The organism is Acinetobacter sp. GQ146 (assembly GCF_059758585.1).
This window is the reverse complement of record NZ_JCAXDV010000003.1, coordinates 57,672-288,357: the sequence shown is the minus strand read 5'-3', so window position 1 is coordinate 288,357 and position 230,686 is coordinate 57,672. Positions and strand designations below refer to the sequence as shown.

The following is a 230,686-nucleotide window of genomic DNA, read 5'->3' as shown; positions in this document are numbered from 1 at the left end:
CAATATCGAGAATGTAGAAACTTTACTGTATGCGGTCTCGCTGCAAAATGCGCAGGTGGTCCAACGCTTAAACCAGTGCAAAGCCTCGCTGCTGACCCGTTTAAAGGCATCCCGTGCCAATCAAAAAACCATTTACTGGCTCAATCTCTATTTTCTGGCGCAAGATATTCATGAACAAGCCACATCGAATTATCTGCATTATGAAAATATTCATCGCAACTTTAGCCGTACCGACCTGATTTTTCGGATTCAGAAAAATATTCGACTGCAAGCCAATTCTTGCCAACAATTGGCTACAGCCATCTTACAGCAACAGACTTTTCAGCTTGATTCCTCGCATGCCTTGGCTTTAGCCCATTTGGAAAGCTCGATGCACAGTTGGATTCAAGACCATCCACATAATATAGAAGTGAAAAACTTGGGCTTGGTGCTGCGAAATTTACGCAATGTACAAGATCAGTTTGCCAATCTCACGATTGAACAAGACCATTACCAGCAGCATTATTCTGCACATCAGGACAATTTAAATCTGCTGGATGATGACATTCACGGTCTACAGGATTTGTGGCTGAAGCTGCGCCAACATCTCACGCCTCAATCGGCCTTGTTTCGACATGCAGTCCGCATTGCATTTGTATTTGCCGTGGGCTATGCCATTTCTTTGTTACCCTTTGCCAAAAATGGCTACTGGATTTTATTGACCAGTTTATTTGTCTGCCAAATCAGTTATTTTGCCACCAAAAGCCGTTTAAAACTGAGAACTTTGGGCACCTTGCTCGGGGTTATTTTAGGGGTTCCGCTGCTGTATTTTGTACCCAGTATTGAAGGGCAACTGATTCTCACCATTTTATGTGGCGTGGCCTTTTTCTATTTACGCTCGCAAAAATATGCGATTGCCACGCTCATGGCGACCCTAATGGTGTTGTTGATTTTTAACCTGAAAGGTGCCGGTTATGAAATTATCTTACCGCGTATTATTGATACCCTACTTGGCTGTTTGATTGCATGGTTTGCAGTCAATGCCATTTGGCCAGACTGGAATTTCCGTAATATTTCTAAAAATATTCAAAATAGTAGTCAGGCCACTTTAGATTACTTCGCTGCCATTGTGCAGCAATACCAACAGGGCAAAAATAACAGCATCAACTATCGTAAAGCTCGGCGCCTTGCACATAATGCGCAAATTGAACTATCTAGCATGATTTCCAGTCTGAGTACTGAACCGCAGCCCAATCCAGAACTGATTCAACAGGCTTTTCGCTATTTGGTCTACAGCCATAGTCAGCTCAGCTATATTTCTGCCTTGGGCAGTCATCGCGAACAGCTACATGACCCGAAAATACTCGAACTGTTGCAATGGTGTTTACACACCCTAAACAACAGTTTGATTCAGCAACACCATCTAGATCAACAACAGATACAACATCAACTGGAAGAGATTCAGTCCATTAGCCAAGCAGCAGAACTTTCTGAACATTGGCAATTGGTACTCAAACAAATGAGCCTGTTACTGGAAACCTTGCCGGAACTGCTCAAACTCAAACAACGCTTATTGGCACTTGAAATTAAGTAAAACCGACTGCTCTACAAGCCATGACCACCTCTGCAACTCTCGAGCAGACCAGACTTGCAGCTGTATGAGATGGAAAAATTCAGCCCTTTCAGTCACTTTTTATGTATAAAGATTCGCCCGATTCAGCTAGAATCGAGATTCATTCTCAATTTTATTGTTTTGAATATGAATATTAAAACCTTACGCGTTGTTGGTTTTCTGGAAGGCTTATCTTTTCTTCTCCTCCTATTTATTGCCATGCCTTTAAAATATATCTGGGGCAATCCGATTCTGGTGAAATTCGTCGGAATGGGACACGGTGTTTTATTTATTCTATTTTTGGTGGTGCTGTTTGCGGTCTGCGAAAAACAGAAATGGTCAATTAAAATGTTTATTCTTGGTTTGATTGCCTCTATTTTGCCGTTTGGCCCTTTTGTATTTGATCATAAGCTCAAGAAATTTGAATCATAATTGCTACCATATTGTGGCACCGAAACTGGTCAAACAGGCATCAACAGCCTGTTTGAACCCGAGTCTTCAAGCCCAGTTAGAACTCGCCTTTGGCGTGTCGTTCCTGCAAAACTTGCTGCAACATGCGGCGTGGAAAACTAAACCATAGTGCAATCAAGACAAAACATGCCAAGCCATAAGCAACTAAATGGTACTGCTCATACAAAATACGCACCAGTTCGATAATAAAAAAGAAACTGAACATCAGTAGCATCGACACCGCAGCAGCTACAGTACCTTTTGACACTTCTGAAGACATTAAAGCAAAACGGTACAGCACCGAAAAACTAATCCCCTCGCCAAAGCTAATCAGGGTCATACCGACGATCAGGCTAATCAGGAAATACTCCTGCCAGAACATCCCGGCCAAAATGAATAGTGTGCCTAGCAGCATAATTGGTAAACCGATCATCACAGTTTTTCCTAAGGCCAGTCGGTCAATGATTTTAATCAGCACCAGATTGCCCGCAATCAGACCACCCAATACTGGAAATTGCGCTAAACCGTATTGCATACTGCTGAGCTTTAATTCTTCTACCAGCATCACGGGGGAAAGTGCAATCCACAACATTAACGGCATACTGACCATGGGCAAGGCCAAGGTTAAGCCGAGAAAACGCCGATTTTGATAGACGCGTTTAAAGTCAGACAGAATATAGCGTAGTGGCTGTTTCACCACAGTTTGTTGAGTAGCTGGCATGTTGGCTTTTAAGCCAAACCAGCTTAGAAAAGCCAATAATGCGATGCCAATAAAGCCCCAATGCCATGACACATGGTCAATCAGGAAGGCACCTAATACCGGGCCAAGCAAAGGTGCAAGCAAGGAAATATTGGCCATCAGCGCCATGACTTTAATGGCATCGCGCTCTGCAAAGGTTTCCTGAATAGCGGCATAACCCACGGCAGAAATCACGGTTAAGCCAATACCCTGTAAAAAGCGCAGGGCAAGGAATTGCTCAATATTTTGGGTAAGCAAAATCAGTAAACAACAGACACTAAAAAACAGTACCCCAGTGAGCAGGACTTTTTTACGCCCCAGTCGGTCGGATAATGGACCCAACAGCCATGCCACACAGGCACCACCGAGCAGATAAAAAGACATAGATGAGGGTGCCCAACTGCTACTCACCCCAAATTCTTTGGTGATGGCGAGCATGGCGGGTTGCACTAAATCATTGCCGATATAGACGGAAAACTCGAACAGCACCAACGCCAAAGGAAACATCAGCGTAGCGCGGTTCAACGTGGTGGTTTGAACTTTTTGCATTATTTTCTACATATCTTTATGGTCTAGTCGCAGGCTGACACTATTTTTTGGGAGATAAGCGTTAGCCCAATGACCAGCACTGAGAGAATCAATAAATTACGTTTTTAAAATGCGCTAAGGTTTAGCGGCTTAATACACCGTATTCACAAGGTGTCTAAGACAGATCAAGCTATTTCAATTGTGAGATTTTTATCACTCAAGCTAGTACACCCACTAGGTCAAGTGGGTGTAGTTTAGCAGTTTATAGCTTGGGAATTGTAGTTTTTACATTAAGTAAAAAATCTTATTCTCAAGCGATTTCTTGCTTTTCTTCTTCTAAAAATTTCACTTCAGGATTCTCTTTAAATTGCAGCCACTTGTTTTTCATCCACTGCTCAACTTTATTTTTTCCTAGAATTGCCAATAGGTTATTTAATAATGCAAATTTTGCTGGCTTATTAAAATAATAAACCGTTACGCGTACATTTCGATCTATGTCATCATTTAAGCTAAACAGATCAACAATATAGTCTTTATCTGAAATATCTAGTGAGTGACCCCAGATACTTATATTCAAATTGAGTTTACTTTCTGTCTCGATTAAGTGTTGTCTTTCAAATCTCTTGGCTGTTGAGTCACGGTTATCAGAATCCTTCTCAAAATATTCAACCTTTTTCTTGTGACTCTCAACTCTCTTTAAGTATTCATCTAAAAATGAATAATTTGTTTCTTTAAATAATTTCTGATGATACTTAGTGAAACCGTACGCCTTTATTTTCTTTAATGCTTCATCTTCTAATTCAGCAATGCCCAAAACAATATTTTGATCTTCGCCACATCTGCCATGTAAATAATCAACCTCAATAGCATGATAAAGTCGTTGATAGGTATTGGTATAGTTAAACGAGAAGATTTTATCAGGATAATTATATTCTCTAAAATTAATCATCAAACTATTATTAGGACTTAGTTTCGCAATTATTAAGCTTAAATATTGCTCAAAAATAACAATAAAATCGTCCAACTGCTGATATAAAAACCCTAAGAATCCTGATGAATTAAATCCATTCAATAACTGTCCGCCATGACAAAACTTTGGGTTGATATTATCTCTAGACATCACCTTGTATTTTCTTTCTGTGTGTAATGATATCGATGGTAATCTAGCCTTATATTCCTCCGCAGCTATAAATTTAAAAAAATTTAATATTTTGAAATCTCTTTCTTTAATCCGGTGACCATCATCTTTCTTATGATCAAAGTATTCAAATAGCTCACTTGGTCTTTTAATTTTTTCAATCTCTAAAATACAACTCGCAAATGAGTTTAAAACCTCTTCAATTTTTAATTCAAAATCAATCCATGTTTTTACTTCTTTTACATGATCTTTAAAGTATTGATACCAACAATTATTTTTCAACTCATATTGAAATTTTACAATTATTTCTATTGATAGCTCTACAGATGAAATGTCATAGATATCTTTCGTTTTATCAATAAATTTCTTATCTCTACAATCAAGAAACAGACTGTTAAAATTCATCTTGTATGTTTTTTCATCTGCGGCATGTTTGATTTCCAGTCCCTTTAAAATCAAATCAGATAGAGTATTAACAGGGTTACTAAGAACATTCTGAATAGGTTTTCCTAAATCTTTTTTTTCTATCGCTCCCATCACATCCATAAAGTGATCATATTTGGTCGGCAAATAATGTGATAAATCGAAACCATTCCCCACAATTAAAATATTCATTTTTATAAAGTCCAAAATTAAAAAAGCGCATCACTTGATACGCTTTTTATGCGACAAAATACGCAAACTTTCAAGCCTATTCTTCTAATCAAGGACACGGTTTGGTCTGGAAAGTCTTGGTGTTTTTACCGCGCATACATTGATACGACTTTTCAGTTTCAACCAATTTCCAGTCATTCTCTACATGTTTAAAACTGTACACGGTACGAATGGAGCGGACCGAATCATCCATTAACCCAGTTTCCGTGACTTTCACTTGAGCTGCCGTTGGTGCTTCTACACTATTAAAAAATTGACGAATTTCCACCGTCGATAATTCTTTCACTAAATCTGGACGTTGTTTTAATACTTGCGCCAAAGGTGTATCTGAACTACTGACTTTATTGACTAAATTCTGAGTGGTGGCACAGCCTGCCAATACACCTAAACATAAGGCTGAAACCGAAACTAAACGCAACATGACAAATTCCCCATAGATATCGTTACATACCCGTCATAATGCAATGCTTAAGCACAGAACTCTATGGCAACAATGTAGCGTTTATTGCCCGAGGTTGAATCTTTGAACTTTTGGGTTGCACAATAAAAAACACCGCAATGTGACCATCGCGGTGTTTTGGTTTTATTCAATCATCAAATTATAAATCGAATAATTTACCCGGATTCATAATGCCGTTTGGATCGAAGACTTTTTTCAAAGCTTTCATGTATTCAATTTCTTCCGCACTGCGTGAATATTCCAAATATGGTTTTTTGGTCATGCCCACACCATGCTCGGCAGAAATCGAACCATCATATTTTTTCACAGTATCGAATACGTATTTATTCACCACCTGACATTTCGCAAAGAATTCGTCTTTGCTTAAATCCGCAGGTTTCAAAATATTCAAGTGCAAGTTACCGTCACCAATATGACCAAACCAGCAGATTTCAAAGTCTGGATAGTTTTCTGCCACAATCGTATCAATTTCTTGAATAAACGCAGGTACATGGGTAATCAAAACTGAAATGTCATTTTTGTACGGGGTAAATGGCGCAATCGACTCAGAAATGTCTTCACGTAAACGCCATAAACTTTCTACTTGCTCAAGGCTTTGGCTCAACACGCCATCCAGCACCCAGCCCTGTTCCATACAGTGCTCAAAAATTTCCATCGCCTTGTCCATAATTGGTTCAAACGGCGCTTCAAATTCAAGTAACACGTAGAATGGGCATTCAGTTTCAAATGGACGTTGGACATGACCATGATCCAAGACTTTCTGCATTGCCAATTCACCAAAGAATTCAAATGCAGTTAAATCAATTTTCGCTTGGAAGGCATGCAGTACAGGCATCACAGCTTCAAAATCAGGAACACCCAACACCATGACTTGTAAGTCTTGTGGTTGACGCTCAAGTTTAATTTCCGCTTCAGTGATCAGACCTAAAGTGCCTTCACCACCAATGAACAAATGCTGTAAGGCATAACCTGTAGCATTTTTAATCATGCCTTTGTTTAAACGTAAGATGTCGCCTTTGCCTGTTACTACAGTTAAGCCCAACACCCAGTTACGCGTCATGCCGTATTTAATGACTTTAATACCGCCCGCATTGGTACCAATATTGCCACCAATTTGTGATGAACCCGCAGAAGCAAAATCCACTGGGTAGTACATCCCCTGTTCTTCAGCATATTTTTGTAATTGTTCAGTCACCACACCCGCTTGTACGCGCACCATACGATCGGCAGGGAAAAATTCCAGAATCTGGTTCATTTTGTCCATGCTCACCACGATTTCACCATTGGCTGCTACGGCACCCGCAGATAAACCCGTACGACCACCCGATGGGGTCACGGCAATATTGAATTGGTTGGCAAGTTGAACAATGGCTTGAACTTGTTCAGTCGTTGCAGGGAAAACGATCACAGATGGGTTTGGATCAAAGTGTTTGGTATAATCCCGACCCCAATTTTGCAGGCTATCGGTATCCGTTTTAATACGGTTTTCGCCAACAATTTCGGTCAATTGGGTCAACAACTCTGGGGTTAAAGCGACTGGAGCATTCATCGTTTTCAGACCTTGCAATGAAGTAAACAAGTGGTGTCGAATCTAATGCATTATTCAGCTGAAACTGCGGTAACAAAGGAACAATAACTAGACAGCGCGTGAAGTAACGGACAGTCCATCTGTACCGTATTTTTTCACGGAGCATTATTATAAGCCATTTTTAAGCAAAACCCGCAGAAAATCGCGTTTTAACCAGGTTACCTTGTAAATTACAGGCTTAGTTAGACCAGTCACGACAAGTTGTGACGCATATTTCGCCAAAATACCTGATTGCTGCGTCATAAAGGAAATGTATATCCCCCTATGTCCTATGCTATGATACTGCCACCAAATTTGGCCTTTGTAGCGGAGCCGTAATGAGCCAACATCTTTCCCTGCCTAAAGATAAAATTCGTTTCTTGTTGTTAGAAGGCGTTCACCAAAACGCAGTCGACACTTTAAATGCAGCTGGATACACCAACATCGATTATCGTAAAACTGCGCTTGAGGGTGAAGCGTTGAAAGAAGCGATCAAAGATGCGCATTTCATTGGTATTCGTTCCCGTACTCAATTGACTGAAGAAGTTTTTGAAGCGGCAAACAAACTCATCGCGGTGGGCTGTTTCTGTATCGGGACCAACCAAGTGAACTTAAATGCTGCGATGGTTCGCGGTATTCCAGTCTTTAACGCACCATACTCAAATACTCGTTCAGTGGCTGAACTGGTATTAGCAGAAGCAATTCTCCTTCTTCGTCGTGTACCTGAAAAATCAACAGATACACATGCAGGCGGCTGGAACAAATCTGCTGTAGGTTCGTTTGAAACACGCGGTAAAACTTTAGGTATCGTGGGTTATGGTTCAATCGGTTCTCAACTTTCAGTTTTAGCTGAAAGCATGGGGATGAAAGTCATCTATTTCGATACAGTGACCAAGTTACCTTTAGGTAATGCACGTCAAGTCGGCAGCTTGAATGAACTTCTTGCCAATGCAGATGTCGTCTCTTTACACGTACCTGATGTTCCTTCTACGCGTAACTTCATGACTAAAGATCAGTTTGCGCAAATGAAAGAAGGTTCAATCTTCATCAATGCGGCACGTGGTACATGTGTCGTGATTGAAGACTTGGCTGATGCGCTTAAATCAGGTCACCTTGCGGGTGCTGCGGTGGACGTATTCCCGAAAGAACCTAAAGCCAATGGTGAAGAATTTGTTTCTCCATTACGTAACCTACCAAACGTGATTTTAACACCGCACGTGGGTGGTTCGACTATGGAAGCGCAAGCAAACATCGGTTTAGAAGTTGCAGAGAAATTCGTGGCTTACTCAGACAAGGGTATGACTTTATCTGCAGTGAACTTCCCAGAAATCGCCTTGCCGTTGACTGAAGGTAAACACCGTTTACTGCACATTCACAAAAACATACCGGGCGTACTTTCAAAAATCAACAACCTATTTGCTGAGCACGGCATCAACATCTCTGGTCAGTCTTTAATGACCAAAGGTGATGTCGGCTACTTAGTGATGGATGTTGACGCAACTGCATCTCAAGAAGCACTGGATACTTTGCAACACGTTGAAGGCACTATCCGCGTTCGCGTATTGTTCTAAGTTATTCGATGTGAAAAACCACAGACTTGTGTCTGTGGTTTTTTATTGACCCCACCTCCGCTTAATGGAGTCAATAAAAAGCATTTCACAGCTTAAAATCGATCTATTGCCATGGGGAATAGATCGATTTTGTTTCAGTTCAGTATGGCCATGCCTTCTGGCTGCTTCATCTTGCTGTATGATGAAGCGTTGATATTGCTCATCCGCTACGAGCTATTTCAACTGCACAATGTTATGATTGAAAAAAACACACAAATTGACCATCCGATATAAAACAAAATGCCCCTAACTCATGCTGAATTTTAAAACGCCTTCTTATTTACAAGCGGTTTTCCTGCTCTTTATTGCCATGCTCTGTGTGCAAAGTAGCGGTTCCTTAGCCAAAATCCTGTTTCAGCAATTTCCTGTTTTAACGGTTTCTGCCATGCGTATGCTGTTGGGTGCGCTGATTCTGGCCATTATTTTTCAAATCTGGAAAATTAACTTTAAAAGCGTTCGCTGGTCTTCGATTCTCAGCTATGGCATTGCACTGGCAGGGATGAACGGTCTGTTCTACCTCTCCATTGAACGTCTACCACTGGGTATAGCAGTTTCATTTGAATTTATTGGTCCACTCAGTGTCGCTCTGTATTATGCGCGACAAAAATATGATCTGCTCTGGGTCGGTATGGCCATTTTGGGCTTGATCTTATTATTTCCTTTCGATCAAGCCTCGCAATCGCTAGATTGGGTTGGCATTGCCTTGGCACTTGGCGCTGGAGCATGTTGGGCAATTTATATTATTGCAGGGCAACGTCCTTCAGGTATTTCAGGCAATCATACGGTGTGTTTGGGCATGTTTGTCGGGATGTTGTGTTTAATGCCAATCGCAATGTTTTCAGGCATGACCAGTGAGGTCTTCCAACCCCCTCATTTATTTTATTTTGTCGCTCTGGCTATTCTGGCAAGTGCGCTGCCTTTTACATTGGAAATGATTGCCCTACGCAACCTCACCGCCATGAGCTTTGGAACCTTAATGAGTCTTGAACCTGCCATTGCAGCATTGTCGGGCTTTGTCTTCCTTAATGAACAATTGCTCTGGACACAATGGTTAGCCCTAAGCACCATTATTATGGCTTCGATTGGCTGTACCTATACCACGCAACAAGCCAAACGCGCGAAACCAGCCAGTTTAGCATCTTCAAGCCAAGGCGATTGAGGTTCGCGGAACAGCCGATCTCGACAACTTCATCCCCGACCCAGCGACCAAATGTAGCGAGAAAAGCCATATGCGCAACAGTCAACTCAGTGCGGTCTTATTCATGGTACTTTCCATGTTGGCCTATCAAGTCAGTGCCTCTTTTGCTAAACAGCTCATGCAGGCCTTAGACCCGTTTACAGTGGTCACTTTACGTCTGAGTTTTGCCTCCATTTTAGTGGTGTTGATGTTCCGTTCATGGAGAATCATTCAGCGTCTACCGTATCTCAAATGGCGTGATTTGTTGTTTTATAGTGCTGCGGTCTGCGTCATGAATGTGCTGTTCTATGCCTCTTTGGGCAAATTACCACAAGGGATTGCCGTCGGCTTAGAGTTCTTAGGGCCACTCACCTTAGCCCTGCTCTCCATTAAACAGAAAGGGGATTATATCTGGGTCGGACTCGCCATTGCAGGGATTGCCCTGATGGTGCCATGGCAGGATGCGCAAGCCCATAACTTCTCTTATGTCGGTGCTGCCTGTGCTTTGGGTGCGGGGATTTGCTGGGCATTTTATATTTATTTTGGACAGCGTGTGGCTCGACAAAATATCGGAATGCATGCGCTCAGTATTGCCATTGTGCTGTCCACACTGGTACTGCTCCCAATCAATGCCGTTCATAATCCACAGGCTTTAGTCCAATTCCAATATTGGCCACAAGCGCTGATGATTGCCTTATTAGCAACAGCCATTCCCTACACCCTAGATTTAATGGCACTCAAACGTCTCAGTAAACTCAGCTATGGCACGCTCTCCAGTTTATCTCCCGCCTTAGCTGCGATTGCAGGCATGCTCCTGCTCAAAGAACACATCACTATGTTGCAGACCCTAGCGCTCATTTGCATTATGACCGCTTCGGTCGGGGTGACTTATCGTGCCAGTCGCACTGCACCAGAAACTGAAAACAAAGACTCCGTGGCCTAATACATTCTGTTATCTACAAGCCCCCTCCCTATTGTGCTGGCATCGTCCAGCCCATAGGCTCAGCGTATCTCGGGGAGTGTGCGGCTTGGGAATACGCGGCACATCTTCAAGACGGAATGCTTGAATTCTAGCGGCTTAAAAATTACTATCATAAAAATAACATTAAAAAGATCAGTACAATAATGCAGCCACATATCCGTCTCAATATGATTGTCAAAAATGAAGCCGCCGTGATTTTGCGTTGCTTAAAGTCAGTCAAACCTTGGATTCACTCTTGGGCAATTGTCGATACAGGCTCTACCGATGGCACACAACAACTGATTCAAGACTTTATGCAGGATATGCCTGGACAGCTGTTTGAACGGCCTTGGCATAATTTTGGCTTTAATCGCAGCGAAGCCCTACAACTAGCACAAGCTCCCAACCTGCCTCCTGCCGACTATTTAATGTTTATTGATGCCGATCAAACCCTATTGGTCGAGCCAGAGTTTCAATGGGGGAGCTTATCTGGCACTGGTTACTATTTAGAATATATATATGGCAACATTCGTTACCAACTCAATGCCTTGGTCTCAACCAAACTGCCCTGGGTGTGGAAAGGGGTCTTACATGAATTTCTCGATTCAACAGCACCACATACCTGGCAATTCTTAGCAGGACCTCGTATTTTCGTGCAACATGATGGCGCACGCGGGCGCGATCCCTCTACCTATCTCAAAGATATAGAAATACTCAAACAAGGCATTAAAGATGAGCCAGAGAACCTGCGTTATCAGTTTTATTTAGCTCAAAGTTATCAAGATGCCCATTTACCCGAGCAGGCGCTGGAAGCCTATCAAATCCGTGCGGCAGCTGGAGGATGGGAAGAAGAGCGCTGGCTCGCACAATTCCGCGCAGCGAAATTTAAGGAGCTGTTGAAGCATCCTGCTGAAGACATCCGACATGCCTATTTACAAGCTTGGGTCAGTCGCCCGCAACGCGCTGAACCACTCTATGAGTTGGCGCGCTATTATCGTGAGCAGCGTTTATTTGCACAAGCCTGCCAATTTGCCTTGCAAGCTTGCCAAATTAGACGTCCAAGCGATATTTTATTTGTCGATGAAAGTGTGTATACCTGGCGAGCCTTAGATGAACTTAGTGTCGCTGCATCTTATTGCCCACAATATAAAGAAGACGGGAAAAAAGCCATTCTCAAATTATTCATGGAACAGAAATTTCCAGCTTCTGAAGAAGCACGACTGATTGCCAACTTGCGCTTTTATCAATAAAAAGCCCTTGCAAATGCAAGGGCACAATCTACAGTCAATCATCCACAGACATTGCAGTTTCAAACTTAAGCTGGGAACAAGATTTGATAACTTAAACGGACAATTAAAATAGAAACCAATACTAAAAAGATGATCCGGATAAATCCACTGCCATATTTTAATGCCAGTTTAACCCCAACCAATGAACCCGCAATATTCGCGGCGGCCATGGTTAAACCAATTCCAAACAACACATGACCTGCGGGCACAAAAAAACTCAGTGCTGCAAAGTTGGTCATAAAATTGGCGATTTTGGACAGGGCCGAAGCGTGAATAAAATCGACTTTTAAATAGCGAATAAAATAGAAAATAAAAAAACTGCCCGTTCCAGGGCCAAAAATTCCATCATAAAAGCCAATCAACACACTCCCGACTGCAGCGAGCACTAGAATTTTAGTGGTGACTTCCTGCTGAAAATGCACCTGACCAAACTGCTTTTTCATGAAGGTATAGATCGCAATAATGATCAACATACACAACACAAAGGGCTTTAATACTTGGGTAGGAATCATGGAAACACATGCCGCCCCCAAGTAGGAGCTGATAAAAGCCCCCACCCCAATCACCAACAGCAACTTCCACGACAGCGACACGCGACGCATAAATGAAAAGGCCGCTGAAGCCGTACCAAAAATGGAAGACAGCTTATTGGTGCCAAAAACTGTCGCGGGTGCCAATTGCGGCATTGCCCCCATAATCGCAGGAATCTGAATTAAGCCCCCTCCTCCCACTGCGGCATCAATTGCGCCTGCACAGAAAGCAAAGAAGACCAAACTCAGAATAAGATCAAGTTCCATATGATTCAGCCGCCTACAGATTCAAAACACGTTTAGGAATTAAACGCTTTCGATCACTGATTTCGGCCAAACCAAGACATTTTTCACCATCAAAAACCAGCACTTGGGCTTCTGCAGCATGCTCAATATTGCTTTCCATGCCTCGACTGAAATATTCCGCCCGACCTTCAGGCACCTGAATCTGTGTCAAATGCTGTACAGGTGCATAGACTGGCAATAATAAGGCTTCACGCTCTTGTTCAGTTAAAGCTTCCAAATATTCAATGGTATAGCTCGGAATCAGGTCAAAATGACCCGTTTTAATCCGATGTAAATAAGTCAAATGCCCGTAAGTACCCAAGGCTTTGGCAATATCTTCGCCTAAAACCCGAATATAGGTGCCTTTAGAACAGGTCACATCTAAAGTAATACTGTTTTCCGTAAAAGACAGTAGCTGAATGGCTTCAATGGTGATTGGTCGTGCTTCACGCTCAATTTCAATGCCTTTACGCGCTAATTCATACAGCGGACGGCCTTGCTTTTTCAGTGCCGAATACATCGGTGGAATTTGTTGAATCTCGCCAACAAATTGATCCAAGACCTGCTGAATATTTGCTTCGCTCAGCGTAGGTACTGTCTGCTCTAATAAAACCTCGCCCTCAACATCGCCAGTGGTGGTGCTGTGCCCCAATTGCACTGTGGTTTGATAGCGTTTGCTTGAATCTAATAAAAAATGCGAAAACTTGGTTGCTTCACCCAAACAAATCGGCAATAAACCCGAAGCAAGCGGATCTAAAGCCCCAGTATGCCCTGCTTTCTCTGCACGGAATAACCAACGGACTTTCTGTAATGCTGCATTCGAGCTAATACCCAATGGTTTATTTAATAAAAATACGCCATTTACCGCTCGACGCTGGATTTTTACCGCAGAAGATTTCATAACTCAGGACACGCATTTTCAACTGTGGCAATACTAACAACCGCTTGTCTAGTTTTACAACTTTTCTGTTGTTTATTTAGTTTGGCACTGCAAAATTAATTCAGTTCAGAATATTGAATCAATTAAAACAATAAAATGGAAATTGGGCATAGGATATGCAGAAAAAGAAATTATGGCTCATACTGGCTGTGATCCTCGTGATCTTGCTTGGTTTTCTCATCTGGCTTGCACCGAGTGCCAGCACAGGCAGCAATCCAAGAGAGAATCCCCTCAGCGCAGCTGCAACGGAGAATGCCGCCCTCGGCCATCGTACCACTGAACCCCTACAGCAGCCTTTTGTGAGCACGAGCCAACAAGATACGGAAATTAATTGCCAAATCAGCTTAGACCAAGCGAATCACTTAGTAGTTGATGAACGTACACGAAATTGTTTTGAATACTTCATTACCCAATATGGGGAAAAGCAAATTGAGCAGATCAAACAGGATTTTGCAGCATATATTGCTCAAAGCTATCAAGCACCGGCTACAACGCAAATTTTAGATTTATGGAATCGCTATCTCGATTACCGCGTGCAATTAAGCAACTTAAAAGAACCCAATTTAAATCAGCAAGAACCTGAATATTATCGAAAGGTTTTTGCGCTCACGCAAAACTTACGCCAGCAATTCTTTTCCGATTATGAAATTACAGGGCTGTTCGGTGCGGAAAACGTCTACCATGAATATACCCTAAATCGTATGAGTATTCTGGCCGACGCTACTCTCAATGAAGTCCAGAAAGCACAAAAATTAAAACAACTCTTCGCTCAACTGCCTGAAGATTGGAAAGAAAATCTAGAACAACTGTCTAAATTGGAAGATCTGCGCAAACTCACATCTGACCTTAAAGCCCGAGGCGGTTCGCCTGAAGAGCTGCGCCAAATGCGTATGAATTTAGTCGGTGTAGAGGCCACGCAACGACTCGAGCAGCTGGATCAGGAACGTGGTCAATGGAAATCACGAGTGAATGACTATTTAGCACAACGTGATCAGATTTTGCAGAGCCAGATGAGTGAATCAGCACAACAACAAGCCATTCAGCAACTGCGCCAGCAACAATTTAAAAACCCGCAAGAACAATTACGACTTGGAACCTTTGAAACCACACACGACAGAGGAGGAAAGTTACCTTTCGCAGAATAATTCTGCCTCTTAAGACCTTTTTTCAGGATGAAAATATGTATAAAACCAAAAAAATAGCACATAGCCTTTCATTGCTCGGTTTAGCAGCATGTATCGGATTCAGCAGCAGCTCACTCACGGCAGGAGTGCTCAGTGTCAATGCCTCCGCACAAAGCACCTATGCCAAAACTAAATATCCACTGTTATTTACACATGGTATGTTTGGCTTTAGTCGCTTGGGGGTTGCCGAGTTTGGCCTCGATTATTGGTACCAGATTTTGCCCGATCTGGCACGTAATGGCGCAACCAATTTTGCTGCACAAATCTCACCTTTAGAATCTACCGAAGTTCGTGGTGAGCAACTACTACAACAGGTCGAAGAAGTGATTGCGATTTCAGGTAAATCCAAAGTCAACTTGATCGGACATAGCCATGGGGGACCCACTATTCGTTATGTCGAAGCTGTCAAACCTCAATATGTAGCCTCCTTAACTGGGGTAGGTGCTACCTTTAGAGGTTCCAAAGTGGCGGATGATTTACTTTCGAACCAAGCTGGCTCACAACTGTTGAGCATTGCTACCGACTATATTATTGGCCCCTTGATTACTTTTGCCGAAGGTAATCCATCACTACAAAATGATCTACAGGCTTCGCTAAGTTCGATTAGTGAAAAGGGGTCTCAAATATTTAACCAAAAATACCCCACCACAGCACTGGCTACCGACTGTAGTAAAAGTGGTGCAACATCCAACAACGGCGTCTATTACTACTCGTGGACGGGGACCTCGCAAGTAACCAATGTGATTGATGTCGCAGACAGTACAATTTCCTTACTTGCGCCGCTGTCTTATATCAGTACCGACAATGATGGTCTAGTGGCGCGTTGCAGCACGCATTTCGGTAAAGTCATTCGAGACAACTATAACTGGAATCATTTAGATGAAGTCAATCAGGTACTGGGATTAAGAGGTCTATTTAGTCCAGATCCTGTCGATGTCTATCGTCAGCATGCCAATCGCTTGAAGCTACAGGGGCTGTAAAATTCAATCCAAAAAAAAATGCGCCAAAGGGCGCATTTTTTCACTCAAATAAAACTGATTAAACTGCAGTTTTACGAGCTGGTAACTTTTCACGAATACGTGCAGCTTTACCAGACAATTCACGTAGGTAGTAAAGTTTAGCACGACGAACGTCACCACGACGTTTCACTTCGATTTTAGCAACGATTGGAGAGTGAGTTTGGAAAACACGCTCAACACCAACACCGCTAGAAATTTTACGTACTGTGAACGCAGAGTTCAAACCACGGTTTTTCTTCGCGATTACAACACCTTCAAATGCTTGAAGACGCTCACGATCACCTTCTTTTACTTTTACCTGAACGATAACAGTGTCACCTGGTGCAAAAGCTGGGATGTCTTGTTTAAGCTGTGCATTTTCAACAGCTTGTACTAAAGGATGCTTACCGCTCATGGGGTATCTCCAATATGTGTGGGTCAGAAGAGGTCTGAGATCCACTGGGTATAGAGGCTAAAGCGCATAGACCCGATTAACTTTCCCTTTATGCTTGACCGCTTCAACGCATAAAGAGCCTAATTAAGAACACTTAAACACATGCGTCTAAGTCTTCGCATACGGACAATAACTGGAAGCTATCGACCTTATAAATCTTTGAGCCATTTTTTTTGCTGCTTGGTCAGCTCCACTTTTTCCACCAACTCAGGTCGGCGTTCAAGGGTGCGCTGATAACGCTGCAAAAACCGCCATTTTTCAATATTGGCATGATGTCCTGATTTTAAAATATCTGGAACATCTAAACCTTCAAAATGGTCTGGCTTGGTATATTGTGGGCAATCTAACAGACCATCCACAAAAGAATCTTGCACAGCCGATTGTTCATCAGAGATGGTATTCGGCAAACGTCGAATAATACTGTCCAATAGCACCATCGCAGGAAGCTCGCCACCCGATAACACGTAATCTCCAATTGACCATTCCTGATCAACATATTTTTGGATTAAACGCTCATCGACCCCTTCATAACGACCACACAATACAATCAATCCATCATAATCGACAAACTGTTGTACCGCAGTTTCATTCAGGGTTTTCCCTTGCGGTGACATATACACCACAGGAACATGAACTGCTCCCGCTTGCACTGCAAGCTGTTTAGCATGTTGAATTGCTTTTGCCAAAGGCTCAGCCATCATCACCATGCCAGGACCACCACCAAAGGGACGTTCGTCCACTCTTTTATAGTTGCCCTCAGCAAATTCGCGTGGATTGATGCAATGTACTTGCACAATGTCACGTTTTGCTGCACGTCCGCTAATACCGTAGGCTGTAATCGCTTCAAACATTTCAGGAAAAAGCGTAATGACTGCAAAAAACACCGCAGACTCCTCTATTTTCCTGCTGCTGTGTGAATCCTATACGGATTAATAATCTGCGCCCCAATTGACGTAGATACGACCAGCTTCGAGATCAACGCGTTGTACCACATCTTTATGCCATGGAATCATTCGCTCTTCACTATCGATACTTTCGGCAGTTGCGCGAACCACCATCACATCATTAGCGCCTGTTTCAAACAATTCGTGGATTTGACCAAGATTCACTTCCTGTTCTTCATCATCCAGACCTAACACGGTTAAGCCTTTTAAATCCGACCAGTAATACTCGTCCACGCCTGCTTGAGGCAGTTGCGATTTTGAAATCCAGATATTAGCGCCAACCAGATTATCTGCTGCTGTGCGATCACTCACACCCTTCAGCGAAACAACCAAGCCTTTGCCATGTGGTTTCCAACGTTTTACATCGACAATTTGCCAACCTGCTTTGGTCTCAATGTACCAAGGCAGGTAGTCAAATATGTTGCTCATAGGTTCTGTATTGGAATAGACCCAGAGCCACCCATTTAATCCATAAGCTGAACGTAACTGTCCAATCTGAATACGATCTTCGGGAACATTCTGTGTTGGTGTCATGGGCTACCTACTACTTAATTCTTAAAAATTATGCAGTAGCTGCAGCTTTCTTAGCTTGAGCAGCTAAAGAAGCAACACGATCAGAAGGTTGAGCACCTTGTGATACCCAGTGAGCAAAACGGTCAGCATCTAAACGAAGTTTTTCTGCTTTACCTTGAGCTGTAGGGTTGAAGAAACCGATACGTTCGATGAAACGACCGTCACGTGCATTACGACTATCAGTCACAATGATTTGATAGAACGGACGTTTTTTAGCACCACCGCGTGCAAGACGAATAACTACCATGATACAACCTTATAGTTTTTACGGATTTTCCCTGTACCGACCATCGATACATTTCAAACCCCTTTGATAGAGGGCGATATTCTACGCTAAATTCAGCATAAGGGAAAGATCAAAAAACGTTTTATCCACAGTTTTGAATTTAGGTTTTAGCGACCATCCCAATTAGTTGTTGCAGAAGGGACACAAGCTGTACCGCTATTGATATCAGTTCCTTTACTCCAACACCGTTCCCCACGGTAATTGACCACCAAATGCCCATCACCTTGTTGCGCTGATCCTGTAATCGGAGTTGCGGTTAAAGTCCAAGCAGAAGATGTTAATGCCGCTGGCGTACCACCTACAGGCGTTAAACTCACAGTATATAAAGCTGTACCTTGTGTCGGATATGCAGCTGCAATACCCACATCACTTGCTGTTGCTCCCGTCACCTTAAAATTCGCAATTTTGTAACGTTGAATTTGACTTGTAATTTCAGTCAAACTCGCTTTCATATCTTCACGTTTTGTACGACGTACAGACTCTTGATAAGAGGGATAGGCTATCGCGGCTAAAATAGCAATCACCGCAACAACAATCATTAACTCAATAAGAGTAAAGCCTCTTTGCTGTTTTACCATGGCTCACTCCCATTCTCGCAAGAAAAGTCAACTAACGTTGCTGTTTTACTCTTACAGCGTAGACCTGTACTCGTGATTAAATAATTGTAATTTTTAGGGTCTGATGCTACTGCCTTAATTGCCCAATTTCTACCTGAAGCAGCATCATCAGTTAAATCTAAATCTGAATCATCTCCATCTTTAATCGTTAATGTATATTTAATTGCAGTACCAGTCGCTCCTACAGGCAATGTTCCACTCGTCGTTGAAAATTTTTGATAACTAAAATTACGTGCTTTATGCCTATCAAGTAACGTAGCTAAACGCTGCATCTCTTGCTGAGCTTGACTAGCTACTGAGCGCCGAACATATTCTTGATAAGATGGAATAGCAATTGCAGCAAAAATAGCCACAATTACTACTACAACCATCAGCTCAATTAAGGTGAAACCATTTTTTTTCATAGATCACCTCTTATTTTTCATACCAGCGTTGTGCAATTAATTTAATAGTTGTTGCATATTGATCATTTAAGTTATTACCAATAATCGCTCCCCCTACTAAACGCGTAGTACCATCACCACCACTGGCAATCGCATGGTTTTGAATTCCTGGCCCATGCTCATCACTATAATTACTTGTAGTGCGGTCAGGATAATCGGCAGCGGAACATTGACCAAATGGCATACAGAATAACTGTACTTTACTCACCCCTTGCACACCACCACCGCATGTTCCGGTTAAACCTAAACGGCTTGAATCATAACTACTCACATAAAGGTCGTAATCAATTACTGAAGGTGTGTAAAATATTTTTTCATTTTGGATTTTACTACCACCTGTAAGTTGATAGTACCAACCAGAAGAACTCGCATAAGGAGCAATTGGTGCAACCATTTGCTCTGCAGTCTGTTGAAAACGGTTTGCTAAGGTAATTTCATTCAGTGCTAATGCAGCAGTGCTATTTCCTACTGATACATCATGTGTATCTAGACTAACTGAAGAAGAATAAAGATTAGACTTTGTGACATCTTTATCATAAATCGTATATAAAGCATCATAGCTACGACCTGAATCATAACCTGCTAAAGGATGACTTAAATTACCACTACCGATAGAAATTGCCGCAAATAATTGACCACTTACCGTATCCTTAAAAATTGCAAAAGATGGGGCTGCATAAAAGCGCGGACTGTAGCCCGCTGCTGTATTATGCATATTTAAGATGCGGGTTGAGCGGGTAGCAAATGCTCCTATCGTAGATGCATTATTATTTAAATCAATACGGAATACTTGACCACCTAAATCTCCAAAATAGAGGTGATCAACTAAACCATCATTATCTCGATCGGCCGTTTTGATTTCACTTACAACACTATATTTTAGATCGTTGTCTTTTAAAGCTATTACACCTGTTGTTGCAGTCGCAGGAACTCCATTTGTTGCCGTAGTATCTCCAGTCACAGCATTATTACTTGCCCACCACAATAAATCACCATTCAGGGCATCAAACATATACACTCCCGCCCCGACTCCATTGGTCTGATTATAGGTATCGCTTTCATAACCACCATTGTTTGCAGTACCTGTGGAGCCACCAGCATCATAACCACCACCAACAAACATGACCATTTTACGACTACCATTCCAGTTCACCCATGCAATTTTGGGTTTCGACCAGCTTTGTCCCATATACTGTAAAGGCGCGAAACTTTTACTGGAATTATTGTAGTAAACTTTTTGTGTCGCTGGATCAATATGAAATTTTAAAGCAGGATTACTCATATCATGTAGGTCAAGTGAATAATAACTGCGCCCTCCCATACGCAAACCGCCATAAACCAGCTGTTTACCTTGTAACTGGCTACTACTTCCTTCAACAGTAATGGTTTTACCCGTACCTACGGTTAAAGTCCCATCAGATTTTGGTACGTACTCAGTATAGGCAGCCCAAGGTGCATCTATGCCATAAAATAGACTTGCAGTTCCGCCAGTTGTTGATTCAGGTGTCAAAAAGGCCTGACTTTGATTATTAATCATTTCATTTGGAACAAAAGCAAAGACCTCTCTTCCCCCTTTATTCGTGGAAGTGTAGTCATCCGCTTTGACCACATGTAAAACTCCCTGTGTTGTACCAAACAATACATAATCTTCGCGATTAGTGGTCAAAAGAGTATTTTCAGTAGTATCGTATGTCACTTTGCCTTCGTTCGACAAAAGTAATGGTGATGAATGCATCATCGCACCAACCTGCCGTAAATCAAGCAATGTCATAATGTCAGAACGCTTTGGGTCATTGGCAGCATATGTTGCCCGTTCAATTGTTGTTAATGTGGTACCTTCTGTAGCAACGCCTGAGCTATTTATGACACGGTTGGTTAATAACTTTCGATTTTCAACTGTTACACTATCAACTATAGAGGTTCCAAGGGGTAATTGTGATTTCACCCCCCCCATACGTGCATAAAGCTCACTCCCCCAAGTGTTTTCATCACTTTGTGCAATCGTTGAGTTTGTACTGACATCAGGTGCCCAATAATCATGAGTACCATTAATTAAGCGCCCTAACTGATCCACAACGTCCAACTGTTCTTCAGCTACACCAATTACTGCACTATTTTTACCTAAGAGACGTCCTGCTGCATTCACGTGATATTTTTTTAAATTACCCACCCATAAACGACTTCCATCAGTATCTACAACTTTAGGTGTCGGTTTAAACTGTGTAAAATAAGCATTACTTTGTACTAAAGCAGGATTTAGTGGATCTTGAGGAATCGTTGGTGCCCCTGTGGTAAGGTATGGAATATTTACTTCAGAGACTTCTTCGATAAATCGTTTAATAGTAGCAGGCAAGCGGTTATTTTCATTAATGGCATAATAGCCTCCACCACCTTTCACCCCTGATATCGCAGCATCCCTTTTCGCATTATATAAACTTTTCTGATTACTGGTCGCTTCTGCTGCAATTTCATCAATGACTTGTTGAATCATAAGAGCTGTAGTCATTTCAGGATCATATTCTGAAAGGTCTGGCGAGAATGAAAAGCCTGTTCCATAACTTACAACTGCAGATTTAACAGGAACTGCAAGTCTAGCTTTACTTGCAGCTAGTAAATCTGCTGCATTACCAATACATTCCCAACTCCGATCAACAGTGGAACTACCACTATCGGAACATTGTGAAGATGTCAGTCGATATCCCGTTTGTAAGACACTATTTATTTGTGTTGCAGCACTTACTCCTTTGGTAGGCTGATCGCTAAACATAATGTCATCATCGGGAAGTCCAGATGTCAAAGAGAAAATCCCGTAACCTGAACATTGTGCAGCATGCAAATCTGTTCCATCTGGATTTGTCAATAAACTATAAGCTGAGGCACCATAACTCCGTGCAACGCGCACATTTCTCTCACCCTTATTGGTGTCTGACATACGAAGGCCAGCAACAATCTGACTTAACTCATCCCGTCCATTTGTACAACCGGAAAGATCCGTTGTACATAATGTTACTTCATAAGTCGATGGATTCATTTTATACCAGCCCAAAGGTACTGGATATTTTATCACCGCACTACCATCTGCAGGTGATGTAGTGTGTCTAGGAAAAAATGAAAGACCTATAGAAACACCAGCACCTAAACTAGCATCATTCAATACGTCTAGAACATTTCGCTTTAACATCGTTAACCGGCTATAACATGTATAAGTTGTATTAGCTGCATCTAAATCACAAAATGCTTCAATAGCACTTTTCTTTGCTGAAATATCAGCATCTGACTTAGAAATCGTACAGTATGCCGTATCGTACGTATAACTTGCCCCCGAAGGATATGTCCGAGTTTGAGTCCCTGTAAGATATTTTTTATTACCTGTTGGTGGGTCACAGCTTAAACCTGCCCCAAAATCTTCTTTAATAGTACTAGGGCTATTCGTTCCGCTAGGTTCTCCAGACATATATGTTGAATTATCTAAATTCAACATTACCCTAGCCTTTCCATCTGCAGCGGAAGGTGCTTTATAAATCTCAATATCACTAGCATAATTATTAGCCGTTACACACAGCATTAACGTAGCTAAAACTGAGAGCTTAAATGTCATTATTTTCGCTATATTTTTCATTACTTAATCCCTCAATATCAAGTTCTGTTAAAAGCTTGTGTTAAGTTATATTCAGTGACTTGAGTATTTACTGGCACGCCTAGATCTTGCAAACATTCAGAAACACTTTTATTCATTCCCTGAGCTGCTGTTACACCACTAGGAATAACCACCTGATTCATATGGTGAGAAAAACACGCATTAATATCGTCATCGGATGCAGAACTTAACGCGGGTACAATAGATGTTGCTGTCACTAATATTTTTTCAGATTTATCAATCTTTGCAGAATCCACATCTGTACCGAGCTGCATATGCTGAAATGCTTGATCTAAACCAACGGATTGGCTATCCGTACTCGTATTCACTTTAACTGCAACCTGAGTCATGACTGCTCTACGACCACTGGTAAAAAAGTTCGCTGTACTATCGATTTTACAGTAACCATCTAACCCCAATTCACTGTTTGAAGGCGCTGTTCCAGAAACCCATTGCATGAAACTTGCCTGACTATAGTCATAAAAGCTGCTAGATGCTCCTCGATAGCAAAAGACCAGCTCTTTGCCTTTATTCGCATCAGTTTTAACTTGCCCAAACAATCCATCATAGGCTGTATTTTTGAGCAATAATGCAGGATTCTCTACATTAAAAATGGCTGAATCAGAATTTTGCACCAACAATTGCTGTGCTTGACTATTGGTTGCAATATTTAAAGCGGTCAAACTACTTCTGATAGCCAATGTTCCAATCACGGTAATAATGACCAATAGAATTAGAACAACGATTAAAGTCGCACCTTCTTGTTTTGTTTTCATTATTCTCGCTCCCCAAGTGCATTGCGCAAAGCAATCGTTTGTGAAACCACCTGACGAATATATTTAGGATCAGTCATCGCTTTTAACTTGACCGTTTGATCTAAAACCTGAAAAGTTTGATCAGCTTTGATAAGGGCATCGCCACCCATTGATTGTGTAGATCGAGCAAGAGCACCCAACTGAATCGACAAAATTCTCGGACGCGGTGCAGTTAGTGCCATATACGATGCAATAGGAAGATAACGATGTGTACCATTTGCATATTGCACACCTAATAACGCCCTAAAATGATCAACCCGTTTCATAATAATTTCACCAGAGCCACCATAACCCTGAATAGAACTTGGTGTACTTAGCGAGTAATACCCTGCATCACAAGCCAAAGCTAATGGAGAACCTTCATTATTTGCTTTATTACTATCCGCTCTTAAAAAGTAGCGCTGTACCACCATTTGTAAGCCCGCAGATTTACTAAACCGGAGCTCTTGTCCTTCACAGTCAAAGCCACCCACCAGTTCATCATCACTCTCATCAGAAAGCGTATTTTTATTATCCAAAGTATATTGTGGCAAATATTGGATCACCAACTGATCACTATTTACAGCTGCCCCACTACCATCTACAACATTACTGGTTAAATCACCTTTTGACATCAGGCTAACATCAAGTGCCGCTGCAGACAGATATACATTAGTATTTGTTACTGTATTAGAAGAACTTAAGACTACACCACCATAAGGTGATTGATCATTAATCGTGGCACTCTTAACATTTAAATTGGTTAAGCGAATATCTTTGGTGATGTAATTCAATCCAAAATTGGCGTTATCCTGAAGCTCAGCCACGCCTTTTTGCATCGCAACACTTTTTTGTCCCGTTAAAAATAATAGAATTGCAGCCGCGACAACAATAAGCCCCAACGCTAAAGAAATCATGAGTTCAATTAAAGTAAAACCTATTTGTTTATTCTTCATTTTAATAGGTCTCCATAATTACGCAGGTAGAGCTAGGATTATAAGAGGTCCCATTGGTACAGTCCCCCGTACCCGTACCATCCGTCGCACTGGTATCTCCCCAAGCAACATATAAGCAATTTCGACCATCACTATTGCCGGCACAAGACAACATATTAACCGTCATCCCCAAGTCGGCCGCCTTACCTGTTACTTGAGACACATCAAAGTCAGCCAAATCTGCAGCGCTGCAAGCACTTGTCATACAATTTGTATTATATGCAACTTGATTAGTGGCAGTTTCCGTTTGAGTTTTATATGCTGCCAGTCCATCTCGATTAGCTCGAATACGCTCAGCCATATCTCGCGCAATATTCATAGCTTGGACACGATTAATGGCTTCCGATGTTGCCTCTACTGCTCGATATTGCAATGCGACAAAACCTAAAATACCAATAGCCAACACCAGCAAAGCAACCAAAATCTCGATTAAGCCCACACCATTCTGACTAGACATCTTTGAGTTCATGAGCATGTTCCTTCAGCAATTTGCTGGATGGTTCCCATTTTTGAAATACTGACTGTTTTAGACAAAGATCCCGAAGACTGTTCGCAAACCACAAAGGAAGTGTCGGAAGTCGCATCTTTTACTAAGCCTGTCGAGAGAAATGTAATGGTCGTTGGAGAGCCGCTCTTTAACACAGCTTTGCCATTTGGCATCCAATTCAATTGAGTTTCAGTGTCTGCAACTTCTGCCGTATTTAATTGCACTGTAATTTGTCTACGCTCAAAAGCTGCTTTTGCTCTTGCTTTAGTCAATACTTCAGCTAATTCTTGAGAACTTTTTTTCAAGTTTTGTTTCAACATTAAATCCTTAAAAGAAGGCGCAGCAAGCATTGCTATAATCACCAACACCGCAATCGTCACTAACAACTCAATTAAGGTGAAGCCTCTACTTCTTCGCATACTTTTCCCCTAGGCAACAAACCTTTACCCTATTCAAAATCATATTTCTTTTTTTTACAAAACGAACACAAACTAGATAAAAGGCATAAAAAAACAGATGATTGTCAAAAAGACAATCATCTGTCAAATATTTAATAAAAATAAAATGTTAAGCGATTATCACTTTAAGCCTGGGTTACAGGAATACGTAACTCTTTTGGCAAACTAAAGGTAATATTTTCTTCACGACCCGCCAATTCTTCAGGAACTTTCGCCCCCCAGTCTTGCAAGCGTTGAATCACTTGTTTAATCAGAATTTCAGGGGCTGATGCACCAGCTGTCACCCCAATTTTAGTATTTTCATTAAACCAGTCTTGCTGTAGTTGTTCTGCATTATCGACCAGATATGCAGCTTTGCCCATGCGTTCAGCCAATTCACGCAACCGATTCGAGTTCGATGAGTTTGGAGAACCGACCACCAAGACCACATCACATTGTGCCGCCAAATCACGCACCGCATCTTGACGGTTCTGAGTCGCATAGCAAATATCATCTTTGCGCGGCCCCTGAATATTCGGATATTTTTTACGAAGCGCATCGATCACTTTTGCAGTATCATCAATCGATAACGTGGTCTGCGTGACAAAAGCAACTTTGTCTGGATGACGGACGTTTAATTGTGCGACATCCTCCTCATCTTCCACTAAATAGATTTCACCACCATTGTTTTTATCATACTGCCCCATCGTGCCTTCTACTTCGGGATGACCCTCATGTCCAATCAGAATCGCTTCGACGCCTTCACGGGCATACTTGGTCACTTCAATATGCACCTTGGTCACCAATGGACAGGTCGCATCAAAGACTTTTAGGCCGCGACGTTCAGCTTCCTGCTGTACAGCTTTAGACACTCCATGTGCACTAAAAATCACAATGTTATCGTCTGGTACTTCATCCAGCTCATCAACAAAAATCGCCCCACGTTGACGTAAATCATCCACCACAAATTTGTTATGTACCACTTCGTGACGCACATAAATTGGCGGCTGAAAGCATTCAAGTGCACGATTTACAATCGCAATGGCTCGGTCTACCCCTGCACAAAAACCACGCGGATTAGCCAATACAATTTCCATAAAACCCTCATTGTTCACTTAAATGTTCGTCAGATGCTGCTAAATTTATGCAAACTAAAATACGACTAGCTATTTTGTTTGCGGCTCGTCTACTCTAAAATAGAGAAGATATTTTATCATATCAGGAAAAATATCATGTCGGGTCTCTTGTTTGTCGTTTCTGCTGCGTCAGGAACTGGCAAAACATCTCTCGTAAAAGCCCTACTTGAACGTGTAAATAATTTACATGTTTCTGTGTCCCATACCACGCGCGGACAACGTCCCGGCGAACTCGATGGTGTACACTACCATTTCACTCAAAAAGATGACTTTCTTGCCTTGGTTGAACAAGGTGGATTCATTGAATACGCTGAAGTGTTTGGCAATTATTACGGCACAGCTCAAGCAACCGTAAAAGAACAATTGGCCAAAGGACATGATGTTTTACTGGAAATTGACTGGCAAGGTGCGCAGCAAGTCCGTAAATTATTTCCAGAGTCGAAACAAATTTTCATTTTACCACCTAGCCAGTTCGATTTACGTCAACGGTTATCAAACCGCGGCACAGACAGTGTGGAAGTGATTGAACATCGCTTAAGCTGTGCTGTAGAAGACATGCAGCAGTTCGTTAATTTTGACTATGTCATTATTAACGATGACTTTAATAAAGCGCTGCACGATTTAGAATCGGTAATTACCGCCAATCGTTTGGTTCTGACACAGCAAGCCAACCGCCACCAAGATTTGATTCAGAAGTTGATCACTCCGGTTGAGTCGTGATTAAAACTTGAGTCTCAACTGAAAGCATTTTATACTGCACAGTCTGTTTCAGCATTAACATTTAAACGAGAACTCTTATGGCACGCGTAACCGTTGAAGATTGTTTAGACCATGTAGACAACCGCTTTGAGCTTGTACTAGTGGCAAGCAAACGTGCGCGTCAACTGGCACGTCAAGGTATTGAACCAACTGTAGAATGGGACAACGACAAGCCAACTGTTGTGGCTTTACGTGAAATCGCAGTTGGTCACGTTTCAAAAGATATTTTGAAGCAACGTGAACAAGATTACCAAACTTCAAGCCTTGATCTTGCACTTTCAGCAAACAATCTTAATTTAGATGGTTTTTCTTTCCAATAAGATCGAAAAACTACGTAAAGGCCTAGTTTTTAACTAGGCTTTTTTTCGCTTGGAACTTTAATATTTCTTCAAGAACAGTTATAACATTAACTCAAACCATTCTATTTTTTTAAATTGACGATTTGCGAATTTTGCACAAAAAATTTGACAAGTTTCGCACTTTGCTTTTTATTAAAAACTGAAATGATGAATAGCTTTTTCATGGTATAGGTAAAGGTGTTATATGCCAGGCGCAGAAGTCAGCCAAGCCAAACAACAACTCAATGTGATTATCGACGCTTATCTTAACGAAAGTGAAGTCGAACGAGTGCTTGCGGCCTGCGATTATGCCGATATTGCGCATGATGGTATCACCCGTAAAAGTGGTGAACCGTACATCCTACATCCGATAGCCGTCAGCTGTATTTTGGCACATATGCGTTTGGATGCTGAGACCCTGATGGCTGCCTTATTGCACGACGTCATTGAAGATACCGATTTTAGCAAAGATGATATCAGTGAAAAATTTGGTCGTACCGTTGCAGAACTGGTCGATGGAGTAACCAAACTTAGCCATTCCAGCGATAAAGAATATAACAAAGCGGCATCGTTCCGAAAAATTTTACAAGCTACCCTACAAGATCCACGTGTCATTATTATTAAATTAGCAGATCGCTATCATAATATGACCACGCTGGAATCCTTACGTCCAGACAAACGTGCGCGTATTGCCCAAGAAACCTTTGATGTGTTTGTGCCTATGGCGCGATTGGTCGGCATGAATGAAATGGCGGACAATCTTGAACATTTGTGTTATCAGAATCTTGATCTGGACATGTTCAACAATGTGCAAGAAGCTTTAGCCAAAACCAAGCCAAAACGCTGCGAATATCAAGCCATCTGGGAAAGAAATCTCACCTCACTGTTGCAGCAAAACCAAATTACTGGTCGGATTAAAAAGAAAAACAATAATATTGAGTTACTTCGTCACTTTGTGAAAAATGATATTGATTTGCAAGAACTGACTCATAGTCATGCTTTTGAAATCATTCTACAAAGTATTGCTGATTGCGATAACCTCGCTGAAATTCTCAAAGAGCATTTCCAAGTCCTGTCGTATCAAGATCATATTCGTCGACCTTTACCAGGCGGCAATCAATCCTTGATGATGCGCCTCAAAGGCGAAAAAACCACGCTCTCACTCACTTTACAAACTGAACTGATGCGCAAAGCCGCACGCTTTGGTGTGGTCTTAGGTGAAAGTGCGCCTCAAGCCTGTCGCTCAGCAATTCAAGCGTCCATGCAGAATTTGAATGTCCTGATTGACAGTAGCTGCGCCAAGACCACGTTCAATGATTTGCTCGACTATCTGCATCAAGAAAAAATTTGGGTGTATACCCCCCACGGCCAACTACACGAATTGCCACAAGGGGCAACTGCTGTCGATTTTGCCTACTCAGCCAGCTTATTTTTAGGCAACCATGCTGTCGGGGCGAAGATTAATGGGGAAACCAAACCCCTCTCGACCCCACTCCTCAGTGGGCAAGTGATCGAAATCATTACAGATGTTTTAGCAACCCCGAATCCTGACTGGCTCAGCTTTATCAACACCCAAAAAGCCCGACGTGCGATTCAGAATATCTTGCGTGATCAAGATGTCGAAGAACAACAATTGGTCGGTGAACAAGCCTTAAATCGCGCACTCAAACTGTTTAACCGCTCTACAGATGATTTAACCGAAGATGATTGGCTCGACTTATTAGAATGGCGTCATCTTGAAACTAAACAGCGTCTATTTGAACAAATTGCGGTTGGGGATTTATTACCTCAGTTGGTTGCAAATCATTTGTTCGCACAAGGGCAATCTGTCGAAGAACATAGCTCCGATCGCTTAATTCAAGGTACGGAAGGCGTGGATGTCAAATATGCGCATTGCTGCAACCCTGTCCTCGGTGATCCAATTCAAGGACATTTATCCCGTCGTGGACTGATTGTGCATCGCGCACGCTGCCATAATTTATTGCATGAGCAGCATTTACATCCTGAAAATATCATGCCACTACAATGGGCTTCAGAAGATCTGGATGACGTCAGTTTTACGGCCTATTTGTGTATTGATATGCAAATGAATGATGAACAAATTTCTGATTTGATTTATCAATGCCGTAAAGCCAAAACTGGGGTAGAAATGGTCCGCAACTACGACCATAAAACCTATGTCAATATCGTAGTTAATAACCGTAAGCAAATTGCCCAGATTATTCGCGACTTACGTATGCATTATGGCTTCCCACGAATTACTCGTCTTGCCATGCCCTTAAGTGCGACAGAAGCCTCTATTGCAAGTTGATCATTAAAAACGATAGGGCTTCTGTATCCGCATACAATCCTTTAAGATGTAGTGAGATATAAAAGGAGAAATCGATGTCCCGCCAAGTCATTCATACAGAAAATGCCCCTGCCGCTATTGGTACTTATTCTCAAGCAATTTTAGTCGGTGAAACACTTTATCTTTCAGGGCAAATCGGTTTAGATCCGTACAGTATGGAGTTGGTTGAAGGCATTGAAGCGCAAATCCGTCGTGTATTTGATAACTTAAAAGCGGTCTGTGAAGCTGCGGGTGGCTCGCTTGCCGATATCGCCAAACTGAATATTTTCCTGACTGATCTATCTAATTTCCAGTTGGTGAATCAGATTATGGGCGAATACTTTGCACAGCCTTATCCAGCACGTGCTGCTTTAGGCGTTGCTAGCCTTCCAAAAGGCGCCTTGGTAGAAATGGATGGGATTGTGATTATTCCACAGTAATTTATAGAATTAATTCAATATCCTGCCTTAAATATTTAGTTCAAAATTTTATAACTCTCTTGCGCGAAAATCCGAGCAACACTCGGATTTCCGCTCAAATAGTATTCTTTTATTTAAATTCCCAATGATAATAATTCTCTTTTCAGATGAATTTAATTGACAAACGATAACAATTATCAATAATATTACTTATCGTATTTAATTTACTCTGGTTAGCCCCAAATGTACGTATGTTTATGTCGTGGTATTACAGATCAAGATATTAAAGATGCCGTTGCCAACGGTGCTGAAAGCTATCGTGAAATCCGCGATTTACTTGATTTGGGTACTTGCTGTGGTCGTTGCGCACCTGAAGCACGTGCCATCATTAGCGATGAAATTGCTGAAATTGCGGCTCGTATTGCTGTGGCTGCTTAAGCCTTAATAACCATAACGATAAATATAATGATCTAATTGATCATTCCTCCTCCCCCGCTTCCGACTCTAAGCGGGCTTTATTTTTCTAAATATCCAATTGTTTTTGATTGCGATTTTCATTTGCTGTTCTATAAAGCACTCGCCTTTCCCAGTATTCTTGTTTAAGATTTATAGTACAACTGGGCTATAAGACCCGAATACAATTTTAAATCAGCATTGATTGATGGAGTCTAGGCTATGAAAGGCAATCGCGATGTGATTAACCAGTTAAATCAGGTGCTCTATCATCATTTAACTGCCATTAACCAATATTTTTTACATTCACGTATGTTTAATGATTGGGGTATCGAACAACTCGGTTCTGCGGAATATAAAGAATCGATTCGCCAGATGAAACATGCCGATAAAATTATTGAACGCATTTTATTCTTAGAAGGTCTGCCAAATTTACAACATCTAGGCAAACTGTATATTGGTCAACATACGGTTGAAGTTTTGAACTGCGATATTCGTAAAGTCAAAGAAAATATTGAAAGTATTCAAACTGCGGTAACCTTGGCCGAGCAAACCATGGATTATGTTACACGTGACTTGGTACAAGAAATTCTAGAAAAAGAAGAAGAATATTGGGACTGGCTCACCACACAACTCGATTTAGTCGAAAATGTTGGGATTGAAAATTATATTCAAAGCCAGCTTTAAGTTTGATTATTAAAAAAGCCAGCAAAAGCTGGCTTTTTTAAGGTCTTTTATTGCGTGGGTGCCAATAAAGACTCATAACTTACATCAACATGTTTCAACTGTTTTAACAACCATAATTGATGACGCGCACCCCGCTCATCTCCATTGAAGGCAAGCACACGTGCATATTTCAACAAATCATACTTGGTTGGATAACACTGTACCATTTCATAGATTTGCTGTAATTCAACTTTGCTGAGCAGCGTATTCGGATTGAGTCGAATCCATGCAATTCTACGACTGAGCTCATCCAGAACATAAATTCGATCATGATTGGTGATTTTTTCTGGTGTCTTCTCATAACGCATCGACTGATTGAGTTTGGGCACAGCCACCATATAATCACGATGAATCAAAACTAAAAGTAAGCCACCGACAATGAACATGATTTGCATATATTTGGGTGCAAGCGTCCATACTTTTAACTGGTTGTCTTGAGACAGCACCAAGCCAACAATAAAACCCAATGGTAATAAGAAATAGGCGTAGTTCTGTGGATATTCCAATAAGGCATGCACCAATACTGCAATAATCATGAGAATTCCAATCACCGATTCAGTGGAGTTCACGCGACTAATGAGGCGATATGCCAAATACATTAAATAAGCTAGAAATGGCAATCCAATCAGCAAACCATTCCAGACCAAAAAGTCTAAGACAAAATTATGCGAACTACGCACCCATTCAGGGATACGATAATACTCACTTACTGACACCTGTGCCACACTGGTCTGATTCCAGCCATAACCAAACCACGGTCGATCCGAAATGGCATACAGCATTTGCTGCCATATACCTAAGCGTAAGTGACCGCTACTTGCGCGCTCAATCGCAGTTGGAGAATCTGCAATCGCTAAGTGAGATGCTTGCGCAATCCAATGATCAGCTATTGGCAGCGCTAGAATCAGCCCAATAAACAGGCCGACCCAAGTCAACATTGCATACCATTTCAGACGCAAATATCCTAGGTACTGCTGATAGAAGAAATAAGCCAAAAATAGGATACAAACAACCCATGAGGTTCTAGACTGGCTTAAGACCAATGCCACCAAAATAACCAATGAACACAAACTTAACACCCAAACTTTAACTTTACTTTTCTCAAATAAATACAAACTGGACATTAACGAGAGAATAAGAAACGTGGCCATATTATTCGGCTGAGCAAAATTTGCATATGGTCTATTGCTACGCAAATTTGCAATCCCTGGAATATGGTTTTCAATGGTGAGCCACTGTGCGATTGCCATCAGCCCAGATAGAGTTCCAACTATTAGTAGAACATAACTAAAAACAGTGAAGGCTTGTTCCCGATCTCTTGGAGTTAAAGATAAGTTGTAGCCCAATACAACACTTAACCAGAAACCAATGACAAACAAGCAGGAAATTAGGGCAACACTAAAAAAGAATTCCAGCCCAAACATCCATTGCACTACAGGTATAAATGCCATAACGACAAGCGGTAGTGTCACCATAGGCAATTTAATTTTTTGCTGTAGAAAAATTGCTGCTAATGCAAACAGGGATAAAAATGCAAAAAGCTCACCTGTATAGGTAACCCACGGGCGATAGTGAACAGGCAAAAGCCATGCCAGTGCAATCAACACACTAGCAAATAAAGAGAGTATAAATTTCATGGGGTGCTACAGTTGCAGAACTGCGCATAGTGTAATTCAAAATGTTGTTTTTTTCTGCTGATTCAATTTATTTCCAAGGGCGCAAATCGACAATTTTAATGATCTCAGCAGTATCTTTATTTACTAAAACTGTCATATCTAGAGTGTTAGCTTTCAAAGGTAAATAAGCATTCGCTTCAGGATATTTAGTCAATATTTTTTTAACCCTAGACTGATCATTATATAGTCCTAGTTTTATTAATTGCTCTGCATTTTGTTTGATTTGTTGGGCTGAAAAAGACAAAGATTTATAGCGCTCAGGTTGCTGTGCCATAGAAATTCCACCAAGCACCTCTAAAAACATGTCCTCTTGACGCTGTTTTAAATTAGACGATTGAGTAATCGACACATATTGAGGACCAAACCAAGGAGCATGCTGAAATTTAGAGTCAGCATCATTTATATGCTGATCTATAATCTCATTTTGCCGAACCAATTCAAAACGATCCACATTAAAAACCAACCAAGCAGGACGCCCTTGAGCAATACTATACACACCAAAGAGAAGAGCTGAGATCTGAAGTAAGATAATTACACCAAGATCAAATTTAAGCGACTTTTTACCTTCTTTATAGACTAGAAAACCAAGTATAGGTCCAACAACAACATCTATAACCATCATCATGAGGAAAATATGTGTAACATTAACAGCTCTTGCTAGAGGAGAAGGATACCATACAAAAAAAACAACCCCAGTAATGATTAAAGCGATTAAAGATGAAATACTTAAATGCCGAATAAAAAATTGTGTTCTTTTTAGACCCATAAAACTTTTCATTTTGAAATACTCGAACTTTTCCATTTAAAAACTAAAGACTCATCTACTTTATATAAAGAGTTCCAGTCATATTCCCGCCCATTCAACCCACTATTAATTATTAAATATTTCTTTGCAGAATCTTCTTGATTATTCAATGCTAAGGCTTGAGAATAACGATATAATGCAATCGGTGTTGCATAACGGTAGGTGGTCTTTCTCATTAATTCCAGCTGTTCATTTGTCATATTTCCCACTGGACGAGTTCTAATTAATCGAATTTGCTCTCTCAAATGGGTAAGTAAAATAACATTTGGTGCATCATGATTTGCATGTACATTACCAATATTTAAACTCTCGAATCTTATCAACTGCACGTCCTTTTCAATTTTATTATACTCAAATAGCACCCAGATATAGATTGTTATAGCAAATAGCAAAAAGATAAATAATATATACTTAGAAATTTCTAACACTTTCAAATCACTATCTTCCATTTGTACTACCCCTAACAAAAAACCTACTGGAAGCAAAAAAAAGGCATAATCTAATGGAAATTCCAACATGGCATGAACCATTACAGCACCAACCATTGATAAAGCAACAAAAGTACTAATATTTTTTACCAATTTATGAAAACCATATAACCAAATAGACAAATAACCAATTATAAAGACACCAATAGGAATTCCATTCCAAATGATTATATCTAAGAGAATATTATGGCTATGATCTATTCTTTCTATTGTAGGATACTGGAGATAAACCATTATTTGGGCTACGCTAACTTGATTCCAACCATACCCAAACCATGGTTCCTGCTGAATTGCAATTAACATCTGCCTCCACATAGGCAATCTAAAATAGCCACTAGAAACTCTTTCAATAAAATCCGAGGCAAAACCAACTCCTAGATAATTTGAAAAAATAGGGAGGCTAATAACGAAAATAACATAAATCAATAAAAAATATATGTAAGAATTTTTATTCAACCGTGTTTGAAAGCACTTAGTTTTCCAGTACCACCAAATTAAAAATACACTGAAAAAAATCCATGGCGTCCTTGATTGGGTTAATGCAATTCCAAATAATATAAAAATAGCAATAAATAGACCCACCACTCTATTAATATAATTTCCCTCATATAGATAGAGTACCGACATAGCCGACATACAAAGGAAGGTTGCGCAGTTATTAGGTTGTGCAAAATTTGCAAATGGTCTCCCCCCTGGTGGTAAGTCAGCAATCCAAATACCTCCTTGATGTAATAACAACCATTGCTTCAGCATCATATAAATTGAAATAATGGAGCAAAAAAGAAAAACAATTGAAACAATAAAAATTATTTTTTTTGATCCAAATCTAGATGTTAGATTAAAACCCACTGCAAATGAAAAAATAAAACCAATTAGATATAATAAAACAATAAACATATCCCCAAAAAAATATATTCTACCAAATAAGTATTGAATAAATATAACAAACATTATCAATATAAAAAAAAACGTTATTCCTTTTATAATTTTAAAACTATGATTAAAGGCACAAGAACAACCAAAAAAAATTAATGACATAAATGCCAAAGCATCTTGATAAGCTGTTAACCACGGCTGATAATGATTTGGAATTAAAATCGCACCGCAAAATAGAATCACTGCAAAAAAAATAAATATCTTCATTTAATTATAACTATATTAAAAAATAAGGGAGCAATAGCTCCCTTACATATTTAAATTTTATTAACCACGGCAAGAACCTGGTAAATATTTAGCATCAATTGTACCTGGTGAACATTTCCAAGCACCAACAGAAGTACCAATATCCGCAGTACCCATAGTAGTCGTACCGTCAGCTTTCATCGGCGTCATAATAATCGTTTTGCTAGCAGCAGCTTTCAGACTTGTATCAGCAGAAGTTGTAACTGTAATTACACCAGCGTTGCTTGTTGTTACTGAGAGCACATATTTTGAAGCTTTTGAAGCTGCTGTGCCAGCAGTATTCACTTCACAACCCCAAGCATTTGTTGCTGGTAATGCGGTAGACGTTGTTGATTGATAAACTTCAGTGATTGTTGTACGACAAGCCGAACCTGCCAATACGGCTTCTGAAACTTTAGCACGTACCGTGTAATCTTGATATGCAGGTAAAGCAACTGCCGCCAAAATACCAATAATGGCAACAACGATCATTAATTCAATAAGAGTGAAACCCTTTTGAGCGTTCATAACATTCTCCACAAATGTTTTTGTTTCGTTTTTTTTAAGCTTTGTAAAGCAAGAAGCGCTTTTGTATGCTTTGTTTATAATTAGCACGGAATGTGCCAAGATTTATTATAGTTAAATCCAACAAAAAAACAGCACCTTAGCCATCTTTTTTTTAATTAATTTTATCGGATAAACGCAAACTTAAAGACACAATTAGTACATAGGTGACAATATTTGTCATTTTCAAACCCATATGTTTTTTTGCTTGTGTACCAATTCTCACTCTTAATTGATAATGATAGGTTCATTCGGTAGCTCATTTTGTACTTCAATTTTTAATTGCGCATCATACGCCTGTAGTATAGTTCCAATTTTATTTACAGCCTCTATTAGCGCTACACAATATTGTTGCTGGCCCATTAACCGAACCATATCTTGGCAAATAGTATCCCACACTGCTTGCTCACTGGCTTGTTGAATGCCTCGATCAAACACCAATTCCACTTGTCGCTCACACAAGTTTAAATATAACAACACCCCACTATTGTATTCAGTATCCCAAACACCCAATTCTGCAAATAACTGTTCGGCACGTTTCCGTGTATTCTGCCGATAGGCTTGCAAACATGGTAAATGACCTTCAATCACCACCTGTATTTCACCGACATGACCGCATTCTGCTTGTTGTACAGCGCTCGCAATTTGCTTTAAATCCTCGGCATTGAAATAGCGGTTTGTCCCTGAAAAATAAAAGCAATGCTTTAACCAGCGTTTAAAGCTAGGCTCGGCTTGCGCTTGCCACTTTGGTGCCGTGACAATTTGGGTTGAATCCGTTGTTGTTACCATGAGCCTGATGCCCCTCCCCCTCCAAAGCCTCCGCCACCACCACGATAGCCGCCCCCTCCACCAAAGCCACCGCCCCCTGAACCCCGTCCAGAACCAGAAGCCAGCATTTGTAAGATGAGTTGTGCGATTGACGTGATGAGTAATACGAATATCCCAACACCGACCAATATACTGGTGAGCAAACCTACACCACTGACTAAACCTGCCACCACACCCGCCACGCCCGCAGTTGCAGCACTTAAACGATTGCCGATCATCATGGAGGCAAAGGTTCCAACCACAATAATCACCAAAGCATAAGTCCAAAGCTGTGAACGCGCTTGCTGTTCATGCAGTGCCTGTGCTTGTTGTTCTTTTAATTCTTGCGCAGCTTGCTGGGCAATTTCAGGGTCTAAATTCAAGATCCGTGCTATTTCATTCAATCCAGATTGAATCCCTTGCGCATATTCCTCTTGTTTAAAATAAGGTGTGATCTCATTCCGGATAATCCGTCCAGCAACAATATCTGGTAGTACACCTTCCAAACCATAGCCTGTCAGAATTTGGATTTTACGATCATTAATCGCAATCACCATCAGCAATCCATTATCACGTTTTGCCGTTCCCAACTGCCATTGTTCCGCTACACGCATGGCATAATCAAATATGGCTTCCTGCCCTGTGGTTGGTACAATCACCACACCTATTTGAGCCTTGCCTTGCTGGTGCAACTTTAGAATCTGATCACTAAGCGCCTGTTTATCTTGACTACTGAGAATATTCGCTTGATCAATCACAGGAGAATTTAAACTTGGCAGGCTACGTATTTCCCCATCCGCCAAATCATTTGCAACTTGTGTAGAAGAGGATGCTTGTTGCTGAATCTCAGAAGAGGTAGATCCATTTTTAGCTTGCCGAAGAATCTGACCAATCACCACCGCATCTTCAGAATCATTAACTGTTTGAGCCGCTTCAGCCCAACTGAATGAACAGACTATCAAAGACAATAACGCACTAAACAACAACAAAGCTGCTGACTTAGTCTTGTCTTTGAGATGATTCATGTCATCATTCCGTATCATACAGACAATTAATCAAAAGAGACTTTTGGCGCAGTCTGCGCACTTTGTTCAGCACTAAAGTTGGGCTTGGTGTCCATACCAATCACTTTTGCAGTCATGACTTGCGGGAACTGTCGCACATAGGAATTGTAATCTTGTACCGTGGTGATATAACGATTTCGTGCCACCGCAATCCGATTTTCTGTACCTTCCAGTTGCACCTGTAAATCACGGAATTGCTCATTGGCTTTTAGATCGGGATAATTTTCCGAAACTGCAATCAAGCGCGATAAAGCTCCAGTTAACTGGCCCTGTGCTTCCTGATATTTTTGGAATAATGCAGGATCTTCCAAGACCTGTTTATCGACTTTTAATCCGGCCACATTGGCTCTAGCTTGCGTAACTTCCGTTAATACCTGTTCTTCATGTTTGGCATAGCCTTTTACCACATTGACCAAATTCGGCACCAAATCAGCACGACGTTGATATTGGTTTTGCACCTCCGACCAAGCTGCGGTTACCGCCTCATCTTTAACTTGTAAGGTGTTATAGCCACAGCCTGTCAACATTAAACTACCACTGAGTAAAACAATTAATGCGCTGTTTTTTATCCATTGCATGAGCTATGCCCTCAATTTTTATTGGTATGTTTCAATTCGAATAAAGAGAATTGTAGCCCGATTTTATTTGTCTTGTGTTTGATTTGTTTAATTTCGATTGGCTCAAAAAAGTCGGGAATATTCCCGACTAAACATAATCAATTAACTGGCTAAGCCCTCAGGCATAAATGCTTGCATATGATAATCTTCAGCCAAACGCTGCTTCCAGTACTCCACAATCTCACTATAATCATGTGCAGCAGGATGAAAGTGCGCTTGATAATAGCTTAAATATTCTGGTACCAGTTGAATCAACATTTTCAATAGCCAATATAGGCCAAACAAATTCCCTTGAATTTTCGCTAAACTTTTCCCGCGATCCTGCCAGAATAATCGGCTGGCAGCATAAAAAGTTAAGCTGGCAAAACCCGTGGTGACACTCCGCATGATCATACGGCGTATCGCATCATCCCCATAAACATGCTGATAGACATCAAAGGCCACGGCACGATGTTCAATTTCTTCTATGGCATGCCAGACCCATAATTTCTGTGCATCTTCTTCTAAAGCACTCAATACCTCGGGATGTCGCAAAATATAACCACCCAGTAAGGCCGTAAAATGTTCAAAGGCACAAGTAATGGCCAACTGAATTTTAGGATCTAGACTTTTAACATGATGATCTTTACGTGCCAGCCAGTCTTGGAAACGATCCAGATTATAGTCCTCGCGTCGCCAGGCCTGATTAAATTCAGTATGTGCTTTGGAATGCATGGCTTCCTGTCCAATAAATGCCGCAATTTGTGCCTGTAACTGTTCATCCTGAACACGCTCACGTACATTTCGTACACTATGTACAAAGAACTGTTCTCCAATTGGAAAAGTCGAAGACAATGCCGTCAGCAAATGCGACAGCACGGGAGAATTGGCAAAATAGTGGCGACGAATCGCCTTGGGATTGAATTGTAATTTGCGCACAGTAATGCCATGCGCTTTGGGACGATTTAGGTATGATTTTTCTGTCGTCGTGTTTAACATTGCTGCTTCTCAACTGAGTCAAAGTACAGAGATTCAGTATCTAAAGCGACAATCCAATACGACATGGCAAAAATGCTTAGCCCATTTGCCAAATAACTCAAACCGATTATTGGTCGAATTACCATAAAAAAAATCCCACCGAAGTGGGATTTTTCATGGGTCCAGAACATTTAACGTAGCATATCCCTATTACACGTCAAGGTAGTCTAAAATACCTTCTGCTGCTTGGCGACCTTCCCAGATTGCAGTCACAACCAAGTCAGAACCACGCACCATATCGCCACCCGCAAAAATTTTCGGATTCGACGTCTGGAATTTGTATTGTTGCTTTTCAGCTGCAACTACACGGCCAGAACCATCTAAACCAATATTGGCACCCGTAAACCAGTCTGCTGGACTTGGACGGAAACCGAATGCAAGCAATACCGCATCGGCTGGTAAAATTTCTTCAGAACCTGGAATTGGCTCAGGACTCCGGCGACCACGACTATCAGGCTCACCCATTTGTGTGGTTACGAATTTCACACCCGTCACTTTGCCATTTTCACCGACAATTTCAATTGGCTGACGGTTGAACAGGAACTTCACACCCTCTTCATAGGCATTTTTTACTTCACGTGCAGAACCCGGCATGTTGCTTTCGTCACGACGGTAAGCACAAGTCACATCATGTGCCCCTTGACGTAATGAAGTACGGTTACAGTCCATCGCGGTATCACCACCACCAAGCACAATCACCTTCTTGCCATCAACACTGATATATTCGCTTGGATCTTTTTCCCAACCTTGGCAACGATTCACATTGGCAATCAAGAAATCTAAGGCATCATAAACACCCTCTAGATCTTCACCCGCAAAACCGCCTTTCATATAGGTATAGGTTCCCATACCCATAAATACCGCATCGTAATCTGCAAGTAATTGCTCAATCGTCACATCTGTACCAATTTCAGTATTTAAACGGAATTCAATACCCATTCCCGTGAAAATTTCACGGCGACGCTTCATGACGTCTTTTTCCATTTTAAATTCAGGAATACCGAAGGTTAATAAGCCACCAATTTCTGGACGCTTATCAAATACTACAGGTTTCACCCCGTTACGTACCAGAATATCCGCGCAGCCTAAACCTGCAGGACCTGCACCGATAATCGCCACTTTTTTGTTGGTCCATTTCACATGCGACATGTCTGGGCGCCAGCCTAGGGCGAATGCGGTGTCGTTAATGTACTTTTCAGCATTACCAATGGTGACTGCACCAAAACCATCATTCAGGGTACACGCCCCTTCACATAGACGGTCTTGTGGGCAAACGCGACCACACACTTCAGGTAAAGTATTGGTTTGATGGCAAAGTTCAGCCGCTTGAAAAATACGACCTTCCGCAATCAGTTTTAACCAGTTTGGAATGTAGTTGTGCACTGGACATTTCCATTCGCAATACGGGTTACCACAACCTAAACAACGGTGGGTCTGATTGGCAGCCACTTCCGCTGTAAACGGTTTATAAATTTCCACAAACTCTGCTTTGCGGACAGTAATATCTTTTTTCTCTGGATCTTGGCGTGCGACATCCAGGAATTGAAAGTCATTATTTAGGCGCTCTGCCATGTCTCTCTCCGTGGGTAGGTGCAGTCATTTTGCTCTGCTGCACCTGCCTATATATCTGCAGTAGTGGAATTATTGTGGGTCAGCTTTGGTCGTTTTCAAAAGCGTAAGCAAATTAGCAGCTTTTGGTTTTACAAGCCAGAATTTACGGCTGTAAAAATCGAACTCGTTGCGGATCTTGTACGCCCAAGCACTACCAGTTTCAGCAATATGCTCATCAAGAATACGTAATAAGAATTCTTGATGCTCTTCCATTGATTCAGTCGAAATACGGTTCAACTCGATTAGCTCGTGGTTGTAGTAGTCGACAAAGTCATTATCCAAGTCAAGCACGTAGGCAAAACCACCGGTCATACCTGCACCGAAGTTATGACCGACTTTACCCAGTACCGTCACTACACCACCCGTCATGTATTCACAACAGTGGTCGCCAGCGCCTTCGATTACCGCGAAAGCACCTGAGTTACGTACTGCAAAACGTTCACCTGCAGTACCCGCAGCAAACAACTTACCGCCTGTCGCACCATACAAACAGGTGTTACCAATAATCGCAGTTTCTTGGGTTTGGAAAGGTGAACCTTGTGGTGGGAAGATCGACACGCGACCACCCGCCATGCCTTTACCAACGTAGTCGTTCGCATCACCTTCAAGTTTAATGTGCAAACCACCTGCGTTCCATACACCTAAAGATTGACCTGCTGTACCTTTCAGATTCATCACCACTGGGTGTGATTCCATATCTAAATTGCCATAGCGACGGGCAATTTCACCTGAGATACGCGCGCCAATTGAACGGTCACAGTTACCCACCATGAAGCTATATTCACCGCCTGTGCCTGCTTCAATTGCTGGTAACATTTCTGCCACCATTTGTTCAGCCAACAAACCTTTATCAAATGGCGCATTGCCTTGAACTTGGCAATATTGCGCTTTACCTTCAGCCGCAGGATGTGATTCAAGCAACGCGCTTAAGTCTAAGTGTGCATGCTTGTCAGTTTCACCCGGTAAAACTTCAAGTAAGTCAGTACGACCAATCAAATCTTTTAAGCTTGCCACACCCAATGCAGCCAACCATTCTCGTGTTTCTTCCGCAATGAAGTGGAAGAAGTTAATCAACATTTCAGGCTCACCAATGTAGTGTTCCTGACGTAAATGATCTTGCTGAGTCGCAACACCCGTCGCACAGTTGTTTAAGTGGCAGATACGAAGGAATTTACAACCTAATGCAATCATTGGGGTTGAACCAAAACCAAAGCTTTCCGCACCTAAAATTGCAGCTTTTACAACATCTAGACCTGTTTTCAAACCACCATCGGTTTGTACACGCACTTTGCCACGTAAGTCGTTCACGCGAAGCGCTTGATGCGCTTCAGAAAGACCTAATTCCCATGGCGAACCTGCATGGTGAATCGATGAAAGTGGAGAAGCCGCTGTACCACCGTCATAACCAGAAATGGTAATGAAGTCAGCATAGGCTTTTGCAACACCTGCAGCGATGGTTCCTACACCTGGTTCAGAAACCAGTTTCACAGATACCATTGCTTTCGGATTGACTTGTTTCAAGTCAAAGATCAATTGCGATAAATCTTCAATTGAATAAATATCGTGGTGCGGTGGTGGAGAAATCAGGGTCACACCTGGCACTGAGTAACGTAAACGTGCAATTAAGCCATTCACTTTACCACCTGGTAACTGACCGCCTTCACCTGGTTTTGCACCTTGTGCAACTTTAATCTGCAACACTTCAGCAGAGGTTAAGTACGCTGGTGTAACACCGAAACGACCTGATGCAATCTGTTTAATTTTCGAGTTACGAATCGTCCCGTAACGCGCAGGATCTTCACCACCCTCACCCGAGTTCGAACGACCACCAATGGTGTTCATGGCAATTGCAATCGCTTCATGTGCTTCTGGAGACAATGCACCTAAAGACATCCCCGCAGAGTCAAAACGCGGCAAGATTGCTTCAACGGATTCCACTTGATCCAATGCAATTGAGTTGTCGGTTTTTAACTTAAATAAGTCACGGATGGTTGCAATTGGACGCTTATTGACGATTTCAGCATATTCTTTAAAGTCTGCATAATCACCTGAACGCACCGCTTTATGTAAAGCATTGATCACATCAGGGTTGAATGCATGGTATTCCTTATCGAATACAAATTTCAGTAAACCACCTTGATCGATTGGCTTACGTGATTTCCACGCAGTATCTGCCAATTTTTTCTGATCATTTTCAAGGTCAACAAAGGTTGCCCCTTTAATACGGCTTGGTACCCCAGTAAAGCACTTGCCCACCACTTCTTCAGACAGACCAACTGCTTCAAACAGTTGACCACCACGGTAAGAAGCAACGGTTGAAATACCCATCTTCGATAGAACTTTCAACAAGCCTTTCTCAATGCCTTTACGGAAATTCGCTTGTGCATGAATTGGATCACCCAACAACTCACCTTTAGCAACCAAATCATTGATCACGTCATACGCCAAGTATGGATAAATCGCTGTTGCACCAAAACCTAAAATCACTGCAAATTGATGCGGATCACGGGCAAAACCTGTTTCCACAATAATGTTGGCATCGGTACGCAAGCCAGTATTAATTAAGTGGTGATGCACTGCACCTGTTGCCATCACAGCATTGGCTGGTAAATAACCTTCACGGATTTTCTTGTCTGAAAGTACCAATAAAGTTTTACCATCACGAACCGCTTGTGCAGATTCTTCACAGATACGTGCAATTGCTGCTTCTAAGCCTTCGCTTTCAGTGTAGTTTAAATCGATATCTGCAATTTCATATCCTGTACGACCTAAAGTACGGATTTGATGCATTTTCGAATTTGAAAGTACAGGGCTTGAAATAATCAAACGGTCTGCATGTTCTGGGCTTTGCTCAAATACATTTTGCTCACGACCCAAGCAAGTTTCCAATGACATGACAATTGATTCACGTAATGGATCGATTGGTGGGTTGGTTACCTGTGCAAACTGTTGACGGAAGTAATCCGATACATGGCGCACTTGACGTGATAAAACCGCCATAGGGGTGTCATCACCCATAGAGCCTACTGCCTCTTGACCGCTTTCCGCGATTGGGCGTAGTAATTGATCACGTTCTTCAAAGGTCACCATGAACATTTTTTGTGCTGCTTTGAGGGCATCGCCTTTTAAGCCTTGATCACATAAATATTCTTCGAGTTCTGGGCTACCTTGGACACGAATTGAGTTTTCACGTAACCATTCGCGGTATGGACGCATTTTTTTCAAATGGTTACTGACATCTTTGGTGTCGAGCAATTTACCTGTATAGGTATCCACCACCAAAATCTGACCAGGACCAACACGACCTTTAGAAATCACATCTTCAGGTTTGTAATCCCAAACACCAATTTCAGAAGCTAAAGTGATGTAACCATTTTTGGTGATCACCCAACGTGCAGGACGCAAGCCATTACGGTCTAACATACAGATGGCGTGACGACCATCTTGAATTACTAAGCCTGCAGGACCATCCCAAGCTTCCATGTGCTTCGAGTTAAACTCATAGAATGCGCGTAAGTCGGCATCTAAAGTTTCAACGTTTTGCCAAGCTGGTGGAACCAACATACGCAGCGCACGGAATAAATCCATACCGCCACCCACCAGAATTTCCAGCATGTTATCCAAGCTCGAAGAGTCTGAACCGGTACGGTTTACGATTGGTTTCAGCTCAGTTAAGCCTGGTAATAATGGGTTTTCAAACTTCGGGGTACGCGCCATTGCCCAGTTACGGTTTGCAGTAATGGTATTGATTTCACCATTGTGTGCAAGATAACGGAAAGGCTGCGCCAACGGCCAACGCGGTAATGTATTGGTCGAGAAACGCTGATGGAACACCACAATGTGTGAAGCCAAACGCTCATCAGCTAAGTCAGTATAGAAGTCTGCAATTGCAGCAGGCATCATCAGACCTTTATAGCTGATGACTGTTGAACACAGCGTTGTTACATAGAAAGATGGATCATTTGTGAGTTGTTGTTCCGCACGACGACGCGCCAAGAATAACTTACGGTTAAATTCAACCTCCGTTACCCCCATTGGACAATTCACAATAATTTGTTCAAAGGCAGGCAAAGATTGCATCGCAATTTCACCCAATGCCGCATTATTGGTTGGCACGACACGCCAAGCCAGAACACGTAAGCCTTCTTCTTCGATTTCTTTACTTAGAATTTGTTTTGAATGTGCTGCAATGGCTGGGTCTAAGTTAAGAAAAACCGTCCCAACTGCAAAAATTTCACTTAGAGTAATATCGCTCAGTTTCTTGGCTTCTTCGCGGAAGAATTGTTTTGGCATTGCCAACAATAAACCACATCCATCCCCTGTCTTACCATCGGCGGCAATACCACCACGGTGGGTCATACAGCTCAAGCTATGAATAGCGGTCTTGACCAGATCATGACTTTCGTCCCCTTGCATATGTGCAATAAGGCCGAAACCACAGTTATCTTTAAACTCATCCGGTTGGTATAAACCTTGAGCGGGAGCTACAGTATTAGGCGATGGCATGTGCATAGCGTACCCTTCTTTCTACTTGGCCCTGAATCGGGCGCTGACTATCGAACTTCTTTGCGACTTAGTCTAACTTTCTCACACTAAGATCAATTTAATGCAATGATCTTGCACTCTCATGTCAAAGATAGACTGAATTTATCTTTTGTACATGACCGAAATGCAAGAAACTATTGCCACTTTTGCGCACTGTTTTAAAGCAAGCAATCTTGATGTTTTCGCACACTCTTTGAATCTTTTCGCGCCAAAATAGTGACATCAACTCAAATCATGCACCATTTAAGCAAAAAATATGCCAACTTAATGACCAATCAACAAATTCCTTTAAATACAGAAATATCAAGAGATAGAACGAATTTCTTGCATTTTAAGTTTTAATTATATTGCACCATTTTTGAGCATTTATTTATTTATATAACACAGCATGCGCCATTTTAGAACGATTAATTAAATGGATCTGCAATTTCTTGGCGCACGGATGAGGAATCCCCAGTATTTGAAGCGGTTGATTTTGTTCCACTATCAACATGGGACTGCGATTTTTGTACATCAATCACATTACCGGCTGCATCCCTACGAGTAACCGTGGTGCTGGTCGTAGCATTTCCAGCTTGCACCGTTGTACTAGTGGAATTATTGGCTTTTTGTTGAAGACGATTGATTGTGGCTTCATCGACTTTGGGTAAGGCCGCAGCTCTCAAACGCACTTCATACAACTGAGTAGCACCCAGCATTTCTTCCATGCCCATATCACTCACTTGTGCCTGATAGTCACCCAATGTAACGACTCCAGGCTGCACCGAGGCAGGCAGTTTTAAATCTAATTGTTCGAATGCCTGTTTAGCTTCATTTTCACTGCCATATATGCCATAGAACAGCACATAGCGTTCTGGCTGCTGCTCAGCACTGAGACGAATGTAAAAGTAATTTTTCCGATTAGCTTGTTTGTTCAAAAAGCTCTTTACAATATCTTCATCTGTTGTGCTAAAGAGCTGAATAGATGACTTATTTTTCTGCTCTAAAATAAATTTTGTACCACGGAATTCATTGCTATGATTGCCTGTGGCCACTACCCTCGTGGTTAAAGCCAGTGGTCGCACTTCATTTTGTAGGGTTCCTAAATTAGTTGTAGCCGTCACGCGTGCGGGTTGTATCTGCAGTTCAGCATCAGACTCAACTGCCTTATCAACCTCAACCAATTCTTGACGGGTATCCGAGCCTGCCCAAAATACCAAGGCAATCAACAAACACAACACCCCACTCACCAGCCAGATATAACGCTGTGAATTTTGCCAATATTTGCGGAGTGTTGTCATTGCTTAACCTTCTATTTTAGCTTGATTGGCAATAATAGCCTGCTGCATGAGCTCCACATCAAATTCTTTAGTAATGATGGCTTGACCCAGCTGCTTTAACAGCACCAATCTTAATTGACCATTCAAGACTTTTTTATCGTGAGCCATATAACCCAAAAAGTCTTGTAATGGAATTTCTGGACAGACGATCGGAAGCCCCGCACGCTGAATGATTGCTCGGATTCGGTTCAAATCGGCTTCAGAAATCCAGCCCATACGCTGCGATAAATCTGCTGCCATCACCATACCCGTTGCGACCGCCTCACCATGCAACCATACACCATACCCCAAATAGGATTCTATTGCATGTCCAAAGGTATGCCCTAAATTCAGCAGGGCTCGTTCCCCTTGCTCTTTTTCATCATTCGCGACTATGCGGGCTTTATGTGCGCAAGAACGATAGACTGCCTCTGCGAGTAAATCTGGATCACGCGCGACCAAGCCCTCCATCTTGGCTTCTAACCAAACCAGAAATTGCTCATCCCCCAATAAAGCATATTTAATCACCTCAGCCAAACCAGCTGATAATTCTCGATCCGGCAAGGTTTTCAATTGCGACATATCAGCCATCACCACCTGCGGCTGCTGAAATGCCCCGATCATATTTTTACCCAAAGGGTGATTAATTCCAGTTTTCCCCCCGACACTTGAATCCACTTGAGAAAGCAGCGTGGTCGGTACTTGAATAAAATACACGCCTCGCTGGAAACAAGCCGATGCAAATCCAGCCATATCTCCAATCACACCGCCCCCCAAAGCCAATACCGTACAGTCGCGATTAAAACCCGCCTCCAGCAAGGCATCAAAGATTAAATTCAAATGTTGAATATCTTTGTATTTTTCACCATCCGGCAACACACAGGTCGCCACTTTTTTACCCAAAGCCTGAATCGCCTGAACATAATGTTCTAAATATAACGGCTGGATGGTTGTATTGGTGACCACCATCACTTGCTGACCCAAAATATAGGGTGCCAACAAAGTTTGAGGATCTAAATCACTACCAATAAAAATAGGATAACGGCGTTCACCGAGTTCTACATGTAAAGTTTGCATGGCTTCAACTACTTAATTTCAACGGGTCGGTTGGGTCGTAATTATATTTAAGATTCTGTGCGCTAAGTCTCGTGCAGCACCTTGATTGGTCTCGATAATATAATGTGCAACTTCACGATATAAAGGATCTCGGATTGCCAATAAATCGCGTAACTTTTGCTCGGGATTTTCTACTTGAAGAAGAGGACGATTTTTATCGCGGTAGGTGCGCTGAAGCTGAATTTCAACAGGAGTATAAAGATAAACAACGATGCCTCGTTGTTTTAAAAATTCGCGATTGGGTGCTTGAGTCACTGCTCCGCCACCAGTAGCCAATACCAAATGAGGACGAGCTGTTAACTCGTCGATCACAACAGTTTCACGCGTACGAAAGCCCGTTTCACCTTCTTTCTCAAAAATCCACGGAATGGTCGCCCCTGTTTTTCGCTCAATTTCATGATCACTATCAATAAATTCACGACCTAACAATTCAGCCAAATGCCGTCCAACTGTTGTTTTTCCTGCCCCCATTGGCCCTACCAAATAGATATTTGGTAGGGAATTAAACTCTTTGCTTGGCAAGGAGTCACCTATTAATTTTGTTTAAATTGAAAATATATTAATGATTTCTTGAAACACTGTCATTAACAATTCGCGGTGTCACAAAAATCAATAGCTCTTGCTTATCATCCGACTTGGTATCTTTTCTAAACAACCATCCAATATATGGAATATCGCCTAGGAATGGGACCTTGGTTTGAGAGTTTGTTGTCGTTTGCTCAAATACCCCACCCAAAATCACGGTTTCACCATTATTCACCAAAACATTGGTGGTAATCGTGTTTTTGTTCAGGATCAATTCACCATTTGGCGCCTCACCTGCAATCGAGTCTTTGGCGATGTCCAATTGCATTTGCACCTTACCATCTGGAGTAATGCTTGGGGTCACCTCAAGACTTAATAACGCTTCTTTAAATGAAGTACTTGCCGTTGAACCCGAGGCCGAGTTGGTCGTGGTTTGATAAGGAACTTCCTGACCTGTCGCCACTTTCGCCTTCTGTTTATCTCCTGTCAGGACTTTTGGTGTAGAAATCACTTCCCCATAACCATCAGCCTGTAATGCTGAGAGTTCAAGATCCAACATAAAATCAGACAAACTAATTAAGCTAAAGGCAATTTGTCCCGCAGGGTTAGTGACACCTAAGTCGACGTTGAGATTGTCTGGACGCTGAATGGTATATTTGCCCTCATCATCAGGCTGTTTTAAATCCCAAAGGGTTTGGTCACTACCACCGACTAAGAGATCATTATTGCTATTAATCCCCTGAGATAAAATGCCCCATTTCACTCCCATCTCTTTAGTGAAAGATGTGGATGCCCGCACAATTCGCGCTTCAACCATCACTTGTTGCACTTGCACATCCAATAAATCAATCATCTTGCGAATTTGATCAATTTTCTGTGAAGTATCATTAATGATTAACATATTTGTACGCGGATCAATCGAAACCGTACCACGTGGGCTTAACAGACTCCCTACGCTATCCCCCAAAGGATCTGCCGTATTACCCGAACCACCTGAACTTTTTGCATTCTGGCCTTGCGTGATCATTTGTTGAATATCACTGGCTTTAGCATAGTTCAATTGAATATATTCTGTTTGCAATGGTGCTAGTTTCACACTCTGTGCAATGGCTTTGGCTTCTTCCTCTTCCGCTTTAATCAACTCAGCCACAGGTGCAATCCAGATCACATTCCCATTACGGCGTTTATCCAGATTCTTGGTTTTCAGAATAATATCCAGAGCCTGATCCCATGGTACATCTTTTAAGCGCAAGGTAATGTTGCCTTGTACGGTGTCCGCTGCAACCATGTTGATGCCTGTAAAGTCAGCCAACAATTGCAGGACACGACGCACTTCAATATCTTGGAAATCTAAAGAGATTTTCTTGCCCGTATAGCTATTTGCTGCATGCGGCTTCATTGGATTCTTATCAACAGGGCGTTTTAAGCTAATCGTGAGCTTATTTTCCGCCTGATAAGCCATATATTCATAGCTACCCGAGGATTGAATGTTGATTACCCCGTTATTGCCATCATTGTAAGCATCAACAGTAGAAACAGGGGTAGCAAAGTCATTTACATTTAAACGACGGGTTAAATGTGCTGGAATTTTTGTCCCCAGCATACGCACTACAATCTTACTACCTTGCTGCTGCACATCCGCTGGGGTGTTACTGCCCAATAAATCAATCACGACTTGACCTTCACCTTCAGCACCACGCTGAAAGCCAATATTAGATACACCTTGTACAGGTGCTTTCATACTGGTGGCAACTGGTGTGGCATAACTATTATCTGTTGAATTAATTTTCAGAATAAATGTATTGCCTTCTACACGTGTCGTAAATGCACCAGCATCTGCTAGATTAACGGTTAAGCGAGAACGCTGTGCATCGGAAGCCACATCAATGGAGCTGGCTTCTTTCGTTGCAACAGCAATATTACTTTGCTTTAAAGTCTGCTGTGCTTTATCGAAATCTAAAATGAGGCGTGATGGTTGTTCTAATTGATAAGCTTGTGGTTGTGGTGGAATACCATTAAACATCACACGAATTTCAGTGCCTTGCCCTGGAATTTGCATGGGTACAACATTGGTAATACTCACCTGTGCACTGGCAGCTTGCATCACTGCCATGGCGACTGCACCCATAGAAAACTGACGGAAAATATGATTCATTGTATTACCATCCCCAAATATAAAATCTTGAATACTGTTTTTCATTTTTATTCCTTTACGTTAAGGTGCGGGCCCAATTAAGACCATACTCCGCGGACGCTCAACATATCCTTCTCTACCATCTGGAATAATTTCAATCAGATCAATCTGTGTCGGCGTAATTTTGACAATACGCCCTTGATTCATCCCCATAAAGCTACCGACCTGAACACGCTCGATTTCACCATCTGGTGTTTGAATCAACGCTAAAATTTGTCCGGATTGGCTACGCATGCTGCCCTTCATATTTAAGGATTCTAGCGCATAACTTTCCAGTGGCTGAGGCTGGCGGGCAAAGTTTGGATACACTCGTTTACCCGCCATAATTTTTAATTCTGCCGCCAATGAGCTTGGCATAAATGGGCTTTTTAATTGATGCGCCGAATAATTAAAGGTTGGTACTGGTGGAAAAACTGGTGCAGGCTCAATCGGTAATGGCTGTTGACTACGAATGTTGACCATTTCCATATTCACAGCATCAATACGCGAGTCACACCCAACCAAGACCAGTCCCAACATCAAAGCTAATGTGATTTTTTCAAATTTCATTACTTCGCTCCTCCTTGTGGAGTGGCTTGAGCAGGTGAATTGTTCGCATTGCCATTCGCTGCTGCATTTTGACGTTCTTCATTCCCGATGTAACGATAAGTACGTGCCTTCGCCACATAAGTAACTTGCGGGATTTCAGACTTCTTGTCTTTACTGATTGAAGAAGTGATGTCAAAGTCATGCAATGTCACAATGCGAGGTAAAGCCGCAATGCCACTGACAAAAGAACCAAATGCGTGATAATCGCCAGTGGCCTCAATACTAATCGGCTGTTCGATAAAGAACTCTTGTCTCACTTCAGGTTCTAGACGGATATTTTTAAATTTCAATCCAGAGTTCACACCCGTCACGTTAATATCTTCAACCAGACCAGGAATTTCTGTTTCTTTCGGCAATTGTTCTAATTGTTGATTAAAGTTGGCTTCCATCTCTTGTAATTGCGCTTGATACTGCTGCAAATTACGCAGTTTTGAATCTTTCTCACGGAATTCATTCAATAAATTCTGTTCTTGTGCATGTGCACTCGAAATCGCATCCAACTTCGGCTTAATCACCAGAAAGTAGCCAACTGCACAAATCAAAAATACAATGAAAATCCAACACGTGATTTTGACTGACAGCGGCCAACTGCCATAATTATTTGGATCTAAAGTATTAAATTGTTGGAAGAACTTATCCACTGTCATTTTTTTCTTTGGTTTAACAACAGCTTCTTGATTTAATTCATCAAATTCATCACGACTCATTGTGCTGCCCCCGCTGTTGAACTGGCTACTGCATTAGCATCAGTTGCGACTGGCTCTGAAGTTGGCATCGCAATTTCATCTAGATCAGCTGTAACCACAAAAGTTCCATAGCTGTCTTCAACTCGAGGAATGACTGAGCTCGGAGCTTTATTTTTATTTTCTTCTGCTGCCAAGAATGAATTCATAAAGGCATTACGATACCAAGCCGAAGCCTCTAAATTACGCAAGAATTCCGCCACAGCATTTGGACTTTCTGCCTTACCTTCAATGGTAAATTTATCCCCAACCCGTGAAAATTTAGTGATGTAGACATTGGCAGGCACAACCCGTGCCATCTCATCAATCAAACGTACAGCAATTGGACGCTGGCTTTGCAAGCCCTGAATCAACTTCATCCGTTCCACAATTGCATTGCGCTGCTCTTGTAAACCTTCTAACGATTTAAGTTGTACATCCAAATTTTGATTGGTACTGGTAATCAGTTGATTGGCTTGCTCTTGATCTTCAAGTTTATAGTTGTAATAGAACCACGCCATGACAACCAACAACACCCCAATTAAAGCCGCCCCAATACAAATAACAATGAATTCTTTTTTCCGTTTCTCTCTTAGCTCATCGCGCCAAGGGAGCAGGTTAATTTTTGCCATTAATCAAAACTCCTCAATGCCAGACCACACGCCACCAAGAGAGAGGAAGCATCATTTTCAATTTTTTTAATATCAATTTTTGGAGAAAAGCCCATTTGTAAGAATGGATTTGCAATCGTGACACGATAGCCAAGTTTTTGTTGTAACAACTTGGCCAAACCCGGAATGTTGGCATTCCCTCCTGCTAACAAAATATGATCGATTTCATTAAATTGTGAAGAGGAAAAAAAGAACTGTAATGAACGAGCAGCTTGCTGCACCACAGCATCTAGGAAAGGCTCTAAAACTTCTACATCGTAGTCATCTGGCAAGGTACGACTTTTTTTCGCTCGTCCTGCTTCCTCAAAAGATAGACCATATCGGTTCTGAATTTCTTGAGTCAGCTGTTTACCCCCAAAAACTTGTTCACGGGTGTAGATAATTTTGTCATTTTGCATCACAGACAAGGTGGTCATGGTATGCCCGATGTCCAACACGCCAACGGTATTCACCCCCATTGGCATCGTATCCGAAAAGACCTTATAGACATTTTCCAATGCAAAGCTTTCAACATCGGCAATTTTTGGCGTTAGGCCTGCCAGCTCCAGAACTTCTGAACGCGCTTCGACATTTTCTAGACGTGTTGCCACCAGGAGTACATTGACACGATTCGGGTTAGCCAAACGATCTGGCAAAACCTCAAAATCAAGACTCACTTCATCCAAAGGGAACGGAATATATTGCTCAGCATCCATACGGATTTGAACTTCACGTTCATCATCCGTCATATCCGCATCCATTTCGATAATCTTACTAATTACCATAGACGTCGGAATGGCGATTGCTGCTGCATGTGATTGAACATTTGCTAAATTTAAAGCGCGTCCCAAAGCATCCCCAATAGCTTCCGGATTCAAAATGTTTTTTTCAACAACACTGCCTTCTGGTAGCGGAACCAAAGCATAGCTTTCGACCCAATAACGACCGTTCTTTACTGACAGCTCTAACAACTTAACAGAAGTGGAACTAATATCTACCCCTATTAACCCCTTATTTGGCTTACGATATAACCTGAGCACAATACTATTCCTATTATTTTTTTATCCCCAATAGAAGTAACCAACCAATTGACTGCGGTCTATAATTTTAATACGGATACAATAACTCATTAACAATCCGTATCTGTAAAAGGCTATACTGACCACCAATTAGTTTGCCATTAGCTCCTATTAAAACTTACTTGTTATGAAAAAGCTATCTTGTTCAGGCCGTGTTCATCCATTTTTTTTGATCATAATTATAGTTTTGGTCGCAATTCCTATGGGGTTTTATGGCATGTATCTCTATATTGCCCCATCTTTGCCTGAAATGAGCATTTTAAAAAAAGCACCTTTACTAAAACCATTACAAGTTTATAGTGCCGATCAACAACTGATTGCGGAATACGGTGGCAAACTTTCCGTGCCAGTTGAATATGATCAAATCCCCCGAACCTTTATTCATGCCTTTTTGGCCGCAGAAGATTCTGCCTTTTTTGAACACAGCGGTATTAGCTTTAAAGGCCTGGGGCGTGCCGTAAGCGAGAGCATTACCGGATCGAATGTGCAGACCGGTGGTTCGACCATTACCATGCAAGTGGCGAAAAACTATTATCTCAGTCCTGAACGTACCTTAAAGCGTAAACTCACCGAAGTCTTCTTGGCTCGAAAGATTGAACAAAATCTATCTAAAGAAGAAATCCTCACTTTGTATGTCAATAAGATCTTTTTGGGTAAAAATGCCTACGGCATCGCGGCGGCGGCTAAGATTTATTACAACAAAAATCTAGAAGATTTAAGCATTGCCCAAATGGCAATGATTGCCGGACTTCCCAAAGCACCATCCAAATATAATCCCGTTGCCAATCCTGAACGTGCTTTGGAACGCCGCAACTGGATTTTAGGTCGCATGCTACAACTGGGCTATATCAATCAAGAACAATATCAGAATGCGATTGCCGAACCGATTAATCTTGACATGCCCGACCGCGGAGTGAGCAACCAGTTTCCCTATGTCGGGGAAATGGTTCGCGCTGAATTGGTCAGTAAGTTTGGAGATCAAGCCGTTGATTCTGGCTACAAGGTCTATACCACCATTAACAGCCAACGACAGTATTTTGCCGAGCAGTCTGTGCAAGAGGGCTTAGAAGCCTATGATCGCCGCCATGGGTGGCGGGGTGCCGAAGCGCATGATAAAGATTTAAAACAATTTATGGCTTATGCCAACACCTATCCCGCCAAAGTCAGCAAAGTCAACGCCACTTCATTTGAAGCATTCATGCAAGATGGTTCCAGTGTAACGGTTCCGTGGTCAGGCATGTCTTGGGCACGCCCCTATCGGAATGCCAATAGTGTTGGCCCCTCTCCCAGCAGAGCCTCACAGATTGTCAAGGTTAAAGATATTGTTCGCCTAAGACCCAATGCGGACAAAACCTCATGGTCTTTAGTCCAAGTTCCGAAAGTTCAGGGGCAACTGATTGCCATTAATCCCAACAATGGCGCCATTGAAGCGATTGTGGGGGGATACAATTTTTACCAATCCAAATTTAACCGAGCACTGCAGGGCTGGCGTCAACCAGGTTCAACCATTAAACCCTTTGTCTATGCACTGGCTTTAGAACGCGGCATGACGCCCTTTACCATGGTCAATGACAGCCCGATTACCATTGGCAAATGGACTCCCCGCAACTCAGATGGTCGCTATCTAGGCATGATTCCGTTACGTCGGGCCTTGTATTTATCGCGTAACACAGTCTCGGTGCGTTTATTACAGGCTGTTGGTATTGAACGTACCCGCCAATTATTTATGGATTTTGGTCTACAAGAGGATCAAATTCCACATAACTACACCATCGCACTGGGTACGCCACAAGTCTTGCCTATCCAAATGGCAACGGGTTATGCCACATTTGCCAATGGTGGTTACCGAATTCAACCACACTTTATTGATCGGATTGAAGATGCCTATGGCAAAGTCATTTACCAATCTAATCCAGAATATGCATGTATTGAATGTATTCATGAAAAAGAGCAACAGGTCTCTGCCGCACCCGTAACGCCTGACGATGAAGTGATTGAAATCACCAATCAAACCACTACCCCTAGCAAAGCTGAACCCAATGCAGAATATCGTCAAGCGCAACGCATTTTAAAATCGAGTTCAGCTTTTGACATGGCCAATATTCTTAAAGATGTGATCCAGCATGGTACTGGGCGTGCTGCTTTAAAAATTGGTCGTGATGATTTGGGCGGCAAAACAGGAACCACCAATGATGCCAAAGATGCCTGGTTTGCTGGCTTTAATGGCAAATTAGTAACAGTTGCTTGGGTTGGCTTTGACCAACCAACCACTTTAGGACGACGCGAATATGGTGGCGTAGCGGCATTACCCATTTGGACCAATTTTATGGGCAATGCCCTTAAAGGCACGCCTTCCTCTTGGGTACATTTGGATAAAGATGCCAAAGCACCGACCCTGCATGATGAAACACAATTTATTCAGGGTGAAACCAAGAAAGATTATCGTGCTTCACCACCACTGGCTCAGCCTTTATATCGTCCGAAACCCGCAGCTCCTGTGCGCGCACCTGAACGCGACTTTGAGGATTTACCTGACGATGACCAAACACTGCAACCAAGTCATCAAACCCCTCCAAGTATGCAACCAAATCCTGCAGCTAAAAAACCCGATGCACTGGAACATTTAATTGATCAGGTGCAATAAGCGAAAACTGTCGCCAATAAAAAACCCTCCACATGGAGGGTTTTTTTATTGGCTTTTGAGTTAGTGCTTTTGCAAGAGATAAATTTGAAATTGCGCTGTAACTTTAAACTGCTCACTGGCTTCTAATGCACTGCGACGATCTACTTTGGCTTTATAAGCATATGGGGTCATGGCAATCAGGTTTTTCAACTGCTGCTGATTTAAATCCAATTCTGCTTGAACCACCTGTGACTCAAGCAAAGTAAAATCAGAAGCCAATTGCTGCACAAACTTATCGGGTTCATGTGCCTTTACTTCTTCAAATAACGCTTCACGCAAAGCAAATAAATGCGCTGGGGCTGGCGTCACCACCAACAAATAACCTTTGTCCTTCAGCACACGCAGAATTTCTTGTTGAGGAATCGGACTAAATAAACTGCTGCACAAATCAATCGATTGATCTAAGACAGGCAATGTTGCTCCTGTTCCGACGACCCAAGTCACTTCACGGTTTAACTTGGCGGCCACCTGTACTGCATTTTTGGCAATATCCACCCCAACACATTGCAGCACTTCGGCTTGCATGGCACTGGTGTAATAGCCTTCACCACAACCAATATCTAAGAGATTTTCAATGCGTAATTGTCGCAGTTTCTCGACTACCGCCTGCTGGAGCGGGGCATAAAAACCAGCGCTTAAAAATGCGCGACGCGCCTGCACCGATTCTGGGGTATCGCCTGGGGTTTTACTGTGCTTGTGCTGCACGACATGCAGATTCACATAGCCCTGCTTGGCAACATCATAGCTATGATGATTTACACACTGCCAGGTCTTTGCTACTAAACTCAATTTCTCACGACATACTGGGCACATGAGTAGATTCATCATTTTCTCCAACTTTCTGCGTTTACATATAAAAAAAGGCCAGCAAATGCCGACCTTTTGATATGTCTTTGGCTTAGCGCAATTTTAAGGTCATTAAGCCCAAAACCACCAGCATAATCGTAATAATCCAGAAACGAATCACCACCTGCGTTTCACGCCAGCCTTTTTTCTCATAATGATGATGTAATGGCGCCATTAAGAACACCCGCTTATTGCGCATGCGCAAGGAACCGATTTGTAGGAAGACGGAAACCGCTTCCACTACAAACACCCCCCCCATGATCGCAAACACGATTTCTTGACGCACCATCACGGCAATTGTACCGAGCATCGCACCCAATGATAAAGCACCCACATCCCCCATAAATACTTGAGCTGGATGTGCGTTATACCAAAGGAAAGCCAAACCCGCACCAATCATGGCGGCACAAATCACCACCAACTCAGATGAATATTTAACATAAGGAATATGCAAGTAATTGGCAAAACGTACGTCACCCGCAAGGTAAGCAAACACGCCTAAACCCGCGGCTACCAATACAATCGGCATAATCGCCAGACCATCCAAACCATCGGTCAGATTCACGGCATTGGATGCCCCATTAATCACCAGATAGGTAAAGATAATAAAACCAATACCTAAAGGAATTGCTGAGAATGGAAGGCTAAGATTCTTAAAGAATGGAATCAGTAAATCCAGCATATTGGCTGTATGAATCGGATTATCTTGTTGTTTAGCAATTACATACAAGGCGATCCCCGCACCGAGCGATGCCACCGATGTCCAGAAAAACTTCTTCCGTGCCGGTAAACCCGCATTGTCTTTATAACGGATTTTAATCCAATCATCTGCCCAGCCCACGGCACCAAAAATCACCATGACACCCAGCACAATCCACACATAGGGATTAGATAAGTCCGCCCAGAGTAAGGTTGAAATGCCGATGGAAAGCAGGATTAAAACCCCACCCATGGTCGGAGTACCCATTTTCTTGGCATGATTTTCAGGTGCAAAGGTACTAACCGCCTGACCGTACTTCAAGGCCTGTAATTTACGGATCATGACAGGACCTAACACCAGACCAATCGATAAAGCCGTCAGGACACTCAATAATGAGCGCAGGGTTAAATAACGTACCACTTGGAATGAGCTGTGATAGCCCGCAAGCTGCTCAAATAGCCATAACAGCATTTTAAAGTTTCTCCATCAAGTCAGTCATCAACGTTTCCATATGGGTATAACGAGAACCTTTAAACAGGAAACTCATCGACTGGGGTTGATGTGTTTCGACTAAACTAATTAAAAAAGGTAAAGCTTGTTCTTGATTCAAGAATGCCTGTAATTTTTTACCATATTGGGTACTGCGGGCACCTTCTTGTGTGGCAGGTGCAAATTCACCCACCGCTACCACAAAGTTAATGCCTTTGATCGAAACCAAATCACGTCCTAACAGATAATGTTGCTGTGCTGCGCTTTGACCCAACTCACCAATATCGCCAATCACCATCACGCGAATGCCTTCTTGCTGAGCCAAGACCTCACCTGCCGCCCGCATCGAAGTTGGGTTGGCATTATAGGTATCATCAATAAACAAATAGGGCGCTTTGTGAATAAAATTCAGTCGCCCTTTTGCGCCTTGCGCCTGTTCGAGACCCAAGACAATGTCATCCAGCTCAATACCGATTGCCAAGGCAAAAGCGGCAGCAGCGGTGGCATTTTGCACATTATGCTCGCCTGCAAAAGGCAATTGGACCATACGTTCACCTTGCGGAGTATGCAAGGTAAATGTCGCGGATTGCGGTTGCAACTGGATCTCAGAGGAAAAGATCTCGCCTCCTGACCCAAAGCTTAATACTTGCTGGCTGTGTACCGCATTTCGAATACTATCGGTAAAATCATCGGCAGCCGGCACAATAGCTGTTCCCGAAGGTGCAATATGCGCATAAATCTCAGATTTCGCGCGGCAAATTCCCTCACGCCCACCAAACTCACCCAAATGAGCCGTACCAATATTCAGAATCCCAGCAACCTGTGGTTGAACCAGTGCCGAGGTATAATCGATTTCACCTTGATGGCTGGCGCCAAGTTCCATTACTGCATAACGATGCTCGGCACGCAGCTCAAGCAACATCATCGGGACACCCAGATCATTATTTAAGTTACCCCGAGTAATCAAAGTTGGCGCTAGACGCGATAAAATACTGCCCAACATTTCTTTGGTGGTGGTTTTTCCACTACTGCCCGTTAAAGCGATGACCTTCAACTGCGGATGTTGCGCACGTCGATACGCCCCCAAATGCCCCAAGGCCAAACGCGTATCCGATACAACCAACTGACAAATATCCGCATCGACAGGATGGCTCACAATCGCGACCTGACAGTCCTTCTCAGCCACTTGCGCAACAAAATCATGTGCATCGAAACGTTCGCCCTGCAATGCTAAAAAGGCATCACCCTGCTCGGCATGACGAGAGTCGGTCAGAACGCGTTTAATGGCAGTGTCTGGCACCCGATCATTCAGCCAATAACCCTGTGTGGCATCTTGCAATTCGGCCGCAGTCCACGGCTCTAATGGAACAGTACTGGTAGTTGAGGTATGCATCTATATTTCCTATTACGCAGGATATGCTGAATCAGGGAGATGGTGCTGGGCATCTATTGCGGCTTGAACTTCAATCACATCATCAAACCAATGGCGTACACCTTCAATTTCTTGATAGTTTTCGTGCCCCTTGCCAGCAATGACCACGATATCGCCTGCCTGAGCAGTTTGTACTGCAAATTTGATTGCTTCACGACGGTCACGAATTTCATGCACCACATGTCCGGAAAAATCAATCTCCGCTTTCATATCTGCAAAAATCTGTTCAGGATTTTCAGTGCGTGGATTGTCAGACGTCAATAATACGACATCAGCCCCTTCGAGAGCTGCTTGAGTCATCAGTGGACGTTTACCACGATCACGATCTCCCCCACAGCCAAAGACCGCCCATAAACGCTGCTCAACATGGCGTTTTAAAGTACGCAGTACCTGCACCAAAGCATCTGGAGTGTGGGCATAGTCCACGACAAATAATCGTGCATCATCACGGATAACTTGCATGCGCCCTGGGGCACCTTGCAGCTTCGGGACACTGGCAATCAGTTGTGACAAGTCAAATCCAGCCTGTTCTGCAACGATCAGACTCGCAACCAAATTTTCAATATTAAAGTGTCCCAGCAAAGGACTTTGCACCATAAACTGTCCATGCGTAGTTTGCAGACTAAACTGTGCGCCTGACAGGCTATACTGGATATCACGCACTTGATAATCTGCAGCCTGCGTCATGGAATAGGTCAAAATTTGTGGTTGTGCAGGATTGGATTTTGCAGCAGCCAACATCAATGGCGCATATTCATCATCCATATTAATCACAGCCACTTTTAAAGACTCAAATTTAAACAGAAGCGACTTAGCTTCTGCATAAGCTTCAAGCGTACCGTGATAGTCCAAATGATCGCGACTTAAATTACTATAGGCCGCAATCTCAATCGCACAGCCTGTTAAACGCCCCTGCTCCAAACCATGTGAACTGGCTTCAATCGAAGCAAATTTTGCTCCTTGTTGTGCATAACTGTGCAAGGCATTTTGCAATTGCAGTGCATCAAGCGTGGTATGCGAAGAACTTTCCAGATTCGGCAGAATTCCATTACCTGTGGTACCCATTACGGCACAAGGCTGACCTTGCAGCATAAGCAACTCTGCAACCAAGCGTGAAATCGTGGTCTTACCATTGGTTCCTGTCACCGCGAGAATCTGTAAGGCCTGCGTCGGAGAGACCGCATTCAAATAGTGCTTTTGCCAACCCCCCATCAGATGACGTACGTTAGGCACCACCAAACTTGGTGCTACAGCCAACTCGGTTTCACTAATCACCGCCAATGCGCCTTTAGCAATTGCTGTCTGGGCAAATTGCACGGTTTTTTCAGGTTGGCTCAGGCTATTTAAGGCAATAAATATTTGTCCAGTCTCAACATAGCGGCTGTCTAGGCAAAAACCTTGGAAAGGTTGTTTCATCCATCCAGCGATCTGATCAGAAGGATACAGTTCTTGAAATGTAATTGACATTCAGCACCTATTACTGGATTTTTGGCGTGTCTAAAGGTTTATCTAAAGGCACATTCATTAAACGAAGAGATTCTTGCATCACACGAGCAAATACAGGAGCAGCGACTAGACCACCATAATATTGACCTTGCGGGTTTTCCACGACCACAAAAATAGCCAAGCGAGGATCACTCACAGGGGCTACCCCAGAGAACAGGGCACGGTATTCTTTTTCCGAATAGCCTTTACGGTCAGCACGTAATTTATGCGCAGTTCCTGTTTTACCCGCTACACGGTAACCTGGAATATTGGCCTGACGTGCTGTCCCCCCCGGCAAGGTAACCGCTTCCATCATCAGCAGGACTTGATCGGCAATTTTCGGATCAATCATTTGCTGACCTTTTGGCGGCTCTTCCAACTTATACAAACTTAATGGAACCTTCACCCCATGATTGGCCAACATGGCGTAGGCATCCACCATTTGCAGCACTGTGGCATTAATACCATAGCCATAAGCCATAGTCGCAACTTCAGAGACATTCCACTTGCTTGGTGGCAGCACTAGACCAGAACTTTCACCGGGGAACTTCACCGCTGAACGCTCACCAAAACCCACCCGTTTCAAGAAGGTCGGTAAAGTGGAATACGGCAAAGACAAGGCAATTTTTGCCACACCGACGTTAGAGGATTTTTGGATAATTCCCGCCAGCGTCAATTGACCGTAGTTGTGGGTATCACGGATGGTATGATTCCCCACACGCATCGAACCTGGAGAGGTATTCACCACAGTTGTAGGCTGATATTTACCTGTTTCCAGCGCCATAGCGACCGTCAAAGGTTTCATGGTTGAACCAGGTTCAAACATATCTGTTGCACCACGGTTCCGCATGGCATCTTTGTTGGCTAAACCATTTTTATCATTCGGGTTATAGGATGGCCAGCTGGTCATCGCCAAGATTTCACCCGTTTTCACATCTACGGCAATGGCAGAAGCCGAACGTGCATTATTGGCCACCCCTGCAGCCGTAAGTTCACGATACAGAATATATTGCAGACGAGAGTCGATACTCAGGGTTATATTTTCGCCAGACTCGACTTCTTTAATCACTTCAGGGTCTTTAACACGATTGCCTTTTTTATCGCGCACCACTTGCTGCTCACCATCAATACCTGCCAAACGCTTATTGAGCTGCATTTCCAGACCTTCAATCCCGACCCCTTCACTATTGGTCAAGCCAATAATCTGCGCATTCGGTTGTGGCTGCGGATAATAACGTTTGTAGTTTTTCTCAGTATACACCCCTTGGAAGTTACGTTTTTCAATCAGTTCCGCCTGCTGCGGAGGAACTTCTTTTTGCAACACCAAGTAGCGCGAACGTGGACGTTCATTCAGTTTTTTCTTGAGTTCGGCACGATCCATGCCGACAGCGTCTGCCAGCTCGTCTAAGTTTAAGTTCTTATCGGGTAACTGACGCTTTAACTTACGATTATGTGGATCATTGGCCAATTCAGCGGTAATTTCATCAAATAGTTTTTTATTATCAAAATAATCACGTGGGTCAATCACCACCTTCATCACAGGGGTACTGATTGCCAAAGGCACGCCATGACGATCGTAAATCACACCCCGCATGGCTTTGAGTTTTTCTGTGCGCAAAATATTGGCATTGGCTTTATTTTGCAAGAAGTCACGGTTGATGACCTGCACATAGAAGGCACGCCCCACCAGTGCCACAAAACACATGAGGACCACGGCCCACATTAAATAAAAACGCCACATCTCGACACTGATGGCATTTTTTCCCGTAATCGACTGCTGCTTTTTACGTGGTTGCTTGATCTGCTTGTCTACCATATACAGCTAGCCTTATTTATTGTCATCTGAAGTCATAGGTAAAGAAATCACTACGGTTTGCGCTGTCGGGGGTGAGTACATCCGTAACTGGGTCACAGCCCGGGTGCCGATTTGTGCCGTAGCGCCAAACGTCTGCTGTTCAATCAACAGACGTCCCCACTCAGCATTCAGATCATCACGCTCGCGCATAAACGAACTCAGCTCACGATAATCATGACGGTATTCAAACACTTGAAACACCACCATGATTGCGCTGATAAACACCAAAATGAGCATGCAGGCATAAGTAATATATTTTTTCGTCCGCAATTTTTCTGCTTTCTTTTCGACTGCTTCAGTTTTCATTGTTCGCCTTTATTAAACTAAGCGTTCCGCAACACGAAGCCAAGCACTACGGGAACGTGAATTGGCTTTTACTTCTTCATCGCTGGCACGTACGCGCGATATTTTCTTTAAACGACGGGTATCTTGCTGTTGTTGTGGTAAACCCCATCCTGTGTCTTCAGGCAATGTCGATTCTTTTTGAATAAACTGTTTAATCAAGCGATCTTCCAAAGAATGGAAGCTAATCACTGCCAAACGACCTTCAGGCTTAAGCACCTCAACTGCTTGAGGGAGGAAAGCTTCAATATCTTCTAATTCTTTATTAATCGCAATACGTATCGCCTGAAATGTCCGTGTTGCCGCGTGTTTATTTTTTTCCCATTTAGGATGCGCAACTTTCACGATTTCAGCCAATTGACGCGTGGTGTCAATCTGACCCGCAGCCTTAATCGCTTTGGCAATACGACGGCTATAACGCTCTTCGCCATACTGAAAAATGACATTGGCCAAGGCTTCTTCTTCAATCTTCAGCAACCATTCTGCTGCGGTTGGACCTTGCGAGTTATCCATGCGCATGTCCAACGGACCATCCTGCATAAAGCTAAAACCGCGCTCTGCCTGATCTAACTGAGGAGATGACACGCCCAAATCGGCCATGACGCCATCAACCTGCATCAAGCCCAAGGCTTCGAGTTCTTGTTTTAAATCGGCAAAGCTGGCATGAATAATATGAAAGCGCGGATCTGCTGCAGCCAGTTCTGCTGCAACCGCCAAGGCTTGTGGGTCCTTATCAAAGGCGTAGACCTGTGAATTTTCATCTAATTTTGAAAGCAATAAGCGAGTATGCCCACCTCGACCAAAAGTGCCATCGACATAAATCCCTGTATTCCGACCTGCCAATAAGGCATCCACAGTTTCATGAAGTAATACAGAAATATGAGACATAATAGTGCAATCAAACTACGAAAAATTTAACTGCACATTATTACCTTGTTTTAGTAAAGCTCCAAACGTCTTTTTGTAGGGAAATATTACTTTTCATAGAGAAAACCGTTTCTATTGTATTGTCCACGCCCCAAAAGCCACTTGACGAGTCTTTTTTGTCTGATTTTAGCGATAATTAATTGGCTTGATTATAAATTTGATCAAAGATCGCGCCATTCACAAAATGCGTTTGTTGCGCTTTTGCCCAACCGCCAAACACATCACCAATGGTGAACAGTTTAAGCTTCGGGAATTGGGCTGCATACTTGGTAGCGGCTTGGGCATTGCGTGGGCGGAAATAATATTGAGCTGCTAAATCTTGCCCTTTCGGAGAGTACAAGTAATTTAAATAGCCTTTGGCTAACTGACGATTGCCATTTTTATCGACGGTTTGATCCACTATCGCGACCGAAGGCTCTGCCAAAATTGAAATGGACGGATAAACAATTTCAAATTGCCCTTTTGCCAAACCTTTGGTCGCCAGCAAAGCTTCATTTTCCCAAGACAGCAATACATCCCCGATACCTCGTTCGGCAAACGTAGTTAAAGAGCCTCGCGCCCCCGAATCTAATACTTTGACATTGCGATAAAGCTTTTTCACCAACTCACGCGCCTTCGCATCATTGCCCCCAGGTTGTTTCAGGGCATAGCCCCATGCGGCCAGATAAATCCAACGCGGTGCACCACCGGTTTTCGGATTAGGCGTAATAATTTCCACTCCGGGTTTAACCAAATCATTCCAGTCTTTAATTTTTTTAGGATTGCCCTTACGTACCAAAAACACCACGGTTGAAGTATAGGGGGCTGAATGATTCGGGAATTCTTTTTGCCAGTTTTTATCGATATACCCCGCTTTCACAATCTCATCAATATCATTGGCGAGCGCCAAAGTCACAACATCGGCTTCCAGACCTGTTGCAACCGCTCGTGCCTGCTTGCCCGCCCCGCCGTGTGATTGCTTGAATGCAATCGCCTGACCCGTACGCTGCTTCCAGTATTGAGCAAATGCTTTGTTATATTCTTGGTAGAATTCACGCGTGGGATCATAAGAGACATTTAAAAAACTTTTTGCCGCAAAGACTGGCCCAGAAACCCCTGCTAAAAGCGCGATCCCAATCGCAACGATATTTTTATGCATTGTGTGACTCTAAATTACTATTTAAAACACTATATTTTTAATAAAATTAATTAATAATCATATGCTTATACTTAATTTGTCGTAATATTTCTAATTTTTAGATATATAAAATGTTGCAAAACAAATAGCCAAAGAGGCTGAACAAATGTCATGAAATGATCTAAAATCTGTCACAATATTACAATCTTCATGATGTCTTCATATTTATTTGTTACAACAACTCCATGAATTTTTCACTCTCGTTCAACAGAGTAAAATCATTTAGATTTTCTTGTCTTTTTGTAAAAAGTGTGACGCAAGTCTACTTTTTGGTTTCTAAAGATGTTTAAATTGTAGCTATAGTATGCAGAACAGTATTTTATAAGAATAGTTCTCAACTAGTTGGGTCAAAGGGGAAATTGAAATGAATTTACATTATTTTCAAGCCATCTGCTTAAGTTTAAGCTTGGGTTGTGTGGCGCAAGCAGGTCATACTGCTGCAATTAAAGCGACTATGGGTAAAACGGTCGCACCTGAAAAAGTGTCTTTAATTGAAAAAGCGCTGAATCAGCAAAAGCAAGGTGACAATTATTTACAAGCAGACAATAACTTGAAAGTTCTGACTGCCATTAAAGTTGCCCCAACACAAAGTTTCTTTGCAACACAAAACCAACGCTTTTCGCGTTTTTTGCAAGCGATCTTCCCACAAAATAATTCTTGATCCAAACCGCCAATTTTTACCCCTTTAAAATTGGTGTCTGGCCCAATCACAAATGTTGAATTAAGCATTAAGTGATTGGGCTTTTTCGTTATAATAGCCTCAGCTTACCTTTTGAAAAATATTGTTATGACTATCCGTACCCGTATTGCTCCCTCACCAACAGGCTTTCCTCATGTAGGAACTGCCTACATCGCGTTATTTAATATGTGTTTTGCCAAAAAACACGGCGGTGAATTTATCTTACGTATTGAAGATACGGATCAAGTTCGCTCGACCCCCGAATCTGAAAAAATGATTTTAGATTCTTTACGCTGGTTAGGTCTGAATTGGTCTGAGGGACCAGATGTGGGCGGACCTCACGCACCTTATCGCCAATCTGAACGTATGCATATTTATAAGCAATACGCCTTGGAGTTGGTGGAAAAAGGACATGCGTTCTATTGTTTTGCGACGGCAGAAGAATTAGACCAAATGCGTGAAGAACAACAAGCACGCGGTGAAACAGCAAAATACGATGGTCGTGGTTTAAAACTCACTCAAGAAGAAGTGCAGCGTCGCCTTGCAGCGGGTGAGCCACACGTGATTCGCATGAAAGTACCTGAAGAAGGTACATGTAAAATCAATGACTTGTTACGTGGCGAAGTGGAAATTCCTTGGGCTCAAGTCGACATGCAAGTGCTGTTAAAAACAGACGGATTGCCAACCTACCACCTTGCTAACGTGGTCGACGATCATCTAATGCAAATTACCCACGTCCTTCGTGGTGAGGAATGGCTGCCTTCTGCACCTAAACACCAGTTACTTTACCAATATTTCGGCTGGGAAATGCCAACCTTGTGTCATATGCCGTTATTGCGTAACCCAGACAAATCAAAACTGTCTAAACGTAAAAACCCAACGTCAATCAATTACTACCGTGACATCGGGGTATTGCCAGAAGCCTTATTGAACTACTTAGGGCGTATGGGCTGGTCTATGCCAGACGAGCGTGAAGTCTTTACTTTAAATGACATGGTGGAACACTTTGATGTAAAACGTGTTTCTTTGGGTGGTCCAATCTTTGATGTGGAAAAACTCAACTGGCTGAATGGTCAATGGATCAAATCATTGACACCGGGTCAGTTGCTGGATCGTCTATTAAGCTGGAAGAGTGACCGTAACACTTTAGAAGATATCGCAGCTGCAATTCAGCCACGTATTCACTTACTGTCAGAAGCAGTGAATTGGGCTGGTTTCTATTTCAACCATATGCCGCAAATTAGCAAAGAACAGTTTGAAAGCAAGAAATTGACTGAAGAACAAGTGCGTCAAAGTCTACAGTTCGCGATCTGGCGCTTAGAAAGCCAGTTTACGTGGAACAATGACACGGTCAGCCAAATCTTGATGGATTTAGCCAACCAAATGAACATCAAACTGCGTGATTTCATGCCTGCGTTCTTCATTGCCATTGCAGGTTCAACCTCATCGACTCCTGTCATGCAGGCGATGGTGACTTTAGGCCCTGATTTGACCTTCGCTCGTTTACGTCATGCCCTTGAAGTGGTTGGCGCTCCGAGCAAAAAAGAAGCAAAAGTCTGGGAAAAACTGAATGAAAGCCTAAAATTGCCGAAAAATGATGCAATTGAACAAGCTTAATTAAATTAGCAGTTGACGTGTGATCGGAATATGCCTAATATTGCGCTCACACAGACTGGGGTCATAGCTCAGTTGGTAGAGCGCTACAATGGCATTGTAGAGGTCAGCGGTTCGATCCCGCTTGACTCCACCAAATAATCGTTTTACCTGTGTTGCCTCATAAGTCCCTATCGTCTAGAGGCCTAGGACATCGCCCTTTCACGGCGGTAACCGGGGTTCGAATCCCCGTAGGGACGCCAAATTCAAAAAAGCCACTGTTCAACAGTGGCTTTTTTATTGCCGTAACAACCTGACTTCAATAAAAGAATCTGAAATATTTTGGCTCAGTCCAACATTCCGCTAAACTAAAGTCAGATAAAAATGATGGAGCTGAAATGCAATACCGTTGCCCAAAATGCCAAAGTCCCAAAATTATGCCTGTAGCACAAGCCAATGCCCCAGCTGCACGTCCTGTCGTGCCTAAAAGTCTGGTGTTCTTAGTTCCCTCAATTTTTGTATTGCTACTGCTGGTTTTAATTAGCATTGCCATGTGGCTGTTTGGTGATGGTGCTGGTTCGACCTTGCAAATTGCAACAGTCATTGCCTTTGTGTTTTGTGTTATTTCAGGCTTCTTGTTTTACCGCGATTTACCTGACTTCAAAATTTCCATGCAATCTTTTATGCAATCACAGAAAAAATGGAAATGCCGCGAATGCGAGCATGAGTGGGAAATCTAAATCTCCCCCAGTTCACATCAGCTTAATGCTGGTGTGAATGATCATGCCCTTCTGCTTCTAACTGTACAGTGTGATCGGCATGCTCAAGATGTGGCTGACTATGCCGATGTGCCAAACATTCATCATCTTCAATCTGTAGCGTCATTTCGGCAATGCCATGTTGCCGCTGTAACATCGCTGCGGCTGCCTGATATAACATTTTCTGATCGGCCTGGGGTGCATAGAGATGCACAGTCAGATGAATATTTTTTGAACTGATGGCCCAGACTTTTAGTTGATGAATACTTTCAACTTCTGGCAACTGCAACAGATCATTCCGCAATTGTTCAATGTCAATTTCTTCAGGCACCCCTTCCAAGAGAATATTAATACTCTGCTTGAGCAGCACCCAGGTGCGGGGCAAGACCCAAAACCCAATCAAGACCGCAATCAGCGTATCCACCCAAAACCATTGGGTAAAATAAATCAAAATGGCGCCAATGATTACCCCAACCGAACCTAGTGCATCACTCAGCACTTCGAGGTAAGCCCCTTTCAAATTTAGGCTTTCCTGCGCACTGGAAAATAAAATGCGCATGGAAATTAAGTTAATGATTAACCCCACTACCGCCACAGCCAGCATACCCAAGCTTTGAATCTCAGGGGGATGGCTAAAACGCTGATAGGCTTCATACAAAATATACACCGCCACCACAAATAGCATCAGGGCATTGAACAGCGCCGCTAAAATTTCAAGGCGTTGATAACCAAAGGTCCGTTTATTATCGGCAGGGAGTTTGCCGAGTCGAATTGCCACCAATGCAATTGCCAAAGCGGCAGCATCGGTAAACATATGCGCAGCATCAGACAGCAGGGCCAAACTTTGCGTGATAAAACCCGCAACCACTTCAATCACTAAAAACAGGCTGGTCAATGCCAAGGCAAAGCTTAATTTTTTGGCATTTTGTTCAGTGACTTGTGCATGTGAATGATCATGCCCATGTGATCCACTCATTTTTCGCCCTCTTTTGATTTTTCTGATTATCACTTTAGTCTTATTTCAACTGGAGTTTAAGACTTTTTCACTTTTCAAAGTTTATGAAAATAATTATCATTTACAATATTAAAACTACACGTGAAATCTTGATGAAAACATTGCTCTGCCTCCCCATTCTATGCGTTTGCAGCACAAGCTTCGCCCATGAGCCCTTTATTGCCCCTTTGGCATATACAACCGAAAATACTCAAATTCCTGTAATTGCTGGCTATGCCGAACAAGCCTTACAACCTGAATACGCCCTCAAGGACATCCAATTAACGGTGATCCAACCTCAGCAAACCCAAGTCACGCTGGATGCTCAGGCACTCAAATCCATGAGTAGCTTTCATCTGCCATTACCTGAACAGGGTACTTATACCCTCTACACCAAAACCGCCTACCCGATTCAATATGTCAAACATCAGCAGCAATGGAAAATCTTCGCAGATGTTCCCGCAGACCAAGTGCCTGCTATCACGGAGCGTGATTATGTGATTGCCAGTGACTTTAACGGTAAGTTACCAAAGAAAGTCGATACCGTGCGTGAATGGACGCTGCAGACCTATCTCAGTAAAAGTTCGCCTTCAGCTGTAGCCAGCACCACTGCACCCATTCAGGTCAGCTTTAACACACATCCAAACCAATTGGTTGCCCAGCAAAGTATTCTACTCCAGCTCAAAAAAGACCATCTGGCTTTCACAGCAGCGCAAGTAACTATACGTGCCCAAGGGACAACTGAAGCACAAGCCCAAGATATTGCAGTACAACCCGATGGTACAGCCCGCTTCAGCTTCCCACATGCAGGTCAATATTTGGTGGAAGTTACTGAAAAAATCGATCCTCAAGCAATGCCTAAAAATCAGAACTACACCATCATTAGCCTGCAAGTTGCTCCATCCAAATCTTAAGAAAAATATAACTGCGATACATGCATCATCGCAGTTATGCTCCCTTTAATCTAAGTTTCGTGGTTTGCCTTCATTCATCCAGCGATAAAGCACGGGCAACAGCACCAACGTCAGCAAGGTCGAGGAAATAATGCCTCCTATGACCACGGTGGCTAAAGGTCGTTGCACTTCTGCACCCGTGCCTGTTGCCACGGCCATTGGAATAAAGCCCAAAGAGGCCACACACGCAGTCATCAGCACTGGGCGTAAGCGTAGAATGGCCCCTTGCCAAGTGGCATGATACACATCGAACTGCTGACGCAATTCTTTAATAAAAGTCAGCATCACCAGACCATTCAGCACCGCCACCCCTGATAAGGCAATAAAGCCCACCCCTGCCGACATCGACAGTGGAATATCGCGTAACCACAAGGCAATTAATCCACCACACAGTGCAAACGGCACGCCAGTAAAGACCAGCAGGCTTTCTTTGACATTGTGGAAGACTGCCATCAATAAAATAAAGATGGTGATTAAAGCCAAAGGAATCACCAACTGCATGCGTGCTGCCGCAGAAGCCAGATTCTCAAATTGACCGCCATAATCCAGCCAGTAACCTTCAGGTAAATTCTGTTCAGCCAATTTACTTTGTAGCTCTTGCACAAAGGAACCCAAATCTCGCCCTTCGACATTGGCTGTGACCACCACACGACGCTTACCGTCTTCACGGCTGACTTGATTAATACCCAAAATGGTGTCTACTTTGGCCACATCTTGCAGTTGAATCAGCCCGCCATTCGCAGTTTGCAGCGGCAGCACCGCCAAATGTTGAGGGGTACGCTGCTGATCATCCAAACGTATGACAAAATCAAAACGTCGATCCCCTTGGAGAATCTGCCCAACATTTTGCCCTCCGACACTGCTGGCGACCAGATCTTGAATGGCTTTAACGGACAGTCCATATTGCGCTGCAAGTGCAGGATTCACTTCCACATTCAGCAAAGGCAAACCACTGGTTTGCTCGATATTGACGGCGGTTGCCCCGGAAATACTTTGAATCTTTTGCGCGATTTTTGTGGCTTGCTGATTCAGCACCTGCATGTCATCGCCAAAAATTTTAACACCGACATCACTGCGTACCCCTGAAATCAGTTCGTTAAAACGTAGTTCAATTGGCTGGGAGAACTCACTGTTATTGCCCGGCAATGTTGCCAGAAAAGCAATCATGCGTTGACGCAGCGTATCCAAGCTCTGCTTCGGCTCGGGCCATTGTTCGCGTGGCTTTAATAGCACAATCGCATCGGAAATATTGGGCGGCATCACATCGGTTGCCACTTCCGCGGTGCCGGTACGGGCAAAAATGGCTTTAATTTCAGGAAACTCTTTTAACAGCAACTTTTCGGTATTTTCCTGCATACGCAGCGACTGCTCTAAACCGGTACTCGGAGAACGCATCTGCTGTACTGCAAAATCACCTTCACTTAATTGTGGCGCAAATTCACTGCCGACCTGCGTCGCCAATACTCCTGTGAACAGCAGAATACATAATGCAAGCGTGAGCACCAAAGCCTTAAAATCATACGCCCAATTCAACAAACGGGTGTATTGCTGCTTCAGCCACAGCATCCAGCGGCTTTCAGTCTCCTTAACCTCACCCGTCACCCACAACGCCACTGCCGCAGGCACAAAACTGATCGAAAGAATCATGGCGCCCAGCAATGCCAACACCACCGTCATCGCCATAGGGTGAAACAGTTTGGCTTCTACGCCTGATAACGCAAAAATTGGGAAATACACCACCAAAATAATCAATTGCCCGAAAATTAAAGGACGTCGTGCCTGTTTTGCGGCCAAAAAGACTTCTCGAAAGCGCTCTGCACGAGTCAGTAAACGACCATGTCGATGTTGGGCTTCTGCCAATCGGCGAATACAGTTTTCAACAATCACCACGGCACCATCGACGATGATGCCAAAATCGAGCGCCCCCAGACTCATTAAATTGGCACTGATGTTTTGTTTTGCCATGCCCGACAAAGTAAACAGCATTGAAAGCGGAATCACACAGGCGGTAATCAGGGCAGCGCGAAAGTTACCCAGAAACAGAAACAGAATCACAATGACCAGTATCGCGCCTTCGACCAGATTTTTCTGGACCGTTTTAATCGCCCGATCGACCAAACTGGTACGGTCATATACGGTTTCGATCACCACCCCTTTGGGCAAAGACTGTTGCACCTGTTGCAGTTTGGCATCTACCGCCTGTGCGACGCTGCGGCTGTTCTCCCCCATCATCATCATGGCAATGCCTAATACGGTTTCTTCACCGTTATAGGTTGCTGCACCCGTACGTAAATCATGCCCGATCGACACGCTCGCGACATCGGCTACGCGAATGGGAAATCCGTTTTTAGTGGCAATGCTGACATTTTGAATGGCTTCAAGATTATTCAAGGTCCCAGGCACACGCACCGTCAGTTGTTGCCCATTCTGCTCAATAAAACCCGCTCCTCGGTTTTCATTGTTTTCAGTCAACGCGGCTTGCAAATCCGCCAGCGGGATTTGCAATTGTTGTAAGCGTTGCAAATCAGGCGTGACCACATAGGTTTTGTTATAGCCGCCAATAGAGTTAATCTCGGCTACCCCTGCAACGCGTTGCAACTGCGGCCGTACAATCCAATCTTGAATTTCACGCAAATCCATGGCGCTATAAGGTGTTCCATCGGCCTTACGCGCATTCGGTTCCGCCTGAATGACCCATTGATAAATTTCTCCAAGCCCAGTAGAAATGGGGGACATGGTCGGTGTCATATCCTCAGGAAGTTCCGCCTGCGCTTCTTGCAGTCGCTGGTTAATCAACTGTCTGGCCCAATAAATATCGGTACCATCCTGAAAAATAATAGTGACCTGCGACAACCCATAACGGGAAATGGAACGGGTTTGCTGCAATTCAGGCAAGCCTGCCATCGCATTTTCAATCGGATAGGTAATCCGTTGTTCAACCTCCAGTGCAGTAAAACCAGTGGCTTGGGTATTAATTTGTACCTGCGTGTTGGTAATGTCAGGTACGGCATCAATCGGCAGTTGTTGATAGCTATAAATGCCAACGCCAATCCAAGTCACGACAAACAGCATGACCCAAATTGCATTGCGAATGGAAAACTGAATGATCCGATCAAACCAGTCCTCAGGCTGAGGTAGACCATCCGTACTTTGCTGTGTTGGATCGGCATCGGGTGGAAGAGGCTGATTAGTGTGCATGATTCGCCTCTCCTTTTTCTAACTCGGATTTCAGTAAAAAGCTGCCTTGTGCGGCATATTTTTGCCCTTGCTCTAGCCCAGATAACACTTCAATCCATTGACCATCGCTAGCGCTTGCCCCCAGCTTGACTGGCTGAGGAATAAATTCAAGCTTTTGTCCATGCTGCTTGGCCACAAAGACATGATCTTGGTCTTTCACTTTCTGTACCGCACGCGCCAAAATACGTAAACCTTGTTGGGCTTGCTGCTGCTCTAACAGGACATTGACCATTAAATTGGGACGTAATTCGGATGCTGTAGATAAAACTTTGGCGCGGACCTGTAAGCGCCCCGTTTGTTCATCGGCTTGGCTATTTAGACTTTGAATTCGCGCTTTAAATTGATTGCCCGTTTGTAGAGATTTAAAGGTAATGCTTTGATTCGGCATAATTTCAGCAAATTCACTACTCGGTGCAATAAATTCCAGCCATAACTGATCCAGCTGATCAATCACAAATAATTGATCTGCCAGTTGCACATTTTCGCCCAAGACCAAATCTTTTTGACTGATGACCCCTGCAATTGGTGCCGTCAGTACATAACGCCCTTGGCTACTGGTTTGCGCGCCTAAGGCTGATAAACGAGCACGCGTGGCACGCACCTGAATCTGCGCCTGCTGAAAAGCATGATAAGCACGCTGATAATCCTGTTTAGCCGAAATCCCCTCGTTCCACAGTTTTTTCTCGCGCTCGTAGTCCTGACGTGCCAGGTCCAAATTGGCTTGCTCGGCTTGTAAATTGGCTTGTTGATCGACTAAATCGGGTACCAACAGACTGGCCAGCGCCTGACCTTTACGCACCTGCTGACCCAATTCCACATAGACCGCCTCTACATGTCCAGCAAAAGCTGGTGCAACATGCGCTTGACGATCAGTATTCAGCACCAGCTTGGCTGGATAGGACGTCGATTTTAGTACAGGACCTAATTCTGCCACCGCCAGTTGAATGCCTTGTTCCGTTAGTTGTTGGGCGCTTAATTCAATCGCAGCCTCATGCTCCTCCTCTTCCTGATGTTCACCTTGCTCAGCATGCTCACCGCCTTCGGTATGCCCATGTTCATCTTCAGTTGTAGACGGCTTTTCTTTCATGAATAAAACCCCGATAGACCCCAATACCGTGATGCCAATGGCCAGCACAATCAAAAGCTTTTGGGAGATTTGCCCCTGTTGATTTTTCAGCTTATTTTGTAAATTCAACATATTAATTTCCCCCACCAATCACGGATAATGCTTGTGTGTCTTGCCACAAGGCTTGATTCATTTGTGCAATCGCATCTTTATTCATGACCTGCTCGGGCTGAATGCCCAAACTCAAACTTTCCGCTTCAAGTGCACGCTGCCAGGCATCTTTTAGTAATTGCACTTTACGCATGCGCACCTCTTGTAACTGCAAGGTCGCTTGCTGGACCTCTAAGATTGAAAATTTGCCGACATGAAAGCCTTGCAGTGTTTTTTGTTGCACCGTTTGTGCTAAGGGAAGTTGAGTGTGTTGCAGCGCTTGAAACTGCACCGCCAACCCTTGTAACTCGGTCAGTAAACTCCCAACGTGTAAGGCATTTTGTTTGAGGTAAAACCCTTGCTGTTGTTCAAGCTGAGTTTGCTGCGCCTGCGCAATTTGCCTGCCATATTGTTGTCGATCAAACAGATTTAACGGTACAGAAACCCCAACCACCAGAGCATTGTCTGCATTGCTTTCTAGCGTTTGACTACGATTCACTCCCACATTCAGGGTGGGATTGGGACGGGATTGTGCTTTGAGTTGCTCAATTTTGGCTTGTGATTCCAACACAGAGAGTTGACGATGTCGTTCTAGCAAATTCGCTGCAAGATGCTGCTGCACTTGCTCATCAGTTGTGGCAGGCCATAACTGTTGTGGGGACAATGCCACGGTCAAGTTCTTCTCTCGCTCTCCCCAAGCACTAGACAAGTATTGTTGAGCCACTTGAACCTGCAAATCGGCCTGTCGAAACAGGCGAAGATTTTCTGCATGGCTCAGTCGGGCACGATCTACATCCACCTGTGCCACACTGCCTGCCTGATAACGCTTTTGAATGGCTTGAAGATTTTCTTCACTGACCTGCAGTTGCTCTTGCAGCACCTGACGTTCCAACTCAAATGTCGCCAGTTGTGACCACAAATATTTCACTGCCAACCCGAGCTGTGCCTGATAAATCTGCTGTTTTAGGGTGGTTTGCTGTTGTGCCAGCTGGGCACGTTTTTGCTTGGCTTTACGCTCACCAAACAGATCCAAACGCTGTGAAATCCCCAGTGCAAGTTCCCGATCTTGATCTGAATGAAAGCCCGTTTGCTCTATGGACAACTCTGGATTTATCCACAGCTTTGCCTGTTTTATGTTCGCACCAGCAATCTGCTGTTGGGTTTGCCATACCCCTTGCGACTGTTGATAGTCGCTGGAACGTTGAATGGCTTGCGCCAAGGTTAAGGACTGAACTTGAGTATTTGCCCAAAGAGACGGGCTGCAAAGTGCAAGACTTAAGCCTAGCGCAAATACACGATGGATTGAACGTGCAGTATCGAAACTGAAAGTTCCGTAAATTTTAAAAGACATGCTGATGCCCCACTAAAGTTAAAATTAGCGGTGGGCAATGTTTTCGGCTACCCCACCTATAGCGGGGTTAAAACAGGAGGCGGGTTTGCGGGAAATAAATGAGGGGACTGATACAAGTTTTGCCAGTTGAACTGCACTTGCATCAATATCGGAATAAAGATCGGAGATACAGCTGATTGCTGCGCTTCAGTTAGCATGATATGTGCAAACGAGGGTAAATGATCACTATGATCATCTTGCGCAAAGGCAGCAAAATCAAAAGCAGTTTGAACTTGAACGGTCGTGTTCTGCTCCACTCCATGTGCCTGAGACTCACAACTGACCGTGGTATGATGCCCAAAATGAGCCATCCGTGTGAGGCTTTTCGGCTCGGCTTCATGCACACAAAATGCTGCCGCCACATTCCAAAAACTTTGAAACATGAACAAACTCAACAATAAGGTGATTAAAAAACCAGAGCGTTTCACGGGATAAAATACGGTCGTTACAACTTGCGGACACTATAGCAGCTTCATTCATGTAATAAAATTACAATGCCCATATTCGGCATCATCTTCACACAACATACAGATAAAAACCATTTTGTTACAATAATTTAATACATCCCGCTGCCAGACAGTTTAAATTAAATAATGACCACTGAGGTTGTCAGCAACAAGGAGGCGACGATGAATATGAAATACCTTAAAACAGTATGGACGCTGTTATTTCACACTCCCTATCACGACTTGGTCACTCCTGTATTAGACCTCGCCGGTGAACATGAATATCAACGTGGGCTGCATTATGAGCAATTGGCATTGTGCGAACATTACCATGTGTTCATGCAAAACAAGGTGCTGCAAACGCCAGCGCCAATAGCGATCAAGCATGCGCCGATCTCTTCTAGCAACACTCGTAATGCGATGTGGTACTTTCTTCGTTCCGCCTTACGTGGTCATCCTGAAGCTGAATTTAAAATGGGCATTGGCTATTTAAATGGTCAACTGGGTCTAGATCGTAATTATGAGAAAGCCGAGAAGTGGTTAAAAAGAGCCGCTCGAGATGGTCATCCCGACGCGAAACGTTGTCTATATCATGCCTATAGTGAATTGGCTTTTTCATAAATGAAAGGCATAAAAAAACCAGCCCGAAGGCTGGTTTTTATTGGGTGAAATTAACCACCAATCTTTTTGTATTTAGTCCGCTTCTGTACCGCATCTTCGCCTAAACGTGCCAAACGATAAGTTTCATATTCAGCATAGTTACCTGTGAAGAATTCAGGCTGTTCATTTTCAAATGACAAGATATGCGTTGCAATACGGTCTAGGAACCAACGGTCATGCGATACCACCATCACTGTGCCAGGGAAGACCAAAATAGCATCTTCAAGCGCACGTAAAGTTTCAATATCCAAGTCGTTCGATGGTTCATCCAGCAAGATGACGTTAGCGCCCATTTGCAAGATTTTCGCCAATTGTAAACGGTTACGCTCACCACCTGACAATTCACCAACGCGCTTCTGCTGGTCTTGACCTTTGAAGTTAAAGCGACCGATATAGGCACGTGATGCAATTTCATAATCGCCGATTTTTAAGATATCTAAACCGCCAGAAACTTCTTCCCATACGGTTTTGTTGTTATCCAAAGTATCGCGAATCTGACCAACATACGCCACTTTAACCGATTCACCTAAAGTCACAGTACCAGTATCTGGCTGCTGTTCACCCGTCATCATACGGAATAAGGTGGTTTTACCTGCACCGTTTGGACCCACAATACCGACAATTGCCGCTGGTGGAACCGTGAAGGTTAAGTCTTTATACAACAAGCGACCATCAAATGATTTGCTGATGCCCTCAACTTCAACCACCTTGTTGCCCAAACGCGGTCCAGGTGGAATGTAGATTTCAGAGGTTTCATTACGTTGTTGGAACTCACGCGAGTTAAGCTCTTCAAAACGTTCCATACGTGCTTTGTTTTTCTTTTGCTGACCTTTCGCATTTGAACGAACCCATTCAAGTTCTTTTTTCAATGCTTTCGCAAAAGATTCTTCTTGCTTCTGTTCTTGCTCTAAACGGGCATTCTTTTGTTCTAACCAAGCAGAATAGTTGCCTTGATATGGAATACCCATACCACGGTCAAGTTCAAGAATCCATTCAGCGACGTTATCTAAGAAGTAACGGTCATGCGTAATCGCCACAATCGTACCAGCAAAGTCTTTCAAGAAGCGCTCTAACCAAGACACAGATTCTGCATCCAAATGGTTCGTCGGTTCGTCTAGAAGCAACATGTCTGGTTTAGACAACAATAAACGGCACAGTGCCACACGACGACGCTCACCACCTGAAAGTAAAGTAACGTCTGCATCCCAAGCTGGAAGGTTCAATGCAGCAGCGGCTTGATCCATCTGGTTGCTGAGGTTATGCGCATCCCATGAATGGATAATCGCTTCTAATTTTTCTTGCTCTTTGGCTAATTTATCGAAATCTGCATCTTCTGAAGCATATTCAGCAAACACTTCATCCAAACGTGCTAAAGCATCAAGCGGCTCACGTAAACCATCTTCAACGTTACCACGAACATCTTTATTTGGGTCTAAAGGTGGTTCTTGCTCTAGGTAGCCAATTTTGATACCCGGTTGCGCACGAGCTTCACCAGAGAAATCTTTGTCTACGCCAGCCATAATACGAAGCAAGGTCGATTTACCTGCACCGTTTAAACCAAGTACACCAATTTTTGCACCTGGGAAAAATGACAAAGAGATGTCTTTTAAGATTTCGCGCTTCGGCGGAACCATCTTAGACACTCGGTTCATCGTATAAATATATTGGGCCACGCAGGACTCCTCAATAGAAAAACCAAAAAATCGCAAACAGCGAAAAAATATTTTGGGGCATTATACGATGAATACGCTGAAAAAATAAGGCATGAATCTGATCTTCAATGCAATGTTACAACTTTCATTTCGCTTAGATTTTATCCATGCCATGCTGTATAGAATTTTGTTCAACTCGAACTGAGCCGCATTCATCTTTATGAATTTTTTAGATAATTATTCTTAAAATTTACACTTTCACTCATATTCAACAGTGATAGAATGTGCAAAATTTAACTCACGTAGATGAAGTCCATGACCTATAAAGATGAAACTTTAGCCATTCACGCGGGCTATAGCCCAGAAGCCACCACCAAAGCTGTGGCTGTACCCATTTATCAAACCACCTCTTATGCCTTTGATAACACTCAACATGGTGCCGATTTATTTGACCTAAAAGTTCAGGGCAATATCTATACCCGCATTATGAATCCGACCACGGCAGTGCTAGAACAGCGACTTGCGGCATTGGAAGGTGGCATTGGCGCATTGGCGCTCGCGTCAGGCATGGCAGCCATTACTTATGCGATTCAGACCATTACCGAAGCCGGCGATAATATTGCCTCGGTGTCGACCTTGTATGGCGGCACCTATAACCTGTTTGCGCACACCCTGCCCAAACAAGGCATTGAGGTTCGCTTCTTCGATTATCAAAACCCAGAAGCTTTGCGCGGTTTAATTGATGAAAAAACCAAATTGGTATTTGTTGAATCGATTGGCAATCCACTCGGCAATATTATTGACCTAGAAGCCATTGCCAAAATTGCCCATGAATATGGTGTGCCAGTAGTGGTAGACAACACTGTTGCGACCCCTGCATTGCTCAAACCATTTGAATATGGTGCCGACATCATCATTCATTCCCTGACCAAATATATTGGTGGACATGGCAACTCGATTGGGGGAGCGATTGTGGACAGCGGTAAGTTCCCTTGGGGCCAATACCCTGAGCGTTTTAAAGTCCTGAATACACCCGACCCAAGTTATCACGGGGTGAATTATGTCGAAGCCTTGGGTGAGGCGGCATATATCGCGCGTGCCCGTGTGGTGCCGTTACGTAATACTGGGGCAGCGATTAGCCCACTGAGTGTTTTCCTGATCCTACAAGGTTTAGAAACACTGAACCTACGCATGGAACGCCATACCTACAATGCCCAGAAAGTGGCGGAATATTTGCAAGCTCATCCTAAAGTGAAATGGGTCAACTATGCGGGATTGAAAGATCACCCTCAGCATGCTTTGGCACAAAAATATGTGAAAGGTCAGCCTTCTGCAATTCTCTCTTTTGGGGTACAAGATGGGCGTGAAGGCGGTACACGCTTTATTGATGCCCTGCAACTCTTCACGCGTTTGGTCAATATTGGCGATGCCAAAAGCTTGGCCTGCCACCCTGCAACCACCACACATCGTCAACTCAATGAAGATGAACTAAAAGCAGCGGGGGTCAGTCTGGATATGGTTCGTCTTTCAGTGGGTATTGAGCATATTGATGATTTAATTGCCGATTTAGAACAAGCCTTAGCCGCTGTTTAACAACCAAATCAAGACCTCTTCAGAGGTCTTGATTTTTGTAAGATTTCTCTTGGATTTATAAAAAATTCGTGCTAAAAATAAGAAAATTAAAACCAAAATATAGAGCAAATACTCTATATTTATTTATAAATTCAAAGACTTATTTATAGCTTTTTTCAGTATATCCGCTATCATTATGCGTGTGAGTTTTAGTCAACTTGCAGAATAATGTGAACTAAGTTCTCCAATAAAATAAAGACAATTTAGGATTTAAGTGAACTAAATTCTAATCAGGGAAACATAGCGTGAAAGCAAAATTAGAGAAACAATTTCGGGACCGTATACACGGCAAAATCGTACTGATTACTGGTGCATCCAGTGGTATTGGTTTAACTACAGCGCATCGTCTTGCTGAGGCAGGTGCACATGTGCTGCTGGTGTCCAGAACCAAAGAAACCTTGGATGAAGTCAAAGCAGAAATTGAAGCCAAAGGTGGTAAAGCCTCAGTTTTTCCATGCGATTTAAATGACATGGAAGCGATTGATGCAGTCTCTAAAGAAATTTTGGCGTCTGTCGATCATATTGATATTTTGATTAATAACGCAGGTCGTTCTATTCGTCGCGCAGTGCACGAGTCACTTGACCGTTTCCATGATTTTGAACGAACCATGCAGCTGAATTATTTCGGCGCAGTCCGCTTAGTGCTGAATTTATTACCACATATGATGGAGCGCAAAGGCGGTCAGATCATCAACATTAGCTCGATTGGTGTCTTGGCGAATGCCACTCGCTTCTCGGCTTATGTGGCATCGAAAGCAGCGCTTGATGCTTTTAGCCGCTGCCTATCAGCCGAAGCCCATTCACATAAAATTGCGATTACGTCTATTTATATGCCGCTGGTGCGCACGCCAATGATTGCACCAACCAAGATTTATAAATATGTACCCACGCTGTCGCCTGAACAGGCAGCGGATTTAGTGGCCTATGCGATTGTGAAACGTCCGAAGAAAATTGCCACCAATCTCGGTCGTTTGGCATCGCTCACTTATGCGGTTGCGCCAGACATCAACAACATGTTTATGTCGATTGGTTATAACCTGTTCCCAAGCTCTTCGGCTTCTGTCGGTAAGCAAGAAAAACTGAATTGGGTGCAGAAAACATATGCGCGTATTTTCCCAGGTGAACACTGGTAAGCGATTGAAATTCAAAAAGCCTGTCCCATGACAGGCTTTTTTGTATTGTTATTTAAAATTGCAGGCTTGAGGTAGCTCTACATCACATCTTGTATTTCAGCAGTATTCAAGCGAATATAACTCTTTAGGTTTCCAGAAAATTGACTCGTCCTGTTTGCACATCATAAATCGCGCCGACAATGGCTATCTGCCCTTTCTGCACCATATCCGCCAGTACTTCGCTGTGTTGTTGGATATATTGAATGTTATACAGCACATTCAGTGCCGTGACTTGATCCAAAAAGGCTTTACTTAATTCACGCGGCTGCATAATGCTATACACGCTGTTCACTGATTGCATTAGTGGTCCCAACACATATTGAATATGTGGCATCTCTTTGACTTCTGCGATGGGTTTCTGTTGCAAGCGTAATTGGCAAGCACTGCTGACTGCACCACAATCAGTATGCCCAAGCACGACTATTACTTTAGAACCTTTGGCCTGACAGGCAAATTCAAGTGAACCCAATACCTTTTGTCCAGCAATATTGCCTGCTATACGCAAACTAAATAAATCTCCAATCCCGACGTCAAACAACATTTCTGTCGGGGCACGCGAATCCATACAGCCCAAGACTGCCGCAATCGGATGTTGACCTTGATCGGCAGTAACACGAATCTGACGGTAGATGTCTCGTTGCAAACGATCATTTTGAACAAAACGCTGATTGCCCGCTTTCAGCAAATCAATCACCTCGGATGGGCTTAATTGACGTTGTAATTCAGCAGTGCTGATATCAATATCCATAACAGCATCGTCCAATTCTTGATAATGTTGCTTAAAGCCCATCAATTTCACATCGACCTGACGCTTTAAGGCCGTTTCGGCTTGATAATCCTGAATCACCTGATAAATATCCGCATCAATCGATTCTGATTGCGTGGCATCAATAATTAACTGTTCTCCCGCATGAATATGCTCCAGTGCTGAAATTAAAGCAGAGCGATTCAGAAAGGTGACTTGTGAAGGTAATTCAATACGCGTCACCACACCATGCAGATGATGCTCTTTATAAATTCGGACACCTTTGTGAAAGTGACCGTATAAAATAAAAGCGGCACTGCAAAATAGCCCGACCAAAATACCCATCAACAAATCGGTCAGTAAAATCGCAATCAGGGTAATCATAAACGGAACAAACTGTTTCCAGCCTTTTAGATAGAGCTGCTGAAATAACTTCGGGTGCGTCAGTTTAAATCCCGTCACCAATAAAATGGCAGCCAAGGCAGATAAAGGAATCAGATTCATTAAAGGCACGAAACACAGGACCGCCAGCAACAGCAAGCATCCATGAATTACACTCGAATATTTACTGCGTGCCCCAGAGTTGGCATTGACAGAACTACGCACAATCACCGAGGTCAAAGGCATGCCCCCTACAGCACCCGAAACCACATTCCCAATGCCTTGTGCCCACAACTCACGGTTCGGGGGCGATGAACGTTTATAAGGATCTAACTTATCCGCTGCTTCCAGATTCAGCAAAGTTTCCAAAGAGGCGACCACCGCCAAGGTCAGTGCTCCAGTATAAATTAACGGTTCGGTTAAATAGCGCCAGTCGGGGGCCATCAGGAGTTGCTCTGGGGCCTGCCAAATGTTTGGCAATTGAATTAGATGTGATGAACTCACGGCCCAAGCAGATTGAGTCGCAATGAAAAAATAATTCGCAGCTGCTGCCAAAACCACAGCGACCAATGCTGAGGGAATCTTATATTTTTTCAGTGGGCTGCAGTCCCACATTAAAATCAGCAATAAACTGAATAAACCAATCAGCGCAGCCCCTGTATCGGCTGTGGCAAGCACGCTATAAATTTGACCTGTCCAGAGCTGTTCCCATGAGAAATTGCTAAAACCGAACAAGTAAGGTAATTGGCTAAGAATGAGAATAATCCCAATCGCTGCTAACAAGCCTAAAATCACATTGTTGGGAATAAAGTTGGCAAAGAAGCCGAGCTTGAGCAAACCAAAGCCAATTTGCAGTAGCCCTGCAAAAATAATACACAATAAAAAAGCGGCATAATTGCCGCCTAATTGATCCAATTGCACCAAAATCACTGCCGTCAGCCCTGCTGCTGGACCCGCAACACTCACGTGAGAGCCACTCAATAGCCCCACCAAAATACCACCAATAATTCCCGAGATAATGCCAGAAATAATGGGCGCACCAGATGCAAGGGCAATGCCGAGACACAGTGGCAAGGCCACCAAAAACACCACTAAACCTGACAGACCATCCCGCAGATGGAATCGGTTTTTTCTTTCTAAAGTCAACATAGGTAAACCGTTTATAATGATGAAATAGCAAAAAATTTACGTCTGTATATTAATATGCAGACGCCCTCAATCTTGTCGGACAATCTGCTGCCATAAAAGTGAAGTTATGCTGTGCTGTTGTGACGGTTCAGCAGCTTTTCATATTCTTTTTGTTGATCTTAAGATTCGGCTCATCTTGAGATTACGAACACGACAACACTTAGTTTTAGAAATAAAAAAACCTCCCAATGGGAGGCTTTTTTTATTGCGATACTAAAGATTACTTCGAACCTTTAATCCCTGCTTGTAATAACAATGCACCTAAACCACCAATTTTGTTGTCTTGTGGTTTATTGGCTTGCGGTTTATGCCCGCCTTGACGCTGTGGACGATCCCCTTGAGGACGTGCTTGCTGTGGGCGTTTAGCTTGCGGCTTACGCTCACCACGTTGTTCCTGAGCATGTTCACGACGTGGCTGACGCGGTGCTTTTGGCGCTTCCGCCCCTTCTGGACGCATCGACAAGTTCACGCGGTTACGCTCTGCATCCACTTGTAAAACACGTACCTGAACAATTTGACCTGGTTTCACCACTTTATGCGGATCAGAAACGAATTCATTGGCTAATTCAGAAATATGTACCAAGCCATCCTGATGTACACCCACATCCACGAAAGCACCGAAGTTGGTCACGTTGGTCACGACACCTTCCAATTGCATGCCTTCAGTGAGTTGTGCCACTTCGGTAATGTCTTCACGGAATTTGGCGGTACGGAATTCTGGACGTGGGTCACGACCTGGTTTTTCCAATTCGCTTAATACGTCTTGAATGGTTGGCAAACCGAACTGCTCATCGGCAAAATCTTCAGCTTTAATCTGACGGATAATTTCGCTGTTACCGATAATATCTTTGACTGTGGTCGCTTTAGCTGCCACCATTTTTTCAACAAGGCCATAACTCTCAGGATGCACCGCAGAAGCATCCAATGGTTCGCTACCGTTTTGAATGCGTAAGAAGCCTGCCGCTTGTTCAAAAGTACGCTCGCCTAAACGTGGCACATTTTTCAAAGCTTGACGGCTATCAAAACGACCATTTTCCTTACGGAATTCAACGATTTGCTGAGCAATCGCTTTATTTAAGCCTGCGATATAACCCAAAATCGCCGCAGATGCTGTATTTACATCTACACCCACCGCGTTCACACAGTCTTCGACCACTGCATCCAAAGTTTTAGCCAGACCAGTTTGGTTGACATCGTGTTGATATTGACCCACACCAATCGATTTTGGATCAATTTTAACCAATTCTGCCAGTGGATCTTGTAAACGACGTGCAATCGACACCGCACCACGAATCGATACATCCAATTCTGGCAATTCAGCTGCAGCCAACTCAGATGCTGAATAAACCGATGCCCCTGCTTCACTGACTGTCACACGCGTCACTTTCAGCTCTGGGTGTTGTGCCATCATTTCGGCCACCACGGCTTCGGTTTCACGGCTTGCAGTACCGTTACCAATCGCAATTAAATCGACATTGAATTCACGGCATAGACGTTCCAATTCAGCAATTGAACCGGCTTTGTCTTCTTTTGGCGCAAATGGGTAAATGGTGCTGTGTGCTACCACATCACCCGATTCATTCACGACTGCCAATTTTACCCCAGTACGGATGCCTGGATCCACGCCAAGCGTACAACGGCTGCCTGCTGGCGCTGAAAGCAATAGGTGACGCAGGTTTTCTGCAAACACTTGCATCGCTTCCGCTTCGGCATTGAGGCGCTTTTCTGTCAATAATGAATGTTCAATGCTTGGACGAACCTTACCTAACCAGAACAGTTTTGCTGTTTGCTTTAAAAAGTCCTGACGCGCTTGTGGCTGAACTTGGTCTAAATTGTATTCCGTTTCAATACGCGCCAATGGTGCAGTATCTTCACCATCTACTTTTAAACCCAATACGTTTTCTTGACGGCCACGCAACATCGCCAATAAACGATGTGAAGGCACTTTGTTCAAGTTTTCAGAAAAATCGAAGTAATCACGGAATTTTTTGCCGACTTCTTTTTTCTCTTCACTTGCCACTAGGCTTTTAAGGATAGCTGTTTTGGCAAATGTCGCTTTTAATTCTGTCGTTAATGCAATATTTTGCGCCCAGTCATCAATCAGAATGTGCTGGATCGCATCCAATTGGCTTTCCACATCTGGATATTCTTCATGACTAAAACCAGCCAAAGCTTCACTTGGCTCCACTGCATCTTGAAAGATTTTTTCTGCAATTGGACCTAAGCCAGCTTCTTTTGCCTTGAACGATTTACTGGTTCGTTTTGGACGATACGGTGCGTAAATCTCTTCTAAAGCATTTTTGGTTTCAGCAGCATTTACACGTGCCAATAAATCATCCGACAATTTATTTTGTTCTTTCAATGATTCAATGACTTTCTCGCGACGCTCGTAGAGGTCACGTAAATAAGCCAAACGTGTATCGAGCTGACGTAACTGAGTATCGTCTAAGCCTTGGGTTACTTCTTTACGGTAACGTGCGATAAATGGAACGCTTGCGCCTTCATCGATTAGTTTAATCGCAGCTTCGACTTGATTTGAACGTACGGCAAGCTCTGTTGCCAACTGCTGAACTAAGTCAGTCATCGTGTTTGATCCCACAAGGATAAGTTCTAAAAGCCATGATTATAAAGACCAAGACCATAAAATCCACAATTGTTTTATTAAATTTCATTCTGATTGAATTTGCCAATTTGGTATTTTTTCATCATTCGAACATTTTTTTCACATATTCTGGCAAAGAACTACAGTAAATCAAGCGTTAATCCGCTATTTTAGATGTATATATTTGGTATCTATGTCTTGATTTTATCTGCAATATTTGTTGCTTTAGAACATAGCAAATCGATATAAATGAATCGTATACTCCTAGTGATTTCTCGACGCCGTATACGATGACAATAAAGAATAAGGAGCACATCATGAGTTTAGTGGTACCTGCAGAACATGGCGATGCCGTACATGCCGAAACTGATCGCGTTGAACGCATTCTCGTCGTGGATGATGATGTGCGTTTACGTACGCTGTTACAACGCTTCTTAGAAGACAAAGGCTTTGTGGTCAAAACAGCACACGATGCCACCCAAATGGATCGCCTACTTCAACGTGAATTGTTTTCGTTGATCGTGCTTGATTTTATGCTTCCTGTGGAAGATGGTTTAAGTATTTGTCGTCGTCTACGCCACTCAAATATTGATACCCCAATTATTATGCTGACTGCACGTGGTAGCGATTCAGACCGTATTGCGGGCTTAGAAGCGGGTGCAGATGACTATTTACCAAAACCATTTAACCCGAATGAATTGCTCGCACGTATTCGTGCGGTTTTACGTCGCCAAGTCCGTGAAGTGCCAGGCGCACCAAGCCAGCAAATGGAAGTGGTTAGCTTTGGGCCTTGGGCGCTAGATTTATCAACCCGTACCCTGACTCGTGAAGGTCAAGTTGTCACTTTAACTACGGGTGAATTCGCGGTACTTAAAGCCTTGGTACAACATCCACGCGAACCACTGACTCGTGACAAGCTGATGAATTTAGCCCGTGGTCGTGAATGGGGTGCGATGGAACGCTCAATTGACGTACAAGTGTCTCGCTTACGTCGCCTGATTGAAGAAAATCCAGCACGTGCCCGCTACATTCAAACCGTTTGGGGCGTGGGTTATGTCTTTGTTCCAGATGGCGCGGAATAAGATAAACATGAAGATGCTGCTAACACCAACAAGGATATAGCAGCGTCTTCGGCTTGTGCTCCAATAGAAAGATTAACCTGCGGTTCGCCTTACTTTTGTTTCGGCAAAAGTAAGCAAAACCATTGTCATCTGCAAAACTCGGCTTCTTTCTGCAACTGTGCCACTCAATCGCAGAAACTTTAGCCTTTGAAGACCTCCTGCCTCAAACAGTTGCAGATGACTTCTTCGCGTATCGCATCCCTGTCGCAATAGAACTATGCCATCCACATAGATACAGGAAATAACGTGAAACTAGATCCCATCGACCCGCAAGAATTTACCGATTTTGTCACTTATTCAGAAAAGAAGCGCACTCCTTCAGAACGCTTCCTCGACAAAATCAAGCCACGTTCTGCCGCCATGCGTACCACGGTACTGGTGCTGTTTATAGTATTTTTTAGCTTGTTTATGTCGTTATGGTTCTTCTGGAAAACTTTGTATTTACCTGAAATTCAACAGCATGCGAGATTTCTAGCCGTTGAGTTAGAAATGATCAACAACCCGCGCTTAAAGATTTATCATGATGATGTGCAACTGGATATTGATGAATGGCTGAAACAGCGCGTTGGTGTGGAATATGTCACCGATCCCAAAGAATATCCAAACGTTAAAGACAAATTGATTGCAGACTTCTTTACCAACCGCATTGAGCACCAGTTGGCTAAAGAGTTAAACATGAAAGATGTCACGGTGTATTTCCAGTTTAAACCCAGCCCAAGAATTTGGGTACAAACCCCTGAAATGAATGGGCACTGGGTACGTGAACCTCTCAAAACCTACGCCAACTATAGCCCTGAACTGATTTTAGGCTGGCTCTTGGGTGTTCCACTGATTTCTGCGGTCATTATTCTGACCTTGGTTCGCCAATTAAACCGGCCATTACGTCGCTTACAAAATGCGGCCAACAGTTATAGTAAAACGGGCACTGCGCCTTATTTAGAAACCAATCATGGACCGCAAGAAATTCGCGAGGTAAATCAAGCCTTTAACCACATGATTTATACACTAGATCAGACTGAACGTGATCGTCGCATTATGCTGGCCGGTATTTCACACGATTTGCGCACACCATTGACGCGTATTCGACTCAGTGCAGAAATGATGCCCGATGATGACTTTTTAAAAGAAGGGCTGATTTATGACGTGGAAGATATGGATGCCATTCTGAATCAATTTATTTCCTTCATGCGAGATGGTTCGGATGAAGTACTGCAAGCGACTGATATCAATAACTTGCTGCAAGAATTAGTGATTCAGTTTAAACCGCTCGACATTCGTTTTAGTCCGCAAACGCTCCCTTTAATTCAAGCACGCAGTTTGTCACTGAAACGCTTAATCGGCAATTTAATCAATAACTCCAAGCGTTATGGCGCAGAACCGATTGAATTATCAGCCCATGTTGAAGATGAACATATTGTGATTAGCGTAGCTGACCATGGCGAAGGTATTCCGGAAGACCAGATTGAAGAATTAATGCAGCCCTTTGTCCGTGGCAATGCCGCGCGCACCGTACAAGGCAGTGGCTTAGGGTTGGCGATTGTGAAACGGATTGTCGATATTCATCAAGGTAAACTGATCATTCAGAATCGTGAACAAGGCGGGCTAGAAGCAATTATTTTATTGCCTTTACCCAAAGAAGAGCCTGAAGATCAGACAATCAGCAACCCGATTGAAAAACTCAAACAAAGCATCAGTGAACATTTTTAATCTGTTTCAAAGCTGAGCAGGCATCAGGGACATTGCTCAGCACATTCTTTTGTCTTAAGCATCAAAATATCTGCGGCGCACTCTGCAATAGTGTGCCGTATTGCCTAGGCATTTCTGTGCATATTGAAAGCTACAGCAGCTAACTTGTTTATTTAGACTCAACAAACCGCAAGAGCTGAAGCCAAATTAAAAGCCGCATCTCGCTCATTTTTACTCAACTTTTCCTTTTTAAAAAAGATTGACCGCCTGAGAGCCACATTGAATATATGATATTTGTAACAAATTTTGCAGCTTTTTTGTTCAATAACCGTACAGTCAGTATTAAAAATAAGCGAATTATCCCGAAATATCCCCTATCAAATCAATTGATTAAAAATTATCAAAATTTGTTATACCCGCATTTTCCTAAAAAATTAGACCTTAGCATAACAGGTATGCAAAATGCCTTTTCTGATCGGTACAATCCCTATCAGTTTCAAAATTCCAATGAGAGTCAACCATGTCATTAGATCGCATTCGTTTAGCTTCACTTCACGACAAAGTCATCAGCGCAGAACAAGCTGCGGAATTCATCCAAGACGGTATGACCGTTGGGATGAGTGGCTTTACCCGTGCTGGCGAAGCCAAAGCTGTTCCATTGGCTTTAGTAAAACGTGCTCACACCAACCCATTAAAAATCACATTAATTACGGGTGCGAGTCTAGGAAATGACCTTGACAAACAATTGACTGAAGCGGGTGTTCTTGCGCGTCGTCTTCCGTTCCAAGTCGACAACACCTTACGTAAAGCCATCAACAATGGCGAAGTAATGTTCATTGACCAACACTTGTCTGAAACTGTTGAGCAAATGCGTAACCTTCAGTTGAAAAAGCCAGATGTTGCAGTCATTGAAGCGGTTGCAATCACTGAAGATGGCGGTATTGTTCCAACAACATCGGTGGGTAACTCTGCCAGCTTTGCAATTTTTGCCGAGAAAGTGATTGTTGAAATCAACACCAACTTAAGCCCAGCATTTGAAGGCTTACACGACATCTATATTCCAACGTATCGTCCAACACGCCAACCAATTCCATTAACTCAAGTGGATGAGCGTATTGGTACCACGGCGATTAACATCGATCCTTCTAAAATCGTGGGTATCGTATTTAACAGTGATTTACACGACTCTCCATCAACTGTGACTGCTCCAGATGATGAGACTCAATCGATTGCCAACCACTTAATCGCATTCTTCGAAAAAGAAGTGGCTGAAGAGCGTTTGCCGAAAAACTTAGGTCCGCTTCAAGCAGGTATCGGTTCAATTGCAAACGCGGTATTGACAGGCTTGAAAGATTCTAACTTTGAAGACCTCATCATGTACTCAGAAGTACTGCAAGACTGTACCTTTGAATTGATTGATGCCGGTAAAATGAAATTTGCTTCAGGTTCTTCAATTACCCTTTCAGCAAAATACGGCGAGAAAGTGTTTAACAACCTTGAAGCCTACAAAGACAAATTGGTACTTCGTCCACAAGAAATTTCGAACCATCCAGAACTGGTGCGTCGTTTAGGCATTATCGGTATCAACACGGCGCTTGAGTTTGACATTTACGGTAACGTGAACTCAACTCACGTATGCGGTACCAAAATGATGAACGGTATCGGTGGTTCAGGTGACTTCGCCCGTAATGCTCACTTGGCAATCTTCGTGACCAAATCAATTGCGAAAGGTGGCGACATTTCTTCTGTTGTTCCATTTGCATCACACGTTGACCATGCAGAACACGATGTCGACATTCTTGTAACTGAACAAGGTCTTGCCGATCTTCGTGGTTTAGCACCTCGTGAACGTGCTCGTGCCATCATCGACAACTGTGCACACCCGATGTACCGTGATGCATTAAACGACTACTTTGATCGTTCATGCGCTAAAGGGGGTCATACTCCACACTTATTGCGTGAAGCGCTTTCTTGGCACTCTAACTTCGAAGAAACTGGTCACATGCTGGCAACTCAAGCGGAAGCAAAATCTGCTTAATCTGATCCGTTAAAAAACGCCCCACATGGGGCGTTTTTTTATTCTTAGTTAATGTGGGTTCAATAAAAACAGCTTCATCAATCCCTCAACATTCATTTGCTGTTCCACAGTCCCGATTGAAACCACGCCCAGATTCAACTGAATTTGAGCCGGCGGCTGCATGTGCTGCAACGGGCTGTTACGGTTCACCACAGGATCGATCAAGCGATATAAGCCCAGTCGAGGATCATCCGACCGCAAACCCTCAGCAATGGAATAGACCTGTAACAGCATGGGGAGCGGCAAATCAAAGTTTGGAATCTGTTGTGGCGGCAAAATCTCTTGCGAAGCACGTGCCGTATCCATCCATCCAGCTTGCTGCGGAGCGAGTTCAAGTTTCATCAAATAATGTTCAAAAATTTGCTGCCTGCTGTGATCAGGCTGGGATTGGATATCGCCCGTTTGCGTGCGTAAATCCTGTTCAGATAATACCGAGAGATTAACAGCGTCATTGGCATAGCTATGACCGATTAACAATGCACCCAAAGCCAGTGCACTGAAAACTTGGGGAGAGAAATGCATGGCAAAATGTCCATTAAAATTTCTACCCTTTTTATTTTAAAACTCAGATATCGATTTAACAGTTGCTTCCGCGTAAAGCGCTAGATTGGCAGATGGACGGTACAGTCCAAAACGCACTCCTCACTTCATTTTCAAACCGGATGCTAGTCTTTCCGCCCGACGCGCAGCAGTACCGGAAAGCTTAATGCCAGCATCGGATTCCCTTGGCTCAGCAAAAGCTGCCGTAGCGCTTGTAATGGGTCACGATGCGGCTGAGCGCGCTGATAATGCTGCAACCCCGACCAAGTGGCTAAATACTGCAAGAATTGCGCACTACTCCAGGTGTAGTTCAATGCTAAAGCTGGCACAGCCAATTCCTGAAACGGAAAGGGAATGGTTTGATATTGTTCATCGATATAATGCCGCTCAGGGTCCCAATAGCCGTGCAAGGTTTTGAAATAAAGCTGCTGCAGTGCATGCTGCAACTCCGCGTCCTGCAATTGAATTAAGCCGTAACCAATCACCGCAATCACGCCATCAGGCTTCAGCACGCGCTTCACTTCAGCATAGAATGCTTCAAAGTGGAACCAGTGAACCGCCTGTGCCACACTGACCAAATCTACGCTACTAGAGTCACAGGAGCTTTGCTCGGCAGCGGCTTGCACATAACGGACATTCGCAATTGCAGGGGCATACTGCAGTTGCTGCGCGCTCAGGTCCGTCGCAAGCACCTGCCCGAAATGTGGTGCAAGTAGCTGGGTAAATTGCCCTGAACCTGCCCCGCAGTCCCACGCCAGTCGACGCGCTGGAACATGAGCCAAAATTGCGGCTAAAATTTCGTTCGAATATTGCGGCCGTGCCTGTTGATAGCGTTGACTGTTTTCAGAAAATAAGTCTTTGCGCATGATTTTATCCTGTTGTATTTTTATTTTAGCGTTCGGCAATTCATCATCTATAGCATGACTTTTCTTCAGACATAAAAAAACCCCAAACAATGTTTGAGGTTTTTTGAATATGGTGGCGAGACCCAGGATCGAACTGGGGACACACGGATTTTCAATCCGTTGCTCTACCTACTGAGCTATCACGCCGATGCCGTGTATTAAGCCGTATCTGAGCGGATTAGTCAATCCTAAATCTGATTAATTTTAATCGTTCGAATATTTTTTGCCCAAAAAAAATCCCTGATGGGATCAGGGATTGAAAACACAAATACGGTTTTAAAATATATGGTGGCGAGACCCAGGATCGAACTGGGGACACACGGATTTTCAATCCGTTGCTCTACCTACTGAGCTATCACGCCGATGGGGCGTATTAAAGCGTTTTAAGATACAGGCGTCAAGCGACTTTTTATCTTTTTTGTATCAAATGATGGCTTTTTCATCAAATTTCTAGCAACAACAAACAGTTGCCTGCGAATCTTGTCTCATCAATTGCTGAATATATAAAAAAAGCAGCCTTTCAGCTGCTTTTTCCTATTTCACGTTAACCCAGTAAAAGGCATAAGCGCATACATAGATGTGGGCTAGCCAGGCAATTTATTTAAATGCGCCAGACAACGGTGAATCGCACCACAGCCCGGTTCAAACACTTTAACCCCTTTGGCTTCTTCTATACGGCACACTTCAGCAACCAAGCGTTCAGCCACGCCACGACCACGATTGGCAGGATGCACCACAATATATTCTAAGGTCTTACTTTCGCCCTGCCCGGTACACCAAATTGCACCGATCACTTTAGTATTAAATTCTGCGGTGTAAACTAGGGTATACTGAGCCAAGTTTTGTTCAAGTTGTTCAATGGCATCTTGCCCGTCACCAAATTCTGGGCTGGTGTCATACAATCGCTCAAGCTGGCTGCGAATTTCTTCATTTTCTAGTGAAGTATAAGCATGTACGGTGATAGGCATTGATTAACCCTCCTGAGCAATCTAATATGCGGTGATTTCGTCACGGCGAAAAATAGTTTACATCAATCATTTTTGACGTTTTTGAGGAACGTGTCTATGACAGAACGTATCAGTGAAGTGGTAAGAAATACCAACGAAACCAAAATTCGAGTTCGTTTAAATCTCGATGGTACAGGTCAAGGCACTTTAAACACTGGAGTTCCTTTTTTAGACCATATGATTGATCAAATCAAGCGCCATGGACTATTTGATATTGATATTCATTGTGATGGCGACTTGGAAATCGATGATCACCATACCGTTGAAGACTGCGGGATTACCTTAGGTCAGGCATTTGCGAAGGCTTTGGGCGATAAAAAAGGCTTGCGTCGTTACGGACATTTTTATGCCCCGCTAGATGAATCTTTAAGCCGTGCTGTAGTCGACCTCTCAGGCCGTCCTGGTTTGTTTATGGATATTCCGTTCACGCGTGCCATGATTGGTCGTTTTGATGTGGATTTATTTTCTGAATTTTTCCAAGGTTTCGTCAATCATGCGCTAGTGACGGTGCACATTGACAACCTGAAAGGTAAAAATAGCCATCACCAAATTGAAAGTGTCTTTAAAGCTTTTGCTCGTGCACTACGTATGGCGTGTGAAGTTGATCCTCGCGCGGCCAACACCATTGCCTCTACCAAAGGAAGCTTGTAATGACGCGTATTGCACTTCTTGACTATGGTATGGGCAATTTGCACTCGGCTGCGAAAGCATTGGAGCATGTCGGTGCCACTGTCGATGTCACCAATGATCCTAAGCTCATTGCCCAAGCGGATAAAATTGTATTCCCTGGTGTTGGGGCGATGCGTGACTGTATGCAAGGCATGCATGAAGCTGGCATTGATGCCGTGGTGCGCCAAGCTGTATTTAACAAGCCGGTTTTGGCGATCTGCGTCGGGATGCAAGCCCTCATGCAACATTCTGAAGAAAATGGCGGTGCCGATGCACTGGGTATTTTTGAAGGTGAAGTGAAACACTTCCCTCAGATGGATGGCTTAAAAGTGCCACACATGGGCTGGAATCAGGTGCATCAAGCCGACCCAAGCCATCCGATGTGGAACAACATTGAACAAGATGCGCGTTTCTACTTTGTACATAGTTTCTATGTGGAGCCGAAGGACAGCAGCATTGTGGCAGCGACTTGTGATTATGGCATCCAGTTCTGTACCGCATTACACCAAGAGAACTTGTTTGCGACGCAATTCCACCCAGAAAAGAGCCATACCGCTGGGCTACAATTGCTGAAAAACTTTGTGGAATGGGATATTTAATTCTTTCATATTTTTAATTTATTAAACAAGCTCAACTGCTGTTGGGCTTTTAACTTTTCTTTTAAGAGAAATATTAAAACAGTTCAGAAATATCTAAAATATGATCCAATTCCAATTTTTTCCTCGCTCTCAGCCAACAACATCAAAACTCTTAGAAGTTACTGAGGTTTTCAAACATTACATTAGCGATATCAACTCACAAGTACATCAGCTATCAAGCAATGATGTGCTTCTTATTATTTCAAATGATCTTGAAAAAATAGGATTCAAAGTTGAGAAAAGTAAATCGGCTGAAGATAAAATACCTGTTGCTGTACTTTATGGACACAACAACCAAGCTTCTAAAAGTTTTCTAGCAGATGCTATTCACCTCGAACAAAAAGTCGTAATTGAAGTTGAAGCTGGTAGAGCTGTAGTAAATAATCAATTTCTCAAAGATATCTTCCAAGCCAGTATGATGGTTGATATCGAATATCTTGTTTTAGCCGTTAGAAATACATATAGAAATTCGAATGATTTTCAAAAAGTCTATCAATTTTTAGACACACTATATACCTCTCAGAGAATTCAACTACCTCTGAAAGGAATATTAGTCATCGGTTATTAATCTCAAAGACTATAATCAAAATTATCATATTAGGCTCTTATTTTATGGATAAGCTAGATTTGCCCTTAATCCCAAGCAAAGAACAGATTCAGCGACTTCCTCTATTTCAAAATTTAGCCCCTGAACAAATCCAACTGATTTCCAACTTGGCACAATGTCATGCCTTACAAGATGAGCTGTTTGCCGCGCCAGTATTTGGTTTTGATTCCGAATCGAAACCGACCTTTCGTAAAGGTGAAGTCGCCACAGGCCCGCATGTGATTCAACTGGCGACCGCAGAGCAAGCCTATATTTTTCAGATCAGTCCTGCGATTTTAGATTTTTTAGCGCCAATCTTAGAAAGTTCAACGCAACTTAAAGTCGGTTTTGGCTTGAAAAACGATGCGCATCTGTTTCGTAAAAAAGGGATTCACTTTAATCAGGTGCTGGATTTATCCAAGGCCTTTACTGCTTTTGGCCTAACCACGCCAATTGGAGTAAAGAATGCCATGGCGCTGCTGTTTCAGGTCAATTTTCCCAAAAGTAAAAGTGTTAGTACCTCCAATTGGAGCAAATTTCCCTTAAGTGCTGCGCAAATCCAATATGCTGCTGCCGATGCCTATGCCCCGGTGCTGATTTATCAGGAATTACTGCGTTTAGGTATTCATCTGCCTGCTGCACAGCATAGAACGAAATAAAAGCAACATCTTAGCTTAGATATTTGCCAATACTTTGCTAAGATTGCTGCAAATTAATTCAATGAGATCGGGTAAGGAGCGAAAGCATGCTGATCATCCCTGCAATTGACCTGAAAGATGGCAAATGTGTGCGTTTAAAACAAGGCCGTATGGAAGACGATACCGTATTTTCTGATGACCCTGTAGCCACTGCACAGCATTGGGTGAATGAGGGCGCACGCCGCTTACATTTGGTCGACTTAAACGGTGCTTTCGCAGGTACCCCGATTCATAAGCCTGTGGTTGAAGCGATTGCCAAAGCGCAACCTGAATTGCCAATTCAAATTGGTGGCGGTATCCGTTCACTCGAAACCATTGAGCACTACCTTGATGCAGGCGTATCGTTTGTAATTATTGGCACCAAAGCGGTGAAAGAGCCTGAGTTTGTCGAAGAAGCTTGTAAGAAATTCGCAGGCCGTATCATTGTCGGTATTGATGCCATGAACGGTATGGTGGCAACCGATGGCTGGGCCAATGTCACGGATGTGAAAGCGACTGATTTGGCCAAACGTTTTGCCGATGCAGGCGTGTCCAGCATTGTCTATACCGATATTGCGCGTGATGGCATGATGCAAGGTGTCAACGTAGAACAAACTGTACACTTGGCGCAATACTCAGGCTTGCCTGTGATTGCTTCGGGTGGCGTGACCAACTTGGATGACGTGCGTAACCTCAAAGGTCAACCCGGCATTCTAGGGGCGATTACAGGTCGTGCGATTTATGAAGGTTCATTGAACTTACGTGAAGCCCAGCTGTTATTGGATGAACAAGCGCTCTAAGCCGAGACACTGAAAAAAGAGGTCACATGACCTCTTTTTTATCAATGAAAATTGGATTCAGCCGATTAGTGCGGTTTAGTAAATCGCATTACGAATAAATTTCAGTGGAATCGCTGCCTGATTGATGTAGCGATATTCAATGGTACTAGCATACACAATCGATTCCCCTGCGCGCAGAATTTTAATTTCACCTGCCAAATCTAAGGTCAGTTCCCCTTCAATCACATACAGCATCTCGCGCCAGCCTTCGGGGTCAGGTTCAGCACAGTATTGTTCATTCGGTGCCAAAGTCCACGTCCATAATTCGACTTTTTTGCTGGCTGGGGCAGAGACCACCAATTTGGCTTCACTCTGTTCCTGCGTACCCTGCCAAGCCAAGGCATTCACCACCGCTTGCCCTTGTTGTTCAGGCGCGGCAATCATTTGCGCAAAATCAACCTCGAGCACATCCGCAATTAAACTGAGTTTTGCCAGACTGATATTGTCCTGTCCAGTTTCGACCCCTGCCACCATACGACGACTTAAACCTGCCAAATCCGCTAATTGCTGCTGGCTTAGGCCTCTCAGATTGCGATAGTGGCGCACGTTTTGACTGACATATTGTAAAACTGAGGGAGACTTCATACAGGTGTTTCAAGAAAACATTGAGCAGTATATTGCACAAAAAATAAAAGCATGGCAAGCTATGTGCAATATATTGCACAATACCAAGCTCATCTATGTTCACTCAATCGCTCGGCAGCAAAGCGCCTGTGATCGCCCTAATCTTAATTACCTTTATTTGGGGTGGTACCTTTTTGACGGTGAAATATGCCTTAAATTTTAGTTCTCCGATGTTCTTTGTCGGGCTGCGTTTTGCTTGTGCCGCAACCTTAATCGGCTTACTGTCCTTTAAACAGCTAAAGCACACTACCCGACAGGATCTGTGGGCAGGCTTTATTATCGGCTGTATGTTAACCATTGGTTATGGCACGCAAACCGTGGGCTTAAAGACCATCAGCAGCAGTGAATCGGCATTTTTAACCGCGCTATACGTGCCTTTGGTACCCGTTTTGTTATGGCTGCTGTTCCGTAAAGTTCCGCATTTTATGATTTGGATTGGGGCAAGTTGCGCATTTTTCGGTTTAGTCTTGCTCACAGGCAATGGTTTCCAAGCCATTTCCTTAAACTTTGGTCAGATTGTCACGTTGTTAGGCGCGATCGGCATTGCCTTGGAAATTATCCTGATTGGCTATTTTGCCCCGAAAGTGAATTTGGCTCGCGTTACCGTAATTCAACTGGCTGTGGGTTCAGTGATGTCTTTTGCCGCGATGCCACTGGTGGGAGAACATCAAATTCCAGCGTTCTCATGGCCACTGGTCAGCATCGCCTTTGCTTTGGGATTGGCCAGTGCCATGATTCAATTCGTAATGAACTGGGCACAACGTTCGGTGAATCCCTCTCAGGCGGCCATTATTTATGCAGGTGAACCAGTTTGGGCAGCTTTGTTTGGTCGTCTAGCAGGAGAACGTTTGGCACCGCTGGCTTTACTGGGTGGCGTACTGGTGGTATTTGGTATTTTAATCAGTGAATGGAAGCCCAAGTTGTTGAAATCAAAAAAGCAGGCTGAGCAGCTATAACTAAAAAGATGAAGTCGCCTTGCTATCCAGCGACTTCATCATCATGATGAAGCATTAGAAAGACACCATTTTGCCTGGGTTGAGCATCGCCCCCAAACTATAAGCACTTTTCGCCATCGGAATCACCACGGGGGCTAATGCACGACCAAACAGAATATTCTGATGCTGGATCTGGGTCAGCATCTTAAAATCATTGGTTTGACCACAAAAATCATCAGCGATGGCTTTGCCGATACGTACCGTCTGCGCCACGCCATGTCCACTCCAGCCGTGTACTGCATAGATCGGGTATTTCTCACCAAACTTACGACTATCCGCTGCACCATTCATGGTCAAGTCGGTTGTTCCACTCCAGACAAAATCTAGCTCCACTTGCTTCAGTTGCGGGAATACATGCTGAATGCGCCCCAACAAATATTGCTGAGTCTTTTCGGGCGTCCAGCAGGAGCCTGTGCCTTCACCACCAAACAACAAACGGTTCTGGGACACACCGCGGTAATAATCAATCTGAAACTGGGTATCGTATACCGGGGTATCCGCAGGGAGCAGTTCTTTTAACTCAAGCTCCAACGGGGCTGTGGTACAGACATAGGTATAAAATGGAATCGTGGTCTGGTTGTGCTGTTCTAAAAGCTTGAACGAGGCATGATGCACAGCCATCACCACACTCTGGCGTGCTTTTACCACGCCAGTGGGCGTCGTGACATAGATTCCGTCTTCGCACTCTTGGAGCGAAAGCACTTCGGTTTGCTCATAGATTTGGCCACCATTGAGACAAAATCCATAGGCCAAGCCACGATTTAAGGCCAAGGGATGAATCTGCCCGCCTAAGCTGTCGAGCAAACCGCCATAATAATTATCGGAATTGACGTGCTGCAGCAGCTCATGCTTGCCCACCACACGAGTATGGCCTTCTCCTAAGTATTTACGGGCATCTGCAGCTTGTGTCAGTGCCACCAAATGCCCTTCATGCACCGCTGCGGTAATATGACCGTGCTTGCGCTGTACATCCAGTTCATAGCGCGCGGCAATATCATCAATTAACGCCATCGCTTCAGTCGAGGTAAACTGCCACAAACGTTTCGCCTCGGCATAGCCAAAATGGCTGATCATTTCTTCGGCTTCCCAGCGTGCCAAACCTGGGGTGAGTTGCCCACCATTGCGTCCTGATGCCGCACCGCCAATTCGGTTTTTTTCAAGCAAAACCGTATCAACGCCTTGCTCCGCCAAATGCAGTGCCGTCGATGTACCCAATAGTCCACCACCAATCACCACCACATCACAAACGATATCGGCATTCAGCGCATCAAACTGCTGCCAATCCTGTAGGGAACTCTCGTAATAATTCGCCGGATGCTGAAACTGTCCACGCGTCTCAGGAATCCAGTTCCACTCTTTACCGCTTTGTTGCTGCTGGCTGGCTTTAAATTCGACATCGTCTAAAATTTTTGGCTTATTGATTTGCATTTTTTCACTCACTTCTCTGGGTACTACACCGCGCTATTAGTAGGCATTACCAATCACAATATTTTGCTTTTTCAATTTCTTATAAATAAAGATCACAATCCCGACTGCCAACCACGCCAGACCAAACAACAAGGCTGATTTTTCTAGGTTGACCCAGAGACACAGAATGACCATCACCGAAATTAGCGGTAAAAACAGGTTTTTGAATTTATTTTTCCAGCCTTGACGTTGCTGCTCATGCACATAAAACTTCATGAAGACTGAGAAATTCACTGCGGTAAAGGCAATCAGGGCACCAAAGCTGATCATGCTGACTACGGTCGCCAAGTCCAGCACCATCGCCAACAGACAAATGATGCCGATGCTCAAGACTGCATATAACGGAGTCCCCAATGTGCTGTGTACCTGCCCCAAAGTGCCTTTATGGAAAATGCCATCGCGCCCCATAATATGCAGCAAGCGCGATGCACTGGCATGTGTTGCCAAGCCTGAAGCAAAGGTATTCATGATTTGTGCACAAAGGAACACTGCTTGGAACAAGGCTCCACCGACATACATCACAATTTCGGGCAAAGCCGCATCGGGGTCTTTAAAGCGTACATTGCTTGGGAAATACAACTGAATAAACCAAGAGGCGGTAAAGAAAATCACCCCGCCAATTAAGGTGGTATAGATCACGGCACGGGGAATGGTTTTCTTTGGATCTTGGGTTTCATGCGACAAGGTGGTGACCGCATCAAAACCCAGAAAAGAGAAACATAAGATGGACGCCCCAGCGATCAGCGGCAAAATTTCCGTATTGCCATTCAATAATGGCGCCAGAGTCAAGACATGGTTATAGCCTTGCGCATGCCCGACACCCTGAATGACCAAATACACAAACAGCAGCATTAACACCACAGGTGCAAACACGAAGATCAAACTTAAATTGGCCAGAATATGAATTCGGAAGCAGTTAATCAACGTCACCAAAGCACTAAACAATAGCACCCATGCCCAGTAGGGCACCGCAGGAATCACCGCTTCCAAATAAATCCCCGCCAGCAAGGCGTTGATTAAGGGCAACAAAATATAATCCAATAAAGCGCACCAGCCGACAAAAAAGCCGGCCTGCGGGCCACACGTTTCTGCTGTATAACTATAGGCAGAACCGGGTTTATCGCTCACTCGGCTAAAACGCGCATAACTGATTGCGGTAAGCAGCATGGCAAATAGCGCCAACAGATAGGCCAGAGGTACCCGACCTTCGGTTATGCCAGAAACAATTCCGAAAGTATCGAATACGGTCATGGGGGTCATATAGGCCACACCAATAATAATGACCTGCCATAAAGACAATCTTCTGAAAGAAACCTCGGTTTTTTTCATTTTGCCACCACTTACACATTTTATTTAACTTAATTATTTTTTTGCAACAACTATGCCATATAATATAAAAAATCTTATTTTAAAAATGAGAACAGTAAATGCCTAGATACTCCGTTGAAGTGCGAAAAGCCGCAATTCAAGCCTACAAAATAACCGACTACAAAGTTGCGGTCTGCAAACAATTCAACATTTCCCGTGTCACTTTAGATGCGTGGATTAAGCTGGAAGAAGAGACGGGCGACCTCGCACCAAAGCCCAGTGAAAAACGCGGTGCACCCAGTCATATCAAGGACTGGAGCGCTTTTCAAAGCTTTGTTAAAAAAACAAAATTTCAGAATATCAGTGACCTAGTTCCTCTGTTTGAACAGGAATTTGGCTATGCTGTTTCTTATGCCGTTTTGGTTCGAGCCATCCATGTTTTAGGTTTAAGACGTCGTCGTGGTCGCTATTATGCTTAATGTGTTTTCATTCTAATTTTAAATAAAAGTAATATATAAATTTAAATAAATAACTGTACATATATGTAAAGTTATTTTATTAAAAATGTAATTTTAAATTATTAAAAACGTAATTTTATTAATATAAAAAGGCACATTATAAATATTAAAATATTAATTTTAAATTATTAAAAACGTGAGCTATTTATCAAAAATAGGTTTAGTTGATAAATGAAAAATGTAAAGTCAATTTGTATAAACAGCCCAGCTTAAAGCACTGGACTGACAAAAAATGGGGCAAATCGGCTCAGAGTTGGGCAAAAAAAGAGTGGCATAAGCCACTCGTTTTTTATCTCAAGCTGCTAAAAACGTCATTTTCAGCGCTGCTTAGGCGAAAGCACCGAGTTTAGATCGGTTGATTGTCATTCAAGGTAATAATGCCCCGGATGGCACGGTAAACAATCCAAATCCAGGCTATCGTGATTACACTGATACAGAAGATGGTACTGCCCAAAGCCACACTGGCAAACAAGTCTGGATTATCGCCTGTGAAAAACAGGAAAAAGAACGGTACAAAGGCAATCACATTCCAGAACAAATACCACCAAAAACTGCGGATTTGCCATAGGAAATGGCTCTCGAATATAGAACCTCTGACATCATTCAATTTGACATAGTTAATAATCAGGGCGATGAATGCCAACAAGCCACCCGTAAAGATGGCAATGATATAAAGGACATATAAGACCAGCGTTAAGCTACGATTCGGATCTTGATCAATGGGATTATTCATTGTTTTCCCCCTTCTTGTTAATATTCTCGCCTTTAGATGGACAAGCTATTGAACGGCGAGATGAGCCATAAAATCAGTAAGATATTGCATGCTATAGTACAGAAATATACCTGCTTAAAAGGTTGTTTTTGTGTTTTGTGTCTAAGTTTTTGCTGTGCCAACCATGCGGCAGGCCAGCCTCCCAAAAAGGCCAGAATATGCAGCGTCTGTTCCGGTACACGACGCCCGCCCAATTGTGCCGCTTCTTTATCTTGTGCATAAAACCAGTAACTGGCTGCATTCATTAAACAGACCAAGAGCAGCACCAAGCCACTGAGTAAACCGAGCATCACCAAAATCGCCAGCACGATAAAATAAGCGATACAGGCCAGCTGCATCAAAGCATGTTTTTGCGGTGCAGCGGGTTTGGATTTTGGCTTAGCGCGTTTGGCTGTTTGTGAGGCTTTTAAGTAAGTTACTTGCTGCGCGCGACAGCGCCCCTGCCCATCTAACAACACGTTATATTCCAAGGCACAACCGACAATTGGGCGCGGACCAGGGCGAGCAAAATCCTTAATATGCAGGAAAACGCGCTCTTTATTGGCATCATCAGGTTGAATAAAGCCATAGCCTTTCTCATCAAACCATTCTACCAAGCGTCCCTGATCTCGCATGTAAGCTTCCTTGTTTAGCCGTTTACAAATTTTAAGCGTTCAATCAGCATATTACGCATTTCTAAAGGATTTTTCTGCAAAATATCATCCCCTGTCCGTCCTTCAGCCGCATTTTTCTGTGCTACTTGCAAACGCATCATCCAGAAACGCCCTGCAGCCATGGCTAAATACAATTGCAAGCAGGCTTTCTCATCTTCGGTTAATGGCCGAACCGTTTGATAGGCATTCAAAAATGCGAGGGCTTTGTCTTCATTTAAATGCACTTCTGGGTATTCGGTACAGAAATCATTCAGGGTAATCGCGATATCAAACAGCAGTTCATCTTTGTTCAATTCATAAAAATCGAGGATCCCTTGGAGCTGGTCACCTTCAAACAAAGTATTGTCACGGAACAAATCGGAATGGATAAAGCCTTTCGGACGGTCGGGATATACCGCAGTCATGGCATCGTACAGACCCAGCAATTCATTCAGTAAGGCCGTATCGGCAGCATTCAGTGTCGGTTTAATTTCCCGCGACACCTGACGCCAGTATTGATGGTTACGGTATTGCGCGCGTTCCAAAGGAAAATCCAGTAACGCCACATGCATTTTGGCTTGAGCCAGCGCAATCGCTTCAACCTGAGCCGTAGATGCAGGCATCGGGTGTTTACCCATTAAACGCGGTGCAATCTGTGCCGGCTTTTGTTTAATAAAATGAATGGCTTGCCCTGAATGTCTTAAGGGAACAGGGACAGGTAAACCCTGTTGTCCCAAATGTTCTAATACAGGTACAATTTCACCCGCGCCATATTCATCCATTTCTTCAAAAACGGTTAATACGTATTGGCTTTGGTTTTCACAGACCAAAAAATAATTTGTATTTTGAATACCTCCTTGAATGGGAATCAGGTCAATCACCTCTAATCCATAAGGGGCTGCGAAGTCCTGAACTTCCTTTAAAGTCAAAGTGGTATAAACCGACATAGAAAACCTGCGAAAAATCTTACATAAGTTTGATAGAATACCGTTTCAATCTACCAAGGTGTAGCGCTTGTGTAGGTGAGTTTCATAATCGGCTGTAATTATTGGAAAAAATTATGCTAGCTAAACGTATTATTCCTTGCTTGGACGTTGATAACGGCCGAGTGGTAAAAGGTGTACAGTTCCTTGATATTCGTGATGCAGGCGACCCCGTTGAAGTTGCCCGTCGTTATAATGAACAAGGTGCCGATGAAATTACCTTCCTTGATATTACCGCTACACATCATGGACGCGACACCACTTACCGTACCGTAGAACGTATGGCCGAAAGCGTATTTGTGCCGCTGACTGTCGGTGGCGGTGTCCGTAAGGTCGAAGATATTCGCTTACTGTTAAATGCGGGTGCCGATAAAGTCAGCATTAACTCCGCGGCTGTGACCAATCCTGAATTTGTGCAAGAAGCTTCGCAACGCTTTGGTGCCCAATGTATTGTGGTTGCCATTGATGCAAAAAAAACCGGTGAAAATAAATGGGAAATTTTCACTCACGGCGGTCGCAAACCAACAGGTATTGATGCCATTGAATGGGCGGTAAAAATGGCCAACTACGGCGCAGGTGAACTGCTGATTACCTCGATGGATGCCGATGGGACCAAAGCCGGTTATGACCTCGGTTTAATGCGCGCGATTAATGACCGTGTCACCATTCCAACCATCGCTTCTGGCGGTGTAGGCACCTTACAACACTTGGCCGATGGCATTTTAAAAGGCGGTGCCGATGCCGTCCTTGCAGCGTCTATTTTCCACTTCGGTCAACACACCATTCCCGAAGCCAAACAATTCTTGGCCGCGCAAGGCATTGAGATGCGTCTTTAACAGTCTCATGCTATGTAAAAATAAAAAGAGTGCCTACGCGCACTCTTTTTTATGCATCCCTCTTTCAGGCCAATCTGCACATAAAAAAAAGGAGCCTTGAAGACTCCCTATAAACCACGAAATTTACAGCCTTGGGTTCAGCATAATGCTTAAACAAGTAAAATTGAGATACAGACATTCGTGACTAAGGAAATCAGACAACGAATCGTTACACTGTAAACATCATCCATTCATCCGTATTGACCATTAACGCCAAAATTATTGACCAATTACGACAAGCATCTGATTTTATTGCAATGCATCCGTCACTGCGGCGGAGTGTTCACGGGCTGCAAGCCGAGGTCGCTCCACCCATTTGGCCGGGAAATAGCGCTGCGAGAGTTGATTCAATCGGGTTGCCATGAATGAGGGCAATGCCACACCCAAAGGATTCTGTTCTTGTAAGTCCACAGCAGAAATCACCCGTGTTCCCAGTAAATAGTCAAACCACGGTTTGGTCACACACCAGTTGGCATCCTGATTGGCATTCATATGATGATCATAATGCCATGGGATTTTTTTCATCGCCCATTCTGGCTGCAAATGTGCACGGCGATGAATATAAAAATAATTGCAGGCACTATAGACGGCAGCCGCAGCCATACCCTTGGAAATCGGATAAAACAGGGCACTACTGACCCCGGCTGCCACCAGCAATGACAGCACTTCATTTTTGGTGCGCCAGTGCGACAAGCCTTCCACATAACTGTCATCAAAAAACTGCTGTTTTCGCACTTCGCGGTGATGTTCCCAATGCGATTTCATACTTAAAGGCACAGGGCTATATCGTGGCTTGCCAGCCCGATGCGTACCATGTAATAGATATTTATGCGCGACCCATTCAAAGCCATTGGCAACCACCAAGCCGACTACAAATCCTTTCCACATCATCTTTTCTCCATTCATGACTTGAATATAGAAAACTGAATATGATAAATATTGACCATCCACGCGCTTAATATTGACAAATTACGACAATAAAAACAAATGATGCAACCTCTCAATGACTATATGGGCTCAGTCTACGGTGGACTCGGACACCTACTTTATAGCTACTGCCAAGCGCAGGGACTGAATATTTCCGCTCAATTGGCAAAGGTTCAAAATCTGGAACGTTTTGACTATCGTATCTGGCATCAACTCTTAACCGAATTACAGCAGCAACTGCCTCATCCTGCGTTGGGGCTGGAAATCTCAACCTATGTAGAAAGCAAACATCTGGGCATATTGGCCTATATTGCCCTCGCCTGTGAAACCTTAGGAGAAGCTTTAAATCGCTATTATGATTTTCATCGACTCATATATGATGGCATGCCGCTGCAAGTCGAACAGACTACTGACTACCTTGCGATTCGTTGGGGGGAAATTCCGCCTCAGCTGAGTAGCCAGTTAACCGATGAAATTGCCATCGCACTGATGGTCCAGTTCTTGAACCGAAACATGGCGAAACATCCGATTCAGCTACATGAAGTCCATTTTCGCCATACCGCCCCTAAAAATAGTCGGCAATATGAACAGTTTTTTCACTGTAAGGTACGTTTTTCGCAGGCGACTGCGCAAGTGCTGTTGCCGCTTGAGGAACTACAAAAACCATTACTACAAGCCGACCAGACCCTGCAACAATTACTGATGCAGCAGGCTGAGGCATTACTGAATCAGTTGCCACACTCGACTCAGCTGGATCAGCGTTTACAACAAGCCATTTTGGCGGGCTTACAAAAAAATCTGTATCAAATTGAGGTGATTGCCCAGCAATTAAATATTTCTGTGCGGCAATTACAGCGTTATTTACAAGCGCAGGGCACCAGTTATCAGCAGCGGACGCAACAAGTCCGGCAAATGCTGGCAGAACAATATTTACGGGATCCGCACCTCAGCCTACAGCAAATTGCCTTGCTGCTGAGCTACTCTGAACAAAGTGCCTTTCAGCGCGCTTTCAAATTATGGACAGGACAAACGCCACAGCAGTTTCGTAAAATATATCTGCAATAAAGAGCACCGCTTAAAAAGTCCGCTTAAATTTCTATCCTCTTTGCCTTGAGTCACCTTTTATTTCACGCGAAAGATAAACCGTGATCCATCAAAACAAAGAAATCAGCCTTAATAAAAATATGGGGCTGAGCTGGAGTGCTTTTTTCTCATGGTCATTCTGGGTGTGACCGACAAGCGCGCGCCTTGTAAGCGTTGCACCGATTGCGATGGGTCTGACTCTCAGCCTGATTCGCTGGATGCGTATACCCATTCCCAATACCTCGGTCAATCCTGCGCGTAAGTACAGGAGTCGCGCTGTGTGCAAAAACTGCAGCGATGTGTGTGCTAGGGTTATTCTGGATAGCCAATGCGCGGTGCCGTCATCGGGAGTCTGCTGTATACATTTATTGGGCAACAGAAAACCGTAACTCGGGACTTAAATCAGCTTCACCTTTGCTCGGTCGATACAGCTTGCAGCGATATGCTTATAAAAAGGGATTTTCCACTTCCTGAGCGGCATGCGGCTCAATGAGCGCAGGCAAGTCAGGCGTAGCTTCTAAGGTTACGACAATTGCATTCAGATATGCCTGTAACACTTTGGCTGCAGCTAAACCGGCCTGATCTTTGCCAATTTGCAGATTTCCGTAAATATTGATGCGATCCAGCTGATTTTCCAAAGTTAAATCATGAATAGCATGCGAGGCCGTGTCATTTTCAAATGGTTTAAACATGTGCCACCTCCGTACCCGATATCATGCTTTGACGCATAAAAATTTATTTCACTAACTGCAACATATACTGCAATAAAGACTCAATCAACTGTTTCACAATTGCATCTTGGGTTTCTGCATCAAGGCTTGGACTTGGACTGTGCGAGGCTTTACTCTGACCTGAACTAAAGCTTTGCTGCGCCGCTTTAATTTGCTCTGGGGAAAGGTCTTCAGCACACTGACTTTCAGCATCCCAATGCGAATAGGCAATCGCTTGCTTGGCTTTCACGGCATTGGCCGTCAAAGGCAATTGATAGGTATTGCGTTTTTGCTCTTCGGTCAGTTGCGGAAATAAGTTCACACCTATTTGCTCTTCCAAATAGCACACACTCACAATCTTCACCTGTTGCGAATTGTTATTCGGGGCATAGTAAACCCCGATCGCACCTGTTTTCGGAATATAGACCGCTTTATAAACCGCCGTCGGAACCATGACCCCCTGCCCGATCACTTTTAAGGTTTTGCTGGTAAAAGTCGGACCCGTGACCACATACACATCGGTCTGATGTTTGGTCACAATTGCGCGAGTGGCTTCTTCCAGTTTACGCCAGACTTCCTGATTATTTTTGGGCGCTTGTGGCACCATATTGGCGAGCGAAAAACTGTCAAACTGTGAGGCTTTATTCGGCATATCGGCATTGGGTGCCATATGCCCGCGGTCATAACCTGAGCCACGATAATCAGACAAGGTCGCACGATATTGCTCAGGGATACGCGATTCTTCATGAAAGCTATCTTCACGCGGAATTTTTTGACTTAAACGTTGTGGCGTTAAAGCTTCCGCCACCCAAAGTGGCGTTTTAGACACGCCGGAATACATGACATTAAACCCATTAAAACATAAGGCATAACTCTGCTTTTGCAGACTTTGCTTGCTTAAATACGGCGGGATATCACGGTAAAACTGATCCAGACAGGCTGAATTTGAGGCGCTCGGTAAAGACAGGAACTGACTAATCCGCTCCTGCCCAAAGGCAATGGCAAAACTGCCTGCTGCAACCACCCCCAACACAACTTTTGAACTATGCTGATTAAAAAACCAAGGAAAGGATTGCTTGGAACTACGTTTCTTACTTGCCATTGCTTTATAAAACTACTAATTTTGCGCGAGCTTAACAAAGCCCCTCCGTAGAAGTATATCTCCTTGCGCTTGATCGTTTAACAATTCAACAAAATTGCAACAACCTCAGACCAGTTGTAACAGATTGTCTTGTTTTTGCTGAATTTTAGCGGACTTCTCGATGCAATTCGGTAGTTTCATCTGTCATCTCTATTTTGTTTATGCCAAGGTAAGCCCACTGAAATGGCAAAAATAAAAGACGGAGTTAAAATGTCTGTAAAAATGATCGCCTGCGGGCTGATGTTGGGTACAATCAGTGCCACTGCTTTGGCTGAGCCTGCGGTACAAGCCGGTGAAACCCTAGAGAGTTTATCTAAAGCCAAAATGAGTACCACTATTAATGGCCAACCAGGCTCTATTCAAGCATTGGTCGACTCTGGCAAAGTCCGTGTGATTGACGCTGCTGTAGCCTCCATGCCTGCTGCTACAACTGGGTTAGACGCTTCAGCAAGCCAAGCTAACCCGACAGACAGCTCTATGGCAGATACTGGGCACAATCCTGAAATACAGGCCATGCCTGAGCAACAGCTCACACCAGCAAATACGCCACCTGTCCCGATGCAACAATAACAGCTTAGTGAGCTTTGGGCTGACTGAAAGCAAAAAACCAAGGTCGATGCCTTGGTTTTTTTATTGATTGCTCTAGATCGGGCTAGATTTCAATTTGGCTGCCCAGCTCCACCACACGGTTAGGCGGAATTTTATAGAAATCGCTAACTGGACTGGTATTCCGTTGCATAGAAATGAACAGTTTTTCTCGCCACGGCGTCATGCCTTCGCCCACGGTACTGATAATCCGTTCACGCGAAACGAAGAAACTGATTTGCATTAGATTGTATTCTAAGGCTAAGGCTTGATATACCCCTTGCAGCGCTTGAGGAATATTCATCTCATCTTTAAAGCCGTAATACAACTCTACCCGATAAAAATGCGAGTTCAATGTTTCCACGTGGAACCGTTCTTGAGCACCGACATAAGGCACATCTTGGATTTTCACCGTCAAAATAATATTTTTCTGATGCAAAACTTTATTGTGCTTCATGTTATGCAACATGGCATGCGGAACCACCGTAGGTGTACCCGTCAGGAATACCGCTTCGCCTTCAACCCAGTTGGCTTCTTCACCAATACTTTGCACAAATAAATCCAGTGGCAACGTATCTTGCTGGAGTTTGGCAAAGGTGAGTTCGCGGCCTTGTTTCCAAGTCATTAACAACAGGAAGGCAATACTACCAATCAGTAACGGCACCCATCCGCCCGAGAAGACTTTCAGAGAGGTGGCGCCTACCAAGACCAAGTCTAATGTCAGGAATGGAATAATCAGTAACATCAGCTTTGGCCAGCTCCACTTCCAAGTCGAACGAATGAAAATGGCGATCAGCAAGGTATCGCAGAACATCGTCATAGTGACGGCCAAACCATAGGCATGTGACAATTGCGAGCTGGTCTGGAAAATCAAAATCAGGATAATAATCGAGGCCAACAACACCCAGTTCAGCAACGGCACATAAATCTGTCCCTGTTCCGAATCTGAGGTGTGTTTAATGTTTAAACGCGGCAAATAACCCAATTGAATGGCCTGACGAGTCAGAGAGAAAACCCCTGAAATCACGGCTTGTGATGCAATAACTGCCGCCATGGTCGCCAAGAAAATCATTGGATAGAGGCCCCATTCGGGCACCAATAAATAAAATGGATTTTCAATCGCATTCGGGTCACGCAGCAATAATGCCCCTTGCCCAGCATAGTTCAGCAATAAACATGGTAATACCACGAAAAACCACGCCAGACGGATTGGCACAGGACCAAAATGTCCCATGTCCGCATACAAGGCTTCTCCCCCCGTAACCGTCAGTACCACAGCACCCATAATGAAGAAAGTCATCAATGGATGATTCATAATAAACTGAATGGCCCAATGTGGGCTAAACATTCCCAACACTAAAGGCGTTTGAATGATGCTGGAAATTCCCAATATGCCGAGGGAAAAGAACCACAACAAGGTGATCGGGCCAAAAAATTTACCAACAAAGGCTGTACCATGCTTTTGCATGATAAACAGTGTCGTCACAATGCCAATTGCAATGGGCACGATATAAGGGTCTAAAGCATCTGTGGCAATTGAAAGCCCTTCTACGGCAGACAATACTGAGATTGCTGGCGTAATAATGCCATCGCCGAAAAACAGCGAAGCCCCGATAAAACCAACAGCGATCATGAGCAATTTTTTACGATCACTCAATTTGGTATTGCGTAAGTTCAATGCGAGTAGCGCCATGATTCCGCCCTCGCCATTGTTATCTGCACGCATCACAATTGCGACATATTTAATGGTAATGACCATGGTCATGGTCCAAAAAATAATCGACAAAATGCCCAATACGTTAGCAGGGTTAATCCCCAAGCCATGCGCTGCATGGAAAGATTCTTTCAATGCATAGAGTGGACTGGTTCCGATATCTCCAAACACAACCCCTAATGCTGCTAAAGTAATTGCAGGCAATGCGGCTTTTTTTGCAGAACTTTGCATATGTTGCCTTTAAAAATGGAACAGTATTTTTGTGCAATAGTATCATTAAGAAAAATCTTTTTCTTCAAATCAATTGTTTCTGACTTGGCAGACTGTCTTTTTTTGGCTATTATCGCGCTCCAATGGTGAGGTGTCCGAGTGGCTGAAGGAGCACGCCTGGAAAGTGTGTAAACGTTTATAGCGTTTCGAGGGTTCGAATCCCTCTCTCACCGCCAAGATTCATAATCATGTAGCCACATGATGAACAAAAAGGTTTAAATCCAAAGGGTTTAAGCCTTTTTTGTTGTCTAAAATAGGACATGCCCTAATAAAAAATCCCCCAGAGACTGGGGGATTCAATCACAAGCTTGCTAAATAATGCACTGATTAAACCGACACGCTGATCTGCTTTTGCTGCCGAGAAGCCGGTAATAACTTTTCAAACATGTGCATCAGTTCAGGATTTTCAGTTTGCCATTTGGGCTGTTTGTCCTTATCAATCAGTAAGGCACGTACGCCTTCTATCATGTCACCTTGTTCAAACCAAATATTCTGTAAATCCCGTTCAAGCTGCATACATTGCTCTAAAGACAAACCGCGCCCCACATGCTGTAGCTTCAGACTGATCTGCTTTGCCAGCAAGGAACGCTGCTGTAAAATAGCTAAGATCTTCTCGGCCCAAGCCATATTTTCACTATCAGTTGTATTCGCCAGACTGTCTTCAATCTGCGCTAATTCGCTATGAGAAAAGTGCTGTCGAATGGCGTCTTCATACGGCCTCAGTTCACTCGGTGCAGGATCTACTAAATAGCGCGCAATACACTGCTCAATGAGCTGCTGATTTAACACAGGGGCCTGAGCCAATTCGGTTTGCAATTGTGCCAACTGCTCACTTGCCACCAAGTAATCAATTAAGTCTAAATGCAAGGCATCACTACTGCTGATCTGCTCACCGGTCACCGCCATGTACACCCCAAGATCATCTAAGCGGGACAAGAAATGGGTTGCCCCGACATCGGGGAAAAAGCCAATGGCTGTTTCAGGCATGGCAAACCGTGATTTTTCACTGCTGACAATAATATGGCAGGCTTGTGCCAAACCGAATCCCCCACCCAAGACATAGCCATCCAAAAACACCAATACAGGTTTAGGATACTGGCGCAGACTGTTGAGCATGTGATATTCATCGGCAAAATAGTCTTGATAGTTGTGATTGCCATTGTGATAGCTATCGTATAAATAACGAATATCACCGCCTGCACAGAAGGCTTTAGGGCTATTCGAGTTAATCAGAACCGCTTGAACCTGAGGATCCTCGCGCCACAGTTCCAGTTGCTGAGTCATGCCGTGAATCATGGCCAAGGACAATGCATTGAGATGTGAAGCTCGGTCGAGGGTAATCACCCCTAAATGTCCTTGGATGCTAATCTGTAAATTATTTTCCATACTCAGAATCCATGCTTATTGTTGGTTAAATTGTGCAGGGCGTTTTTCAATAAAGGCATGCATGCCTTCTTTCTGGTCAGCTGTTGCAAAGATGGAATGGAAAGTACGACGTTCAAAGCGTAATCCCTCACTCAAACTCACTTCAAAAGCACGATTAATGGTTTCTTTAATCATCATGGTGGCGGTGAGTGAGCGTTCAGCAATTTTTTCTGCCGCCTGCAAGGTATAGTCCAGCAGTTGTTCTTTTGGTAACACGCGTGCCACCAAACCACTTTGCTCTGCCTCCACGGCATCCATTTGACGTGCGGTTAAACACATTTCCATGGCTTTGGCTTTACCGATGGCCAGAGTTAAACGCTGGGTTCCACCAATGCCGGGGATCACGCCTAACGTCACCTCAGGCAAACCAAATTTGGCATTGTCCGCGCAGTAGATAAAATCGCACATCAAGGCCAACTCACAGCCTCCCCCGAGGGCATAACCACTGACTGCGGCAATCAAAGGTTTACGGCGCTGGGCAATCCGATCTGCCAAATGGAAAAAATCATCGAAATAGATGTTGGGGAAATTCAAATCTGCCATTTCTTTAATATCGGCACCCGCGGCAAAGGCTTTTTCTGAACCGGCCAACACCATACAGCCCACTTCACGATCACGCTCAAACTGATCCAGAGCATGGTTAATTTCAGCAATCAATTGGCTATTTAAGGCATTTAAAGCTTTCGGGCGATTTAAAGTAATCAGCCCCACCCCATTACGCTTCTCTACCAAAATGGTTTCCCATTGTTGTTCTTCAATAAAGGTTTTTCCCCACTGCATGATTTTATCCTTTTATTCTGTCGATGCTCGGCACAGGCCAGCTGCTGATTTCATATCCATCTGTTGAGCGTTGCCTGTGCAGCAGTCGAATTATCTCGATCTATCTTTATAAACTACGTGCGATGACTAAACGCTGAATGTCACTGGTACCTTCATAAATCTGGCAAATTCGGGCATCGCGATAAATGCGCTCGATGGGGAAATCTTTGAGATAGCCATAACCGCCAAAAATCTGTAAGGCGTTGGAGCAGACGCGCTCGGTCATTTCCGAGGCAAATAGCTTTGCCATCGAAGCTTCAGTTAAACAGGGCTGTCCTGCTTCTTTTAATCGTGCAGCGTGATGCACCAACTGGCGCGCCGCGGCAATTTCAGTGGCCATACTGGCTAAGCGGAATGACACCGCTTGTTGCTCAAAAATCGGCTTACCAAATGCCACGCGCTCCTTGGCGTAACGCGTTGCTTCTTCTAAAGCCGCTCTGGCTAAACCGACCGCCTGAGCAGCAATCCCAATGCGTCCACCCTCTAAATTGGATAAGGCAATTTTTAAACCCTCTCCTTCTTTACCCAACAGCATACTTTTGTGTAAACGCACATCAGTTAGGGCAATTTGACAGGTGTCGGAGGCATGTAAACCCAGTTTTTCCTCGACTCGAATCACCTCATAACCTGGGGTATTGCGCGGCACCAAAAACGCACTCATGCCTTTTTTACCCGCAGCTGGGTCGGTCACAGCAAACACGATAATCACGCCCGCATTATGTCCCGAGGTAATAAACTGTTTGGCGCCATTAAGAATGTAATCATCCCCATCTTTCACCGCGCGGGTTTTAATCGCTGCGGCATCGGAACCGGTATGTGGTTCGGTTAAGGCAAATGCACCGATCATTTCACCCTTGGCTAAAGGCACCAGAAATTGTTGCTTTTGCTCCTCGGTGCCAAATTTCAGAATCGGCACACAGCCCACAGAATTGTGTACACTCATAATGGCCGAAGTGGCACCGTCCGCGGCAGCAATTTCTTCCAGTGCCAGTACATAAGCCAAATTACCAGTGGCTGAACCACCCCACTCTTCTGGCACCAACATGCCCATAAAGCCCAACTGTCCCATTTGCTGTAAGGCATCTGCGGGAAAGATGCCATGTCGATCCCACTCAGCAGCATTCGGTTTAATCTGTTCTTGCGCAAAGCTTTTGGCCATATCCTGAATCAGGACTTGTTCTTCAAAAAACATCCCTTGTCGATCCCACTCACTGGCCTTCGCGTTCATCTGTTCTTGATCAAAATTTTTCGCCATGTCCTGCATGCGGACTTGTTCTTCAGTAAATTGCATAATCCTTTCCTTACAATGTCTTAACTTGCGACTGCTGCGGTTTGCTGTTTGGCAATTTCCTGATTACGCAGTAAAAAACGTTGAATTTTTCCACTTGGGGTTTTTGGCAGTTCGCTCACGAACTCGATTAATCGTGGATAGGCATGCGCCGATAAACGCTTTTTCACAAACTGGCTCAGTTCATTTTCCAGTTCAGCACTAGCAGTACTTTCACCCGATAAAATCACAAAGGCTTTAATCACTTCAGTCCGCTCTGGATCAGGCACACCAATCACCGCAGCTTCAATCACTGCATCATGTTCTAGCAAGGCACTTTCCACATCGAATGGGCCGACGCGATAGCCTGAGGTGGTAATCACATCATCACTGCGCCCAACAAAGCTCATACTGCCATCCGCATGAATTTCCGCGGTATCGCCTGTTAAATAGTAATGCCCCAAAAACGGTGACTTACGACTTTCTTCATAGCCAGCAAACCACATCATCGGCGACTGGCTGATGTCAACGGCTAAAATTCCCGGGGTGTCAGCAGCGAGTTCATTGCCTTGTTCATCTACCGCCACCACACGGTAGCCCGGGCTGGCAAAGCCTGCCGAACCTGCGCGCACAGGGTGCTCTAGTGCATGATGGTTACACACCACCATCCCCACTTCGGTCTGACCATAATGGTCATAAATTGGAGCATCTAATACTTGCTTGAACCAGCGGAACACTTCTGGGTTCAATGGTTCACCTGCGCTGCTAACCACACGCAGCTTGCCCCGTAATTTCGCCATTTGCTTTTGATCGGCAGCCATCATCATGCGATAAGCGGTTGGTGCGCCTGCCAGATTATTCACCCCATAGTCCTGTACAATTTGGCATAGGCTGTCTGGGGTAAAGGCACCTTCGTAAAAAATGGTCGGATGACCCAGCAATAAAGGCCCCGTAATGCCGTAATACAAGCCATACGCCCAACCCGGATCCGCAATATTCCAGAAAGAATCTTCCGCACGCAGACCAATCGCATCCTGCATATAGCCCCCGAAAGCAATCAAGGCTTTTAAGGCAACTTGTAGCGGTTTGGCAGGGCCTGTCGTGCCTGAAGTAAACATCAGCAAGAACGGATCTTGGATGTTCATCATCACCAGTTCACATTGATCCGACTGACGGTTGACTTCCGCCCAGAAACTATAATCGCCCTGATATAACCCTGTACCTTTTGCACCAGTGACGGTCACAATCGCGGGACAGTCTTCAACCTCATGCAATTTGTCGCGGTTGCCCACATCCGTCACCACCAATTTGCTTTGCGCCAGTTTTAAGCGGTGCTCAATGGCTTTGGGACCAAATGCAGTAAATAGCGGTTGATAGACCGCACCAATGCGCCATGTGGCTAAAATGGTGATGATGAGTTCAGGAGTGCGTGGCAACAAGCCCGAAACACGATCCCCTTTGCCCACCCCTTGAGCTTTCAAGAAATTGGCGAATTGACTGGCACGTTGTTGTAACTCGCGAAAGGTGTATTGCTCCTTACGACCATCTTTACCCTGCCAAAATAGGGCAATCCGTCCAGGCAAGGCATGACGATCACAACACTCATAGCACGCATTTAGCGCTTCAGTTGAACCAGATAAAAACCGTTGCGCAGCCTGTTGTAAATCAAAGCCTTGCTGCGCTTGTTGATAATTTGAAGTCATCCTTTCACCTCAGTCTCAATTCTTCTTATTCACGACGAGTTTTTTATCGGTCGCAATCATTGCGACCCGTACTTACGTTTAATTTGCTTCGCGGGGTAAGTACTGCTGGATAATGCTGGAAAAGTCCAAATGTGCATTACCTTGCAAGCACAACTGTTGATACAGCTGTTGTGCCAATCCCCCGAGCAATACAGGTTGCTTGACTTGGCTCGCAGCTTCAATGGCCAAACCTAAATCTTTTAGCATCAGTTGCGAGGCAAAACCGTCGGTATACCCCCGGCTGGCGGGTGCATTCGGACTAATATCTGGCCACGGATTACAAATTTCTGAACTCCAGCAACGGCCACTGGAGCTATTGATCACCCCGGCCAAGGCATGCGTGTCAATACCTAAGCGGCTACCGAGTGCCATACCTTCGGCCACGGCGGCCATAGAAATACCGAGAATCATGTTGTTGCAGATTTTGGCAATTTGCCCAGCCCCGACAGCACCACAATGTACGGTGTTTTTACCCATAAAACTAAGAATAGGCTTGACCTGTTCATAGGTGGCCTCATCCGCACCCACCATAAAGGTCAGCGTGCCCGCTTTGGCGCCAATGGTTCCACCAGAAACCGGAGCATCACAGACCTGAACCTGATGCTTCAATCCCTCTGCCGCCACATCTTTAATGGTTTGCGGGTCAATGGTACTGGAGTCTATACACAAACTGCCTGCGCGCATGACCGCCAAAATACCGGTTTCCCCCAAATACACCTCACGCACATGTTTGGCGGCGGGCAGCATGCTGATCACTACATCGGCCTGCGCAGCGGCGGCTTGCGGGCTGTCGCACACCACGCCGCCACTTTCTGCAAACTGGTGTAAGGCTTTTTCACTCAGGTCATAACCCAGAACCGTTTGTCCCGCTTTGAGCAGGTTCTGTGCCATCGAACCGCCCATATTGCCTAAACCAATAAACGCTATCTTCATCTCGCTACTCCTTTAGCGCAAACTGATGGTGGTATTCACTTCGCCAGCCTCTTGGCTGTCTTCAAACCAGCGACTGGTAATGGTTTTGGTTTGCGTATAGAACTGCACCGCCTGTTTGCCATACGGACCCAAGTCTCCTAACTTCGAGCCACGTGAACCGGTAAAACTAAAGAACGGTACAGGTACAGGAATTGGAATATTGATGCCCACCTGCCCGATATCGATACGGTTCTGGAAGGTACGCGCCACGGCACCACTTTGGGTAAATAAGCCCACGCCATTGCCAAATGGATTGGCATTGACCAGTTCAATGGCTTCATCCAAAGTATCCACGCAAAGAATAACCAGTACAGGACCAAAGATTTCTTCTTTATAAATGCGCATATCGGTGCGGACTTGGCTAAAAATGGTTGCCCCGACAAAATTACCCTGCTCATAGCCTTTGACTTGAATATCACGACCATCCAGCAGCAATTCAGCGCCTTGTTCTACTCCGCTGTTGATTAGCTCGATTACGCGCGCTTTGGCTCGCGGTGAAATCACAGGACCAATATCGGTATTCGGTTCATGCCCGGCATTCACGCTCAAAGTTTTGGCTTTGGCCACCAAGTCCTTGATCCAGTGTTGGCTGTCCCCCACCATCACCGCGACTGAAAGTGCCATACAACGCTGCCCTGCTGCACCGAAGGCTGCACCGACCATGGCATTTAAAGTCTGTTCTTTATTGGCATCTGGCATCACCACCACATGGTTTTTCGCACCCATCATCGATTGCACGCGTTTGCCATGCTGACCCGCCAAGTTGTAGACATGCGTGCCCACCGCAGTCGAACCAACAAAGGAAATGGCTTTGATGTCTTGATGGGTACACAGTGCATCCACCACCTCTTTACCCCCATGCACCACGTTCAGTACGCCTGCTGGAATGCCAGCTTCAATCGCCAACTCCACCAGCATCATAGTGGAGAGCGGGTCTTGTTCTGACGGTTTCAATACAAAGGTGTTGCCGCAGACAATTGCCATCGGGAACATCCACAAAGGAATCATGGCCGGGAAGTTAAATGGGGTAATTCCAGCACAAACGCCCAAAGGCTGCTGTAAGGTATAGGTATCGACGCCACGTGCCACCCCTTCGGTATACTCACCCATTTGCAAAGTGCCGATTGAGCACGCATGCTCCACTACTTCCAAACCACGCTGAATATCACCTTCGGCATCGGCGAGGGTTTTGCCTTGTTCAGCCGTCAACACCTGTGCAATTTTCTTGGCATTGTCGCGAATCAGTTGCTGTAATTTCAGCATAATACGCATACGTGCCTGAATCGGGGTCTCTCTCCAGCTGGCAAATGCCGCTTTAGCGGAAGCAATGGCAGCCTGTACTTCTTCAGGGGTGGCCAAAGGCACTAAGCCAATGACTTCTTGGGTTGCAGGATTGACAATATCCAGCCACTGCTGAGTTTTAGACTCAACAAATTCACCGTTAATCAATAATTTAGCTGTAGACAATTGGATTTTTGGAACCGTATTCATAACCTCTCCATAGGCATTCATTTTTATTGTGTTGCAACTGAACCCTACGACTTAAACCGTATGTTCAAATTCTGATTTTCAAATCAGACTAGCAAAGAAAACTTTGACCACCAATCGAGATTGGTGCACGATGGTTGTGCAATTTTGCACAGGATGTGGAAAATAAAAAATGAAAGTGGATTGGGATCATCTACAGTTTTTTTTGGTTTTGGCCCGCGCCAAAACGCTGACCAATGCTGCGCGGATTATTGGAGTCGAACACAGTACTGTGGCGCGGCGAATTCAGGCGCTGGAACTGGCTTTGGGCACACCACTATTTAAGCGTGAAGCCACAGGCTATGAATTGACGCTCGAGGGTTTGGCTTTGGTACCTCGGGTCGAGCAAATGGAACAGGCCTTTTTGCAAATTGAAAAACCGCAGCAACCGCTCGAAGGGCGGGTACGGATTGGCGCACCCGAAGGCTTTGGTACGGCCTTTTTGACCCAGCTTTTGGCTGAACTGTCGCAACAGTTTCCCTTGCTGACCATCGACCTGATTCCTGTGCCGAAGATGATTAAATTGTCACATCGTGAAGCCGATATTGTAATTTCGATTGATCGTCCCAAATCGGGTCCCTACATCATTACCCGACTCACGGATTACTGTCTGAAAATTTACGGCAGTCAAAAATATCTGGCGCAGCATGCCCCGATACAACACATGCAAGACCTCGCCCAGCATCGTTTTGTCAATTATATTGACGATCTGATTTATAGTGCGGAGCTGTATTGCTTGGAACGCTTGCCGATTCCACTCACCGCCAATTTCCGTAGCAGCAGTATTTTGGCGCAACAGATTGCGGTCAATGCAGGCGCAGGCTTGGCGATTCTGCCGCAGTTTTTGGCTTATGATCAGCCCGAATTAGCGCAAGTGTTGGCTGAAGAGGTCCGCTTTACCCATACTTTTTGGATGCTGACCTTTGTGGATTTACAGCACGAACCTCGAATTAAACTGGTCTGGGATTATTTACGTAAACAGGCCGATTTAAAACAAAGTATCTTAATGGATTAGCAGAAACTTGCAGGCCACTTTGAGCCTAGTAATGCCCCATGGCAATGCGACGGGTCAATTGCTCCAATCGATCCGCTTTTTGACTTTGCGGTAACACCCGACACACCATTTCCGCAGTAAAATCGACCGCTGTATTCGGGATAATCGGGCGTAACTGGGTGTTGGCATAATTCTGGCTGCTCATCAACGAGCCTGTTTTCTTAAAATTTGCCGATGAACGGATACTGTATAAGTCACTGTCACAGCCGACCCGATACAAAGCCAGAGAATAATCCCCCTGCTCTAAACCATCTTTTTCTTTATCATTTTTAATCAGATATTTGACCCAATATTCCACTTCATTGGTGGTGACATCAGTAACTTTGACCCGATTAAAATCGACATAAATATATTGTGAACGGTCATAATTGGCATTCACAAAACTCCACTCTGCACAGGCAGAAGCGGCCACCAACAGACTGCATAAACCGAAAACAAGACGATACACCACCACGACTATCCCCCCAGATAGAGAAGGCAATTATAGCAATTTTCGCTTGTAAAACACAGAAAAAATATAACTAAGATACTGAAATAATTAAATTAATTTTAATATTTATTTATCACCTAGCACACAATTTCGAACAGAATAATTGACTGGTCGGCACTCTTGCGCTGACTCTGCGGCTTAGGTAGCAGCTTGGTGACAGACCATTTGTAGCGTGCTGGCAAAATTAATCGCCAACTGGGTCGCCAGACGCTGCTTATAAATCACCGCCAATCCAACCGTCGGCACCGGCTCAGCAAAAGTGCGATATTTCACCCCCTGAATTTGCAGTTGTTGCGAGGATTCGGGCACTAAAGACACCCCCAGATTGGCTGCTACCAAAGACAAGATCGACACAATTTGTGGCGCACTCTGACCCATCTTGGGTTCAAAACCCGCTTTCTGGCAGGCATCGCTAATCGCATCATATAAACCGGCACTAACATTGCGCGGAGACATAATAATTTCATGCTCGCGCAGGCAGGCCACATTAAATGGCTGCGTCTCAAGGGCGAAATCTCGACGTAACGGTAGTGCCGCAATCAAAGCCTCATCCAGCAAATGCTGCATGGCCAAACTGCTGTGAATCTGGCGTGGGGGGCGAATAATGGCGATATCTAGGCGATCCTCCAGCACATAGTCAATCAACTTAAGCGAGTTGGCTTCTTCCAGTTTTAGGCCCACTTTGGGGTACTGCTGCTGATAGCGACGAATACTTTCAGGGATTAAAGGATTGAGCATAGACGTGCCAGTAAATCCCAAACGTAACTGCCCCACTTCACCATTGGCGACATGACGCGCCAATTGAATCGCATCATCCAACTGATGCTGTAAAGGGCTGACAGCCGTCAGAAAGGCCTGCCCGACTTCGGTCAATGTGACCCCTTGAGCAGTGCGTAGAAATAATTCTGCGCCAATACTGTCTTCCAAATCGCGGATTTGCATACTGAGTGGCGGCTGGCTCATGCACAAGCGTTGTGCCGCTCGGGTAAAGTTCTTTTCTTCGGCCACAGTCAGAAAATAACGGATATGACGCAGTTCAATACTCATATATAAAACATATATTGCTATAGAGTGAAATATATTAGAAAGATAACAATACCCTTGCTAGGCTTATTCTGTAATTTAATCATCAGGCCAACAGGTTTGGCTGTCGAGAATCCACATGCAGAGCTCTTCTTCATCTAGCGATCCATTCCATTCGGTTGCAACGCCTGATCAAACATGGATTCAATCCGGTACTGCAACTTATTATCGAGCAGGTTTGGCACTTTTTTTAGTCGGCTTTGCCAGTTTCTCCTTAATCTATTGTGTGCAACCTTTACTGCCTGCGTTTACCCAAAGTTTTGCCATTAGTCCAGCCAATAGTGCCTTGGCCTTGTCTTTAACCACGGTGTTTTTAGCCATTTCCATTGTCTTATCCAGTGCCTTTTCACAAGCCCTAGGGCGGCGAAATGTGATTTTCACCTCCATGGCGTGTGCTGCGATCCTCAATATTTTGGCCATGTTTATCCCGCACTGGCAGACTTTCTTAATCACCCGTGCGCTTGAAGGTTTGGTTCTCGGTGGCGTACCCGCGGTCACTATGGCGTGGATTGCCGAAGAGATGGACCCGAAAGCCTTGGCGCAAACCATGGGGCTGTATATTGCGGGTACGGCTTTTGGCGGCATGATGGGACGGGTCGGCATGGGTATGCTGATTGAATGGGTCAACTGGCAAACGGCCATGGGCATCTTAGGTGTGCTGTGTTTGCTCTGTGCATTCGGCTTTTTATCCTTGCTGCCTCCATCTCGGCATTTTGTGCAAAAAAAAGGCATCAATCTCGGGTTTCATTTACAGGCTTGGCGCGTACATCTTGAAAATCGGCAATTATTAAGGCTGTATGCGATGGGTTTTTTGCTCACCAGTATTTTTGTGACCCTGTTTAATTACATTACCTTCCGCCTAGATGCTGCCCCGTATTTACTGAGTCAAACCCAAATCAGTCTGATTTTTCTCTCCTATAGTTTGGGCATGCTGTCCTCATCGCTGGCAGGTGGTTTAGCTCAGCGTTTTGGTCGGCAAAGCATGCTCATCCTCGGCTTAATCTGTATGGGTATTGGCATCGTCTGCACCTTGGCACCCGGTTTATGGAGCATTATTTTCGGGATCACCCTGATCACCACAGGGTTCTTTATTGCACATGCCTTATGTAGTGGTCTGGTCGGTGCCGCAGCCCAAGAGCATAAAGGACATGCCACCTCTTTATATTTACTGTTTTACTACCTCGGTTCGAGCATTATCGGTTCGGCTGGAGGATGGTTCTGGTTACACGCTGGATGGGGCGGCATCGTACTACTGGCACTGACTTTGCTACTGGCTGCGATTGGACTCTGCCTGATTCCAGTTCGCCCACAACCTTCCACTTCAGTTGGTTTCACTCATCGCGAAAGGTAGAACTAATTATTATGTTAAGTTTATTTGTGTATGGCACGCTCGGGCCGAATCGTCCCAATGCCCATATTTTAGAAAACATGGGCGGTACATGGGCAGAAGCTTATGTGCATGGCGAATTACTAGCCCAAGGCTGGGGTGCAGAACTCGGCTATCCAGGCATTGTCCTGAAAGAAGATGCCCCTGCCGTACAAGGCTTTGTGTTTTTCTCGGACAATTTAGCCCCGCACTGGTCTGTGCTGGATGAATTTGAAGGAGAAGGCTATGTCCGTAGCCCTGTACAAGCCACTTTAACGGTGACGGGTGAACAGATTCAGACTTGGGTGTACTGCCTAAAATAGCGTGATTTCGATTCGAATAAGCATGATGCATCATGGCTTGAATTCAATTCATGATCTGGCACATTCGATCGTTCATTTTTTGGCTTGCATTCAAAATCACTTAATGTAAAATGCACAGCACAAGATGCCGGCATAGCTCAGTTGGTAGAGCAACTGACTTGTAATCAGTAGGTCCACAGTTCGAATCCGTGTGCCGGCACCATCTACTTAAGCTCACTATTTATAGTGGGCTTTTGTCGTTTTTCAGCCTGCATTTTTATTTCTTCTGTGCGCTCACTTGCACATACTGCACCACCCCCTGCGCCGCTAATTTTTGGCACAATTTTGCAGTCAATCGAATTTTCATGACATCAAAAGCCGTAGCCTGCTCGACTGGCTGTTGGGCTGTAGTCTGCTGCTGGATATAGTGGGCAAAACCACCCAATACCGCTTCAGAGATATCCTGAATCTGAATGTGTTCAAATCCTGCTTGTGCTAATTGTTGTTGTAGTTCAGCTTGATTGGGCAACATTTTTAAATTCACATCAGCCGCTTTGAGCAACAGCGCCAGTTGTATTTTTTCCACGGCATTTAAATTCAAAAATTTCGGACTTAAAATTAAGTAATGAAAAGCCAAACGCCCTTTTGAATTCAAAACTGGAGACACGGCGCTTAGAAATGAATTCAAAACACTGTGATAGGCCGCATCAATGCAAAACACCACATCAAAGCTGTCACCAAACGGAATGTGTTTTAAATTTAAAAAAGATTGGCAATGAATCTGCTGAGGTTCGGGGAATCTGGCTTGAATGCGCTGTACACATTCGGCTTGCAGTTCGACGGCTTGTATATGTTTGACCTGATAGTGCTGCTGCCAATGCAGCACGCTTGCCCCCTGCCCACAGCCCAAATCCAGCACACGATCTGATGTGCTTAATTGCACGCTATGTGCCAGATGATCGGCCAAGGCACGGCAAGCTTCGGGATAGGTCTGCGCTGTAGCAGACCAATACCCCAAATTGCTCCAAGCCAGTTCACTGCTGTCCCCTAATAATTTTGCATTGATGGCATATTTATGCTGGGAAACTTCTGCGCGAAGCTGTTGGAGCCATTTCATAAGTGCTTAGTAGCCGAGTTGCGGAGCAACCTCTACTTTAGGCTTTAAGCCCACAAACGGCAATGGCGCGCCAAAAATCTCAGCAATATTCATGGCTGAAGTCACTGCTGATTCTAAAATTGGTAAACCATCACACGACCAAGAACCGCAATAGAAGACTTTACGGTCCGCTTGCTTATGACGTTCTTGTAACTGTTTATTCAAGGCCACAGTTTCAGAGTTCACCACCGCACGGGTTAAGGTCACGCTAGAAATGATCTTTTTCGGATCAATTTCAGTCACAGGACGCCAAGTCTGGAACACCGGATTTTTACCGACCAAGCTAGGCTCTACTGCGTTTAGCCACACAGTAAATTGCTGACGGGTAAATTTACGGTCCATCATATAGCTCAACACCGCCCAGTCTTTGCGCTTAGGTGGCATCACGCTGGTGTCGGTATGAATGACCAATTGACCTTGTTCAAATTTGAATTGCTTCAACAAATCAATATCATCTTTAAATTGATTTTGATCGAGGAACTCATCAATTTTGTTGGTTGGGGTCGCAATCACCGCACGGTCAAACTGGTAGGTTTCACCCGCCGCATTTTCGACCTGAACTTTATCGCCTTGCTGTTTCACATGGGTGATGGCAGAACCACTACGAATCTCGATGCCTTGAATCAACTTGTCCACCAAGGCTGGCGTACCGCCCTGCATCCGTAACAGTGCATCGCCATCGGTTAATTGACGCAAGAAGGTCAATAACGGTTTGGCCGGCCAGTCACCAATGGTTTTTGGGTTACAGGTACAGATGGTATACAGCACTGGCATCACTGCACCGTGCCAGAACACTTCTTCAATATCATTCTGGTTAATGAATTCAGACAAGGTAATGTCTTGATTGTCTGATTTAAAGAATTGTGAAATGGCCGTTTTCAATTGCAACATGCCTTTGACCAAACGCCAACCGTATTGCTTAATGCCTTTACGGTTATTGATGATTGGGAAATTGCCAATACGGGTACGGGTTGTGGTCAGCCAAGTTTCCGTTTTATCTTCAAACAACCAGCTACATGCCATATAGGTACGTACAGGGAAAGTCTGAATGCCTAAATAGGTCGCCAAACTTAAGGTATTTTTCCACAAATGCGGATTCATGACGCGTAAAGGCGCATCAATGAGTCCACCCTCAAACTCGGTACTGTGACTATCCATTCCACGGCCTGATAAGGCTTCAAAAATTGTAATGTTATGTCCAGCATCTTTAAGTATTCTCGCGGTAGCCAGCCCAGCCATGCCACTACCAATAACTGCAATATCCAAAGTTATTATCCGTCAGTTACACATTAAGGAAATTATGTACCAAGGGGCAACAAAACAGACTATTAAAAAGTGCCAGATTCCGTGCTTTTAAAATTCGCTAACAAAATAATTTTACCGACTTATTTTTATTTTATTTTTATGAATATTTTTTAAACAAATTCACTTTTTAAATTATTAATATTTTATTTTTTGTTTAAAATTAGTTAATTAAATTAACCAATATTTTACCAGTTATTTTACAAGCAAAGAAAAAACAGGTATCATACGCCCCATAAAAACGATAACCTCATCACACTATATAAAGTTGGGCACTGTGCAAATCTAATTCACAACATGGGTGTCACCCAGAACAAAACTTAGAGCGCAAAAAGCCCCGATCTTGATCGGGGCTTCTTCTTTTTCGCGAGGGCAATCCCTGTTTAGCTTGACTGAATTGCTTATGAACGCTGTTCGGCAACCGCAATCTCGCCAAACTTGCCTTGATTGAAATCTTCAAAAGCTTGAATAATTTCCTGTTTGGTGTTCATCACAAACGGCCCATAGCCCTGAATCGGCTCATTTAAAGGCTTACCGGTTAAAATCAGGAATTTGGCATCGCTAATGGCTTCTAACTGAATTTGCGCTTCGGCATCCTGTGCAAACAGCACAATCGAATGATCCAGTACCTTTTGCTGACCGTTCAATCGCATTTCACCTTGCAAAACCACCACCAAAGTATTGTGATCTACTGGGACAAACACATTTTGCTGATGCCCCGCTTTTAACTCGCCGTCCCAGACATTGACTGGACTAAAGGTCGATGCTGCACCCACCTGTCCTGCGTATTCACCCGCAATCACCCGTAAATGCCCGACATCTTGCTCAAATTGAATCACTGGGATTTGCTCGGCTTGAATCGCCTGATATTTAGGTGCAGTCATTTTATCGGCTGCAGGTAAATTCACCCACAACTGCACCATTTCAAACAGCCCCCCTTGGGCAGCAAATTCAGTCGAATGAAACTCCTCATGCACCAAGCCCGACCCTGCCGTCATCCACTGCACATCACCCGTTTGGATGGTACCACCACCGCCACTGGAGTCTTTATGCGTCACTGCCCCATGGTAGGCCAGCGTCACGGTTTCAAAGCCACGGTGTGGATGCGAACCCACGCCAAGCTGTGCTGTGGTGGCTTTGAATGCATACGGCGCGGCATAATCCAGCAATAAGAACGGGCTAATCGCCTGACCAAGCCGATCATATGAAAACAAGTTTCGCACAGGGAAACCATCTCCGACCCAATGCATATTTTGGTTACGGTACACACCTGTAATTTTTTTCATTTCAAAACTCCTATTACTAGGATTTAACATGCAGTCATATTAAGGGTTTTAAAGTGATACACCTAGCCAGCCCATGCGATACACCATCCTATTTTTAATACAATCTAATAGGGCTGCCGTGGTTGTCTTAAAATTGCTGAATATAACAAAACTTGTTCAAGAACAAGACAATCCTTAACATCTTTACAGCTTAAGCTCAAAGGGCTGTTCTCACCAAAACAACAACGATGTAGCCAAATTCGATTTTGAAAATAATGCTGGCTTAGACCATACATAATACCGACAAGGAATCAAGGACATGGGCACTCCCTATATTCGTTTAGAAAAAGACAATGCAGCCGTACTCCTCGTAGATCATCAGACTGGGTTACTCTCACTGGTTCGAGACATAGCCCCCGACAAATTTAATAACAATGTTATGGCGCTGGCTGATGCTGCCAAATATTTTAATTTACCCACAATTCTCACAACCAGTTTTGAAAATGGTCCTAACGGTCCGCTGCTTCCAGAATTAAAAGCCATGTTCCCTGATGCGCCTTATATTGCCCGACCAGGACAAATCAATGCTTGGGACAATGCAGATTTTGTTCAAGCAGTTAAAGCGACGGGTAAAAAGCAACTGATTATTGCTGGTGTGGTGACCGAGGTCTGTGTTGCTTTTCCAGCCCTGTCAGCACTTGAAGAGGATTTTGAAGTTTTTGTCATTACCGATGCGTCTGGTACTTTTAATGCCCTTACACGTGATGCTGCTTGGGATCGTATGTCTCAAGCCGGCGCACAACTCATGACCTGGTTCGGTATGGCTTGCGAACTGCATCGTGACTGGCGTAATGATATTGAAGGTTTAGGTACCTTATTCTCGAATCATATTCCTGATTATCGTAATTTAATGATCAGTTATGATCAAAATAACGCACAAAAATAATGCTCAGGATCAGCAAATTCGCCCTCTGAAAGTTTCACTCAAAAAAATCCAGAACTGCGGTTCTGGATTTTTTAAATTCAAACGGTTTCGACTTAGATTTTACCAATCAGGTCAATCGAGGGTGCTAAGGTCGCATCGCCTTCTTTCCATTTTGCTGGGCACACTTCACCTGGGTGGGCATGCACATACTGAGCCGCTTTGACCTTACGCAATAACTCTTGCGCATCACGTCCTACACCGCCAGCATTAATTTCAATAATCTGAATTTTACCTTCGGGATCAATCACAAACGTACCACGATCTGCCAAACCTTCAGCTTCAATCAGCACCTCAAAGCTTTTCGCCAACACCCAAGTCGGGTCGCCAATCATGCTGTACTGAATTTTCTTGATTTCTTCAGAGCTGTCATGCCAAGCCTTATGGGTGAAATGGGTATCGGTCGAAACTGAGTAAATCTCTACACCCATGTTTTGGAATTCAGCATAATGATCGGCTAAATCGCCTAATTCGGTTGGACACACAAAGGTAAAATCGGCAGGATAGAAAAATACAACCGACCATTGACCATAAAAATTCTGTTCAGACACTTGAACAAATTCACCATTTTTATAAGCCGTTGCGTTGAAGGGTTTGACTTCAGTATTGATTAAACTCATGTAATCTTCCTCGGATTCAGTGACTGTGTTTGCTTAACTTGAAACCAAGGATAAGAAATTTTCTTAAATAGGTAAAACCGTAGTTTTTTATCATTTTAATCGGATTTGTAGATTTACATTTCAGATTAACTTTAATTATTAAATTGCATTATTCGATGCCAATAAAAATGCTGGTGATAAACTAAGCCATCACCAGCATTTTGAACCATCAGCAAAAATTATGCTGTAGTGTCGGTTACATCGATACACATGTACTTCATTTCTAAGTACTCTTCGATGCCCCATTGTGAACCTTCACGGCCAAGGCCTGACTGTTTCACTCCACCAAATGGTGCAACTTCATTGGAAATGGCACCCGTGTTGACACCCACCATGCCATATTCTAATGCTTCACCCACACGCCATTGACGTGCTGCATTTTGGGTAAAGATATAGCTGGCCAAGCCAAACTCCGTGTCATTCGCCATCGCAATAGCTTCAGCTTCTGTTTCAAAGCGGAACAAAGCGGCCAATGGACCAAAAGTTTCTTCTTTCGCCACACGCATTTGTTGCGTTACATCACGCAATACCGTTGGTTCAAAGAAAGTTTTGCCTAAAGCGTGTAACTGGCCACCAATCAATACCGTTGCACCGTTGGCTTGTGCATCATCAATATGCGATTGCACTTTCGCGACAGCATCGGCATCAATTAATGGACCTTGGGTCGAACCTTCGGCACGACCATCACCCACTTGCAATTTTGCCACTTCAGCCACTAAACGCTCGCACAGTGCATCATAGATACCAGCTTGCACATAGATACGGTTGGCACAGACGCAAGTTTGACCGCTGTTACGGAATTTGCTCATCATGATGCCTTGTACGGCTTGCTCAAGATTTGCATCATCAAATACCAATACTGGTGCATTGCCACCCAACTCTAAAGAGAGCTTTTTAATGGTTGGCGCGCATTGCTGCATCAGAATACGACCGACTTGGGTGGAACCCGTGAAGCTGAGTTTACGCACCACATCGCTGTTGCACAGGGTTTGTCCCACTTCAATCGCATCACCGCTAATGTTCAACAACACATCTTTTGGCAAGCCCGCTTGCAACGCTAAAACTTCTAACGCATAAGCCGTTAACGGGGTTTGTTCCGCTGGTTTCACCAACATTGAACAACCCGCTGCAATCGCAGGTGCTGCTTTACGGGTAATCATCGCAGCAGGGAAGTTCCACGGCGTAATCGCTGCAGTGACTCCTATTGCTTGCTTGATCACCACCAAACGCTGATGCGCTTGGGTTGGGGACAGCACTGTACCATCAATACGACGAGCCTGCTCTGCAAACCAACGGATAAATGAGGCGGCATAGGCAATTTCACCACGCGCTTCAAGCAAGGGTTTGCCCTGTTCAGCGGTGAGTAACTGTGCCAAGTTTTCCTTATGTTCAAGCATCAACTCATACCACGCCCACAACACATCGGCACGCTGTAAAGCTGTTTGCTTTTTCCATTGTGCTTGTGCTTGTTCAGAACGAGTGATGGCAGCTTCGACACCAGCACGGTCATAGGTTTTCACCCATGCCAGGCTTTCGCCCGTCGCTGCATCTTGAACTTCAATAAAGTCACTTGAAGCAGGCGCTTCAAGTGCAATATCAGGATGTGCTAATAAATATTGCAATCCTTGTTGAATCATGCTGATTGCTCCGCAGTTTGCGCCCCAACAGTTTCTGGTAGTGCTAGTGAATCAAAGCCTTGTTTTAAGATGTCTAAAGCTTGACGGAATTGTTCTGTTGGAATCGTTAATGGATATAAGAAACGAATCACGTTACCATTTTTACCACAAGTCAATAACAACAAACCTTTCTGCATTGCAAATGTTTGTACAGCTTTTGCGATGTCTGCATTTTCCACTTCAACAGCCACCATTGAACCTAAAGCACGAATATCATTCACGATCGTGGTTCCAGCTTGAATTTGCTTTAATGCAGCAACCAATTCTTCACCTAAAACATTGGCACGGTCGCATAAGTTTTCTTCTTCAATCGCATCAATCACAGCGTGAGCAGCGGCAACAGCAATTGGGTTACCTGCATAAGTACCACCTAAACCGCCTGGGTTTGGTGCATCCATGACGTCTACACGGCCTACAACACCTGAAATCGGGAAACCACCGCCAAGGCTTTTCGCCATGGTGATTAAGTCCGCTTTAGTTTCGTAGTGATCCATGGCGTACAATTTACCAGTACGCGCAAAACCAGTTTGCACTTCATCAGCAATCAATAAAATGCCATGTTGGTCGCAAAGCGCACGTAAACGTTTTAAGAATTCCGCAGGAACTACGTTAAAACCGCCTTCACCTTGAACTGGCTCAAGCACAATTGCTGCGACGTCATGTGCTGCAACATCTTCACTGAAAATGTTTTCTACGCTTTCAATTGCTGCATCTACGGTAATGCCTTTCGATGCGACAGGGTAACGTGCGTGGAAGACGCCTGCTGGCATCACACCAAAATCACGTTTGTACGGTGCAGTTTTACCTGTCATTGCCATAGTCATGAATGAACGACCATGGAAACCGTTACCAAACGTAATAATGCCATGACGACCAGTGTATGAACGTGCAATTTTGACTGCATTCTCAACCGCTTCAGCACCTGTGGTGAAGAATGTGGTTTTTGCTGGACCAGCAATTGGTGCGCGTTCATTGATACGCTCTGCCAAAGCCACATAGCTTTCATATGGCGTAACTTGGTAAGCTGTGTGCGTAAATTTAGTTAATTGTTCAGTCACGGCTGCAATCACTTTAGGGTGGCGATGACCAGTGTTTAATACCGCAATACCACCTGCGAAATCGATGTATTGGTTACCTTCCTTGTCCCAAATCGTGGCATTTTCAGCTTTTTCTGCATACCACTGACACATCACGCCTACACCGCGTGGAGTTGCTTGCTGTTTACGTGCGTTGAGTGCAGAATGTTGAGTATCCATTATTTTTCCTCATTTTTTCATCGTCAATTGCAGCTTTGCTTTATGCATTCCATCGCCTTATTTCAGGATGCATTACAATGACTGCCTATGACTGTAATTTCGCGCTTCTTGTGTCAACTGACGAGAGCCACTTTTTAACTGTAGGAGAGAGCCAATTGCGTAGTTTGTTAGGCGATCATTTATTACAACGTCTCCAGCAGGATACTGAGGGTAAACTCCATCAGCGTTTATTTCGCTGCTTAAGAGGTGCGATTACCGAAGGCGTGATTCAGCCCAAAACACGCTTACCGGCCTCTCGTGATTTGGCCAGTGAAATTAAAGTCTCACGCAATACCGTGCTGTCTGCCTACGAACAGCTGCAAGCCGAAGGCTATCTAGAAGCACGAACTGGACATGGCACCTGGGTGGCGGAACATTTGCCCGAAGTGTTTTTAAATAGTATTCATGGCAAAAAAACCGAAGGCATTGCCAAAGCCAGACAAAATGCATCCTTATCACAACGTGGCGCGCTGGTGTTTGGTCATGCCGCCGCTTCTCCGCATCAATGGGGCGCATTTGTGCCGGGTGCGCCAGATGTCACCGAATTCCCGCATCAGGTGTTTAGCCGAATTCAGGCACGCCTGAATCGCGAACCGGACATTGCCCAGTTAATTTACAGCAATGCAGGCGGCTGTATGGAACTGCGCAGTGCCTTGGCCGATTACCTCAGGGTTGCACGTTCGGTGCAATGCGATACCGACCAAATTATTATTACCGAAGGCATCCACCAAGCGATTGATCTGGTCTCGCGCGCGCTGTGTGACATTGGCGATCAGGTTTGGATTGAAGATCCAGCTTACTGGGGCATGCGCAATACCTTACGTATCAACGGTCTGGATATCCACCCGATGCCGGTAGATGGCGATGGCATTATTCCCGAACAAAATCCAGAAAAACCGCCGAAACTGATCTTTGTTACTCCTTCGCATCAGTACCCATTAGGTTCCCATCTAAGTTTAGAACGCCGAAAACAACTATTAAGCATTGCTAAACAAAATGGCAGCTGGATTGTGGAAGATGACTATGACAGTGAATTTCGCTTCTCGGGTCAGCCCTATCCATCGCTGCAAGGACTGGAGCCGGACTCGCCTGTGATTTATATGGGGACCTTCAGTAAAACCATTTACCCTGCGCTGCGGATTGGTTACTTGGTGGTGCCACGTGCACTGTTTTCTCCTTTACGCGTCTTAGCCGCAGAGCTGTATCGTGGCGGGCATTTGCTAGAACAACGCGCCTTAGCGGAATTTATTCGTGAAGGGCATTATGAAGCACATATTCGACGTATGCGCCTGCTGTATGGCAAACGTCGTGCTTATTTGGTGGATTTAATTAACCGCTATTTAGGTCCCGAGTTTATCCATGAATACAATGATGCTTCGGGACTCCATTTGGTGATGAAACTGCCTGAACACTGTGATGATGTCGCCATTGCTTCTTCAGCCTTGGAGCGTGGCATTAAAGTCCGTCCATTGTCACAATACTATATGCATTCACATGCCCGTGCGCAGCGCGGACTGCTGATGGGCTTTGCTTGTGTGAATGAACGCGATATGGTGATGTCCTTTGGCGTGTTGCTGCAGTGCTTACGTGAAGCTGGCGTGCCAACACTGAATTGATGCTGTGTTTTTGCAGATAAAAAAAGAGTCTCCACATGGAGACTCTTTTTTTAATTTGAGAGTGCGGAAGCTTTTAAACCAGCTCTTCTTTATGCGTATGTGCGAGATGAGTCGCTCTACGCTCCTTCCCCCAGCCGAATTTTTCCGACAACAAGCCAAAGAAAACAATGGTGCCAAACAAGGCTGTGGTATAGATCACTTCTTTAAAATAAGTGCCTTCAATCAACATAGTCAGAATCGCACCAATAATCGCAATGATGACTGCATAGGTCACATAAGGGAACAACCACATTTTAAAGTCGATTTGTACGCCTTGCGCTTCCAGCTTTTTACGCATACGCAGTTGCGAATAGGCAATGGTCAAGTACACATACAAGGTTGCTGCACCTGTGGTCAGCATGAAGAAGTCATAGACATCCATACTCTTGGTGGCTGTTAAAACCACGGCAATCACCGAGAAAATGCATGACACGATCACACCTACAGATGGACTACCATGACGGTTGATTTTGCCAAAGCTCTTCGGTGCATCACCACGTTTCGACAAGGAGAAAATCATTCGTGAGCAGGTATACAATGCCGAGTTAAAGCAGCTACATACCGAGGTCAGTACCACAAAGTTTACGATATGACGTGCGCCAGGAATGCCGAGTGCAGACAAGGTAACGCTATAGGTACCCCAAGTTGAATCTTTTAACAGTTCATTATCGTGAGGAATCAAACAGACCGCCACAAACATAGAACCCACATAGAACAACACAATTCGCCACACCACAGAGTTCGAAGCCTTACGAATTTCTTTCGATGGATTTTCTGATTCAGCCGCAGCGACTGTCACAATTTCAGCACCGATATAGGCAAACATTACACCCAGCAAGGCGGTAATGACCGAGGATGCACCATTGGGCATAAAACCATGTGAGGTCAAATTGCTGATCCCCGATGCAGTAGGGTCACCCCAAGGCCACAAATGCATGATGGCCAAACTACCAATCACCAAGAAAATCACAATCGCAATCACTTTGACCAGGGCAAACCAGAACTCGAATTCACCGTAATTTTTTACGTTCTGAAGATTGACCGCCACCAATGCCACGATCACCACCACCATATAGGTCCAGATCGGGATAAAGGGAAACCAATTATTTAAAATTTTACCTGCAACATAGGCTTCCCAACCCATGAGCATCGCCAAAGTACACCAGTATAACCAGCCAATTGAAAAACCAGCCCAACGACCAATCGCACGGTCAGCATAGGTTGAAAAAGAGCCACTGTCCGGGTTTAAAACGGCCATCTCACCAAGCATCCGCATGATGAACCAAACCAATAAACCACCGAGTGCATAAGTAAGAAACACAACCGGCCCAGTGTTGTAAATAATACTTCCTGAACCAACAAAGAGAGAACCGCCAATCACACCGGCAATTGAGATCATGGTCAAGTGACGTGACTTAAGTCCATTATTTAAGCCTTGGGAGCCTTTGGACTCAGACGTATTTTGATGTCCAGCCATAGAATTTTCCTTAACATGATAGGAATATCGGTGTCACAGAGTGAGGTCACCCTAGGTCATCACGATTCCTAAATATTTGGTGAATTTGCCCAACCACTGAGGGAGAGGATTATTTGGGCAAATCCGACGTTTCCGTATGCATACTTCTAATAGGCTTAATTTGTCGTTTTGGCACTCAAGAAACGAGAGCCATTTTTCTATAGAAAGAAAGAGCCAATTGCTTTTTTAATGCACTGTTTTTGTGCATATCCATCACTCCGTGGCATGCTCTATGGCTGTGGCATGCTCAGCACCTCAGATTAAATTCATTTAAAATAAATAACTTAATCGAAATAATTCATTCAGCTTAAGCTCCATTTACAGGAGCCAATTCTCAGAGTGCGCATCCTGCGCATACTCTAGAACTTTAGTATAGCGCGCAATTATTAAGCTGAACTAAATAAAAAAACCTTCCTAGCTGGGCTAAGAAGGTTTTGGTTGTTTTGATCAATGGGATGGAAGTACTTGTATCCGATTAGAACGGTAAGTCGTCATCTAAGTCTGCTGGAGCAGGCGCAGATGGCGCTGCTTTCGGTGCAAAACCGCTTGGGTTATTGTTGCCATAACCTGCTGCTGGATTAGCAGCAGCTTGGTTATTATTAAAACCACCCGCGTTGCCATAACCTTGGTTGTTATTGTTGTTATAACCCGTGTTATTGCCATAACCACTGTTCTGGTTATTGTTAAAGCGAGGTTGGTTAAAACCGGCATTATCGCCCGGTACAGCTTCACCTTGCTGACGGTTCGAATCGAGCATTTGCATTTGCTCACCACGAATTTCAGTGGTGTAACGCTCTTGCCCATTCTGGTCTGTCCACTGACGGGTACGCAATGAACCTTCGATATAGACCTTTGAACCTTTACGTAAATATTGCTGTGCAATTTCACCTAAACGATTGTGCAATACAATACGGTGCCATTCAGTTTGCTCTTTACGTTCACCTGTGCTTTTGTCAGTCCAAGAATCGCTGGTTGCGATTGAAAACTGAGTAAGCGAGCCCCCATTTGGAAAAGTTTTCGTTTCAGGATCACGACCTAAAGTTCCAACTAAAATAACCTTATTTACACCACGCATTTGCTGACTTCATCCTATTTGTTTCTATATTTTACTTTATAAGAGTTATGCTTAAATGGCTACCTCTTTCCCTAACAAGTGCGTTAAATGTTGTCGCGCAGCTTCATCAATACGCTGCTTATCTACTTTTACATACGCCACTTGCTGGTCCGACATCACCACGACTTCTTCAATACCACGAATTGCTAAAAGCTGAGAAGTCCATTCATCTGTTTGTTTGCTTTCAGGTAAACGCAAAACAATCGATGAAAGATAACGCGGTTGAGCTAGCCCAAAACTAATGAGCAGCCAAATTATAGCAATTGCACTCAGGATACTCCAACCCATTGCCGTGTTATTCAGCATCAATAACTGACCGCCTAGCGTTCCGCCAAAAAATGCCCCTAAAAACTGGCTACTGGCATTCACCCCCATCGCAGTCGCTTTAGACTGAATTGGTGCTGCTTTTGACAGCCAAGAGGGCAATAACGCTTCCATGACATTAAAGGCAATGAAGAATAAGCCTAGCCCAGTCAACAAGATATATTTAGATTCATAACCAAAAATCAGGATGATTAAACCGAGAATAATCCCTGCAATCGCGGTGAGGAAAATACTGCGCATTTTGCGATATTTTTCCGCCACAATAATGCTCGGAAAAGCAAAAAATAAGCTAATCAGCAACAGCGGTAAATAAATTAAACCATGTTTCGCCAGAGGAATTTGCGCAAATTCAATCAACTGCGAAGGCACATAAATAAACATCGCCGTCAGCAACAAATGCAGGGTAAACACTGAAACATGCAAACGATTCAGATCTGGCATTTTTAGGACTTGTTTAAGCTGCCCCAGATAACCTTGCTGAAAGTTTTTATGATGTCGGGTGACTTTCGGCACCAACAGCAACATGGAAATTGCGGCTAAACCCATAATGGTGGTGACCCAAAACAGCCCTGAAATACCGACCAGACTGGTCAACCACGGCCCTAAGCTAAATGCCACCACAAAGGACAAACCAATACTCATACCCATCGCTGCCATGGCTTTGGTACGTTGCTCTTCCCGAGTCACATCGGCCAGCAAGGCCATAACCACCGCAGACACGGCACCTGCACCCGCAATAGCTCGTCCTATAATCACCCCATAAATGGTGTCGGACATTGCGGCAATGGCACCCCCTAAAGCAAACAATAACAGCCCCAACACCACCAAGGGTTTACGGCTAAAACGGTCGGCAATCAGGCTGAACGGAATTTGCAAAATGGCTTGAGTTAAGCCATACACCCCAACGGCTAATCCAATTAACGCAGGCGTCGCATATTGATAGGACTGACCAGCCACGGAAAAGACCGGAATAATCATGAACAGACCCAACATACGCAAGGCAAAAATACTGCTTAAGGCAAAGGTCGAGCGGCGTTCGAGGGAATTCATCATATCAATAGACTTAATTGCGTTGAATTTGGAAGCTATGCTACAGCATTCGGGCAGGAATGCGTTGCCATTCTAGAATTATCTCAAGAAAAAAGGGCGCAATACAATGCACCCTTGATTCTACTCTGTGGACATTTCGTGCAGATTCACGGTTTAACCATGTTGTCCTTGGCGTTTGCGATATTGAATCGAGGCAATGATTGCCCAAACAATAAATGCCACCCCAATCAGACCTGTCACCACTTCTGGAATATGCACACCTGTTCCGCTTGCCAACATAATGAAGGCTAAGGCACCAATCGCATAATGCGCACCATGCTCAAGGAAGATATAGGCGTCTAAAGTCCCTTTTTCAACCAAGTAAATGGTCATGGAACGTACGAACATCGCACCAATCGCCAAGCCCAGCATAATGATGACCACATCCGAAGTAATCGCAAAGGCACCAATCACGCCATCAAAACTGAAAGAGGCATCCAGTACTTCAAGATAGATAAAGCCACCTAAACCGGCTTTAATCACGCCAGTCGAAGCGCCGCTGGCATCATGTGCCACGGCATTACCGTCTTCATCAATTTCTGGCTCACCGCCCAATAAATGACTCAATACTTGTACACCGATATAAATCACAATGCCCCAAATACCCGCCATGGTCACCACCAGACGTTCTGAATCGGCAACATTGGCTGCCATGATCAACAACGCAATCAGTGAAATAAAAACTGACATGGCTGGCACATTGGCTAAATTGGATAAACGATGCTCTAACCATTTAAACCAATGCGTGTCTTTCCCTTCGTCAAAGAAGAAATTCAAAAACACCAACAATAAGAAAGCACCACCAAACGCTGCAATTTCAGCATGATGGGCCATCAATTTTTCTGAATATTGTTGTGGCTCATTTAATGCCATTTGCACCACTTCGAGCATACCCATATCCGCTGTGACGGCAACAATCACGATTGGGAAAACCAAACGCATGCCGAAAACCGCAATAATGATCCCGATAGTTAAGAAGATCATTTTCCAAAAATGATCCCAACCTCTCAGTACCGAAGCATTCACAACGGCATTATCAAACGATAATGACACCTCCATCACTGCCAAAATGGCGGTAATGGTCAAGGCGGTAAACATGGTCTTTAAGCCCGCTTCTGGACCGTGGGTGAAACCCCAGTAAGCAGAAATGGCAAGACACACAATCGTAAAAAAGATAGAGAAACCAAAATGTTTCATCATAACGAGGTGACCTTTGGATAATAAGACGGCTGTAAGTTCTACAGCTTAAAAATTTATGCGGATTATTATGCCGCTTTTATGGCTTAAACCAAAACTGTTCTACTATTTTTTGTGCAGTAGCCGATGTCTGTATGAAATCAGGGTCGTGTATTGCTGCTGCTTGGGTTAGTCTAGTCCGCATGAGTTTGAATTTGGATCAAGGAAACTGTAATGCTTTTTTCTGAGCAATTGTGGCAGCGTAATCTCGACTTATATCAAAAAACTTTAGCCTTGCCGTTTAATCAGGAGCTGGCGCAGGGGACGCTCAGCCCAGAAGCGTTTGGACATTATGTGATTCAGGACGCGCATTATTTATTGGCTTATGGACGTGCCTTAGCGGTCTGTGCCGCAAAAGCCTATGAAGCCGATGATGTGATGCAGTTTTCTGAAGCAGCGAAAATTGCGATTGTGGTGGAACGTAGCTTGCACGACAGTTTTATGCAGCAGTTTGATATTTCCAAACAGGAATTTGAAAACACACCCCTGACCCTTGCCTGTCACCATTACACCTCATTTTTAACCGCAACGGCATGGTCTGAAAGTTATCCTGTGGTGCTTGCGGCTTTACTGCCATGCTTCTGGATTTATGCCGAAGTCGGTAAAGATATTGTCGATAATTCCATTGCCAACAATCCGTATCAAGCTTGGATTGATACCTATTCGGGTGAGGAATTTCATACTGCCGTACGTAACGTCATTGCCACGGTAAATAAAGTCGCGGCACGTTGTGATGCCGACACCTTAGAAAAAATGCATGCGGCTTATCGCATGGGTGCCAAACTGGAATGGCTGTTCTGGGACAGCGCCTATCAACAATGTCAGTGGCATGGACTCGATCACGCTTAATTTTTTAGCACGCTTTAGCCAGCAACTGGCTGGCTAAAGCAGCCAGTACTTTAAAACAGGTTCACTGCCAGTAAAGCCAACAGTGCAGGAACGGCTTGAATATAAATAATCTTTTTACTGGCAGTCATGCCCCCATAAATACCCGCCACCAACACGCAGCCCAAAAAGAAATTCGCTAAGGCACTGGCATAAATTTCTGGTGCAAACAAAGACCAGAATAGTCCCGCTGCCAAAAAGCCATTATAAAGCCCCTGATTCTGTGCCATGACTTTGGTCAATTGTGCTTTTTCAGGCGTATTACCAAAGGCTTTTAAACCATAAGGTTTGTCCCACAAAAACATTTCCAGCACTAAAATATAGACGTGTAAAACTGCAATCAGCCCCACTAAAATTGCGCCCAACATTTTTATTTTCCTTTTTTGTTGTATCGAATACGGCAAAAGTGAGCCTTTCGGCTCACTTCAGTGGATTTAATCTTAAGCTTTGAACAAGACTTTACCTTGGCGTGCACTTTGTGTGGCTTTTTCTGCCGCTGCCTTGAACTCAGAGAATTCAAAAACGCCTTCCACAGGCAACGTAAGTTTTTGCTGCGCCGCGAGCGTTAATAGCTCAACCACAAGCGCTTTTTTACGCTCCGCAGGCATTTGCTGATTGACCACGCTGGCCCAGAAGCCCTTGATGGACGCTTGTTTAAAGATTAAATCACCTGACTCAATCTGCATGGTTTCGCCCGTCATGCTGCCGAATGACACCAACAGCGAGTTTTCACCTAATACGCTTAATAGCTCACCACTGGCTTTGCCACCAATCGAATCGACCCCAACCATGAGCGGCTGATCTCCCTGAATGGCTTTGACTTGAGCTTTCCAGTCGGCTTGGTCGGTGGCCACCACATTCTGAATCCCCAAGGCCGTCATTTCTGCGACGGCTTCTTGGCGACGTACCAAGTTAATCACATGAATGCCACGCGCTTGCGCAATCATCGCAACGGTTTTACCGACTGCACCATTGGCCGTATTTTGAATCATCCACTGACCAGGCTGTAACTGGGCAAAGTCCAGCAGCATTAACGCACTGAGTGGCATGGCAATCAGCTGTGCCGCCAATTCATCTGGAATGACTTCAGGTAAAGGAACCACTGCTGCGGCTGGTGCCAGACAATATTCTGCCCAACTGCCATGAATGCCTGCGGCAGAGACACGTTGTCCCACTTGCAAACCTGTGACCCCTTCACCCAATGCATCAATAATACCCACGGCTTCACTACCACCAATCGCCGGCAATTCAGGTTTATAGCCATAGCTGCCAACGACCGTCAATACATCGTGGTTATGAATTGGTGACAAAATGACTTTTAAACGAACTTGACCCGCTTTCGGTTCAGGTTGCGGCATCTCGGCTTGTTCGAGTACATCGGCAAATTCGCCAAAACTACGATGAATAATACTACGCATGGCTTAATCCTTCATGGGTTGTAAGAGGTTGTGTGTGGTTTCCAGTGCTAACTGCAAAGGGGCTTTGTCTTGCGCCAATTTGGCCAGCAAGGCTGCGCCTAACCACAGTTGATACATCACTTGTGCCATTTTGAGCGGTTGAATATGGCTGGGAATAGAACCCTCTTGCTGCCCTTCTTCAAGTAATCGGGCGACCCGCTCAATCAATTTACTCACACCAAAATTCAAAATCTGGCGCATATCTTCAGACAAGTCAGACACTTCTGCTGCCAATTTCACAATCAGACAGTTTTCTGCCCAACCGCCCTGAATGGGATCTTCAATCCATGCTTGCCATAACGCGATTAAACGCGCATAGGCACTGCCATCGGTGAGCGTCCAAAGCTGTTCCACCTGTGTACTGTAATCCGCAATGTATTGCTCTAACAGCGCACAACCAAAAGCTTCTTTAGAGGCAAAATAATGGTAGAACGAGCCTTTCGGCACGTCACAGGCTTTTAAGATTTCTTGTAGCCCTACTCCGACAAAGCCTTTCTGTAAGACCAGTGGAAAACTGGTGTCCAGAATATGCTGACGGGTGGCTTCCGTTTTGATTGATCGTTTCATGTGCTCACTATATTTTACTATTAGACCAGTCGTCTAGTAATTTTATGTAACTGAGATTAGATTACGTTCTAGAGTAGCCACTACAGCAAATGAATGTTAATAATAGCGGCCTATACTATGCCCGATTGTTCAGGCTTAATCTCTCCGTCATGATTTGTCGTTTAAAAATCAACACAACAGACTTGAACAATTTTAAAGCGCTATCATATAAGTTTCTATTTGCACAATAATTGAGATGTTTTCATGAGCCAAAGTCATATCCGTATTCGAGGTGCACGTACCCACAATTTAAAAAATGTGAGCCTCGATATTCCCCGCGACAAGTTTGTGGTGATTACGGGACTCTCAGGTTCAGGTAAATCCTCTCTCGCTTTCGATACATTGTATGCCGAAGGTCAGCGCCGCTATGTCGAATCGCTGTCGGCCTATGCGCGGCAGTTTTTATCGCAAATGGAAAAACCTGAAGTTGATTCGATTGAAGGTTTAAGCCCTGCGATTGCCATTGAGCAGAAGTCGACTAGCCATAACCCGCGCTCGACTGTCGGGACCATTACCGAAATTTACGATTATTTGCGTTTGCTCTATGCCCGTGTCGGGACGCCTTTTTGCCCTGAACATGACCTGCCGATGGTGGCACAAACCATTTCGGAAATGGTCGATGCTGTGAAAGCGCTCGAAGAAGGCACAGCGCTGATGCTGCTGGCCCCTGTGGTTCGTGAGCGTAAAGGTGAATACAGCAATCTGTTTGAACAATTACAAAGCCAAGGTTTTGTCCGCGCCCGTGTGGATGGCGAGATTATTGATATTGACTCACCACCTGAACTGGACAAAAAGAAAAAACACACCATTGAAGTGGTGGTGGACCGCTTTAAAGTTCGGGATGACTTGGGCAACCGGATTGCGGAAAGCTTTGAAACTGCACTGCGTTTAGGCGGTGATATTGCCGTGCTGTCATGGATGAAAGGCGAACATCCTGACCGTGTGTTTTCGGCCAAACACTCCTGCCCTGAATGTGACCGTGCCGTGGCTGAACTGGAACCGCGCCTGTTTTCCTTTAACAACCCTTTTGGTGCCTGTCCTGTTTGTGATGGTTTAGGTACACGCAGCCATTTCAGTGCTGACAAACTCATTCCAAATTCCGAGCTATCGATTAGTCAGGGTGCCATTCGTGGTTGGGACCGACAACGTCCGTACTACTACAGCATGATTCAAAAGGTTGCGGATCATTTTGAATTTTCCTTAGAGACCCCATGGAACGAACTGGATAAAGACACCCAGAAAAAGTTTTTATACGGTACGGGCAAAGAAAAAGTTGATCTGAGTTATATTGACGAACGTGGGCGTAAACACAATCGCGTGCAACCCTTTGAAGGGATTTTACCGCATCTTGAACGTCGCTACCGCGAAACCGAAAGCAACTATGTGCGCGATGATTTGGCGCAGTATTTGTCTAATGCGGCCTGTGATGCCTGTGGCGGCTCACGTTTAAACGAAATTTCGCGCAATGTCCGTGTCAAAGACAAAACCATTGCCGAGATCACCAAAATGTCAATTGGCGATGCCGAAGCCTATTACCAAACCCTGAATTTGACCGGTGCCAAAGGTGAAATTGCCGACAAGATTTTTAAAGAAATCCGTGAGCGTTTGCACTTTTTGGTTTCGGTGGGTTTGAACTATCTCAGTCTGTCACGTTCCGCAGAAACCTTGTCGGGCGGTGAAGCACAGCGTATTCGTCTGGCTTCGCAAATTGGCGCAGGCTTAATGGGCGTGATGTACGTGTTGGATGAACCCTCAATTGGTCTGCATCAGCGTGACAATGACCGTCTACTGGAAACTTTGGTGCGTTTGCGTGACCTCGGCAATACCGTGTTGGTGGTCGAGCATGATGAAGATGCCATTCGCGCAGCGGATCATATTATTGATATTGGTCCGGGTGCAGGCGTACATGGCGGTGCCATTATTGCCGAAGGCACAGCGGATGAATTAGCGCGACATGAAGATTCCCTCACCGGGCAATATCTGTCAGGCAAGCTCAAAATTGCCGTCCCTGCGCAGCGTACCCAGCCACCACGCCCCGATGAGCAAATTAAACTGATGGGTGCTGCGGGGCACAACCTGAAAAATGTCGATTTGACCATTCCACTCGGGGTCATGACCTGTGTCACAGGCGTGTCGGGTTCAGGTAAATCGACGCTGATTAACCGTACCTTATTGCCATTAGCCGCGACTCAACTCAATGGGGCAACCACCCTCACCGCGGAAAAGTTCGACTCGATTGATGGCTTGCAATTCCTCGATAAAGTTGTGGATATTGACCAAAGCCCGATTGGACGTACCCCACGTTCCAACCCTGCCACCTATACGGGTTTATTTACCCCAATTCGTGAATTGTTTGCGCAAACCCCAGAAGCCAAAGCCCGCGGTTATGCCGCTGGTCGTTTCTCCTTTAACGTGAAAGGTGGACGCTGCGAAGCCTGTGAAGGCGACGGCATGATTAAAGTGGCCATGCACTTCTTACCCGATATGTATGTGCCCTGCGATAACTGTCACGGTAAACGCTATAACCGTGAAACCTTGGAAGTCGGCTATAAAGGCAAAAACATTTCTGATGTGTTGGATATGACGGTTGAAGATGCGATGCATTTCTTCGATGCCATTCCAGTCATTCACCGTCGTTTAGAAACCTTAAACCAAGTTGGCTTGGGGTATATCCGTCTCGGTCAGTCTGCAACAACCCTTTCTGGTGGTGAAGCACAGCGTGTGAAACTGGCACGTGAATTGGCAAAACGCGATACAGGTAAAACTTTGTATGTACTGGATGAACCGACCACAGGTCTGCACTTCCATGACATTGCCAAGTTACTCGACATCCTGCATGAGCTGCGTAACAAAGGAAACACCATTGTGGTGATTGAGCATAATTTGGATGTGGTTAAAACTGCAGACTGGATTATTGACTTAGGTCCTGAAGGGGGTGCTGGTGGTGGTCAGATTATTGCCGAAGGTACACCTGAAGAAGTGGTGAAAAATAAAGTTTCGCATACAGCAAGGTTCTTAAAACCGTTGTTGAAGTAATTTTAGAATCTCCCCTAACCCCTCTTTTTAAAGAGGGGGAAATTCCCTCCTTTTCCAAAGGAGGGTTAGGGAGGATTTAAATAAGCATAAAAAATAAATAATTTTTTGGGGTAAATAATGCAGTTCTCAAAAAGATATGGTTATAAATCCGTAAGAGAAATAATTCAGAAAGAATCTATAAATGATGATTTACATAATAGATTGTGGAATCTAATTAACTTTTATATTTTTAATAAATATAAGAAAAATATTGAATTACAAAGAAACAATCCGATTGCTGAAAGTAATTTAAATATTTTTTTCGCTAATTTATATCACAACTATTTAAAAACGCGGATTGATGAAATTCCTCATGAATTACAGATTGGCTTAGAAGAGATTAGCTCTCTATTTTTTGACCACTATAATTGGTATGAAATTTACGACTTTATTGAATTTTGCATACATTACTACCCTTTCCCAGAGTTAAAAGAATCATTTACAAAAGACATTAATAATGTACTCGAAGAGGAAAATTCAGCCTATAGAGTTATTAACCAGCAAATTACTGAAATTACCTCTGAACAAGAAATCCAATCTATCGAAGATGCTTTAGAAAATACAAATCAATATTCAGGTATTCGACAACATCTTAATCAAGCTTTAAAACTAATGTCAGATCGTCAAAAACCTGATTATAGAAATTCAATTAAAGAATCGATTAGCGCGGTTGAATCCATTTGCAAAATCGTGACTAACGATGAAAGAACAACATTAGGAAAAGCATTAAAAGTTATTGAAGATAGATTCGGTTTACACCCTGCTCTTAAAGGAAGTTTGAGCCAACTCTATGGTTATACTTCAGATAGTGATGGTATTCGCCATGCGATGCTTGAAGAGTCAAACTTAAGTTATATCGATGCAAAATTTATGCTGGTTGCCTGCACCAACTTTATTAATTATCTAATTGAAAAAACCAAAGCCCAAAACTGAAATCCAATCACATGACAGGCGACATTGATGTCGCCCGTTTGACTGTACTCAAGGGACTGAGTATCAGTCAAACAAATGAGTTTTGTCACTTTTTCCCAGTCAAAAGTGAGGCAACGCCTACACAACAAAAATAAAACCTCAATTTGAATATGAGGACGTGATAAAGAACCAACCAAATATTCAAATCATCAAACAGCAAAATCTAAATTCTATTTATCAAAATAAATTCAAATCACGTAAAATCCGACTCGGCTTTTATCAAAACAGAAGCCTTATTACTTTTCAATAACACAACGACATAATCAAAACCATGAAAGCATTCCTTCTCAGCTTGTCTTTGGGACTTGTTTCCTTACACACCTACGCCAATGGCTATATTAATGAAAACATGATTGTTTTCACCTCAGCATCCGATGGCAGCGATAACCCGTGGCACGAGCATCCCAAATGCACACCCAGCATTCAGGCAGGCAGTACTGCAAAATCATGGCTGGTGCAATATTTCTATGCCAACCAAAGTCCGCTCACTTCTGGATTTATCACCACACAAAAGCCTTCGAGCAAAGCCAGCGAATGCGAACATCTGGTGCATTTTCCAGATCAAGTACAAGGCTCAGGAACCTTTGAAAGCTATTATCCGAATGGCAAAATGCGTAGCCAGATTGAATATGAAGATGGCAGTTATCACGGCAAACTCATTCTCTGGCATGCCAACGGCTTAAAACAACAAGAATCGACCATGAATGATGGCGGTCCTGATGGGGAATATCGCATTTGGCACCCAAATGGACAATTGGCACTGTCCATGAAATACAAAGATCAGATGCAAGATGGCATGAAACAGCGCTGGTATGCCGACGGTAAACCGTGGACCTATGTCCGTTTTGAACATGGCATCATGCGTGGTGAACTGAAACAATGGTTTAGTAATGGCAAACTGGAACGTCGTGGAGAATACCGCAACGGCCTCAGACAAAACCGCTATGAAATTTGGTATGAAGATGGCACCCCCGAAGCGGTGTTAAACTACGATGCCGGCAGTATTATCCAAGCACAATGCTGGAATGCCATGGGCAAACCGCGTAATACCAAGCATTGTCTCTCTGACTATCAAAATGAAGAATAAGCTGAATAAGAGGATATTGATGCGGTGACAAGCCTAGCCTTGTACCGCATTTTTGCCATTCGCTTTGGCCTTAAATAAAGACTGATCGGCTTTATGAAAAAGCTCTAACCAACTGGCCGCCCCCACCGCATAACCTGCACTGATCGAAACGCGCAATTCTTGGGCTAGACCGACCTGCAAGGTTGCAAGATTGACCTCACGTCGGATTTGATCGGCAATCATTAAGGCTTCCACTTCCGTGATTTGCTCCAACAGCAGCAAAAATTCATCGCCTCCATAACGCACAATTAAATCTGTAGCGCGGACATTGGATTTTAAAATCTCGGCAACCATCTGAATAACCTTGTCCCCAAGCATATGCCCATATTGATCATTAACCTGTTTAAAATCATCAATATCAATTACCAGCAGTCCCAACTTTTCTAACTTTTTCGGTTGCTGTTCTAGGTGCTGAATATAACTTTCTAATGCCAAACGATTGGCCACGCCTGTTAAGGCGTCTGAGTTGGCAATATTTTTCAGTTGAAATTCCAAGGCGTCGCGTTGTTGTAACATGCCTTCCAGCTTGCGTATCGCGGTAAATAAAGAATCTACCCGACGATCCTGTAAGCTGTTGTCTTCCAGCGCTGAACTAACCTTACCCTGTGATAAATTTAAAATGGTTTCACGCGCTTGAATTAAAGGTCCAAACACATTGCGACGCGCATAAATCATGGTAAACAACGCTGCCAATAAGGACACGGAAGTCATGAACAGCATCAGCAAAAACTGGCGTTTGGCCTGCGACTTGTCTTGCTCCGCAACCATCAGGCTGTAGTCCAAAATATAACTCTGCAAGTTCACCACTGAACTAAATTTATCAACGATTTGCTTGGTCAGTTCAGTGCCTGATAAAGCATAGGGTTGCCCCGCAAGGCTGTCTTGAATCAGCATCTGCACGGTATCAATCCCTTGATCAAGAAAGTCTGTTTTCACTTTTTGATGCAATTGAATAAATTCAGGGGTTTTATCTTGTTCGGGCATAATGGTGTAAACCAAATCCCATAAATAATGCGCTTGATGCTGAGTTTGCAGAGAACGCGCCAGATTGGTATCGGGCATTTTTTCATGAAAGGTCACAGGAGCAATAATATTGGATGCCACACGACCTGCCTGATCACGCAAATCGGCCAAAATCAGAATTAAGGTGTAATAATTCGAGGTGTATTCATCTTGGCTTTGTGAATGAATCACCATATGTTTTAACACGGTATGGCTTTCATCCCATGCAGCAAACATCTGTAAAATCGCAGCATCCAGTTGCCCCATAGTACGCTGGGCACGAGGCAAAGCAGCATAGGCATCTACCGCAGCCCGCCCTTGCTGTAATTGTTGTTGCAGTTGGGTGGTTAATTCCGTAGCTTCGGTATGAAAGCCTGTGCTATTCAGCAGCACTATCGTATTTTCAAGCTGTTGATCAACCCCATGTCGATAGTCCCGCAACTCTTGCTGATTCTGAGCCAGCTCTTCAGAGGTACTCGACATGACTTTATTGGCCGGGGCTCGTTCCCGTGAAATTTTATTGGAGAGTTCAGCGACAGCTCTAAGGCTCTGAATCTCTGACAAGGAAATACGCGCTTGTTGGTAATGCTGATAGCTTTTAAAAATCAGCGGTACAGAAATAAACAGCAATGACAGAACAATGATCAACATCGCTCCCAGCAATCGTTTACTAATGTTTTCTGCACGTAATTTGGACATAGATGCTGAGAGGTTTCCTTCGCGGATTTCGCTATGATTTAAATCATAACACTACGGAAATGTACAACACTGAAGCGTCATTGTCTGTACCGTAACAGAATCAGTGTGGTGTACAAATAACGTTCTCTGTTTATTTTAGCTGAATTTGCAGCATTATAAATAAGGGAAAATACCCAGTTTATCTAAGGCATCGAGAGTTAACTCTTTTCTTAACGCCAGTTGCTGCTCATGGTCGGTTTGCATATTGAACGCAAAAGCCACAATCTGACCATTGGCTTGCTCAACCCAGCCCACATACCATCCGACCCGAGATTGTACATCCATACCCCAGCCACTTTTGGCATACAGCTTGGCTGCCCCACGGCGCTCTACATACAACATTTCTTTCACTGCCTGTTGCACCTCGGTATCGAAGGCCAAGGTTTTAGTCGCCAGTCGATAGGCAAATTCAGCTTGTTGTTGCGGGGTAATGGTTAAGGGGCCATCGAGCCAAAAACGGTCCACCTGAGATCCTATCTGCATATTGCCATAGCCCACACGCTTCAACTCATGTTGCATTAGGCTTAAACCAATGCGTCGAGCCAGCGTTTGGTAAACTGGTACGGCTGAAGCTTGCATCGCCTCTGCTAGAGTCATGTCCTTTTCCCAACTTTTAAAGCTGCGGGGTTGTCCATCCCATGGAAAAACTTCGCTGGTGGTGGCCTTATGCTGTTGTAAACCAATCAGTGCATTCAACATTTTAAAAGTCGAAGCCGGAATATAGGCTGTATCTGCCCGCTGTAAGTCATTACCCAAACGTCGCATGTGCTGCCCATCATATGTCACCAATACCGCGGGCTGCTGAATAGACTGAAACATCTGATTCACCTTGTTGTCAGCCATCTGTTGTGACATGACAGGATTGTTCGCAGTCTGAGCATTCGGTTTGATCTGTGAATTACACCCCGCCAAAACTCCCGCACCCAACAGCAAACAACCCAATGTGCGCATTACCACTGGCATGGCTACTCCCTTAAGATTTGAATCATATTGCTGCTCATGATAGCCAGTTTTTGAGCAAGTAGAAGAATTTCAAGGTGTTTTATTTTACTTATGATCTATTATGGTGCATAATGCACAACATTAGGGCGTTTTTAATTTCATCCTCAGCAGATATTTTTAAATTTCCCTGTTTTTTGGCAAAAAAATCCCAGTTTATTTATTTAATCTGGGATTTTTTCTGCCTTTAAGATTTATTATCAATATTAAATTCAATTTAAAAATAAATAATTGCACCTTATTAGTGCAATAAGTTGATCCAATAGTGCAGACTCTACAGCCAATCAGCACCCGCGTTGTATTTGGGTGCAGACCCAGCCCTTCTTCCTTTCTACAGCTCTGTAGCACAACATCTGCTGCCACAAAAACAGCGCTCATTGATCGAATACTGCCACTGATTCAAAAAAAACGCATAAAAAAAAGCCCAACCTTGGGGAAAGCTGGGCGATAAAACAAAAACCTTTTGTGGAGAATCAGTCAGATATCACACTATTGCCATGAAACATGATCTGATTACCCTATTATTATGTTCTGCTTTTGCTTAGAAGTAAAGCCGATTAAATTGCTTTGTTTTATAGAAAAACACATAAAATCCCAAATAAGACAAATTCATCACATTTACCCCCTAAAAAAAGCGCAATTAATGTGCACTTTTTACAATTTTTGTAGGTTTTAATTATTTTTTAATCAACTTTCTAGCAGTGCATCACTAAAGAATGTGTCATTTGTGTGAAACTTATAATTGTTTTTAGGAATTAAAATATAATTCTCAATCTTTTTTTACAATTTAATTCACATCAGATTATTCCTAAATTTTTCATTCAGTTATTTGAAATTTGAGCCTTAGCTTATTGTTATCTCTCTATTTTTTATCAGGTTGACAAGATTTTAGCTATTTGCATATTTTTTAAACAAGAAAATTAGTGCAATTGCTCAGCTACAAGCCGTAACATGCGCTTGATTGACTTAATAAATTGTTACAATACAATGCCACTTGCTTAATCCATTTTAACAAACTGGTAATACTTATGAAAAAACTCGGTTTAGCCACTGCTTTATTATTAGCCATGACCGGTGCTCAAGCATACCAATTCGAAGTACAAGGTCAATCTGAATACATCGATGCATCTGCAGCAAACGACAAAGATTTTACTGGCGGTGTACAAGGTACTTTCTACTTTAAAGATGTAGACACTTCTAAAGGTCCTTTAGCTGAAGCAGCGTTCTTAAACCAAGCTTCAAACGTATCTTTGGCATATAACTATGCTGAACTAGGTTCTAATGGTATTGACTTCACAGCACATAACTACGGTGCAAAAGCTGAAGCTTACGTACCAACTAAATACGTACCTGTATACGCAAGCGCTTCTTACAGCCATACAATTTTAGATGCTAAAAACAACTTCACAGCTGATGACCAAGGCGACCGTTATGCACTTGAATTGGGTGCTTTAGCTGCGCCTAACTTCTTGGTTGCAGTGGGTTATACTAGCGTTGCTGACCAATTAGCTTTAGATGCATTCAATGTCATGAACAATGGCGTAGTAAATGCGGTCGGTGAAACTGCGACTATTGGTGATGACCAAGACGCAATCACTGCACGTACTAAATACGTTGGCAACATCGATGGCACCAACATGGCTGTAGGCTTTGAGTCTGGTCTTGTTTATGGTGACGACACTGCTTACCAATTGAAAACTGATTTGTACTTAACGCCTAAATTCAGCGTAGGTGCTTCTTATGTGAAATCAAGCTTTGCAGAGACTCCTGACTCAGCTTGGGGTGCAAACGTTAACTACTTCATCACTCCAGCAGTTGCTGTAGGTGCAAGCTACGTAAATGCAAACTCTAAAGAAATTGTTGATCTTGATACACAAACTGTTGGCTTAAATGCTAAATTCCGCTTCTAATTTTATTTAGAATCTGAATACAAAAAAGGACGCTTTAAGCGTCCTTTTTTCATATTAAGCATTTAATTTGGGCTGCGCACCAAACTTAAGAAATGTAAATGACGCTCATATTGGTCAATAATGTCTTGCAACAGGTCTTCCACCGTCCAGTCCATGACGTCATAGTTTTGCCCACCTTCACGTAAAAACACTTCGGCCTGATAAAACGGCTGATCTTGCGCCACGGTATCGGCCATAAAACTCGGCGGCTGAGTTTCTCGAGAAACCACCTGATAAATGAAGTTAATTTCATTATGATGATCAACCCGTAACTGCAACCCATGTTCGATCGACTGAATCGTGACATCCAATTCCCGGCGTTGAAACTCTTTTTGTACTTGACTAAATGCCTGCTGTACCTGCTGTTGAATATAAGTATCCACTTCTTGCTGGTTATGCGGATAGTGCATGATCAAGCCTAAACGCTGCTGCCAACTGCGCGGATTTTGAATGGCTCGTGGAGTGATCCGAGCCGCTTGTAACGCCTGCATTTTAGTGACATCAATGGTGAGGGCTTTCATTAGCCCCCAACAGACCAGCAGCATAATCAAGGTAAAGGGCAATGCACTCATAATGGTGGCCGATTGCAAAGCAGCCAAACCACCAGCCATCAGTAGAATGATTGACAACACCGCAATTAATACCGTCCAGAATAAGCGTTGCCACAACGGTGAATTTTCAGTTTCAGCGGTGAGATAATCAATGACTAGAGATCCCGAATCGGCAGAGGTCACAAAGAACAGCACCACTAAAATGGTCGCTATTAAACTGGAAATCTGAGCAAATGGTAAATGGGTCAAAAACTCGAATAAGGCCACGGAAGAATCTTGCTGCACAGCACTAATCAAGGAACTGTGGCCATCGTGAATAATGCTGAACAAGGCGGCATTGCCCATAAAGCCCATCCAAATAAGGGTAAACCCAGTCGGAATGAACAAGACCCCGACAATGAACTCACGTATGGTGCGTCCGCGTGACACACGTGCAATAAACATTCCGACAAAAGGTGACCATGAAATCCACCAGGCCCAATACATAATGGTCCACCCGCCAATCCAGCCATTCGGTTGGTAGGCATACAGATTAAAAGTCATGGTAAACAGGTTAGAAACATACTGCCCTGCATTCTGGATCGTGGTTTGTAAAATATAGATGGATGAACTACAGAGAAAAACAAATAGCAGCAGGGCTAAGACCAATATTAAGTTGAGTTCGGACAGTCGTTTAATGCCTTTATCCAGACCAAAACCTACCGATAAGGAGGCTAAAAAGGTCACAAATACAATCAGCCCAACTTGAATGCCAATGCTTTGCTGAATACCAAATAAATAATTCAAACCAGAATTAATTTGGGTCACACCAAAACCCAATGTGGTGGCAACCCCAAAAATAGTCCCTAAGGTGGCAAAGGTATCTACCGCATCTCCAACAGGTCCATAAATTTTTTTGCCAACTAGCGGATATAACGCGGAACGCACTTTAAGCGGTAAATTATGCCGAAAGGAAAAATACGCTAGCGACAAACCCACCAAGGCATAAATCGCCCAAGCATGCAGTCCCCAGTGGAAAAAAGTAATCCGCATGGCTTGCTGCGCGGCCAGTACGGTTTCGCCTTCTCCAGTTGGCGGACTCACATAATGCATAACCGGTTCGGCAATGCCGAAGAACATCAAACCAATCCCCATACCTGCCGTAAACAGCATCGCAAACCAGGAGCTTTTACTATATTCAGGGAGACTATGGTCCAGACCGAGTTTGATTTTCCCCATATCGGAGAGGGCAATAAAGATCAGTAAAATAAGGAAGAAGGCTACCGCTAATACATAAAACCAGCTAAAAGAGTCGATAATCCATTGATTTAAATGCTTGGTCAGTGCTTCAAAGCCACTTGGATCAAACAAAATTAACGCCAGAAACAGTGCAATAATGATGACTGTACTTAAAAATACATTCCGTTTGACATTGGCAAACGGAGACGACTTTATGGAAGGCATAAGTTCCCCCAGAAGATTTTTTATTAATGTAAAGATGCAACCAATCAGGTTTATTGCGCGAGTCTTATAAAAAGTAAGAAATGAATGTTTAAAATTTAACAATTCTTGATCATGATAATTTATGTCGCACAGTAAGGCAGTGCAATTCCTGTAACAATTTCGCTTAAGATCCAAGAGCAACACAGAATAACCCGCCCTATAGGCTCAAAAGCATGCCACATAAAAAAAGCCCCTTACGGGGCTTTTTTAAAATCTTGGAGATCTGAATTAGTGATCAGATGCACCTGAGATACCAACACCAGTCATAGAACGTACATACTGTGCATCGAATGCTTTACGTTCCGCTTGCGCACGAGCTGAGTTATCCGTTACAGAGAACAACCAGCAGCAGAAGAATGCAAGTGGCATAGAGAACAAGGTTGGGCTGTTGAAACCAAATACAGGCGTATCAGAAATGTGTAGCGTGTCTACCCATACTGCTTTTGATAATACAATCAAAGTTACCGCACTGATCAAACCTGCTAAACCACCGATCACTGCACCACGTGTTGTTAAACCTTTCCAGAACATTGAAAGAACAAGTATCGGGAAGTTTGCACAACATGCAACTGCGAACGCCAAGCCCACCATGAATGCTACGTTTTGTTTTTCGAACAAAATACCAAGCACCATAGCGAAGATCGCTAAAACTAAAGTGGCAATCTTAGACATACGAAGTTCAGATTCAGGCGTTGTTTGACCTTTCTTGAATACGTTTGCATACAAGTCATGAGAGATTGCTGAAGCACCTGACAATGTCAAACCAGCGACCACCGCAAGGATTGTTGCGAATGCTACAGCTGAAATGAAGCCCATGAACAAGTCACCGCCCAATGCATCAGACAAGTGAACCGCAGCCATGTTGTTACCACCAACAAGCTCCAGCTTGCCAGTTACCGCCATTTTCGCAACATCAATGAATTGTGGGTTGTTTGAAACAAACAGGATCGCACCAAAACCAATGATGAAAGTTAATAGGTAGAAGTAACCAATGAAACCCGTTGCTACCACTACAGATTTACGTGCTTCTTTCGCATCTTTTACTGTGAAGAAACGCATTAAGATGTGTGGAAGACCCGCTGTACCGAACATTAAGCCTAAACCAAGCGAAACTGCATCAATCGGGTTGGCTGCAAGTTTACCAGGTCCCATAATATGAGCCGCATCTTCAAGGCTCATGTCATGCACTTTACTGAAGACTGCAATGGATTGCTCGAACATGCTGGCAAAGCTGAAGCCGACATTTTTCATTACCATGAAGGCCATGAAAGACGCACCGCTCAGTAACAACACCGCTTTAATGATCTGTACCCAAGTCGTTGCCAACATACCACCGAAGATTACGTAAGCCATCATCAAGAGACCTACCACAACCACCGCGATGTTATAGTTCAAACCGAACAGAAGTTTAATGAGCTGACCCGCACCTACCATTTGTGCAATCAGATAGAACGCTACAACCACCAATGAACTGAATGCCGCTAAGGTACGTACTGGTTTTTCATCTAAACGGAATGACACCACGTCAGATAAGTTGTATTTACCCAAGTTACGTAAGCGTTCTGCAATCAAGAACAACACGATTGGCCAGCCCACCATGAAACCCAACGAGTAGAGTAAGCCGTCAAAACCTGAGCTGAATACCAATGCGGAAATACCCAGGAACGATGCTGCTGACATGTAGTCACCTGCAATCGCCAAACCATTTTGGAAACCTGAAATACCGCCACCCGCTGTATAGAAGTCTTGTGCGCTGGTGGTTTGCTTCGCAGCCCATTTAGTAATGAACAGGGTAAAACCAACAAAAATCACGAACATGACAATTGCGTGCCAGTTGGTGGCTTGTTGCTGTGCTTCGCCCAAATCTGGACCCGCAAACGCCATGCTTGACAGCATGAGTGACGATGCAGCAACTGCTTTCGCCTTCATTGAATTCCATTTCATCTTAGTGTTGTCCTTTCTCATGAGCGATCGCTTCTACTTCACGTAGTGCTTCTTCAGTCAAACCATCCAATTTGTTATTGGCAACGTAGGAATACACACCACAAAGTATGAATGACAAGACAATAATGCCGAGACCCAATGGAATACCAATTGTGGTCACGCCACCGCCGAACGAACTTAATAAAAACTCTTTGTTGTAGCCCACCAAAAGCATGAAGCCTACATACACAAATAACATCACTGCAGTCAGCGACCAGCTCAATGAACTTTTTCTACTGACCATTTCCTTGAATTTGGGATTTTCTAGAATTTGGTTTACCTGAACCTCATCCATAATCTTGCTCCTGTGAAGCGCCCAGCCATAGACGCATTTTTTAATTGGAATTATTTCGTATACAAACTTAACAATGTTGTAGGGTTCTTGTAATTTAGACTTTGGTCGTTAAATTTTAATCAAATCAATCTTACAGAAGTATGAATAGGCTATGATAAGCCCGTAACTCGGGACAATTCGGCATTATGAACAGTTGGCTTATTATTGGCGTACTCGCCCTATACATCGTAATCCTTTTTATTTGTGCTTTCTATGGGGAGAAGCATGCCAGTCGTCTGAGTACACGCGGACGCATGTTACTGTTTAGTTTAACTTTAGGCGTATATTGTTCATCGTGGACCTTTTATGGGGCTACCGGTGCTGCAGTCCGTGAAGGGATTATCTTTCTTCCGATCTACCTCGGTCCCTTACTGTTCGTTGCCTTAGGTTATGACATTTGGCGTCGCCTAGGACGGGTGCGTCAGCACCATGCCATTTCCTCGATTGCCGACTTTGTGGCAGCTCGTTATGGTAAAAGTGGTCCACTGGCCTCGCTGGTGACAATTTTAGCGGTCATCGCGATTATTCCGTATTTGGCACTGCAATTACGGGCAATTGCTCTCAGTGCCACGGTCATCTTGCAGCAAAATTCAGGACTGGAAAGCACCACCAATAGTGTGCTGTTCCTGACAGGCATTCTGGCGATATTGGCAATGATGTTTGGTACCCGCCAAATTGCCAATACCGAGCAGCACGGCGGTTTAATGCTTGCCGTCGCTTTTGAATCTTTTGTCAAACTGTTCGCACTCCTGTGCGTGGCAATTTTCTTTGTTTTTGAAGCCCCTGAAAATTTGGGGCAAATCACACATGATGTCGCCAAAACTTTCCACGATGTGCAGTTGTTTGGTGTTCCAGAAACCTTTTGGGTGCAAACCCTGCTTGCGGCCTTAGCCATTATCTGCCTGCCACGCCAATTTCACGTTGCGGTGGTCGAACTGCGCGATGAAAAACATATTCGTGGTGCGCGTCGCTGGTTTGCCATTTATCTGATTCTCACCACTTTGGCGATTATTCCGATTGCCAGCTGGGCACTGCATGCCGCACCAGAATATTTAGCCATCCCCGATGTTGCAGTCTTGTCCTTGCCGATCAGCTATCAACAAGACTGGCTCACCATCTTGGCATTCTTAGGCGGCTTCTCGGCATCGACTGGCATGCTGTTGGTCTCTTCTGTGGCCTTGTCAATTATGCTAAGTAATGACCTGATTATGCCTGCCTTATGGCGTTTTAATTTTCTGTCCCGACATGACAAACGCATGCCCTTGGTGCTGAAGTTTACCCGTCGGATCTGTATTTTAGCCGTAATGCTGCTGGGCTTTTTATTCTTCCATTTCTTTAACGATATTGACCAGCTTTCGGTCTTTGGTCTGTTGGCCTTTAGTGCGGTGGCGCAATTTGCCCCAGCATTGATTGGCGGTTTGTATTGGCGCGGTGGCAGTAAACAAGGGGTATATGCCGGTCTGATTGTCGGTTTTCTCATGTGGGCCTACACCCTGCTGTTACCGACCATCTTACGCAGCTTGCCCGATGAATTTGCCCTACTCAGTATGCAATTTTTATTGCATGGTCCTTTGGGCATGAGTTGGTTACGACCTGAAGCCTTGCTGGGCTTTGAATCTTTTGCTCCCTTAACCCATGGGGTGATCTGGGCACTGGGCTTAAATACCCTGTTGTATATTTGGATTTCTCGAATTTTCCGCCCAAGTATTGCAGAACAAATTCAGGCCGAAAGTTTTTTCTATTACGAAACCAAACCGTTACCTGCGCAAAATACGTCGTCCGAGATTCATTATTTACACCATGATGTGGCACGACTCAAAGTTGCCGATCTGATTACCCTTGCCAAGCGAATCACAGGCGAAGGTCCCACTCAACGGGCCTTTGAACAATTCTGCCAGCAAAACAATGTGGTGTTAAACGCCAACAGCAGTGCCAACGGCATGTGGTGGCGCTTTACCGAGCAATATTTGGCAGGCACCATCGGTGCCGCATCAGCACGAACCCTACTCACCACGGCCATGGTCAATAACGGTCTGGCTTTAGGACAAGTGGCGAATATTCTCGACCAAGCTTCACAATGGCAACGCTTTAATCAAAACTTAATCATGACCATGATTGACCATATGACTCAAGGGGTCAGCGTAGTCGATGAGAACATGTGTCTGGTGGCTTGGAATAATCAATATTTGGTGCTGTTTGATTATCCTAAAGATTTGGTTTATGTCGGCTGCCCGATTGCCGATCTGATTCGTTACAATGCCGAGCGTGGAGAATGTGGTCCTGGCTCTGTTGAAGAGCATGTCCGCAAACGCATTCATTGGATGAAAGTCGGCAGTGCCCATGAATTTGAACGGATTCGTAAAGATGGTCGGGTCATTCAAATGCGTGGTAACCCAATTGAAGGCGGTGGTTTTGTCACTACTTTTGCCGACATTACCGCATTCCGTGAAAATGAAGCGGTACTAGAAGCCCGGGTTCAAGACCGCACGCAACAGTTGGCCGATGCTTTAACTGAACAACAGTTGGCACGTGAACAAGCCGACAAAGCCAACATGTCGAAAAGCCGCTTTATTGCCGCTGCCAGCCATGATTTGCTGCAACCGATGCACGCTGCACGTCTGTTCAGTACGGCCTTGGAACAAAGTGTCCAGTCGGAGGAAGATCGTAAAACCCTACAGCAGCTTGATCGAGCTTTGCATGGGGCAGAAAGTATGCTGTCTGCCCTGCTGGATATTGCCCGTTTAGAAGGTGGTACCATTCAACCCAAACGTCAAGCCTATCCACTGCATGACTTGCTCAGCGATTTGGAACTGCAATTTAAATCGATTGCCGCACAGCGTGGCATCCAGTTCCATGTGCATGATGCACAATTCTGGATTGATACCGATCCGCAATGGATTCGCCGTATTATTCAGAATTTTGTCAGTAATGCCCTGCGCTATACGGCCAAAGGCCGTGTGGTGGTTGGGGTGCTCCGCGCCTCAGAGCGTCCACAACATATTCGAATTGGGGTATGGGACACTGGACCGGGCATTGCGGAAGCGCAACGCATCAAACTGTTTCAGGAATTTGAGCGTTGTGGACACACCTCTCCTTGGGGGGAACAAGGGCTCGGCCTCGGGCTCGCGATTGTGCAACGTATGACTGGACTGTTAGATTATCCTGTGCATGTCTATTCGGAGCTGGGCAAAGGTTCGTGCTTTATGATTGAAGTGCCTGTGGTCGAAGCACCCAAAGTCATTGCTACTCCAGTACAAGCCGTGCCCCTGAAAACCAAAGCCTATAAGATTTTGTGTCTCGATAATGATGAAACCATTTTAGAAGGCATGAGTACCTTACTCACCAAATGGGGCTATCAGGTGTTTAAAGCCACCGAGCCTGAACAGGCACTTGAACTGATTCAGCAGGAAAGCATTCAGGTCTGGCTGGTCGATCAGCATTTGAACGAGCATAAAATGGGCTTAGAGTTCATTCAACAAAACCGTCAGGATAAAGTGCCTGTGGCATTAATTACCGCAGACTCCGACCCTGAATTACCGCAGACCTTGAAAGAACTCAATATTGTGTTGTTAAGAAAACCGTTAAAACCTGCCTCATTAAGATCGTGGTTATCTGGTCTGAAGATTTCAACCGACTAATCCATACTGCCCACAATGCTGTGCGCTCAGGCGTAAAAGAGCGCACAGTTTTTACACAAAATGCGGGCTTGATCTCCCGCATATTGCCGCATCTTCAAGCTCTTGCCAGTTTGACGGAAAGCAAGTAATCATAAACCGTTGATCATTCTTGATTTATACAAAATTAGGGATTCGTTCTCCCGTTTTCGCCTTTTGACTATGGCAAATTCAGTCAGGTTACATTAATGCACACTTGTACAGTTAGTTACAAAATTTCAAGTTAATCATTTCATTGATCTTTATTCGTCAATTAGCAGCATCTACGACTTTAGTCGTATACATTTTCCCAAGCAGAGCTTCCATAAATGAGGTCATCCCTCGAGCAAAAATGATTTACAAGACCAACTGCTCTTATTGTCAATGATTTGCCCCATTGCACAAGTTTTCAGGAGACCCTCATGAATATTACAGAAATGGTTCCTCACGACTTACATCAAGCCCAACAATTTCACCGACTTTACGGTGTCAATGCTTTACTGCCTGATATTGACTGGAATCATCTATTTGAACAAAGCAAAATTTCAGCGACTCATGTGCAAGCCCTCGAAACACTCTATCAAAGTGCGGTACCCCTCGCCTTGCAAGTGTTTGATGAACTGAATTTTGACGTCTTTACCCCAGCCGAATATAAACCGCAAGGACTCGGCTTATTTGAAAAACTCACCCAGCAAGAAGAAAAGTTGCTGCAACTCTTGCAAGCCGAAACGCGGAGTTTAGCCCCTGCTATTCGGCATCAAATTTGGAGCATGTTGTTGCGGGGAGGTGCCGTCTTGGTATTTAAGGCCTGGTTGGGTAAAGTCAAAACCAACCAAGACCAGTTAGACACCACTCAATTCGATGAACTTTCCGATCTACTCTTTATTAAGACGTCACCAATCGAACTGGCGAATTGGCTCATGGTCGATGTGAAAGACGAATACGATCATATCTTCCTGATGTATGACAATCAGATTTATCTCGATCGTTTCAACAGTTTGGAAACCGCGGCCCTGTTTGTAGATTTGGGTGTATATGATGCAGCATTCTTGAGCCTGCGCGATGACCGCGTGGCAGAATATTTAAAATCCAAAGGTTACATTAGCCAAGAACAGATTGATGAATTGGAATGTGCGTTAAACCCACTGTATTGTGATAACACCATGCACAAACAGGATTGTTTGGCTTAAACCGCTTGCACAAGATAAAAATAAAGACCTCAACGAGGTCTTTATTTTTATTAGCTCAGCATTACATTTTCTTTTCGTCGATATTGAGCGCTTTAATGGCCAATACCGCTTGAGTACGGTTTTGTACCCCGAGCTTACGGAAAATGGCTGTAACATGCGCTTTAATGGTCGCTTCAGACACATCCAGCTCATAAGCAATCTGTTTATTCAATAAGCCTTCTGCCACCATCATCAATACTCGGAATTGCTGTGGTGTCAAAGATTGGATACGTTCTGCCAGTTCGGTTTCATCGGCTGCACGCGGATCAAAGCCGACATTGGTCGGTAAGTTTGGCGGTAACCAGATTTCACCTTCCAGCACCTGACGAATCGCTTCGCCAATGTGGCTTGGATGCGCTGACTTAGGAATATACCCCATGGCACCATGTGCAATGGCACGTTGAATAATTGAAACTTCTTCGTGTGCTGAAACCACAATGATTGGCAGCGATGGATATTGTGCACGTACATGAACCAATGCGGAAAAGCCTGAAGCGCCTGGCAAGTTGAGATCCAACAACACCAAGTCTGGTTCGGGCCCCTTTTCCAAACGTTCATAAAATTCATTTACTGCGGCGGTCTCATGGATTTGAGCTTGCGGTAAGCTATAGCGAACGGCCTGAATCAAAGCATGACGAAACAACGGATGATCATCAACGATTAAAATATTCATAAGCAGCGTAAGAGATCTAGTGCACAGTAATTCGTATTCTAACCATACATGTGCCATTAAGGATATGCAAATATTAACTATTTTTTTAATGACCAAAAAAAATAGTTTCAAGCATAAGCGTTAATTTTTGCAAAAAGATGAAACTCAAATCATATTTTTTATAAGTGCGGTGTGCAATCCTTATTTTTTAATTTAATAAGTTGATATTTCAATCAATTGCTGAGGCTTTTTAGCACTCCGCTCTGGAAGTTTGACCATATCTCAAAATCAGATAACCAATCTGTTTTTCCTTATTTTACAGTTTGATGCTGCGTGTTGATAAATAGCCGTTATTCCCAAACTGCATTTAGGTTAATTCTTATGTCTCTTGCCCATCAACAGAAACCCTTGAATATTGTCGCGGTATCTGGCGGTTTAAACACCCCTTCTAAAACCGAAGCCTTGATTCAGGCGATTTTACAGGAATTGGCGGAAGCTACGCCCATTCAAGTCCATTTCATTCAATTCAGTGAAATCGGACAGCTTTTGGGTGGTGCAATTTACCGACACCAGTTACCGCAACGGATTCAGGATGACTTGGCCGCAGTTGAAGCCGCAGATGCCTTAATTGTCGGCACTCCTGTGTATCGCGCTTCATTTACAGGACTTTTCAAGCATTTTTTTGACTTTGTTGAACAAACGGCCTTGGTCGATGTGCCGGTGTTATTGGCTGCCTCTGGCGGTAGTGACCGCCATGCTTTAGTCCTGGAACATCAACTGCGTCCACTTTTCAGCTTTTTCCAAGCCCAGACTTTACCAATTGGCGTATATGCTACAGACCGTGATTTCACGCCTGAATACACCATTCACAGTGCGTTATTGCGGGAACGCATTACCCTTGCGGTTGCCCGTGCCCTACCGATTCTGGAATGGGCGCCGGCCAAAGGACAGCGTGCCGATGTGGTGAAAGCAAAATCTCAGCAGGCCAATCAAAGTCTGGGGATTAACAAACAAATTGAGCAGGCAGAAGTCTTACCATCGGCTGCCGTCCCAAGTTTAGATGCAGCTGAAACGCGCTTGCATGCTAAAAAGCAGCCTAAATCACAGGTTGCTTAAACACCGAAAACTAGCCCTAGACAACAAAAATAAAGTGCGATAATAACTATAAAGGCAACTCCACATTCCCCTAAGACTCGGCTTAGGGGATTTTTTTTTGCTGTCTAAACCTGCAACAGATGAAGCCATGGTGAATGCTGTAGCGCCATGAACCTACTGAAAATACACGCGAACTTTGTAAATCGTCCGCGCTGAGCGGATTAAAACCATCGAGCATATTGGCTTTAAGCTGGGTTTGAAGTGCTGCATCTCACTATGCCAGAGATGTGAATAGCTGCTGTTTAGCAGCCTGCAAAAACTCAGAAGTGAGCGCTTGATCTGCATAGCGTAAAAGATATTTTTGGCAAAGCCATCCATGGGCAATAAGCTCATTTATTCTGAAAAGTCGCGGATACGGGAATGTGGTGCGCTCAGGCTATTTCCATTGTTTAAAGCCATCGATGCCCTAGAAAGGGCTTAGCATTGCATCAAAGTCGATTGAAAAATCATTTAAAAAGATCCTGACAAAAAAAATCTACAGAATTCATTTGCATCAGCCAATAAGGGCGATTGAATTTTGACTCCGCCATCTTCACGCCTAATCAAGCAATGCCTAAGATTCGTTATTGCCTATATTTCAAACAAATTAAAGCTCAAAACTCAGCGTAAAGTGGTTTTTTATGCGACTAAAGTCTAAGACACTTTAGCCAGATCCGCTATTTTGCGAAATTTACATGTTGCATGCAACATGCTAGCATTTGTTTCAGATCCAGTTGAGATAGTCATTGGTACTGTAATCTGACCAGTTTTCGCGCTTTTTCGATTCTTGGTTAATCAACAACGTTGCGGTATTTATTATGTGAGCCTTCATTAAGTTAGCTGCTTTTTGTGCGTCTCCACACACAAATGCGTGATGTAAATTTAAGTGGTCTTCAAAGGTCTGCATACAATCTCGGGAGTGAGGGATTGTTGCAGAACCTGCGATCAGCACTTGGTTTCGCGTATTGCTAATAATATCAATCGCTTTTTGATTCCCCACAATCTGTAACAGCGCCAAATGATAATCACGGTCAGCTTTTAAAGTTCCAGTAATGTCATTTGAGGCCGCTCTAAGTTTGAACTCCTCAAAAATAGCATTCAAATGTTCAATATCTTGTGCTGTTCTGACCTCGGTCGCACGGTGAACCAGAGGGACTTCCAGCATCAATCGGATTTGAAAGGATTCAATCATCGTCGTGAATGTGGTCGGAATAATACGGATCCCTTTATTTTTCTCAATCTTCACAATTCCAATCTTTTCAAGCATTTGGGCTGCTTCACGCACTGGTGTACGTGAAATACCGCCAAGCATCTGACCCAGTTCGGTTGCGGAGTACAAGACATTGAACTGTAAGTGATTATTGATGATTGCATCCTGCAAAATTTCAAAAGCTTCTTCAGTTAATGTTTTTGGTTTTTGGATCAGTTTCATGAGGTTTAACTAAGGGAATCAATATGCTGAATAAACATTATGCCATCATCGGGGGGGGAATCAATGGATTGGCTGTTGCCCGTCAACTCCTGCTCGATTACCCCGATGCCAGAGTAACCGTGTTTGAAAAAGAAACTGATGTTGCCATGCATCAGTCGAGCCATAACTCTGGCGTTGTGCATGCCGGGCTATATTATGAGCCAGGGGGCTTAAAGGCGCGTTTATGTCGTCGCGGAGCAACACTGGTGCAACAATACTGCGCTGAAAATCATATCCCTTATGATGAGTGTGGCAAAGTTGTAGTCGCCCTGTCTAAAGAAGAGGAAGGCCGTCTCGATGCGATCTATACCAAATCTTTGGCCAATCAAGTGCCTGATGTCCGCATTCTACAAGCCGATGAAATCCAAGAGGTTGAACCGAACTGTATTGGCACCAAAGCGTTGTACTCTCCGCGTACGGCTATTGTCAGTTATGGTGCGATTGCCAAACAAATCGCTGAAGAAATTAAACAGAAAAACGGCACCTTGGTCTTGGGCCGCAAAGTCGTCAATTTGACGGAAAAAAATAATAAAGTCAGCGTCCACTTTGCCGATCATGATGTTTATCCTAGCCAATTTGACTATGTCGTGACTTGTGCAGGCTTACAGTCAGACCGTCTTGCCAGCAATTCTGGCGATGTCGAGACCCCTAAAATTGTGCCGTTCTTTGGGCAATATTATGTAATTGATGAACGCTTTAAGAGCCATGTTAAAGGCTTAATCTATCCTGTTCCTGACCCGAAGTATCCGTTTCTAGGCGTACATTTTACCAAGCGAATTGATGGTCAAATGACCATTGGCCCGAATGCCTTTATTTCTTTTGGGCGTGAAAACTACTCTGGCAATAAATTCAATCTGTCCGATATTTATGACTTCCTGACTTATAAGGGCTTCTGGAAGTTTTCTGCCAAAAATATGCCTGCCGCAATGCGCGAACTCAGAACCGTTTTGAGCCAGACCAACTTTGTCGCAGAAGCAGCAAAGTATGTCCCGTCACTCGCAGATGTTTCGGTTCAGCCTGCAACCCGCGGGATTCGAGCACAAGCCATGGAAGCTGACGGCTCATTGGTTGATGACTTTGTCATTCGCAAGCAAGGCAAGATCACGCATATTCGTAATGCCCCTTCCCCTGGCGCGACCTCCTCTCTAGCCATTGCCGAATATATTGTGCGCGAAGTTATGTCTCACCACTAACCCCACCCGACGCTTATAAAGGAATATCAAATGAGCACCTCAGTTGAAACAGAATTGGAAAAAAAGAAGCGCCTCAAAAAAGTGGCCACAGCGACCATTGTCGGTTCAATGTTGGAATGGTATGACTTCTATTTATATGCCACCATGGCCTCGATTGTTTTCGCCAAAGTATTTTTTGATACTTCAGATCCGAGCAGTGCCAGCCTAAAAGCCTTTGCCACCTTTGCCATTGGCTTTATTGCCCGCCCGCTCGGTGGACTGTTCTTCGGCTATTTTGGTGATAAATATGGCCGTAAAAAAATGCTTTTTGTCACCTTCTTATTGATGGGTCTGTGTACCACCGCTATTGGTCTGATTCCAACCTATGAATCCATTGGAATTTGGGCCGCAGTGCTGTTAGTCACTTTCCGTATTATTCAAGGTCTAGGGGCAGGGGCAGAATTTGCCGGTGCGGCCATTACCTCGTATGAACATGCTTCAGAAGACAAACGCGGTAGTCAAGGTGCTTGGCCTGCACTGGGTCTAAACTTAGGTTTATTGCTATCTTCATTAACCATCTTCTTACTAACCTTAAATGGTGATGAGTTCTTGATTAATGGCGGCTGGCGTATCCCATTCATTTTAAGTTTTGTTTTAGTGATTGTGGGTTTATGGGTCCGTAAAAGTTTACCTGAAACTCCAGATTATGCCGAAGCCCATGTTGAAAAAACCCCTGCGGCGAATCCATTCAAGCAAATCTTGAAAACCAATATGAAAGGGTTAAGCGTCGTGTTCTTGATTGCGATTGGTTACAACGCCTTGAGTTATATCTTTAAGACTTTCTCTTTGGCATATTTAACCCAGTTCCAAGGCGTCACTGCGCATGTCACTTCATTATCCGTAACTATTGCCAGTTTGGTAGCAATCTTCACCGTCCCGTTCTTTGGTTGGTTATGTGACAAATGGAATAGTAAAAACGTGCTGATTTTGGGCGGATTCCTTTCCATCCTGTTTGCCTATCCATTTATGAAATTGCTAGAAACAGGCAACAGCACCTCAATCTATATTGCACTTGCGATCGGGACAGGGATTCTTGCACCGATGATGTTTGCACCACAAGGCTCGTTCCTTAGCCGTCAGTTTGCTGTGGAAAACCGTTCTACAGGGGTAAGTACAGGACGTGAAATTGGGACGGCGATTGCAGGCGGTTTAGCCCCTTTAGGCGCACTGTCATTGGTTGCCGCATCCCCTACGCACTCAACCACAGGTGTAATTATGATCTTAATGGCGGCAGGTGTCTTTGTGGTCTTAACAGCATTCTGCGATCAAGGCTACAAGTTCTCCAAACATAAAAACTAACAGCCTCAATCCGTGTTAATCCCTACAGCAGTCATGTCTCCCTTCGAGGCATGACTGCTTCTTTTGCTGCACTAAGTTTTCGGATAAACATTGCCAATTAATACCTCCACCACCTGCGGGTCGGCTAAGGTCGAGGTATCCCCCAAACTATCCAGCTCATTGGCAGCAATTTTTCTTAAAATACGCCGCATGATTTTACCCGAACGGGTTTTCGGCAATGCAGGCGCCCAATGCAGTGCATCAGGAGTAGCAACAGGTCCAAGCACTTTACGCACCCAAGCCACCAATTCAGCTCGGAGCTCTTCAGATTCAGGCACATTGGCTTGCAAGGTCACAAAAGTACAAATGCCCTGTCCCTTAATGTCATGCGGCATGCCCACCACCGCGGCTTCGGCAACTGCTTCATGTGCGACCAAAGCACTTTCAATTTCCGCCGTGCCCAAACGATGTCCAGCCACATTCAAGACATCATCAACGCGTCCAGTTATCCAGTAATAGCCATCTTTATCTCGTCGTGCCCCATCGCCCGTAAAATAACTGCCTGGATAAGTGGAAAAATAGGCTTCAATAAAGCGTGCAGGATCGCCCCAAATGGTGCGCATTTGCCCAGGCCATGAATCTTTAATAATCAGATTACCTTCGGCTTCGCCTTCCAGCTCCTTACCCTCGGCATCCACCAAAGCGGGTTGAATCCCAAATAATGGACGTGTCGCTGAACCTGGTTTTAAGTCGGTTGCCCCCGGTAATGGAGAAATGAGAATCCCGCCAGTTTCGGTTTGCCACCATGTATCGACAATCGGGCAACGACCTTCTCCGACCACGGTGTAATACCAGTTCCAAGCCTCAGGGTTAATTGGCTCACCCACCGAACCCAGTAAGCGTAAGCTACTGCGGTCGCTTTCACGAACAAAGGCATCACCCTCGCGCATCATGGAACGGATGGCCGTAGGTGCGGTATATAAAATAGTGACATTGTGCTTATCCACAATATGTCCTGTTCTTGCCCAGCTTGGATATTGCGGTACACCTTCAAACATCACTGTAGTCGCACCATTGGACATAGGGCCATAAATGACATAGGAATGTCCGGTAATCCAGCCCACATCGGCAGTACACCAAAAAATATCATCTTGTTTTAGGTCAAACACTTCTCGAAAGGTACTATTCACATAGGTCAGATAACCCCCAGTAGTATGTAACACGCCTTTCGGTTTTCCTGTCGAGCCCGAGGTATATAAAATAAAGAGCGGATCTTCGGCATTCATTGGCTCAGGGGGGCAAATGTCATTTACCGACATAATTTCCATGTGATACCACAAATCGCGTTGCGGCTGCATTTGTATCGGATTGCCAGTTCGATGCACCACAATCACATGTTGTACAGAGTCTGTGCCGGGGAGGCTCAAGGCGGCATCAACATTTTCTTTCAGCAAAATTGGTTTCCCACCGCGCATACCTGAGTCTGCAGTAATCACCACTTTGGCCTGACTGTCTTCAATCCGACTGGCTAAAGAATCCGGTGAAAAACCGCCAAACACCACACAATGTACCGCCCCAATCCGCGCACAAGCCAACATGGAAATCGCGGCCTCTGAGACCATTGGCATATACAGTACCACCCGATCGCCTTTTTTCACCCCATTTTTCTTCAAGACATTGGCAAAACGGCAGACTTCGTCATGCAACTCCACATAGGAAATAATTTTATGCCGTGAAGGATGGTCGCCCTCCCAAATAATCGCAGGTTTGTAAGGATGTTCTTTTAAATGCCGATCTAGACAGTTGGCACAGACGTTCAGTTGCCCATCTGCAAACCATTCAATTTTAAAGTTGTCTTTGTCAAAACTGGTATTTTTGACTTGGGTAAATGGCGTGATCCAATCCAATTTCTGCGCTTGCTCAGCCCAATACTCTTCAGGATGCTCAATGGACTGTCGATAACGTTCGAAATACTCGGCTTCATTGGTACGTGCAGTTTTTTTAAATTCTTCTGGAACAGGATAGACTTCTTTCATATTCATACTTCCTTGATCTTATTCATCTCATCACGAGATGTTATGCCACGTTATTGATTTATTATTGCTGCATTTGGGCAGTATTACGGCTATTTTCCAGCCACTACAATCATGCTTTGGTCGTATGATATTTATACAATGTAAAATCGTGAGATGAAATCCACTTACGACAAAAACTTTCGATGAATCAGTATCTGCTTTGCAGGTTTCATCTTATAATTTTCCTGAAATTTTGCTGGTTTACTTTGCAAATCGCAACATTTCATTACTGAATCCACACTGGGCTAAGCTATGAGCACACCACAGACCTCCCCCTTTTTCTCTCGCAATGCAGCACCGCAAAATGACAATCCCTTATCCACACAAGGGCGTTTTGGCAGGCTCAGCCTGATTGCATGGAGTGGTTTCCTCAATCTGATTACGGTGTTTGCCACATTAGCGCTCAGTATGTTTTTGGGAATCTTTAACTTCAGTACCGCATCTCTGGACAGCAATCTGTTACAGACCTTCTTGAGTGTGGCTGGACTCGGTTTTTGGATTATTTTTCTGCTGTATTTGTATTTCAGCTTCGTGATTGTGATCCGCCGCCTACACGATGTGAATAAATCCGCTTGGTTATTGCTGTTGCTGTTGATCCCATTCATCAATTTCGTGATGGCGCTATATATTGTATTGGCTTCAGGTACGGCTGGCGTCAACCAATATGGCGCACCGCGTGCCACACCAGTATGGGAAAAAATTCTGGCCTGGCTGATGATTATTCTTTTTGTGCTCAGTTTTATCGCATCGGGCAGTGTGATTTCCTACATGATGGGCGCAGGTGAATTAGAAACACCACAAGAGGTCATTCAGAAAGGCACTGAATATTTTTAACACGGCATCACCAACAGTAAGCTGTATAACTTCGGTTGCATTTGGTTATCTTTTACAGGCTTTTCAGGCAAAATAGCGACAAATTTAAATTGTTTCGGATCTCCTGTGGCAGAGCAACAACATAACCTGAGCGAAGTTGCTCAGGGCACCTCGCAAATCATACAAGAGGCTGGGGCGAAAACGGCAGAAACCGTGATCGCACATACGGCTAAATATAATGATGCCTATACTACCATCGATAAGATCATGGACAGTTTTTGGGAACGTGTGCCCTATTTCTGTATCGCCCTGATTGTTCTGGTGATTTTTTGGTTATTGTCGAAAGTTTTTAAATTATTTGTTCGCAAGACTTTAGAAAATCGCTCCTATACTCGTCAAAATCTGGTCTTGGTGCTGAACCGTGTGGGCACCACCATCATCATTTTCTTTGGCTTCCTGATTGCGATGGTGATTGCCATTCCGGGCTTCACCCCTGGTCAGCTCATGAGTGCGCTGGGTATTGGTTCGGTGGCGATCGGTTTTGCCTTCAAAGATATTTTCCAAAATATGCTGTCCGGCATCCTGATTTTACTGGGCGAACCATTCCGTATTGGCGATGACATTATTGTCAATAATATGGAAGGCACCGTGGAAGATATTCAAATCCGCGCAACCTTCCTGCGCTCTTATGATGGACGTCGGATCGTGATTCCAAACGCGACGGTGTATACCAGTCCCGTTACGGTCAATACTGCCTATCAACGTCGTCGCTGCGAATTTATTGTCGGCATTGGCTATGACGATGATGAGCAAAAAGCCAAAAATATCATTACCGCGATTTTAGATAAGAACCGCAATGTTCTCAGTCAGCCTGGTTTTTCGGTGAATGTCAGCGCTTTAGCCGATTTTTCGGTAAACCTGACCGTGCGTTGGTGGATTGACACCACGGAAACCAATATTGCGGCATCGGTCAGTGAAATTCAGGCCGAAGTCAAACAAGCCTTTAGCCAACAAGACATTAACATTCCATACCCCGTGCAAGAAGTGAAAGTGCATCGTGAGCAGAATGTGCCGTATTTAATGCCTGAAAATTCAGGTAAACAAACGCCCTAAGACATAGGAAATTGCGGTTTCCGTTCTTAGAATACGGTTGCCTAAGCTCACGGCTTGGCAGCCGTTTTTTTCAAGTAAATCGATCTCATACGGAATAAAACCGCCTTCAGGGCCAATCACAATGCTACATGGATGCTGGATTGCGTATGGCATTTTTATTTCACTATAGGGATGCGCCACATAGGCCGGGCGTTCAGCTGCAATCAGCTGAGGCAGAATATCTTCTACAAAGGGTTTAAAACGCTTGTAGATTTCAATCTGGGGAGCAATGGTATCGCCAGCCTGTTCTAAACCCAAGGTGATATATTGATCCAGTTGCTGCAAAAACGGGGTTTGCCAATAGCTTTTATCCACCCGATAACTATGCAGTAAGATAATTTTTTCCACCCCCATGGTCACACTGTCCATGATTAAACGCCGTAATACTTTGGGACGCGGCATTGCTACAATTAACGTCACGGGTAATTTGGCCGGAACCACTTCTTCCTGAATCGGACGTAGCTGGATGGCACGTTCGCTAACTGTCAAGACTTCGGTTAAATAGCGTTTGCCCTCTCTGATACCGACTTTTAAACGATCTCCCACCTGTACATTGACATGAGTTTGCAAATGTTCAAGCTGGCGACTAGCGGTGATCGACCAAACTTCGGATTCAGTTTGGCGTGGGTCTAAGAGCACAATATTCATAAGATAATGCAGCTAAATTAAATGGAAATAACTCGTGATATTCAACAACTGCATTCATAGCCGCAAATCACTCTATCAATTTAAAGCCATTGAGTAGGCTTACCCTACTTTTGAAAGAGCAAAAGTAGGCAAAACTCTTTGTTAGGCTAATGGTATGTCCCTATACCACAGCCTAACGGTGGCATGCATGCCACCTCCACTTTTCAGACTTTAGGGACTTATAAATAACCATCAATGGCTTGAATATGCTTTTGCAAAGAGCCTTTATTCAGCTGCATAATTTGCTGCGCGGCCTGATTCAATTGTTGTGCGTGTTCAGCATTTTGCAGTAACTGTAACAACACGGCTGCTGCCTGTTCGGCAGTATCAACCACTTTCACGGCATCGGCTTGGACAAATTCATCGACAATGGTTTGAAAGTTAAAATAATTTTTTCCCAATACCGTCGGTACATTTAAAGCAATCGGCTCTAAAATATTATGTCCACCGCCAGGTTCATTGAGTGAGCCTCCCACAAAACACGCTTGACTCAGGGCATACCACAACCACAATTCCCCCATACTATCAGCCAAATAGACTTGGGTATCGGACTGAATGGCTTCTGCCTGACTGCGCCTGTGGGTCTTTAAATTCAAAGCCTGTGCCAGTTGATAGACTTCATGAAACCGCTCAGGATGACGCGGCACCACAATACACAGCAGGTCTGGATTTTGTTGCAGAGAGGACTGTAAGGCACTGAGTAGCTTCTGCTCTTCAGGTGCATGGGTGCTGGCAATGGTGATAATTTTCCGACCGGCCAACTGCCAGTCCAGTCTCAGTTGTGCCGCCTGCTCGACAAAATGTATCGGGGCATGAATATCAAACTTAATACTGCCGACCACCTGTGTCACCGCTGGAGCCGCACCCAACTGGATAAAACGCTCCGCAGTTGCCGTATCCTGAGCCAATAACTGATTAAGCCGCTGTAACATCGCTTGAGTTAAACCTGACACTTTGGCATAACCTTGAGCGGATTTCGCTGAAAGTCGTGCATTCACCAGAATGCACGGCACTTGAAATGACTGGGCCTGATCAATTAAGTTGGGCCATAATTCAGTTTCCACCAAGATCAGCAGTTTAGGTTGATATTTCTGATAGAATGCCTGCACCAAACTGCATTGATCTGCAGGTAAATACACCGCTTGAAACAAGTCTTGAAAAGCAGCTTGCGCAAATAATGACTTGGCTCGTGCCTGCCCCGTTTTGGTGGTATTGGTCACCAATACCGGATGCCCTTGTTTTAAATAATGCTCGATCAAGGGTTGTGCCGCATTGGTCTCACCGACAGACACAGCATGAAACCAAATCGCCTTGCGATTCTTCGGCATCTGAAATGGACCAAAGCGTTCCAGACACTCTTGTTGGTAAGCTTGCACATCTTGCGCGCGTTTTTTGATTCGCCATTGATACAGCGGTTTAATGATCGCGAGTGCTGCGTTATACCAAAAAGGAGTAGCCAAATACGTGCTCCAAAAAACGATTTAAAATAAAACAGCGCAATTTATCATAGAAGATAAATCGCGCCGTTATCTTGTCGTGAATTTAACGGAAAAGCAATTTAAACTGCCGCTGTTTCCGTTTCAGTTAAGCTTGGGTAATCAATATACCCTGCTGCAACATCGGTCCCAATCATGGTTTCCAATTGCAGCTCATTCAAAGGGGCATCTTGTAGTAAACGTTCATACAAATCTGGATTGGCAATATAGGCTTTACCAAACGAGACTGCATCTGCCTGACCTGTGGCCAATAAATCGATGGCATCTTCGCGACTTAAACGCATATTGGCAATATATGGCACACCGCCCGAGCGCTGTTTCATATACGCGCTGATGCTGTCATCCGCCAAATACTCACGGGTAAAGAAAAAGGCAATTTCACGTTTACCCAGTTCTTCTAATACATAGCCAAATGTTTCACGTGGATTCGCATCCCCCATGTCATGTTCATCACCACGTGGTGCTAAATGCACACCCACACGACCAGCACCCCACACTTCAATTAAGGCATCCACCACTTCCAGTAACAAACGAGCACGGTTTTCCACGCTGCCACCATATTGGTCATCCCGTAAATTGGTGGAACTTTGCAAGAACTGGTCAATTAAATAACCATTGGCCGCATGCAATTCAACCCCATCAAAACCGGCCTGTTTGGCACGAATCGCAGCTTGCTTGTATTGTTCAATAATGGTTTGAATTTCTGCAATGGCTAATGGACGTGGCACCACATATTCACGCTTTGGACGCAATAAGCTGACATAGCCTTTTTGTTGCACATTACTGGCCGAAACAGGCGTTTCACCATTCAGCAAGTCTGGATGCGAAACCCGACCCACATGCCACAATTGCGCCACAATTAAACCGTCTTTGGCATGTACTGCTGCAGTCACCTGCTTCCAGCCTTCAACCTGCGCATCATTAAACAACCCTGGGGTATTCAGATAACCATTGGCTTCTTCAGCAATTACCGTGGCTTCAGAAATAATTAAACCACTGCTGGCACGCTGTGCATAATACTCTGCCATCATCGCAGTCGGGACACGGTCATCGGTCGCTCGACTACGGGTTAACGGTGCCATAATGACACGATTTTTTAATTGCAAATCGCCCAAACGCAAAGGGGTGCTTAACTCAGCCATAGTCGCCTCAATATTCACGATAAACTTAGAGTGAATGTTTTAAATGATCGATATATTGCTGAATCAAGGCTTCGTTACGAGAAAAATACGACCACTGTCCATATTTTTCCACTTGAATTAAACCGGCTTGCTGGAGCACTGATAGGTGATTCGACATAGTCGATTGCGAGACTTTGCCCAAGCGTTCAATGTGCCCCGCACATACGCCACGCTTGAAGCCACCGCATTCTTCAGCCGATAAAAACTGTTCAGGATGTTTTAACCATTCCAGAATTTGACGGCGGGTCGGATTCGCCAATGCTTTAAAAATTAAATCAATATCCATAGTCCAGACATGTTCAATCACGCACAAGCTTGATTCAGCTCCCTATTAATATATCGTATTTTTTCGATTTTTATATCGAATATTTTAGATATATTGTAAAGAACTGCATCAAACTTCGCTAAGTTACTGATGATGCTTCACTTATAAGCCTTGCTTTAAGCTCGCCTCAATAAATTTATCCAGATCACCATCCAACACCGCACCCGTATTCGAGTTTTCCACACCCGTACGTAAGTCTTTAATGCGTGAGTCATCCAATACGTAAGAACGAATCTGACTGCCCCAGCCAATATCAGACTTGGAGTCTTCAAGGGCTTGCGCCGCTTCGTTACGCTTACTCATTTCCAGCTCATACAACTTGGCACGTAACTGTTTCCAAGCATGGTCACGGTTGGCATGTTGTGAACGCTGGTTCTGACACGCCACCACAATGCCTGTTGGCGCGTGGGTTAAACGGACCGCAGAATCGGTTTTGTTAATGTGCTGACCACCCGCACCCGAAGCACGGTAAGTATCGGTACGCACATCAGCAGGATTGATGTCAATTTCAATGTTATCATCCACTTCTGGCGAAACAAACACCGCAGAGAATGATGTGTGACGACGGTTACCCGAGTCAAATGGCGATTTACGCACTAAACGATGTACGCCCGATTCAGTTCGTAACCAACCGTAGGCATATTCACCTTCTACACGAATCGTGGCGGACTTAATCCCAGCCACATCACCGTCTGATTCTTCCATCAGTTCGGCTTTAAAGCCATGACGTTCAATCCAGCGCATATACATACGCAACAGCATTGAAGCCCAATCTTGTGCTTCAGTCCCGCCTGAACCTGCCTGAATTTCTACATAACAAGGATTCGGGTCCATGGGATTACTAAACATACGACGGAATTCAAGTTTTGCCAGTTCTTCTTCCGCTGAACTTAATTCAGATTGCACATCGGCCAATAAACTTTCATCATCGGCTTCTACCGCCAAATCCAGCATGGCTTGCGCATCTTCTAGTTGGGTGGCTAAACCATCTAACACGTTTAAAACGTTTTCCAGTTCGCCTTTTTCTTTGGCCATTGCCTGTGCACGGCTTTGGTCATTCCAAATCGCAGGATCTTCTAATTCACGTAGAACTTCTTCTAAACGCTCTTTCTTTAGATCGTAGTCAAAGATACCCCCGTAGTGTTTGACCACGGTCGTTTAAATCTTTTAATTGGTTTAAATAAGGATTAATTTCCACGGGAGCTACTCTCAAATCAATTATTAGCTTAAATAGCCCTCAATTATAGCACAGAGCTTTTCGAGAGTTTTAGCCTGTTGTTATCACCGCTTGGCACATCTCCTGAATTTCATGCTGATCTTAAAAAGTCCTGTTTCACCCAACGATTGATGTCGTTTCCCCTTACAATTTCGTCGTTTTTTTCACCAAATTCTATGTTATTCATAGAAAATCCACAGTTTTAATAAATAACTACATAAATTTAAATTATTATTTATCAATATTTTATAATTAAAAATTTACACAACATTACGCTTTAAACAATTCCGTAACCGTTGCACGGTTGAAGAAAACCCAATTTCACTTAGACTGAACTTGTAACAAAAAATTTAATTTATTCTTTTAGCCAAATTTCAGAGGGGTCATTTCCATGAAAAAATTAGCAATTGCTTCAGCGTTGTTTTCTGTCGTTGCAATGACTGGAACAGCACATGCATATCAAGCCGAAGTCGGTGCTTCAGCTGGACTAATCGATCCGGATAACGGCAGCTCAAGTGGCTCTTTTGGTGTTGATGGCACATATTATTTCAACCCTGTTCAAAGCCGTAATGCTCCTTTAGCAGAAGCTGCATTCTTAGACCGTGCAAGCAATATCAATGCTCACTATGGCTACAATGAAGTCGGTGATGACGAAGTGAATAACTACGGTGCTGGGGTTGAATACTTTGTTCCAAATTCAGATTTCTACGTCAGTGGTAACATTGGTCGCCAGGATGTAGAGCATAAATATGGTCCTGATTTTGACACAACACTGTATGGTGCTGAAGTCGGTTACTTACCTGCACCAGGTTTCTTGGTTGCGTTAGGTCTGAAAGGCTATGACAATGACTACGATGATGGCGTAGATCCAACGGTACGTGCCAAATATGTGACTCAGCTCAGCAATGGTAAAGACATTAACCTTGAAGCAGGCGCTTCGTTCGGTGACCTCGATGAATACAACCTTGCTGCCGACTACTTCATTGATAAAAGCTTCAGTGTCGGTGCTGATTACTACAGCAACGACTTGAGCGACGTCAACGAATTTGGCGTGAATGCACGTAAATTCTTTACCCCACAAGTCAGCCTTGAAGGTCGTGTCGGTTTTGGTGAAGTCGGCAATAACGACTACAACAAATTTGGGGTAGCAGCGAAATACCGCTTCTAATTTTCCCAAGCAATCTCCATAAAAAAACCGCTGTTTTCAGCGGTTTTTTTTATTGGGATAATTTTACTGCAAATGTAAAATTCTCAGTTGTAGACTGACCTGTCCGTTAAAACTATTTTGCTCTAACTCATAGACCAAATGCACCGAGGATTGCATCGGATCAAACTGAAATTTGTCCGCAGCGTTAAAAGCGATTGCATCGACGATCTGACCATTGTCTAAAGCTAGGCGTAGTTTCAGATGTAATTCCTTTAACCAACGATAATCCAAGACCTTAAACTGCCCTTCAAAAATCGGAGCTGGAAATTTTTGCCCCCAAGGGGTCAAATGCTGTAACAGATGTACCGTTTCTAAATTCAAAGCCTCAGCCGGCAATTCACCATCCGTCCACAAAGTCGCTTGAAACAAGGCTTCATCCATGCTTTGGATCAACTGTACAAATTTCTGTTTGAATTCATCAAAATGCTGTTTCTGAATGGTCAAGCCTGCTGCTGCAGCATGTCCACCAAAATGACTGACCAAGTGCGGCGATTGTTCGGCAATGGTTTCTATAGCATCACGAATATGAATACCCTCGATGGAACGGGCCGAGCCTTTAATATGTTCGCCATCTTCATCTGCGGCAAACACAATCGCAGGGCGATGGAACTGTTCTTTTAAGCGACCCGCGACAATGCCAATCACCCCTTGATGCCAATGTGGTTCAAATAAAATCAATGCCGCAGGGGGTTCTGTCGCATCCAATTTAAATTGTGCCAAAGCAGTGAGTGCATCCTGCTTCATTTGCGTTTCTACTTGGCGACGTTCGACATTGAGCTGATTCAATTGCTGAGCCAAAGCATAGGCTGTGCTGTAATCCTCGGCCAATAAGCATTCAATGCCAATATCCATGGTTTCCATGCGTCCCGCAGCATTAATCCGTGGACCCAAGACAAAACCTAAATCTTGCGCTTTGAGTTGTGCAGCATCACGTCCGGCTATTTCTAATAAAGCTGAAATTCCAACCCGACACTGATGTTGCTGAATGCGCTTGATTCCGGCATCTACCAAAATACGGTTGTTATAGTCGAGTGCTGCGACATCGGCATAAGTGCCTAAAGCCACCAAATCCAGATATTGTGCAATCTTGGCACTGGATTTACCTTGCTGGGCACGGGCACTACTTAAGTTGGCCAACAGATAGAAGGCAACACCCACCCCGGCCAGCGCCTTACTCGGGAACTCACATCCCAATTGATTGGGATTCACGACGGCTTCGGCAGCTGGCGTTTCTTTGCTGGTCAGGTGGTGGTCGGTAATCACCACTTGCATGCCGTGTGCTTGCGCTTGCGCTACACCAGCGTGACTAGAAATACCATTGTCGACAGTCACCAAGACTTCAGGCTGAAACTTGCTAAATGCCAAATCTGCAATTGCGGGCGTCAGACCATAGCCATATTTAAAACGATCCGGCACCAGATAGTTCACCTGCGCGCCCATCTCTTTTAAAGCCAAGATCATTAAGGCTGTGCTGGTCGCACCATCGGCATCATAGTCCCCGACAATCACCATTTTTTTTTGCTGATCAATCGCCTGATCGAGCAGTTCAACTGCCTGAGCCAATCCTTTTAAGCTTGGAGCCAACAGATGTTTTAGCTTGAGCTCAAGCTCTTGTTCCGATTCTACGCCCCGGCGCGCCAAAATTTGTGCAATAAAAGCTGGCACGCCCTGAAAATTTTCAGGGCGTGTTAAATAGGGTCGTTGCTTAATCTGTATTTGTGTCATTTACGGCATGAGTCGTTGTAATTTCCATATACCGTCGATTTTTTCATAACTAAGACGGTCATGTAAACGATTTGGTCGTCCTTGCCAGAATTCATAATAGTCTGGTTGCAAACGATAGCCTCCCCAGAAAGCTGGTTTGTTCAGTTCAGCATGCTCTGCTACCTGATCTTGTAAATTCTGGAAACGTTGCTGCAGTTCATCGCGACTGGCAATTACACCACTTTGCGGAGTACTGATATGTGCCGCAATTTGACTGTCACGCGGACGCTTACGGTAATAGGCTGTCGCTTCATCTTCCGAGATTTTTTCAACCCGGCCACTGACACGCACTTGGCGTTCCAGTTCAGGCCAGTAAAACAACAGCTCTGCATACGGATTATCAATCAAGTCCAAGCCTTTTTGACTGTCATAATTGGTATAGAAGTCATAACCGGCTTCAGTCGCCCCACGCAACAGCACGGTCCGCACATGCGGACGGCCTTGGCGATTTGCTGTGGCCAAATACATCGCATAGGGTTCGTATAAACGTGCCTCAAGCGCAAGATTGAACCAATTCAGAAATTGCTCATGTGGATGCTGCTCCACTTCTGACTCAAGCAATTCCCCTTTTTGGTAACTTAAACGCAATTCACTGAGATCTTTAATTAAATCGCTCATGGCATTATTCCTTAAGCAGCTTGGGTACGGACCACATCCGCGAGATGATTCGCCAATGCAGTCACTTCTTCCAGTTGATCACCTTCAACCATGACACGAATCACAGGCTCAGTTCCCGATTTACGAATCAACAGTCGTCCACGACCTGCCAGCTGGGCTTCGGCTTTGTCAAATTCGGCCACCATCGCAGGGTTTGCATACGGGTCAATCATCTGTTCTAGACGCACGTTGACCAACACTTGCGGGAACAGTTTAAAATCTGCAACCAGTTCATGCAGGGCCTTTTTCTGCTCCACCATTACCGTCAGCACCTGTAATGCTGCAATAATGGCATCTCCTGTCGTGCTCTTATCAAGCGTTAAGATATGACCTGATGGTTCGCCACCGATCACCCACTGATGTTCTTCAAGCGCTTGAAGGACATAGCGGTCACCCACTTTGGCACGCACAAAGGGTACTTCAGCCTGCTTGAGTGCCAGTTCCAGCGCCATATTGCTCATGACTGTCCCGACAATGCCTGCAGGTTTTTTGCTGGCTTGGGTCGCCAAAATATACAGAATATGGTCGCCAGTAATTTGTTCACCATGACGGTCCACCATAATCACTCGGTCGGCATCACCATCAAAGGCAATCCCCACATCCGCAGCATGCTCAACCACTGCTTTTTGCAAACGTTCAGGATGCGTCGAACCACAGTCCTGATTAATATTGAGACCATTAGGTTCATTATAGAGTGCCACCACTTTGGCACCCAATTCTATAAACACGGCTGGTCCCACGTTATAGGCTGCACCATTGGCACAGTCCACCACAATTTTTAAATCCGACAAGTCAAAATGGTAAGGGAAGGTCGATTTACAGAATTCGATATAACGACCATTGGCATCTTTGACGCGAACACTTTTACCCAAATTGGCCGTGTCTTCTATCAATAGCTCTTTTTCCAGTTCTTGATTAATGGCTTCTTGCAGCTCATCTGGCAATTTTTTCCCTTCACCTGAAAAGAATTTAATGCCGTTATCAAAATATGGGTTATGCGAAGCAGAAATCACAATACCCAAGCTGGCGTGTAAAGCACGAGTTAAGTGAGCAATCGCCGGCGTTGGCAATGGACCCAATAAATGCACATAAACACCCGCTGCATTTAAACCAGCCTGTAAGGCCGCCTCTAAAATATAGCCCGACAAACGTGTATCTTTACCCAAGACAACAATCGGTTTATTTTTTTGCGTAATTTTTTTAAGAACTTTACCTGCAGCAAATCCTAACTTTAGTGCAAATTCAGGCGTAATAGGTAGTTCGCCAAATTTCCCTCGAATACCATCTGTGCCGAAATAACTCATGTTTTACTCACTTCTTATATCTAGGTGTTGTGATCCACCTTTTTGTCGTAGGGAAATACTTTACACCAAAATAAAAAAGACCGTCATAGTGTTGACGGTCTCTTTGCATCTAAATTACTAAAAATCAACCAACGCGGTAGTTTGGTGCTTCTTTAGTAATGGTGACATCATGCACGTGCGATTCAGACATACCTGCTGAAGTAATCTTCACAAACTTAGCATTTTGACGTAGGTCTTCAATCGCAGAAGAGCCGGTATAGCCCATCGAAGAACGCAAGCCACCCATCATTTGATGTACGATGTTACCCATTGGTCCTTTGTACGGCACACGACCTTCAATGCCTTCTGGAACCAGCTTCTCAGCACCCGCTTTCGAGTCTTGGAAGTAACGGTCTGCAGAACCTGTCGCACCCGCCATCGCACCCAATGAACCCATGCCACGGTATGCTTTGTAGTAACGACCTTGGAAGAATTCAACTTCACCTGGGGCTTCTTCAGTCCCTGCAAGGAGTGAACCGACCATAATCGTGCTCGCACCAGCACCAATGGCTTTTGCCATGTCGCCCGAGAAGCGAATACCACCGTCAGCAATTAAAGGAATTTGGTCTTTTAATGCATTGGCAACGCTATCAATCGCAGAGATTTGCGGCATACCAATACCCGCTACAATACGCGTAGTACAGATTGAACCAGGACCAATACCCACTTTCACAGCATCCGCACCCGCATCAAGAAGGGCTAATGCAGCATCACCTGTTGCAATATTACCGCCAATCACTTGAACTTGTGGGTAGTTCTGTTTTACCCAACGTACACGCTCAATTACGCCCGCAGAATGACCATGTGCAGTATCGACCACAATCACGTCGACCCCAGCGTCTACCAATGCTTCAACACGGCTTGGTGTTTCTACACCTGTACCGACTGCCGCACCTACGCGCAAACGACCAAGGTCATCTTTACAGCTGTTTGGATAGAGTTCCGCTTTACGGAAATCAGTAACCGTAATTAAACCTTTCAGTTCGTTGTTTTCGCCAACCACCAATACTTTTTCAATACGGTGTTTCTGTAAGAGTGCTTGAATCTGTTCTTTAGACTCACCTTCACGCACAGTCACTAAACGGTCTTGACCCGTCATAATGCTGCTTACAGGCTGTTCTAGATTGGTTTCAAAACGTGTATCACGTCCTGTCACAATACCAACCACTTTCCCATCTTTCACTACAGGCACACCACTGATGTTATTGGCTTGCGTAATCGCAATCAACTCACGTACTGTGGTTTCTGGTGTTACTGTAATTGGGTCTTTGACCATACCTGCTTCAAATTTTTTCACACGGCGTACTTCTGCAGCCTGTGCAGCAATATCCATGTTTTTATGCAAAATACCAATACCACCGTTTTGTGACATCGCAATTGCCATACGTGATTCAGTCACGGTATCCATTGCTGCTGAAACGAGAGGGATATTTAAGTTAATGCCACGAGTCAGGCGTGTCTTTAGAGAGACATCTTTTGGGAGGACAGTAGAATAGGCAGGGAGTAATAAGACATCATCGAAGGTTAACGCTTCTTGAACGATGGTCAACATAACAGTCTCACTGGTAATTTCCGTGCGCTATTATAAACAAATTTAGCTTTAAATTTCATTTTTTATTAAAAAAATATCATTTAAAAATGCAAGTACCCTGAGAAATGCCTTGCGGCCCCAGTTTCAAGGGTCGAGACTGACTCGAATCAACCAGTCAATCTCTGCTGATCAGCTTAATGCAAACTGGCTTTAGGTTGGGCAGGTAAAAATACTTTCATCCATTAAGTCAATGCCACATTCTAAAGTTTCAATCCAATCCAAGAATTGGTTAATCATCTCTTTGCCGATAAACGGCGTACCATGTTGTGGCACAATCATTTCAACATCCATGCTGCGCACCATGTTTACCCAAAGGCGAATCACTTTGTTGGAACACATATAACGTTGATGGAAACCTTTCATTTTTGGGATATGCGCAGCAAAATTTTCCAAGGGCTTATTGGCATCATCCACCATAGATGCGCCCATATCACCTGAAAACAAAATTTTTGCGATTGGGTCGTAAAATTGAAAATTCCCAACTGAATGTAGAAAATGCGCAGGGACAACAATAATACTGGATTCACCCAAAGGAATGATCCCTCCGTGGTCCGGCAATTCGATCAAGCGTTCTAACCAACCACCTTTCATACGATCACTCATAAAAGCCGAGTTTAAATGCGGCAAGAAACGCGCCCATAATTTAGATGCGACCACTTTGGCATCGGTATAGACCAACCAACGTGGCATAGAAGTAATAATGTCAGGATCTTGATGCGATGCCATCACATAATCGAGATTGGTTAAACGGGTGTATTTATTTAGCTCCATGGTTAAAGGCACATAGGTTAAATCGCCCCCTGGATCTAAAACTGCAGCGCGCTCATGATCTAAAATCAGAAACTGGTTTGCCTGTACGCCTTCACCTTTGACTAAACTGGTAAAACTGATGCACTTATGTGTGCCATTATCAAACAACACTTGCGATGTGGTGCGATCAAAAGCCATAGCAAAACCCCAATATTTGTATTGTATAAGTTCAATTTTTAATTCCGTATAACATAAAGGGAAATAGCGTAACTTACAATAAATATACAGATTTAGTTTTGAGTTTTTTATGCTTATTTATCTGATTTACATCATAAAAAACCCAACTGATTCGCTGGGTTTTCCATAATCATACTTCGGCTTAGAAGAAATAATGCTGTACCAAGGTGGAGACCCCGATAATCAGGAAGATGGCTGCGCCAATTTTATGGATTAACGCAATTGGCAGTTTGTCTGCGAGCTTATTCCCGACAAAGACTGCTGGTGCATTTGCCAACATCATACCCACAGTGGTACCCGCCATGACCCAAAAAATACTGTCATAACGTGCAGCTAAGGCAACGGTTGCGATTTGGGTCTTATCACCAATTTCAGCTAAAAAGAACAACACAAATGTTGCACCAAAGACGCCAAATTTTTGCCATTTGTTAATGCTATCGGTTTCATCATCCAGCTCATCTGGAATCAGCATCCACGCAGCCATGCCAATAAAGCCAAGTGATAACACCCAGATTAACACTTCAGGACTTAAAACCGTGGTAATCCATTGGCCCAATACCGCAGACAAGCCATGGTTAATCAAGGTTGCAGCTAAAATGGCAATCAAAATAGGAACAGGTTTACGGAAACGTGCAGCCAGTAATAAGGCAAGAAGCTGGGTTTTATCACCCATTTCAGCGAGAGCGACAATTGCTGTCGAAATGAGGAACTCATGCATAAGGTCTTTTCTCTGGCTAGCAAAATTTGCCTATGACTTACCCCTCCTGCTAGCCAAAATCAAATAGATTGATGCAGAGTGGTAAATCAAAGGTCTTGCCAACAAAAAAAGCTGCTTGATGAGCTTATTTGGTTCTTTGCTATGATGACCATGTTCTGTGGAACAATTATGTTGATCATCACCTTTTTACATGACGTAAAAAGCGGCTACTCCCCAATGAATCATGGCTATTATATAAAATTCACTCAATTTTTCAAATCTTTCATGCAGTTTTTAATAGCTCATAATGAAATTTAGGGCCTTAAAAGTGAAAGCCGACGCGTTGTACCAACCAGAGCGCTGCACGCAACAGCCCCAAGAGCAAGGCCAAACCGAGGTTAAACCCGAGCCAACCAAAACTTCCCCAACCACTGGCACCCCCGATGTTTTGTGCTTGAAACTCCATAGAGAACACAATGGTTGCAGTAAAAATTTCCAATCCCATGACCAAATAGGTGACCCAGCCCCATGGAAAATGCAACACACTCAACCAAAAGCCCATTAAGACCAAAACCAACAAGACAATTGGTAGCATGAATTTAAAAAATGGCCACATCTGCATGCTTCTCCCTGCATTCAATTTTTTTGCTGTTCTATCTCGCTTCATTTTAACTAAATCCTTGAATCGCACGAGGCTTCTCAACAGAGTCTTACAATTTACTGTTTATGATTCATAAAAAAACCCCGCCGAAGCGAGGTTTGAAGTAATAATTACAATGCGATTAGAGCAATAAGCTGCGAATGTCTGCCAATAACTTGGTTAATTTATTGGTGAAACGTGCTGCATCCGCACCATTAATCACACGATGGTCATAAGATAACGACAATGGCAACATCAATTTAGGATCAAAACCTTGACCATTCCAGACAGGCTGCATCGTTGCAGGTGAAATACCTAAAATTGCCACTTGTGGCCAGTTCACCAACGGTGTGAAGGCTGTACCACCAATCGCACCTAAGCTTGAAATGGTGAAGTTGGCCCCTTGCAAGTCTTTCGGTGAAAGTTTCTTGTCACGGGCTTTCTGACCGATTACACCCAATTCAACTGCAATTTGTTTAATGGTTTTCTGATCTGGATTGCGTAATACCGGAACCGTTAAACCATCTGGTGTTGCCACAGCAATACCCATATGGATTTCGTTACGCAATAAGACTGATTTACCATCATCTGCCAAGTGTCCGGCAAACTCACGCTCTTCTTTCAACAAGTGCGCAACCGCTTTGATGATGAACGCCATAATCGTCAGGCTAATGCCTTCTTTCTTAAAGTTGCCTTTCAGATCATTACGCCATGCTTCCAGCTCAGTAATATCCGCCAAATCAAACTGTGTCACTTGTGGAATAAAGTTATTCAATGACAATTGCGGAATCGACACTTGCTGCAAACGTGTCAGCACTTTTTCTTCCACACCACCAAAAGCGCTAAAGTCAGGAAGTTTTGGCAAGCCTGAAACTGCTGGCGCAGCCGCAGCAACTGGGGCTGCTTGTGGTGCAGTTAAACGTGCTTTCACATAAGCGAACACATCTTCTTTCATCAAGCGGCCATGCGGACCCGAGCTTTGTACTTGGCCAAGGATCACACCGAGTTCACGCGCTAATTTACGTACCGCAGGGCCTGCATATACTTTTGCATTTTCTGCACTTTGCTCTTTGGTCAGCTTATCTACACCTGTTGCTTGTACAGGTGCCGTTTCAACTTTAGCAGCGGCAGCAACAGGAGCTGCGGCTTGTGCTTGAGCTTTTGCAGGAGCTACAGGTGCTTGTGCCGCAGGCGCTGCCGATTCAGACTCAATCGTCACCAAAGGCATGCCTTGTGCAACACTTTGCCCAGCAGCAACATGAATCGCTTTAATCACACCCGTTGTGGTGCTTGGCACTTCAACAGTCGCTTTGTCCGATTCAACCACAATAATGCTTTGATCGTTCTCGACACGATCACCCACACTTACCAGAATTTCAGCCACTGTGGCTTTGTCGACCCCTAAATCAGGCACGGTGATTTCAACTGCACCCGTTGCAACAGGTGCTGCAGGAGCGACTGCTGCCTGTACAGGTTCAGCAGCTGGTGCAGACGTGCTTACAGCAGCCGTTGTTGTCGCTACTGGCGCAGCACCTGCCACTTTCACTTTGAGCAGCACAACGCCTTCTTTGACGGTATCACCCGCTTGAATCTCAACACTTTCAACCGTACCGGCAACCGTGCTTGGCACTTCAACCGTGGCTTTGTCAGATTCAACCACCACGATACTTTGATCCACTTCAATGCTGTCACCAGCTTTGACCAGCAACTCACCGACGACTGCTTTTTCCACACCAATGTCTGGAACTTGTACATCGACCACAGCACTTGTCGTTGCTTGGCTCGCTACAACAGGAGCAGCAACTTCTGGAGCCGCAGCCACTGGTGCTGGCTCAGCCGCTTTTGCTTCAGCATGCGCTGCAACAGGGGTTGCAGCCGCTTCAGATTCGAGTTCAATCAGTACAGCGCCTTCAGCGACTTCATCGCCCACTGCAACACTGATACTTTTCACCACACCTGCCGAAGTGCTAGGCACTTCAACAGAGGCCTTATCCGACTCAAGCAAGACCAGACTCTCATCAACGGCAATCTGATCGCCCACTTTCACTAAAATTTCTGCAACCGTGGCTTTGTCTACGCCAATATCAGGTGTTTTGATTTGCATACTTAGTTCTCCTCACCTGATTGTTCTTTGTAGTCTGCTACGGCTTGAACTTCAGGATGTGCCTGAGGAGCCCATGCCACTGGACGGTCTGTATCGAGCTCAAATGAAGAAATGGCATCTTTCACTAAACGTGCATCGACTTCGCCTTCATCCGCTAATTTTTTCAACGTTGCTACCACAATATGCGCAGCATCTACACCGAAGTAGCTACGTAAGTTAGCACGTGTATCTGAACGGCCATAACCATCTGTACCTAAAGCCACAAATGGACGGTTGTCTGGTAGATAAGCACGGATTTGTTCGCTATAAGCACGCATATGGTCGGTTGCAGATACGACGATACCGTCGGTAGGACGCAACAACTCAGATACCCACGCTTCTTTCGCTTGTTCAGCCAAAGGATGTAAGCGATTGTATTCTTCACATGCCATACCATCACGCGCCAACTCGTTAAAGCTGGTCACACTCCAGACATTCGAATGGATTTGGTATTCATCACGCAAAATTTTCGCTGCTTTGATCACTTCACGCAGAATCACACCCGAACCTAACAATTGAACAGTGGCCTTGTCATCTTGTTGGAACAAGTACATACCACGTTTGATGCCTTCCTCAGCGCCAACTGGCATTTCAGGATGTTCGTAGTTTTCGTTCATCACGGTTAAGTAATAGAAAATACGTTCTTGGTTCACATACATACGCTGTAAACCATCATGTACGATTACTGCTAATTCATAACCGAAACATGGGTCATAAGACACACAATTTGGAATCGTGTTCGCAAGGATATGTGAGTGACCATCTTGGTGTTGTAAGCCTTCACCATTCAGTGTGGTACGACCAGCCGTCGCACCCAACAAGAAGCCTTGAGCCTGTGCATCACCTGCTGCCCACGCAATGTCGCCAATACGCTGGAAACCGAACATTGAGTAGTACATGTACATCGGAATCATTGGCAAGTTATTGGTTGAATAACTGGTCGCCAACGCCGCCCATGCACTCATCGCACCCGCTTCGTTAATTCCTTCTTGAAGCATATGACCATCACTTGCTTCACGGTAATGCATCAATTGTTCTTGGTCTTCAGGGGTATATTTCTGACCATGTGCAGCATAGATCCCCAATTGACGGAACATGCCTTCTAAACCGAAAGTACGTGCTTCGTCAGGGACAATTGGCACCACGCGGTCTTTAATCGCTTTTTCTTTCAATAAAGAAGAAATTAAACGCACCATCACCATCGTGGTGGATTGTTCTTTACCTGCAGAACCTTTTAATACCGCATCAAAGACGGATAATTCAGGAATGGCTAATTGCTCACTCTCTTTACGACGTGCAGGTAAGTAACCACCTAATGCTTCACGACGCGCCTTCATGTATTTCAATTCAGGTGAATTTTCGCTTGGACGGTAGAATGGAACTTCTTCAAGTTGCGCATCGGTAAATGGCAAGTTGAAACGGTTACGCACATACTTTAATGAGTCAATCTGCATCTTCTTGATTTGATGCGTTTTGTTGACCGCTTCAATTTCTTCAGATAAACCATAACCTTTGACAGTTTTCGCAAGAATTACCGTCGGTTGACCTTTGGCTTTCATTGCTTCCGCATAAGCTGCAAATACTTTGTACGGGTCATGACCACCACGGTTCAGATTATCGATGTCTTCATCGCTTAAATCTTTTACAAGTTCCGCAGCTTCTGGGTACTTGCCAAAGAATTTCTCACGCGTATAGGCACCACCTTTCACTTGATAGCGTTGATACTCACCATCAACTGTCTCTTCCATAACCGCTTTTAAAGCGCCTGTGCTGTCTTTTGCAAGTAGTGGATCCCAATGACGACCCCATACCACTTTAATCACGCGCCAGCCCGCACCACGGAATAAAGATTCTAATTCTTGAATGATTTTACCGTTACCACGGACCGGACCATCTAGACGCTGTAAGTTACAGTTCACCACCCAAATGAGGTTGTCGAGCTTTTCACGACCCGCAAGTGAAATTGCACCAGTACTTTCTGGTTCATCCATCTCACCATCGCCAAGGTAAGCCCAGACTTTACGATCTTCTTCTTTGATCAAGCCACGGTTCATCAAATATTTTTGAATGTGTGCTTGATAAATCGACATGATTGGACCGAGACCCATCGATACCGTTGGGAATTGCCAATAGTCCGGCATCAAATATGGATGCGGATAGCTTGGTAAACCATTGCCACCCACTTCACGGCGGAAGTTATTCAATTGATCTTCAGTCAAACGACCTTCGAGGAATGAACGTGCATAAATACCTGGGGCACAGTGACCTTGGTAATAGATCATGTCACCACCGAAGTGGTCGTTGCCTGCACGGAAGAAGTGGTTAAAACCAACATCATATAATGTTGCAGAAGATGCAAAACTTGCCAAGTGACCACCTAAGTCATCACCAGTTTTATTCGCGCGAAGTACCATTGCCAAGGCATTCCAACGAATCAATGCACGAATACGGCGTTCCATATCTTGGTCGCCTGGCATTGCAGGTTGTTCTTCAACAGAAACCGTATTTAAATAAGGAGTGTTTAAGCGCTGAATAGGAACATGTTTCGCGATTGCACGTTGATATAATTTTTCTAATAAAAATGCAGCACGCTCTGTTCCCATGTGTTTTAGAACCGAATCGAAAGCATCTTGCCATTCTTGGGTTTCTTGCGCATCTGTATCGCCATAAAACGCCATAATCCACCTATTCCTTAAGCTTAATCTATTCCATATATGTACCATACTTTGGTATTAGAAGTTATCGCTGCAGCTGAATACGGATATGCACCACTATTTATAAAATAAATAATTGATGACGATTTAACACTCAAATTAACAAAAAATCGCCAATAATGTAGATTTTTTATACAAACAAAATTCTTTTGCCTGATAGTATGAAAAAAAGATGAAGGAAACTTCCCTATTATGGTGCAAATAACACAAAAGCAAAAAGGCAGTGCATTGGATAGAGGTTAAACCCAATGCACTGCCTTTGAAATCACTTAACAATCAATCAGCGCTAAGATTATGGCAACATCGCTAAGTAGGTAGATGGATTTTTACGCTGACCATCTTTAACAACTTCGTAATGTAAATGTGGACCTGTACAACGCCCTGTACAACCGACATTAGCAATATGTTCACCCGCGTCTACGCGGTCACCTACACGTGCAATCAGACGAGAGGCATGGGCATAACGAGTGATATAACCATTCCCGTGATTAATTTCAACATATTGGCCATAGCCTGTGCCCCAACCCGATTTGGTTACAACCCCTGGACCAGTTGCATAGATTGGAGTGCCACTTGGGGCAGACAAATCTAAACCAGAATGATGTTCCGCACGGCCACCCATGGTACGACCACCATAGTTTGAACTCACGCGCTTCATATCAGGTAAAGGGTGTGCAACCAACCAAGAATAAGGATTTGTTGAAGATGCTGAATACGTAGATGTATTGCCATATTTTTTAGCAATCGACGCATTATTTAGTTCGACGGTTTTTTCACGTAACTTCACAGATATCTGTGTCGTTGCTGGAATATCAATATCTTCCGGTTCAGCATAAGAACCCTGAGCCAAGGTTTGAGTCAGCTGTTCAATACGATCTGGCGAAGCGGTAGTATTTGAATTCAATTGAACTAAATCAGCGAAAGCAACCGAAGCGGTCGACGCGGCTAAAGAAAATGCCAATAAAATACGTCTCGTGTGCATAAATAACCTCTTTAAACTGTTCTTACAAAAGTTCCTTGCGTGATCTCTTCCTTGATATCTACTGAAAGGAACGCATAAGATTAAGACACAAATATGAAGGTAATATGTATGTCTGAACCAGAGAATCTCTTTCAACAAACAAGAAAACGCATAAAAACAGGAAACTTGTCGTTTCTCTCAACCCAAGTTGCTGCGTGGCAGAAACTTAGCAAACGCATTCAACCTTTATTGCCTCAACCAGAGCAATGGCAGGTTGCTTGTTATCAATATGGCGTTTTGACCATAACAGGTGAAAATCAAGCGATGGTGAGTCAACTTGGTTACTTACAAAAACACTATATTGTTCAATTATCACAACTTGAAGAGCTGAAAGATTTACAAAAACTACAGGTTCGTTTAAGAGTTTCTCCCAAAAACCACAGTTCGAGTGAACAACCTTCAAGATCTCTTAGTCCAGAAACCCAAGACTTATTGCAAGGGGCTGCCGACTTTGTGAGCGACCCTAAGCTTAGCCAAGCCATGCGACGTTTGGCAAGCAATAAAAAGTAACTGAGCAGACTTCAGGTGCAAACCCTATTCGCAACAATGTGATTTGTTTCTCATTTTTAATTTGTTATATTATAACGTAATCCCTATAAGACAATGACTTATGTCACACTTACATAGGGAATTGGACATTGTTCCATGTCATCAAATGTTACAATTTCGTAGCTACTCGGATCACTTTGGACATTGCGTAATAATTGATTATTTAAAGCATGTCCTGACTTATATCCATCAAATTTCGCAATAATTTGATGACCCAATAAGTATAAATCCCCTACAGCATCTAATATTTTGTGACGAACAAATTCATCGGAGAAGCGTAAGCCCTCTTCATTCACCACGCCGGTATCATCAACCCCAATCGCATTATCCAGACTGGCACCTAAAGCTAAATTATTAGCTTTCAGATAATCAAGGTCCTTCATAAAGCCAAAAGTTCGCGCTTCACTGACTTCATAGACAAAAGTTTCCGTCGAAAAATCAATGGTGGCAGACTGATATTCTTTTTTAAATGCGGGATGATCAAAATCAATGGTGAAATTCAGCTGAAAACCTGAATGTGGGGTAAAGATGGCACGTTTGTCATCAATCAGGGCTTCGACAGGTTTTAGAATTTTGATGAACTTTTTCGGTGCATTCTGTTCAACCAAACCGCCCTGCATTAACAAATAGATAAAAGGACCTGCACTGCCATCCATAATCGGCACTTCAGACGCTGACACTTCAATAATTAAGTTATCAATGCCCAAGCCCGCTATCGCACTCATCACATGTTCAATGGTACCAACTTTGGCATTTTCTTGAACCAAATTAGAGCACATGAAAGCTTCTTGGATCAGCGTAGCATCGGCAGGAATATCGACAGGTGGCTCTAAATCGATACGACGAAACACGATTCCCCCATCCACATGGTGCGGCACAAAGTTCATTAATACCTTTTGCCCACTATGAAGACCAATACCGCTCGCTTTCACGACACGTTGCAGGGTACGCTGTTTCAACATGCTTTTTCTATCATCTGCCCATAAATCCGCTATACGTTAGCATATTTAGCCATTGATAAAAAACAAAAAGGTAGCGTTTCCGCTACCTTTTTGTCATATCTTGAGAAAAAGACATTGATAAATAATTACTTACGTTGCTGATTTTTCAAATAATCTTGAATACTCATTGGCGTTGGGCGTGAAGCACCCGCAGATGAAGCTGCATTAATTGCAGGCGCATCGCTTTGCTGACGCTGAATCGCAGGGACATCATCTTCTTCAACCACTTGAGTTGTCGTGCTTGAACGTGAAACTTGTGTGTTTGGACGTTTAGTCGGCTCAATAGCATCCGCAGAATTGCGGGTTAAGCCAGTTGCAATCACAGTCACACTGATTTCATCACGCGCATCTGGATCAAATACCGTACCGTAGAAGACTTGACCTTCATCCAAGTCGACGATTTGATTGACTACATCGGTAATTTCTTCAATTTCACCGAAGGTTACGTCATCACCACCCGTGACATTAATTAGAATCCCTTTGGCATTCATAATGGTCACATTGTCGAGTAATGGACTGCGAATTGCCTGTTCTGCCGCTTGACGCGCACGATGTTCACCACGGCCAGAGCCTGCACCCATCATGGCATAGCCACGTGTACTCATGGCAGTTTTCAAGTCCGCAAAGTCAAGGTTAATATGACCAGGACGCACCACCAAATCAAAGATACTACGGACGGCATTCAGCAATACATCATCCGCTTTTTTGTAGGCATCTTTCATTGAGATGTCACGGAACACTTTTAATAAGCGTTGGTTTGGAATAATAATCAGGGAATCTACATGCGCTTCTAAGGCTTCAATACCTTTTTCTGCAGATTGTTGACGGCGCTTACCTTCAAAGTTAAACGGTGTAGTCACCACGCCAACCGTCAAAATGCCCATTTCTTTGGCAATTTCCGCAACTACGGGTGCCGCACCTGTACCCGTGCCACCACCCATACCTGCGGTCACGAACACCATATCGGTGCCTTCAAGATGTTGACGAATCAACTCGCGACTTTCTTCCGCAGCGGTTTGACCCACTTGTGGATTGGCACCAGCGCCTAAGCCACGAGTACTTTGTTCACCCAACTGGATTTTAAATTGCGCATTCATGCGATCTAAAGCTTGTTTGTCCGTGTTGGCACAAACAAATTTCACACCCTGAATGTCAGATTCCAACATGTGTTGGACCGCATTACCGCCTGCACCACCTACACCAAATACAGTGAAACGGGCTTGACCGTTGCTATCGTTTTGATCATCTTCTAAAAATTCAAATGAGGCCATGACCTTTAAATTTCCTAATTCGTAATTGGCAGTCACTTAAGCCCGTATACTGCCTTGATCTGCATAAATAAAAATTGGTTTTAGGATGCTGCCCTATCTCTAGCTTGTCAAGTCTTGACTGCTTAGCGTACAACTTCCAAACAATATTCCCAAAAAATACAACTAAAAAATAGATTTCAACTTATCATTTAATCCTGACCATGCCCGCCCAGCGCGTTTCCAGAAAGACAATTTTTCAGGATCAACGGTTTCCACTAACGTTTCTTGTGGATCACCCTGACTATACATCAGCAAGCCTGCGGCAGTCGCATATTGTGAACGACGCAAAGCGGCTAAATACGGTTCATCCGCATACACTTGTACTGGAGGATTACCTAAATGTGCAGAAATACCCAACATGCGACGTACTAAACTGACCATGCCTTCAATCTGGCAGGCATCGCCCGTTAGGACCACCCCATGATATAAGCCGTGAATGGCACCACTCCGCTCCAAAACTTCACGCACTTGGGTTAGTATTTCTTCGTAGCGAGCAATCATAATTTCAGACAATTCAATTCGGCTAATGGTTTGCGGACCATCAATCCCTTGAATTTGAATCATGTGATCAGGTTTCACCACTTTTAAATCGACACAACCATAAAGCAGTTTAATTCTTTCTGCTTCTTCCGTCGTGGTTTGCAAGACTGCGGCAATATCCCGAGTCACATGCTCACCGCCACGCTGCAAAGTCTCTGCCATGGCGAGTCGGCCATCTAAATAGACAGCAAGATTGGTGGTTCCCGCTCCAATATCGAGTAAGCAGACTCCATATTCTTTTTCATCTTTCAGCAAACTGGCTTCAGCGGTAGCCAAACATGAGACCACCATTTTTTCTACAGTGATGTTGGCACCCTTCATGGCCCGATCCAAATTCTGCATGGTACTGATCGGCAACATCATCAATTGATAATGGCCTTTCATACTGTGTGCAGACATTCGGATTGGATTTTGCACCCACTCTGGTGAATCATCCAATTCAAAGCCCAAAGGCACTGCACTGACCAAGTAGTGATCCGAAGTAATATGACTGGCTTTAGCCAACTCTAATGCTCTTACCACTTCATTGGTGGTAATACTGTGTTCTGCATTTTCAATGGGGGTACGACCCGAAGCATAAAAACTTTTTAATTCTGCACTTGGAATAGACACCCAAGCGGAATGCACACGACACTCTGCCATATCTTCCGCTTCTTGAACGGCATTTTTTATCGCCGTGATGACTTTATCCAAGCTCACGATTTTGCCTTTGTTCATTCCACGGTTTCGCGCAGTCGCCATCCCGATAACTTGAATCTTATCTGGGGCGTGCACCTTACCAATCAAAACTGAAACTTTATGTGTCCCAATGTCAATCGCAACAACTGAGGGAACAGCTTCACTCATTATTTACTACCATTACATGTTTGTTTAATTTATGGCTTTACGCCTCTATTTATAAAGCCAGTCATTATGGCTTTGCATTTATCCCATCCGCAATGCTTGTGTCATTAATCGTTACAACAAAATGACCATTTACAATCTTGGGTGGGGCAGCACTCTTCCACTGGATGGCTAAACCGTTCCTATATCGTAAATCGATGGCCGAAATTTGAGGCCATACAGGCTTCAAATCGCTTTGTGCAAGATGACTCAAGCGTTGTAGCTTACTCATCATTTGATCTTGATCCACAATAACACGTAATCCAGAATCAAACTGCATAAACCAAGTCATACGCTCCGTTAAATATAGTTCTTTGAGGCGAAGGTTGACTGGAAGGAATAACTGATTAATTTCATTATAGCGACGCATCATGGTTTTAGATTGGCTGATCGGCCCATGAAGCAATGGCAATTGTTGATAGTTGCGTGGCGTGACTTCAGCAAAGACATCACCACTATCACTGAGTAAACGACCCGTTCCCCAACGTGCAATCGCATGACGTGGCATCACTCGAACGCGAATGGCATTCGGCCAAGCACGCGACACCACCACACGATCAACCCAAGAAAGTTCTAAGGCACGATCACGGATTTGCTCTAAATCTGAAGTAAAATAATTATTTTGTACTGAAGGTGCGACATGTAGCATGACCTGACGCTGTTCGGCATCGGAACGCGTTCCAACCACATCCAGATCTGCCACACGCGCATCGGTCATGACTTTGTATAAACCAAAAATTCCAGCCGCCAAAACCACAAATGCAATAATCAAGAGCAACCAACCACCCACGTTGGTCAGCTGTTCTTTACGCGTGGGTGGTTTGTCATGAATCGAGGTAATTGCCGCACGTTTGCGACGCATCGAAGCTGGAAGTTGAGCCATAACTTAGTGTGCTGCACCTGTAAGTGTTTGTTCTAAAATAGCGACACATAACGCATCAAAGCTATAACCTACGGCATTGGCAGCTTTAGGCACCAAAGAGTGGCTAGTCATCCCCGGTACAGTGTTCACTTCCAGCAACCAGAAATTGCCTTGTTCATCCTGCATGGCATCAATTCGTCCCCAACCACTTGCACCAACAGCTTGGAAAGCACGTAAACACAAAGCTTGCAAACGCTGCTCTTCAGCTTCGCTTAGGCCACAAGGAATGCCATATTGCACATCATTACGCTGGTATTTGGCTTCATAGTCGTAAAAGGCCACATCCGCAGGCGGTTGTAAACGAATTACAGGCAAAGGCTGTCCATTTAGGAACGAAATGGTAAATTCACGTCCTGTAATCCATTTTTCGGCCATCACTACGGCATCATGCTGGGTGGCTTTACTAATTGCCGCAGCAAGGTCTTCGGCCTTTTCCACCTTACTCATGCCCACACTCGAGCCTTCATGCACAGGCTTGATAATTAGCGGCAAGCCTAAGCTTTCAACCACTTCATTCAAGTCACTGTCTTTATCAATAATGCGGTACGGTGCTGTCGGCAAGTCTGAACCCTGCCAGATTTGCTTGGTTTTCACCTTATCCATACCAATCGCAGAACCTTGCACGCCAGTGCCGGTATAGGGAATATTGAGCCACTCCAAGACACCTTGGATCTGACCATCTTCCCCACCACGGCCATGCAAAACAATGAAGGCACGGTCATAGTTCACCAGTTCGGTGACACTACGGCTTTGAGGATCAAAAGCCTCTGCATTTACCCCAGAACGAATCAATGCTTCAAGTACAGCCTGACCACTATCGAGAGAAACCTCACGCTCAGCTGATTTACCACCAAGCAACACGGCAACTTTGCCGAACTTTGAAGCATTTGACACGTTTTTATCCTTAAACTGTTATAACTTTTTACTTACATGAAAATTTGGGACAAGTATTAGTCCACATATAATTGATGTTGAACCAACTCAATCGAGATAGCCCCCACATTACCTGCGCCCTGTGTTAATAACAAGTCATTCGCTTGTAACACTTTACGCATGACATTCGGCAAATTCCCCTCAACAGGATCGATTAAAATCGGCTCAACCTCACCGCGTAAACGAATGCTACGCGCTAAAGCACGACTATCTGCACCGACAATCGGTTTTTCTCCAGCAGGATACACTTCAAGCAACAGCAATTGATCCACTTGCGACAATACATCGACAAAATCATCAAAACAGTCACGGGTACGGCTAAAGCGATGTGGCTGGAACATCATCACCAAACGACGGTCTGGATGGCTAGCACGAGCAGCTTTAATGGTCGCTTCAACTTCTTTCGGGTGATGACCATAATCATCCACCAATTTCACATTACCTTCACCCAGTTCAAACTCACCTTGAACTTGGAAACGACGACCCACACCGCTAAAGCCTTCCAAGGCGCGTGCAATTGCCGCATCTGAAACACCCTCATCCGTCGCAATACCAATGGCAGCAAGCGCATTTAAAATATTATGCAAGCCTGGCAAGTTAATGGTGAGACGTAGCGGTTCACGGTCTTTGCGTAGTACGGTAAAGTGCGACTGCATGCCTTCTTGTACAATATCGACAGCACGAATGTCGTTGTCTTCGTTAAATCCGTAGGTAATTAGCGGACGACCAATACGTGGCATAATTTCACGGATATTAGCATCATCACCACAGACCACGGCTAAACCATAGAATGGAAGTTTTTGCAGGAATTGTACAAAGGTATCTTTCAGGACATCAAAACTACCGCCATAGGTATCCATATGATCGGCATCGATATTGGTCACAATGGTGGCCATGGGTTGCAAATGCAAGAATGATGCATCTGACTCGTCTGCTTCCGCCACGATAAAACGGCTAGCACCCAATGCAGCATTAACACCCGTACGATTCAGCAAACCACCAATCACATAAGTTGGATCAAGGTTTTCTTCTGCCAGCATACAGGTCACGAGACTGGTGGTGGTGGTTTTACCGTGGGTCCCCGCAACAGCAATACCATGACGATAACGCATCAATTCACCCAGCATTTCTGCACGACGCACTACTGGAATACGGTGCTCAATCGCAGATTTAATTTCTGGGTTTTCTGGGTCAATCGCAGTGGATACCACCAACACATTGGCACCTTGAATATTTTGTTCGGCATGTCCGATATAAACCTTGATGCCATTTTCTTCGAGCTGAGCGGTGGTTTTAGAGGCTTTAATATCTGAGCCTGACACCTTGTAGCCTTGGTTTTTCAGAACTTCAGCAATGCCGCACATCCCAGCACCACCAATACCCACGAAATGGATATGCTTAATACGGCGCATTTCAGGGATTTTAATTAATTTCTTTGCTTGTTCAGCAGGTGTAGATGGAGACATAGCTTACTCTGATCACAATTCTTGAATTAACTCAACGACATGTTGGGTTGCATCGGGTTGAGCCTGTTGACGCGCTTTGACTGCCATTTCAGACAACAATTGACGATTCATTAACGGCACTAACAATTCTTTTAAACTTTCAGGCGTCATATTGGCTTGCGGACAAATTTTCGCTGCCCCAATGTTCGCTAAAAACTTGGCATTTGCGGTCTGATGATCATCCACAGCGCTTGGCAGCGGCACAAAAACCGCCGCCACACCCGCTGTGGCAATTTCCGTTACGGTTAAGGCACCGGCACGGCAAATAATCAAATCTGCTTCGGAATAGGCTTGAGCCATATCTTCAATAAACGGATGAACTTCAACTTCAAGCGTTGCTGGTAGATTGGCATAACGTACCTGTGTTGCATCAGCATGGTTTTGACCACATTGGTGATACACACGCATGGGAACATTCAATAACTTTAAGGCTTCAGGGACACATTCATTCAGTGCCTTCGCCCCCAAAGACCCCCCGACAATTAAAATGCGCAGCGGTTGATTGGCTTTTTCACGCTCTTGGTAGCGCCACGATGGATTTAAAATTTCGGTAATTTCTTGGCGTACAGGATTGCCTGTGGTCACAATTTTTTCTTGCGGGGCAAAGGTGTTCGGAAAAGCCTGACAAACCGTGCTTGCCACACGTGACAATTGCGTATTGGTAAATCCAGCAATCGCATTTTGCTCATGAATTAATACCGGAATGCCTAACACCCGCGCAGCCAAACCGCCGGGGCCTGCCACATAGCCACCAAAGCCGGCAACCGCCTCAATATTCAACTGCTTCATATAACGCATGGCGCTGAGTGTGGCTTTTAAAATTTTAAAAGGCGCCAGTAATTTACGCACCACACCATTGCCGCGCACGCCTTGAATATCAATCTGGTAAATTGGAATATTTTGATTTTTTAATAAGCGATTTTCCATGCCTGTTGGCGTTGCCAGCCAAGACACTTGTGCCCCTTGTTGTTGCAATTGTTTCGCAACGGCAAGTGCTGGAAAAACGTGTCCACCGGTACCTGCGGCCATCATCATCACGCGTTTGGGCTTTATTTGCTGAGCATCAGTCACGGTCTAATTCTTCAATTCAAAAATAGAGGCAAAAATTCATTTTAAGCTAACAATTGTAATCACAAACGGAGGGGTGCGAAAGATGATTTACTTTTTTTCCCTCAGCGTTTCATTGTTTTTTTCTTCAGTTTTGTAAGTTTAAACAAGTTTTATTATTAATCTAGTAAAAAACACACCAATCTTTGTTAAAAACCTGAAATGTGATTCATTTACCCTCTTTTTACTCCGTGATAAAAATCCCAGCATAACATTGCTTTCCCTTAGTCCTTTGCACTGAATTAAGGGAAAGCATCACAACTTGATTAGATATTTGAACGTCCCGCTTCTAAGACATCAAACAAATCATCGGCAATTTTAGTCCCAAACTTATTGTCAATTTCACGGATACAGGTTGGACTGGTCACATTGATTTCAGTGACATAATTGCCAATGACATCCAGCCCCACAAAAATCAAGCCTTTTTCACGCAGGAAAGGACCTACCTTGGCGGCAATTTTGCGATCATTTTCTGTCAGTGGACGGGCTTCACCTAAGCCACCCGCAGCCAAATTACCGCGCACTTCACCATTTTGTGGAATACGGGCCAAGCAATACGGAACAGGTTCACCATTGACCATCAAAATACGTTTATCCCCTTCCACAATTTCAGGAATATAGCGCTGTGCCATAATGGGTAGCGTGCCATGATTGGTCAGCATTTCAATGGTTGAGCCAATGTTCACGCCATCTTGATACAGGCGAAAAATCCCCATGCCACCCATACCATCAAGCGGTTTTACAATCACATCGCCCTGTTCTTTAATAAAGTCACGAATCAAGTGTTGCTGTGAAGTCACCAATGTCGGGACTTGTAGCTCAGGGAACTGTGTAGCAAACAGTTTTTCGTTGCAGTCGCGCAAGCTCTGTGGCTTGTTAATAATCCATGCCCCTTCACGCTCAGCTTGCTCGAGAATATAGGTGGTATAAACAAAGTTCATATCAAACGGTGGGTCTTTACGCATCAACACCACATCATAAGCTGCGATGGATTCTTTCTTCTTTTCGCCCAATTCATAATAATGATTGTAATCTTCAAACACCTTTAAAGGCGCAATTAGACCAAAAGCCTTGCCTTGCTCAATATATAAGTCTTGTTGTAGTGCATAACCTAGTTCGTGTCCACGACGGCTTGCCGCCCAAAGCATGGCTATGGTTGAGTCTTTTTTCAAATTGACACTTTCGATGGGATCCATCACAACAAGTACGCGCATAATCAAAGCTCTTTTTTCAAAAGTATAATCTACAAGGAGTATAACGGAGATTATGGGGTTCTATTTCCGAATTTCGATGATCTCTTATGGATAAATTTGTATAACGTATTAAGGATTGTGCATTGAAACAGGCAATTATTGGCTTTCATCAAGATGAAGAACAACATTGGGTTGCTGATTTGGCTTGTGGGCATACGCAACACGTGCGTCATACGCCACCTTGGCAAAATCGCCCTTGGGTGATGACAGAACAAGGGCGTCAGGAGAAGTTGGGCATGATGTTGGAGTGTAAGCAATGTGATACAGAAATTTGCCAATAGGTCATTATAGGCTCAGCCCTACGTCGAAAGGCCCATGCATCGGGCCTTTCGGATCAACTGTAATTGGTAAATTTTAGCAATGATTAACCCAGGCAACGGGTTACGAATTGGATAGTGCATCCAGCCTGATTAAGCGGATTCATTACTAAATTCATGAAAGGCATCCAAAACATGGGAAGAGTACATCAAGGATGGCCCTCCACCCATCATAACAGCAACGCCTAACACTTCTTCGACTTCCTTGAGACTCGCCCCGAGTTTAACTAAAGCCTTGGTATGAAAGGCAATACAAGCATCACAGCGTTTTTCAACTGCGATGGCTAAGGCAATAAACTCTTTGGTTTTTGTATCTAGGATTGCATTTTCTAGAGCCGCTTGACTTAACTGCCCAAAACCTTGCATCAATTTAGGCGTATCTTGCTGCAAAGTTTTTAAATTTTTAGCAATTGTTTGCGTGATAGCTTGATAACTCATGTGAATCTCGAATCAATTTAATATATTTAATTATATATTATATAAAAACATATTGTTTTAAATAAGGTCTATTTTCATCTTGTTATTCTTGAAGTCGTTAAACTTTTAGCCCCCCAAAACCGTCTTTGGGATGCCCTACACGTCTAAACCAATATTATTACTTCTTAGCCTTTATATAAGAGCCGTGAGGTTAAGAGCCCTCGATTTTTCTATGCCTATCCTGTTCTCCATACCCATTACAAATCTGGGATCATCTTTCTTCTGCTATTATCAAGCCATTGCACTAAACAGAAGCCTCAATACAATTTGCCACACTTTTTTACTGAGCTTATCAATAAAAAAAAGGAAGCCTTAGCCTCCTTTTTATTCTAGAAAATATCGATTTAAATGCCGTATTTCACACGATACGCTTCCATTTTCGCCAAAGCATCTTTCTCACCTTGGGCATCTAAATAGTTCATTAAATCTTTCATGGTAATTAACGCGTGCACAGGAATTTCCAACTCTTTTTGTACTTCCTGAATCGCAGATAATTCGCCTTGACCTTTTTCCTGACGATCTAATGCCACCAATACACCCGCAATGGTTGCACCCGAATTTTTCAGAATGGTCACTACTTCGCGAATGGCTGTACCGGCAGTAATTACGTCATCAATAATCCAGACTTTTTTACCTGCAACTGATGCACCGACTAAGACGCCACCTTCACCGTGATCTTTGGCTTCTTTACGGTTAAAGCCCCAAGGCACGCTCACCCCGTGATTTTGTGATAATGCCACAGCAGTTGCTGCCACAAAAGGAATACCTTTATATGCAGGACCAAACACCACTTCAACATTATCACATTGGGTCAATTTATCTGCATAGCCAGAAGCCAATAACGATAAGGCTTCACCATCATTCAATAAACCGGCATTAAAAAAATAAGGACTCACACGACCTGATTTTAAAGTAAACTCACCAAATTTAAGCACACCACGTGATAAAGCGAGTTCGATAAATGCTTGTGGGTTAAATTGAGCTGGCGTTGACATGAGGTGCTCCAAAATTCATACATTGAGGTTATGACTGCGCATGATACCAAAGAGTAGCTACCCAAGTGATCAAAAAATTCTACGAGTAGTTTCAATTAACGTAAATGGCTTACGTTCATCGGTAACCAAAGGCTTACTTGAATGGTTAGAAAAGTCAGATGCAGATGTGGTCTGCATGCAAGAAAGCCGCATTACCCATGCACAATGGACCGATAAATTTAAACCAGAAGGCTGGTACACGCATCTGTTCCCTGCAGAACGTGCAGGCTATGCCGGAACAGCGATTTATAGCCGCTTACCGTTTGTGTCGGTAACCGATGGTCTAGGTTTTGAACTGGCCGATTCTCAAGGGCGCTTTATTAGTGCCGAGTTTGATTTAGGACTTGAGCAGCCTGTTTACATCTGTTCCCTGTATTTGCCCTCAGGTTCTTCAGGAGATGAAGCGCAAGCCCGCAAAGATCATTTCTTGGAAAACTATCAGCAAATTCTCAAGCAATGGCGTGCAGAAAATAAATCCGTCATTGTCTGTGGTGACTACAACATTGTGCATAAGCGCATTGATATTAAAAACTGGTCGGGCAATCAAAAGTCTTCAGGCTGTTTACCGCATGAACGCGCTTGGCTCGATCATATTTATGATGAACTAGGTTATGTTGATACTTTCCGTGAAGTCCGTAAAGAAGCAGAGCTTTATTCATGGTGGTCGAATCGTGGACAAGCCCGTGCCAAGAATGTGGGTTGGCGTATTGACTATCAAGCCTGTTCACCAGACTGGAAGGCCCGTACTGTCAACGCTTGGGTGTATAAAGAGGAATGGTTTAGTGACCATGCCCCTGTCATTATTGATTATCAAATTTAAACAATAAAACACATTGAGTGAACAAATGTTCACTCAATACTATCTTTTAGCGCACAACAGATGACGTATTTTCTGTCTATTTATCCTCGACCAGAAACGGCATTATAGCGGCACGGCACAGGGACATGTCAGGATGACAGCAAAGGGATAGGACGCCGTAGGATGAAGTAAAACATCACTTTTTAAGTGTGTTTTCAAGGATGTGACAATGGACGTTGTAATGAGACCCGCATAATCAGGATGATTGAATGCGGGTTTTCTCTTTTTTATATTTGTTATTTTTATTTAAGCGCTGATATTCTCATTCTTGATTCTTTGTTTTCGTTATAGGCATATCTTGCCCTGCTTAGATTGCAATACGATGACAATTTGACTCTAAATTGTGCGATTTGAGCCATTTCAACAAAACTGCTAGAGCACACCGATTTTTTTGTTTACCCTATCCACAGCAATCACAATTGAGAACCTCTGATCATGCTAAAAATTTATGGCATCAAAAACTGCAGCTCAATGAAAAAAGCCTTCGATATGCTGAGCGACTTGGGATTGGCGTATGAGTTTCATGACTATAAAAAGCAAGGCATAGATGCCGAAACCCTGAAAGTTTGGTTAGACCAAGTTGGACAAGATCTCATTTTAAATAAGAAAGGCACCACTTGGCGTAAATTGAGTGAAGCGGAGCAACAACAGGCTTTGGCTTCACAAGCACAACTCATTGAAACCCTGATGGCTCAGCCAAGTTTAATCAAACGTCCTGTATTACATACCTCACAGGGCTATATTGTCGGTTTTGATGAAGCAGCTTATCGTGGACTTGCTGGATAAACCTAAATTTAAAAAATAAAAAAGCCTGACTCAATATCAGGCTTTTTCTATATCTGCATAACGTATTAGTTGACGCGAACCCAAGTTTGGTTACGTCCTAATGCTGCTACACCCAAATAACCACGAAGCTCAAGTTTTTTACCGCCCGAAGTCAATTCACCTTTCAGGCTATAGGTTTTACCATTTTTTGGATCAAGAATTGTACCTTCATCATATTTTGTGCCACCTGCATTTTTCAACCCACGCACAATGGTCAGTCCTTTCAATGATTTATTATGATATGGGCCTTCACACTTACTGCAGGCATTTTCCTCACCTGGAGTCAAAATACTTTGAATGCTCGCGGTTAAATCACCATTTTTTTGTTGCGTAAATTTCACAACCGCACGCGGTTGTTTGGTTTTGTCATCAATGGTTTTCCAAACTGTACCATTGAGCGGATCAGCCGCATTGGCGAGTGCTGCAAATCCAAGCAATCCTAATGCAAATGCAATTTTTTTCATTTTTCTTGATTTCCCTAGTCTGTCTGTAGACGTCTTTCAGTATTGTAAAGCCACAACAATTTTGCAATTCTTGAATGTGACTGTTTAGTGTACCCTTGTAATTATTGTGGGTAAATATGCCTTTTATAGGCAAAATTGATAACAAAATGGAATAACCATGAAGATTTCAGCGCCGTGGAAACAATTCATTACTGAAAATATTTTAAAAAGTACCATCCGTACCCCTAGCCAATACAATCTTCCGCCGAAAACCTTAAGAATAGCCTTAGAACAGTTGTGCCGAGTTTTTCCCACTCAACCCGATGTACAGATTCGCTCCTTACGTTTAGGGCAGTTAAATGCCGAAGAGTTGAAACCGCAACAGCAATCGACGCAATTGATTTTCCATATTCATGGTGGGGTATTCTTTTTAGGCTCACTCAACACACATCGGGCATTTTTAAGCCAAATTGCAGCCCGCACACAAATGCAGGTGTTGCACGTCGATTATCCTCTGTCACCCGAACATCCTTTTCCTGAAGCCATTGAGGCTTTATTCGAGGTTTATGTCAATCTACTCAATCAGGGCATTCAGGCCAAAGACATTATTCTGTCAGGCGATTCCTGTGGGGCAAACTTGGCCTTGGCCCTCGCCATTAAAATTCGTCAGGCACAGCTCGACCAAGTTAGCGGCTTGATTCTTCTTTCTCCTTTTCTAGATTTAACCCTGACCAGTGAGTCGCTCCGCTTTAACCAAAAGCATGATGCCTTACTGTCGATTGAAGCCTTAGAGACAGGAATTGATTACTACTTGCCAAAAGGTATCGATCGTGGCGATCCGCGCGTTTCGCCTTTATTTGATGACTTGAGTGGTTTACCACCAACATTGGTTCAGGTCGGCTCGAAGGAAATTTTGATGGATGATGGGCAACGCTTTCAGCAACAAGCTGAAGCCGCAGGCGTAGAGGTTGAATTTAAAATTTATACGGGTATGTGGCATAACTTCCACATGTTCAGTGCTTGGTTTGAAGAAGCGCAACTGGCTTTGGCCGATTTAGCCGAATTTGCTCATCGTTTAGACCAAGATTAACACCCATAAAAAAGGTCAGCACCTGCTGACCTTTTTGATTTTCAATGGTCGAAGTTAGATTAATTTGACCTGAGCTAAAGCAGCTGCAATGGCTTGAGTTTTCATGTCTTCACCCATATTAACGCCTTCGGCACGCACAATCTCGACTTGTTGCACACCCGTGAAGTTAAACACCGTTTTCAAAAAGCCTTCTTGGAAATCGGCTGGACTATTATCCCCGTAAACACCGCCACGGCTGCTGGCAATATAGACCTGTTTATCACCCGCTAGGCCAACCGGACCTTGCTCTGTGTATTTAAAGGTTTTCCCCGCAACACTAATACGGTCGATCCATGCTTTTAAGGTCGATGCCAAACCAAAGTTATACATGGCTGCACCGACAACCACCACATCGGCATCTAAGTACTGCTGAATGATCTGTTCACCTAATGCGCTTTGTTCAGCATTCTGCCCCATCAAAATTTCCGCTGTTAAGTGCGGAATCGGCTGTGCAGCCAAATCCAGATATTGCACCTCAACATCGGCATGTTTTGTTTGTAACTGCTCAACGATGGCTTGACTCAACTGGCGTGAAACAGAGGCAGTACCTAAAATGCTGGAATCGATATGTAAAACTTTCATGTTGTAACCTGAATACTTGATCTTTTGGAATAGGCTCAGTTTAGGTCATCAATGAAAATAGAATAATTATCTATGCTAATACACTATGTTTCATTTTTAGAACAAATGGATTCAGAATAAAAAGGTAAATGTCCAGCAATCGAAAGATTGTATAAATTTTATGCTATTGTGGGCAAAAAAATATATCGGTCTTAAAAACAAGGGAATGGCTATGTCGAGGGGAATAAACAGCAATGACCATCCAATCATCTCGCCCCGCAGTTGCGTCATTTCAGCAGAAAATTAAAAAAATCTTACTCGAAGATGGCGTGATCATGAATTGGAATACGCTGAATAAATGTATTCTGATCTTAATTTTAGGCTGTATCACCCATCTCATCTGGATGGCATGGAAATTTTTTGTTTTATTGAATCCCAGCTTATGGGCCATGGTCAATTTAGAACTGATTAAACAGCAAATTCTGTGGAACCTGCTGTTTATGGCGGGTCTTGGTGGCCTAATTTACCCCTGTGTTTACTGGCAACAGTACACTTGGGTTAAACGCTTTATTCCTTATATGACTGTGTGGGGCTTTATTATTTCATTATGTCGGGATGCTTTTCTGATTGGTGTACTGAGCCCTGCGACCTTAAGCGCCTACGTCAGTTTATGCAGTGTCGGCTTAGTGTTATTACCACGCGCTATTGTCTACAGCGCCTTGATTCCTGCGACTGCCTATTTACTGCTTTGTGGCTATTTCAGCCTGCACGGCCTCATTCCTTATGCCCCCGTGTTTAATTTACCCGGTAATACTTATGCCAATCCGTTCTGGGTTAATAGCATGCTGTACTTTATTGCACCCCTTGTCATTATCTGTCTCATTTTATTTGAAATTTTACTAAGTCAGTGGCGCCATCGCGAACAATTAATTCAACAGCTGAGCAAAATTGACCCACTGACCAACACCTATAATCGGCGTAGTCTCAATCAGTTTTTAGAGCGAATTGACCGTAAGCACAATACGGATTATGCCTTGGTGCTGCTCGATTTAGATCACTTTAAAGTGATTAATGACCAATATGGACACCACAAAGGCGATGAAGCCCTCATTCAGGTTGGACAACTGCTGAATCAATTGTTACGGGGGAGTAACATTGTGGGGCGTTTTGGCGGTGAAGAGTTTCTGTTGGTGTTATCGCACAGCACACTTGAACAAGCCCAAGCAACGGCGGAGCGCTGTCGTGTGGCGATTGAACATCTTGAATTACACGATGATGACGGTGCCCGCATAGCCTTAACCGCAAGCTTTGGCATTTCCACCGCTCAATCGCCACTCAGCCCTTTCCAATTATTAACTCAGGCGGATAAAGCCCTATATGCCGCTAAAGCATCTGGACGTAATCAGGTACAGATCTTCCCAACGGTGAACGTTCTGATCACCCCTCAGCTGAAGTAGATGCAGGTTCTGTTTGGTAATCTTCCAGATAATTGACCCAACGCCCCTCCGCCATTGCCGCTTGCACCCACGCCTGTAAGGCAGGATGTTGCAACATCAATTGCATATAACGCTCACTCGAAGCACTGATAGGTAGAGCATAACTTTTAAAACGCATCACAACTGGGGCATAAAAGGCATCGGCAATACTAAAATCACCACATAAAAAACCATCTAGCTCTGGACGTTCTGCCCAAATCTGTTCAATTCGAGCGACATCCTGACGCAAGGCTGCGTGCTCAGCCCAAAGTTGCTGCCCCACCTCTGCCAATTCTGCCCGAATATTCATCCCACAAAGGGTTCTTAAGGCAGTAAAACTACTATGCATTTCCGCACTAATACTTCTGGCTCGGGCGCGTTGGGCTTGATCCTTTGGCCATAATCCATGGGCAGGATATTGTTCGGCCAAGTATTCACAAATGGCCAAAGAGTCCCAAACTTTAAGCCCTTGATCCAATAAAAGCGGGACTTTGGCATTGGCTGACAGTGCTAAAAGCTGCTGTTTGAACTGACCGATTGAACGTTCACGGTCAAAATAAATCATATGTTCCTGAAAAGGCAGATCAAAGGCCTTGAGCACCAGCCATGGACGCATAGACCAACTGGAATAGTTTTTATTGGCAATATAAAGTTCTAGCATGTTTAGTGCCCTAAATTTTGTTGGAATTGTTGTAGTTGCTGCAATAGCTCCGCTTCACTAAATGCACCAGTCAAACGTAAGCCACGCATTTCTTGCTGTTGAGGGGTCAAAAATAAATAGGTCGGCGGACCTAAAATGTCCCATTGATTGAGCAACTGCTGATGGCTAGCATCGTAATGGCTTAAATCCAGTTTAATCAGCGTATACGGACTTAATGCTTGTTGTACCGCAGCTGACTTTAAAATGCGATGCTCAATCGGTTGGCAGGCCACGCACCAGTCGGCATAGACATCGATGACAATGCCGCGATCTTGCGGGGCTTGCGCCAATAATTGCTGGAATTCTGCGGCAGTTTGCGCCACTTGCCATGTGGCTTGCTGCTGACTTTGCTGAATAAAGAAACGTTGACTCTGCTGATACTGGCTATAGATCAAGTAAGGCACAGTCACCAGTAAAATCAGCAAATAGACTGGACGTAATGCGGACTTCTGCCACAGCGCACGATACAGCACATAACTGATAAAACTTAACCCGAGCACGAGACTCAAGCCCTGCATCCAGCCTTCCGACAACAGCGGACGAATAAAATACAGCGCCAATGCCAACATAATGAAGGCAAACAGGACTTTAATTTGATTCATCCACAAACCGGCTTTTGGCAAGGCTTTTGCGCCCAGAATACTGGCTAACAATAGCGGCAAGCCCATACCAAAACCGAGCGTAAATAAGAGCAATGCCCCCTGCCACTGATTTTGAGTCTGTGAAATAAATAGCAAGGCTCCTGCCAAGGGTGCCGTCATACAGGGTCCAACCAACAAGGCTGAAATCATCCCCATAATGGAGGCACCAATCAAACTGCCGCCTTTTTGCATCGACTGCCAATGATCTAAACGATGCACCAGCGCATGGGGGAGCCGTAATTCAAACAGCCCAAATAAATTTAAGGCAAACAGCACAAACAACAGGCTAAATGCAATCAGGGTTGAAGGTTGTTGCAGCCAGCGCTGAAAATTCAGACCTGCAGAGGACGCGACCAAGCCCAGTAGCGCATAGACCATTGCCATGCTGCACACGAAGACCAAGGCAATCATCCATGCCTTAACTCCACGGCGATCACGCACAATCAGTGAACTGAGAATCGGGATCATCGGCAGCGAGCAAGGGGTAAATGCCAATAGAATCCCCAAGCCTAAAAACAATAACAGACCATAAATAGGCGAACGTTGTGCCAATTGTGCAGACCAGTGCTGATCTTGTGCGGTTTGCTGCACTGGTACGGAAGCAGCCTGATCCAGCTGTGGAGTGCTCGTGACTAAATTGGCAGGATTTGCGGTTAAATCCAACAGTCGTTTTGAGCTTGCATTGCTGTTCTGCAGTGCCACTAAACCATCAGCATCGGTTTGAAATTCAATGGTTTGTGGTGGATAACAAATACGGTCTTTGGCACAACCTTGCCAGGTCACTTGATAGGTTTTTGAAGCTTGGGTTGGTACCTTAAACTGCACTTGCTGATAATAAACTTGGGTTTGCCCATAGTTGTCATCATACAATTCCTGTGCTTTAGGTAAGGTCAAAGGCAGCAACTGCTGCCCTTCGTGCACGGCAAACTTGTGTTGATAGAGATAATAATGTTCTGGAATGCGCCATTGTAACTGGACTTCTTGCGCAGAAACGGACTCAATCTGAACTGGAAAAGCCTCATCGGCAGATAACAAAGTGTCCTGAGCATGCGCCAAGCTTGCACAGAAGGCCAATAACGTTGCACACAGCCAGATGAAACCCGCACTCAAAGATACTGAAATCCGTACAGACTTTTCCATAAGCAAAAGAGAGCCCGCCTTAGAATAAATAAGAGAAACCTAAACCAGATTGATAGCTTTTATCTGCACCGCTTAAGACCACGCCAACACTGGCATCCAGTTGAGTACGATCATTCAGGGCATAAATTACCCCCGAACCTAGACTATATTCATAATCCTGACTTTCCGCTTTACGATAAACCAGTTCGGAAAAACCTGACCACTTATCTGATAGCTTATAGCCAATGGTTGGAATTGCGGTGGCTGCCCAATCCCCATTCTGAATTTCATACCGCATGGTCAAAGAGGTGTTGACCAGATCACTTTGCTGATAAGAAACTACAGAAGAAAGGGCATAAATATCGTCATGTGCGGTAAAGCCATCATTCCCCGTGGCTAACACAGCTTCTAACAGGATAGCCATGCTCAGATCTTCATCATTCAGATCAATCGCACTTTTTAAACCAATACTGACATCGCCTAAACCATCTTCATCGACGCTTTGACCTGCACGCTTGAGCTGTGTCCAAGCAGGACCTTGCCAGCCCAATTGCAACTCTAAATTATGGGCAATCCCTGTGCGCAGCAACATATCCGCATTCAGGCTGGTGGTTTTTTGCTGTACCCCATCGACTGTACTTTCAACATAGCTAGCACTCGGTAGGCCTTGTTCCCAAGCCAGTTGCCCGATGGGAGTAATGCCTGTCCCAATTCCCGAACCCGGACGATCAAAAGAAAAATCAGCTGCAAAAACTGGACATGCAACGCCAAGGGTCAGCGCCAATAAACTGAACTGTTTTAATTTTTTCATCATTTGCCTCAGTGTTTATTTCTCTGGTTATGCCATTTCTTTTGACATTTTAGCGCCCTGACTGCGCAATAATTCTAAAGTTTGACGTTCTTCAGGTAAGGCTTCAGCCCAGTTAATTTCATCAAAATCACAATCAAAAAATAAATCACTGATTGAAGATAAAATCGTCAACCCCTGTTCATCACGCGTATTGGGATCCACTTGGAGCTCAAGTAAACGCTGTACCGCAGGGGCGCAGGCTGAACTCGCCGCATCCCACAGTGGGCCATATAATTCTTCTGCATCCCATAAATGGAAATTGGCTTTGGCTTGAATCAGTGCTTCCAGAATTTCCAAATGAACGGCTAAATCTTGTTGCTTTTGTTCTTCACTCAGCCCCTGCCCAGCTTCATAAGCTTCGCAGACTTTTTCCCACCATTGGAACAAACCATCAGACCAGACCGAAACAGCAGGACCTTTTTCAGCAGCAATAAAGTTTGGATCTAAACCTTCCGCTAAAAGACGCTGAACTTGTGGCAGGTCTAATTCTTCAATCGCCTGCACAAAGACTTGTTGTTGTGCTGTTAACATGGGGCATACTCTTTCATCAGTTTGGGAATATTATGCCGAATTCTCGGTCTTTTGTTTTATGTAAATGTATATCTAAGGTTTTTTAATTCATAGAAAAAAAGCCCCGAAGGGCTTTTTGGCATTTTAAACTCAATTTAGTCGAGCTCAATCTTCATCATCAAGATCATCTTTACCTGCATCAGCATCGGCAAATTCTAATTGTCCGCCTCGGGGATTTTCTCGTTTTTCAAACACATGCTCAAGACTACGTTTCAAACGATCCATCGCACCGTGAAAGGCTGTATCGACATTATGAGCTTTATGACTCACCACTACAGGTTTTAATCCTGCAGGACGCGCTTCAATCATACATTTAATGTCATCGTCGCCGCCTTTGTCCCCATTTTCATCACTTAAATGTACGGAGAAATGGGTAATACGTTCACTATGACGTTGGAATTCTTGGTTCAGTTCTGCACGCACATAACTAATTAAACGATCATTATTTTGAATGTTTTTATCTGTACGGATTTCAATGTTCATAATCTCATCCTCTTTATCAATCTGAATCTTTTTTGTGCAAAACTTTTCTTATCTTGGCACGCTTGTAACTTGCTGTTTACACAGCATTTGAACATCTTTTATCAATTTTGGAACTAACCTCCTCATTGAAATGATGAACACTTTTGAGTCTGCAGAATCGTGTCCTTGTCCTTTGAATATCGGGCTTAACTCAAAAATATGCAAGGGGTATTTTAAAAAAAATATCAAAAGGATAACCAAATGTGACAACTCCTGACTTGTATGGTTAAGAACTCACCAATACACCTTACAGCAGGCACGATTGCGGTCATTTCATGGGGAATCAAAGTTACTTTTTCTCTTTTATTTGACCTATGCAGCATGCCATTGAAATGAAAGCCGTCTTCATTTTGACTGCGGAAAAACTGAGCCAACATCTGTTGGCTCTTTCGGAACAATGGTTCTGACTGGGATGCAACACCTCGTTATTCTAAGCTACTCTTTTAGCGCAACCTTTTGGCTAGGTGATTCAGCATGACTGCATACCCATTCATCAGCACACATATAAAGCTAGACCAGACCCAACTCTTTTATTGGTTGTTGAAATGCATCACCTCAACGCAGCATCCCGCCTCATTCATCCAGTCTTTGATGATCACCAAAGACTGCATAAAAATCTGCCATTCATAAGTTATATTGCGCAATCCCGATTAAGCACTCTCCACTGTCCCAGTGTATTTCCTTTCTGTTGGCAGCAATATCCATCGGCTTTTTATTCAGACCATCAATGATGTTCACCCACTCCCTACTATTGACCATTTGGTCAACAAAAAAACTCCAATTTGGTGCAAGCAACTGTCTCATATCGTTTTTATCTTGGACAATTTAACACCAAGACATTTCATAATATTTTTTATTGAATTAAATCTCACGAAAATTTATACCTAATGGTAAAATATTCAATGATTTCAAATAGATTAATTAAACCAAAAATCTCAATTTTGCATTGGTCGCATTTTTAAATTATTGGTCAAAATTGGCTTTATTTTTGCTAAAGAATCTGTATCCTTTATACGCTTTCTCGGGGGAGATATTTTTTAATGAAACTGACTCAAATTGCGGCGACATGTGCATTGGCTACTGCAGCGACTTTTACACAAGCAGCGCCTATCTGGCAAGATTTTAGTATCACGGGTTTATACGGTGAAGACTACCAACTAATTGCACGTGAAGACGAGCAAACTACGGTAACTTTTGAATATACCGCAAAGTTAAAATATGGTGATTTTTTCGCTTTTGCTGACCGTACCAATAATGATGTAAGTGGCAACGAAACTTATTTTGAAGCTTCACCGCGTTTGAGCCTTGGTGCAATCTCTGGTCACAAACTAGAGTTGGGCCCAGTTAAAGATGTATTGGTTGCAACCACTTGGGAAGGTGGTGAAGGTTTTAACAACTACCTGTATGGTATTGGTGTTGATCTCGCGATCCCATATTTCCAATATGCACAAGTGAATTTGTACAAAGCTGACAATGAAGCTCAAGATGATGACTACCAAATGACGTTAGTCTACGGCGTACCATTTAAAGTGGGTACTGAAGACTTCCTGGTAGATGGCTTCTTGGACTGGTCTACAGCTGAAGATGATCACAAGAGCGAAATGAACTGGACCTCACAATGGAAATGGAATGCAGGTAAACACATTTCTCCAGACACGCGTTTATACCTCGGTGTGGAATGGTCGGTATGGAACAACAAATACGGTACAAATAGTGACGAAAATAACGTCAGTGCTTTAATTAAATACCATTTCTAAGGGTTTAATTGGACTAAGAAAAAGCAAGACGTCCGTCTTGCTTTTTTTATGTGGATGGATTTCATCCATCCCACTCAAATGAAGTGCTTCGGTCGAATATTTTCAGCAATTAAACTCACCACCGCATGATTGTTCTTCATCGCATTATGATAAAAACTTTTTAATTGGCTCAATAGCAAAGTCAGTTCTGCCTCATCCAATTGAGCACGCTGATCCCCCAATAGGGCTTCCAGTTCCGAGGTCGCTAGATTTTTTTGACAATAATGATGCAAATCTTCCGAACTAATCTGTTCCAGTACTTGGCTCAGTTCAATCACATGTATAGCAGGGTTGTAGCGTGCCACCGATTTCAATTTGGGATGTTCTGAGATGGGGTATTCAGCATATACCACATCATGCAAATTGAGCTGGGCAGGGCTATGTTGAGTCAGTGCCTGATCAAGCAAGCGCCAAAGCTCACCTAAATCGATATGTGGATGTTGCTGTGTGGCCTGTTCGATATCCCTCAGACTATAAGCATCCAACATTAAATTTTCTAATTCATTTGGCGCAATACTGAAAAGAAAAGCATCCATGATCTATTCCTTTTTATACTTATTGCCACTAGCTTAGCGCGATTCACAGCACGAAACACAATAACAAATGTGTCGATTCCATTGCAGTTTGTAACCTGCACATTTTAATGCTCACATCCTCCCCTCTGCGCAGTCGAGGCCGTGATAATGATTGATACTTTTTTATTGCAGATAAATTGCCTAGACTAGCTACATCATTTTTTTTAATACTTAATAACAATGCATAATTTTAAAATTTTTCCTATTTTGGCATTCACCAGCATTGCCTGTGTTTTACCGCATAGTGCTTCAGCGGAATGGAACTATCAGCAAGAATTGCAACAAGGCTGCGGCAAACTGAAACAATATGCCAAACTCGGCAAGCAGTATTACGACCAAAAGCAATATACTCAAGCCTTAACCCAGTTTAAGGATCAAGCCGCTTGGTCGCATTTTTGTCAAATCAATGCGGATGAGAGTGGCGTGAAGGTGTCCGATCGCGAGATTGAAATTGCCAACAATAATGTCGGACTGACTTATGCCAAACTGGGCAAGCCGCTTTGGGCACGTGCATGGTTCCTACGGAATCCCGATTCAAAAATGAGTCAGTTTAATTTAAGCCAACTCCCACCAATCAAAACCAGTTCGGCACTCACAGGCACTTATGTCAGCCCAAATGGGTTTGGACAATGGGACAGCATCACGGTAAAAAAACAGAAAAATACTTATCAAATTGAATTTGAAGGTTATTATTTTGGGTTGCGTGGACTAATTTATGGACCAAATTTAGGCAGCTTTGAGACGCAAATGCCGCTCCAACAGAAAAGAGCGGTTTATCGTTATGAAGACTGCCAAATTGATTTAGCCTTTAAAACAGATTCGAAACAGGGGCAGCAAATTGTGGTGGATGAACAACAGAATACTTCAGGCTGTGGTTTTGGACACAATGTTTCTGCCAGTGGCAGCTATATGCAAGTTGAAACTGAATAACTTATATAGCTTGATAATTTTATGAGGGTAATAAAATGGCGAAATTCTTAAATACCAGTGCAACAAATTTTTTCTTGGAAGAATTAATCAAAAATGCCAAAGAACGTCTAATTCTGATCAGTCCCTATTTGAGACTCAATGATCGCATTAAAGAACTACTCGAAGATAAGAATCGCTTAAAAATTGATATTCGTATTATTTATGGCAAAAGTGATTTGCATCCTGATGAAATTAAATGGATGCAACAATTGGATTATGTCCGGATTAGTTTCTGCAAAAATTTACATGCTAAATGCTATCTGAATGAAGAAAGCTGTATTGTTTCAAGTTTAAATCTATACGAATTTAGCCAAGTCAATAATAATGAGATGGGGATCTTAATTTCAAAAGATGAAGACTCTCAAGTCTTTAAAGATGCGTATGAAGAAGCTCAAAGAATCATTCGGATTAGTGATGAGGTCAGGATTTCTTTAGATGAAGTCAAAGCTGAAGAAACCAAAGCAGAGACAACTCAAGAAGATTCAGAGCAATCCACCAAACTAACTTCTTCGAAATTAGCAGCAAAACATAAAATCAAAACAGGTGAGCTTTTAGAAATTTTTGTTGAGAAAGGATTACTACAATTAAATGAAAACGGTAAACATTACCTAACCGAACAAGGTAAAGCAGCAGGTGGTGAATTCAGATCCAGCCAATATGGTGGTTATTTCTTATGGTCTGAAAATACACGTCTGTAATCAAATCACAACCTCTTAAGTCATGCTACAAAGAACTTAAGAGGTTATATCATTTCTAAATCGCAACTAAATCCTTAATCCCCTTTCCAGGCATTTCTTCGCCTCGTCCCTGTGCAACCACCTGCCCACGCGCCATCACGGTATAGCCATCTGCCAGCTCTTCGGCAAAGTCATAAAACTGCTCTACCAAAATGATGGCCATGTCACCGCCATCTGCCAATTGACGAATGACGCGCCCAATATCTTTAATAATCGAGGGTTGAATGCCTTCTGTTGGCTCATCCAAAATCAGTACTTTCGGTTCAGAAGCCAGCGCCCGCGCAATCGCCAATTGCTGCTGCTGTCCTCCCGATAGATCCCCTCCACGGCGATGTTTCATTTCATCTAGTACCGGGAAAATTTCATAGAGATGTTCAGGGACTTTTTTAGTTTTGACCCCTGAAAATTTCGCCATACCAATCAAAATATTTTCTTCTACCGTTAAGGTCGAAAAAATATCACGCCCTTGCGGGACATAGGCCAAACCAGCGCGTACCCGCTGCTCAGGACTCAGTTTAGAAATGTCTTTGCCATCCAACAAAATCTGTCCCGACTTGATCGGCAGAATACCCATCAGACATTTGAGCAGCGTAGTTTTACCCACACCATTACGCCCCAAAACCACCGAGCATTCGCCAATTGGAGCCTGAAACGACACATCACGTAAAATGTGGCTGCCCCCATAATATTGGTTTACCGCCTTAACTTCTAACATGTGCTGCTCCTTAACGCCCCAAGTATTTTTCAATTACGTCTTCATTGGCTTGGACTTCTGCCAGCGTGCCTTCTGCCAGAATCGCACCTTGCGCCAAGACCGTGACTTTTTCACTAATGGTGTCGATAAAGCTCATGTCATGTTCAACCACCAGCAAGGTGTGTTCTTTTTTTAATTCCAGACACAGTTCCGCAGTCCGCTCGGTTTCCGCATCGGTCATGCCTGCCACAGGCTCATCCAGTAAAATCAGTTTAGGGCGCTGCATCAGCAACATGCCGATTTCTAACCATTGTTTCTGACCATGCGATAGCAAGCCTGCCGGCTTCTGCACCAGTTCTTTTAAACGAATTTGCTCTAAAGTCTGATCCAAGGCGACCTGAACCTCAGGATCTAACTTACTAAAAAAGCTTTTTTTCACCCGTTTATCTTTAGGAGCCGCCAACAGCAAGTTTTCCAGCACCGTAAAATTCTCAAATACGGTCGGTTTTTGGAATTTACGCCCAATCCCTGCTTCGGCAATTTGTTCAGTGCTCATTTTGGCTAAATCATAGGTTTGCCCAAAAAAGGCTGAACCTTCAGTTGGACGGGTTTTACCCGTAATCACATCCATCAGTGTGGTTTTACCCGCACCATTCGGTCCAATAATGCAGCGTAATTCCCCTTCTTCGATATAGAGGGATAAATCATTGAGGGCACGGAATGAATCAAACCAAACACTGACTTTTTCCAAATACAGGGCAATGCCGTGGCTAAAATCAGCACCGTGTTCTTTGGGGCGTCCATAGCCTTCGGAAGCATGCCCACCATGTGGCTGGATAATTTCGCTCATGCATCATGCTCCTTTTTAAAACGATCAAATAAACCAATCACCCCTTTCGGTAGGAACAAGGTCACTACAATAAACAAGCCCCCCAAGATCAACAGCCACGCTTCGGGATATGCCACGGTAAAATAGGTTTTCACGGCATTAATTAAACCAGCACCTAAAATAGGACCGATTAAAGTGCCACGCCCCCCTGCTGCCACCCACACCGCCATTTCAATCGAGTTGACTGGGTTCATTTCACTCGGGTTAATAATCCCTGCCTGCGGCACATAGAGCGCCCCTGCAATACCTGCAATGACCGCAGACAAAACCCATGCCGACAGCTTGTACCATAGGGTGCGATAGCCCAAATATTGCAGACGGTTTTCACTGTCACGAATCGCCCCAAGCACACGACCATAAGGTTGATTCATCAGGTGACGTAAGCCCAAATAACACAACAACAACAACAGTGCGGTTAAAAAGCACAGCGTTGCGCGCATAGAAGCCGAAGTAATGTCCATCCCCAAAATGGTTTTAAACCCAGTAAAACCGTTATTGCCACCAAAGCCTGTTTCATTGCGGAAAAACAGTAATGCGGCTGCAAAGGTCATGGCTTGGGTAATGATGGAAAAATACACGCCTTTAATTTTGGAGCGGAAGGCAAAGAAGCCAAAAATGAAGGCAATCAGACCAGGGACGAACACCACCAACACCAAAGCCCACAAGAAATGTTCCGTGCCCACCCAGTACCACGGCAATTCAGTCCAGCTTAAAAAGCGCATGAAATCCGGCAATTCGGACCCCGCTGATTCACGCATCAAATACATGCCAAAGGCATAACCGCCCAAGGCAAAATATAAGCCATGTCCTAGACTTAAAATGCCGGCATAGCCCCAGACCAAATCCAAGGCCAGTGCCACAAGCGCCAAGCACATGATTTTGCCAATCAAGGTGACCCAATAAGCGGAAAGATGTAAAGCCGATTCGGCAGGTAACAAATGTAACCACGGTAGCAACAGCATCACCGTAAAACAGGCGGCAATGACCAGTGCGCTATAGGGCTTATCGGCAAATAAAGTTGTTATTTTCATCATGTTTACTCCACAAAACGCCCTTTAATCGCGAACAAACCTTGTGGACGTTTCTGAATAAACAGAATCACAAGCACCAACAGGATAATTTTGGCCAGTACAGCACCTAAACCAATTTCCAGCACTGTACCGCTGATGCCGAGACCTAAGGCGGCCAGTACTGCCCCCCAGACTTGTCCAACACCACCCACTACAACCACCAAGAAGGCATCAATAATGTAGTTTTGACCTAAATCTGGACCGACATTACCCACTTGCGCCAAAGCACAGCCTGCCAGCCCAGCCAGCCCTGAACCCAAGCCAAACGCCAACATATCGATACGTGCCGAGCGAATGCCGACCGCACGTGCCATCTGACGGTTTTGCGTTACGGCACGCACAAACAGACCAAAGCGGGTTTTATTCAGGAGATAGACCAGCAGCAGTAACACAACAACGGTAAAGACAATAATTGCGATACGGTTATACGGCAGCATTAAACTCGGGGTTAAAGAAATACCGCCCGAAAGCCATGAAATATTCGACACTTCAACATTCTGTGCGCCAAAAATCATCCGCACCAGTTGCATCAGAATCAGGCTGACCCCGAAGGTTGCCAACAAGGTTTCCAGTTGTCGGCCATATAGGGGACGAATTACGGTGCGTTCAATCAGCATGCCTATCAAGGCACTGACCAGAAATGCCGCGGGTATCGCTACCAACAAATACCAGTCAACATACGCCCCTAAATGACTTTTAAACAGGCTTTGCACCACATAGGTGGTATAGGCACCAATCATGATCAGCTCACCATGCGCCATATTAATGACACCAAGCAAGCCATAGGTAATGGCGAGACCCAAAGCAGCCAACAACAAAATACTGGCGGTACTGAAGCCTGAAAATACATGCCCCGCCCATTCACTGGCTTGCAGGCGTGTCTTAATACTGCTTTTGGCACTTTGCAAAGCCGCTGCCAGCTCAGGATTCAGATTGGCTTGGCTCAGTTCTTGTTCAATCACCGCCAAGACATCTGGACGATCCGATGCAGACAAGGTATTCACCGCCTGTAACTTGACCAGCGCATCGGCACTGCTTAAATCCAGACGCGCTTTTAACTGTTCTAAACGTGCTTTGACTTTGTTGTTTTGTTCTTGCAGATATAACTGGCGAATCCAAACTGGATCAAGTTCATCTAAATTATTTTCTAAAATATCAATTGCAGCTAAACGCTGAGATGCCTCATCCGATTTTAATTTGACTTTGGCTTGCCCAAAACTTAAGGCTTTACGCAAGGTATTCACCAGCGTGACCTGAGATAAATCGGCTGGCCACGTGCTCAGTTCTTGCAAAGACGGATAGCGATACAACTGCTCATCATTTTTTAAAATATAGGTTTGACCCGCACCATCTCGATACAGTTCATTTTGATCAATATAGGCCACCAGTTGATCTAAACTTTCAATACTGGCAGGCCATTGGTTCAACATGGCGCGACGTTCAGCAAAATCTGCTTGGACAAAGCGCTGAATCGGATCGGCCTGTGCTGAGACTTGCTGCTGTGCCTCGGATACAGATGTTTCGGCCCATGCAGGATTGAGAAATAATTGCAGGCACAGGCAGAGCAAGGCCACACAATAGCTTTTTATCGACATGAAAGACTCCCCCATAACAAGTCAAATGGTCTGTCTTCGGGATGAATGAAAGGAAATGACCTACTGCCGCAGCAGTAGGTGAGGGGGAATTATTTTGGAATGTACGGGCTCCAAGGCTCCGCTTTAATGGTATTGGCCGTTTTATACACCACATCAAATTGACCATCAGCACGAATCTCGCCAATCATGACTGGCTTATGTAAGTGGTGATTGCTCTCATCCATTTTTAGGGTATAGCCCGACGGCGCCGCGAAAGTCTGACCCGCCATGGCCTCACGGACTTTATCTACGTCTGTGCTCCCTGCTTTTTCAACTGCTTGCTTCCACATGTTGATGCCGACATAAGTCGCTTCCATTGGGTCATTGGTCACCAATTTATCCGCATTTGGCAGTTTGTATTGCACTGCGTACTGCTTCATCTTGTTCACAAATTCAGTGTTTTTCGGGTTTTTCACCGACATGAAGTAGTTCCATGCCGCCAAATGCCCCAGCAACGGTTTGGTGTCAATGCCGCGTAATTCTTCTTCACCTACCGAGAACGCCATGACTGGAATATCGGATGCTTTAATGCCCTGATTGCCCAATTCACGGTAGAACGGTACATTCGAGTCACCATTAATGGTTGAAATTACCGCGGTTTTTTTGCCTGCGGCAAATTTTTTGATATTGCCCACAATGGTTTGATAGTTGCTATGACCAAATGGGGTGTACTCTTCCATAATGTCGGCATCGGCAATGCCTTTCGACTTTAAGAAGGCACGGAGAATTTTATTGGTGGTCCGTGGGTAAACATAATCCGTCCCCAGCAGCACAAAGCGCTCGGCTTTGCCGCCTTCTTCACTCATTAAATATTCAACCGCTGGAATGGCTTGCTGATTTGGTGCAGCGCCGGTATAGAAAATATTCTTGGACTGTTCCTGTCCTTCATATTGCACAGGATAGAACAACAGCCCATTTAACTCTTCCACTACAGGCAGTACCGATTTACGCGACACCGATGTCCAGCAACCAAAAATCACTGCCACTTTGTCCTGAGTTATCAGTTGACGGGCTTTTTCGGCAAATAATGGCCAGTCCGATGCAGGATCAACCACCACAGGTTCCAATTTTTTGCCCAACACGCCGCCATTGGCATTAATTTCATTAATGGTCATTAATGCCGTGTCTTTTAATGACGTTTCTGAAATCGCCATGGTTCCGGATAATGAATGTAAAATGCCAACTTTGATGGTGTCCCCACTGGCTGCTGGCGCTGCGGTTTCTGATGCCGCTGTTTCTGTTTTTTCTACAGGTTTTGAACAGCCTGTTAATGCCATACTCCCCGCCATGGCTGCCACAAGTAAAGTTTTGCTGAATAATTTTTGTTGGAACATTCTGAAGTTCTCCAAGCATTTTCTGTTTTTGGTTATCTCTGCTCAGAGTATTCAATTTTCATGCCAATAATTTAAGTTATTGTTTTTTTAGATATTTTCATTATTTCATCATAAAATCTTGTATACATCATTGCATACGCAACCAGAATTCTGGGGTTCAGAATGGTGCATTATTCAGCAGTGTAGAGCCCTCAACACATACCTGTTTGCACAATAAAGTGCAGCGCATGAAAAAGTTCTGCACTAAAAAAGTCACCTGCTGCACATGCAATAGGTGACTTCAAAATAGTGTTGGACTCGGATTAAACCGGAATATCCGCCAGATTGCCTTTTTGCTCTAACCAGTGCTTACGGTCACCCGAGCGCTTCTTGGCCAATAACTTATCTAGCAATGCCGCGGTCAAATGACTGTCATCCAGATCTAACTGCACCAAACGACGGGTATTCGGATCCATCGTGGTTTCACGCAACTGGCTGGCGTTCATTTCACCCAAACCTTTAAAGCGGGTAATTTGCGGATTCTTGGTTTTAGCTTTCTTTAAAATCGACTCAAGTTCATCTTCATCCAGCGCATAATGCACGTCTTTGCCATCATCAATCCGGAACAGTGGTGGCATTGCCACATAAAGATGCCCCTCTTCCACCAAGGTCGGGAAATGTTTGACAAACAGCGCGCACAATAAAGTCGCAATATGTAAACCATCCGAGTCGGCATCCGCCAAAATACAAATTTTACCGTAGCGCAGTTCTGACAAATCATCACTGCCCGGGTCGACGCCAATGGCAATCGCAATATCGTGGACTTCCTGCGAAGCCAGTACTTCATCCGAAGAGACTTCCCACGTATTTAAAATCTTGCCACGAATCGGCATGATGGCTTGGAAATTTTTATCACGCGCTTGCTTGGCTGAACCGCCCGCAGAATCCCCTTCGACAATAAACAATTCCGAGTCTTCACGGGTTTGACCAACACAGTCCGCCAGTTTGCCTGGTAAGGCAGGTCCAGAAACAATCTTTTTACGTTCAACTTTTTTTGAAGCTTTTAAACGACGACCTGCTTTAGAAATCGCCATTTCTGCCAGTTGCATAGCAATTTCAGAATGATGATTTAGCCACAGTGCAAACGCATCTTTGGCAATATTCTGCACAATACCCGCGGCTTCACGACTGGAAAGACGCTCTTTGGTTTGCCCAGAAAATTGCGGCTCTTGGAATTTCAGCGACAGAATATAGTTCACTCCATCCCAGACATCTTCCGCAGAGAGTTTCAAATTACGTGGTAATAAATTACGCAGTTCACAGAACTCGCGTAAGGCATCCGTTACCCCGGAACGTAAACCATTGACATGGGTTCCGCCCTGCGCTGTTGGAATCAGGTTGACATAGCTTTCCTGAATTTGCTCCCCGCCTTCGGCATTCCAGCAAATGGCAAATTCTGCACTGGCGCGTTCAGCATCGCCTGTCGCAACAAAAGCTGTTGCGGGCACAATTTCACGGTCTTCTAGCTCATCCATCAAATAGTCGACTAGACCATTTTCAAATTGCCACTCGATTTTTTCATCATTGATTTCATCAATGTAGATAATTTGCAGACCCGCTGCCAAAACCGCTTTGGCTTTTAAATTATGTTTTAACGCTTTTAAGGCAAATTTCGGTGAATCAAAATATTTGGCTTCAGGCCAGAAGCGAACTACAGTACCGGTCGCACGTTTGGCAACTTTTCCTTCCAACACGGCTAGAGGGGCTACAGGTTCTCCCTGCTCAAAGGCCATTTGATACAGATTGCCCTGACGCTGCACTTCAACTTCAACTCGCGTTGACAAGGCATTCACAACGGAAATCCCGACGCCATGCAAGCCCCCAGAAAACTGGTAATTATCGGTACTGAATTTTCCGCCCGCATGCAGTTTGGTCAGAATAATTTCAATCCCGCTTTGCCCATATTCAGGATGAATATCGACTGGCATGCCTCGCCCATTATCCGCCACAGCCAATGAGCCATCTTTATACACCGTCACCGTGATTTTGTTGGCATGACCTGCCAATGCTTCATCGACCGCATTATCAATAACTTCCTGCGCCAAATGGTTTGGACGCGAGGTATCGGTATACATGCCAGGACGTCGACGGACTGGATCTAAACCAGATAAAACTTCAAGTGATTGAGCCGTATATTGAGACACGTTGTACGATTTCCTTATAATCTGGCATACGAAAAAAATTCTAGAATCATGGGGATTTTGGCAGCAAAATCATCCATGGCGTGGTTCCCCTTGGCTTCGCTCATGACCAGCGCGCGGGGTTGCTGCAACGCATAAAACTGTTCTGCTTCACGATAATCTAAAACATCATCGCCTTGTTGCAATAACACCAACACTTTGTCTGCTTGCTGAACATTTGACACGGCAATTTGCTCTAAATAATTCAATTGCGACTCATCCAAGGTCCAGGTCGCACTCACCTGATAAGGAAGCTGTTGCTGTCCAAACAAGTCGCGGAACAATTGCCATGGTCGCATAGCAGGATTTATCAAAACAGCCGGCATGCCATGTGTTGCGACTAATTGTGTCGCATAAAAGCCCCCCAGACTACTGCCAATCAACACCACATCTGGATACTGTGCCAACAAATCATGCAGTCGAGCTAAAGCCTGCTCAGGAGGCAGATTTAAATCTGGCACATGAAGGCAAAGAGATGCCTCATTCGCACAATACTGTTGTAACTGCTGTGCCTTAATAGAGAGTGGGCTACTCTGAAAGCCGTGGATATAAATAATATTCATACAATTTGCTGAATGCACAACTTCAATTTATTCATTTTTCATCATTCTGACTCAGGATTATTTTAAATTCGTCGAAACGCTCTAATTGTTAGACAAAATAAGGCATTTTTCGTGATATTCATCGGTATTTTTAAATGATTCGAGCCATACTCGATATGATGAAAACTGAAAAAAGTTATACCTCTATCTTAATCAAAATGAAAGCGTTGAGATGAGCCAAACAAAGCATCAAGGATAACAATAAATGCCGAGTTTAACACCGCTGCATGAAACTTACTGTAAATGGGATCGAACCCCACCAAGTCAAGCAGACTTACTGGAAGGTTTGGCTCAATTACTCAGCACACCACTGAATAATGTGGTGCAGGATTTTATGCGTACCATTCAGCGGGAAATCTTTTCCAGTATTTTTGGGGTGGACGAACAAGAATTCAAATATCTACAAAATCTACCGCAAATCGTCAAATTTAACCGCATCACCATGAACATGCTGGAAAATTATGGCCATTATCTTTTGGCGCCTGGTTTGCGGCAAATTATTGAAAAATATCCGAAACTACATGAAAAACCGCTCACTCCTAGCCTGCATTTTTTAGTCGGTGCCATAAATGGGGTGATTGGTGATTACTTACTGAAATATCATAATCCGATAGCCCTGCCGATGGTGCTATATGATCACTATGGTGAAATTCAACGTGGTGATTTATCGGGACGCGTGGTGATTTTTGTGCATGGCCTGTGTATGAATCATTTGGATTGGACCAATCGCAACAACGGCGGCTTTGGGGAAAAGTTACTGGCACAACGCGACCACAACACCATGTTGTACTTGAACTACAATACTGGACGTCGGATATCCGCCAATGGACGCAGCCTTGCCAATACCCTGGAAGACCTGATTCAGCGTAATCCGCGCATTACCAGTCTGGATATTATTGGGCACAGCATGGGCGGACTGGTGGCACGCAGTGCCTTGTTTTATGGCAAACAAAATATGCATCAGTGGCTGCATATGGTGGAAAATCTGGTCTGTTTAGGCTCCCCGCATCATGGTGCAGTACTGGAACGTTTTGGTTTTGCCGTACAAGAAAAACTGGGGCGTTTTCCCATTGTGAAATTGGTCGGCCATCTGGTCAATATTCGCAGCAATGGCATTCTGGATTTACGCTACGGCAGTGTCCGTGATGATGATTGGGAGCATAATGAAGCCCGCATCGGCTTCTTTGATGACAATCGCAAACCTGCACCGCTGCCTTCACACATCAATACGTATTTGGTGGCGGGCACGCTCGAATTTGAACACCGGAAAAACAAAACCTTGAAGGTGATCGGGGATTATTTGGTCAGCGTGAAAAGTGCCTTGGGCGAACATCCTAATCCACGATTTCAGTTAAAGCTGCCTGAATCGCATAAGGCCATTTTCTATGGTTTGAACCATTTAGAAATTCAATATCATGCCAGTGTCGCCGAACAAATCGTGCATTGGTTTTACCCTGAAAAAGCACAGCATCATCAATTGCATGCCCATGAGCATATTATTGATTTACATGACTTTGAAGGCATTGCCATGACCTAAGCAAAAAAAGCCAACATCTGTTGGCTTTTTTTAAGATTGCTTTTGAGCTGTCAGTACATTACTTGGCTTGACCCTGAGTTGGATAACGGCGTACTAACTGCCAAAGACTGACCACCGCAAGCACCACAAAAAACAGCAGCGACCACACTGGTAAAGACTGTCCCAAGAAAGTCCAGTCAATCACTGCACATTCCCCTGAACCGGTCAGCACTTGCTGCAAGACACTTTTCAGCGGTAAGGCATCAATCAAATAATTCAGACCAGGGCCACAGCTGGGCACTTGATCAGGTGGCAAGTTTTGCAACCAGACATGACGGGCGGCAACTCCAGCCGACCATAAAATCGAGAGGCTACCCAACAAGGCATACAGTCGTTTGCCCCAGGTCGCCTTCGGATTGTGAATCCATGCCACCAGAGAAATAAAGCCGAGCCCCATTAATCCAATGCGCTGGAACACACATAACGGACATGGCGATAAACCTTGGACGTGTTCCAGATATAACGCAAACGCCATACCCACGATACTGGCGATGACTAAAAACCCGCTCACGAAGCGAAAACTCCATTGCATGGTCAAACCTCTTAATTTTTATCGATAATGTGCAAGATACTCGTCAAAACTGATGGCGTTATCTTGTTCAAGTTGTTGTTGCTGTTGTAGCGATGTCTGTACCAAGTCATCAAAATATGCCTGTGTTGCAGGGTCTAATTGATGCTGTTCATACACTGCCGCATGTTGTTGAGCCATCACGCTACCAAAATTCCATGTCCCGCCATAGGTCAGGGTATCCGCAATCACCTGTGCTGACAGGGTATGATCGACCTCATCAATACGTTGCTGCATCACCTGTAAAGCTTGCGTATACAACTGGGTTGCGTTGGCCTGATCCAGCAGTTCCGCTAATGGATGCATGGCATCCAAATGTTTCTGGCACCAAGCCTCAATCTCGTAGTGCTGTCCCGCCTCAACAATCTGTGCATTCGGTGCACGCCCGCGATTCACCACTTCGGCTTGATTTTTTTCAATCTGCTCTTGCTCGGCATCTAACAGCGCAGGGCTGTCGAGTAATAAACAATACAGTGCCAGCACTTCAAGAAAACCTGCGCTGTTTTCATCAATCCCGATCGGACTATACGGGTTGACATCCACGGCACGCAGTTCGACATAACCCACACCGCGATTGGCTAAAGCTTCTGAAGGTGTTTCGCCTGCTTGCGGCACTTGCTTTGGTCGCACCAGACTGTAGTACTCATTTTCAATTTGCAGCACATGGTCATTAATTTGGATCGGCTCACCTTGCGCATCATTTAACCCTAAACGGCTAAAATCTGCATACGGAGTTTTGACCGCTTTTTGTAACTCAGCTAAATAACCCTGCATATCGTTATAGTGAATGCCCAAATGCTTCTGCGCGGAGTTTTGATAACCAAACCGCCCCATGCGTAAAGCGGTCGCATACGGTAAATATAAGGTGCCTTTTAACAACGGCAGCAAATGATGTTCACGCCCGGTCATAAAACACTTACATACCGAAGGACTGGCCCCAAGTAAAAACATCACCAGTGGTGTTAAACGAATAAAATTACGAATCAGCGCAAAATAACGATGGCTGCGATAATCTTGCGCCGAGAGTTGACGTAAATCTGCATCACTTTCTTGTTGTTGTAGTGCTGCAAATAAGTGGTCTGGGAAGGATAAATTATAATGTACCCCAGAAATGGTCTGCATACGGCGACCATAGCGTACGCCTAAACCATGACGATACAAGGTCTTGAAGCGGCCAATATTGGAACTGCCATATTGAGCCAAACGAATATTGTCTTCTTCATTGTCCAACATACACGGCATGGACAAGGGCCAAAGTTTTTCTTCATGCTCTAAATGCTGATGAACCACGGCATGAATATCTTTTAAATAAGACAAAGCTTTGGCAATCGTGTCTTGTGGTGGAGTAATAAACTCCATCAAAGCTTCAGAATAATCGGTGGTAATATGCGGATGGGTCAATGCCGATCCCAAGGCTTTGGGATGATCTGCTTGCGATAGAAAACCATTGCTTTGCATACGCAAACTTTCACGTTCTATACCACGTAACATCCCTTGTAATAGCGAAGAATCCACCCAAGTCGGAAACACAGCTTGAGAGGTCGATTCGGGTTGACTCATTATCATCTCGCTTATTGGAAGAACTACTAAAATAAAATCATCAGTTTATATCAGTATACTGTGATTTGATGCCACCACATGACATGCTGTCTATTTTTCCAGCAGATTGACCACATTTATGGTGTCTATTGAAAAGATTCAGTAAATCAGATAACTAGCATTAATAAGGGTTAGATTGCTCTGCTTCAACAGGTGAATGTAAAAAAATCTGAAAAAGACACCCTATAGCGGCAATTTTTTATCACAAAGTTACTCTATAAGACACCGAAAAAATATGATTTTATGAAAGAATAAGTGCTAAGGATCTGTAATAAAAATGAATTATCAGGATATTTTGGACTTTTGGTATGCGCCCGAAACCCAACCCCACTGGTTTGCCCAAAGCAGCGAATTTGATCAAACTCTAACAGAAAAGTTTGCTCAGATACATCAACAAGCAGCCTTGGGGGAACTTTGGACATGGCGACAACAGCCTGAAGGCCGTCTTGCAGAAGTCATTATTCTGGATCAATTCTCCCGTAATATATTCCGTGATCAAGCCACTGCTTTTGCTCAAGATGCACTGGCTCTTGGACTGGCTCAAGAAGCAATCTTGGGGCAACATCATTTGCAACTGAATCCAGAACAGCGCTATTTTTTATACATGCCGTTTATGCATAGTGAGTCTAAACGGGTGCATGAATTTGGGTTAAGATTATTTGAACAATTCGCTCATCCGATTGCCTTAGAATTTGAACGAAAACACAAAGCCATTATTGACCAATTTGGTCGTTATCCACATCGCAATCAAGTTTTAGGGCGGACTTCCACGGTTGAAGAATTAGCATTCTTGGCTCAACCGAATAGCCATTTTTAATGAAGGATTGCTCTTTACTCTCCCGTCCATGAGCAATCAGCGGAGAATAACCATGAAAACCAAGTTTCTGGCCGCCACCCTGTTAAGCCTTGCGCTGGTGGGTTGCGCTTCTACCCCTTCTAAACCGCGCACGTTTGATCAGCTGGGACGGTTTAACACCTACCCGATGAATGCTCAAACCTACCGTATTAGTTTTGAAGCAGATCCGAATA

General features: G+C 44.0%; 201 protein-coding genes, 6 tRNA genes and 1 riboswitch (2 of these 208 only partly in view). Of the genes, 69 read left to right on the top strand and 138 right to left on the bottom strand.

What is annotated here, in order from left to right:
* Positions 1-1,573, top strand: the 3' portion of a protein-coding gene (yccS, locus tag AC6CHI_RS07370; RefSeq protein ID WP_498120401.1) for a YccS family putative transporter. The gene continues 581 nt to the left of window position 1, outside the view; the window shows 1,573 of its 2,154 coding nt (coding positions 582-2,154); its start codon lies beyond the left edge, outside the window; it ends in the stop codon at positions 1,571-1,573.
* A 165-nt stretch (positions 1,574-1,738) separates the two neighbouring features.
* The gene (locus AC6CHI_RS07365) at positions 1,739-2,023 is read left to right on the top strand and encodes a DUF3817 domain-containing protein (RefSeq protein WP_458891710.1); all 285 of its coding nucleotides are present in this window, start codon (positions 1,739-1,741) and stop codon (positions 2,021-2,023) included.
* 76 nt (positions 2,024-2,099) lie between these two features.
* Here AC6CHI_RS07365 and craA read toward each other — a convergent pair whose 3' ends face one another.
* The 4 genes from craA to AC6CHI_RS07345 form a co-directional block, all read right to left on the bottom strand.
* Complete coding sequence (gene craA / locus AC6CHI_RS07360) at positions 2,100-3,329, bottom strand: chloramphenicol efflux MFS transporter CraA (protein WP_498120399.1); 1,230 nt, start codon at positions 3,327-3,329, stop codon at positions 2,100-2,102.
* 289 nt (positions 3,330-3,618) lie between these two features.
* Positions 3,619-5,061, bottom strand: coding sequence for an AbiH family protein (locus AC6CHI_RS07355; protein WP_498120397.1), 1,443 nt, complete (start codon positions 5,059-5,061; stop codon positions 3,619-3,621).
* A gap of 88 nt (positions 5,062-5,149) precedes the next feature.
* Entirely contained in the window at positions 5,150-5,521 is a 372-nt protein-coding gene (locus AC6CHI_RS07350) for a hypothetical protein (RefSeq protein WP_498120395.1), read from the bottom strand.
* Positions 5,522-5,699: 178 nt separating this feature from the next.
* The gene (locus AC6CHI_RS07345) at positions 5,700-7,109 is read right to left on the bottom strand and encodes a D-2-hydroxyglutarate dehydrogenase (RefSeq protein WP_498120393.1); all 1,410 of its coding nucleotides are present in this window, start codon (positions 7,107-7,109) and stop codon (positions 5,700-5,702) included.
* A gap of 356 nt (positions 7,110-7,465) precedes the next feature.
* Between AC6CHI_RS07345 and serA the strand changes: the two genes are divergently transcribed.
* From serA to AC6CHI_RS07325, 4 genes are all read left to right on the top strand, one after another.
* The gene (gene serA, locus AC6CHI_RS07340) at positions 7,466-8,698 is read left to right on the top strand and encodes a phosphoglycerate dehydrogenase (RefSeq protein ID WP_458891716.1); all 1,233 of its coding nucleotides are present in this window, start codon (positions 7,466-7,468) and stop codon (positions 8,696-8,698) included.
* Between the two features lie 292 nt (positions 8,699-8,990).
* Positions 8,991-9,896, top strand: coding sequence for an EamA family transporter (locus AC6CHI_RS07335; protein WP_498120391.1), 906 nt, complete (start codon positions 8,991-8,993; stop codon positions 9,894-9,896).
* 70 nt (positions 9,897-9,966) lie between these two features.
* Complete coding sequence (locus tag AC6CHI_RS07330) at positions 9,967-10,857, top strand: EamA family transporter (protein WP_498120389.1); 891 nt, start codon at positions 9,967-9,969, stop codon at positions 10,855-10,857.
* 182 nt (positions 10,858-11,039) lie between these two features.
* Positions 11,040-12,125, top strand: coding sequence for a glycosyltransferase (locus tag AC6CHI_RS07325; protein WP_498120387.1), 1,086 nt, complete (start codon positions 11,040-11,042; stop codon positions 12,123-12,125).
* A 65-nt stretch (positions 12,126-12,190) separates the two neighbouring features.
* Here AC6CHI_RS07325 and AC6CHI_RS07320 read toward each other — a convergent pair whose 3' ends face one another.
* Together AC6CHI_RS07320 and truB are read right to left on the bottom strand one after the other, a co-directional pair.
* Complete coding sequence (locus AC6CHI_RS07320; RefSeq protein ID WP_498120385.1) at positions 12,191-12,961, bottom strand: sulfite exporter TauE/SafE family protein; 771 nt, start codon at positions 12,959-12,961, stop codon at positions 12,191-12,193.
* Positions 12,962-12,974: 13 nt separating this feature from the next.
* Positions 12,975-13,880 carry a tRNA pseudouridine(55) synthase TruB gene (gene truB, locus AC6CHI_RS07315; RefSeq protein WP_498120383.1) on the bottom strand — a complete coding sequence of 302 codons (906 nt, stop codon included), beginning with the start codon at positions 13,878-13,880 and terminating at the stop codon, positions 12,975-12,977.
* A gap of 155 nt (positions 13,881-14,035) precedes the next feature.
* Here truB and AC6CHI_RS07310 point away from each other — a divergent pair, with 155 nt between their 5' ends.
* Together AC6CHI_RS07310 and AC6CHI_RS07305 are read left to right on the top strand one after the other, a co-directional pair.
* Positions 14,036-15,064: a lipase secretion chaperone gene (locus tag AC6CHI_RS07310; RefSeq protein WP_498120381.1), complete on the top strand. Its 1,029-nt coding sequence runs from the start codon at positions 14,036-14,038 to the stop codon at positions 15,062-15,064.
* Between the two features lie 35 nt (positions 15,065-15,099).
* Positions 15,100-16,083 (top strand): lipase family alpha/beta hydrolase, encoded by a 984-nt coding sequence (locus AC6CHI_RS07305; RefSeq protein WP_498120379.1) that lies wholly within the window; start codon positions 15,100-15,102, stop codon positions 16,081-16,083.
* Positions 16,084-16,141: 58 nt separating this feature from the next.
* Here the strand turns inward: AC6CHI_RS07305 and rplS are convergent, their stop codons facing one another.
* The 12 genes from rplS to ispH all read right to left on the bottom strand — a co-directional run bounded on the left by rplS (position 16,142) and on the right by ispH (position 26,865).
* Positions 16,142-16,516, bottom strand: coding sequence for a 50S ribosomal protein L19 (gene rplS / locus AC6CHI_RS07300; protein WP_458891723.1), 375 nt, complete (start codon positions 16,514-16,516; stop codon positions 16,142-16,144).
* A 188-nt stretch (positions 16,517-16,704) separates the two neighbouring features.
* Entirely contained in the window at positions 16,705-17,439 is a 735-nt protein-coding gene (gene trmD / locus AC6CHI_RS07295) for a tRNA (guanosine(37)-N1)-methyltransferase TrmD (RefSeq protein ID WP_498120377.1), read from the bottom strand.
* Positions 17,440-17,484: 45 nt separating this feature from the next.
* Positions 17,485-18,033, bottom strand: a complete 549-nt coding sequence (gene rimM, locus AC6CHI_RS07290) for a ribosome maturation factor RimM (RefSeq protein ID WP_458891725.1) — start codon at positions 18,031-18,033, stop codon at positions 17,485-17,487.
* Positions 18,034-18,061: 28 nt separating this feature from the next.
* A complete protein-coding gene (gene rpsP, locus AC6CHI_RS07285; RefSeq protein WP_100241902.1) occupies positions 18,062-18,319 on the bottom strand; it encodes a 30S ribosomal protein S16 in 258 nt (85 codons plus the stop codon).
* Positions 18,320-18,465: 146 nt separating this feature from the next.
* Entirely contained in the window at positions 18,466-18,936 is a 471-nt protein-coding gene (locus AC6CHI_RS07280) for a type IV pilin protein (protein ID WP_498120375.1), read from the bottom strand.
* Positions 18,930-19,379 carry a type IV pilin protein gene (locus AC6CHI_RS07275; protein ID WP_498120373.1) on the bottom strand — a complete coding sequence of 150 codons (450 nt, stop codon included), beginning with the start codon at positions 19,377-19,379 and terminating at the stop codon, positions 18,930-18,932. The genes AC6CHI_RS07280 and AC6CHI_RS07275 overlap by 7 nt, the downstream gene beginning before the upstream one ends.
* Before the next feature lie 10 nt (positions 19,380-19,389).
* Positions 19,390-23,037 (bottom strand): pilus assembly protein, encoded by a 3,648-nt coding sequence (locus AC6CHI_RS07270; protein ID WP_498120371.1) that lies wholly within the window; start codon positions 23,035-23,037, stop codon positions 19,390-19,392.
* A gap of 17 nt (positions 23,038-23,054) precedes the next feature.
* Positions 23,055-23,831, bottom strand: a complete 777-nt coding sequence (locus AC6CHI_RS07265; RefSeq protein WP_498120369.1) for a PilX N-terminal domain-containing pilus assembly protein — start codon at positions 23,829-23,831, stop codon at positions 23,055-23,057.
* A complete protein-coding gene (locus AC6CHI_RS07260; protein WP_498120367.1) occupies positions 23,831-24,805 on the bottom strand; it encodes a PilW family protein in 975 nt (324 codons plus the stop codon). The genes AC6CHI_RS07265 and AC6CHI_RS07260 overlap by 1 nt, the downstream gene beginning before the upstream one ends.
* A 1-nt stretch (position 24,806) precedes the next feature.
* Positions 24,807-25,313, bottom strand: a complete 507-nt coding sequence (gene pilV, locus AC6CHI_RS07255; protein WP_498120365.1) for a type IV pilus modification protein PilV — start codon at positions 25,311-25,313, stop codon at positions 24,807-24,809.
* Complete coding sequence (locus tag AC6CHI_RS07250; RefSeq protein ID WP_498120363.1) at positions 25,310-25,750, bottom strand: pilus assembly FimT family protein; 441 nt, start codon at positions 25,748-25,750, stop codon at positions 25,310-25,312. Before AC6CHI_RS07250 ends, pilV begins: the two co-directional genes overlap by 4 nt.
* Positions 25,751-25,914: 164 nt before the next feature.
* Positions 25,915-26,865 (bottom strand): 4-hydroxy-3-methylbut-2-enyl diphosphate reductase, encoded by a 951-nt coding sequence (ispH, locus tag AC6CHI_RS07245; protein WP_498120361.1) that lies wholly within the window; start codon positions 26,863-26,865, stop codon positions 25,915-25,917.
* A 135-nt stretch (positions 26,866-27,000) separates the two neighbouring features.
* Between ispH and gmk the strand changes: the two genes are divergently transcribed.
* The 6 genes from gmk to bfr all read left to right on the top strand — a co-directional run bounded on the left by gmk (position 27,001) and on the right by bfr (position 31,889).
* Positions 27,001-27,624 carry a guanylate kinase gene (gmk, locus tag AC6CHI_RS07240; RefSeq protein WP_458891734.1) on the top strand — a complete coding sequence of 208 codons (624 nt, stop codon included), beginning with the start codon at positions 27,001-27,003 and terminating at the stop codon, positions 27,622-27,624.
* Positions 27,625-27,701: 77 nt separating this feature from the next.
* The gene (gene rpoZ / locus AC6CHI_RS07235) at positions 27,702-27,983 is read left to right on the top strand and encodes a DNA-directed RNA polymerase subunit omega (RefSeq protein WP_086209029.1); all 282 of its coding nucleotides are present in this window, start codon (positions 27,702-27,704) and stop codon (positions 27,981-27,983) included.
* A gap of 223 nt (positions 27,984-28,206) precedes the next feature.
* On the top strand, positions 28,207-30,312 hold the full coding sequence (locus AC6CHI_RS07230; protein WP_498120359.1) for a RelA/SpoT family protein: 2,106 nt from the start codon (positions 28,207-28,209) through the stop codon (positions 30,310-30,312).
* Positions 30,313-30,386: 74 nt separating this feature from the next.
* Positions 30,387-30,770, top strand: a complete 384-nt coding sequence (locus AC6CHI_RS07225) for a RidA family protein (protein WP_044739681.1) — start codon at positions 30,387-30,389, stop codon at positions 30,768-30,770.
* A 222-nt stretch (positions 30,771-30,992) separates the two neighbouring features.
* Entirely contained in the window at positions 30,993-31,187 is a 195-nt protein-coding gene (locus AC6CHI_RS07220) for a bacterioferritin-associated ferredoxin (RefSeq protein ID WP_458891736.1), read from the top strand.
* Between the two features lie 237 nt (positions 31,188-31,424).
* Positions 31,425-31,889 (top strand): heteropolymeric bacterioferritin subunit Bfr, encoded by a 465-nt coding sequence (bfr, locus tag AC6CHI_RS07215; RefSeq protein WP_498120357.1) that lies wholly within the window; start codon positions 31,425-31,427, stop codon positions 31,887-31,889.
* Between the two features lie 47 nt (positions 31,890-31,936).
* On the opposite strand, the gene AC6CHI_RS07210 is transcribed toward bfr, so the two are convergent.
* The 18 genes from AC6CHI_RS07210 to AC6CHI_RS07125 form a co-directional block, all read right to left on the bottom strand.
* The gene (locus AC6CHI_RS07210; protein ID WP_498120355.1) at positions 31,937-33,565 is read right to left on the bottom strand and encodes a PglL family O-oligosaccharyltransferase; all 1,629 of its coding nucleotides are present in this window, start codon (positions 33,563-33,565) and stop codon (positions 31,937-31,939) included.
* A 67-nt stretch (positions 33,566-33,632) separates the two neighbouring features.
* The gene (gene tfpZ, locus AC6CHI_RS07205) at positions 33,633-34,382 is read right to left on the bottom strand and encodes a TfpX/TfpZ family type IV pilin accessory protein (RefSeq protein WP_498120353.1); all 750 of its coding nucleotides are present in this window, start codon (positions 34,380-34,382) and stop codon (positions 33,633-33,635) included.
* A complete protein-coding gene (locus tag AC6CHI_RS07200) occupies positions 34,379-36,040 on the bottom strand; it encodes a PglL family O-oligosaccharyltransferase (protein WP_498120351.1) in 1,662 nt (553 codons plus the stop codon). The genes tfpZ and AC6CHI_RS07200 overlap by 4 nt, the downstream gene beginning before the upstream one ends.
* A 60-nt stretch (positions 36,041-36,100) precedes the next feature.
* The gene (locus AC6CHI_RS07195; RefSeq protein WP_498120349.1) at positions 36,101-36,586 is read right to left on the bottom strand and encodes a pilin; all 486 of its coding nucleotides are present in this window, start codon (positions 36,584-36,586) and stop codon (positions 36,101-36,103) included.
* Between the two features lie 264 nt (positions 36,587-36,850).
* Entirely contained in the window at positions 36,851-37,411 is a 561-nt protein-coding gene (locus AC6CHI_RS07190) for a TPM domain-containing protein (RefSeq protein WP_498120347.1), read from the bottom strand.
* Complete coding sequence (locus tag AC6CHI_RS07185; RefSeq protein ID WP_498120345.1) at positions 37,405-38,454, bottom strand: TPM domain-containing protein; 1,050 nt, start codon at positions 38,452-38,454, stop codon at positions 37,405-37,407. Before AC6CHI_RS07185 ends, AC6CHI_RS07190 begins: the two co-directional genes overlap by 7 nt.
* A gap of 26 nt (positions 38,455-38,480) precedes the next feature.
* Positions 38,481-39,071, bottom strand: coding sequence for a LemA family protein (locus AC6CHI_RS07180; protein ID WP_498120343.1), 591 nt, complete (start codon positions 39,069-39,071; stop codon positions 38,481-38,483).
* A gap of 141 nt (positions 39,072-39,212) precedes the next feature.
* On the bottom strand, positions 39,213-40,088 hold the full coding sequence (locus AC6CHI_RS07175; RefSeq protein WP_498120341.1) for a metal-dependent hydrolase: 876 nt from the start codon (positions 40,086-40,088) through the stop codon (positions 39,213-39,215).
* Positions 40,089-40,277: 189 nt separating this feature from the next.
* Complete coding sequence (locus tag AC6CHI_RS07170) at positions 40,278-41,699, bottom strand: FAD-dependent oxidoreductase (RefSeq protein WP_498120339.1); 1,422 nt, start codon at positions 41,697-41,699, stop codon at positions 40,278-40,280.
* 69 nt (positions 41,700-41,768) lie between these two features.
* Positions 41,769-46,244, bottom strand: coding sequence for a glutamate synthase large subunit (gene gltB, locus AC6CHI_RS07165; RefSeq protein WP_498120337.1), 4,476 nt, complete (start codon positions 46,242-46,244; stop codon positions 41,769-41,771).
* A 446-nt stretch (positions 46,245-46,690) separates the two neighbouring features.
* Entirely contained in the window at positions 46,691-47,563 is an 873-nt protein-coding gene (locus tag AC6CHI_RS07160) for a hypothetical protein (protein WP_498120335.1), read from the bottom strand.
* 3 nt (positions 47,564-47,566) lie between these two features.
* Entirely contained in the window at positions 47,567-48,658 is a 1,092-nt protein-coding gene (gene aroB, locus AC6CHI_RS07155) for a 3-dehydroquinate synthase (protein WP_498120333.1), read from the bottom strand.
* Between the two features lie 18 nt (positions 48,659-48,676).
* Positions 48,677-49,219: a shikimate kinase AroK gene (gene aroK, locus AC6CHI_RS07150; protein ID WP_458891749.1), complete on the bottom strand. Its 543-nt coding sequence runs from the start codon at positions 49,217-49,219 to the stop codon at positions 48,677-48,679.
* Between the two features lie 37 nt (positions 49,220-49,256).
* Positions 49,257-51,377: a type IV pilus secretin PilQ gene (locus tag AC6CHI_RS07145; RefSeq protein ID WP_498120553.1), complete on the bottom strand. Its 2,121-nt coding sequence runs from the start codon at positions 51,375-51,377 to the stop codon at positions 49,257-49,259.
* Between the two features lie 60 nt (positions 51,378-51,437).
* On the bottom strand, positions 51,438-51,965 hold the full coding sequence (locus tag AC6CHI_RS07140) for a pilus assembly protein PilP (protein ID WP_458891750.1): 528 nt from the start codon (positions 51,963-51,965) through the stop codon (positions 51,438-51,440).
* Entirely contained in the window at positions 51,965-52,711 is a 747-nt protein-coding gene (locus AC6CHI_RS07135) for a type IV pilus inner membrane component PilO (protein WP_498120331.1), read from the bottom strand. The genes AC6CHI_RS07140 and AC6CHI_RS07135 overlap by 1 nt, the downstream gene beginning before the upstream one ends.
* Entirely contained in the window at positions 52,708-53,358 is a 651-nt protein-coding gene (locus tag AC6CHI_RS07130; protein ID WP_458891752.1) for a PilN domain-containing protein, read from the bottom strand. The genes AC6CHI_RS07135 and AC6CHI_RS07130 overlap by 4 nt, the downstream gene beginning before the upstream one ends.
* The gene (locus tag AC6CHI_RS07125) at positions 53,358-54,416 is read right to left on the bottom strand and encodes a pilus assembly protein PilM (RefSeq protein ID WP_458891753.1); all 1,059 of its coding nucleotides are present in this window, start codon (positions 54,414-54,416) and stop codon (positions 53,358-53,360) included. The genes AC6CHI_RS07130 and AC6CHI_RS07125 overlap by 1 nt, the downstream gene beginning before the upstream one ends.
* Before the next feature lie 166 nt (positions 54,417-54,582).
* On the opposite strand from AC6CHI_RS07125, the gene ponA reads away from it, so the two are divergent.
* Positions 54,583-57,099 (top strand): penicillin-binding protein PBP1a, encoded by a 2,517-nt coding sequence (ponA, locus tag AC6CHI_RS07120; RefSeq protein ID WP_498120329.1) that lies wholly within the window; start codon positions 54,583-54,585, stop codon positions 57,097-57,099.
* A gap of 60 nt (positions 57,100-57,159) precedes the next feature.
* On the opposite strand, the gene AC6CHI_RS07115 is transcribed toward ponA, so the two are convergent.
* The 8 genes from AC6CHI_RS07115 to AC6CHI_RS07080 all read right to left on the bottom strand — a co-directional run bounded on the left by AC6CHI_RS07115 (position 57,160) and on the right by AC6CHI_RS07080 (position 66,352).
* A complete protein-coding gene (locus AC6CHI_RS07115) occupies positions 57,160-57,963 on the bottom strand; it encodes a putative RNA methyltransferase (protein WP_498120327.1) in 804 nt (267 codons plus the stop codon).
* 73 nt (positions 57,964-58,036) lie between these two features.
* On the bottom strand, positions 58,037-59,155 hold the full coding sequence (gene mraY / locus AC6CHI_RS07110; protein ID WP_498120325.1) for a phospho-N-acetylmuramoyl-pentapeptide-transferase: 1,119 nt from the start codon (positions 59,153-59,155) through the stop codon (positions 58,037-58,039).
* A 1-nt stretch (position 59,156) separates the two neighbouring features.
* Positions 59,157-60,566 carry a UDP-N-acetylmuramoyl-tripeptide--D-alanyl-D-alanine ligase gene (locus tag AC6CHI_RS07105; protein WP_498120323.1) on the bottom strand — a complete coding sequence of 470 codons (1,410 nt, stop codon included), beginning with the start codon at positions 60,564-60,566 and terminating at the stop codon, positions 59,157-59,159.
* Positions 60,567-60,578: 12 nt separating this feature from the next.
* The gene (locus AC6CHI_RS07100; RefSeq protein WP_498120321.1) at positions 60,579-62,072 is read right to left on the bottom strand and encodes a UDP-N-acetylmuramoyl-L-alanyl-D-glutamate--2,6-diaminopimelate ligase; all 1,494 of its coding nucleotides are present in this window, start codon (positions 62,070-62,072) and stop codon (positions 60,579-60,581) included.
* A 10-nt stretch (positions 62,073-62,082) separates the two neighbouring features.
* Positions 62,083-63,906: a penicillin-binding protein PBP3 gene (gene ftsI / locus AC6CHI_RS07095; protein ID WP_458891759.1), complete on the bottom strand. Its 1,824-nt coding sequence runs from the start codon at positions 63,904-63,906 to the stop codon at positions 62,083-62,085.
* Positions 63,907-63,918: 12 nt separating this feature from the next.
* Entirely contained in the window at positions 63,919-64,182 is a 264-nt protein-coding gene (gene ftsL, locus AC6CHI_RS07090; RefSeq protein WP_458891966.1) for a cell division protein FtsL, read from the bottom strand.
* An 81-nt stretch (positions 64,183-64,263) separates the two neighbouring features.
* Positions 64,264-65,175 (bottom strand): 16S rRNA (cytosine(1402)-N(4))-methyltransferase RsmH, encoded by a 912-nt coding sequence (rsmH, locus tag AC6CHI_RS07085; protein WP_458891760.1) that lies wholly within the window; start codon positions 65,173-65,175, stop codon positions 64,264-64,266.
* Between the two features lie 175 nt (positions 65,176-65,350).
* On the bottom strand, positions 65,351-66,352 hold the full coding sequence (locus tag AC6CHI_RS07080) for a sulfate ABC transporter substrate-binding protein (protein WP_498120319.1): 1,002 nt from the start codon (positions 66,350-66,352) through the stop codon (positions 65,351-65,353).
* Positions 66,353-66,755: 403 nt separating this feature from the next.
* On the opposite strand from AC6CHI_RS07080, the gene AC6CHI_RS07075 reads away from it, so the two are divergent.
* The 5 genes from AC6CHI_RS07075 (at position 66,756) to AC6CHI_RS07055 (ending at position 69,403) form a co-directional block, all read left to right on the top strand.
* Positions 66,756-67,052: a hypothetical protein gene (locus AC6CHI_RS07075; RefSeq protein WP_458891762.1), complete on the top strand. Its 297-nt coding sequence runs from the start codon at positions 66,756-66,758 to the stop codon at positions 67,050-67,052.
* A 126-nt stretch (positions 67,053-67,178) separates the two neighbouring features.
* Positions 67,179-68,687 carry a glutamate--tRNA ligase gene (gene gltX / locus AC6CHI_RS07070; RefSeq protein ID WP_458891763.1) on the top strand — a complete coding sequence of 503 codons (1,509 nt, stop codon included), beginning with the start codon at positions 67,179-67,181 and terminating at the stop codon, positions 68,685-68,687.
* 57 nt (positions 68,688-68,744) lie between these two features.
* Positions 68,745-68,820 (top strand) — tRNA-Ala (locus AC6CHI_RS07065).
* A gap of 30 nt (positions 68,821-68,850) precedes the next feature.
* Positions 68,851-68,926 (top strand) — tRNA-Glu (locus tag AC6CHI_RS07060).
* A gap of 135 nt (positions 68,927-69,061) precedes the next feature.
* Positions 69,062-69,403 carry a hypothetical protein gene (locus tag AC6CHI_RS07055; RefSeq protein WP_498120317.1) on the top strand — a complete coding sequence of 114 codons (342 nt, stop codon included), beginning with the start codon at positions 69,062-69,064 and terminating at the stop codon, positions 69,401-69,403.
* 22 nt (positions 69,404-69,425) lie between these two features.
* Here the strand turns inward: AC6CHI_RS07055 and AC6CHI_RS07050 are convergent, their stop codons facing one another.
* Complete coding sequence (locus tag AC6CHI_RS07050) at positions 69,426-70,397, bottom strand: cation diffusion facilitator family transporter (RefSeq protein ID WP_498120315.1); 972 nt, start codon at positions 70,395-70,397, stop codon at positions 69,426-69,428.
* A gap of 83 nt (positions 70,398-70,480) precedes the next feature.
* Here AC6CHI_RS07050 and AC6CHI_RS07045 point away from each other — a divergent pair, with 83 nt between their 5' ends.
* The gene (locus AC6CHI_RS07045; RefSeq protein ID WP_498120313.1) at positions 70,481-71,329 is read left to right on the top strand and encodes a DUF4198 domain-containing protein; all 849 of its coding nucleotides are present in this window, start codon (positions 70,481-70,483) and stop codon (positions 71,327-71,329) included.
* A gap of 45 nt (positions 71,330-71,374) precedes the next feature.
* On the opposite strand, the gene AC6CHI_RS07040 is transcribed toward AC6CHI_RS07045, so the two are convergent.
* From AC6CHI_RS07040 to AC6CHI_RS07025, 4 genes are read right to left on the bottom strand one after another with little or no spacing between them, the layout of a single operon-like run.
* On the bottom strand, positions 71,375-74,566 hold the full coding sequence (locus AC6CHI_RS07040; RefSeq protein ID WP_498120311.1) for an efflux RND transporter permease subunit: 3,192 nt from the start codon (positions 74,564-74,566) through the stop codon (positions 71,375-71,377).
* The gene (locus AC6CHI_RS07035; protein ID WP_498120309.1) at positions 74,556-75,803 is read right to left on the bottom strand and encodes an efflux RND transporter periplasmic adaptor subunit; all 1,248 of its coding nucleotides are present in this window, start codon (positions 75,801-75,803) and stop codon (positions 74,556-74,558) included. The genes AC6CHI_RS07040 and AC6CHI_RS07035 overlap by 11 nt, the downstream gene beginning before the upstream one ends.
* A 1-nt stretch (position 75,804) precedes the next feature.
* Positions 75,805-77,172, bottom strand: a complete 1,368-nt coding sequence (locus AC6CHI_RS07030) for a TolC family protein (RefSeq protein WP_498120307.1) — start codon at positions 77,170-77,172, stop codon at positions 75,805-75,807.
* Between the two features lie 56 nt (positions 77,173-77,228).
* Positions 77,229-77,639, bottom strand: a complete 411-nt coding sequence (locus AC6CHI_RS07025; RefSeq protein ID WP_498120305.1) for a cation efflux protein, CzcI-like — start codon at positions 77,637-77,639, stop codon at positions 77,229-77,231.
* 201 nt (positions 77,640-77,840) lie between these two features.
* On the opposite strand from AC6CHI_RS07025, the gene AC6CHI_RS07020 reads away from it, so the two are divergent.
* The gene (locus AC6CHI_RS07020) at positions 77,841-78,278 is read left to right on the top strand and encodes a tetratricopeptide repeat protein (protein WP_498120303.1); all 438 of its coding nucleotides are present in this window, start codon (positions 77,841-77,843) and stop codon (positions 78,276-78,278) included.
* A 50-nt stretch (positions 78,279-78,328) separates the two neighbouring features.
* Here the strand turns inward: AC6CHI_RS07020 and ettA are convergent, their stop codons facing one another.
* Entirely contained in the window at positions 78,329-79,990 is a 1,662-nt protein-coding gene (gene ettA, locus AC6CHI_RS07015) for an energy-dependent translational throttle protein EttA (RefSeq protein ID WP_498120301.1), read from the bottom strand.
* A 294-nt stretch (positions 79,991-80,284) separates the two neighbouring features.
* On the opposite strand from ettA, the gene AC6CHI_RS07010 reads away from it, so the two are divergent.
* Positions 80,285-81,562 carry an O-acetylhomoserine aminocarboxypropyltransferase/cysteine synthase family protein gene (locus AC6CHI_RS07010; protein WP_498120299.1) on the top strand — a complete coding sequence of 426 codons (1,278 nt, stop codon included), beginning with the start codon at positions 80,285-80,287 and terminating at the stop codon, positions 81,560-81,562.
* A gap of 284 nt (positions 81,563-81,846) precedes the next feature.
* Positions 81,847-82,734: an SDR family NAD(P)-dependent oxidoreductase gene (locus tag AC6CHI_RS07005; RefSeq protein ID WP_458891774.1), complete on the top strand. Its 888-nt coding sequence runs from the start codon at positions 81,847-81,849 to the stop codon at positions 82,732-82,734.
* Positions 82,735-82,858: 124 nt separating this feature from the next.
* On the opposite strand, the gene AC6CHI_RS07000 is transcribed toward AC6CHI_RS07005, so the two are convergent.
* A complete protein-coding gene (locus tag AC6CHI_RS07000) occupies positions 82,859-85,048 on the bottom strand; it encodes a SulP family inorganic anion transporter (RefSeq protein ID WP_498120297.1) in 2,190 nt (729 codons plus the stop codon).
* Between the two features lie 259 nt (positions 85,049-85,307).
* Positions 85,308-87,671 (bottom strand): Tex family protein, encoded by a 2,364-nt coding sequence (locus AC6CHI_RS06995; RefSeq protein ID WP_498120295.1) that lies wholly within the window; start codon positions 87,669-87,671, stop codon positions 85,308-85,310.
* Positions 87,672-88,006: 335 nt separating this feature from the next.
* On the opposite strand from AC6CHI_RS06995, the gene ompR reads away from it, so the two are divergent.
* From ompR to scpC, 3 genes are all read left to right on the top strand, one after another.
* Positions 88,007-88,771, top strand: a complete 765-nt coding sequence (ompR, locus tag AC6CHI_RS06990; protein WP_458891777.1) for an osmolarity response regulator transcription factor OmpR — start codon at positions 88,007-88,009, stop codon at positions 88,769-88,771.
* 285 nt (positions 88,772-89,056) lie between these two features.
* On the top strand, positions 89,057-90,517 hold the full coding sequence (locus tag AC6CHI_RS06985) for an ATP-binding protein (protein WP_498120293.1): 1,461 nt from the start codon (positions 89,057-89,059) through the stop codon (positions 90,515-90,517).
* A gap of 499 nt (positions 90,518-91,016) precedes the next feature.
* A complete protein-coding gene (gene scpC / locus AC6CHI_RS06980) occupies positions 91,017-92,534 on the top strand; it encodes a succinyl-CoA:acetate CoA-transferase ScpC (RefSeq protein WP_458891779.1) in 1,518 nt (505 codons plus the stop codon).
* A 48-nt stretch (positions 92,535-92,582) separates the two neighbouring features.
* Here scpC and AC6CHI_RS06975 read toward each other — a convergent pair whose 3' ends face one another.
* The 5 genes from AC6CHI_RS06975 to AC6CHI_RS06955 all read right to left on the bottom strand — a co-directional run bounded on the left by AC6CHI_RS06975 (position 92,583) and on the right by AC6CHI_RS06955 (position 94,986).
* A complete protein-coding gene (locus tag AC6CHI_RS06975) occupies positions 92,583-93,095 on the bottom strand; it encodes a hypothetical protein (RefSeq protein WP_498120291.1) in 513 nt (170 codons plus the stop codon).
* A gap of 143 nt (positions 93,096-93,238) precedes the next feature.
* Complete coding sequence (locus AC6CHI_RS06970; RefSeq protein ID WP_498120289.1) at positions 93,239-93,979, bottom strand: class I SAM-dependent methyltransferase; 741 nt, start codon at positions 93,977-93,979, stop codon at positions 93,239-93,241.
* A 110-nt stretch (positions 93,980-94,089) separates the two neighbouring features.
* Positions 94,090-94,165 (bottom strand) — tRNA-Phe (locus AC6CHI_RS06965).
* A gap of 139 nt (positions 94,166-94,304) precedes the next feature.
* Positions 94,305-94,380: transfer RNA gene (locus AC6CHI_RS06960), tRNA-Phe, on the bottom strand.
* Between the two features lie 222 nt (positions 94,381-94,602).
* Positions 94,603-94,986, bottom strand: a complete 384-nt coding sequence (locus tag AC6CHI_RS06955; protein WP_458891782.1) for a GNAT family N-acetyltransferase — start codon at positions 94,984-94,986, stop codon at positions 94,603-94,605.
* Between the two features lie 96 nt (positions 94,987-95,082).
* On the opposite strand from AC6CHI_RS06955, the gene hisB reads away from it, so the two are divergent.
* The 5 genes from hisB (at position 95,083) to hisA (ending at position 98,395) form a co-directional block, all read left to right on the top strand.
* Positions 95,083-95,676 carry an imidazoleglycerol-phosphate dehydratase HisB gene (gene hisB, locus AC6CHI_RS06950; protein WP_252221172.1) on the top strand — a complete coding sequence of 198 codons (594 nt, stop codon included), beginning with the start codon at positions 95,083-95,085 and terminating at the stop codon, positions 95,674-95,676.
* Positions 95,676-96,293: an imidazole glycerol phosphate synthase subunit HisH gene (gene hisH, locus AC6CHI_RS06945; protein ID WP_458891784.1), complete on the top strand. Its 618-nt coding sequence runs from the start codon at positions 95,676-95,678 to the stop codon at positions 96,291-96,293. The genes hisB and hisH overlap by 1 nt, the downstream gene beginning before the upstream one ends.
* A 100-nt stretch (positions 96,294-96,393) precedes the next feature.
* Positions 96,394-96,900, top strand: coding sequence for a hypothetical protein (locus tag AC6CHI_RS06940; RefSeq protein ID WP_498120287.1), 507 nt, complete (start codon positions 96,394-96,396; stop codon positions 96,898-96,900).
* Between the two features lie 44 nt (positions 96,901-96,944).
* Positions 96,945-97,577 carry a 3'-5' exonuclease gene (locus AC6CHI_RS06935; protein WP_498120285.1) on the top strand — a complete coding sequence of 211 codons (633 nt, stop codon included), beginning with the start codon at positions 96,945-96,947 and terminating at the stop codon, positions 97,575-97,577.
* Positions 97,578-97,663: 86 nt separating this feature from the next.
* Positions 97,664-98,395: a 1-(5-phosphoribosyl)-5-[(5-phosphoribosylamino)methylideneamino]imidazole-4-carboxamide isomerase gene (gene hisA, locus AC6CHI_RS06930; RefSeq protein WP_142767627.1), complete on the top strand. Its 732-nt coding sequence runs from the start codon at positions 97,664-97,666 to the stop codon at positions 98,393-98,395.
* 75 nt (positions 98,396-98,470) lie between these two features.
* Here hisA and AC6CHI_RS06925 read toward each other — a convergent pair whose 3' ends face one another.
* Positions 98,471-99,019 carry a helix-turn-helix domain-containing protein gene (locus AC6CHI_RS06925; RefSeq protein WP_498120283.1) on the bottom strand — a complete coding sequence of 183 codons (549 nt, stop codon included), beginning with the start codon at positions 99,017-99,019 and terminating at the stop codon, positions 98,471-98,473.
* A gap of 95 nt (positions 99,020-99,114) precedes the next feature.
* On the opposite strand from AC6CHI_RS06925, the gene AC6CHI_RS06920 reads away from it, so the two are divergent.
* Positions 99,115-100,014 carry a DMT family transporter gene (locus AC6CHI_RS06920; RefSeq protein WP_498120281.1) on the top strand — a complete coding sequence of 300 codons (900 nt, stop codon included), beginning with the start codon at positions 99,115-99,117 and terminating at the stop codon, positions 100,012-100,014.
* A gap of 54 nt (positions 100,015-100,068) precedes the next feature.
* Here the strand turns inward: AC6CHI_RS06920 and AC6CHI_RS06915 are convergent, their stop codons facing one another.
* Positions 100,069-101,481 (bottom strand): NAD(P)/FAD-dependent oxidoreductase, encoded by a 1,413-nt coding sequence (locus tag AC6CHI_RS06915; protein ID WP_498120280.1) that lies wholly within the window; start codon positions 101,479-101,481, stop codon positions 100,069-100,071.
* Positions 101,482-101,517: 36 nt separating this feature from the next.
* Entirely contained in the window at positions 101,518-102,849 is a 1,332-nt protein-coding gene (locus AC6CHI_RS06910; protein WP_458891789.1) for an APC family permease, read from the bottom strand.
* 98 nt (positions 102,850-102,947) lie between these two features.
* Between AC6CHI_RS06910 and AC6CHI_RS06905 the strand changes: the two genes are divergently transcribed.
* The gene (locus AC6CHI_RS06905) at positions 102,948-103,307 is read left to right on the top strand and encodes a COG3415 family protein (protein WP_458891790.1); all 360 of its coding nucleotides are present in this window, start codon (positions 102,948-102,950) and stop codon (positions 103,305-103,307) included.
* Positions 103,308-103,692: 385 nt separating this feature from the next.
* Here AC6CHI_RS06905 and AC6CHI_RS06900 read toward each other — a convergent pair whose 3' ends face one another.
* Genes AC6CHI_RS06900 through AC6CHI_RS06890 form a run of 3 tightly spaced genes read right to left on the bottom strand, consistent with a single transcriptional unit; the run spans position 103,693 to position 105,697 of the window.
* On the bottom strand, positions 103,693-104,079 hold the full coding sequence (locus AC6CHI_RS06900; protein WP_498120278.1) for a DUF4870 family protein: 387 nt from the start codon (positions 104,077-104,079) through the stop codon (positions 103,693-103,695).
* A gap of 32 nt (positions 104,080-104,111) precedes the next feature.
* On the bottom strand, positions 104,112-104,732 hold the full coding sequence (locus AC6CHI_RS06895; RefSeq protein ID WP_498120276.1) for a DUF1294 domain-containing protein: 621 nt from the start codon (positions 104,730-104,732) through the stop codon (positions 104,112-104,114).
* A gap of 14 nt (positions 104,733-104,746) precedes the next feature.
* A complete protein-coding gene (locus AC6CHI_RS06890; RefSeq protein ID WP_498120274.1) occupies positions 104,747-105,697 on the bottom strand; it encodes a homoserine kinase in 951 nt (316 codons plus the stop codon).
* A gap of 113 nt (positions 105,698-105,810) precedes the next feature.
* On the opposite strand from AC6CHI_RS06890, the gene hisF reads away from it, so the two are divergent.
* Positions 105,811-106,569 (top strand): imidazole glycerol phosphate synthase subunit HisF, encoded by a 759-nt coding sequence (gene hisF / locus AC6CHI_RS06885; protein ID WP_458891794.1) that lies wholly within the window; start codon positions 105,811-105,813, stop codon positions 106,567-106,569.
* Positions 106,570-106,857: 288 nt separating this feature from the next.
* Here hisF and AC6CHI_RS06880 read toward each other — a convergent pair whose 3' ends face one another.
* On the bottom strand, positions 106,858-107,496 hold the full coding sequence (locus AC6CHI_RS06880; RefSeq protein WP_498120551.1) for a sterol desaturase family protein: 639 nt from the start codon (positions 107,494-107,496) through the stop codon (positions 106,858-106,860).
* A gap of 102 nt (positions 107,497-107,598) precedes the next feature.
* Here AC6CHI_RS06880 and AC6CHI_RS06875 point away from each other — a divergent pair, with 102 nt between their 5' ends.
* A complete protein-coding gene (locus AC6CHI_RS06875) occupies positions 107,599-108,600 on the top strand; it encodes an AraC family transcriptional regulator (RefSeq protein WP_498120549.1) in 1,002 nt (333 codons plus the stop codon).
* Between the two features lie 464 nt (positions 108,601-109,064).
* Here the strand turns inward: AC6CHI_RS06875 and AC6CHI_RS06870 are convergent, their stop codons facing one another.
* Positions 109,065-109,310: a hypothetical protein gene (locus tag AC6CHI_RS06870; protein WP_498120272.1), complete on the bottom strand. Its 246-nt coding sequence runs from the start codon at positions 109,308-109,310 to the stop codon at positions 109,065-109,067.
* 43 nt (positions 109,311-109,353) lie between these two features.
* Positions 109,354-110,430 (bottom strand): DNA/RNA non-specific endonuclease, encoded by a 1,077-nt coding sequence (locus tag AC6CHI_RS06865; protein ID WP_498120270.1) that lies wholly within the window; start codon positions 110,428-110,430, stop codon positions 109,354-109,356.
* Positions 110,431-110,679: 249 nt separating this feature from the next.
* Here AC6CHI_RS06865 and AC6CHI_RS06860 point away from each other — a divergent pair, with 249 nt between their 5' ends.
* The gene (locus AC6CHI_RS06860) at positions 110,680-111,039 is read left to right on the top strand and encodes a hypothetical protein (RefSeq protein WP_498120268.1); all 360 of its coding nucleotides are present in this window, start codon (positions 110,680-110,682) and stop codon (positions 111,037-111,039) included.
* Between the two features lie 82 nt (positions 111,040-111,121).
* On the opposite strand, the gene AC6CHI_RS06855 is transcribed toward AC6CHI_RS06860, so the two are convergent.
* Positions 111,122-112,999, bottom strand: coding sequence for a potassium transporter Kup (locus tag AC6CHI_RS06855; RefSeq protein WP_498120266.1), 1,878 nt, complete (start codon positions 112,997-112,999; stop codon positions 111,122-111,124).
* 124 nt (positions 113,000-113,123) lie between these two features.
* Here AC6CHI_RS06855 and AC6CHI_RS06850 point away from each other — a divergent pair.
* Positions 113,124-113,214: transfer RNA gene (locus AC6CHI_RS06850), tRNA-Ser, on the top strand.
* 151 nt (positions 113,215-113,365) lie between these two features.
* Here AC6CHI_RS06850 and AC6CHI_RS06845 read toward each other — a convergent pair.
* From AC6CHI_RS06845 to AC6CHI_RS06820, 6 genes are all read right to left on the bottom strand, one after another.
* Positions 113,366-114,430 (bottom strand): enoyl-CoA hydratase/isomerase family protein, encoded by a 1,065-nt coding sequence (locus AC6CHI_RS06845; protein WP_498120547.1) that lies wholly within the window; start codon positions 114,428-114,430, stop codon positions 113,366-113,368.
* A gap of 9 nt (positions 114,431-114,439) precedes the next feature.
* Positions 114,440-115,243, bottom strand: a complete 804-nt coding sequence (locus AC6CHI_RS06840; protein ID WP_498120264.1) for an enoyl-CoA hydratase — start codon at positions 115,241-115,243, stop codon at positions 114,440-114,442.
* Between the two features lie 106 nt (positions 115,244-115,349).
* Complete coding sequence (locus AC6CHI_RS06835) at positions 115,350-116,474, bottom strand: acyl-CoA dehydrogenase family protein (protein WP_458891971.1); 1,125 nt, start codon at positions 116,472-116,474, stop codon at positions 115,350-115,352.
* Positions 116,475-116,593: 119 nt separating this feature from the next.
* A complete protein-coding gene (locus AC6CHI_RS06830; RefSeq protein WP_498120262.1) occupies positions 116,594-118,252 on the bottom strand; it encodes an AMP-binding protein in 1,659 nt (552 codons plus the stop codon).
* 78 nt (positions 118,253-118,330) lie between these two features.
* Positions 118,331-119,224 (bottom strand): 3-hydroxyisobutyrate dehydrogenase, encoded by an 894-nt coding sequence (gene mmsB / locus AC6CHI_RS06825; protein ID WP_498120260.1) that lies wholly within the window; start codon positions 119,222-119,224, stop codon positions 118,331-118,333.
* Between the two features lie 12 nt (positions 119,225-119,236).
* Positions 119,237-120,754, bottom strand: coding sequence for a CoA-acylating methylmalonate-semialdehyde dehydrogenase (locus AC6CHI_RS06820; RefSeq protein WP_498120258.1), 1,518 nt, complete (start codon positions 120,752-120,754; stop codon positions 119,237-119,239).
* Between the two features lie 169 nt (positions 120,755-120,923).
* Here AC6CHI_RS06820 and AC6CHI_RS06815 point away from each other — a divergent pair, with 169 nt between their 5' ends.
* A complete protein-coding gene (locus tag AC6CHI_RS06815; protein WP_458891824.1) occupies positions 120,924-121,805 on the top strand; it encodes a LysR family transcriptional regulator in 882 nt (293 codons plus the stop codon).
* Positions 121,806-121,830: 25 nt separating this feature from the next.
* Here the strand turns inward: AC6CHI_RS06815 and AC6CHI_RS06810 are convergent, their stop codons facing one another.
* Together AC6CHI_RS06810 and AC6CHI_RS06805 are read right to left on the bottom strand one after the other, a co-directional pair.
* Positions 121,831-122,298 (bottom strand): surface-adhesin E family protein, encoded by a 468-nt coding sequence (locus AC6CHI_RS06810; protein ID WP_498120256.1) that lies wholly within the window; start codon positions 122,296-122,298, stop codon positions 121,831-121,833.
* Positions 122,299-122,472: 174 nt separating this feature from the next.
* Positions 122,473-123,375 carry a LysR family transcriptional regulator gene (locus AC6CHI_RS06805; RefSeq protein ID WP_498120545.1) on the bottom strand — a complete coding sequence of 301 codons (903 nt, stop codon included), beginning with the start codon at positions 123,373-123,375 and terminating at the stop codon, positions 122,473-122,475.
* 121 nt (positions 123,376-123,496) lie between these two features.
* Between AC6CHI_RS06805 and AC6CHI_RS06800 the strand changes: the two genes are divergently transcribed.
* The 3 genes from AC6CHI_RS06800 to AC6CHI_RS06790 all read left to right on the top strand — a co-directional run bounded on the left by AC6CHI_RS06800 (position 123,497) and on the right by AC6CHI_RS06790 (position 125,308).
* Entirely contained in the window at positions 123,497-124,768 is a 1,272-nt protein-coding gene (locus AC6CHI_RS06800) for an MFS transporter (RefSeq protein ID WP_498120255.1), read from the top strand.
* A gap of 11 nt (positions 124,769-124,779) precedes the next feature.
* Positions 124,780-125,106 carry a gamma-glutamylcyclotransferase family protein gene (locus AC6CHI_RS06795; RefSeq protein WP_458891827.1) on the top strand — a complete coding sequence of 109 codons (327 nt, stop codon included), beginning with the start codon at positions 124,780-124,782 and terminating at the stop codon, positions 125,104-125,106.
* Positions 125,107-125,232: 126 nt separating this feature from the next.
* Positions 125,233-125,308: transfer RNA gene (locus tag AC6CHI_RS06790), tRNA-Thr, on the top strand.
* Between the two features lie 54 nt (positions 125,309-125,362).
* On the opposite strand, the gene AC6CHI_RS06785 is transcribed toward AC6CHI_RS06790, so the two are convergent.
* From AC6CHI_RS06785 to AC6CHI_RS06775, 3 genes are all read right to left on the bottom strand, one after another.
* On the bottom strand, positions 125,363-126,202 hold the full coding sequence (locus AC6CHI_RS06785) for an SAM-dependent methyltransferase (RefSeq protein WP_498120253.1): 840 nt from the start codon (positions 126,200-126,202) through the stop codon (positions 125,363-125,365).
* 6 nt (positions 126,203-126,208) lie between these two features.
* On the bottom strand, positions 126,209-127,507 hold the full coding sequence (locus AC6CHI_RS06780) for an FAD-dependent oxidoreductase (RefSeq protein WP_458891829.1): 1,299 nt from the start codon (positions 127,505-127,507) through the stop codon (positions 126,209-126,211).
* A 437-nt stretch (positions 127,508-127,944) separates the two neighbouring features.
* Complete coding sequence (locus tag AC6CHI_RS06775; protein WP_498120251.1) at positions 127,945-128,829, bottom strand: pirin family protein; 885 nt, start codon at positions 128,827-128,829, stop codon at positions 127,945-127,947.
* Positions 128,830-129,127: 298 nt separating this feature from the next.
* Between AC6CHI_RS06775 and ycaC the strand changes: the two genes are divergently transcribed.
* Complete coding sequence (gene ycaC / locus AC6CHI_RS06770; protein WP_498120249.1) at positions 129,128-129,754, top strand: isochorismate family cysteine hydrolase YcaC; 627 nt, start codon at positions 129,128-129,130, stop codon at positions 129,752-129,754.
* A gap of 92 nt (positions 129,755-129,846) precedes the next feature.
* Here the strand turns inward: ycaC and ahpC are convergent, their stop codons facing one another.
* From ahpC to gabT, 3 genes are all read right to left on the bottom strand, one after another.
* On the bottom strand, positions 129,847-130,410 hold the full coding sequence (gene ahpC / locus AC6CHI_RS06765; RefSeq protein WP_498120247.1) for an alkyl hydroperoxide reductase subunit C: 564 nt from the start codon (positions 130,408-130,410) through the stop codon (positions 129,847-129,849).
* 218 nt (positions 130,411-130,628) lie between these two features.
* A complete protein-coding gene (locus AC6CHI_RS06760) occupies positions 130,629-132,086 on the bottom strand; it encodes an NAD-dependent succinate-semialdehyde dehydrogenase (protein WP_498120245.1) in 1,458 nt (485 codons plus the stop codon).
* Positions 132,083-133,381, bottom strand: a complete 1,299-nt coding sequence (gene gabT / locus AC6CHI_RS06755) for a 4-aminobutyrate--2-oxoglutarate transaminase (protein ID WP_498120243.1) — start codon at positions 133,379-133,381, stop codon at positions 132,083-132,085. The genes AC6CHI_RS06760 and gabT overlap by 4 nt, the downstream gene beginning before the upstream one ends.
* 155 nt (positions 133,382-133,536) lie before the next feature.
* On the opposite strand from gabT, the gene pdxR reads away from it, so the two are divergent.
* Positions 133,537-135,036, top strand: coding sequence for a MocR-like pyridoxine biosynthesis transcription factor PdxR (gene pdxR, locus AC6CHI_RS06750; RefSeq protein WP_498120543.1), 1,500 nt, complete (start codon positions 133,537-133,539; stop codon positions 135,034-135,036).
* A 73-nt stretch (positions 135,037-135,109) separates the two neighbouring features.
* On the opposite strand, the gene AC6CHI_RS06745 is transcribed toward pdxR, so the two are convergent.
* From AC6CHI_RS06745 to AC6CHI_RS06730, 4 genes are all read right to left on the bottom strand, one after another.
* On the bottom strand, positions 135,110-136,552 hold the full coding sequence (locus AC6CHI_RS06745; protein WP_458891835.1) for an amino acid permease: 1,443 nt from the start codon (positions 136,550-136,552) through the stop codon (positions 135,110-135,112).
* A gap of 514 nt (positions 136,553-137,066) precedes the next feature.
* On the bottom strand, positions 137,067-137,666 hold the full coding sequence (gene ssb, locus AC6CHI_RS06740; RefSeq protein ID WP_458891836.1) for a single-stranded DNA-binding protein: 600 nt from the start codon (positions 137,664-137,666) through the stop codon (positions 137,067-137,069).
* Between the two features lie 51 nt (positions 137,667-137,717).
* Complete coding sequence (locus AC6CHI_RS06735) at positions 137,718-139,082, bottom strand: MFS transporter (RefSeq protein ID WP_498120240.1); 1,365 nt, start codon at positions 139,080-139,082, stop codon at positions 137,718-137,720.
* Positions 139,083-139,232: 150 nt separating this feature from the next.
* Positions 139,233-140,318, bottom strand: a complete 1,086-nt coding sequence (locus AC6CHI_RS06730) for a DUF475 domain-containing protein (protein ID WP_498120238.1) — start codon at positions 140,316-140,318, stop codon at positions 139,233-139,235.
* Positions 140,319-140,528: 210 nt separating this feature from the next.
* Here AC6CHI_RS06730 and tenA point away from each other — a divergent pair, with 210 nt between their 5' ends.
* Positions 140,529-141,203, top strand: a complete 675-nt coding sequence (gene tenA, locus AC6CHI_RS06725) for a thiaminase II (RefSeq protein WP_498120236.1) — start codon at positions 140,529-140,531, stop codon at positions 141,201-141,203.
* A 50-nt stretch (positions 141,204-141,253) separates the two neighbouring features.
* Here the strand turns inward: tenA and AC6CHI_RS06720 are convergent, their stop codons facing one another.
* The 3 genes from AC6CHI_RS06720 to AC6CHI_RS06710 all read right to left on the bottom strand — a co-directional run bounded on the left by AC6CHI_RS06720 (position 141,254) and on the right by AC6CHI_RS06710 (position 143,263).
* On the bottom strand, positions 141,254-141,607 hold the full coding sequence (locus tag AC6CHI_RS06720) for a DUF1304 domain-containing protein (RefSeq protein WP_498120234.1): 354 nt from the start codon (positions 141,605-141,607) through the stop codon (positions 141,254-141,256).
* Positions 141,608-141,679: 72 nt separating this feature from the next.
* A complete protein-coding gene (locus AC6CHI_RS06715) occupies positions 141,680-142,657 on the bottom strand; it encodes a zinc-binding dehydrogenase (protein ID WP_498120232.1) in 978 nt (325 codons plus the stop codon).
* 3 nt (positions 142,658-142,660) lie between these two features.
* Complete coding sequence (locus tag AC6CHI_RS06710) at positions 142,661-143,263, bottom strand: TetR/AcrR family transcriptional regulator (protein ID WP_458891842.1); 603 nt, start codon at positions 143,261-143,263, stop codon at positions 142,661-142,663.
* A 243-nt stretch (positions 143,264-143,506) separates the two neighbouring features.
* Between AC6CHI_RS06710 and uvrA the strand changes: the two genes are divergently transcribed.
* The 3 genes from uvrA (at position 143,507) to AC6CHI_RS06695 (ending at position 148,436) form a co-directional block, all read left to right on the top strand.
* Positions 143,507-146,338 (top strand): excinuclease ABC subunit UvrA, encoded by a 2,832-nt coding sequence (gene uvrA, locus AC6CHI_RS06705; protein WP_498120230.1) that lies wholly within the window; start codon positions 143,507-143,509, stop codon positions 146,336-146,338.
* A gap of 117 nt (positions 146,339-146,455) precedes the next feature.
* Positions 146,456-147,310: an AbiJ-NTD4 domain-containing protein gene (locus AC6CHI_RS06700; protein ID WP_498120228.1), complete on the top strand. Its 855-nt coding sequence runs from the start codon at positions 146,456-146,458 to the stop codon at positions 147,308-147,310.
* Positions 147,311-147,620: 310 nt separating this feature from the next.
* Positions 147,621-148,436: a toxin-antitoxin system YwqK family antitoxin gene (locus tag AC6CHI_RS06695; RefSeq protein WP_498120226.1), complete on the top strand. Its 816-nt coding sequence runs from the start codon at positions 147,621-147,623 to the stop codon at positions 148,434-148,436.
* 33 nt (positions 148,437-148,469) lie between these two features.
* Here the strand turns inward: AC6CHI_RS06695 and AC6CHI_RS06690 are convergent, their stop codons facing one another.
* Positions 148,470-150,176 (bottom strand): GGDEF domain-containing protein, encoded by a 1,707-nt coding sequence (locus tag AC6CHI_RS06690; protein WP_498120224.1) that lies wholly within the window; start codon positions 150,174-150,176, stop codon positions 148,470-148,472.
* A gap of 153 nt (positions 150,177-150,329) precedes the next feature.
* On the bottom strand, positions 150,330-151,178 hold the full coding sequence (gene blaOXA / locus AC6CHI_RS06685) for a class D beta-lactamase (RefSeq protein ID WP_498120222.1): 849 nt from the start codon (positions 151,176-151,178) through the stop codon (positions 150,330-150,332).
* Positions 151,179-152,230: 1,052 nt separating this feature from the next.
* Here blaOXA and omp33-36 point away from each other — a divergent pair.
* Positions 152,231-153,124 (top strand): porin Omp33-36, encoded by an 894-nt coding sequence (gene omp33-36 / locus AC6CHI_RS06680; RefSeq protein ID WP_498120541.1) that lies wholly within the window; start codon positions 152,231-152,233, stop codon positions 153,122-153,124.
* A 62-nt stretch (positions 153,125-153,186) separates the two neighbouring features.
* Here omp33-36 and AC6CHI_RS06675 read toward each other — a convergent pair whose 3' ends face one another.
* From AC6CHI_RS06675 to AC6CHI_RS06665, 3 genes are all read right to left on the bottom strand, one after another.
* Complete coding sequence (locus AC6CHI_RS06675; RefSeq protein ID WP_498120220.1) at positions 153,187-155,157, bottom strand: glycine betaine transporter; 1,971 nt, start codon at positions 155,155-155,157, stop codon at positions 153,187-153,189.
* A gap of 267 nt (positions 155,158-155,424) precedes the next feature.
* A complete protein-coding gene (locus AC6CHI_RS06670; protein WP_498120218.1) occupies positions 155,425-157,140 on the bottom strand; it encodes a cation acetate symporter in 1,716 nt (571 codons plus the stop codon).
* A gap of 1 nt (position 157,141) precedes the next feature.
* On the bottom strand, positions 157,142-157,474 hold the full coding sequence (locus AC6CHI_RS06665; RefSeq protein ID WP_458891850.1) for a DUF485 domain-containing protein: 333 nt from the start codon (positions 157,472-157,474) through the stop codon (positions 157,142-157,144).
* Between the two features lie 185 nt (positions 157,475-157,659).
* Here AC6CHI_RS06665 and AC6CHI_RS06660 point away from each other — a divergent pair, with 185 nt between their 5' ends.
* Positions 157,660-161,151: a hybrid sensor histidine kinase/response regulator gene (locus AC6CHI_RS06660; protein WP_498120216.1), complete on the top strand. Its 3,492-nt coding sequence runs from the start codon at positions 157,660-157,662 to the stop codon at positions 161,149-161,151.
* 437 nt (positions 161,152-161,588) lie between these two features.
* Positions 161,589-162,356 (top strand): hypothetical protein, encoded by a 768-nt coding sequence (locus AC6CHI_RS06655; RefSeq protein WP_498120214.1) that lies wholly within the window; start codon positions 161,589-161,591, stop codon positions 162,354-162,356.
* 61 nt (positions 162,357-162,417) lie between these two features.
* Here AC6CHI_RS06655 and AC6CHI_RS06650 read toward each other — a convergent pair whose 3' ends face one another.
* A complete protein-coding gene (locus AC6CHI_RS06650) occupies positions 162,418-163,068 on the bottom strand; it encodes a response regulator (protein ID WP_458891853.1) in 651 nt (216 codons plus the stop codon).
* A 360-nt stretch (positions 163,069-163,428) separates the two neighbouring features.
* Between AC6CHI_RS06650 and msuE the strand changes: the two genes are divergently transcribed.
* A complete protein-coding gene (gene msuE / locus AC6CHI_RS06645; protein ID WP_498120212.1) occupies positions 163,429-164,163 on the top strand; it encodes an FMN reductase in 735 nt (244 codons plus the stop codon).
* A gap of 742 nt (positions 164,164-164,905) precedes the next feature.
* Here the strand turns inward: msuE and AC6CHI_RS06640 are convergent.
* Positions 164,906-165,613 (bottom strand): GntR family transcriptional regulator, encoded by a 708-nt coding sequence (locus AC6CHI_RS06640; RefSeq protein WP_498120210.1) that lies wholly within the window; start codon positions 165,611-165,613, stop codon positions 164,906-164,908.
* 23 nt (positions 165,614-165,636) lie between these two features.
* Between AC6CHI_RS06640 and lhgD the strand changes: the two genes are divergently transcribed.
* Positions 165,637-166,845 (top strand): L-2-hydroxyglutarate dehydrogenase, encoded by a 1,209-nt coding sequence (lhgD, locus tag AC6CHI_RS06635; RefSeq protein ID WP_498120208.1) that lies wholly within the window; start codon positions 165,637-165,639, stop codon positions 166,843-166,845.
* 30 nt (positions 166,846-166,875) lie between these two features.
* Positions 166,876-168,183, top strand: a complete 1,308-nt coding sequence (locus tag AC6CHI_RS06630; protein WP_498120206.1) for an MFS transporter — start codon at positions 166,876-166,878, stop codon at positions 168,181-168,183.
* Positions 168,184-168,254: 71 nt separating this feature from the next.
* On the opposite strand, the gene acs is transcribed toward AC6CHI_RS06630, so the two are convergent.
* Positions 168,255-170,198: an acetate--CoA ligase gene (gene acs / locus AC6CHI_RS06625; RefSeq protein WP_498120204.1), complete on the bottom strand. Its 1,944-nt coding sequence runs from the start codon at positions 170,196-170,198 to the stop codon at positions 168,255-168,257.
* 291 nt (positions 170,199-170,489) lie between these two features.
* Between acs and AC6CHI_RS06620 the strand changes: the two genes are divergently transcribed.
* Both AC6CHI_RS06620 and AC6CHI_RS06615 read left to right on the top strand, forming a co-directional pair.
* Positions 170,490-171,071: a DUF805 domain-containing protein gene (locus AC6CHI_RS06620; RefSeq protein WP_498120202.1), complete on the top strand. Its 582-nt coding sequence runs from the start codon at positions 170,490-170,492 to the stop codon at positions 171,069-171,071.
* 105 nt (positions 171,072-171,176) lie between these two features.
* Positions 171,177-172,163: a mechanosensitive ion channel family protein gene (locus tag AC6CHI_RS06615; RefSeq protein WP_498120200.1), complete on the top strand. Its 987-nt coding sequence runs from the start codon at positions 171,177-171,179 to the stop codon at positions 172,161-172,163.
* On the opposite strand, the gene AC6CHI_RS06610 is transcribed toward AC6CHI_RS06615, so the two are convergent.
* The 5 genes from AC6CHI_RS06610 to prfB all read right to left on the bottom strand — a co-directional run bounded on the left by AC6CHI_RS06610 (position 172,143) and on the right by prfB (position 177,089).
* The gene (locus AC6CHI_RS06610; RefSeq protein ID WP_498120198.1) at positions 172,143-172,850 is read right to left on the bottom strand and encodes a 16S rRNA (uracil(1498)-N(3))-methyltransferase; all 708 of its coding nucleotides are present in this window, start codon (positions 172,848-172,850) and stop codon (positions 172,143-172,145) included. The genes AC6CHI_RS06615 and AC6CHI_RS06610 overlap by 21 nt on opposite strands.
* A gap of 218 nt (positions 172,851-173,068) precedes the next feature.
* Positions 173,069-174,349: a 3-deoxy-D-manno-octulosonic acid transferase gene (locus AC6CHI_RS06605; protein WP_498120196.1), complete on the bottom strand. Its 1,281-nt coding sequence runs from the start codon at positions 174,347-174,349 to the stop codon at positions 173,069-173,071.
* A gap of 98 nt (positions 174,350-174,447) precedes the next feature.
* Entirely contained in the window at positions 174,448-175,527 is a 1,080-nt protein-coding gene (locus AC6CHI_RS06600) for an alkene reductase (RefSeq protein WP_498120194.1), read from the bottom strand.
* A gap of 25 nt (positions 175,528-175,552) precedes the next feature.
* Positions 175,553-175,852: an ArsR/SmtB family transcription factor gene (locus AC6CHI_RS06595; RefSeq protein ID WP_458891861.1), complete on the bottom strand. Its 300-nt coding sequence runs from the start codon at positions 175,850-175,852 to the stop codon at positions 175,553-175,555.
* Between the two features lie 141 nt (positions 175,853-175,993).
* A protein-coding gene (gene prfB, locus AC6CHI_RS06590; protein ID WP_458891862.1) for a peptide chain release factor 2 occupies positions 175,994-177,089 on the bottom strand; the annotation gives its coding sequence in 2 pieces (ribosomal slippage) (positions 175,994-177,016 and positions 177,018-177,089; 1,095 coding nt in all).
* Positions 177,090-177,498: 409 nt separating this feature from the next.
* Between prfB and AC6CHI_RS06585 the strand changes: the two genes are divergently transcribed.
* Positions 177,499-178,275: a putative porin gene (locus AC6CHI_RS06585; RefSeq protein WP_458891863.1), complete on the top strand. Its 777-nt coding sequence runs from the start codon at positions 177,499-177,501 to the stop codon at positions 178,273-178,275.
* Positions 178,276-178,338: 63 nt separating this feature from the next.
* On the opposite strand, the gene recJ is transcribed toward AC6CHI_RS06585, so the two are convergent.
* The 10 genes from recJ to AC6CHI_RS06535 all read right to left on the bottom strand — a co-directional run bounded on the left by recJ (position 178,339) and on the right by AC6CHI_RS06535 (position 191,832).
* Positions 178,339-180,039: a single-stranded-DNA-specific exonuclease RecJ gene (gene recJ / locus AC6CHI_RS06580; protein ID WP_498120192.1), complete on the bottom strand. Its 1,701-nt coding sequence runs from the start codon at positions 180,037-180,039 to the stop codon at positions 178,339-178,341.
* Positions 180,040-180,696, bottom strand: coding sequence for a pyridoxamine 5'-phosphate oxidase (pdxH, locus tag AC6CHI_RS06575; RefSeq protein WP_498120190.1), 657 nt, complete (start codon positions 180,694-180,696; stop codon positions 180,040-180,042).
* A gap of 11 nt (positions 180,697-180,707) precedes the next feature.
* Positions 180,708-182,039 carry a phosphoglucosamine mutase gene (gene glmM, locus AC6CHI_RS06570; RefSeq protein WP_498120188.1) on the bottom strand — a complete coding sequence of 444 codons (1,332 nt, stop codon included), beginning with the start codon at positions 182,037-182,039 and terminating at the stop codon, positions 180,708-180,710.
* Between the two features lie 124 nt (positions 182,040-182,163).
* Positions 182,164-183,630 carry an IMP dehydrogenase gene (guaB, locus tag AC6CHI_RS06565; RefSeq protein ID WP_498120186.1) on the bottom strand — a complete coding sequence of 489 codons (1,467 nt, stop codon included), beginning with the start codon at positions 183,628-183,630 and terminating at the stop codon, positions 182,164-182,166.
* A gap of 189 nt (positions 183,631-183,819) precedes the next feature.
* On the bottom strand, positions 183,820-184,617 hold the full coding sequence (locus AC6CHI_RS06560; protein WP_151504455.1) for an oxygen-binding di-iron domain-containing protein: 798 nt from the start codon (positions 184,615-184,617) through the stop codon (positions 183,820-183,822).
* A gap of 181 nt (positions 184,618-184,798) precedes the next feature.
* On the bottom strand, positions 184,799-185,374 hold the full coding sequence (locus AC6CHI_RS06555; protein ID WP_458891868.1) for a TMEM165/GDT1 family protein: 576 nt from the start codon (positions 185,372-185,374) through the stop codon (positions 184,799-184,801).
* A gap of 84 nt (positions 185,375-185,458) precedes the next feature.
* Positions 185,459-185,601: riboswitch (yybP-ykoY riboswitch) on the bottom strand.
* Between the two features lie 74 nt (positions 185,602-185,675).
* Positions 185,676-185,969: a hypothetical protein gene (locus AC6CHI_RS06550; RefSeq protein WP_458891869.1), complete on the bottom strand. Its 294-nt coding sequence runs from the start codon at positions 185,967-185,969 to the stop codon at positions 185,676-185,678.
* A 166-nt stretch (positions 185,970-186,135) separates the two neighbouring features.
* Entirely contained in the window at positions 186,136-188,097 is a 1,962-nt protein-coding gene (locus AC6CHI_RS06545; RefSeq protein WP_498120184.1) for a 2-oxo acid dehydrogenase subunit E2, read from the bottom strand.
* Between the two features lie 2 nt (positions 188,098-188,099).
* Positions 188,100-190,814 carry a pyruvate dehydrogenase (acetyl-transferring), homodimeric type gene (gene aceE / locus AC6CHI_RS06540; protein WP_458891871.1) on the bottom strand — a complete coding sequence of 905 codons (2,715 nt, stop codon included), beginning with the start codon at positions 190,812-190,814 and terminating at the stop codon, positions 188,100-188,102.
* Between the two features lie 328 nt (positions 190,815-191,142).
* Entirely contained in the window at positions 191,143-191,832 is a 690-nt protein-coding gene (locus AC6CHI_RS06535; protein WP_458891872.1) for a M23 family metallopeptidase, read from the bottom strand.
* Between the two features lie 108 nt (positions 191,833-191,940).
* On the opposite strand from AC6CHI_RS06535, the gene AC6CHI_RS06530 reads away from it, so the two are divergent.
* A complete protein-coding gene (locus AC6CHI_RS06530) occupies positions 191,941-192,381 on the top strand; it encodes a DUF721 domain-containing protein (protein ID WP_458891873.1) in 441 nt (146 codons plus the stop codon).
* A 98-nt stretch (positions 192,382-192,479) separates the two neighbouring features.
* Here the strand turns inward: AC6CHI_RS06530 and lpxC are convergent, their stop codons facing one another.
* The 8 genes from lpxC to gshB form a co-directional block, all read right to left on the bottom strand.
* Positions 192,480-193,382, bottom strand: coding sequence for a UDP-3-O-acyl-N-acetylglucosamine deacetylase (gene lpxC / locus AC6CHI_RS06525; RefSeq protein WP_458891874.1), 903 nt, complete (start codon positions 193,380-193,382; stop codon positions 192,480-192,482).
* A 125-nt stretch (positions 193,383-193,507) separates the two neighbouring features.
* Positions 193,508-194,692, bottom strand: a complete 1,185-nt coding sequence (ftsZ, locus tag AC6CHI_RS06520; RefSeq protein ID WP_458891875.1) for a cell division protein FtsZ — start codon at positions 194,690-194,692, stop codon at positions 193,508-193,510.
* 162 nt (positions 194,693-194,854) lie between these two features.
* On the bottom strand, positions 194,855-196,117 hold the full coding sequence (gene ftsA / locus AC6CHI_RS06515; RefSeq protein WP_498120181.1) for a cell division protein FtsA: 1,263 nt from the start codon (positions 196,115-196,117) through the stop codon (positions 194,855-194,857).
* 64 nt (positions 196,118-196,181) lie between these two features.
* A complete protein-coding gene (locus tag AC6CHI_RS06510; RefSeq protein ID WP_498120179.1) occupies positions 196,182-197,036 on the bottom strand; it encodes a cell division protein FtsQ/DivIB in 855 nt (284 codons plus the stop codon).
* A 3-nt stretch (positions 197,037-197,039) separates the two neighbouring features.
* Positions 197,040-197,969, bottom strand: a complete 930-nt coding sequence (locus AC6CHI_RS06505; RefSeq protein WP_458891878.1) for a D-alanine--D-alanine ligase — start codon at positions 197,967-197,969, stop codon at positions 197,040-197,042.
* A gap of 56 nt (positions 197,970-198,025) precedes the next feature.
* Positions 198,026-199,474: a UDP-N-acetylmuramate--L-alanine ligase gene (murC, locus tag AC6CHI_RS06500; protein WP_458891879.1), complete on the bottom strand. Its 1,449-nt coding sequence runs from the start codon at positions 199,472-199,474 to the stop codon at positions 198,026-198,028.
* A 12-nt stretch (positions 199,475-199,486) separates the two neighbouring features.
* Positions 199,487-200,584: an undecaprenyldiphospho-muramoylpentapeptide beta-N-acetylglucosaminyltransferase gene (gene murG / locus AC6CHI_RS06495; RefSeq protein WP_498120177.1), complete on the bottom strand. Its 1,098-nt coding sequence runs from the start codon at positions 200,582-200,584 to the stop codon at positions 199,487-199,489.
* A gap of 302 nt (positions 200,585-200,886) precedes the next feature.
* Complete coding sequence (gene gshB / locus AC6CHI_RS06490; protein WP_458891881.1) at positions 200,887-201,834, bottom strand: glutathione synthase; 948 nt, start codon at positions 201,832-201,834, stop codon at positions 200,887-200,889.
* Between the two features lie 122 nt (positions 201,835-201,956).
* Here gshB and AC6CHI_RS06485 point away from each other — a divergent pair, with 122 nt between their 5' ends.
* Entirely contained in the window at positions 201,957-202,154 is a 198-nt protein-coding gene (locus AC6CHI_RS06485) for a DUF3565 domain-containing protein (RefSeq protein ID WP_498120175.1), read from the top strand.
* Positions 202,155-202,283: 129 nt separating this feature from the next.
* Here the strand turns inward: AC6CHI_RS06485 and AC6CHI_RS06480 are convergent, their stop codons facing one another.
* Positions 202,284-202,628 (bottom strand): carboxymuconolactone decarboxylase family protein, encoded by a 345-nt coding sequence (locus AC6CHI_RS06480; RefSeq protein ID WP_241625495.1) that lies wholly within the window; start codon positions 202,626-202,628, stop codon positions 202,284-202,286.
* Between the two features lie 383 nt (positions 202,629-203,011).
* On the bottom strand, positions 203,012-203,662 hold the full coding sequence (pyrE, locus tag AC6CHI_RS06475) for an orotate phosphoribosyltransferase (protein WP_498120173.1): 651 nt from the start codon (positions 203,660-203,662) through the stop codon (positions 203,012-203,014).
* A 40-nt stretch (positions 203,663-203,702) separates the two neighbouring features.
* On the opposite strand from pyrE, the gene AC6CHI_RS06470 reads away from it, so the two are divergent.
* A complete protein-coding gene (locus tag AC6CHI_RS06470) occupies positions 203,703-204,521 on the top strand; it encodes an exodeoxyribonuclease III (protein ID WP_458891885.1) in 819 nt (272 codons plus the stop codon).
* A 474-nt stretch (positions 204,522-204,995) separates the two neighbouring features.
* Positions 204,996-205,346, top strand: a complete 351-nt coding sequence (locus AC6CHI_RS06465; protein ID WP_498120171.1) for a Spx/MgsR family RNA polymerase-binding regulatory protein — start codon at positions 204,996-204,998, stop codon at positions 205,344-205,346.
* 65 nt (positions 205,347-205,411) lie between these two features.
* On the opposite strand, the gene AC6CHI_RS06460 is transcribed toward AC6CHI_RS06465, so the two are convergent.
* Positions 205,412-205,849, bottom strand: a complete 438-nt coding sequence (locus AC6CHI_RS06460) for a DUF2147 domain-containing protein (protein ID WP_498120169.1) — start codon at positions 205,847-205,849, stop codon at positions 205,412-205,414.
* 157 nt (positions 205,850-206,006) lie between these two features.
* Here AC6CHI_RS06460 and AC6CHI_RS06455 point away from each other — a divergent pair, with 157 nt between their 5' ends.
* Positions 206,007-206,918, top strand: a complete 912-nt coding sequence (locus AC6CHI_RS06455) for an alpha/beta hydrolase (protein ID WP_458891888.1) — start codon at positions 206,007-206,009, stop codon at positions 206,916-206,918.
* A gap of 54 nt (positions 206,919-206,972) precedes the next feature.
* Here AC6CHI_RS06455 and AC6CHI_RS06450 read toward each other — a convergent pair whose 3' ends face one another.
* Positions 206,973-207,539, bottom strand: coding sequence for an FMN-dependent NADH-azoreductase (locus tag AC6CHI_RS06450; protein WP_498120167.1), 567 nt, complete (start codon positions 207,537-207,539; stop codon positions 206,973-206,975).
* 233 nt (positions 207,540-207,772) lie between these two features.
* On the opposite strand from AC6CHI_RS06450, the gene AC6CHI_RS06445 reads away from it, so the two are divergent.
* The gene (locus AC6CHI_RS06445) at positions 207,773-208,975 is read left to right on the top strand and encodes a GGDEF domain-containing protein (protein ID WP_498120165.1); all 1,203 of its coding nucleotides are present in this window, start codon (positions 207,773-207,775) and stop codon (positions 208,973-208,975) included.
* Here AC6CHI_RS06445 and AC6CHI_RS06440 read toward each other — a convergent pair.
* The 5 genes from AC6CHI_RS06440 to AC6CHI_RS06420 form a co-directional block, all read right to left on the bottom strand.
* Positions 208,956-209,654: a glutathione S-transferase family protein gene (locus AC6CHI_RS06440; protein WP_498120163.1), complete on the bottom strand. Its 699-nt coding sequence runs from the start codon at positions 209,652-209,654 to the stop codon at positions 208,956-208,958. The two genes, AC6CHI_RS06445 and AC6CHI_RS06440, sit on opposite strands and share 20 nt — an antisense overlap.
* Positions 209,655-209,656: 2 nt before the next feature.
* Entirely contained in the window at positions 209,657-211,474 is a 1,818-nt protein-coding gene (gene dsbD / locus AC6CHI_RS06435; RefSeq protein WP_498120161.1) for a protein-disulfide reductase DsbD, read from the bottom strand.
* A 19-nt stretch (positions 211,475-211,493) separates the two neighbouring features.
* Positions 211,494-212,264 (bottom strand): transporter, encoded by a 771-nt coding sequence (locus AC6CHI_RS06430; protein WP_498120159.1) that lies wholly within the window; start codon positions 212,262-212,264, stop codon positions 211,494-211,496.
* A gap of 27 nt (positions 212,265-212,291) precedes the next feature.
* Entirely contained in the window at positions 212,292-212,834 is a 543-nt protein-coding gene (locus AC6CHI_RS06425; protein ID WP_458891893.1) for an ankyrin repeat domain-containing protein, read from the bottom strand.
* 144 nt (positions 212,835-212,978) lie between these two features.
* Positions 212,979-213,356, bottom strand: a complete 378-nt coding sequence (locus tag AC6CHI_RS06420) for an HPF/RaiA family ribosome-associated protein (protein ID WP_498120157.1) — start codon at positions 213,354-213,356, stop codon at positions 212,979-212,981.
* A gap of 1,079 nt (positions 213,357-214,435) precedes the next feature.
* Between AC6CHI_RS06420 and AC6CHI_RS06415 the strand changes: the two genes are divergently transcribed.
* On the top strand, positions 214,436-215,152 hold the full coding sequence (locus AC6CHI_RS06415) for an outer membrane protein OmpK (RefSeq protein WP_498120155.1): 717 nt from the start codon (positions 214,436-214,438) through the stop codon (positions 215,150-215,152).
* Positions 215,153-215,226: 74 nt separating this feature from the next.
* Here AC6CHI_RS06415 and AC6CHI_RS06410 read toward each other — a convergent pair whose 3' ends face one another.
* Positions 215,227-215,727: a DUF1877 family protein gene (locus AC6CHI_RS06410; protein ID WP_498120154.1), complete on the bottom strand. Its 501-nt coding sequence runs from the start codon at positions 215,725-215,727 to the stop codon at positions 215,227-215,229.
* Positions 215,728-215,946: 219 nt separating this feature from the next.
* Here AC6CHI_RS06410 and AC6CHI_RS06405 point away from each other — a divergent pair, with 219 nt between their 5' ends.
* Positions 215,947-216,696, top strand: coding sequence for a hypothetical protein (locus AC6CHI_RS06405; RefSeq protein WP_498120152.1), 750 nt, complete (start codon positions 215,947-215,949; stop codon positions 216,694-216,696).
* A gap of 35 nt (positions 216,697-216,731) precedes the next feature.
* Complete coding sequence (locus AC6CHI_RS06400; RefSeq protein WP_498120150.1) at positions 216,732-217,433, top strand: phospholipase D family protein; 702 nt, start codon at positions 216,732-216,734, stop codon at positions 217,431-217,433.
* A gap of 55 nt (positions 217,434-217,488) precedes the next feature.
* On the opposite strand, the gene urtE is transcribed toward AC6CHI_RS06400, so the two are convergent.
* The 7 genes from urtE to AC6CHI_RS06365 all read right to left on the bottom strand — a co-directional run bounded on the left by urtE (position 217,489) and on the right by AC6CHI_RS06365 (position 225,875).
* Positions 217,489-218,187, bottom strand: a complete 699-nt coding sequence (gene urtE, locus AC6CHI_RS06395; protein ID WP_498120148.1) for an urea ABC transporter ATP-binding subunit UrtE — start codon at positions 218,185-218,187, stop codon at positions 217,489-217,491.
* A 10-nt stretch (positions 218,188-218,197) separates the two neighbouring features.
* Positions 218,198-219,016, bottom strand: coding sequence for an urea ABC transporter ATP-binding protein UrtD (urtD, locus tag AC6CHI_RS06390; RefSeq protein ID WP_458891899.1), 819 nt, complete (start codon positions 219,014-219,016; stop codon positions 218,198-218,200).
* Positions 219,013-220,086 (bottom strand): urea ABC transporter permease subunit UrtC, encoded by a 1,074-nt coding sequence (gene urtC, locus AC6CHI_RS06385; RefSeq protein ID WP_498120539.1) that lies wholly within the window; start codon positions 220,084-220,086, stop codon positions 219,013-219,015. The genes urtD and urtC overlap by 4 nt, the downstream gene beginning before the upstream one ends.
* Positions 220,087-220,091: 5 nt before the next feature.
* On the bottom strand, positions 220,092-221,720 hold the full coding sequence (gene urtB / locus AC6CHI_RS06380; protein WP_498120146.1) for an urea ABC transporter permease subunit UrtB: 1,629 nt from the start codon (positions 221,718-221,720) through the stop codon (positions 220,092-220,094).
* Between the two features lie 89 nt (positions 221,721-221,809).
* Positions 221,810-223,093, bottom strand: coding sequence for an urea ABC transporter substrate-binding protein (gene urtA, locus AC6CHI_RS06375; RefSeq protein ID WP_498120144.1), 1,284 nt, complete (start codon positions 223,091-223,093; stop codon positions 221,810-221,812).
* Between the two features lie 302 nt (positions 223,094-223,395).
* Complete coding sequence (gene parE / locus AC6CHI_RS06370) at positions 223,396-225,276, bottom strand: DNA topoisomerase IV subunit B (protein ID WP_458891902.1); 1,881 nt, start codon at positions 225,274-225,276, stop codon at positions 223,396-223,398.
* Positions 225,277-225,290: 14 nt separating this feature from the next.
* A complete protein-coding gene (locus AC6CHI_RS06365) occupies positions 225,291-225,875 on the bottom strand; it encodes a YqiA/YcfP family alpha/beta fold hydrolase (protein WP_498120142.1) in 585 nt (194 codons plus the stop codon).
* A gap of 244 nt (positions 225,876-226,119) precedes the next feature.
* Here AC6CHI_RS06365 and AC6CHI_RS06360 point away from each other — a divergent pair, with 244 nt between their 5' ends.
* Positions 226,120-227,451 carry a PGAP1-like alpha/beta domain-containing protein gene (locus AC6CHI_RS06360; RefSeq protein ID WP_498120140.1) on the top strand — a complete coding sequence of 444 codons (1,332 nt, stop codon included), beginning with the start codon at positions 226,120-226,122 and terminating at the stop codon, positions 227,449-227,451.
* Between the two features lie 58 nt (positions 227,452-227,509).
* Here the strand turns inward: AC6CHI_RS06360 and AC6CHI_RS06355 are convergent, their stop codons facing one another.
* A complete protein-coding gene (locus AC6CHI_RS06355; RefSeq protein WP_458891905.1) occupies positions 227,510-228,022 on the bottom strand; it encodes a disulfide bond formation protein B in 513 nt (170 codons plus the stop codon).
* 18 nt (positions 228,023-228,040) lie between these two features.
* Positions 228,041-229,618, bottom strand: a complete 1,578-nt coding sequence (gene gshA, locus AC6CHI_RS06350; RefSeq protein WP_498120138.1) for a glutamate--cysteine ligase — start codon at positions 229,616-229,618, stop codon at positions 228,041-228,043.
* A 316-nt stretch (positions 229,619-229,934) separates the two neighbouring features.
* On the opposite strand from gshA, the gene AC6CHI_RS06345 reads away from it, so the two are divergent.
* Both AC6CHI_RS06345 and AC6CHI_RS06340 read left to right on the top strand, forming a co-directional pair.
* On the top strand, positions 229,935-230,474 hold the full coding sequence (locus tag AC6CHI_RS06345) for a DUF924 family protein (protein WP_498120136.1): 540 nt from the start codon (positions 229,935-229,937) through the stop codon (positions 230,472-230,474).
* A gap of 52 nt (positions 230,475-230,526) precedes the next feature.
* Positions 230,527-230,686, top strand: the 5' portion of a protein-coding gene (locus AC6CHI_RS06340) for a CC0125/CC1285 family lipoprotein (protein ID WP_458891908.1). Its footprint extends 419 nt past the window's final position; only the first 160 of its 579 coding nucleotides appear in the window; its start codon is at positions 230,527-230,529; the stop codon falls past the right edge of the window.

Excerpts from the sequence above, each read along its gene's own strand:
- bfr (WP_498120357.1), top strand. The coding sequence starts at position 31,425 with ATGAAAGGCAATCGCGATGTGATTAACCAGTTAAATCAGGTGCTCTAT.
- AC6CHI_RS07365 (WP_458891710.1), top strand. The coding sequence starts at position 1,739 with ATGAATATTAAAACCTTACGCGTTGTTGGTTTTCTGGAAGGCTTATCT.
- AC6CHI_RS06735 (WP_498120240.1), bottom strand. The coding sequence starts at position 139,082 with ATGATGAATTCCCTCGAACGCCGCTCGACCTTTGCCTTAAGCAGTATT.
- AC6CHI_RS06410 (WP_498120154.1), bottom strand. The coding sequence starts at position 215,727 with ATGGATGCTTTTCTTTTCAGTATTGCGCCAAATGAATTAGAAAATTTA.
- AC6CHI_RS06585 (WP_458891863.1), top strand. The coding sequence starts at position 177,499 with ATGAAAAAATTAGCAATTGCTTCAGCGTTGTTTTCTGTCGTTGCAATG.
- AC6CHI_RS06700 (WP_498120228.1), top strand. The coding sequence starts at position 146,456 with ATGCAGTTCTCAAAAAGATATGGTTATAAATCCGTAAGAGAAATAATT.
- gshB (WP_458891881.1), bottom strand. The coding sequence starts at position 201,834 with ATGCGCGTACTTGTTGTGATGGATCCCATCGAAAGTGTCAATTTGAAA.
- AC6CHI_RS06555 (WP_458891868.1), bottom strand. The coding sequence starts at position 185,374 with ATGCATGAGTTCCTCATTTCGACAGCAATTGTCGCTCTCGCTGAAATG.
- urtC (WP_498120539.1), bottom strand. The coding sequence starts at position 220,086 with ATGAAAATAACAACTTTATTTGCCGATAAGCCCTATAGCGCACTGGTC.
- AC6CHI_RS07185 (WP_498120345.1), bottom strand. The coding sequence starts at position 38,454 with ATGAATCATCTCAAAGACAAGACTAAGTCAGCAGCTTTGTTGTTGTTT.
- AC6CHI_RS06855 (WP_498120266.1), bottom strand. The coding sequence starts at position 112,999 with ATGCAAAGTTCTGCAAAAAAAGCCGCATTGCCTGCAATTACTTTAGCA.
- hisA (WP_142767627.1), top strand. The coding sequence starts at position 97,664 with ATGCTGATCATCCCTGCAATTGACCTGAAAGATGGCAAATGTGTGCGT.
- ftsA (WP_498120181.1), bottom strand. The coding sequence starts at position 196,117 with ATGAGTGAAGCTGTTCCCTCAGTTGTTGCGATTGACATTGGGACACAT.
- AC6CHI_RS06720 (WP_498120234.1), bottom strand. The coding sequence starts at position 141,607 with ATGTTGGGCGCAATTTTAGTGGGGCTGATTGCAGTTTTACACGTCTAT.
- AC6CHI_RS06640 (WP_498120210.1), bottom strand. The coding sequence starts at position 165,613 with ATGAAACTGATCCAAAAACCAAAAACATTAACTGAAGAAGCTTTTGAA.
- AC6CHI_RS06545 (WP_498120184.1), bottom strand. The coding sequence starts at position 188,097 with ATGCAAATCAAAACACCTGATATTGGCGTAGACAAAGCCACGGTTGCA.
- ycaC (WP_498120249.1), top strand. The coding sequence starts at position 129,128 with ATGGGCACTCCCTATATTCGTTTAGAAAAAGACAATGCAGCCGTACTC.
- AC6CHI_RS07080 (WP_498120319.1), bottom strand. The coding sequence starts at position 66,352 with ATGCATAAAAATATCGTTGCGATTGGGATCGCGCTTTTAGCAGGGGTT.
- AC6CHI_RS07140 (WP_458891750.1), bottom strand. The coding sequence starts at position 51,965 with ATGAAATTTGAAAAAATCACATTAGCTTTGATGTTGGGACTGGTCTTG.
- pyrE (WP_498120173.1), bottom strand. The coding sequence starts at position 203,662 with ATGTCAACGCCAGCTCAATTTAACCCACAAGCATTTATCGAACTCGCT.
- AC6CHI_RS06835 (WP_458891971.1), bottom strand. The coding sequence starts at position 116,474 with ATGTTTTTTGAAGAACAAGTCCTGATTCAGGATATGGCCAAAAGCTTT.
- msuE (WP_498120212.1), top strand. The coding sequence starts at position 163,429 with ATGTCTCTTGCCCATCAACAGAAACCCTTGAATATTGTCGCGGTATCT.
- AC6CHI_RS06560 (WP_151504455.1), bottom strand. The coding sequence starts at position 184,617 with ATGGCTTTTGATCGCACCACATCGCAAGTGTTGTTTGATAATGGCACA.
- AC6CHI_RS06465 (WP_498120171.1), top strand. The coding sequence starts at position 204,996 with ATGCTAAAAATTTATGGCATCAAAAACTGCAGCTCAATGAAAAAAGCC.
- AC6CHI_RS07010 (WP_498120299.1), top strand. The coding sequence starts at position 80,285 with ATGACCTATAAAGATGAAACTTTAGCCATTCACGCGGGCTATAGCCCA.
- gabT (WP_498120243.1), bottom strand. The coding sequence starts at position 133,381 with ATGGATACTCAACATTCTGCACTCAACGCACGTAAACAGCAAGCAACT.
- dsbD (WP_498120161.1), bottom strand. The coding sequence starts at position 211,474 with ATGGAAAAGTCTGTACGGATTTCAGTATCTTTGAGTGCGGGTTTCATC.
- AC6CHI_RS06910 (WP_458891789.1), bottom strand. The coding sequence starts at position 102,849 with ATGAAAAAAACCGAGGTTTCTTTCAGAAGATTGTCTTTATGGCAGGTC.
- aroB (WP_498120333.1), bottom strand. The coding sequence starts at position 48,658 with ATGCAAACTTTACATGTAGAACTCGGTGAACGCCGTTATCCTATTTTT.
- tfpZ (WP_498120353.1), bottom strand. The coding sequence starts at position 34,382 with ATGAAAAGTTTTATGGGTCTAAAAAGAACACAATTTTTTATTCGGCAT.
- urtE (WP_498120148.1), bottom strand. The coding sequence starts at position 218,187 with ATGTTAGAAGTTAAGGCGGTAAACCAATATTATGGGGGCAGCCACATT.
- AC6CHI_RS07310 (WP_498120381.1), top strand. The coding sequence starts at position 14,036 with ATGCAGAAAAAGAAATTATGGCTCATACTGGCTGTGATCCTCGTGATC.
- AC6CHI_RS06795 (WP_458891827.1), top strand. The coding sequence starts at position 124,780 with ATGTTAAGTTTATTTGTGTATGGCACGCTCGGGCCGAATCGTCCCAAT.
- AC6CHI_RS06905 (WP_458891790.1), top strand. The coding sequence starts at position 102,948 with ATGCCTAGATACTCCGTTGAAGTGCGAAAAGCCGCAATTCAAGCCTAC.
- lhgD (WP_498120208.1), top strand. The coding sequence starts at position 165,637 with ATGCTGAATAAACATTATGCCATCATCGGGGGGGGAATCAATGGATTG.
- AC6CHI_RS06955 (WP_458891782.1), bottom strand. The coding sequence starts at position 94,986 with ATGCCTATCACCGTACATGCTTATACTTCACTAGAAAATGAAGAAATT.
- AC6CHI_RS07145 (WP_498120553.1), bottom strand. The coding sequence starts at position 51,377 with ATGAATCATATTTTCCGTCAGTTTTCTATGGGTGCAGTCGCCATGGCA.
- AC6CHI_RS06715 (WP_498120232.1), bottom strand. The coding sequence starts at position 142,657 with ATGCGTAGTATTATTCATCGTAGTTTTGGCGAATTTGCCGATGTACTC.
- ponA (WP_498120329.1), top strand. The coding sequence starts at position 54,583 with ATGAAAAAGCTATCTTGTTCAGGCCGTGTTCATCCATTTTTTTTGATC.
- AC6CHI_RS06920 (WP_498120281.1), top strand. The coding sequence starts at position 99,115 with ATGTTCACTCAATCGCTCGGCAGCAAAGCGCCTGTGATCGCCCTAATC.
- AC6CHI_RS07210 (WP_498120355.1), bottom strand. The coding sequence starts at position 33,565 with ATGAAATTTATACTCTCTTTATTTGCTAGTGTGTTGATTGCACTGGCA.
- AC6CHI_RS06455 (WP_458891888.1), top strand. The coding sequence starts at position 206,007 with ATGAAGATTTCAGCGCCGTGGAAACAATTCATTACTGAAAATATTTTA.
- AC6CHI_RS07225 (WP_044739681.1), top strand. The coding sequence starts at position 30,387 with ATGTCCCGCCAAGTCATTCATACAGAAAATGCCCCTGCCGCTATTGGT.
- AC6CHI_RS06880 (WP_498120551.1), bottom strand. The coding sequence starts at position 107,496 with ATGTGGAAAGGATTTGTAGTCGGCTTGGTGGTTGCCAATGGCTTTGAA.
- AC6CHI_RS07280 (WP_498120375.1), bottom strand. The coding sequence starts at position 18,936 with ATGGTAAAACAGCAAAGAGGCTTTACTCTTATTGAGTTAATGATTGTT.
- mmsB (WP_498120260.1), bottom strand. The coding sequence starts at position 119,224 with ATGAAGATAGCGTTTATTGGTTTAGGCAATATGGGCGGTTCGATGGCA.
- AC6CHI_RS07055 (WP_498120317.1), top strand. The coding sequence starts at position 69,062 with ATGCAATACCGTTGCCCAAAATGCCAAAGTCCCAAAATTATGCCTGTA.
- acs (WP_498120204.1), bottom strand. The coding sequence starts at position 170,198 with ATGAAAGAAGTCTATCCTGTTCCAGAAGAATTTAAAAAAACTGCACGT.
- AC6CHI_RS06510 (WP_498120179.1), bottom strand. The coding sequence starts at position 197,036 with ATGGCTCAACTTCCAGCTTCGATGCGTCGCAAACGTGCGGCAATTACC.
- AC6CHI_RS07345 (WP_498120393.1), bottom strand. The coding sequence starts at position 7,109 with ATGAATGCTCCAGTCGCTTTAACCCCAGAGTTGTTGACCCAATTGACC.
- AC6CHI_RS06970 (WP_498120289.1), bottom strand. The coding sequence starts at position 93,979 with ATGCGCAAAGACTTATTTTCTGAAAACAGTCAACGCTATCAACAGGCA.
- AC6CHI_RS06730 (WP_498120238.1), bottom strand. The coding sequence starts at position 140,318 with ATGATGAAACATTTTGGTTTCTCTATCTTTTTTACGATTGTGTGTCTT.
- AC6CHI_RS06675 (WP_498120220.1), bottom strand. The coding sequence starts at position 155,157 with ATGCCTTCCATAAAGTCGTCTCCGTTTGCCAATGTCAAACGGAATGTA.
- AC6CHI_RS07135 (WP_498120331.1), bottom strand. The coding sequence starts at position 52,711 with ATGAGTCGTGATGAATTTGATGAATTAAATCAAGAAGCTGTTGTTAAA.
- hisF (WP_458891794.1), top strand. The coding sequence starts at position 105,811 with ATGCTAGCTAAACGTATTATTCCTTGCTTGGACGTTGATAACGGCCGA.
- AC6CHI_RS06355 (WP_458891905.1), bottom strand. The coding sequence starts at position 228,022 with ATGCAATGGAGTTTTCGCTTCGTGAGCGGGTTTTTAGTCATCGCCAGT.
- AC6CHI_RS06745 (WP_458891835.1), bottom strand. The coding sequence starts at position 136,552 with ATGGCTGGACATCAAAATACGTCTGAGTCCAAAGGCTCCCAAGGCTTA.
- AC6CHI_RS06550 (WP_458891869.1), bottom strand. The coding sequence starts at position 185,969 with ATGTGGCCATTTTTTAAATTCATGCTACCAATTGTCTTGTTGGTTTTG.
- urtA (WP_498120144.1), bottom strand. The coding sequence starts at position 223,093 with ATGTTCCAACAAAAATTATTCAGCAAAACTTTACTTGTGGCAGCCATG.
- AC6CHI_RS06775 (WP_498120251.1), bottom strand. The coding sequence starts at position 128,829 with ATGAAAAAAATTACAGGTGTGTACCGTAACCAAAATATGCATTGGGTC.
- AC6CHI_RS06535 (WP_458891872.1), bottom strand. The coding sequence starts at position 191,832 with ATGCACACGAGACGTATTTTATTGGCATTTTCTTTAGCCGCGTCGACC.
- AC6CHI_RS06760 (WP_498120245.1), bottom strand. The coding sequence starts at position 132,086 with ATGATTCAACAAGGATTGCAATATTTATTAGCACATCCTGATATTGCA.
- AC6CHI_RS06690 (WP_498120224.1), bottom strand. The coding sequence starts at position 150,176 with ATGTCCAAATTACGTGCAGAAAACATTAGTAAACGATTGCTGGGAGCG.
- AC6CHI_RS06660 (WP_498120216.1), top strand. The coding sequence starts at position 157,660 with ATGAACAGTTGGCTTATTATTGGCGTACTCGCCCTATACATCGTAATC.
- lpxC (WP_458891874.1), bottom strand. The coding sequence starts at position 193,382 with ATGTTGAAACAGCGTACCCTGCAACGTGTCGTGAAAGCGAGCGGTATT.
- pilV (WP_498120365.1), bottom strand. The coding sequence starts at position 25,313 with ATGAACTCAAAGATGTCTAGTCAGAATGGTGTGGGCTTAATCGAGATT.
- AC6CHI_RS07335 (WP_498120391.1), top strand. The coding sequence starts at position 8,991 with ATGCTGAATTTTAAAACGCCTTCTTATTTACAAGCGGTTTTCCTGCTC.
- hisB (WP_252221172.1), top strand. The coding sequence starts at position 95,083 with ATGACAGAACGTATCAGTGAAGTGGTAAGAAATACCAACGAAACCAAA.
- AC6CHI_RS06620 (WP_498120202.1), top strand. The coding sequence starts at position 170,490 with ATGAGCACACCACAGACCTCCCCCTTTTTCTCTCGCAATGCAGCACCG.
- AC6CHI_RS07115 (WP_498120327.1), bottom strand. The coding sequence starts at position 57,963 with ATGAATCTACTCATGTGCCCAGTATGTCGTGAGAAATTGAGTTTAGTA.
- AC6CHI_RS07100 (WP_498120321.1), bottom strand. The coding sequence starts at position 62,072 with ATGTCAATTACATTTCAAGAACTGTATCCTTCTGATCAGATCGCTGGA.
- AC6CHI_RS06840 (WP_498120264.1), bottom strand. The coding sequence starts at position 115,243 with ATGCAGTGGGGAAAAACCTTTATTGAAGAACAACAATGGGAAACCATT.
- glmM (WP_498120188.1), bottom strand. The coding sequence starts at position 182,039 with ATGAGTTATTTCGGCACAGATGGTATTCGAGGGAAATTTGGCGAACTA.
- AC6CHI_RS07160 (WP_498120335.1), bottom strand. The coding sequence starts at position 47,563 with ATGACAACACTCCGCAAATATTGGCAAAATTCACAGCGTTATATCTGG.
- rpsP (WP_100241902.1), bottom strand. The coding sequence starts at position 18,319 with ATGGTAGTTATTCGTCTTGCACGCGGTGGTGCTAAAAAACGTCCGTTC.
- ssb (WP_458891836.1), bottom strand. The coding sequence starts at position 137,666 with ATGCGTGGTGTAAATAAGGTTATTTTAGTTGGAACTTTAGGTCGTGAT.
- ftsI (WP_458891759.1), bottom strand. The coding sequence starts at position 63,906 with ATGGTAGACAAGCAGATCAAGCAACCACGTAAAAAGCAGCAGTCGATT.
- AC6CHI_RS07130 (WP_458891752.1), bottom strand. The coding sequence starts at position 53,358 with ATGGCAAAAATTAACCTGCTCCCTTGGCGCGATGAGCTAAGAGAGAAA.
- AC6CHI_RS07275 (WP_498120373.1), bottom strand. The coding sequence starts at position 19,379 with ATGAAAAAAAATGGTTTCACCTTAATTGAGCTGATGGTTGTAGTAGTA.
- AC6CHI_RS07320 (WP_498120385.1), bottom strand. The coding sequence starts at position 12,961 with ATGGAACTTGATCTTATTCTGAGTTTGGTCTTCTTTGCTTTCTGTGCA.
- AC6CHI_RS06710 (WP_458891842.1), bottom strand. The coding sequence starts at position 143,263 with ATGAAACGATCAATCAAAACGGAAGCCACCCGTCAGCATATTCTGGAC.
- AC6CHI_RS06655 (WP_498120214.1), top strand. The coding sequence starts at position 161,589 with ATGAATATTACAGAAATGGTTCCTCACGACTTACATCAAGCCCAACAA.
- AC6CHI_RS06400 (WP_498120150.1), top strand. The coding sequence starts at position 216,732 with ATGGCGAAATTCTTAAATACCAGTGCAACAAATTTTTTCTTGGAAGAA.
- rsmH (WP_458891760.1), bottom strand. The coding sequence starts at position 65,175 with ATGTCTCATATTTCTGTATTACTTCATGAAACTGTGGATGCCTTATTG.
- AC6CHI_RS06830 (WP_498120262.1), bottom strand. The coding sequence starts at position 118,252 with ATGACTTCAAATTATCAACAAGCGCAGCAAGGCTTTGATTTACAACAG.
- AC6CHI_RS07230 (WP_498120359.1), top strand. The coding sequence starts at position 28,207 with ATGCCAGGCGCAGAAGTCAGCCAAGCCAAACAACAACTCAATGTGATT.
- gltX (WP_458891763.1), top strand. The coding sequence starts at position 67,179 with ATGACTATCCGTACCCGTATTGCTCCCTCACCAACAGGCTTTCCTCAT.
- AC6CHI_RS06900 (WP_498120278.1), bottom strand. The coding sequence starts at position 104,079 with ATGAATAATCCCATTGATCAAGATCCGAATCGTAGCTTAACGCTGGTC.
- AC6CHI_RS06360 (WP_498120140.1), top strand. The coding sequence starts at position 226,120 with ATGCCGAGTTTAACACCGCTGCATGAAACTTACTGTAAATGGGATCGA.
- AC6CHI_RS07330 (WP_498120389.1), top strand. The coding sequence starts at position 9,967 with ATGCGCAACAGTCAACTCAGTGCGGTCTTATTCATGGTACTTTCCATG.
- aceE (WP_458891871.1), bottom strand. The coding sequence starts at position 190,814 with ATGGCGTTTTATGGCGATACAGATGCGCAAGAAACCCAAGAATGGCAA.
- AC6CHI_RS06940 (WP_498120287.1), top strand. The coding sequence starts at position 96,394 with ATGATCCAATTCCAATTTTTTCCTCGCTCTCAGCCAACAACATCAAAA.
- AC6CHI_RS06425 (WP_458891893.1), bottom strand. The coding sequence starts at position 212,834 with ATGTTAACAGCACAACAACAAGTCTTTGTGCAGGCGATTGAAGAATTA.
- AC6CHI_RS06860 (WP_498120268.1), top strand. The coding sequence starts at position 110,680 with ATGTCTGTAAAAATGATCGCCTGCGGGCTGATGTTGGGTACAATCAGT.
- AC6CHI_RS07190 (WP_498120347.1), bottom strand. The coding sequence starts at position 37,411 with ATGGTAACAACAACGGATTCAACCCAAATTGTCACGGCACCAAAGTGG.
- AC6CHI_RS07035 (WP_498120309.1), bottom strand. The coding sequence starts at position 75,803 with ATGTTGAATTTACAAAATAAGCTGAAAAATCAACAGGGGCAAATCTCC.
- AC6CHI_RS06800 (WP_498120255.1), top strand. The coding sequence starts at position 123,497 with ATGCAGAGCTCTTCTTCATCTAGCGATCCATTCCATTCGGTTGCAACG.
- AC6CHI_RS06480 (WP_241625495.1), bottom strand. The coding sequence starts at position 202,628 with ATGAGTTATCAAGCTATCACGCAAACAATTGCTAAAAATTTAAAAACT.
- ftsL (WP_458891966.1), bottom strand. The coding sequence starts at position 64,182 with ATGCTCATTTTGGTGTTTATCAGCGCAATCATGGTGGTGTTTCAAGTG.
- AC6CHI_RS07020 (WP_498120303.1), top strand. The coding sequence starts at position 77,841 with ATGAATATGAAATACCTTAAAACAGTATGGACGCTGTTATTTCACACT.
- ftsZ (WP_458891875.1), bottom strand. The coding sequence starts at position 194,692 with ATGGCCTCATTTGAATTTTTAGAAGATGATCAAAACGATAGCAACGGT.
- ompR (WP_458891777.1), top strand. The coding sequence starts at position 88,007 with ATGAGTTTAGTGGTACCTGCAGAACATGGCGATGCCGTACATGCCGAA.
- ahpC (WP_498120247.1), bottom strand. The coding sequence starts at position 130,410 with ATGAGTTTAATCAATACTGAAGTCAAACCCTTCAACGCAACGGCTTAT.
- AC6CHI_RS07040 (WP_498120311.1), bottom strand. The coding sequence starts at position 74,566 with ATGCACACTAATCAGCCTCTTCCACCCGATGCCGATCCAACACAGCAA.
- AC6CHI_RS07170 (WP_498120339.1), bottom strand. The coding sequence starts at position 41,699 with ATGGCAGAGCGCCTAAATAATGACTTTCAATTCCTGGATGTCGCACGC.
- AC6CHI_RS07260 (WP_498120367.1), bottom strand. The coding sequence starts at position 24,805 with ATGAAGAATAAACAAATAGGTTTTACTTTAATTGAACTCATGATTTCT.
- ispH (WP_498120361.1), bottom strand. The coding sequence starts at position 26,865 with ATGGAAATTGTATTGGCTAATCCGCGTGGTTTTTGTGCAGGGGTAGAC.
- AC6CHI_RS06890 (WP_498120274.1), bottom strand. The coding sequence starts at position 105,697 with ATGTCGGTTTATACCACTTTGACTTTAAAGGAAGTTCAGGACTTCGCA.
- AC6CHI_RS07265 (WP_498120369.1), bottom strand. The coding sequence starts at position 23,831 with ATGAAAACAAAACAAGAAGGTGCGACTTTAATCGTTGTTCTAATTCTA.
- AC6CHI_RS07305 (WP_498120379.1), top strand. The coding sequence starts at position 15,100 with ATGTATAAAACCAAAAAAATAGCACATAGCCTTTCATTGCTCGGTTTA.
- AC6CHI_RS06650 (WP_458891853.1), bottom strand. The coding sequence starts at position 163,068 with ATGAATATTTTAATCGTTGATGATCATCCGTTGTTTCGTCATGCTTTG.
- AC6CHI_RS07180 (WP_498120343.1), bottom strand. The coding sequence starts at position 39,071 with ATGCAATGGATAAAAAACAGCGCATTAATTGTTTTACTCAGTGGTAGT.
- AC6CHI_RS07105 (WP_498120323.1), bottom strand. The coding sequence starts at position 60,566 with ATGCATACCTCAACTACCAGTACTGTTCCATTAGAGCCGTGGACTGCG.
- rplS (WP_458891723.1), bottom strand. The coding sequence starts at position 16,516 with ATGAGCGGTAAGCATCCTTTAGTACAAGCTGTTGAAAATGCACAGCTT.
- AC6CHI_RS06895 (WP_498120276.1), bottom strand. The coding sequence starts at position 104,732 with ATGCGAGATCAGGGACGCTTGGTAGAATGGTTTGATGAGAAAGGCTAT.
- AC6CHI_RS06530 (WP_458891873.1), top strand. The coding sequence starts at position 191,941 with ATGTCTGAACCAGAGAATCTCTTTCAACAAACAAGAAAACGCATAAAA.
- recJ (WP_498120192.1), bottom strand. The coding sequence starts at position 180,039 with ATGACACAAATACAGATTAAGCAACGACCCTATTTAACACGCCCTGAA.
- AC6CHI_RS06875 (WP_498120549.1), top strand. The coding sequence starts at position 107,599 with ATGCAACCTCTCAATGACTATATGGGCTCAGTCTACGGTGGACTCGGA.
- AC6CHI_RS07270 (WP_498120371.1), bottom strand. The coding sequence starts at position 23,037 with ATGAAAAATATAGCGAAAATAATGACATTTAAGCTCTCAGTTTTAGCT.
- AC6CHI_RS07075 (WP_458891762.1), top strand. The coding sequence starts at position 66,756 with ATGAATTTACATTATTTTCAAGCCATCTGCTTAAGTTTAAGCTTGGGT.
- serA (WP_458891716.1), top strand. The coding sequence starts at position 7,466 with ATGAGCCAACATCTTTCCCTGCCTAAAGATAAAATTCGTTTCTTGTTG.
- AC6CHI_RS06405 (WP_498120152.1), top strand. The coding sequence starts at position 215,947 with ATGCATAATTTTAAAATTTTTCCTATTTTGGCATTCACCAGCATTGCC.
- AC6CHI_RS06365 (WP_498120142.1), bottom strand. The coding sequence starts at position 225,875 with ATGAATATTATTTATATCCACGGCTTTCAGAGTAGCCCACTCTCTATT.
- AC6CHI_RS07250 (WP_498120363.1), bottom strand. The coding sequence starts at position 25,750 with ATGCGAAGAAGTAGAGGCTTCACCTTAATTGAGTTGTTAGTGACGATT.
- AC6CHI_RS06995 (WP_498120295.1), bottom strand. The coding sequence starts at position 87,671 with ATGACTGACTTAGTTCAGCAGTTGGCAACAGAGCTTGCCGTACGTTCA.
- truB (WP_498120383.1), bottom strand. The coding sequence starts at position 13,880 with ATGAAATCTTCTGCGGTAAAAATCCAGCGTCGAGCGGTAAATGGCGTA.
- AC6CHI_RS06670 (WP_498120218.1), bottom strand. The coding sequence starts at position 157,140 with ATGAAATGGAATTCAATGAAGGCGAAAGCAGTTGCTGCATCGTCACTC.
- AC6CHI_RS07200 (WP_498120351.1), bottom strand. The coding sequence starts at position 36,040 with ATGAAGATATTTATTTTTTTTGCAGTGATTCTATTTTGCGGTGCGATT.
- AC6CHI_RS06430 (WP_498120159.1), bottom strand. The coding sequence starts at position 212,264 with ATGAAAAAATTAAAACAGTTCAGTTTATTGGCGCTGACCCTTGGCGTT.
- AC6CHI_RS07000 (WP_498120297.1), bottom strand. The coding sequence starts at position 85,048 with ATGTTGACTTTAGAAAGAAAAAACCGATTCCATCTGCGGGATGGTCTG.
- AC6CHI_RS06470 (WP_458891885.1), top strand. The coding sequence starts at position 203,703 with ATGATACCAAAGAGTAGCTACCCAAGTGATCAAAAAATTCTACGAGTA.
- AC6CHI_RS06695 (WP_498120226.1), top strand. The coding sequence starts at position 147,621 with ATGAAAGCATTCCTTCTCAGCTTGTCTTTGGGACTTGTTTCCTTACAC.
- gshA (WP_498120138.1), bottom strand. The coding sequence starts at position 229,618 with ATGAGTCAACCCGAATCGACCTCTCAAGCTGTGTTTCCGACTTGGGTG.
- scpC (WP_458891779.1), top strand. The coding sequence starts at position 91,017 with ATGTCATTAGATCGCATTCGTTTAGCTTCACTTCACGACAAAGTCATC.
- AC6CHI_RS06440 (WP_498120163.1), bottom strand. The coding sequence starts at position 209,654 with ATGCTAGAACTTTATATTGCCAATAAAAACTATTCCAGTTGGTCTATG.
- hisH (WP_458891784.1), top strand. The coding sequence starts at position 95,676 with ATGACGCGTATTGCACTTCTTGACTATGGTATGGGCAATTTGCACTCG.
- AC6CHI_RS06345 (WP_498120136.1), top strand. The coding sequence starts at position 229,935 with ATGAATTATCAGGATATTTTGGACTTTTGGTATGCGCCCGAAACCCAA.
- AC6CHI_RS06820 (WP_498120258.1), bottom strand. The coding sequence starts at position 120,754 with ATGAATACGGTTCCAAAAATCCAATTGTCTACAGCTAAATTATTGATT.
- AC6CHI_RS06460 (WP_498120169.1), bottom strand. The coding sequence starts at position 205,849 with ATGAAAAAAATTGCATTTGCATTAGGATTGCTTGGATTTGCAGCACTC.
- murC (WP_458891879.1), bottom strand. The coding sequence starts at position 199,474 with ATGTCTCCATCTACACCTGCTGAACAAGCAAAGAAATTAATTAAAATC.
- guaB (WP_498120186.1), bottom strand. The coding sequence starts at position 183,630 with ATGTTGACCATCGTTCAAGAAGCGTTAACCTTCGATGATGTCTTATTA.
- AC6CHI_RS07355 (WP_498120397.1), bottom strand. The coding sequence starts at position 5,061 with ATGAATATTTTAATTGTGGGGAATGGTTTCGATTTATCACATTATTTG.
- AC6CHI_RS06450 (WP_498120167.1), bottom strand. The coding sequence starts at position 207,539 with ATGAAAGTTTTACATATCGATTCCAGCATTTTAGGTACTGCCTCTGTT.
- AC6CHI_RS06935 (WP_498120285.1), top strand. The coding sequence starts at position 96,945 with ATGGATAAGCTAGATTTGCCCTTAATCCCAAGCAAAGAACAGATTCAG.
- AC6CHI_RS06665 (WP_458891850.1), bottom strand. The coding sequence starts at position 157,474 with ATGGATGAGGTTCAGGTAAACCAAATTCTAGAAAATCCCAAATTCAAG.
- AC6CHI_RS06630 (WP_498120206.1), top strand. The coding sequence starts at position 166,876 with ATGAGCACCTCAGTTGAAACAGAATTGGAAAAAAAGAAGCGCCTCAAA.
- AC6CHI_RS07050 (WP_498120315.1), bottom strand. The coding sequence starts at position 70,397 with ATGAGTGGATCACATGGGCATGATCATTCACATGCACAAGTCACTGAA.
- AC6CHI_RS06415 (WP_498120155.1), top strand. The coding sequence starts at position 214,436 with ATGAAACTGACTCAAATTGCGGCGACATGTGCATTGGCTACTGCAGCG.
- craA (WP_498120399.1), bottom strand. The coding sequence starts at position 3,329 with ATGCAAAAAGTTCAAACCACCACGTTGAACCGCGCTACGCTGATGTTT.
- AC6CHI_RS06975 (WP_498120291.1), bottom strand. The coding sequence starts at position 93,095 with ATGCATTTCTCTCCCCAAGTTTTCAGTGCACTGGCTTTGGGTGCATTG.
- AC6CHI_RS06925 (WP_498120283.1), bottom strand. The coding sequence starts at position 99,019 with ATGAAGTCTCCCTCAGTTTTACAATATGTCAGTCAAAACGTGCGCCAC.
- AC6CHI_RS06445 (WP_498120165.1), top strand. The coding sequence starts at position 207,773 with ATGACCATCCAATCATCTCGCCCCGCAGTTGCGTCATTTCAGCAGAAA.
- AC6CHI_RS07195 (WP_498120349.1), bottom strand. The coding sequence starts at position 36,586 with ATGAACGCTCAAAAGGGTTTCACTCTTATTGAATTAATGATCGTTGTT.
- AC6CHI_RS07045 (WP_498120313.1), top strand. The coding sequence starts at position 70,481 with ATGAAAATAATTATCATTTACAATATTAAAACTACACGTGAAATCTTG.
- AC6CHI_RS06865 (WP_498120270.1), bottom strand. The coding sequence starts at position 110,430 with ATGGCAAGTAAGAAACGTAGTTCCAAGCAATCCTTTCCTTGGTTTTTT.
- AC6CHI_RS07175 (WP_498120341.1), bottom strand. The coding sequence starts at position 40,088 with ATGTTAAACACGACGACAGAAAAATCATACCTAAATCGTCCCAAAGCG.
- AC6CHI_RS07325 (WP_498120387.1), top strand. The coding sequence starts at position 11,040 with ATGCAGCCACATATCCGTCTCAATATGATTGTCAAAAATGAAGCCGCC.
- AC6CHI_RS06815 (WP_458891824.1), top strand. The coding sequence starts at position 120,924 with ATGAAAGTGGATTGGGATCATCTACAGTTTTTTTTGGTTTTGGCCCGC.
- AC6CHI_RS07350 (WP_498120395.1), bottom strand. The coding sequence starts at position 5,521 with ATGTTGCGTTTAGTTTCGGTTTCAGCCTTATGTTTAGGTGTATTGGCA.
- AC6CHI_RS07220 (WP_458891736.1), top strand. The coding sequence starts at position 30,993 with ATGTACGTATGTTTATGTCGTGGTATTACAGATCAAGATATTAAAGAT.
- AC6CHI_RS06420 (WP_498120157.1), bottom strand. The coding sequence starts at position 213,356 with ATGAACATTGAAATCCGTACAGATAAAAACATTCAAAATAATGATCGT.
- AC6CHI_RS06870 (WP_498120272.1), bottom strand. The coding sequence starts at position 109,310 with ATGTTTAAACCATTTGAAAATGACACGGCCTCGCATGCTATTCATGAT.
- rpoZ (WP_086209029.1), top strand. The coding sequence starts at position 27,702 with ATGGCACGCGTAACCGTTGAAGATTGTTTAGACCATGTAGACAACCGC.
- uvrA (WP_498120230.1), top strand. The coding sequence starts at position 143,507 with ATGAGCCAAAGTCATATCCGTATTCGAGGTGCACGTACCCACAATTTA.
- AC6CHI_RS06915 (WP_498120280.1), bottom strand. The coding sequence starts at position 101,481 with ATGCAAATCAATAAGCCAAAAATTTTAGACGATGTCGAATTTAAAGCC.
- gmk (WP_458891734.1), top strand. The coding sequence starts at position 27,001 with ATGTCGGGTCTCTTGTTTGTCGTTTCTGCTGCGTCAGGAACTGGCAAA.
- AC6CHI_RS06785 (WP_498120253.1), bottom strand. The coding sequence starts at position 126,202 with ATGAAATGGCTCCAACAGCTTCGCGCAGAAGTTTCCCAGCATAAATAT.
- urtD (WP_458891899.1), bottom strand. The coding sequence starts at position 219,016 with ATGAGCGAAATTATCCAGCCACATGGTGGGCATGCTTCCGAAGGCTAT.
- AC6CHI_RS06595 (WP_458891861.1), bottom strand. The coding sequence starts at position 175,852 with ATGGATATTGATTTAATTTTTAAAGCATTGGCGAATCCGACCCGCCGT.
- rimM (WP_458891725.1), bottom strand. The coding sequence starts at position 18,033 with ATGACACCAACACAGAATGTTCCCGAAGATCGTATTCAGATTGGACAG.
- AC6CHI_RS06600 (WP_498120194.1), bottom strand. The coding sequence starts at position 175,527 with ATGGCTGAGTTAAGCACCCCTTTGCGTTTGGGCGATTTGCAATTAAAA.
- AC6CHI_RS07030 (WP_498120307.1), bottom strand. The coding sequence starts at position 77,172 with ATGTCTTTTAAAATTTACGGAACTTTCAGTTTCGATACTGCACGTTCA.
- mraY (WP_498120325.1), bottom strand. The coding sequence starts at position 59,155 with ATGCTGTTATGGCTATTTGAGCAGCTTGCGGGCTATCACAGCTCATTC.
- blaOXA (WP_498120222.1), bottom strand. The coding sequence starts at position 151,178 with ATGCCAGTGGTAATGCGCACATTGGGTTGTTTGCTGTTGGGTGCGGGA.
- AC6CHI_RS06610 (WP_498120198.1), bottom strand. The coding sequence starts at position 172,850 with ATGAATATTGTGCTCTTAGACCCACGCCAAACTGAATCCGAAGTTTGG.
- urtB (WP_498120146.1), bottom strand. The coding sequence starts at position 221,720 with ATGTCGATAAAAAGCTATTGTGTGGCCTTGCTCTGCCTGTGCCTGCAA.
- pdxH (WP_498120190.1), bottom strand. The coding sequence starts at position 180,696 with ATGAGCGATTTAATTAAAGATCTCAGTGAATTGCGTTTAAGTTACCAA.
- tenA (WP_498120236.1), top strand. The coding sequence starts at position 140,529 with ATGCTTTTTTCTGAGCAATTGTGGCAGCGTAATCTCGACTTATATCAA.
- gltB (WP_498120337.1), bottom strand. The coding sequence starts at position 46,244 with ATGCCATCGCCTAATACTGTAGCTCCCGCTCAAGGTTTATACCAACCG.